We start from the raw sequence: 222,581 nt of genomic DNA, 5'->3' as shown, positions 1-222,581 counted from the left end.
CAGGTGCGGCTTGTCCTCGTCGAGCACAACGTCGACGCCGGGCGTGACCCACACGACCTTGTTTTCGGTCTTGGACCAGATCTCCCAGACACCGGCCTTGAGCTTGCCGTCGGTCTTGTTCTTGTCGTCCTTCTGCTTGGCGAAGATTGCCCCGGCATATGCATTGCCTGACGTCTTCTGGAAACGCTGGCGCATTTCCTTCCGCGTCATCCATGCGCGCCCGGCTACCCAGCCGACTTCTATCCATCCGCGGCCCGGCTCGTGCGCGAAGTCACGGCGGTTCTTGTGCTCGATGCAGACGCGTTCGATAAGCCCGCTGTCCTTGCTCTTGGCCTCATACCTGACCCAGATGCAGCCGCGGGCATTGATTGCCAGGTCATCGCGGACACGCCGCATGACGCCGTCAATGTCCTCACTGTCGAAGGTTACAGCAGTCGAACGCTCCAGCAGTTCGGACGCGGCGCGCGGAATCGGCTTGGTGTTGTTGAACCTGGTCGCGACCACCGGGATAGGCGGTCGGGCATACATGGACGGCTTCAGAACCTCGATGTTTGCCCAAAAGATCTGGAATTCGCGGCTCCTGCTGACGCTCGCCAGACGGGCAAGGTTTGCATACTGCTTCTCGATGTTCGCGCAGCGCGTTTGATAGTCCTCATACCCAGCTTTTTCATAACTGGTGATCAGGCTGAGCCATGCCTTTGAGGACTTCGGCTTGCGTGCCGGCTCGGCGTCTGCCTGCGCCACGTCGAGTTCGTCGTCGGGATCGATCACGGGGCAACCTTCATATTCTGATCCTTCCACCGGTCGCGGGCTCAGGAGGGCCGGGCAACTGCACCATGCCGGGTTTCGGCGGCGCTACTTGCTCGAGCGGCTTCTTGAACCATGGGCGGGACATGCAGCCGTAGCGAACCATGTCGGCCGCGTGGTCTTCCTGCGATGTGTCGAGGTCTTCCGGGTTCGTCTGATCGTGCTGAAGCGCCGGCAGCGTTCGTATCGTGTGCGTGCAGGTGCTGAAGAAGAACAGCAGTGCGCGTCCGTCTTCGTCTCCGGTCAGGCGGCTGCGAAGCTGGTCCCAGCCGCCCATAGCACCACGGCCTGGCGTTCGCTTGTTGTCCGCCCTTGTAAACGTGGCCCCTTCGCCGTTCTCGCCTTTGGCCATGCGCTCGGCGATCGATGGCCCGCCATCCTGATTGAACGCCGCCGGGTCAAGAACGCCGTAAGTGATGGAATCGCCATAGTCCCGAAACCTGACACCCGCGCCGACCGCTTCGGCATGGAGCTTCAAACCGGTGTCCGGAATGAACTTGCCTTGAGCGTCCCTCTTCACCCCGTACCATTCGCGGTACAGCACCAGCGCGCCACGCGGGATCACCACGCCGGGGCCGGCAATAGTGTCTTCCGAGGCAACCGCGAACCAGCCGAAGGCAAAAGGCTTGGCGCTGCCCCAGTCACCGGCCCGGAACCTGATCCAGTGTTCTGGGATCGCAAATGGCCGAATGACATGGCGCTCTCGGCGGAAGTTGTCGAAGTAAGCGCCCTCGACGATGTCCCAATCGCCATGACGCATTGCCCGGACGAGGCTTTCCGACCCCAGGCCGTGAAGACGATCCTCATATTCAGGATCGTTGTCGTTCATCGCCGGGTTGTCTTCGAGCTTCGCCGGGATGTACTGGCGCAGCATGCCGCCCTCGGTCTTGGGCGTCCTGTAGACCTTATATGCGGCCGCACCGTCGATGAACGTGCTCTTGACGAACTGATGCCCGATGCCCCCGGGGTTGCCGCTGCACAGGATGCGCGGGAAGCGACCTTTGTACTTCTCAGGCACCTCGATACCGACCATGCGCACCCGGCCACGGAGGTACCGGTAAATCTTGTCCGTGAAGTGCGTCAGCTCATCGATCAACAGGACGTGGATTTCGGCGCCCTGGTATTTGAAGCGGTCCTTCTCGTCTTTGCAGTGGCAGAGATAAATCTTGCTGCCATTCCAGAACCTGATTTCGTCCTCAACGATGGTGACGAAGCCACAGGCCACCCAGCCGGCGAGCAGCGCCCGAAAGCCGTTCGGGCCTTCCATATGGTTCTTGACCAGATCCCCGCCGATGCGGCGGAACAGATAGACCTGTAGGCCTGGTATCTCCGTGCACCAGGTGATTGCCGCCGACCGTATCAGGTGGCTCTTGCCGCCTCCTGCCGCGCCGCCGAAGAAGGTTTCCGTTGCCTCGGTGTTGAATGCCACGCCCTGCTTGGGATGCAGGACGAGATCAAGAGTTGCCGCTGACTGAGACATTGAGCACCGGAACCAACGGCGCGCCGTCCTTGCCGGTCAGTTCGGATTTGTCAGCCAGACCCAGCTCGCGGGCGATGATGTTCGCATTCAGAAGCTCAGCCGCAGCCCCCTCAAACTTCTGGGTGCGAATGATGTCGTCTACCTGCGCGGTGATGCCAACAAAACCTTCCCGCTCTCGGTAGAGGTCCCATGCTTGGCGCGAGATATCGAGGAAGATGCACAGGCCCGAAATCGTCATGGCCCGCATCTTGGCTATCCTCTCGACCTTCACGTCGCCCTGATAGGCGAAGGGCCGTGCCTCATATAGCGGGTTTGCTTCGACCCAATCGAAGTACTCGGTGCACGCTTCCCACAGTGCATCTGCGGTGGCGAAGATCGGGGCGCGGCCGTGGGAGCTGCGAACCTTCCAGAACTGGTTACCTGATGGTGCGGGCATATGTGTTCCTCTCGCCGGTTTGAGCGGTCGATTGGCGCGGCAGTTGCATTGCGAGTGGACGGTCTTGATATGGCCTCATGCTGTGAACTATTTTTCACACCCTGTTGACAAACCGGGCAACTGTGAATTATAGTTCACACATGATCGAAGTTCGCCAAACACCAGAATTCAAAGAATGGCTCGACGGCCTGAAGGATCAGCGCGCACAGGAGCGCATCGCTATCCGGATCGTTCGGCTGCAGTCGGGCCTGATCGGCGATGCCAAGTACTTCGACGGCATTGGCGAGCTTCGTATTGACTACGGCCCCGGCTACCGCGTCTATTTCGTGAAGCGGGGCAATGAGGTGGTGATCTTGTTGTGCGGTGGCGACAAGTCGAAGCAGAGCAAGGACATCAAGCGGGCGATCCGCATGTCACAGGAGGTCAAATGACCATAGAAACCGTACCCTTTGACGCAGCGGCCTATCTGGCAAGCCCCGAGGCGCAAGCGGAACTTATCGCTGACGCTCTACACACCGGAGACGCCGCCTATATCGCGAACGCTATCGGTGTTGTCGCTCGTGCCCGAGGTATGAGCCAGATTGCCAGAGACGCAGGCGTAACCCGCGAAGCCCTCTACAAGGCGCTCAGCCCTACCGGCGACCCTCGACTGTCAACCTTCCTGGGCGTGATGAAAGCGCTCAACATGGAAGTCACGGCGAAGCCGGTTGAGGACGCGCTGGCCGAATAAGTCTGCTGGCTTACCGCGTTCTGCGGAATTCCGCGGAAACCCGAAGGAAACCCGCCGCATAAGCAATGCACGTGCAATGCATGTGCATTGCCGTGGCATAGCTGTAGCAATGCTAGCCCTGCCCTCTGAAAACAGAAAACCCGCCTGTGGGGCGGGTCTTTGGATGCAGTTCTGCAAACTAGGCAGAACATAAGGGGTTTCGTTACATGTGTCAACGCAACGTTCCCGCGCGATATCACATGAAATCGAAGTGCCTTGCGCACAATCGCAGATAATGCTGCAATATAATCGACATTTCTCGTTCTTGGACGCCGTATTTTTGCGCAATCTCGGCAGCCGTGTGTCCATTCACACAGTAGTCAATGAGCTGCGCTGATGGCGCTAAACCGAGCACACCCCGAAACCCGGTGAGTCTGTCTAGAGCGGCAACCCGGCCCTCGCCTATGCCGGCGGCGTATCCCGACCTGGTGCCCCGCAGGAAGTTCGCCGAGCTTGCTATTGTCATCCCTGCCCGCTCCCAGAGGGTTGCGAGATGTGAACCGGCATGGAAAAGGGCGTCCTGCTTGTTTCGCCCATATCGCCATTCGAACGATCCGGGCCGGCAGCGGAACAACTGACGTTCGGCACGATCCGCCGAAATCTTTACGTTGACCTTCGTGACCCTTGCCCCGTCCTTGCCGCCGTCCTCATCCTGGAGCTTGGCGATACGCCGCCGTTGTGGCGCTGTCTCAGACACAACCCGTTCGCGTTGTTCGGCACGCTCCCACACCGCGCTAACCCGTGTGTCCTCCACGGGCGCGCTAGTCGCGGCTTCCGAACGGCTTTTCCGGCGCCGGCGGGCCTCAGCAAGGTTGATGCGCTTGCCGCCGTCTACCCGTACCGATGGGAGAACCTTCTTGCCCTTCAAGCAACCTTCCTTTCGATGAACACGACGTCGGGGTCGTTCGCCGGCGGAAGCGCTGTATGCGTGCCCTCTGGCACGACCACATTTGCGTAGTGTAGGCCGGCAAAGCTGTCGCTGCGAAATAGGACTTGGCGACCGTCAACGCTGATTTCGAACCTGGCGAATGGCGTATTCGGCCTATTCCCCCAACGGTGCAGCAACAGAAGGTTTTTTCGGGCAAAGAACCGCTGCCCGTCATCGATGCTTGCCAATGTTGCCAGCATGCTCCGCATCGCTCGCGCGACCATTCGCCCACGTTTTAGGATCTCGTCCGTCGCGGGGTGCTCAGGCGTGGTCGGCGACCAGTCCGGCAGTGGCTGCGCGGCATCAGTCAGTGCAGTTTGCAGGTGGCGAACGTCGCGCTTCACATCGTAGCCATAGGCCAGGAATTTCAGACCACTCGCCCGGCCGATTGACTTTCGTTGGATGACGGCATTTCCGGTTCGGTCCTTCATGCCCAAGTCAGCGTCGATGAATAGCTCACCGTTGGTCTGGGCGAGTTCCCTTTGCAGAAACTCGCAGTATCCCTTTGCCTGCTCGTCAAGCTGGTCCCGCACGAATTGCAGGTCCGCAGCTATCTTTGCCATTCGGGCGACAAACTGGGCTAGCGCTTCGCGCCTCGCGCCGATTTCCTGCCATGTGTCGAAGTAATCACGGCACGCCTGCTGCCGGCGGAACAACCTTTCCGCATGGCGAAAGTTCTCTCCGTAGTGCGTGGCTGCGCATTGATGCCCTACGAACCGCACCGTTTTTTCATCGGGGAAATAGGCCATGCGCCCGCGAATGAACTTTGGCGAGCCAGGCGCACAGAACGAACATGGCACTCGCTCGCCGCCAGGCCGAAGCAAGACCGGCACGGTGATTTCCTCGGACAACAGAACGATGTTGTCATGCTGCGTCGGCCGGCTGGTCGACACGCACTCAAAATCTTCGGGGCGACCAGTCGTAGCGGTGTGCTGACGCCACCGCTCGAGATAGTCATCGCTCGGTTGCCCCTCGAATACCGGATGGTGAGCCAGATCCATCATGCCGCGGCCTCCAGCATCAGGTTCCGGTAATCGGCGGCGATATCGGCCGGCACGATTTGGAACTCGAGCCCGGCAACTTTCCCCTTCGAGAATTGCTCAATTGTTAACCAAACGCCGCTGACGAACTCACCACTCGTCATCTGCAGCGGCTTACCCCTCACAGGCTTCTGTAGGAGAAACACCTCTTGAGTTCGGCCATCGATCGACCCAAAGTTATAGAAGCCTGGGTACTCGGCGGATGGCCACAAAATGGCGATGGGCTCTTTCGAGGCGTCATCGAAATTGTCGGTAGAAATCACCAACACCTCGTCGCCAACTGGCAGACAAAAGTCTGCCAGCAGTTGCAGTGATGCCTTGATGCCCCCGATAGCCGACACGGTTTCGGCTTTCAGGCCCGAGCGTGCGAGCCTCATCAGGTGCTGCGACCATCTTTCGCCGACGCCAGCGCGATCCAGCAGGGGCAACCATTCGCCATGCCTGCATTTGTCTTTCGCCCGGCAAAGCAGCCGTCCGGTTTCAAGCGCCTTCTTTGCTGTCATGCTCTGCGCCGCGCTGAACGCCGCGTGGCTCTCTTTGATCCGCTCGGCCAAGTCGGCCAGACTGTTCGTCAAAATAGTCATGCTGCACCTCCACCACCCTCGACATGCAGGCGCCGGCAAAGCTCGACCTGCACTGCGCCAAAGAATTCGCGCAGCTCCTGTTCGATGACGGGTGTGGCCAGCCCCGATTTCTGCATCTGAGAGGCCATGCCGTCGACGATCTGCTGCCAGTACTGATCGGCGCTCTTTCCGCGCCGATCACCGAGCACGTCGGCCACCCGACGGATTTTCCCCACCCGATACCTTGCCGGAAACGGGACGATGGCAGCCCCGCGGTCAGTTGCGCTTGCCAGGCGGGTCATGCACGCCTCCTGTTGATGATGGTCGCCCCGCTGCTCAGGGCTTTTTCCCGACTGCCCACCCAGAATCTATAAAGGTGTTCGGAAACCCGAAATTTGCTGATCATTGATTTCATTCGGAAATTCTCCGTGGACTGCCATTGGCGACCCGGCGAATTTCGGCTTCCCGAAGCGGTCGGATTTCGGCTTCCCGAAGTGGGGTTTTCTTCTTTCGTCCGACCGACCCGCGCTTGTCGGCGTGTTGCTTTCGGATGGTTTCCGACCACGCGACCGCCATTGCCTCGGTGCAGCGCAGCCATTCGTTTGTAGGGGGCGCCCCCTCGTGGTCGCCGAGCCAGGTAAGCCTGTAGACGTTGGGGTGCGACGTGCCGGCACCCGCCCGCCCCCTCCGGACTTTAACCAGTCCCTTGAAGGCCAGTTCATCGATTGCGTCGGCAACATATTCGCCGGAAACCCCATGCGCCTTAAACTGCTGGTGGGTGACAATGAGTTGCCCATTGTGTAGCCCGCCATGAGCACAATGTTCGACCACCAGCCGCATTATGGCACGGACGGCATTGACGCTCAGGGAGCGGAACGCAACCGAGCACATGAAGTCTACGGTGAACCACCCCCAACCGTTTTGATCGGCTGGTGGCTTGTTGTGCTTCATCACCAGGTTGTAGGTCTTGCCGCGGCTCGTCCGGCTCTTGTCCTTGAAATCAATGGGGGTCACGACGCCCTCGCTTTGATCAAGGTAGCCTCACGGACTGCAGCAACGGCCTCCGACAGTGTCAGACCGAACCGCTGGCGGAGATCTGGCACGATTGGGTGCGGAGGGTTCTTCTCGGTCGCAAGCCAAACGGCAGCGACCGCGACGTCGCGCGACGTCGCGCGACCGTCACGTGACTCTTTCTGCATTGTTTGCTGGCTCATGCGGCAGCGCGCCCCGCGCCATATTCGATGCTGATGGGGGTATGGAGCCGATACCGGGCATGGCTGCCAGGAAACGGCCCGCCGTGCGTCTCGTGCTCTGTCTCAATCACCAGCCGGTGTTCGTGACGCAGCAGATAGACGAAGTGAGCGAGGCGTAGACCCGCCGGAAAGTCGGCTGCACTGCAGCCCCGTTGCCCGGCCTTGTGCAGTTCGTTCAGCGCCCAGCCGGCGCGGCCAGGAACGACGATGCGGCGTTCATGGACAGCGTCACCGGGATAAACGAGGACTGTGAGTTGAAACTTGCCCTTGCCAGAATTGAGTTGGCGGGCTGCGGGTTCCCTTGCTATGGAATCCATCGCGGTCCTTTTGGAATTTGGGGATAACAAATCTTCTCGGATCGAAGGGAGATGGGCGGTTGAGTTTGGCGACTGGCCGCTCATCTCTTCGCAGTTCGGGGGACGCCTCATGCAGCCTCCTGATCTCGAACAGCAATCTTTTCGGCGATCCAGGCTTCAACCTCGGACAGCAAAAACGCTTTCCGGGCGCCATCGTCATCGCCACTCAGCCTAAGAGGTTTTGGGAACTTGCCCGCCTTAGACTTGAGGAAAATCGAAGACCTGCTGAGCGATGTGAGGCGGCAGGCTTCTTTGATACTGATCAGCCGGAAGTCGCGGCTGTTTGTGTTCATGCGCAATGCCCTTTGTGTTGATTTGGCATTGCTAACAATACTGTTTCAGGGAGTCGCAACCAAGTCGACGCGACCCGTCCCAAACCCTATATGCCAGTTATCCACAGGCACGTAGGGCTAACTATCTGAAAATAATGATTTTTTTCTAACGAACCGAGTGGATAAATCGCCGAGCTTTGTTCATGCTCGGTTCCCGATATTGCCCTCTAATGTTCCGCCTCCGCCAAGTGCTTGTTTTTATTGACAAATACTTGTCAGGTGATCGGCCCACTTGACAAGGGCGTCTCGTTTCTCCGGCTCATAGGTTGCTCGGTTGTAGACGCCTGCCACGCCGGCTTTAAAGCCGCTGATGTGGTTCAAGACCGCCTCGACGATGTGCGGCATGATCCCGATTGAAGCCATGCCAGTCGCGACTGTTCGCCTGATGTCGTGCGGGGTCCAGCGCTCTTTGCTCGCTTGGAGCTTGAGCCGAACAGCCTGCGCAATCGCGTTGCTCTCGACGGGCTCCCCCGTTCGCGTGAACAGCGGGGCCTCGTCCTCATCCTCAGCCCTGCTCATGGCCTCGGTCACGATAGACATCGCGAGCGGTGACAGCGGCACCACGTGCGTCAGCTCGTTCTTGGTACGGGCGCCCGGAATGGTCCAGGTTGCCCGGGCTAGATCTACTTCCGACCTGCGCATCCCACACACTTCGCCAGAGCGTTGCCCGGTCAACAGCAGCAGCCGCAGCACATCAGCCGTCACCGGGCTTAGCGCGGCCGAATTTAGCGCCCCCCACGCCGCCTTGACTTCTGCGTCGGACAGAACTCTATCGCGTCGAGTGGGCTTGCTGCGGGGCTTGAGGCCGGCGATTGGGGATACCGTCAGGTACCCATCATCGACCGCCCAATTGAAGAACTTCCGAACCACTGCCTGGATGTTTCTCGCTTGGACCTTGGCGCCCGCTGCCGACTTCTTGTCGATGATGTCGAGCACGTCACGCCGAACAACAGCCATCCCTTTCATGCGCCCAATTGCTGGGTACACCTCGGCCTTGAGAATGCGCTCATCCTCTTCCCATGTCCGCTTGTTCGGCTTGGCGTAGACTTCGAGGTAAAGCGCGCCCAGTTCCTCGATGGTTGCAGCCGCACGCCTGGCGGATTTCGCCTTCGCCGGATCCTCACCATCGGCGACTGACGTCATGGCCCTCAGCGCTTTCTTGCGGGCTGCGTCAAGGGACACGGCAGGATAGCGGCCCAGCTTTACCCGCTGGCGAGTATTGTCGCTCTCTCGGGTATACATCAGGTTCCACGTTTTGGTGCCTGTCGGCGCCACCCGAAGTGACAGCCCGACCAGTTGCATGTCGAAATAGTCTGTGCGAGTCTCTGCTGAGACACTGGCCACGAAGCGATCAGTCAGCTTCAGTTTTGGCAAAACGTCGACCTACTGATTTGTTGAAGCGATTATTCAGTTGGGTACGGCATGGGTACGGAATTGTCAAAACTGCATGACACGCCGCTGAACACCCTTGAACAGATTTCCCCAAGGTTCCCGCTGAGTTCGACTGTGTGATGGTGTCTATGCTGTTCAAAGGTGTTGGGTCAAAAACGCGCTTTTAATCAGTAGGTCCAGGGTTCGAATCCCTGCGCGCTCACCAACGCCAAACCCTTGCACCACAACGATTTTGGCGCTGTCGGCAGCCGTGAACTATGCGGAATGTAGGAGAATCTATTTCTCCCACGGCGTTCCTCGGGCCGAGATCGTAGAGCCCTCCTCGCCTCCGACATATTGTCATTCGCACGTTGAAGGGGACACTTAGCCTTGCCGAGCCCCGCGGCGTCTGGACACTGGTGACGACATGGTGTTAGGTCCCGCCGCTTTCCCACACCCTTGGATGTAACAGTGCCTCGCGAGGTGTGGTATTGGGCGGGAAGTATCGAGAGAGGTGATTCAGTTGGTAAGCCATTGTCCTTCATGCGTTGGCGTCGAATTGAGAATGCTCTCGCCATGGCTTTCTATTTGTCCGCATTGCCGCCTGTATCTTTCTAACCTAGCACCCGGCCCCGGCAAGGCGTTCGATGGCCTCGAAACCCTTCGTAGGCAGAATTTTGAAGCAACCCTTGATGCCATCGAGCGCATCAAGCCATTGCGCGGCAAACGTCTGTTGGAAATCGGGTCTGCAAAGGGTTGGTTTCTTGAGGCCGCCCAGAAGCGCGGGGCCATTGTTACCGGCGTGGAACCGGTATCGAGTGATGCAGCGATCGCTCGCGGCAACGGATTTCAAATTGAGGAGGGATTGTTCCCTGAGTGTCCCTCGGACAAGGGTCCGTATGACATCATTGCCTTCAACGATGTCTTTGAACACCTACCCGATCCTGCCAAGGCCGTGATCGATATCGACCAGCGGCTCGCGGACAACGGACTTCTATCGATTAACATACCCAGCAGCGATGGGATTATTTTCAAGACTGCGAAAACACTAGCATCTCTCGGATTTGAGAAACCCTATGACCGCATGTGGCAACGGGGATTGCCATCGCCACACATGAGTTACTTTTCACCTGAAAATCTCAAGCAACTAGTCGAACGATTTTCTGGTTTGAAGCGCTGGCCCGGCGTACCGATCAGCCTGCCTTCAATAAGCACCTCAGGGTTACGCGAACGGATTGACGGGCAGAACGTCGGCCTGCCGACTTGGATGGTCTATCCAGCGATGCTCGCGTTTTCCGCCGTCTCGGGTATGCTGCCAAGTGATATACACTTGGCGATCTTCACCAAGGGGAAATTCGACACGGAATGAAGCTGGATCTTGTTAGCACGTTCCGTCGGTATGCGCTGTCCTCAGGATTGACATGGTTCGTCGACTTCATCGTATTCATGTCATTGTTTTCTAATATCGGCATCCCCCTTGCACTATTGGTGTCTAGGTGCGCTGCCGGAGTTGTTGGCTTTATTTCTCACAAGAAATTTTCGTTTAACAGCGGTGCGGAGACTTCTCGACGAGAAGTAATTGGCTACGTCGCATTGGCGGCAGCCAACTACCTCATTTCTGTTGGCTTGTTTATTCCATTCTTTTCGGATGGTGCTCTGCACGCCGCCATGGTCAAAATCGCAGTTGAAATTGCGATTTTCGTTATCAATTTCCTGTTCTTGCGACGTTTGTTCCTGCCTAACCTGTCCGAACAACTAGGTTGAGCCGATAAGAGCCCAAACGTCCAGCAAGAGGCGGCAGTGGCTCTGGCCACGGTGCATAAAGCGCCTTGATTGATACCGGCCAATTGCAAAGGCTATGCAAGCAATTGCAGCCGCCCCATACGCACGGCAACTTCACCGAGAGAATTGGCGACATTATGCGTGGGCCGCCACGCTTTTTCTGCTACGAACAGGTCAGGGGCGTGAGCCAGGCGTCAAGTCCAACTCGACGATGGCTGCACTGCAACGGCCACCACAGCCGCCGGCTTCCGCTTCAGGTTCAAGGCAGGGCGCTCAATGACGCGCCATGAAGCTGCTGCAAGGAAAACAGTCGGTGGAGTAGCGAGCGCCGCCAACCACAAGGGACCAATATCCGCTCCCCAGACATGCACTATGCATTGCTGAACTGGGAACGCGTAAAGATAGATACCGTAGCTCAAGTCAGCACGCTCGCCAGCTCGCCTTTTCGGGGAGGAGCGACCTATGAACGCAACGGCATAGACAAGATAGGGGAGTGTAAGAAAATAAACAACCTCGCCTGCATGGCGTGGCATCCACGCGGACGCGATGAAAGCCAGTCCTGCGAATCCGACACCCGCCCAGCTTGCCGTTGGGGCCAACTTAAGCAGCACAGCGCCAGCGAAGAAGAAGTAGCCCATACCTAGAAAATTGAACAAAGGGACGCCCGGCAGGATGTTACCACCCTTGTTAGCCCAGGATAAACCGAACTGCCATTGACTGACGAAATAGCAAACGCCAAACGCTACTGTAAGCGCCAGAAAAGCTTTCCATGATCGGATCGCGAGGACGAGCAGACACGCCGAGATGATGTACATCGTCGCTTCGATAGGCAGCGTCCACAGCGACCCGTTCGGCCCACCGACTGGATTATTGTCGAAAACGCCTGGCAATGGGAAGCGAATGGGGAACAGGTAAGCATTCCTGAGATAGTCCCACGTGGCAGGGTGCGACCAATACTCGGCTTGACTGAGGGTGGTGAACGTAGCACCGATTAGAATGCAGAAAACCACGGCAAAAAACAGCGCCGGCAGGATGCGCAGGGCGCGCGCCACGCAAAAATCCAAGAGAGATCGATGCGCTGCAGACTGCGTAATCAAATAGCCGGAGATCAAGAAAAACACATCAACTGCCAGGCCACCTCCCGACAGATAACCGAAGAAAATCCCGAAAGGCTCCGGAGAGCCTGTAAGTGGAAAGCTATGCGAGAACAGCACCAGCCATGCTGCGGCAAGCCGAATAAGGTTGAAATTGTTAGTCACCACGTCCCCTTAGTTCCTGGCCGTTTAGCATGCCGAAATGTCCCCGCCAATTGACGATTTCTGTGCATGCCTAATATGCCCAACTTGGCAAGGGGCATTCACATGACGAAGGCCCATGGCACCAGGACATGCTTCGAACCTAGGTATCATCGCCACACTACCTCGCGGCGGTGCCCGTGGTGGACGCCAAGGTCAGCTCTACCAACACGACGGTGGTGGGACCTTGTCCCTAGCCTGGCTGAGTGCAAAGTAGTGTACGTCCACAGAACGAGCACCAATCCAGCGACCACTTTCGATGCGCGCCGATAGCGATTGTCTCCCGGCGGTGGGTCGCCACTCAGGTTGCAAAGGATTGCCGGCGACCAACGTCCTGGCGCCTTGGAAAAACCCATAGTCATCAACGATCAAGGCGCCGCCCGAAACGAGCCACGGATACAGCGTTTCGAGCTCAATTCTAGTCGAAGAGTAAAAAATCAGTGTCAAGCCACAAGACAGCAACTGAACTGGCCTCGAACGCTGGCTGCGTGTCCTCCAACCAGCGAATATCCGTCCAAGGTGGATCGACTCTGTGCAACAATTCTTCGACGTTCTGCCGAATATGAGGAAGCAGGGCGGTGGTATCGATATTGCTTCCAAGGATCACGTCGCTTGACCCCATCGGGGGCCTTCAAACGTATCGAACAAAACTATCCGGTTGTTCAGCTTGTGCAGATTCCGGAGTCTGCCCATGAACAGCGCCATGCCACCCAGGAAGCAGCCACATTCTACAATGTGGCCTTTGATCGAGTTTTTGGAAAGGTAAGCGAATACCTGAAAGACGTTGCAGAATCCGGTGACATGTAAGAGCGAGTAATGGCGAGCTTCCTCATACAATTCCCAAAAAATTTCGGACTCAATTTCTGGGAAACTAGATCGCTGCCGCGTTCTAACCGAATCAATCTCGGGAACTAGATCACGTGAGTATTCCATCCCCAGTCACTTCGCCCGATCGATGCCGCCATCCTATAACAACACGATCGCGATGTTAGGTAAATACAATGAGTTGCATAGGAACCTCGACCGACTGGAAATCATGTTCCCACGGCCCACTTTGGCAATCTAACACTGGAGCGCCTCTGAATCATGCAGCCGGTGATTCGCACTGATGGCTTCCTGAGCACGTTCGCTATCGAACTACCCTCGGCACTCCCCTTCTACGTCGCAGGAACTATCGCCCCATCCCGCCGTTATGCCCCTGACGGAACTATCCGCTTACGAGGAGACGAGCATGAACAAGGTGATCTCAAGCTTGATGGCAACGGCCATCGCGGCGTCATTTGCGGTGCTGCCTGTGGCCGAGGCAATGGCAGCGTCGGTCTACATGCCCACGGCCCCGCAGGCCGATACGGCGGTGCAGCAGGTGCAGTATGACGGCTACTGGAAAAAGCGCAGAGTGATGCGCAGCGACAGCGCCAGCCATTTCCGCACGCCACGCAGCGGCTTCTATCGCGAGCGTGGTGATGTCGTTTATTTCAACGGCCATCGCGGCTATCGCGACTACCGCCCCGGCTATCGGCGCCACAATGACTTCTGGTTCCCGGCCGGCGCCTTCATAGCCGGCGCGATCATCGGCGGCGCATTGGCCAACCAGCCGCAGCCGCGCTACGTCCAGCCTAGCCGCTATGGCAACGCGCATGTGCAATGGTGCTACGATCGTTATCGCTCGTATCGCGCCTACGACAACACCTTCCAGCCCTACAACGGGCCGCGCCAGCAATGCTATTCGCCCTATTAGGCGCGAACTTCGACTGATTAAGGTGCCGTTCGGGCGGAATACCGCAAAGCCCGTTCCCAGTTGAAATCGGACTCAACCCCGGACTAAATCAGGACTCGTGCAACAGGACCCGCGCTCACGGCGCGGGTCTTTTCGTTTCGATGAGCTGCACGTCCGATTCCGCGCAGATCTTGCGAATGCTCGGAATGTCGCAATGGTCGGTGATGAAGGTGTCCATCTGCGACAAATGGGCGATGCGCACCGGTGCCGTGCGCTCGAACTTGGTCTGGTCGGAGACCAGGATGACATGGCGCGCATTGGCGATGATCGCCTGCGCCACCTTGACCTCACGAAAGTCGAAGTCGAGCAGCGCCCCATCGTGGTCGATCGCCGAGGCGCCGATCACCGCATAGTCGACCTTGAACTGGCGGATGAAATCGACGGCCGCCTCGCCGACGATGCCGCCGTCCGAGCCGCGCACAACACCGCCGGCAATCACCACCTCCATGTCAGGATAGACGCGCATCCTGTTGGCAACATTGATGTTGTTGGTGATGACCATCAAACCCTTGTGGTCGAGCAACGCCTTGCCCACGGCTTCCGTCGTTGTGCCGATGTTGACGAACAGCGAGGCGTTGTCGGGAATGAGGCGGGCAGCGGCCTGTCCGATCGCGTCCTTCTCGTCGGCGGCGATCTTGCGCCGCGCCTCGTATTCCAGGTTCTCGATGCCCGATGGAAACAGCGCCCCGCCATGGATGCGGCTCAACAGCCGCTGGTCGCACAGGTCGTTGAGATCCTTGCGGATCGTCTGCGGCGTCACCTGGAAATGCGTCGCCAGGTCGTCGACCAGCACGCGCCCATTGTCCTTGGCCAGCTGGATGATCTCGGACTGGCGTGGCGACAGATACATGGCAAGCATTCCCCAGAATTTCGTTTTGAGCAACGATAGGCCAAAACGAAAGCAGTGAAAAGGCGCTTCGAAAGTCATATCGAAGCCGCAATCGCCGATTATCCGGCAACTTGCCGGATGGGGACCAATTGCGGTTTCGACCTTGAAATCCGCGCCGCGATCGATTACGAACCTCCCATCCAGGCCGGGCCCCTCTGGCAGCCACCATGGCTGCGATGTCGGACTGGAGTTTCCAATCCGGCGGCCTGGCTCAAATGTACTCACCGATCAGCACGTCCTGATACTCGCCCATGCGGAACCACGCCGCAGCGGCAGATCATGTCTGCAAGCCTTGCCGCCCTTGCTGAAAGCAAAGGGTGCCATATGACAGAATTCTTTACTCCCGAGGCCCTAACCGCCCTCTTCCAGGTCATCATGATCGACCTGGTCCTGGCCGGCGACAATGCCATCGTCATCGGTCTCGCCGCGGCGGGCCTTCCGAAAGACCAGCGCACCAAGGCGATCGTCGTCGGCATCATCGCCGCGACCGTGCTGCGCATCGGCTTTGCCGCTGCAACGACCCAGCTCCTGCAGATCGTCGGCCTGCTGCTCGCCGGCGGCGTGCTGCTGCTCTGGGTCTGCTGGAAGATGTGGTATGAACTGCGCGCCAACCACGCCCAGGAAACCCAGGCCGTCGAGGCGCTGAGCGATACGGACATCGACAAGGACGGCAAGGTCGCGGGCACGGCTCCGACCAAGACCTTCCGCCAGGCAGCCTGGCAGATCCTCATCGCCGACGTCTCGATGTCGCTCGACAACGTGCTGGCGGTTGCCGGCGCCGCGCGCGACCACCCGAACGTCCTGATTTTCGGCCTCGTGCTGTCGATCGCGCTGATGGGCGTTGCCGCGAGCTTCATCGCCAACCTGCTGCAGAAGTACCGCTGGATCGCCTATATCGGCCTGGTCATCATTCTCTATGTCGCCGGCGAGATGATATATCGCGGCACGCTCGAGGTGCTGCCTTACATCCAGGGCGCCTGACGCGTCGCTTGAACAAAAAAACCGGCCGGAACGTCAGTTCCGGCCGGTTTTCTTTTGCCCCTGGCTGATCGCTATCGCGCAGCCCGGGCAATCTCGACGATCACCTCGAAGGCCGTGTCGACATCGGCCTCGGTCGCCTCGAACTGCCCTGCCTGGAAGCGGATCACGGCGCGCCCGTCGAGCCGGGTCTGCGTGAGGTAAATCCGTCCATCGCGATTGATCGCCTCGACCAGCGCCAGATTGTGGCTGTCGAGATCGGCCCCGCCCACTGGGGTGTGACGGAACGAAAACAGCGACAGCATCGGCTCGCTGGTGATCTCGAAATCAGGCTCTCGCTCCAGCCGATGCGCCAGCCCCTGGCTCCAGCCGACATGGTTGCGGATCATTCCGCGCAAGCCCTCCAGCCCATGCGCGCGCAGCAGGAACCACAGTTTCAGCGCCCGGAAGCGGCGGCCAAGCGGCACAGACCATTCGGAATAGTTGGTGATGCCGTCGCGGCCATGTGTCTTCAGGAACTCCGGCCGGATCGCCAGCGTGCGCACGAGACTTTCGGGATCGCGGATGAACTGGATCGAGCAGTCGAACTGCGCCCCCAGCCATTTGTGCGGATTAAAGACGACCGAATCCGCGCCCTCGACACCGCCCCAGAAATGGCGGAACTCCGGGCAGATCATCGCCGAACCAGCCCAGGCCGCGTCGACATGGACATAGAGACCGTTGCGCCTGGCCACCTCGACGACCGCGGCCACGTCGTCGGTGCCGCCGACGCTCGTGCCGCCGACGCAGGCGATGATGCCCGCCGGCAGCAGGCCGTTTTTGCGGTCCTCGACGATCGCCGCCTCAAGCGCCTCGGGCGACATGGCGCGAAAGCGCCCGTCGGTCGGAATGCGCATCAGGTTGTCCTCGCCGATGCCAGCGATCCAGATCGCGCGATCGATCGATGTGTGCACATGCTCCGAGCAATAGACGCGGATCGGCGGTGCAGCGGACAGGCCCGACTTGTTGCCCTGCCAGTCCAGCGCGCGTTCGCGCATGGTCAAAACGGCGGCGAGAGTCGCGGACGAAGCCGAATCCTGGATCACGCCGGTAAAGGTTTCGGGCAGCCCGAGCGCCTGGCGCATCCAGTCGACGACACGGGTCTCGAGTTCGGTTGCCGCCGGCGAGGTCTGCCACAGCATGCATTGCGCAGCCATGGCGCTGACCAGATATTCAGCCACTACCGACACCGGTGCCGCATTGGCCGGGAAATAGGCAAAGAAGCGCGGATGCTGCCAATGCGTCATGCCGGGTACGATCTTGGCCTCGAAGTCGGCGAAGATTTCGTCCATCGGCTCGGCGGTTTCTGGAGGACTTGCGGCAATCGAGGCGAGCACCTGGCCGGGCTCGACCTTTGGCCGCACCGGCCTGTCGCGCAGGCCATCACGATAGTCGACGCCCCATTCGGCCGCCTTCAGCGACCATTGCCGAAACGCCTCGCTGTCCATGGCAATCCTCCCTCCGCCATCAGCCTCAGGATTGGCCAGGCATTCGGCTATTCGACAAAATCGGGCAGGCTCTGGAACGCGGTCTTCAACGCATCCGACCAACCTTCGGAGACACTTCGGTAATAGGGATCGTCGGCGCCGATGCGCCTCTTCAACCCGATCTTGAAGTTGTCCTTCTCGTAGAAGGCCAGATCAAGCGGCAGGCCGACCGACAGGTTCGATTTCAGCGTCGAATCAAACGACACCATCAAAAGCTTCACCGTTTCGGCGAAGCTCATGCCGCGGTCATAGGCGCGCACGATGATCGGCTTGCCATACTTGGTCTCGCCGATTTGGAAGAATGGCGTGTCGTCGCTGCATTCGACGAAATTGCCTTCGGGATAGATCATGAACAGCCGGGGTCCGCTGCCCTTTACCTGGCCGCCGAGGATGAAGGAGGCATTGAATGCCGCGTCCGCCGTCTGGCCGGCCGGGGCCGACTGGGCGATCACCTCCTTGACCGTGTCGCCGACAATGCGTGCGATCTGGAACATCGAAGGGGCTTCGAGCAGCGTCGGCGCGCGTTCGGCGGCGGCCTTGGTCCGCTCGTCGAGCAGGCTGACCACGGCCTGTGTGGTGGCCAGATTGCCGGCCGACATCAACACGACCACGCGCTCGCCGGGCTGCTCCCAGATGCGCATCTTGCGAAAGGTAGAGATGTTGTCGACCCCGGCATTGGTCCGTGTGTCCGACATGAACACCAGGCCACGGTCAATTTTCATGCCGACGCAATAGGTCATCGATTCCAGTTCCGGCAAATGTTCTTATGCCGGATTACTGCTCTACCGTGATGTGGACTGCAAGCCGTTCCTGCGCCTGCCCGATCAGAATGCCGGCAATCGGCATCGCCTCGCGATAGTCGCGCCCGACGGCCACGCGCACATAGCGTTCGTCGGGCGACATGCCATTGGCGGCGTCGAAGCCGACCCAGCCGAGGTCGCTGACATAAGCCTCCGCCCAGGCATGCGTCGCAACCTGGTCGACCCGGTCGTTCATCATCAGGTAGCCGCTGACATAACGGGCCGGAAATCCAAGCAGGCGGGCGGATGCTGCAAACACATGCGAGTGGTCCTGGCAGACGCCGGTCCCCTTCACCAGCGCCTCTTCGGCGGTCGTTCGCGAGTCCGTCGTGCCGGTGACGTAGGCGATCCGCTGCTGGATGAGCGCCATCAGCCCGTGCAGCCGCTCCAGGTCGCCGCCGCTGCCGATACTGGCCGCCAGATCGTGGATCGCTGTGCCGGGGGCTGTCAACGGCGTCTGGTGTTCGAACAGCCACAGCGGCGCAAAGCCGCGATGCGGCCCCGAAACACCAGCCGTATCGTTGGTCTCGACCTCGCCCTCGGCCACCACGCTGATCGTATGCGGCTCTCCGTCGATCGACAGCAGCCGCGTGTCGTTGCCGAACTGGTCGAGGAAGCGCACCTCCTCGCGCGCGCCTTCGATGTGCAGCGCCCAGGTCAGCATGGTCTGCACCGGACCGCTCGCCGGCCACAGCCTGAGCCGCTGCAGGCCGTAGCGGATCGGCTCGTCATACGTGTATTCGGTGCGGTGGCTGACCTTGAGCCGCATCATCCTATCCGATCAATAAAAGCCGAAATCCTGGGCGACCTGGTCACCCAGCCGGTTGTTGTCCCTGATGAAGTCGGCCAGGAACTCGTGCAGACCGGTTTCGAAGATGTCCTTGATCTCGGTGCCGCGCAGCCGGGCATAAATCCGCTCCGCGATCTCCTGCGCCGGATGCCGCGCGCCATAATCCTCGCCGAGAAATTTCAGGTGCTCGGCCAGGAAGCGATAGCTGAACGACAGAGAACGCGGCATGCGGGCATTGAGGATCAGGTATTCGGCGATGTTGGTCGGCTTGTATTCGGCCTCGTAGACCCAGCGGTAGGATCGGTGCGCCGCCACCGAGCGCAGGATCGATTCCCACTGGTAGTTGTCGAGCGACGAGCCGACCCAGGAGACCGAGGGCAAAAGCACGTAATACTTGACGTCGAGGATGCGCGCGGTGTTGTCGGCGCGCTCGACATAGGTGCCGAGCTGGGCGAAGTCGAAGATCTCGTTGCGCAGCATCGTGCCGTAGAACGAACCGCGGATCAGCGCCGTCTCGCGCTTGATGGCGTCGAGCACGCCGGGCAGTTCGCGCTGGTCAATCGGCGATGCCAGCACGCGCTTCAGCGACATCCAGGCTTCGTTGATGCTCTCCCAAGTTTCCCGCGTCAGCGCGGTGCGCACCATGCGCGCGTTGTTGCGAGCCGTCTCGATTGCCGCCACAGCACTCGACGGGTTCGACATGTCGCGCAGCAGGAAGTCGGCGACGTGCTCCGCCGTGTAGTCGCTGTGTTTTTCGGCAAAGGAACTTGCGGCACCGGCGGAAAGCAGCACCGATTTCCATTCCTCCGAGGCATCCTGGCTGCGGGTCAGCGCGATGCGCAGGCCGGCATCGATCAGCCTCGCCATGTTCTCGGTCCGCTCGATGTAGCGGTTCATCCAGTAAAGGCCGTTGGCTGTGCGTCCCAGAAGCATGAAGTCTCAGCGTCCCCTCAGTCGTCCAAAACCCACGTGTCTTTTGTCCCGCCACCTTGGGACGAGTTCACCACGAGCGAACCTTCCTTGAGTGCCACACGTGTCAGCCCACCCGGCACGATGCGGATGCGATCCGACACCAGCACGAACGGCCTCAAATCGACATGGCGTGGCGCCACAGGATCGGGCAGGTCGACAGTGACAGCGTCGGCTGGGCGATGTAGTTCGACGGCCTGGCCGCGAGCTTCTTGGAAAACTCCTCGCGTTCCTTCTTGGAAGCGGCAGGTCCGACCAGCATGCCGTAGCCGCCCGAGCCGTGCACTTCCTTGACCACCAGCTCGGCCAGATGTTCCTGCACATATTTCAGGCTGTCTGGCTCCGAGCAGCGCCAGGTCGGGATGTTGCCCAGGATCGGCTTGCGGCCGGTGTAGAACTCGATGATCTCGGGCATGTAGGAGTAGATCGCCTTGTCGTCGGCGATGCCGGTGCCCGGCGCGTTGGCGATGGTGATGTTGCCGGCGCGGTAGACGTCCATGATGCCGGGCACGCCGAGTGCTGAATCCGGCTTGAAGGTCAGCGGGTCGAGATAGGCGTCGTCGACGCGGCGGTAAAGCACGTCGATCCGCTTGTAGCCTTCGGTGGTGCGCATCGCCACATGGCCATCGACGACGCGCAAATCCTGCCCTTCGACAAGCTGCACGCCCATCTGGTCGGCCAGGAAGGCATGCTCGAAATAGGCCGAGTTGAAGCTGCCCGGCGTCAGCACCGCGATCGTCGGTGCGCCGCTCACTCCGTTCGGCCGCACCGCCGCCAGCGATTGCCTGAGCAGCTGCGGATAGTTCTCGACTGGATGCACCTTGATGCGCTGGAACAGCTCGGGGAAGAGCTGCAGCATCGTCTCGCGGTTCTCCAGCATGTAGGACACGCCCGAAGGCGTGCGCGCATTGTCCTCGAGCACGTAGAACTCGTTCTCGGAGATGCGCACGATGTCGACGCCGATGATGTGGGTGTAGACGCCCGCCGGCGGCCGAACCCCGATCATCTCGGGCAGGAAGGCCTCGTTGTTGGCGATCAGCTCGCGCGGCACGCGCCCTGCCCTGAGGATCTCCTGGCGATGGTAGATGTCGTCGAGGAAGGCATTCAGCGCCTGCACGCGCTGCTCGATGCCTTGCGTCAGCCGGCGCCACTCGTTGCCTGAAATGATGCGGGGGACGATGTCGAACGGGATCAGCCGTTCCGATGCTTCCTGCTCGCCATAGACGGCGAAGGTGATGCCGGTCTTGCGGAACACCCGCTCGGCATCGAGCATCTTTTCGGTAAGTCGGGCGGGATCCTGGTTTTTCAGCCAGCCGTCATAGGCTTCGTAGGGTCTTCTCAATCCGGCTTCTGCCGGCAGCATTTCGTCGAACGCAACCAATGGCAAACTCCCCTCATGGCCAGTGAAATGACCTCGGGAGAGAAAATCAAGCGCAATCGCCGGTTTCGGCGGCAGCGGGCTTATTTATCGGGAAATTGCCCGTCATTTCGGCAGCATGCGGGCGATATGAGCAGATTCCTGCCCTTTCCGCGCTCAGAACGCGCGGAACGTCACCGTGGTGAAGGTGTCCTTGATGTTGCCGATGGCATGGACTCGCTCGTTGACGAAGTGGCCGATATCTTCCTCGTCATCGACGTAGAATTTCACCAGCAGATCGTAGTTGCCGGCCGTCGAATAGATCTCCGAGGCGATTTCGGCATCCGCCAATGCGCTCGCCACCTCATAGGCCTTGCCGAGCTCGCATTTGATCTGCACGAAAAAGGTCTTCATCGCTTCGTCCGTTCCATCTTTGCCCGTCTTGTCGCAGAACGGGCCATGCCTTTCAAGCCAATGCTTGGACACAGGTCCTTTGGGTTGACAGCTCCCCGGCAAATCGTCCGCCAACCTGAAACCGGAGGCGCAGCACCTGCGTATGTTACAATGTGATGGTGGCGGCGAACCAATGAACCAATGCTGCCGCCGAACGGGAGACGTTAAGATGCGTCGTACGGCAATGATGCTGGCTTTGCTGCTGATCGCCCTGCCCGCTTCCGCCGGCGAGGCCGAAATCAAGGCGGCACAAGACAGCATTTCCGGCCAGCTTCATGCCTTCCGCTCCGGCGACGATGCTTTGGCCTATGGCTATGCCGCCCCCAATGTGAAGCGCATCTTCCCGACCCTCGACACTTTCATGAGCATGGTCACAGGCGCCTACAAGCCGGTGCACAGGCCGCAAAGCTTTTCCTTTGGAAAATTCCAGGAAACGAGCCCGACATCGATCGTCCAGCAGGTCATCATCGTCGGTGCGGATGGCAAGGACTACGAAGCCGTCTACACGCTCGAACTCCAGCCCGACGGCGTCTGGCGCATCACCGGCGTCAGCCTGCGCGCCTCAAACTCGCTGAGCACCTGATCAGAGCCGCGCCTCGATCAGGAACGGCCCGCTCCGCCTGAGCGCCGCATCGAACAGAACCGCGAACTGCTCGCATGTCGTGGCGACAGCTGCTTCCACGCCAATGCCACGCGCCAGTGACACCCAGTCGAGCGCCGGGCTGTCGAGGTCGAGCATCCGCGTCGCGTTCCGGCCCACCGTCGCCACGCCGACATTACGCATCTCGGCATGCAGGATGGCGTAGGTCCGGTTCGAGAAGATGATGGTGACAACGTCCAGGTTCTCGCGTGCTTGCGTCCACAGCCCCTGCACCGTGTACATGGCACTGCCGTCCGCCTGGAGGTTGATCACCTTGCGATCGGGACAGGCCACGGCCGCCCCCGTCGCCAGCGGAATGCCCTCGCCGATCGAGCCACCGGTCGTCATGATGAAATCATGCGGCGCTGAGAAAGCCGACAGCGGAAAGAAGCGCCGGCCCGAGGTGATTGCCTCTTCGACGATGATCGCGTTCTCCGGCAACCTCGCCGCGACGGTGACCGCCACCGCATCGTCAGTCAGTGGGCCTGACGGCACTCCTTCATCCATCGACATCGCCAAGGGTACGATCCCGCTGCGCTTCACGCCGAGTTCCTCGCGCAGCGCATCGAGCGCAGCCAGCAGGTCGTCGCCATGCCGGGCAAGCGTCAGCACGCTACAATCCTCGCGCACCAGCCTGCCCGGCTTGCCGGGATAGGCGAAGAAGGCGACCGGCTCCGGCGCACCGACCAGCACCAGAACGTCGATGTCGCGCAGGAACTCCAGCGCCATGTCGATCGGATAGGGAATGCGCGCCGGCGCCGTCCGCCCGCGTCCGCGCTGAGTGTGGGCGACCAGCACCTCGTTGAACAGCGTCACGTTGCAGTCGCTGGCGATCCGCCCGGCAAGTTCGAGCCCGTCGGCCAACACCGCAGCGCCGCTCAGCACCATGCCGACACGGCCGGGATTGGCGCGGATGGCCCTGGCAACATCATGCACCGCGTCGGCATCAGGTGCCCGCGGCGGATCGAGGACGACCCTCTGGAGCGGTCTTTGCCCGGTCGGTTCGCCCCAGGCAGCATCGGCCGGCAGGATCAGCGTCGCCACACCAGGCGGTGTCAGCGCCGCGCGATAGGCCGCCTCCGCCGCCGGTCCGACATCATCGGGACCGGTCACCCGCCGAACCCAGTTCGACATCGGCCGCGCCAGCCCGTCGATGTCGCTGGTCAGCGGCGCGTCGAGCGGCAGGTGATACGAGGCATGGTCGCCGACGATGTTGAGCATCGGCGTGCGGGCGCGCCTCGCGTTGTGCATGTTGGCAAGGCCGTTCGCCAGCCCCGGCCCGGTATGCAAAAGCGTGGCCGCCGGCCTGCCCGTCATTCGGGCATAGCCGTCGGCGGCACCGGTGACGACGTTCTCGTGCAGCCCGAGAATGCAGCGCAGTTGCGGCTTGCGGTCGAGCGCAGCGACGAAATGCATCTCCGACGTACCGGGATTGGCGAAGCAGACATCGACGCCGTTGACCAGAAGCACGTCCGTCAGCACGTCGGCCCCGTTCCCGTGCATCGTTCGGCCGGCTTCGCTCATCGTCTCATCTCCAGTGTTCCGCAGCCATCTTGGCCAGATACCGGCATGGCACAATCAGGCTCAACTCATCTCATGTTGGTGCAGGCGGCCAAGTCGACTCGCCTCGTGATGCCTATAGCCTCAAGGAACGCCTGGTCGTGGCTCACCACCAGCAACGCCCCGTCATAGGCACGCAATCCGGCCTCCACGGCCTCGATGGCGTCGATATCAAGATGATTGGTCGGCTCATCAAGGATCAGCAGCGGTGGCGGCATCTTGCCGCCGAGCACGCAGGCAAGCCCTGCCCGCAACAACTGCCCGCCGCTCAGGCTGCCGACCATTTGCAATGCAGCATCGGCGCGGAACATGAAGCGCGCCAGCGCCGCACGGCAGGCATTTTCGTCCGCCTCGGGATTGATGCGGCGGAAATTGTCACGGATCGAAGCCTTGGCATCGAGCAGACCGACCTGCTGGTCGAGCATGGCATAGGCGGTCAGCATCGAGACGTTGCCTGCCCACGGCTCAATCTTGCCCGAGATCGCCTTGAGCAGCGTGGTTTTCCCTGTGCCGTTGCCGCCGCATATGGCAACCCGCTCCGGCCCCACCAGATCAAGTGAGAAATCCGCAATGATCGGCTTGCCCTGCTCATAGCCCGCCGTCAGCCGGTCGATCCGAAGCACTGCCTTGCCGGGCGGCAACCCCGTCGAGGGCAGCTTCAGCGAGATCGCCTGCAGCACCTCGATCCGCTCGCGGGCGGCGGCGGCATCCGCTTCCGCTTGGACGCGCCGGCGCTCGGCCAGGCGGGTGTTTTCGCCCGACGTGTTTTCGGCGCGGTTCTTCAGCCCGTTCATCAGGATGCGTGGCATGTCACCCTTGGCGGCCTTGCGCTTGCCGGCGCCGTCCTTGCGCGCCTTGCGCTCGGCGGTCGCCTGGGCTTTCTGGGCGATCTCCGACACGCGTCGTTCAGCGTCGACAAGATCGTGCTCGGCCGCAGCCAGCTCGATCGCCTTGCGCTCGCGATAATGGCTCCAGTTGCCACCATAGCGCGTCGCGCTGAGCGATGTCAGGTCGACGATGGCGTCCATGGTGTCGAGCAGCTCGCGATCGTGGCTGACGACGATGGCCCCAGTGCGCCAGCCAGCGAGCAGGTCGACCACCGCTTTCCGCCCGTCACAGTCGAGATTGTTGGTCGGCTCGTCTAGCAGGATGAAATCGGGTTCGCCAAAGACAAGAGCCGCGAGCCTGGCACGCGTGCGCTGGCCGCCGGAAAGCGCAGACAGCGCCGTGCCAGGCTCCGCGCTCAGCCCGACGCGGGCGAGTGCAGCTTCGATGCGTACCTCCAGCGTCCAGTCGGCCTCGGCCAGTTCCTCGACACCGGCAAGCCCGGCTTCGGCACGGCGCAGCAGGTCGAGCCCTGCCGAAACGTCGAACAGGTCAGCCACGGTTTCGTCGGCAGACACCTGCGCGGCCTGGCGCAAAAGCCCCAGCGTGCCAACGACTGAGACCTTGCCGGCCTGCGGCGGCAGCGAGCCCGATATCAGATGCAGCAGCGTCGACTTGCCGACGCCATTGCGTCCGACAAGCCCCGAGCGACCGGTTTCGAAGGTCAGCGATAGATCGGAAAAGAGCGTCCGGCCGTCAGGCGTGGACCAGGCAATATTCGACAGAGAGATTGATGCAGGCATGGAATTCCCCAATGGCAAAGCGGTTCGGCGTTGCTGTCGGGTAAAAATCCATTGATGCACACATCCTGTTGAAATTGCTGATGGCCGCTAGATAGTCGAGCTGCCGCCTTGGTTCAAGCCATCGAATTCATTCCGGCCGGCGCGCCTTGAAGCTGATCGTTTCGCAGTCCTTGGCCGGCGCCTGCCCGTAGCGATAGTCGCCCGAAGCGACGACGTCGACAAAGCCCGCCTCGCGCAGCGCCATGGCAAACTCCTCGACGCCCCACCAGCGCAGGCTGAACAGCTCCAGCTCGGTGTCGACGAGCTTGGTGTCCTTCCACAGTTCGTAGCGCAGATGCGTCACCGTGGTCTGTGCGATGAAGTCGGTCGAAACGCGCGTGTCGGTCAGCGTCAGCAGGTCGCCACCCTCGGTGGTCCAGCTGGGCACCCGGCCGCCCTCACCCAGGAAGCCGCCGATGGCGTCGAGGTCGATCATCAGCCGCCCACCCGGCGCCAGATGATCGAAGAACCGCCGCAGAACGGCCTTCGCCACAGCCATGTCGGTGATCAGCTGGAACGAGCCCAGCGGCACGACGATTGCCGCAAAGCGCTGCTCGTAGACGAAGCCCTCGAATGTCCCACCGCTGACCCGCCCGTCGTCGAGCGAGCGCTCCGCACAAGCCCTGCGGCAATAGCCGAGCATTTCCTCTGAGGGGTCGAAGCCCCTGATGTCGAAGCCGGCTTCCAGCATCGGCACGAAGAACCGGCCGTTGCCGACCGCAGGTTCCAGCACCGGACCAGCACAGTTCGAAAGACGTTCACGATAATATTCGATGTCACCGAAAGAGCGGCCAACCGGCTTGTCGAGATTGTAGACCCAGGAGGAGAGCGTTCCGTATCTGTTATTCATGCACTCCTGCCCCACTTATCTCTGGCAATTTTCCGCCGACCTTCGCGTGGTCAGGCATGATCGCGCCATAGGACGGGCTTGCTTGCCGCGTCCAGCCACGAAGTCTTCAGAAACGAGCTTTGCGTTGCCCCTGTGGCGCGGACACCACGCCTTCAGGCGGGGAGTTACGCCACAGGCTCAGGCCAGATGTCAGGCGTCGGCGAAGAACCCGCTCAGCGCCTTGAGGTCGACATTGCCGCCGCTGAGCACGATGCCGACGCGCTTGCCCGCGCAGTCGACGACGCCGTTGAGCGCCGCCGCCGCACCCAGGCAGCCGGTCGGCTCGACGATCACCTTCATGCGTTCGGCAAAGAAGCGCATCGTCGACACCAGCTGCGCGTCACTGACGGTGACGATGCCGTCGACCTTGGCTTGCAGGATCGGGAAATTGTGGTCGCCAATGAATGTCGTCAGCGCGCCGTCGGCGATCGACTTCGGCGGCGCGATGCGCACCACCTCGCCCTTCTCAAGCGACTGCTGGCCGTCATTGCCGGCCTCCGGCTCGACACCAATGACGCGGCAGTCGGGTGCCAGCGCCTTGGCGCTCAGCGCACAACCGGCAAGCAGACCGCCGCCGCCGAGCGGGGTGATGAGGATGTCGAGCGGCCCGACCTCGTCGATCAGTTCAAGTGCCGCCGTGCCCTGGCCGGCAATGATGTCGGGGTGATCAAAGGGCGGAATCATCGTCATGCCGCGCTCCTCGGAGATCCCGCGCGCGATTGCCTCGCGGTCGTCCTTGTAGCGGTCGAAGAACACCACCTCGGCGCCATAGCCCCTCGTCGCCGCGACCTTGATCGCGGGTGCATCGGCCGGCATCACGATGACCGACGGCGCGCCGAGCAGCGTCGCCGCATAGGCAAGCGCCTGGGCGTGGTTGCCGGAGGAAAAGGCGACGACGCCCTTCTGCCGCGCTTCCGGCGACAGCGCCGAAACGGCGTTGTAGGCACCACGGAATTTGAAGGCGCCGGCCCGCTGCAAATTCTCGGCCTTGAAGAACAGCTCGCCGCCAATCTTGGCATTGGCGGTACGCGAGGTCAGCACCGGCGTGCGATGCGCCTCCCCAGCAATGCGCGAAGCGGCAACCTTGACGTCTTCGAATGTCGGAACGCGCAGCGAAACGGTCATGGGAATCTCCTTGGTTGGGCGGCACCATAGTCGAGGCCAGCTATTTCCATAAGCCCGCACCAGCCGTCACCGCTTGCACCAGCGCTTGACTTCTTGGCCGCATGTTCTTTTTATGTTCTTATTCATTCTCGCCAGATCGCCCCATGGAAAGCGCAGCCACCATCCTGCATGCCGACCTCGACGCCTTCTATGCGTCGGTCGAACAGCTGCTCGACCCCAGCCTGCGGGGTAAGCCCATTGCCGTCGGTGGCGGGGTGGTGCTCGCCGCCTCCTATGAGGCCAAGGCCTTCGGCGTCCATGGCGGCATGCCGGACCGCCGCGCCCGCGAGCTCTGCCCCGGCCTTATCTTCGTCGGCGGCAATTTCCGGGAATACCAGCGGCTCGGCGACGCTGCGATCGCGGTGCTCGGCGATTTCACCCCGCTGGTCGAACGCATCTCGATCGACGAAGCTTTCGCCGACGTCGCCGGCTGCACGCATCTGTTCGGTTCGCCCGAGGAGATCGCCAAGAAGATCAGGCACAGGGTCCGCACCGAGCTCGGCCTCCCGATTTCCGTCGGCGTCGCCCGCACCAAGCATCTCGCCAAGATCGCCTCACAAGTCGCCAAGCCCGACGGTCTTGTGGTGGTCCATGAGGGCACTGAGATCGCCTTCCTGCACGGCTTGCCCGTCGGGCTGATGTGGGGCGTCGGCCCGGCCACCGAGACGCGCCTGGCGGACGCCGGCATCACCACCATCGGCCAGCTAGCCAACGCCAACAAGCATGTGCTCGAGCGCCTGCTCGGCCCCGCCGCTGGCGAAAAGCTGGCAGCACTTGCCTGGAACCGCGATCCGCGCCGCCTCCAACCGCATCGGCGCGCCCATTCCGCTGGCGCGCAGTCGGCGCTGGGCATGAAGCCTGCGCAGCCTGAAATCTACGTGCCGGCACTGCGCCATCTTGCCGACCGTGTCGCCTCTCGTCTCCGAGCCAAGTCGCGCCCTGGTCGCACCGTCACCGCCCGCGTTCGCTTCGCCGACCTGCGTTCCGTGACGCGATCGATCACGCTCGACGCGCCAATCTCGGCCACCGCAATGATCGCGGAAGTCGCGGAAGAACTGGTGCGTGGCGTGCTTGCCCAATATCCTGGCGAACGCAGCATCTCGCTGCTGGCGATTTCGGTCTCGCATCTCGAGGAACATTCCGGCCTGCAGCTCGAATTGCCGCTCGGCCTGGCCGACGAAAAACACCGGCCGGGCACACGAAAAGGCCAGGCCCGCTGGGGCGCCGACCGTGCCATGGATGCCATTCGCGAACGTTTCGGCTGGGAGGCGGTCGGCTATGCCTCGGTGGCACTTGGACACGCAGGCTCCGTGCCCGATGCCTTCCGCGAACTGGCCGAGAAGGAGCTGTGAGCGGCTGCCCTCAGCCCTTGTGCTGCGGGATGTCGCCGCGCGCCCAGCCTTCGCTGATCTCGGCCGTCCGGTCGGCAAAGCGCCCGGCCTCGATCGAGGCGCGGATTTCGCTCATCAGGTGCTGGTAGTAGGACAGATTGTTCCAGGTCAAAAGCATGGCGCCGAGCGACTCGCCCGACCGCACAAGATGGTGCAGGTAGGCGCGGCTGTAGTCGCGCGCGGCCGGGCAATCGCTTTCCTCGTCCAGCGGACGCGGGTCGTCGGCATGGCGGGCGTTGCGCAAATTCACCTTGCCGCGCCTGGTATAGGCAAGGCCGTGGCGGCCAGCCCGTGTCGGCATCACGCAGTCGAACATGTCGATGCCACGCGCCACCGACTTGATGATGTCGTCGGGCGTACCGACACCCATCAGGTAGCGCGGCTTTTCGGCCGGCAATTCCGGACAGGTGATGTCGAGCATGTCGAGCATCACGTCCTGCGGCTCGCCGACGGCCAGGCCACCTACGGCATACCCCTTGAGCTCCAGCGCCTTCAGCGCCTGTGCCGAGCGTACGCGCATGTCGGGGATATCGCCGCCCTGGACGATGCCGAACATCGCCTTGCCCGGCTGGTCGCCGAAGGCAGTCTTGCAGCGCTCGGCCCAGCGCAGCGACATTTCCATGGCGCGCTGGATTTCCTTCGGCGTCGACGGCAGTGCCGTGCATTCGTCGAGCTGCATCTGGATGTCGGAATCGAGCAGGCCTTGGATTTCGATCGAGCGCTCCGGCGACATCTCGTAGGGCGCGCCGTCGATATGCGAACGGAAGGTCACGCCCTTTTCGCTGATCTTGCGCAGCTTCGACAGCGACATCACCTGGAAGCCGCCTGAGTCAGTCAGGATCGGATGCGGCCAGCGGGCGAAGTCATGCAGGCCGCCGAGCTTGGCCACCCGCTCCGCGCCCGGGCGCAGCATCAGGTGATAGGTGTTGCCGAGGATGATGTCGGCGCCGACGCCGCGCACCTGGTCCATGTACATCGCCTTCACCGTGCCGCCGGTGCCGACGGGCATGAAGGCCGGCGTGCGAATGGTGCCGCGCGGCATGGTGATCTCGCCGCGCCGCGCCTTGCCGTCGGTCGCAAGCAGCTTGAAGGTGAACTCAGAACTCATCGGTCGTCCCTGAACAGCAGGCTTGAATCGCCGTAGGAATAGAAGCGGTAGCCGCTCGAAATGGCATGCGCATAGACGTCGTGCATGCGCTCCAGTCCGGCGAAGGCCGAAACCAGCATGAACAGCGTCGAGCGCGGCAGGTGGAAGTTGGTCATCAGCGCATCGACGAATCTGAAGCGGTAGCCCGGCGTGATGAAGATGTCGGTCGGGCCTGACCAGGCGGCGAGCGTGCCGTCCTCTTGCGCGGCACTTTCCATCAGGCGCAGCGACGTGGTGCCCACGGCAACCACCCTGTTGCCCCGCGCCCGCGCCGCGTTGAGCACGGTTGCCGTCTCGGCCGAGACGTACCCGATCTCCGAATGCATCTTGTGGTCGGCGGTGTCATCGGCTTTGACGGGCAAAAAGGTGCCGGCGCCGACATGCAGCGTCACGAACTGCTTTTCGATGCCGCGCGCCTCGAGCGCCGCAAACAGCTCTGGCGTGAAATGCAGGCCGGCGGTCGGGGCAGCGACCGCGCCCTCTTCGCGGGCATAGACTGTCTGGTAGTCCTTGCGGTCGCGCTCGTCGTCGGCGCGCTTGGAGGCGATGTAGGGCGGCAGCGGAATGTGACCGACGGCATGCAGCGCCTCGTCCAGCGCCGGCCCGGCAAGGTCGAAAGCCAGAAGCGCCTCGCCACCCTCGCCCTTCTCCAGCACCGTGGCGTCAAGCTGGCCGAGCATGCAGGCCTCGGCGCTGTGGCCGAACTGGATACGGTCGCCAACTGCGACACGCTTGCCCGGCCGCATGAAGGCGAGCCAGCGGTCGGGTGCGGTGCGCATGTGCAGCGTCGCATCGACATGCGCCACCGCCTCGCCGCGCACGCGAACTCCCTTGAGCTGGGCCGGGATGACACGCGTGTCGTTGAGCACCAGCACGTCGCCGGGTTCGAGCAGCGACGGCAGGTCGCGCACCGAAAGATCAGCCAGTGCCTCGCCCGGACGAACGGTCAGCAGCCGCGCCGTGTCGCGCGGTTCGGCCGGGCGCAGCGCAATGTTCGCCTCCGGCAGCTCGAAATCGAAGAGATCAACGCGCATCAGTAAATACGGATCATCAGGGCGCCGGCGAGCAAAAGCATGGCGCCGACGATGCGGCCCATGGAGATCTCGCGCACGGCGACACCCAATATGCCAGCCTTGTCGACAAGCATGCCGGCCAGCAACTGACCCGCCACCAGGAAGGCCATTAGCGCAGCGGCACCAATGCGCGGCGTCAGCAGCACCGTGGAGGTGACATAGACCGCGCCCAGCACGCCGCCGGCCACGAACAGCCACGGCGCCGGTGCCTTCCAGTCGATGGCCACACCTTGCATGCGGGTAGCGAGCAAGGTGACCACGGCAAGCACGATCGCACCGGCGAGAAAAGAGATCGCAGCCGCCGCGACGGGCACACCGAGCCCGCGCGCCAGCTGCGCATTGATGGGAGCCTGGATGGCAATGAAGGCGCCCGCCAGAACGCCGAGAAGCGACCAGAGAGCGCCAGCCATTATCAGTTATTCCGCAACGTCGGCCGCAACCTTCAGCGACACGATCTTGTCGGGATCCTGCACCGGCTCGCCGCGCTTGATCTTGTCGACGTTGTCCATGCCTTCGATGACCTGGCCCCACACCGTGTATTGGCGGTTCAGGAAGCCGGCATCCTCGAAGCAGATGAAGAACTGCGAGTTGGCCGAGTTCGGGTTCTGCGAACGCGCCATCGAGCAGGTGCCGCGGCCGTGGTTCATGTTCGAGAATTCGGCCTTCAGGTCCGGCTTGTCCGAACCGCCCATGCCGGCACGGCCCGGGTTGAAGTCCTTGCCGCCCGACTTGCCGAACTTGACGTCGCCGGTCTGGGCCATGAAGCCGTCGATGACGCGGTGGAACACCACGCCGTCATAGGCGCCTTCGCGCGCCAGTTCCTTGATGCGGCCGACATGGCCGGGGGCCAGGTCCGGGAACAGCTCGATGACCACATTGCCCTTGGTCGTTTCCATGATCAGCGCGTTTTCGCGATCCTTGATCTCGGCCATGATGAAATTCCTTCTCTTCGTTTTCGTTTACTTGGCGTCCGCGGCGATGCGGACCTTGATCATGCGGTCGGGATCGCTGACCGACCCGTTGTTGGCCGCGTCACCCTTCTTGATGGCGTCGACCAGTTCCATGCCGCTCTCGACATCGCCGACGATGGTGTACTGGCCGTCGAGCGAGGATGCGGTGTCGAACATGATGAAGAACTGCGAATTCGCCGAATTCGGGTCCTGCGAGCGCGCCATGCCGACGACGCCGCGCTTGAAGTTCTCGCTGGAGAACTCGGCCTGGATGTCAGGCAGCTTCGAGCCGCCCATGCCGGCGCGGTTGGCATCGTAGCCATCCTTCATATCGCCGAATTCGACGTCGCCGGTCTGGGCCATGAAGCCGCCGATGACGCGGTGGAAGGCAACGTTGTCGTAGGCGCCTTCGCGCACCAGCGTCTTGATCTGGGCGACATGCTTGGGCGCGAGGTCGGGGCGCAGCGCCACCGTCACGTCGCCGCCCTTCAGCGTGATGATCATCGTGTTCTCGGGCTCGGCGGCGAGGGCTGCGGCCGATCCGGCCAAAAGGCCGGCGAGGACGACGAAGGACGAGGCAAGCTTCCTGAGCTGCATGTTTCGATACTCCGGAGAATTATTTTGCGAATTTGGCGTTGAGCGCGCCGGCAACCGCCGCCGGCACGAACGGACGGATGTCGCCGCCCATCGAGGCTATCTGGCGGACAAGTGTGGCGGTAATGGTGCGAACCGAGGGGCTCGCCGGCAGGAAAACCGTCTGCAGTTCCGGCGCCATTGTCTCGTTCATGCCGGCCATCTGCATCTCGTAGTCGAGGTCGGTGCCGTCTCGCAGGCCGCGGATCATGATCGAAGCACCTTCCTTGCGTGCGGCGTCGATCACCAGCCCGTCGAAGGCCACCACCTTGATGCGGCCGCCATCCGCGCCGAATTCCGCCTTCGTCGCTTCCTCGATCAGCGCCACGCGCTCCTCGAAGGAAAACAGCGGCTTCTTGCCGGGATGAATGCCGATAGCGGCATAGACAACGTCGGCAACGGCCAGCGACGCCTTGAGCACGTCGAGATGGCCGTTTGTGAGCGGGTCAAACGACCCGGCATAGATGGCGATGCGATCAGTCATGGGGTGCTTCTAGAACATCGGCGCGAAAGGTGGAAGCGCACTTTACCGCCAACCCGGCCCGCGTCCGGCCGGAAAATGGTTTACGAGATGAATGCGAGATGAACGGCAATCTCAGGATCAGTTCAAGCGGATGTGAATAGAACGTCATTATAGTGCGTGAAACCAAACAGCGTCTCGTCCGTTGTTTCCAGCAGGAGAACAGCGCCATGATGATCTACATGCTCGCCGCGGCCATGACTCTGGCCATGCTTGTCGCCACTGCCTTCAGCCTCCACCAGGAGGCTCACCGCGTTCGGACCAAGGTCCAGACCGCCCGCGTGCAGCTTCCGGGCTGGCGCAATCCGCGCGCCCCGCGCTGAACAGTTTCTGCCCCTCCAGGCAAAAGCGGCGCCTCGGCGCCGCTTCTTTCTCTTCATGATTAAATAGGCCCAACCTCTTGAACGGACGCCATTTTCAGGCGTCCGTAAAAGATCAGCCCTGGTCGCCTTCGGGTGCAGCGTCTCCGCCCGGCACTTCGCCGGCAACGCCGTCACCATTGACCGCATCGTCGGCCTCATCCTCGCCCTGCGGCTCGGAAATCCGCTCGACCGACACCACCTTCTCGCCATCGGCGGTATTGAAGATGGTCACGCCCTTGGTGGCGCGGCTCGCCGTACGGATGCCGTCGACCGGCACCCGGATGACCTGGCCGCCGTCGGAGACGAGCATGATCTGGTCGTCATTGCCGACCGGGAAGGTCGCCACCAGCTTGCCGATCTCCGCCACCTTCGACACGTCGGTGGCGCGGATGCCCTTGCCGCCACGGTTGGTCAGGCGGAAATCGTAGGACGACGAGCGCTTGCCATAGCCATATTCGGTCACCGTCAGCACGAATTGCTCGTGCTCGGCAAGAAGCTGATAACGCTCATCGGAGATGTCGGCTTCCTCGCCGACCTCTTCGTTGGTCAGCGCGATATCCTCATCCTCGCCACCGGCAGCGCCTGCAGCCAAGCGCCGTTCGGCAACGGAGCGCTTGAGGTAGGCAGCACGTTCGGCCGGGCTCGCCTCGACATGCTCGATGATCGCCATCGAGATGACGCGATCGCCCTCGCCCATGCTGATGCCGCGCACGCCGACCGAGTTGCGGCTCTGGAACACGCGCACGTCGTCGACGCGGAAGCGGATGCACTGGCCGGAATCGGCGGTCAGAAGCACGTCGTCATTGTCGGTGCAGGTTTCGACGCCGAGGATCTCGTCGCCTTCTTCCTCCAGCTTCATGGCGATCTTGCCATTGCGGTTGACCTGGACGAACTCGCTCAGCTTGTTGCGGCGCACGGTGCCGCGCGTCGTTGCGAACATCACGTCGAGCTCGGCCCAGCTTGTCTCGTCCTCGGGCAGCGGCATGATCGTGGTGATGCGTTCGCCCTGCTGCAGTGGCAACAGATTGATCAGCGCCTTGCCGCGCGATTGCGGGTTGCCGATCGGCAGGCGCCAGACCTTTTCCTTGTAGACGATGCCGCGCGACGAGAAGAACAGCACCGGCGTATGCGTGTTGACCACGAACAGCCGGGTGACGAAATCCTCGTCCTTGGTCGACATGCCCGAGCGGCCCTTGCCGCCGCGACGCTGTGCCCGGTAGAGCGACAGCGGCACGCGCTTGATGTAGCCGGAGTGGCTGACGGTGACGACCATGTCCTCGCGCGGGATCAGGTCCTCGTCTTCCATGTCGGCGCCGCCGTCGGTGATCTCCGTCCGGCGCGGCACGCCGAATTCGTCACGCACGGCAACAAGTTCGTCCTTGACGATCTGCTGGATGCGGGCGCGCGACGACAGGATGTCGAGATAATCGGTGATCTCGGTGCCGATCTTGTTGAGTTCGTCGGCGATTTCATCGCGGCCCAGTGCCGTCAGGCGTTGCAGGCGCAGCTCGAGAATGGCACGCGCCTGCTCTTCCGACAGGTTGTAGGTGCCGTCGTCATTGATGCGGTGGCGCGGGTCGTCGATCAGGCGGATCAGCGACTCGACGTCGGACGCCGGCCAGCGGCGCGTCATCAACTGATCGCGCGCCGTCTGCGGATCGGGCGCGGTACGGATCAGCTTGATGACCTCGTCGATATTGGCAACCGCGATCGCCAAGCCGACCAAGATGTGGGCGCGGTCGCGCACCTTCTTGAGCAGGTACTTGGTGCGGCGACTGATCACCTCTTCGCGGAAGGCGACGAAAGCCTTCAGCATGTCGAGCAGCGTCAGCACCTCCGGCTTGCCGCCGTTGAGCGCCACCATGTTGGCACCGAACGAGGTCTGCAGCGGCGTGAAGCGATAGAGCTGGTTGAGGATCACCTCGGCGTTGGCATCGCGCTTGAGCTCGATGACGACGCGGTAGCCCTGACGGTCGGACTCGTCGCGGATGTCGGAGATGCCCTCGATGCGCTTGTCGCGCACCAGCTCGGCCATCTTCTCGATCATCGACGCCTTGTTCACCTGGAAGGGAACTTCGGTGATGATGATCGACTCGCGATCTCCCGCGCGCTGCTCGATATTGACCTTGCCGCGCATGATGACCGAGCCACGGCCGGTCGAGTAGGCGTTGTAGATGCCCGAGCGCCCGAGGATAAGGCCGCCGGTCGGGAAGTCCGGACCGGGAATGATCTCCATCAGGTCGGGCAGGTCGATACCAGGGTTTTCCATGACGGCGATGGTGCCGTTGCAGATCTCGACCAGATTGTGCGGCGGAATGTTGGTCGCCATGCCGACGGCGATACCGCCGGCGCCATTGACCAGCAGCGCCGGGAAGCGCGCCGGCAGCACGCGCGGCTCCTGGCCCGACGCATCATAGGTGTCCTGGAAGTCGACGGTGTCCTTGTCGATATCCTCGAGCAGCTCGTGCGCGACCTTGGTCAGGCGCGCTTCGGTGTAGCGCATCGCCGCGGGCGGATCGCCGTCGATGGAACCGAAATTGCCCTGCCCGTCGATCAGCGGCACGCTCATCGACCAGTCCTGCGCCATGCGCACCAAGGCGTCATAGATCGAGGCGTCGCCGTGCGGGTGATACTTACCCATCACGTCGGCGACCGGACGCGCCGACTTCACATATTTGCGGTTCCAGTGGTAGCCGCTCTCATGCGAGGCAAAGAGAATGCGGCGATGCACCGGCTTCATGCCGTCGCGCACGTCGGGCAGCGCACGGCTCACGATCACGCTCATCGCGTAATCGAGATAAGAGCGCTGCATCTCCTCGATGATGGAAATCGGCTCGATGCCGGAGGGACCGTCAGGTCCACGCGGTGATTTCTGGTCGGTCAACTCGGATCACGCATGTTGGGAATCATTTACCTTATATATAGGAACGGTCGCTGAATGACCAATTCCAGCAGCGCTTTTCCAACGCTGATTTGGGACGCGATTTCAAAAGGATAGGTCCAGCCGCCCGATCCGCGACAGTCTGTCCAGCGGCCGCACTCGCCTTATTGCGCTACCGGCCACGCGCGTTCGCACAGGGCGCCTAGGTGTTGAACTGCATCATCCGCCCCGTTGTGGATTTTTCACACCAAGGCACGCCATGGATTCGGCACACTCAGCCGTGCAATTCCCTTTGAGGGCTCTGGCGCGGCAGCCCGGCTCGGGTTAGCCTGTAGGCGCCGGGGGAGATATCAGATGCCGCTTTTCGACACTGTTTTCAATGCCTTCGTCACCATCCTCGTGACCATCGACCCGCCCGGCCTGGCGCCGCTGTTCCTGGCGGTGACGCGCGGCATGAACCGTGAGCAGCGCCTGCAGGTCTCCGTGCGCGCCAGTGTCATCGCCTTCGTCGTGCTGGCCGTCTTCGCCGTCGCCGGTGCCGCCATCCTCACCGTCTTCGGCATCACCCTGCCGGCTTTCCGCGTCGCCGGCGGTTTCCTGTTGTTCTTCATCGCCTTCGAGATGGTTTTCGAGAAGCGCCAGGACCGCAAGGAGAAGATTTCGGATGTCGCGATCACCCGCGACCACATCCACAACATTGCTGCTTTCCCACTCGCCATCCCCCTGATCGCCGGCCCGGGCGCGATCTCGGCGACGGTGCTGCTCTCCGGCTCGTTCCAGGGCTGGGCCGGCCAGCTGGCGCTGGTGCTGATCATCCTCGCCTGCCTCGCCGCCACCTATCTGGTGTTCGTGCTCGCCGAGCGCATCGACCAGTTCCTCGGCCAGACCGGCCGCTCCATCCTCACCCGCCTCCTCGGCGTCATCCTGGCAGCCCTTGCCGTGCAATTCGTCGCCGACGGCATCAAGGCGCTGATGGCGGCTTAGGGAGCTATGAGGCCGTCATGACCTCGCTGGCTAGAGATTTGGTGTCCTTCCACCTGCACTACTTTGTGGCTGCAATACCAAATGTGTTTTGTGCCAACCTTCATCAGGCGCAGACCACGCAAGACAAAGTGACAGATGGCTGGCGCACCAAAACCTCAACGGGCGGCTTTCGCTCGGCCTGCGACATCATGACTACGATGCGTTTTTTGGCTCCCTTCGCCCCCGTAGCAGCGGCTGTTTTGCCATCGTATTGGATTTCTGACCTAGCTCTTCTTTGAGAAGGGAGCTATGGCACTCCGCGAGCACCATTCGCGCCCCTGGGTGTGCCGTTTAAACAGACGACAACATCAAGAATGTCCTACGACTCGACCGCAGAATGGGTCCACAGGATCAATAATTCGCAGGACGAGCTACTGAGATCATATAATGAATGATAAGTTAGTTCGTATTTCTAGATCAGATTGGCTTGTCGTCTTTCTCTTTTTTGCCAACCTATCCATAGCGTTATCATTCGCTTGGCGGGCAGTTCCGTTTAGCTTGCCAGACGAGGGAGCACACTTCCTTAGAGCGTACGAGGTTAGTCGTGGCCATTTCTTCAATCGGCCAGGCGACGATGGGGTGTTGATGCCATGCGACGACTATCTTGTCATCGGTTCGAAATACTCCCCAATCGCGTTTTTTGAGGATGTTTCGCAGAGGCTTGTTGCCGAAGGCGAGGCCTGCAAGGTGCGAAGCCGCAATTCGGCAGGAATATATTCTCCTGTGCCATATGTTGCGTCAGCCCTAGGCATCAGGGCAGCCGAAAGCCTTGAGCTACAGCGGCCAGAGGATCAGTTGATTGCAGCAAGAGTTGCAAACGTCCTGCTGGGGAGTGTCATTCTTTATACAGCCCTTCTTCTGTTTCCGATTGGGCGGTGGGCTTTGCTGTATGTCATGTGGTTGCCGTTCACCGTTATGGTGCGGTCGTCCGTATCTGCTGACGCAGTGACATTGACTTCAATCGCTGTTTTTATTGCTATTGCTCTCAGCTATTCGGCAAAACCGCGCGGCGCAGCTTACTGGTTGTTTGCAAGCGTCCTGGCATTCGTGATCGGGGCGTGTAAGATTGTATACGGTCCAGTAAGCTTGCTAATGCTTTTCGCAACCCCCGCACAACGCTCAAGCCTGTGGCGAGGTTCTCTAGGAGCCCTAGTTGTAGCTGTGTCCCTCGGGTCATCGTTGCTTTGGTACCCAAAAGTTGGGGTTTACATCGGCAATGGTGCAATCCCTGCGGAGCAACTTGCCTTCCTAATGGACGGAGTTGGAAACCTTCCTCATGTCCTTTGGAAGACATTTGCCGAGAACTGGCCGTTCTACCTCGTCCAGATGGTAATGCCAGGCGCTTTGGGTAACCAACCGTTTGCATTGCCATTAAGTCTCGCCTTGTTTGGCGGGCTGTTCGCCATCTCGGCTGCAACAGCAACGAGGCGTGACGCCGTCTCGAATATGCTGATCCTTGGCCTTGCCCTTGTTGTTTTGGTGATGATCTCCCTGCCGTTGTATTTCGTATACACCCCTGTCGGCGGAACAAGGATCCTTGGACTTCAGGGGCGTTACTTCCTACCTTCCATCATGCTTCTGGTGATTGCTGTTGGGTTGCGTCGCGAACAAGTTTGCCGGGCGGATCATTTTAAGTGGTTGGTCCTCGCTCCTGCCGCATCCACAAGTTGGGTGGCATTCCAATTGCTTTGAACTGGCGCACGGTGACAAGCTTGGCTCAAAGTTGTTACTGACAGCATTTTGCCAACAGCCTGTCGTTCGTTACGATAGTCGCCCAAGACAGTACCGAAACAAGTTTCTGAGATGGCGCCATCTCATATTGAAACAGAAAGAGATTGCATCGTTGATGCCTAGTCCCAGGATTGCAGTTGTTATCCCAAGCTATCGCGTGCGCACACATATCATGTCCGTGCTCGATCGGATCGGCCCTGAGGTTAGAGCCATTTATGTCGTGGACGATGCCTGTCCCGAAAACACAGGCAATTTCGTCGAGGCGAATGCCTCGGATTCGAGGGTACGTGTGATCTACAATTCAGCCAATAAGGGTGTCGGCGGCGCGACGATGGCCGGGATGGTGTGTGCTGCCGCGGATGGCGCGGACGTGATCGTCAAGATTGATGGCGATGGGCAGATGGATCCGGCGCTCATTCCTAGCTTCGCCGGCGTCATCCTATCGGGCGAAGCCGACTACACAAAAGGCAACCGCTTTTTTGAGCCTGAAGGTGTCGCAGCAATGCCAATCGGAAGGCTTGTCGGGAACGCCGGCCTCTCCTTCCTGGCTAAAATTTCTACCGGCTATTGGCACACCTTCGACCCAACCAACGGCTTTTTTGCCATCCATGCGAGCCTGGTTGGCTTACTACCGCTCGAAAAGATATCGAAGCGTTACTTCTTTGAGTCGGATTTACTTTTTCGCCTTAACATCCTTACAGCGCGCGTCGTCGATGTCCCAATGCACTCGCACTATGCGGACGAGACGAGTAATATGAGGCCACTTCGTGAGGTCCCACGGTTCGCGGCGGCGCATTTGCGCAACTTCGGGAAGCGCATTTTCTACAATTACTTTATTCGCAGCTTTTCGGTAGCTTCGCTCGAGTTGCTGCTTGGCGTCTTCCTGGCATCCTTCGGATTTATCTACGGCGTCGTCCACTGGGGCATGGAGACTCCTGCCACTGCGGGTACTGTTATGATTGCAGCCCTACCGATCATCATTGGTACGCAATTTCTGCTTGCATTTCTCAACTATGACATCCAATCGGTGCCTCGCTCCACATTGCATCCGCGGCTAAAGACCTCTGCTTTGCCCCGGCGGGCTCTCAGGCATCGCGACAGTAAGGAAGACCTTAGAGGCCGGGCACAATTGTAATTGCTGGATCGCATCCCGCCCTGCAGCCCTGCCAGTCAGGCCGTTCGTCGCACGAAGAAGCCTTGACCAGCGCCTCGATACGGCCAAGTCAGCGCAAAAGGACAGCCCGATACGCCGAACCATGACGCATGGTGCGCCTGGCATCCAACTGAGCTGGCGCGTAGCCTGACCGGCGTCTCCCTGCCATGGCGCGTCGGCGGCGGCTGGGCGCTCGATCTCTGGCACGGCCATCGGACGCGCGACCACGAGGATCTCGAATTCACGGTCCTGCGCGGCGGAAACTGATACCTCTCGGCTGCGATGCAGCAAGATTCGCGAGAACAGTCGATCGCGAAATCAAAAGGTCGACTTGCCTACAATTCTTTGTCGCCGGGAAAGAGCTGCAAAAAGACCAGCAGCCAATGTCGGACCGCCCGGCAAATCCCGCCGGGCGGGTTTGCATGGCACGATTGGCGCCATACCTATCTTCACGTCGCAGCTTGACGCAGGACTCTTCTCTCGCGTCAAGCCAACAAGCGTTTAGGCCAGCGTTCGACAATGTCGACCGCCAGCCGCTTGGCTACGCTCAGAACGGGATTTCGTCGTCGAGGTCGCGCGAACCGCCACCCCCCATGCCGCCACCGCCGCCGCCCTGGCCGCCGCGATTACCACCACCGCCGCCGCCAAAGCCGCCGCGGTTACCGCCGCCATAGCTGTCGGTCGGGCTCGACTGGCCGAAGTCGGAACGGCCACCGCCGCCGCCATAACCGCCGCCCTGGCCGCCGCCGTAACCGACCTGGCCGCCACCACCGCTGTAGCCCGCGTCACCGCCCTGGCCGCGCGCGTCGAGCATCTGCAGCTCGCCACGGAATTTCTGCAGCACGATTTCGGTGGTGTAGCGCTCGATGCCGTCCTTCTCCCATTTGCGGGTCTGGAGCTGGCCTTCGATGTAAACCTTCATGCCCTTCTTCAGGTACTGCTCGGCAACCTTGGCGAGGTTGTCGTTGAAGATGACGACCTGGTGCCACTCGGTCTTTTCCTTGCGCTCACCCGAATTCTTGTCGCGCCAGCTTTCCGAAGTCGCGATCCTCAGGTTGACGACCGGCTCGCCCGAGTTGAGCCGGCGGATTTCGGGGTCAGCGCCCAGATTGCCGACCAGAATGACCTTGTTGACGCTACCTGCCATGACACCGCTCCGCGCTTATCCGAAACCAAATTCCAAGAAAATGTGAGGGCGCACACTAGCCCATCGCACCCTCCGCCCGCGCCCCCTGCCGGCGGAAAACCTCGTGCCGTCCACAAGTCATTTCTGTTCTTATTTTGTTCTATCGTTAACGATTGAAAATGGCAAGTGGCATCGTGCCAAATGCCAGCGGGCCGCCCTTCCGGACGGCCCGCCAGCTTTTCGATGTCAGGATCAGGGCTTACGCTTCGCCCTGCATCCGCTCCTTGAAGAAATCGAGATGCTTGCGCTGCGCCTCAATCATCTTCTCGCGATAGATGCCATAGATCACGTCGGTGTCGTGCAGCGTCACACCCTCGATTGTCGGCGAGGCAAATGTCGGCAGCTCGATGCCGCGATCGGCAAGCTTTTGCGCCGTGCGCGCGATCAGCTCATGCGTCATGATCATGGCGAGCACCGTCGACGAACCCGCCACCGGGCGGCTCCAGCCCTTCACCGGCACGATCGCGTCCTCGATCGGCGAGGTCGTGTCGATGACGACGTCGGCGGCATCAGCCAGGCGCTTGCCGGAGGAATGGCTCGCCGGCTTGTCGAGATTGTTCTTGCTGGTGATGGCGACGACGAACAGGCCGCGCTTCTTGGCATAGAGCGCGGTGTCGATGCCCGACGCGTTGCGGCCGCTGTGGCCATAGATGATGATGGAATCGCCGGGGTTGAGCGGCTGGTGGTCGAGGAATTTTTCGGCGTATTTCTCGGTGCGCTCGAGCCACAGAAGCTCGCGCACGCCGCCGGAACCCAAAACGTTGTGCCACATCACGCGCGGATCGGTCAGCGGATTGAATCCGACATAGGAGCCGTAACGCGGAAACGCCTCCTGGCATGGCAGCACCGAATGGCCCGAACCGTAGAGATGCACCAGCCCCTTGTTGGCGAGCGTCTCGGCAAGCCTGGCTGACACGGTCTCGAACGCCGCCTCGTTGGCGCTCGCCGCCCCGTCGATGAGTTTTGCCAGCCGGCTGATGTAGGAAGTCGTCATGGGAAAAAGCCTTTCAGATTGTCAGAGATGGAGAACGGAGCGGATTTCGTAGCGGTCGCCGCGCATGGTCGAGACGGTGAATTCGAACGGGCCGGAGCGGTCGAAGGCGATGCGCTCGACCATGAAGGCGGGGCTGCCGGCCGCAAGCTGGATCAGCTCGGCATCTTCGGCCTTGACCTCGCCGATGCGGTAGATCTCGCGCGCCTCCTGCGGCACGATGCCGAAGCTGGCTTTCAGCGTCTCGTAGAGCGAGGAGACGTTTGCCGCCGTCTCCAGCAGGCCCGGCACCCGCGCCGCCGGCAGGTGTGCTGTCTGGATGCCGATCGGCTGGTCGTTGCCAAGCCGGAGCCGGCGCAGCCTGAGCACCTCGGTGCCTTCCTCGATCTCCAGCGCGCCGGCAACCTGGGCGTCGGCAAGAATGATGCGGGCGTCGAGCAGCCTGGTGCCGAGGTTGAGGCCGAGATTGGCCATCTCCTCGGTAAAGCTGGTCAGCCCGCGCACGCCGGCAATGACGGTCGGGCTGCGCACGAAGGTGCCGCGCCCGTGCTCGCGGCTGAGCAGGCCGGAATCCTCGAGGTTGCGCAGCGCATGGCGCACGGTGATGCGGCTTATCCCCAAAAGGTCGCACAGCCGCTCCTCGTTGGGGATCTGCGCGCCCGTCGTCCATTCGCCCGACGAAATCAGCGTCCGCATCGCCTGCTCGGCCTGGTGCCACAACGGCTCCGGCCGGCTGCGGTTGGGTTTTGCGAAAATTCCACTCATCGGATTTCGTCCCATTTTTGGCCCCGCGCCCCGGCGAATGCCGCCCCCACGAGGCTGGCATCCTTGCCGAAGGCGCCCGGCTCGATGCCCACGCCTCGCAGATGCGGCGGCAATTGTTTTTCCATCGCGGCCCGCACCAGCGGCACCAGCACGTCGGCAGCCTCGGCCACGCCGCCGGCCAGGATCACGGCTTGCGGGTCGAGCAGGGCAACGGCTGTGGCGAGGCTCATGCCCAGCGCCTTCGTCGGCCGGGCCAATGCGCCGAGCGCATCCGCATTTCCCGCACGCGCCGCCGCCACCAGCCCGCGCCCGTCGCCAAACCCAGCCTGCCGCCCAACGTTGTCGAGCGACCTACCCGATGCCTGCCGCTCAAGCCAGCCGTCACGGTCGTGGCCGGCATCGTCGAGATCGGCGCAGGCCCAGCCAAAGGAGCAGGCAGCACCCTGCCCGCCGCGCACGATGCGCGAACCCGACAGCACCGCCGAACCGATGCCGGTGCCGATCGCCAAAAGGATCGCATCCGACAGTCCTTTCGCCGCGCCTGCAGATGCCTCGGCCAACAGCGCCAGCTGCGCATCCTGTCCGAGGCCGATCGCGAGATCGCGGAACAGGCCGGCCAAGTCGACACCGTCGAGCCAGGGCAGATTGGGGATCCACAGGCAGCGCGTTCCGCGCGCCGTGCCCGGCACCGAGATACCGAGCCGTTCGGCGCCATGCTCCCGCGCCAGCCCGGTTATCGTCTCGCGGAAACCATCGAGCCCCGTGGGCGCCGGCCAGGCCCCGATGTGCTCGACGGCAGCGGGTGTAGCGTCATCGCAAAACCCTGCCCTGAGCTGCGTACCGCCGAGGTCGATGGCCAGAACCTTGCTCATCCCTTCACTCCGGAGCTTACGATGGAGTCGACGAAGAAGCGCTGCAGGAACACGAACAGCACCAGCGGCGGCAGCACGGCGAGCGTCGCGCCCGCCATGACCAGATTGGTGTTCATCGCGCCCCTATTGTAGCTCAGCAGCCGGCTGAGGCTGATGACGATGGGGTACTGGTCGGCATTGCCCTGCAGCACGGTGAGCGGCCAAAGATAGCTGTTCCAGTGATAGACGAAGGCAAACAGCGCCAGTGCTGCCACCGCCGGCGTCACAAGTGGCGCCACGATCACGAACAGGATCCGCATCTCCGAGGCGCCGTCCATCCGCGCCGCATCGATCAGGTCGTCGGGCACGCCAGCAATGAACTGTCGCATCAGGAAGATGCCGAAGGCGTTGGCAAGATTGGGCAGGATCACGCCGGCGAGGCTGCCGTCGAGCCCGATGGCGCCGATCATCCGGTAGAGCGGGATCAGCGTCACGATCGGCGGCAGGAACATGGTGGCGATCAGCAACGCAAACAGCGTGTTGCGGCCACGGAAGCGATGCTTGGCGAAGGCATAACCTGCCATCAGGCTGGTGACGATGATGCCGGCCGTGGTGGTGGTGGCGATGACGGCCGAGTTCAGCATCGAGCGGCCGACATTGATAACGCCCGACACCTTTTCGAAGGCCTCAAGGCTCGGGCTTTCCGGCAGCCACACCGGCGGCACCTGCATGGTTTCGGCCGGCGTCTTCAGGCTCGACAGCACCATCCACACCAGCGGAAAGGCCGAGGCCACCGCCACCACCAGCATCAGCACGGCAACCATGTAGTCGCCAACGCCTGGCCGGGGTCGGTAGAAACACAGCCCGCGGCGCGGCCGCCACTCGCCAGCGGCGCTCATTCGTCGTCTCCCTTCCGGGCAAAGGCGAACAGCGCGAAGATCACGACGATCAGCGACAGCATCAGCGTCACCGCCATGGCCGAGCCCAGGCCGCCCTGGGCGCGTTCGATGCCGACGCGGCGGATGTGATAGGTCAGCACGTTGGTCGAGCCCACCGGCCCGCCTTGCGTGATCAGCGCCACCGGCTCGAACACCTGCACCGCGTTGATGATGGCAATGACCGCGCTGAAAAGCAGCGTCCGCTTCAGCAGCGGCAGCGTGATCGCGGTGAACTGCTGGCGACCATTCGCGCCGTCGATGGTCGCCGCCTCATAGAGGCTGGTCGGGATCTGCGTCAGCCCGGCCACCACAAGCACGGTGAAATAGCCGACCTGCTGCCAGACATTGAGGAAGACAATGGATACCAGCGCCGTGCTCGGCGACGACAACCACGGCTGCGGCCCGAAACCCACCCAGCCAAGCATCTGGTTGATCGGCCCCTCGCTCGGCGAATAGAGTTTTGACCACACCAGCGCCACGGCGATCATCGGCACCATGTAGGTCGAAAACAGGATGGTCCTGAGCGCATTGCCGCCGGCAACGTTGCGCTGGTAGACCAGCAGGCCTAACCCCACAGAAACAGGCAGGATCAGCGCCACCGACATCAGCGTGTAAAGCGCCGTGTTGACCAGCGCGCCTTTGAAGTCGCGTCCAACCGAGGTCACCCCAAAAATCTCGCGAAAATTGTCGAGCCCGACGAACTCGGCCGTCTGGAAACCGGTCTGCGTCGACCAGTCCTGCAGCGACAGCCACACCGTCAGCACCATCGGCACGACGATGAAGGCGCCGATGAGCGAGACCGCCGGTGTCAGCATCATCCAGACGGAATGTTGGTGGGTTCTGGTCATTTCCACGTCGTGCGCCGGTGGCGCTCTGTCGTTGCTTGGGCGAGGTCGTCGCTGCGTGGCTTCTTCCCGTTTGCGGGGAGTGAGAGGCGGTCCGCGCAGCGGACGAAAAGCCAATTGCTTGGCTTTTCGAGCATCGAACGCCGGCAGGCAGATGAGGGGCCGCGCTTAGCTCTCCGAACTTGGAGCTGCCCCTCATCCGGCCTTCGGGCCACTTTCTCCCCGCATGCGGTGAGAAGGAAAAAGCCTATTTCGCAGCCTTCTCCAGGATCGAAGCCGCGTCGGCCTGCGCATTCGTCTGCGCCTCGGCAGCCGACACCTTGCCATATTGCAGCGCCTCGATGGTCTGCTGCAGCGACTCCGAGAACTCCTGGCCGCCGAGCACCACCGGGAACGGCTTGGCATCCGCCAGCACGCTGACATAACCCGACAGGAACTCCGAGCCGAGCTTGTCCTTGAAGGCTTCGACGTCGGAGCTGCGCGATGGCAAAATGCCCATCGACATCAGGATGTTGGCCATGGCGGACGCACCGTTCGGACCCGACTTCGGGCTGTTCAGCCAGGCGAGGAAGTCCCACGCCGCCTTTTGCTCGGCTTCCGCCGCGCCCGCATTCACCACCGTCATCCACGAATAGGAGATCGAGCGCGGCTTGTCGCCCGACGGCCCCACCGGGATGGGTGCGGTGGCGATGTCGGCGAACTTGTCGGTCATGCCCGCCTTGAGCGCGCTTTCCCACCAGTTGGCCATGATGATCATGCCGGTCTTGCCCGAGACGAAGTTGTCGAGGAATGGCCCGGTCGTGTTGGCGTCCGCAGTGCCCATGGCCGGGTCGCTGGAGCCCGCCTTGATCAGGTCTTCATAGAGCTGGAAGGTCTCGCCGGCATTCTTGCTGGCGAGCACAGGCTTGCCGTCGGTCACCAGTTCGCCGCCATTGGAAACCAGCAGCGACGAGAACGGATGCACCACGCCCGCCGCCCAGCTGTTGATCATGCCAAAACCCTGCTGACCCGCATCCTTCTTGGTCAGCTTGGCCGCGGTGTCCTTCAACTCGCCCCAGGTCTTTGGCGCCGCCTCGATACCGGCTTCCTTGAACAGCGCCTTGTTGTAGTTCAGCGCATAGACGTCGATCTCATTCGGCACGCCATAAAGCACCCCGCCGACGCTCGCCGCCGTCACCACGCCCGCCGGCCAGCCGCCCTTGACCTCGCCGGCCACGGCCTCAGGTGCCGGGGCGACCAGCTTGTCGCGCGCCAGCTCCGGCAGCCACAGATCGTAGATGCCGGCAATGGTGGCGCCCTGCCCGCCGCCCTGCGAGCGTAGCGTCGTCAGAAGGTCGCCGAACGGCACAGCCCGCACCGTCACCGCCACGTCGGGATGGTCCTTGGAAAAATCCTTGGCCGCCTGCTCCAGCAGCGCCACCGTCTCCGGCGCCCAATGGGTCAGGTAGGAAATGTTGACTGACTGCGCCCAGACGGCGCTCGGCAACAGGGCGATGCCGGCGGCCAGCGCGCCCTTGATCCACGCGAGTTTCATGAAATCGTCCTCCACATGCGGGGCCATGTTCCCGGCTTGACCCGCGCCAAGAGGTTATAACGTCATACTGACCTGTCAAGCATGCAAATTTCGATTTCGAGGCAGGTTGGTATCGCGTCCACTGGGACATTTCGCCGACGTAGTTCCCGGTGCAGGGTTTCGTTGGCGCTCCGCCGACCACGGTTCACCGAAGCCCCGGCATTTGATGTCAGGCGTGCCACCCGCCAGAGGCGTACACAGGTGGTCCAGTGATTTGTCAGGAGACCAGCCGCCCCAGCTTGCAGTGCCTGCTATCCTCCGCGACAACTGCCCTCGGTAATTGCGCACGCTTCGGGAGGATCCGTTGATCGCCGCCTATATCGACGAGTTCATCATGCTCTGCGCCGGCGCCTGGATGGCAGCCGTCGGCTTCGGTTATGTCGACTTTCCAGCACGGCCCGACCAGCCATGGCTCGGCAACCTCGTGCGCCAGTTCAAATGGATGGGCCCGCTATTGATGCTGATCGCCATTATTCTTGGTGTCGCTGCGCCGGCATAGATCAGCGAGACAAGCAAAACCTTCCTGGTCTTCTGAGGCCTTTCGCAGCCAGCTGCCCCAACCTTCAGCGAACTTTAACAAGCTACCAGTACCCGTTGAGATCATTGGGAGCGAGCAGGCGGCGGTTGGGCGATGATTTCGGAACATGTTCTTGATGCGGCCTTGCGAGATCTGTTCGAACTGTCTCCGGTGCCGTGCTCGATTTCGACGACCGACCACAATTCTCGCTACATCAAGGTAAACCCGGCCTATCTCCGCATGATCGGGCGGACCTGGGCAGAAATCGAGGGCCAGCCTCTCGGCATCGACCTGCCCTATTCGATCGACGATCCCGCACGCAGCGAACGGATGAAGCTGCTCGAGACGCAGGGCTACTACGAGCTTGCCGAAGTCGACATGCAGCACGCCAGCGGGCGCATCATCCCGACCTTAATCAGCGCTCAGCGGCGGCGCATTGACGGCGAGAGTTTTGACATCGAGATCCTGCTCGACAATTCCGAGCGCAAGGCCTTCGAGCAGGCGATCCTGCACGCCGCGCAGGTCGACGTGATGACCGGCCTGCAGAACCGCTCGTCATTCGAAACTTATCTGCGCGCGGCCTTGGCGAACATGTCGCCAGACACCCGCCTGTTCCTCGCCTACATCGACCTCAACCGCTTCAAGCGCGTCAACGACCGCTTTGGCCATTCAACGGGCGACCGGCTGCTCGAGATCGTCGCCGACAGGCTGCTTGCATGGGCCGGCACCAACGATTTCGTCGCTCGCCTCGGCGGCGACGAGTTCGCGATCGTCTGCCGGCACCAGGCTGCCGACCCGTTTTCGCCCGGCCGCTTCCTCGACTTAGCCAAGACGATCGCCGAGCTCGTCGTCATCGACGAAAACCTGATCCAGGTCGGCGCGGCTATCGGCCTGGCCGAGGCGACGCACGGCGTGTCGTTCGACACCTTTTTGGATCAGGCCGACAGGCTGATGTACGCGGCCAAATCCAGCGGCGACCTGATCGATATTCGTACGGACCTGACAGGGCGCCACCTGGATTCGCGCGACCCCCTGAAACGCTGCGGCAACGGCTAGCGCCTGCCACAAGAGTGAACAGTACAAGGGCAACATGGCCGCGTCACCAATGTCGTTTTTCTTGCTCCTGATGGCGGCGACTTTCGTCGTGCCGTTCATTGTGGCCATCAGGATGCCAAATCTGCGCAGCCTTCTGACGTTCGCCCTCGTCATGTTTGCCGTTCAGTTCGCCCTCGCAACAATCGCCGCCCAGTTTGCCGATACTGCTTTGTTGAAAGACGAAGCCCAGGTGTTCGCGCGATTTTTCTTGTGGTCGGCATTAGGTTTGGGTTCAGCTGCCGGAGCCGTTTTCAGGTGGATATGGCTTGCGCGTCGGGAGCAGCACTTCCACCTGCCGGAGAATGTACGCTCAGGTGGCCAATTCTTGCGGATGGCCAGCAGGCAAGGATGACGGCGTGAGCTGACCTCGCCTGCTCGTTGCGCACTGGCAGGGCAACAAGCTGGATCGCGCGCCCAGAGCAAATGCCGGATCATCGACAATCAACTGTAACCGTGCCGCCCGATCGCCGACGTTGACGCCCTTGACGAGGCTAAGGCTCCTGGCGCCCCTTCGACACGTTCATGCCGGTGATGTTGAAGCGTCGCGGGGCGCCGAGCGCCCAGAACAGGTCGCCGCCGGCGGACGGTGCTGTCTTCACGTCGAGATCCACTGCGGTGAAGGTGCCCGTGGTCGCGACAGCTTCTCCCGATACGAGCACCTGCGTCGCGCCTACGGGCACCGCGAATGCCGCCGGCGAGCGCAGGTCGGTAATCTCGCCGATGGTTACAGTCTCGACCTTGCCGTCCTTCTCGATCTCGGCCGTAACCGGCAGCGAAACCCTGGCCGGTATCCCGCCACTCACCGTGGGGGAGACGACGACCGCCCATTTATTCGTCGCATCGAGCCCGTCTGGCTGGGCCTGGATGGTCTCGGCATGGGCCGACAGCCCGAACATAGCCGCTGCCTTCTCCGCCCCGGACTGGCTGGTCGCGCCGGCAACGATGTTCAGCAGGATCGCCGGTGCGGCGACGCCGGCAAAGATCGCCTGGCGAGCCTCGTAAGTGGTATTCGTCAGCGCCACGCCGCCGCCGACAATGGCCCACAGCAACAAGCCGAGATAGAGTCCATATTCCGGCATCGGCGTTGCAGGCGCCGACACATATGTACTTGCCATATTGGCAAGTGTCGGCAGTACGCCGCCAAACCCGCCAAATGCGAATGCTGCAGTTCTGCTGTCCATAACGTGTCCCCACCCGTTTGAGCGGCAGATAATAGCACATCAGGAGCAGCTAAGTTTAGCGATCTTCGTCTGCATCTAATTGCCGGATCGAGCGCCGGCAGCCCTCAGCCACACCAGCCACCCTCACCCCGCCAACGCCAGCTCCACCGCAGCCTCGGCGTGCAGCCTGACCACGTCGAAGGCCGGCATCGGGTAGGCGTCCGTGGCGAGCAGCAGCGGCAGTTCGGTACAGACGACGACGACGGCTTGCGCGCCGCGCGCGCCGAGATCGGCCGCGAGCCGCAGCAGGACATCGGCCGACTCCGGCTTCACCACGCCGAGCGTCAGCTCGTCGATGATGATCCGGTGGAGTGCCGTGCGCTGTTCTTCCGGTGTATTCAGCGCCGAAACGCCTCATCTTGCCAGTCAGGGTCACATCTGGTTTCCTGCGGCAAAGACAAAACGGAAGAGCAATGTCGGATCAACTCGTTGTCCATCACATTCCGGCCTGCCCATTTTCCCAGCGTTTGGAAATTCTTCTGGAGTTGAAGGGGAAGCGAGATGCCGTGCGCTTCTCTATTGTTGACATCACCACGCCGCGCGACCCGGATCTCTTGAAGCTGTCGCGTGGTTCGACGGCACTGCCGATCATGCAGACACGGAAAGGCGTGATCAAGGAAAGCCTTGCCATCCTGCGCTTCCTAGACGAACTGTTTCCTGAAGCGCCAGTGGCGCGTTCCGACCCGTATGAACGAGCGGTCGAATCCATGCTGATTGCCATGGAGGGCGAGTTCACTGCGGCCGGATACCGCTTTGTCATGAATCAGGACCGTGACCGGCGGGACGCTTGTCGCGAGGTGATGACCGCCCAATATCGCCGGCTCAACGATTTCCTGGACTGGCAAAATCCGGCCGGCACATTCCTGTTCGACCGGTTCGGTCTGGCAGAAGCAGTCTTCACACCGCTATTCATGCGCTTCTGGTTTCTCGACTACTATGAGGATTTCGATATTGTCGGACCGGATTTGCAACGCGTCCGGCGCTGGCGGGATGCATGCCTTGAACACCCCGCAGGTCAGCAGGTCTCGAAGGAAGAGATCGTCAAACTCTACTACGACTACGCCATGGGCGCTGGGAACGGAGCGCTCCTGCCCGGTCGTGAGGTTTCCAGCTTCGCGTTCGCTCCTCATTGGCAGGATCGACCATGGCCGCCGCGCAGGAAGTATGCCGGCACCGCATCTGACGCAGAGCTTGGACTAGCTGGTTAGGCAAGACGGCCCGCGCCCCGGCCATCCCTAGGGACTGGCCGCTGAGCAGGAAAGTTGGTCAAGACCAGCGATTGCCGCGGCCAGCTCCCGGAGACACACCGCAACCATGCCGGTTGCAGGCTGAACCCTCACCCCGCCAACGCCAGCTCCACCGCAGCCTCGGCGTGCAGCCTGACCACGTCGAAGGCCGGCATCGGATAGGCATCCATGGCGAGCAGCAGCGGCAGTTCGGTGCAGGCGACGACAGCGGCTTCGGCGCCGCGCGCGCCCAGATCGGCCGCGAGCCGCAGCAGCACAGCGGCCGACTCCGGCTTCACCACGCCGAGCGTCAGCTCGTCGATGATGATCCGGTGGAGTGCCGTGCGCTGCTCCTCCGGCGGAACGAGCACCTCGATGCCGAAGCGCTGTTGCAGCCGCTCGGCGAAAAAGCCGAGCTCCATGGTGTAGCGCGTGCCGAGCAGCCCGACGCGCTTGATGCCGGCGGCACGGATCGCCTCGCCGGTCGGATCGGCGATGTGCAGCAGCGGAATGCCGATCCTTTCCGCCACTTGGTCGGCCACCGTGTGGGCCGTGACCGCCGTCAGCATTGCAAAGGCGGCCCCTGCCTTCTCCAGGCTGCGCGCCGCCTCGGAAATCACTGCCGCGACCCGCATCCAGTCGCCTGCGGCGGCCAGTCGGTTGAGTTCGTCGAAATCGAGCGTGAACATCAGCGAACGCGCATTGTGATGCCCGCCCATCCTGGCATGCGCCGCCTGATTGATCAGCCGGTAATAGAGCGCGCTGGACTCCCAGCTCATGCCACCCAAAAGTCCGATCAGCTTGGTCTGGTCAACAGTCACGATTGCTCCCCCTCTCGGCCGCGTTGACAGCCTCAATGCTAGGTCGGAACGATCGGGCTGTTATGCAAGGTCAGGTCATGCGAGTTCGACCACCCTTGCTGGCGGGTAAATCCCGCAATCGTGACAGAGGGACAAAAAGACCAAAAATATGGCCCCGCCGCTCCCAGGAGCGCACGGGGCCTGTTGTCGGGTTATACCCTTGCCTGCCGGGAATGGTTTACCGGCTTTGCTCTCTCGGATGCTTCGTGGCTTACCGCCAACGATCCGACCATGGTCTCAAATTGTCGGGGGGAACAACAGGTCGGGGTTTGCGTGAGGCTTTTCGCTAGGGGAAAGCCAGGCACCTGCGCCTGCTGTGGTTCCGTCGTGTTAGCGGAACCCTTTGGGACTGTCCGGTGGAGTCATGCTCTGCTCCTACGTCAGTTGCGCCATGTGTTCGCCCGCTGCTCAACTCGCGTGTCTGCGGCGTCTCGCAGACCGACCGTAGCATGGTGAGGAGCCCTCAAGGAGGCTCGGCCTCAGGCGACCCAGGCACTCTGCATCCCTGATTCCCTTACGTCAACCACAACATTGTTAGTCGGGAAAAATGTGATCGAAGCCCGGTTCTGCAGCCCCGGATTCGCGTGACGCTCCTGCCATAACGTTGTCAGGAGCCCGTTCGGCCTTTGTTCTTTCCCCTTGCCCCTGCGCGCCAAAGGCGCTTAAACGCATTTGGTTGCCGCACCTCTCGACCGGGCGGCGAAAATACCTACATGAGGGGATGGCCGGGCTCACCCGCCACTCCACGCAATTCCAGATTTGAGGCGGCGGCGCGGCAATGGCCGATCACAAGTACATTTCCATTCGCGGTGCGCGCGAACACAATCTCAAGAACGTCGATCTCGACCTGCCGCGCGACAAGCTGATTGTCATGACCGGCCTGTCGGGCTCAGGCAAATCCTCGCTTGCCTTCGACACCATCTATGCCGAGGGCCAGCGTCGTTATGTCGAGAGCCTGTCGGCCTATGCCCGCCAGTTCCTCGAGATGATGCAGAAGCCCGATGTCGACCAGATCGACGGCCTGTCGCCGGCTATCTCGATCGAGCAGAAGACGACGTCGAAGAACCCGCGCTCGACGGTCGGCACCGTCACCGAGATCTACGACTACATGCGCCTTCTGTTCGCGCGTGTCGGCGTACCTTATTCGCCGGCCACCGGCTTGCCGATCGAGAGCCAGACGGTCAGCCAGATGGTCGACCGCGTGCTCGCGCTGAACGAAGGCACCCGCCTGTTCATCCTGGCGCCCATCGTTCGCGGACGTAAGGGTGAATACAAGAAGGAGCTCGCCGAGCTCCAGAAGAAGGGCTTCCAGCGCGTCAAGATCGACGGCGCCTTCTACGAGGTCGGCGAAGCGCCGGTTCTCGACAAGAAGTACAAGCACGACATCGACGTCGTCGTCGACCGCATCGTCGTCCGTCCCGATCTCGCCACGCGTCTCGCCGACTCGATCGAAACCGCGCTCAAGCTGGCTGAGGGCCTGGCCGTCGCCGAATTCGCCGACAAGCCGCTCGACGCCAGCCAGACCGGCGCGGATGCGATCAACAAGTCCGCCAACGAAACCCACGAACGCATTCTGTTCTCGGAGAAATTCGCCTGTCCGGTGTCGGGCTTCACCATCCCCGAGATCGAACCGCGCCTGTTCTCCTTCAACAACCCGTTCGGCGCCTGCCCGGCCTGCGACGGCCTGGGCAACCAGCGCGCCATCGATCCGATGCTGGTCGTGCCGGAAGAGCACGTCTCGCTGCGCGAGGGCGCGGTGGCGCCCTGGGCCAAGTCGACCTCGCCCTATTACACCCAGACGCTGGAAGCGCTCGGCAAGGTCTACGGCTTCAAGATCGGCGACCGCTGGCGCGACCTGACACTGGAGGCGCAGGAAGCCATTCTGCGCGGCACGGGCGCGAAGGAAATCACCTTCAACTATGACGACGGCCTGCGCTCCTACAAGACGACCAAGACCTTCGAGGGTGTGATCCCCAATCTCGAACGCCGCTGGAAGGAGACCGAATCCGCCTGGATGCGCGAGGAGATCGAGCGCTTCATGTCGGCCACGCCCTGCCCGGCCTGCGCGGGCTACCGTCTCAAGCCCGAGGCTTTGGCGGTCAAGGTCGGCGGCAAGCACATCGGCGAAGTCACCGAGCAGTCGATCCGCAAGGCCAATGCCTGGTTCGAGGAGCTGCCGGCCCTGCTCAACGACAAGCAGAACGAGATCGCCGTCCGCGTGCTCAAGGAAATCCGCGAGCGGCTGCGCTTCCTCAACGACGTCGGCCTCGAATATCTGACGCTGTCGCGCAATTCCGGCACGCTGTCGGGCGGCGAAAGCCAGCGCATCCGGCTGGCGTCGCAGATCGGCTCGGGCCTGACCGGCGTGCTCTACGTGCTCGACGAGCCGTCGATCGGCCTGCACCAGCGCGACAATGCCCGCCTGCTCGACACGCTGCGTCACCTCAGGGACATCGGCAACACCGTCATCGTCGTCGAACACGACGAGGACGCGGTGCTGACCGCCGACTATGTCGTCGACATGGGACCGGCCGCCGGCATCCATGGCGGCCAGATCATCGCTGAGGGCACGCCCCAGCAGGTCATGGCCAACCCCAACTCGATCACCGGCAAGTACCTGTCGGGCGAACTCGAGATCGCGGTTCCAGCCCAGCGCCGCGAGCTGAAGAAGAACAAGCGCATCAAGGTCGTCGGCGCCCGCGGCAACAACCTGAAGAATGTCAGCGCCGAAATCCCGCTCGGCACCTTCACCGCCGTGACCGGCGTGTCGGGTGGCGGCAAGTCGACCTTCCTGATCGAGACGTTGTTCAAGGCGGCGTCGCGCCGCATCATGGGCTCGCGCGAACATCCGGCCGAGCACGACCGCATCGAGGGCCTCGAATTCGTCGACAAGGTCATCGACATCGACCAGTCGCCGATCGGCCGCACGCCGCGCTCTAACCCGGCAACATACACCGGCGCCTTCACGCCGATCCGCGACTGGTTCGCCGGCCTGCCCGAAGCCAAGGCGCGCGGTTACCAGCCGGGCCGCTTCTCCTTCAACGTCAAGGGCGGCCGCTGCGAGGCCTGCCAGGGCGACGGCGTCATCAAGATCGAGATGCACTTCCTGCCCGACGTCTACGTCACCTGCGACGTCTGCCACGGCAAGCGCTACAACCGCGAAACCCTCGACGTGCTGTTCAAGGGCAAGTCGATCGCCGACGTGCTCGACATGACGGTCGAAGAAGGCGTCGAGTTCTTCGCCGCCGTTCCGGTGGTGCGCGACAAGCTGATGACGCTCAACCAGGTCGGCCTTGGCTACATCCATATCGGCCAGCAGGCCAACACGCTGTCGGGCGGCGAGGCCCAGCGCATCAAGCTCGCCAAGGAGCTGTCGCGCAAGGCCACCGGCAAGACGCTCTACATCCTGGACGAACCGACCACCGGCCTGCACTTCCACGACGTCGCCAAGCTGCTCGAAGTGCTGCACGAGCTCGTCGACCAGGGCAACACGGTGATCGTCATCGAGCACAATCTCGAGGTCATCAAGACCGCCGACTGGGTGCTCGACCTCGGCCCCGAAGGCGGCGACGGCGGCGGCGAACTCGTCGCCTCGGGCCGCCCCGAAGACATCGTCGCCGAACCGCGCAGCTACACCGGCCAGTTCCTCAAGGAACTCCTCGAACGCCGCCCGCGCGGCAAGCAGGAGGCGGCGGAGTAGCGATTGGCGCCGCGCCGGGGCGCAGTCAGATTGGTGATTGCCCCCCCGCCCTGAGGGCGCGGGCGTGATTCCTCATGCGGCGCGGGGTCGCCACGGCTGGTGCTCGTGTGCCAGCCAGACCAGTTCGGGGTCCAGCGCGAGCACCAGCAACTGACCTTCGCTAGACGGCTCATCAAGCTCGCCAAACCAAACCGCCACGTCGCCGCCAACGACGATCGGGCGCCCGCCAGTCTCGACCACGACCACCTGCATGCCGGCCGTGTGGCCGGGCGCCGGGACGAGCCGGAGCCCGGGAAGCAGCTCGAGTTCGCCATCCACCGGCACATAGCGCACGCCGGGCGCATCGACCCACGCGCGAATGGGGTATTCGTTCTCGTCACTATGCGCGTCGTCGAGTTCGCGACGCTGGACGTAGATCGGCTTGCCGGCGAAGAGGTGGTTACCGCCGCAATGGTCGGCATGCAGGTGTGTGTTGACGACGATGTCGATACTGGCGAGGTCGAAGTCCCGCCTGTTCAGTGGATAGAGGAGGAGAGGATCGAAGGCGGCCACCACCGCCGGGTGCAGCTCCGTCATGCCGGTGTCGACAAGTATGCGCGCATCGGGATGGTCGATGACGTGCACATAGACTGGCATGCGCTCACCCTCCACGCTCAGCTCGGCAACGAGGATTGGCGTGATGGTGATCGAGGCGTAGGCGTTCATCTTTCCATCTCCTTCGACATCTTGCGCTGCCGGCCAGGCAGCCCATGTCCTGATGAAGTGGCGGAAGAGCGTGAGGGCTTGGCTCCTACGCCATTTGGTTGAAGCAGCCGTCCAGGGACCGGTTCATTCCAAACGCGGGTCGGCCCTGCCACTTCCTTTGCTCACGTCGATGCCAATGTGATTTCACAATGCAACTGGTTGCAGATTAGAATAACCAACCTTGTCTTGCAACCGGTTTTTGGCGTGCGCATAAACGACCGGCGCTCGGACTGCTCATCAATCCCTGAATCCCGTGGCAGCAACTGAACACGATCAAATTTCCCCTTCACTCCTTTAAGTTGATTCTTTTTCATATTATGCTCGCAAAGATTGCAAAGCATGATCTGGGGAGGGATCGATGACGAGCACAGCCAACATCCTGGCGCCGCAGCCGACCGGCAACCTGCTGGTGATGTTCCAGCCGGGCCAGAAACCGCGGCAGGTCGACAGGCTGGTTTCCAACACGCTCGGCGTAAAGCATGTCGTTCATTCGAGCGATTTCGCGGCACCCGACGCGCGCATGGTCGATGCCTTTGCCGAGTCAGGCGTGCTCAATCTCGACAGGATCGGCATCGCCGTCGTCGCCATGCAACCGGGCAGCGCCATGGCGATCGCCAGCGCCAATCTCAATGCCGACAAGAACGTGCGTGCCTCCCGGCCCGAATTCTGGCTGCGGGCACTGAGCAGCTGGAACGACCGCCACGCCGCCTGGGTCCGCGATGGCCTGGCACTGCTGGCCGACCCGTCCGCGAACGGAAACGGCGCGGCACCACAGCTGAAGGCAAGCTTTGCGCCGCCGATCACCCCGCCCGCGACCGGCCTGCCGGCGGCGATCTCGGCGCAGTCGTCGGCCACCTGGGGCCTCGCCTGCACGCGGGCCGAGCTGTCGGGTTTCAGCGGCGCCGGCATCCGGATCGCCGTGCTCGACACCGGCTTCGACCTCAAGCATCCGGATTTTTCCGGCCGCAAGGTCGTCCAGCAGTCCTTCGTGCCGGGCGACAGCTCGGTCCAGGACGCCCAGGGCCACGGCACCCATTGCATTGGCACCGCTTGCGGCCCGCGCGCCCCTGCCGGCCAGATCCGCTACGGCGTCGCCCACGAGGCCGACATCTATGTCGGCAAGGTGCTCAACGATGCCGGTTCGGGCCAGGAAGGCTGGGTGCTCGCCGGCATCGAATGGGCCGTCGACAGCGGCTGCGAGGTCATCTCGATGTCGCTCGGCCGGCCTGTCCTGCCGGAAGAAACGCCGGACCCGTTCTACGAGAATGCCGGCGAATACGCGCTGGAAAAGGGCTCGCTGATCATTGCCGCCGCCGGCAACGACAGCTGGCGCCAATATGCCGACATCAAGCCCGTCAATTCGCCGGCCAATTGCGAGTCGATCATGGCGGTCGGCGCCATCGACGCAAAGTTCAAGATCGCCAATTTCTCCTGCGGCGGGCTCATTGCGCCCGGCGGCACGGTCAGCATCGCCGGCCCCGGCGTCGACATCTTCTCAGCCTTCCCGATGCCGCGCCGCTATGAGCGCCTGTCCGGCACCTCGATGGCGACGCCGCATGTTGCCGGCATAGCCGCCCTTTTGGCCCAGTCCGACAAGAGCCTGCGCGGCAAGGCGCTGTGGGAAGCGCTCGAGCGCAACGCACAGCACATCGGCCTGTCCGACCGCGACGTCGGCAAAGGCCTAGTCATCGCGCCCTGAGGCGTCGGCAAGTACAGCCTGTGATTGTGGACTTGGGTGGAAGCCGCACCCTATAATGCCGTTTACGACATCATTAGGGATCCGATGGTCATGGCGGCGAGAAATGTCCTGGTGCTTGTCGACACCAAGCATGGCCGCAGCTTCGATGCCGTCCAGGCCGAAGTCGAGAAGGGCGGCCTGCGCGTGGAAAAAGTCATGCGCGGACTGCGCACCATATCAGGCAAGCTCGACGACAAGCTGATCGAGCAGCTGCGCGGCATCGACGGCGTCGCCGCAGTGCGCGAGGAAGGCACGTTCTCGCTGCCGCCGATGGACAGCAAGACGCCGCAATAGGATTTTGCCCGAAAACCGAAGCCTGCCAGCCGCTTCGGCCGGACAGGTTGTGCCGGGCCGCCTACGCCGCCTCGGCCTGCCGACGCAGCAGCCACAGACCGTAGACCAGGATGACGCAGGCGATCAGGAACTCGCGGATCTCCGACAGCTCGTAGCCGTCGGCCATCCTGTGTCCGCCGAAGACGAACAGCAGTTGCGACGCCGGCAGAACCACGGCGACAACGATCCCCGCCGCGCGATACGTCAGCGGCGCCTGCCACAGCTCCATCGCCAACCGCCACGCAACCACCACGCCCATGAAGAACCAGAGCTGGTACGGCACGACGTTCCATTCCTCGTAGAGCAGTCCGGCCAGCGGCAGCGCCGCCAGCGCAAACAGTCTTGGCGGAACGAAGGACCCGACCGGCCGCAGCCAGGCCGCGACATGCGCCGGCCAGGCAACCGGTAGGACGACGAACAGCAGGAACGCCGCCGAATAGTAGACCGCCTCGAACCTGTAGGTGGCGAAGTTGTGCAAATTGGTCTCGTTCTGGACATTGCCGGCAAACATCGGCCCGGCCGTCCAGCCGATCCAGTGCTGCCCCCATGACATCTCCTCCATCAGGATCAGGAACGTCACCAGCATCAGCGCCGCATGCACGGCCGAGCGCGGCAGGCCGAGCACTTTCGCGCGGTTGCGGCGGTCGCGCCAGGCTGCGGCCCCCAGTGCCAAAAGCGCGCCAATGAAAACGACCTCGGTCAGGATGCTCAGCACCTGCCCTTCCCGCACCGTCTCGTTGAGAACAGTCGGCACCACGGCCACTGCTGCCGCTGCCATCAACAGCGCACCGGTCATCAGCCAGGCAGCGCCAAGCAGCAGCGGCGCCTCCCCGTCGACAAGCGTCCGGCCAGGCGCCGGCTGGTACAGCGCCGCGACCAGCAGGCAGGCCGAGACCAGAGCAACGAATGGCCTGACCAGCCCGAACAGCGTCCAGTCGACTCGGTCCTTTGCGAGAAGATCGCGGTCGTTGATCGCCAAATCGTAGGCGATCAGTGACACGATGATCGCCCCGGCAGCGGCGATCATCCCCATCCGCGCCGCACCGTATGGCGAAGCCGCTCGCGTCCCTGGAATCGTCGACATCAAGTTCACACACATGTTTGCGTTTGTATGAGCTTCGCTAGCCGGCCACCCGCCAACAAACAGTAAATCCGGCACCCGCTCCGTGCGAAATATTGCCCGCCGGCCTCGGCCTTCGCTCAAGTTGCTGTCAGGATGCTTGCCTTGGACCACCGTTCGCGGCTTTGACGCTCCCGCACCTTCGGCTAGAACAGACCGCACCGACTGAAAAGGGATAGAACGATGAGTGGAAACATCCGGGCAGGCATGGGCGGCTGGACGTTCGAGCCCTGGGAAGGCACGTTCTATCCCGAAAAGCTGTCCAAGGCGAAGCAACTGCAATTCGCCAGCAGCCACGTGCCGACGATCGAGGTCAACGGCACCTACTACTCGTCCTTCAAGGAACCGACCTTCATGAAATGGGCCAGCGAAGCCCCCGACGGTTTCGTCTACGCGCTCAAGGGCAACCGCTTCGTCACCAACCGCCGCGTGCTCGGCGAGGCCGGCGAATCGATGATGCGCTTTCTCGGCTCCGGCGTTGCCGCACTCGGTGACAAGCTCGGCCCGATCCTGTGGCAGTTCGCGCCGACCAAGAAGTTCGACGAAGCCGACTTCGGCGCCTTCCTCAAGCTTTTGCCGGAAAAGCAGGATGGCGTGAAACTGCGCCACGCGGTCGAGGTGCGCCACGATTCCTTCATCGTGCCTGAATTCGCAGCACTTGCCCGCAAGCATGACGTCGCCATCGTCTACGCCGACCACGCCAAATATCCTGCCATCGCTGACGTCACCGGCGATTTCGTCTATGCGCGCCTGCAGACCGGCAGCGACGACAACCACGACTGCTACACCCCTGAAGCGCTCGACGCCTGGAGCGAGCGCGCCAAGGTCTGGGCCGCCGGCGGCACGCCCGCGGACCTGCCCCGCGCCGATCCCGGCACCGAGGCGCCTGCAAAACCGCGCGACGTGTTCGTCTACTTCATCACCGAGGGCAAGGTCCGCGCCCCCTTCGGCGCCATGGCCTTCATGAACAGGATCAACGGCTAAGGCAGTCCCAGGAAAACCGTGCCGCGGTTTTCCGTCCGGAATTGCGCAAAGCAAAAGGCTTGATCAGGCTCCGGCGCTGCGTCCGGAGCCGGCCGTCAGCGTGCCCCAGGCAGCCATTGCGCCCTCGGCAACCGCCAGCAGCGCCTCGCGCGTAGCACCGTCGCGCGCCTGCACTGACATGCCTTGCTGCACGGCGAGGTAAAACGCCGCGATCGCGTCGCAATCGACAGTTTCGGGCAGTTCACCGTCGGCCACCGCCTGCTTCAGCCGGCCAGCCAGGTCGCGCGCGCTCGACATGCGGCGTTCGCTGAGATCGCGGAACACCTCGACATTGGTCTCGCTGACATTGAGCGCGCCGAGCACGATCAGGCAGCCCTTGGGATCGCCCGGCTCGCTGAACGCGCGCGCCGACGCGCGCAGGAAATCGCCGATCGCCTCCCTTGTGCTGCCGGGTCGCTCGAAGGCACCCCAGATCTCAAAACCTTCGGTTGCGCCATAGAGATCGACAGCCTCGCGAAACAACGCCTCCTTGCTGCCGAAGGCGGCGTAAAGGCTGGGCGAGTTGATGCCCATGGCCGTCGTCAGATCCGCCAGAGACGCCCCGTCATAACCCTTTTTCCAGAACACCCGCATCGCCTGCCGCAAGGCGGCATCACGGTCGAAGCTGCGCGGACGACCCTTCTGAGACATCTCGAACCTTTCTGTTATGATCGATACATAATGCCCTTGACGCGCTTGGGCAAGGCTGCCATCTGTTTTGTATCGATCAATACAGAAAGACAGATCATGCCCTCCCCAAGCGATACGAAAGAACTCTCCGGCCGCGATAACGGCGGGAGTGAACCCTCCCGGTCCGAACCAGGCGGGCTCGGGCTCTCCCAGCCTGAACACGCAGATCTCGAACTTGGCGGCAGCGAACCCAGCCAGTCCGAACACGGCTTGAGCGCCCCCGCGCGACCCGAACGCGCAGGCCGTGAAGTCTCCCGGCCCGTCAGCGCAGGCCTCGAACTGTCCGGACTGGAACTGGCCGGCAAGGTCGCCCTCGTCACCGGCGGCAGCCGCGGCATCGGGGCGGCCATCGCTGTCCAGCTCGCCGCAGCAGGCGCCGACGTCGCCCTGACCTATGTCCGCTCGGCGGAAAAGGCCGAAGCCGTCGTCGGGCAGGTCGAGGCCCTTGGCCGGCGCGGCCTGGCGATCCAGGCCGACAATGCCAATGCGGCTGCCGTCGAAGCGGCCGTCGCTTCCACCATCAAGGCCTTCGGACGCCTCGGCGTTCTGGTCAACAGCGCCGGCATCTGGCACCACGGTCCCATCGACACGGTCTCGCTCGAACAGCTCGACGAGGTCATGTCGGTCAATTTCCGCGCTCCCTTCATCGCCTCGAAGGCAGCCGCCGGCGTCATGCATGAAGGCGGCCGGATTATCTCGATCGGCAGCAACCTCGCCGACCGCGTTCCCTTCGAGGGCATCGCGCTCTATTCGGCCAGCAAGGCCGCACTCGTCGGCCTGACCAAGGGCCTGGCACGCGACCTTGGCCCCCGCGGCATCACCGTCAACGTCGTTCATCCCGGCTCGACCGAAACCGACATGAACCCCGCCGAGGGCGAGGTTGCCGACTACCAGCGCAGCCTGATGGCGATCCCGCAATTCGGCTCGCCCGACGACATCGCCGGCCTCGTAACCTGGCTCGCCGGCCCGCAATCCCGCTTCGTCACCGGCGCTGCGCTCACCATCGACGGCGGCACCAACGCCTGAGTGCGTCCTCTCTGCGCCACTGAGGTGCACGGGTGGCGGGGCGTGGAGAGGTTCTCCACGCCCATTACACTTTACTCGATTGGGGCAATTCCGGCTTTTCGTCGCCGTCGCGATCCTTCGCACCCCCTCTGGCCTGCCGGCCATCTCCCCCACAAGGAGGGAGATTAGTCTCGTCGCCGGCGGCGCCCATTCTGCGAGGTGGCAACGGAAAGCCTTGCTACGTTGGCGATTGGCCGAGGCGCCGGTGAAGGCGTGATCTCCCTCCTTGTGGGGGAGATGGCCGGCAGGCCAGAGGGGGGTGCGAAGGATAACGGCGCCAAAGGTTGGCTTCGTAGGGAATGACCGCCCACACCCATTTGTCAGCATCCCTGTCACCATCCCCCATGGACAGCCGCTCCATTTTCTCCACCCCCTCATTACCTGCCGTATCATTCCCCCATCGCCCTTACGGGATCTGGTGCGCACCGAGTATCAGGGAGGGCGGCGGTGACCTCCCGCCACGGCTTCGGTAGCCGTGGCTCCGAGGGCCCGACGACAGGTCGGCGTTTTCCGGTGCCTTGTTCCGCAAATGGAATATGGCGCGGCAGGGAAATGCGGAGAAGCCGCGGCGATTGTCCATGGAATGTACATGGAGCGGCGCTGTGACCGGCCAACCTCGGGACAGACACCGAGCGGGGCGCGAGTTCGCGCCATTACTAATCTATCGGAAGGCACGGCCTCGCGCCCCGCTTCCCGAACTATCTCCCCAAGCGGGAGTGTTCTTTGACAATGGCCAGGCGCGAAAGCGAGCGTGGCAGTGAAGAAACTTGGCGCCAACATCGACGCCGTCATCCCGGAAACCGGAGCGCAGCGGAGGTTATCCGGGACCCATTGACTGGACCATCGTGAAGCACGGCCGGGTCCTCGCCCTGGCGCTTGTCATGTATGCCTCGTCGAACCCAGACCCCGGCCGCGCCGGCCAATAGGTCCCGGGTCTCGCTTCGCTCGCCCGGGATGACGTGCGCGACCTATTTTCCTCACTAGGGGGAGAAGGCAGCACCCTCACCCGCCCAACGCCGCCACGACGTCCCTCAGCGCCAGCGGCAAATCCTCCGCGATAAGCCCCGGCCCGAAGCGCCGTGCCGCCTCGGCGTGCATCCAGACGGCAGCACAGGCGGCTTCGAAAGCCGGCATGCGCTGTGCCAGGAGGGCCGCGACGATGCCCGACAGCACGTCGCCGGACCCGGCGGTCGCCAGCAGCGGCGTGCCATTGGCATTGATCGCGGCACGCCCGTCGGGCGCCGCAATCACCGTGTCGGGGCCCTTGTAGATGATGAAGGCATTGGCCTTGGCCGCCGCCGCCCGCGCCCGCTCGAGCTTGGACAGCGACGCATCGGCGGCGATCTCGGGAAACAGCCGGCCGAACTCGCCATGATGTGGTGTCAGCACAAGCGCCGGCGCATTCGGACGCTTTCGTGCCTCGAAGAACGCGGCACGGCGATGCGAAAGCGAGGTGATGCCGTCGGCGTCGAGCACGAGCGCGCCGAAGCGGCCCTCGGCGACCGACATCAACTCGAGCGCGAAACGCCCGATTTCAGGCTCGGAGCCAAGCCCGGGGCCATAGACCAGCGCTTCGGGCTTGCGTGCGCCGAGAAACGCCAGCGCGTCCTGAAGCGTGTCGGAGCGCCTCAGGATGATCGAGGTCAAATGCGCGGCATTGGCGGCCAGTGCCGCTCCTGGCGACAGCACGGTGACAGCACCCGCCCCTGCCCGTGCCGCCGCCATCGCCGACAGCCGCGCAGCACCGGTGGCCGACGGCCCGCCGGAGAAGACACCGACATGGCCGCGGCTGTATTTGTGGGCGTCGTTCGCCGGCGACGGAAAATGCGACCGCCACCATGCCGGATCGTTTTCGAAGCAGCGCGCAGAGGTAGCCGCAACGGTGGTGTCCGTGATGCCGATGTCGGCTACCACCACCTCGCCACATTGCCCCCGCCCGGGATAGAGCAGGTGCCCCGGTTTCTTGCGGGCAAAGGTCACGGTCAGCACAGCCTGAAAGGCGCCGCCCAGGACCTCGCCGGAAGCACCCGACACGCCGGAAGGAAGGTCGACCGCAATCACCGGAACACCGGCCGCCGCCGTTCGCTCGATCGCCTGAATAACCTCGCCGTCGAGCGACTTGGACAGTCCGGCGCCGTAAAGGGCATCCACGACGACGGCGCCCGCCTCGGGAGCGAACGCGGCCAAAGGCTCCACTGTGACCGGGGATTCGGCGGCGGCCAGCGCCGCATCGCTGCCGCTTCGTGGTATGCCGGTCGCGAAAAGCCTGACGGCAACGCCGCTTTCGGCAAGCAGGCGCGCCACGACATAACCGTCACCGCCATTATTGCCCGGCCCGCACAGCACATGCACGCTTCGCGCGCCGGGAAACCGCTGGAACACCAGATCGGCGATGGCGCCGCCTGCCCGCCGCATCAGGCCGATGCCGTCCACCGGTCCGGCAGCGATCGTCAGCCTGTCGGCCTCGGCCATCTCGCTGGGGGTCAGCAGTTCAAATGCCATGGCGGTCATCCCGGATGAATCCTGCTACCGAGTTAGCACGCCGCAGGCACTCGGCCCAAACGGCGATGCCTCAATTCAACCACGCACAAATCGCAGGCATGTTGCCGCATTTTTGTGCACTACGAACGTCGCCAAAACGATGAATTTTTGTGCGCATCTCGACCGAACGCTAGAAATCGGTTCCAATCGCCCACGTCTTCGGCTGCCTTCAGGGCAAACCGAACAAAGTTGCCGCACCCACTCGACTTGGCACGCTTCGTGCTTGAAGTTGCGCGAGTGGGTGCATCACCCCTGAGTTACGGCAGTGGAGGCCATATCCGCATGAAAAAAATCGAAGCGATCATCAAGCCGTTCAAGCTCGACGAAGTGAAGGAAGCGCTCCAGGAAGCCGGGCTGCAGGGCATCACCGTCACCGAAGCCAAGGGGTTCGGCCGCCAGAAGGGCCACACCGAGCTCTATCGCGGCGCCGAATATGTCGTCGACTTCCTGCCCAAGGTGAAGATCGAGGTCGTTCTCGGCGACGAGTCGGTCGAGGCGGCCATCGAGGCGATCCGCAAGGCGGCCCAGACCGGCCGTATCGGCGACGGCAAGATCTTTGTCTCCAACATCGAGGAAGTCGTGCGCATCCGCACCGGCGAGACCGGCGTCGACGCCATCTGATTTCGCGAAAATTCCAGTTTCAACGTCATCAAGACAGGAAAACCCCACATGACGACAGCCAAAGACGTAATGAAGCAGATCAAGGACAACGACGTTAAGTTCGTTGACCTGCGCTTCACCGACCCCAAGGGCAAGCTCCAGCACGTCACCATGGACATCGCCGAGGTCGAGGAAGAGATGTTCGCAGACGGCGTCATGTTCGACGGCTCGTCGATCGCCGGCTGGAAGGCCATCAACGAGTCCGACATGGTGCTCATGCCCGATCTGGACACGGTCCACATGGACCCGTTCTTCGCCCAGTCGACCATGGTCATCCTGTGCGACATCCTCGATCCGGTTTCGGGCGAAGCCTACAACCGCGACCCGCGCGGCATCGCCAAGAAGGCCGAAGCCTACCTGAAGGCCGAAGGCATCGGTGACACCGTCTATGTCGGTCCGGAAGCCGAATTCTTCGTCTTCGACGACGTCAAGTACAAAGCCGATCCGTACAACACCGGCTTCAAGCTCGATTCGACCGAACTGCCGTCGAACGACGACACCGACTATGAGACCGGCAACCTCGGCCACCGTCCGCGCGTCAAGGGCGGCTATTTCCCGGTTCCGCCGATCGACAGCTGCCAGGACATGCGTTCGGAAATGCTAACCGTGCTGACCGAAATGGGTGTGCGCGTCGAAAAGCACCACCACGAAGTCGCTGCCGCCCAGCACGAGCTCGGCGTCAAGTTCGACACGCTGGTCCGCAACGCCGACAAGATGCTGATCTACAAGTATGTCGTGCACCAGGTCGCCAATGCCTATGGCAAGACGGCAACCTTCATGCCGAAGCCGATCTTCGGCGACAACGGCTCGGGCATGCACGTTCACCTGTCGATCTGGAAGAATGGCAAGCCGACCTTCGCCGGCAACGAATATGCAGGCCTGTCGGAAAGCTGCCTCTACTTCATCGGCGGCGTCATCAAGCACGCCAAGGCGATCAACGCCTTCACCAACCCGCTGACCAACTCCTACAAGCGCCTGGTCCCCGGCTATGAAGCCCCGGTCCTGCTCGCCTATTCCGCGCGCAACCGCTCGGCCTCCTGCCGCATTCCGTTCGGCAATTCGCCGAAGTCCAAGCGCGTCGAGGTCCGCTTCCCAGATCCGGGCGCGAACCCCTACCTCGCTTTCGCAGCCCTGCTGATGGCTGGCCTCGACGGCATCAAGAACAAGATCCACCCCGGCCAGCCGATGGACAAGGATCTCTACGACCTGCCGGCCAAGGAGCTCAAGAAGATCCCGACCGTCTGCGGCTCGCTGCGTGAAGCTCTCCAGAGCCTCGACAAGGACCGCGGCTTCCTGAAGGCCGGCGGCGTCTTCGACGACGACCAGATCGACTCGTTCATCGAGCTCAAGATGGCCGAGGTCATGCGCTTCGAAATGACCCCGCACCCGGTCGAATACGACATGTACTATTCGATCTAAGCATCGAAAAAGACAGAGAAAAGCCCCGGATCGCTCCGGGGCTTTTTTGTTTGGCGGGACGGCGATCGACAAGGTTCGTCGCCGTGGAGGATGCGCGGCCAAACGATCAGATGCTCTTCGCGCTCATCTGTTCGGCGATGTAGTCGGCCTGGCGGATAGCCAGCGTCACGATGGTCAGCGTCGGGTTCTCGGCAGCTCCGGTAGTGAACTGGCTGCCGTCGGAGACGAACAGGTTCTTGATATCGTGCGTCTGGCCCCATTTGTTGACCACACCATCGGACGCCTTCTCGCTCATGCGGTTGGTGCCGAGATTGTGGGTCGAGGGGTATGGCGGCGTCGGGAAGGTTCTGGTGGCGCCGACGGCGTCATACATCGCCATGCCCTGCTTGTAGGCATGGTTGCGCATGGCGACGTCGTTGGGATGGTCGGTGAACCAGACGTCGGGGATCGGCATGCCGTATTTGTCCTTGAGCTCGCCATGCAATTTCACCGCGTTCTGCTCCTGCGGCATGTCCTCGCCGACGATCCACATGCCGGCCATCTTGTCGTAGTGGTCGAGTGCCGTGGTAAACGAACGGCCCCAGCCCCCGGGATCGAGGAACGCCGCCATGAACGGCAGGCCCAGCGCCAGCGTTTCGAGCTCGTAGCCGCCGACGAAACCGCGTGACGGATCGTGCTTCGCCTCGTCCCTGACGATACCGGCCATGGTCGTGCCGCGCCAGAAGTGCACCGGCTTGTCGAACACCGCATAGACCGAGCCGGTGGTGTGGCGCATGTAGTTCTTGCCCACCTGCCCTGACGAATTGGCAAGACCATCGGGATATTTCGACGATTGCGAGTTGAGCAGCAGCCGCGGGCTCTCGATCGAATTGCCGGCGACGCAAACGACACGCGCCTTCTGGCTCTGCAGCTTGCCGTCCTTGTCGGCATAGACCACCGCCGTCACCTTGCCGCTGTCGTCGTGCTCGATCTTGAGCACGTGGCTGTTTGGCCGGACCTCCAGCTTGCCGGTCGCCTCGCCCTTGGGGATTTCGGTGTAGAGCGTCGACCATTTGGCGCCCCACTTGCAACCCTGGAAGCAGAAGCCGGTCTGCTGGCAGCCCATGCGGCCGTCGCGGTCGGCGGAATTGATGGCCATCCGCCCGGTGTGGCACTCCTTGTAGCCGAGCTTGTCGGCGCCGGCCTTGAACACCTTGAAGTTGTTGTTGCCTGGCAGGCCCTCGATGCCGTTGGTGCGGGTCACGCCCATCTTGTCTTCGGCCTTGGCGTAATAGGGCTCGAGGTCGGCGAGCGTGATCGGCCAGTCAAGCAGGTTGGCGCCTTCGACCTTGCCGTAGTTGGTCAGCGTCTTGAACTCATGCTCCTGAAAGCGCAGCGATGCGCCGGCCCAGTGCGTGGTCGTGCCGCCGACCGCCTTGACGATCCAGGCGGGCAGGTTGGGAAAGTCCTTGTGCACGCGCCAGCCGCCGCCGGTCGTGCGGTTGTCGAGCCAGGCAAGCTGGCCGAAGGAGTCCCACTCGTCGTTGATGAAATCCTCATATTCGATGCGCGGACCGGCTTCGAGAATGACGACGTCGATGCCCTTCTGGGCGAGTTCGTTGCCGAGCGTGCCGCCACCGGCTCCGGAGCCGATGATGACGACGACGCTGTCGTCGTTGAGACCATAAGGTGCAGGCATGTTTTCCTCCCGGGAATGCTGAAAAGGCTGGGTTCGCGACTGGAGCCGGTCAGAGCCACTCGATGTCGTCGAAGCCGCGCGCGATGTATCCGCCCTTGGAGTAGGACTCGCCCTCGTAGCCGAAGATCGGCCACAGCTCCTTCTGGTTGTAGAGCCCGACGACGAGCCCGCCCCTGACAGCCTGGAAGAACGGCGTGTCCTCGATCTGGCGGAGAATGGCGACGCGCTGGTCTTCCCAGCCAAGTCCCTTGTAACCGCCGGTGCCGGCCTTCTGGTCGAGATCGGCGATGCCCTTCTCGATCAGCTCCTTGTGGGCCGGATCCTTACCGGCGAGCTCGTCATGGCTCTTGATGGCAATGGCGTAGAACCTGTCCGGCACCTGGTCGTGCGGATAGACGTCGCGCGCCATCTGGATCAGCGTCGCCACGGTTTCGGGTTTCAGTGCCGTGCTTTCGAGCCCCCAGGCTTCGCCGGTGCTGAGCACGGCAGAGCCGCTGATGATGAGCAGCGCACCGGCGGCTGTGCCGCGCTTGAGCAGCTCACGCCGCGACAGGCCGGGCCTGCCTTGATAGATCGTCACCATGATTTTCCTCCCTTGCTTGCTATGCGCCCTGGGCGCTTGGCTGGCGCGGCGCTCCTCCGCCGCGGCATGTCACTTGAAACGGCCGCTCCTCTGCAAAACCTCGATCTTGTAGCCGTCGGGATCCTCGATGAAGAAGAAGCGGGCCAATGGCGTACCGCCCGGCGCGAAGTCGACGATGTCCTTGGGGGTGAGCCCGGCGGCAACCATGCGGGCGCGCTCGGCGTCGAGATCGGCCACCGACACGGCGAGATGGCCGTAGCCGTCGCCAAGCGCATAGGGCTCGGCCCTGCCCTTGTTGACCGTCAGCTCGACTTCGAACTCGGTCTCGGGATTGCTGAGATAGATCAGCGTGAAGGTCTCGAAGTCGAGCCTGTCGGCGATTTCGAGACCAAAAGCCGTGCGATAGAATGAAAGCGAGCGCGCTTCGTCGAGCACACGCACCATGGAATGGATTGCCTTGGCCATTCGCCCTCCTGGTAGTTGGAACAGGAGGATTATGAATCGCTACAAAACCAAGTGGTGGCAGCCGGTTACCACGCTTTCAGGAGCATAGTTTGCTAGGCAGCGACGAAAGCATGGTTGCGATGGCGTGCCGTTGGGTCGATGATGGCTTTCGAGAGCCAGCACCGGCGCGACGTGTCGGGCAAGCCAGCGGGAGAAATGACATGTGCAAGGTGTTTGCCGGACAGGATCCGAAGGGCTATCGCCAGATCAACAGGTCGATCCGGATCGCCGGCCATTCGACCAGCATCCAGCTGGAAGCGACCTTCTGGGACCTGCTCGACGAGATCGCCGCCTCCCAAGAGCTGACGACACCGAAATTCATCTCGAAGCTCTATGACGAGGCGATCGAGATCAACGGCGAGATCCCGAACTTCGCCTCGATGCTGCGCACCACCTGCGCGCTCTATCTGCGTGGCCACAAGCCGGCAGCTGATGAAGTCGAGGCCTTGAAGCGCTACGCGGCGTGACCTTCGTCAGCTTCCGTCGATAACGCACGGAAAACACGAACAAAAAAACCCGGGGTCGCCCCCGGGTTTTTGATTTCTGAACCAGGTTGCCCAGAATTTAGGCAGCAGCCCTGGTCTCGACGCTGGTCGGCACCGAGTTGATGGTCTTCAGGATCTGCGAGGCGATCTGGTAGGGGTCGCCCTGCGAATTCGGACGGCGATCTTCGAGATAGCCGCGATAGTCGTTGCGCACGAAGCTGTGCGGCACACGCACAGAAGCGCCACGGTCGGCTACGCCCCAGGTGAAGACGTCGATCGAAGCCGTCTCGTGCTTGCCGGTCAGGCGTAGGTGGTTGTCTGGGCCGTAAACGGCGATGTGCTCTTCGCGGGCTTCGCCGAAGGCTTCCATGAGCGCTTCGAAGTAGGCCTTGCCGCCAACGTCGCGCAGGTAGTCGGTCGAGAAGTTGGCGTGCATGCCCGAGCCGTTCCAGTCGGTGTCACCAAGCGGCTTGCAGTGATACTCGATGTCGATCTCGTACTTCTCGGTCAGGCGCTGCAGCAGGTAGCGGGCGAGCCACATTTCGTCGGCGGCCTTCTTCGAGCCCTTGCCGAAAATCTGGAACTCCCACTGGCCCTTGGCCACCTCGGCATTAATGCCCTCGTGGTTGATGCCGGCCTCGAGGCACAGGTCGAGATGCTCTTCGACGATCTGGCGGGCAATGCTGCCGACATTCTTGTAGCCAACGCCGGTGTAATACTCGCCCTGCGGCGCCGGGAAGCCGTTCTCCGGGAAGCCGAGCGGGCGGCCGTCCTTGTAGAAGAAATATTCCTGCTCGAAGCCGAACCAGGCGCCATCGTCGTCGAGAACGGTGGCGCGGGTGTTGGACGGATGCGGGGTGACGCCATCGGGCATCATCACTTCGCACATCACCAGCACGCCGTTCTTGCGGGCCGGATCGGGATAGACGGCGACGGGCTTCAGCACGCAATCGGAGCTCTTGCCTTCGGCCTGGCGGGTCGAGCTGCCGTCAAAACCCCAGAGCGGAAGCTGCTCGAGCTTCGGGAACTCCGCGAATTCCTTGATCTGGGTCTTGCCGCGGAGATTGGCGGCCGGGGCGTAACCGTCCAGCCAGATGTACTCGAGCTTGTACTTCGTCATGCTATCCTCTCAGTGTCGTGCCTGCCGGCCTTGGGATGGCCGGCGTGTCACAAGAGAGAAAGCAAGCCCCGTGCCAACTCGAAAATCCCTGCTTCTACGCAGGGATGGCAGTTGCACGGGAAAGCCACTGCTCAAAAAACAGGCAAACTACGGCAGCATGACTGACATTTTGCCCAAGAACCGGGCTGATGTGCCTTGCCGGCTAAGTCAGCCTGCCTTGAGTGCCTCCAGCAGGGCCACCGCTCCCAGCATGTCGCGCTTGCGGGCGGCGCGGCGCGCCACGGCTTCCGAATCCTGGCCCCAATGCTCGATTTGCCAGTCTTCGTCGACATGCGCTGCCGCCCAGGCTTCTTCGACCGACATTTCGCCTGTTTCAACGGCAAGGGCAAGAAGTGCCGAACCGGTCAGCGTGGTCATCACATGGAGTGCGGCGAGCTTCATCGGCTCGGCGCGCTGCGACAGGTGCACGCCAAGCGCTGCGATCGCCTCGCGCGGCTGTTCGACATGCATGACGCCCTCGGCCAGCACGAAGCGCGCGCCAAGCGATGCACGCGCCCAGTCCAGCACCGGGTCCCAGGCCTCGGCCTGGCGCTCGACGAGCTTTTCCGGGCTGTCGACGCGGTAGCAGAGCAGGTCGCTGGAGGAGAAGCGCAGGATATCCTCGAGCACGGCCTGCGGATCGGTGGCGACGCCGTCGATCGCCGTGTTGACGAGACGCAGTACCGGCATGGTGAAAGGATCGATGACCTCGACCTGGGCCGCGAACTCGTCGGCAACCAGCTGTGCCGCGGCCGCCGTCGGCAGCGCCAGCAGCGCCCTGCCCGGCGTACGCACCGACTTGCCGTCGAGCAGGACGGCGTGGCCTTCTTCGAACGCTGCAACCGTGGCCGCTTCGTAGAACCGCTTGGGCAGCTGCTTGCGCAACGTGCTTTGCGCGCGACGGATTGGATCGGGATCGGACAGGCCGTCGCTGGTTTCGAGGTCGCTCAGGATATCTCGCATCTTTACTCCGCTCCGGCCGCGCGCCTGCGCGATGGCCGATTTACAATGATCAACCCGGTCGCAATCAGACCGAGCGCCAGAAAAATGTTCCAGGTCAAGGCTTCGCCAAGCACCAGCCAGCCGCATATCACGCTGAATGCCGGCGACAGGAAGGCAAAGCTGGAAAGGCCCGCCGCAGGATAGCGCCGCATCAGCCAGAACCACAGAATATAGGTGAAGGCGACAACATATACAGCCTGAAACAGCAACGCTCCGGTGGCGACCGTCGACACATCGCGGAACGCGGGGCCGGCGAGCGAGACGAGCGGGATCGCCATGAGCGCCGAGACGACAAGCTGGTAGAGCAGCACCTTCTCGGCACTGGCGCTGGCCAGCCTGGTTCCCTTGATCGCGAGCGTGGTCAGCGCCCAGAGCAGGCCGGCCACAAGTGCGAGAAGATCGCCGAACAGCGTCGAACCGCCGGTGTCGCCGAGCTTGTCGGCAAAGACCACCGCAACACCGCCGAATGCCAGGATCAGGCCGAACAGCTTTTGCAGCGACATACGTTCGCCAAGCCAGAAATGTGCGCCGATCAGAACCCAGAACGGCATCGTGTTGACCAAGAGCGAGTTGCGCGCCACCGTCGTGTATTCCAGGCTGACGAACACCAGGATGAACTCTGTACCGAACAGCAGTCCGGCCAGGATGCCGGCCCACAAGGTGCCGTCGCGGGTGAACAGCGGAACACGCCTGTAGAGGCACCAGAGATAGACCAGCACGCAGGCAATGCCCGAGCGCGCGACATTGAGGAAGATCGGATTGTAGCCCGACGTCGCTAGCTTGGCCGCGACACCATTCATGCCCCAGGACATCGTCAGCATGAGCATGAACACGACGGCTGCCGTATCGATCGCGTCGCGACGTTCCAATGGCTGTGTGACGGCTGTCATGAATTCCTCCACGCTCAGCGAGCGCGATGCTGATGGACAAGGGCTGGCCGTGCCGCGATGCGAGGCAGGCTGGCAGCAGCGGACCAAGGTCCAACCACGCGGCGGGCCGCACCATAACGCACGACGCCTGCCCCCAATTGGTCCAGCTAGTCGATAAGGGGTAGCAATTCGCCAGGTCTGTCGATGACTGCGTGCGCGCCAGTGGCAAACAGGCCCTCGCGGTTGTGGTAGCCCCAGGCCACGCCAATGGCCTGGGCACCGGCACTGCGGGCCATCTGCATGTCGTAGACGGCGTCACCAATGACGAAGGTCGACGACGGATCGACACCCATCTCGGCGCAGCATTCCAGCACCATCGCCGGATGCGGCTTGGAGGGGCAGTCGTCGGCGGTACGGATGGTGACGAAATGGCGGCCAAAGCCATGGGTTTCCATCACGCGCTCGACCCCACGGCGCGACTTGCCGGTGACCATGCCGATCAGCACGTCATCGCGGCGCGCGAGCGCTTCGATCAACTCGGCGATGCCATCATAGAGCGGCTCCTGGAAGCTCGGCAGGTGCCGCGAAGCGATGAAGTGTTCCTTGTAGCGCCCTGCAAGCCTTGTGCTTTCGGCGTCAGGAGCGCGCTTCAGTAAGGTCGCGATGGCAATGTCGAGGGTGAGCCCGATGATGCCCTTGGTCGCCGCCTTGTCGGGCTCCGGCAGGCCGGCCTCGCGGAACGTCGCCACCATCGAGGCGTGGATGATGTCGGCGCTGTCGACCAGCGTGCCGTCGCAATCGAAAAGAACGAGCTTCAGCGCGCCTGCGTCGCGCTCCGGCGATGCAACCAATGTCACGCCGGCTCCCCGCTCTCGTCGTCGAAGCCGATCAGGTTCCAGCTCTGGCGCATATGCGGCGGCATTGGCGCGGTAACGTCGATGACACCGTGATCGGGATGCGGAATGACGATGCGGCGGGCATGCAGATGCAGCTTGTTCTGCAGGCCGCCAGGGAATTCCCAGTTGGTGTCGTGCTCGAAATATTTCGGATCGCCGATGATCGGGCAGCCGATATAAGCGGCGTGCACGCGCAACTGGTGCGTACGGCCAGTATAAGGCTCCATCTCCAGCCAGGTCATGGTCTGGGCGGCCTGCTCCAGCACGCGGTAGTAAGAAACCGCGTGGTCGGCGCCCTTTTCGCCATGCTTGGCGACACGCATGCGGTCGCCGTCTGGTGTCTGTTCCTTGATCAGCCAGGTCGAGATCTTGTCTTCGCGCTTGGGCGGCGCGCCCTTGACCAGGGCCCAATAGGTCTTCTTGGTCTCGCGGGCACGGAAAGCCTCGGCGAGCTTCATCGCTGCCAGGCGCGTACGCGCCACGACCAGCACGCCCGAGGTGTCGCGGTCGAGCCGGTGTACCAGGCGCGGCTTCTCGCCCTTCTTGTTGCGCCAGGCCTCGAGCATGTCGTCGAGATGGCGCACAACGCCCGAGCCGCCCTGAACGGCAAGGCCGGCCGGCTTGTTGAAGACGAAGACCTTGGAGTCTTCATAGATCAGCATCCTGGCCAGCACATCGCCATCGTCCTGATCGCGCATGGTACGGGCAGTCAACGGACCGTCGTTCTTCTTGTCGACTTCGAGCGGCGGGATGCGGATCACCTGCCCCGGCTCGACGCGCGTGTCGGCCTTGACGCGACCGCCATCGACACGGATCTGGCCCGAGCGCAGCAGTTTTTGCAGGTGGCCGAAGCCGAGCCCCGGATAATGGGACTTGAACCAGCGGTCGAGCCTCATGCCCGTTTCGCCGGCTTCCACCGTGATCTGTTCAACGCCTGCCATAATTCAATCGTCCTTTTCGAAGCGGCCCAATAGCATCAGCCGATGCTTCTTGCGAGCCACATTCCCAGGAACAGCGCCAGTATGGCTGATATGACGCTGGCAAAAGCATAGCCAAAGGCCGAAATCGTTGCTCCACGCTCCCACAGAGTGGCGAAATCGAGCGAAAATGCCGAGAAGGTGGTGAAGCCGCCGAGGATGCCGGTGGCGACGAACAGCCGGAGTTCGGTCGAGCCACCGAAGCGGCGTGCCAGCAGTCCGACGAACAGCCCCATGGCCAGCGATCCCAGCACGTTGATCGCCAGCGTGCCCCAGGGAAAGTTCGGGCCGACCAGTCTGAGCGCCAGGAGATTGGCGAGATGGCGCAGTGCGGCACCGATGGCGCCGCCGATTGCAACGAGAGATAGATGCAGCATAGCCAAGTCCTGCCCGCGCGCGAATGTCCGGTCAATAGCATGGAACCGCTGGCAGACCGCGCGATGGCCGACTGCTGCCGCCGAAATGGCTGTGGACAAGGCCAGCCGGCAGCAGGCCATTGTTGGGAGGGCGGCAACGGGGCTATAGCATCGCCCCATGCAACCTTCCAAAGACATCGCCCGCCTGATCGAGATCATGGCCGCCCTGCGCGAGCCGGAAACCGGCTGCCCCTGGGACATCGAGCAGAACTTCGCGACGATCGCGCCCTATACGATCGAGGAGGCCTATGAGGTCGCCGACGCGATTGCCCGCAACGACATCGACCATCTCAAGGAAGAGCTCGGCGATCTCCTGCTGCAGGTCGTCTACCACGCCCAGATGGCGGAAGAGGCCGGCGAATTTTCCTTCGGCGACGTGGTGCAGGGCATCACCACCAAGATGATCCGCAGGCATCCGCACGTCTTCGGCGACGCCAAGGCGCGCGAAGCCCGTTCGGCCAAGGGCATGTGGGAAAAGATCAAGGCCGAGGAAAAGGCTGAGAAGCGCGCCGCGCGCATCGCCCGCGGGCTCGACCCCGAAGATCACGGCAAGGGCTTTCTGGACAGCGTGCCGGTGGCGTTGCCGGCGCTGACGCGGGCGCTGAAGCTGCAGGAAAAAGCAGCGCGCGTCGGCTTCGACTGGGGCGAGGCTGCACCCATCCTCGACAAGATCGAAGAAGAGATCGGCGAATTGCGCGAGGCCATGGCCAAAGGCGACCAGGCGGCCGTCAAGGACGAGTTCGGCGACATGCTGTTTGCGCTGGTCAATCTCGGCCGCCATCTGGAACTTGATTCAGAGGCAGCACTTGGCGGCACCAACGACAAGTTCCGCAAACGCTTCCACTATGTCGAAAAGGCGCTCGATGACGCCGGCCATAGCCTGGAGGCGGCAACGCTCGACGAGATGGAAGCGCTGTGGCAGCAGGCCAAGGCGGCGAAGTAAGCCGTCTTAGCCCTTGTTCTTGCGCAATATTTTCGCAGCAATCTCGTCGCGCGCCGAGGCGGTTGCCTTGATCGTCATCGACACGCTGCCATCGTCATTGTCGGTACGCGAAACGACGTCGCCATTGCGGTAGAGCCAGTCGATCTGGCCGAGCTGGCTCGGTTCCAGAGTGACGTCGATGCTCTCCAGCTCGCCCGAAACCCGCTGCTCGATCAGGCCGCTCAACGTCGGGATGCCCTCGCCGGTAATCGCCGAAATGGCGATCGGCGGCGTCTTGCGGCCGTCAACGCTGTCGGAAAGCAGCCGCTCGCGGTTGCCCTCGTCGAGCTGGTCGATCTTGTTCCAGACCTCGACGACGCGGTCGGTGTCGGCCGCATCGACGCCGAGGTCGGACAGGATGCGCTCGACATCGTCGGCCTGGGCTGCCGTATCCGGATCGGAAATGTCGCGCAGGTGGATGACGAGGTCGGCTTCGACCACCTCTTCCAGCGTCGCCCGGAAGGCGGCGATCAGGTGCGTCGGCAGGTCCGAAATGAAGCCGACGGTGTCGGACAGGATGATCGGCGTGCCATGTGGTAGCCGCACCCGACGCAAGGTCGGGTCGAGCGTCGCAAACAGCATGTTCTCGGCCAAGACGCTTGCGCCGGTCAGCCGGTTGAACAGCGTCGATTTGCCGGCGTTCGTATAGCCGACGATAGCAACGACCGGAAACGGCACCTTGCGGCGCTTGGAGCGGTGCAGGTCGCGGGTCCGGACGACGGTTTCCAGCTCGCGCTTGAGCTTGATGATCTTTTCCTGCAGCGCGCGCCGGTCGGATTCGATCTGCGTTTCGCCGGGGCCGCCGAGAAAGCCGGCACCGCCGCGCTGGCGCTCGAGGTGGGTCCAGCTGCGAACCAGCCGGCCCTTCTGGTAGTTGAGATGGGCAAGCTCGACCTGCAGCGTGCCTTCCTTGGTACGGGCGCGCCGGCCGAAAATCTCGAGGATCAGCCCGGTGCGGTCGAGCACCTTGGCGTTCATCTCTTTTTCGAGGTTGCGCTGCTGCACCGGCGTCAGCGGATGGTCGACGATGACCAGTTCTGCGCCCTGTTCCTTTACGATCGTGGCGAACTCCTCGACCTTGCCGCTGCCCAGCAATGTCGCCGGACGCGGATCGTTGAGGGTCACGATCGCTGTATGAACAGGTTCGAGATCGATGGCACGGGTCAGACCGACCGCCTCGTCGCGACGAGCTTCGGCCGAACGCTGCAATCGCGGACGCGCGCTGTCGTCGTCACCCTTGGGCTGGCGCGTCAGCACCGGCACGATGACGACCGCGCGCGTGGGGGCCTTATCGCCCCCTACCGATTCGGGTCCATTGCTGTCGCCGGCCTTGGCGCCGGCAGTCCTGTCGCGTGCCAATCAGCCGCCCTGGCTTTCCTCGCCATCGAACATCTGAACCGGCTGGCTCGGCATGATCGTGGAGATGGCATGCTTGTAGACGAGCTGCGAGTGCCCGTCACGGCGCAACAAAACACAGAAATTGTCGAAGGAGGTCACTACTCCGGTCAACTTCACGCCGTTAATCAGGAAAATGGTGAGTGGGTTTTTGCTCTTGCGAACTGAATTCAGGAAAAGGTCCTGAAGATTCTGCGATCGTTCCGCCATTGTTTTTTTCTTTCGCCGATCCCTGTCTGCTGCCAATGCGCCAAATTACCGGGCCCATGTCAAGCCAGCAAACACCCCCTTGCCACAACGCGTAGCAAGCTGAACGAGATGAATTTAACCATTTACGCCCAAGCGGTTATCAGGCTTGGATTTTTTCCGCAACGTCAAAAAATGCCTCACGGAGTGAAAGCGCGACCGAACCGGGATGCCCGTTGGCGACCGGCTGTCCGTCAATGGCGACGATCGGCATGATGACGGTCGTTGCTGCAGTCATGAACGCCTCGCGCGCCGACTTGGCTTCCTCGACGGTGAAGCCGCGCTCCTCGACCTTGAGGCCAAGCTTCTTGGCGACATCCATGAGCGTCGTACGCGTGATGCCGCGCAGGATGCCGCTGTCAGCCGGACGCGTGACGAGATGGCCGTCCTTGGTGACGATCCAGGCGTTTGTCGCAGCCCCTTCTTTGACTGTTCCGTCGGGGTCGACGAACCACGCCTCCTGCGCGCCGGCCTCCTTGGCCTGCTGGCGCGCCAGCACGTTGGGCAGCAGGCCGACCGACTTGATGTCGACGCGATCCCAGCGATTCTCCGGCACGGTGATCACCTTGATGCCGGCTGTCGCCCGCTTGGCCGATGCCACCGGATCGGTGCGCTTGGCGGTCACGACAAGCGAAGAAAGTGTTGTGCCAGCCGGGAAAACATGGTCGCGCGGCGCAACACCGCGCGTCACCTGGAGATAGACCATGCCGTTGTGGACACGATTGCGGGCAATGACCTCGCGCATGATGTGGACCAGCACGGCGCGATTGACCGGCCAGGCGATCCTGAGTTCCGAAAGCGAGCGGTCGAGGCGGTTGAGGTGGCCGACGCTGTCGACGATGAAGCCGCGCGCCACTTCGCAGACCTCGTAGACGCCGTCGGCGAACTGATACCCCCGGTCCTCGATATGAACGCCTGCCTGGGAATGCGGGAGATAGCGGCCGTTGACGTAGGCTATGCGCGGCATGGTTTTCGTGTCCCCGAAAATTCAAACGGAGTTCTAGTCGATTTGCGCCGCGCGGCAATCTGCAAAAGGCTGGTCCAGCTCAGAAGAATTCGAGGCTGACGCGGAACATCTGCTCGACCTGCTTGACCGCCTTGTCGAGTGCGAAAATGACAACGCGGTCCTTGGGCTTGATCTTGACCGACCCGCTCGGCTTGACGACATGGCCATCCCTGTAGATGGCGCCGATGCGCATGCCATCAGGCAGCTCCAGGTCGCGCAGCAGCGTACCGACCAGCGGCGAGGTTTCGAGCGCCTCGGCCTCGATGATCTCGGCAGCACCGCGCTGGATCGAGTGCACCTGGCGGATGCGGCCACGCCTGACATGCTGAAGCACGCGCGAGATTGTCACGGCACTCGGATTGACATGCGCGTCGATGCCCAGCGGCTTGGTGAGGTCGTGATAGGCCGGGTTGTTGATAAGGGCGAGATTGCCCTTGCAGCCCAGGCGCTTGGCCATGACGGAGGACAAGATGTTGACCTGGTCGTTGTTGGTCAGCGCGACCATCAGGTCGGCATCCTGGATGTCGGCCTCCATCAAAAGCTTCTGGTCGAGCGCGCTGCCGTTGAGCACCACGGTCCGCCGCAGCTCGTCGGCGACCTTGATCGCCCTCTCCCGTTGCGCCTCGATGATCTTGATCTTGGTGCGGCTCTGGCGCTGTTCGAGCGTGCGGGCAACGAACAGGCCGATATTGCCGCCACCGGCAATGACGATGCGGGTTGCTTCCTGCTCGTCATGGCCAAACAGGCCAAGCGTGCGCCGGACCTGCTCCTTGGTGGTCACCACATAGGCAAGGTCGCCCGCCACCAGCTGGTCGGCCGAATGCGGAATGAACAGGCGGCCATTGCGCGTCACCCCGACCACCGTCGACGGCAGGTCGGGGAAAAGCTCGCTGAGCTGCGCCAGCGGCGTGTTGATGACGGGGCAATCCTCCAGGCACTCGATCGCCACCATGATGATGTGGTTTTCGGCGAAGCGGACAACGTCGACGGCGCCGGGCAGCGTGATGCGGCGCAGCACCATTTCGCCGACTTCCAGCTCGGGCGAAATGATCACGTCGATCGGCAGATGTTCGCGCGAGAACAGGTCCTGGTAGTGCGGCTGGAGATAGGCCTGCGAGCGGATGCGAGCGACCTTCATCGGCACGTTGAACAAGGCGTGCGCCACCTCGCAGGCGACGATGTTGACCTCGTCGAACAAGGTCACGGCGATGATCATGTCGGCTTCTTGCGCGCCGGCGGCTTCCAGCACTTCCGGATGCGAGCCGTGACCGACGAAGCCGCGCACGTCCAGCTGGTCGCGCACGGCATGGATCAACTCCGGCGCGGTGTCGATGATCGAGACGTCGTTCTTTTCCGCCGCCAGCCGCTCCGCGATGCCGTAACCGACCTGTCCCGCCCCGCAGATGATTACGCGCATGTCATCGATCGATCCTGGCTGTCCGCCATCTCAGCTGAAACCGCATCGAGCACCATACTAGACGCCGAGCGATTTGAGCTTGCGGTGAAGTGCCGAGCGCTCCATGCCGATGAACTCGGCCGTCTTGGAGATGTTGCCGCCGAAACGGTTGATCTGGGCGATCAGATATTCCTTCTCGAACATCTCGCGTGCCTCGCGCAACGGCAGCGCCATGATGTGCTGGTCCGACTGGTTCGGCGCGCGCGGCATGACGTCGCCGATCTCGGACGGCAAAAGGTCGGCGGTGATCGGCGCCTCGGGATTGTCGCTGCGGGCAAGGATCAGCAGGCGCTCGACATTGTTGCGCAGCTGGCGGACGTTTCCGGGCCAGTTGTGAGCCTGGAGCACGGCGAGCGCGTCGTCGCCGATGCGGCGTGGCTTGATGCCTGCCTGCTTGGCCATCTGCTTCATGAAGTTGTCGACGAGGTAGGGAATGTCCTCCCGGCGCTCGGCAAGCCCGGGCACCATGACAGGCACGACGGCCAGGCGGTGATAGAGGTCCTCACGGAAGCGCCCTTCGGCGATCATCGCCTCGAGGTTCTGCGCCGTCGACGAGATGATGCGGACATCGACCTTGACCCGCTTGGTGCCGCCGACGCGCTCGAACTGCTGCTCGACGAGCACGCGCAGGATCTTGTTTTGCGTCTCGCGCGGCATGTCGGCGATTTCGTCGAGGTACAGGATACCCTGGTGGGCCTCTTCGAGTGCACCCACCTTGCGCTCGCCACCATTCGATTCGGTACCGAACAGCTCGATCTCCATGCGCTCCGGCGTGATCGTCGCGGCATTGAGTGCGACGAACGGACCGCTTTTCCGCGACGACAGGGCATGGATGGCGCGCGCGGCCATTTCCTTGCCCGAACCCGACGGGCCGATGATCATGATGCGGCTGTTTGTCGGCGCGACACGATCGATGGTCTGGCGCAGCTGGCTCATCGCCGACGACATGCCGATCAGGTCGTGGGTTTCGCCCGAGCGCATCTTGAGGTCGGAAACCTCGCGCTTCAGCTTCGAGGTTTCGAGCGCGCGCTCGGCGATCAGGATCAGCCGGTCGGCCTTGAACGGCTTTTCGATGAAGTCGTAGGCGCCGCGGCGAATGGCCGAGACAGCCGTCTCGATGTTGCCGTGGCCCGAGATCATCACGACAGGCAGGCTGGGATGCAACGTCTTGATCTCGTCGAGCAGGGCCAGGCCGTCGAGCCGCGACCCCTGCAACCAGATGTCGAGGAACACAAGGCGCGGCGCTCGGTCCGCGATAGCGGCAAGCGCGCTATCGGCGTCGAACGCCGTGCGGGTTTCGTGACCTTCGTCGCTCAGGATGCCCGCAACCAGTTCGCGGATGTCTTCCTCGTCGTCAACGATAAGAATATCAGACGCCATTTCCGACCTTTTCGGTTTCTCTGCCTTGCACTGCGTCGTCGGCACCCTTGGGTGCCGCGGCCTCTTCGGCCGCCGCAGGCAGGACCATGCTGATCATCGCGCCGCGGCCGCCATGGAAATCGGCTGGTGCGTCGTGAAGTTCCAATCTTCCGCCGTGGTCCTCGACAATCTTCTTGACGATAGCGAGGCCGAGGCCAGTGCCTTTCTCGCGTGTCGTCATATAGGGCTCGAGCAGCCGCTGGCGATTCTCGCGCGGCAATCCCTTGCCATTGTCGATCACATCGATGCGGATCGAGTTGCCTTCTCGCCGTGCCCGGATCTTGATGACCCCGGCCTCACCGGTCTGGCGTTCCGCCGCCTCGATTGCCTCGGCGGCATTCTTGATGACATTGCCGAAGGCCTGGGCCATCAGACGGCTGTCGAAGGTTCCCTTGAGCGGACCGGGCGTGATCTCACGCTCGAAGGCGATGTCCGCGCGGCTGACCTCGACAAGGAACGACGCCTCGCGCAGCGGCTCGCGGATGTCGATCACCTTCATCTCGGGCTTCGGCATACGCGCGAAGGCCGAGAATTCATCGACCATACGGCCTATGTCGCCGACCTGGCGGATGATCGTTTCAGTGCACTGGTCGAAGACCTCGCGGTCCTCGGTGATGACCTTGCCATAGCGGCGGCGGATACGCTCCGCCGACAGCTGGATCGGCGTCAGCGGGTTCTTGATCTCGTGGGCGATGCGGCGCGCGACGTCGGCCCAGGCAGAGGTGCGCTGTGCCGTCACGAGGTCGGTGATGTCGTCGATGGTCACCACATAGGATTTGTCGCCGACTTCGCTTTCGCCCTCCTCGACCGTCACCTGCACGTTGAAGGTGCGCTCGGCGCCCGCGCGGTAGAAGGTGACCTGCTCGCGGTAGACGGCGCGGCCCGACTTGCGGCCGATCTCGAAGACGCGGCCGACGTGAGGCAACAGGATCGACAGGTTCTGGCCGAGCGACTCGGAAGCCGAGATCGCCAGCATCGCTTCGGCCGAAGGATTGACGATGGTGATGCTGCCATAGGGGTCGACGCCGATGACGCCGGCGGTGACGCCCGAAAGCACGGCTTCCGAGAAACGGCGGCGCTCGTCGATGACGTCTTTGGCGGTCAGGATCTCGTTGCGCTGCGACTTGAGCTCGAGCAGCATGTTGTTGAACGTGTCGCTGAGCGCGCCGACGTCGCCATCCGACTGCCGCACCGGCACCGAGACGTCGAGATTGCCGGTCGCCACCTCGTCAGCAGCGCCGATCAGCTGGCGGATCGGCCGGACGATGCGGTCCGCAACCGCGATGCCGGTCCAGATCGCCGAAAGCACGACGATCAGCGTCAGGCCGAGATAAAGCAGGGCAAAGGCGATCTGCGTCGTGCGCCGGTTGGCGCCGAGATCGCGATATTCCTCGGTATTTGCGGTGACGATCTGGCGTGCCTTGATCACCTCGGGATCGACCAGGCGGATCGTGTAGAGGTAGAGCCCCTCGATCTCGCGCAGCTTGATGATTGCGCCGACGATGTTGCGCGTCTTCGGCTCGATCAGCACCGGCTTGCCGTCCGCCGCCGTCTGGACCGCAACGGCCGGAGGTTCGGGCATGGCGAAATCGGCGCCAGTCTTGGCGCTCATGACGAAGGAGCCGTCGGCGCTGATCAGCGCAGCATGCGCGAGCGCGCGCAGCTGCGCCTGCCGGCCCATGAAGTCGAGGAAGCCGCTGCGGTCGAGCCCGTAAAGCGGACGATTGTTGTCGAGGTCGTTGGCCATCGACAGCGTCGTGCTCTGCAGGTTGCGCGCGTTTTCCTGAACATAGGCTTCGGCGATCGACAGCGACGAATTGACGATCGTCGTGGTGCGGATCTGGAACCAGCGATCGAGACCGATGTCGAGCGTGATCGAGGCGACGACGGCGACCAGCAGTGCCGGCAACGCCGCCACCAGCGCGAACATGGTGACGATACGCACATGCAGCCGCGACGCCGCCTTGCCGCGCTTGCGAGCCATGACGATGCGCTGGATCTCGAAGGCGATCAGCCCGACGAGGATCAGCACCAGCACCGCATTGATGGCGATAAGCGCCAGCGTCGTCGTCGAATCAGGAGTGATCGGCGTGACGCCGATCAGGATGGCGAACGACACCGCCGCCGAAACCAGTGCTGCGGCAATAGCCAGCACGCCCGGAAGCGCGAGAAGGCGGCGACCTTCCTGCCGGGGTTGTGCGGGCGTCTTGTCGTTTAGAGGTTTTGCCTGGCTCGCCATGCTGCCGTGTAGAGACATTGATTGCGGCGCATCTATGCAACGCATTGTGGCGATTATGCAACATTTTCGCCTGAAGCGAAAATGTTTAGACGGACTATCGACAGATAAGCGTGTTCAGGCTGGGCTTGGGCGCGTCAGGCGGGTCGCGACGATTTGTAGACGTTGACGCCAAGCTCGCGGATCTTCTTGCGCAGCGTGTTGCGGTTGAGACCCAAAAGTTCCGCAGCCTTGATCTGGTTGCCGCGCGTCGCCGTCATCGAAGCCAGCACCAGCGGGTATTCGACCTCGGCAAGGATGCGCTGGTAGAGCCCGGGCGGCGGCAGGTCGCCGGCGAACATCGCGAAATAGCGCTGCAGGAAGTGTTCGACGGCCTGGCCCACCGACAGATCGTCGGGAATGAGATTGCCGCCGGGCACGACGGGCTGCTCGCCGGTCTTGAGCTCGGACTCGATGATCTCGGCCGAAATCTCGTCCTGCGGGTAGAGTGCCGCGAGACGCCGCACCAGGTTTTCCAGCTCGCGCACATTGCCCGGCCAAGGATAGCGCTTCATCAATTCGACGCCGCCGGCCGAGATGCGCTTGGCCTGAAGGCCTTCGCTGACGCCCTGTTTGAAGAAATGGCGGACAAGGTCGGGAACATCCTCCGAACGCTCTCGCAGCGCTGGAAGACGAAGCGGTACGACGTTGAGACGATAGAACAAGTCCTCGCGGAACAGACCCTGATTGATGAGCGTACGCAGGTCCTTGTTGGTGGCCGCGACGATGCGCACGTCGGTCTTGATCGGCGTGCGCCCACCGACCGTGGTGTACTCGCCCTGCTGCAACACGCGTAGCAGCCTGGTCTGCGCTTCCATCGGCATGTCGCCGATCTCGTCGAGGAACAGCGTACCGCCATCGGCCTGCTCGAAGCGGCCGGTGGAGCGGTTCTGCGCGCCCGTGAAGGCGCCCTTCTCGTGGCCGAACAGCTCGGATTCGATCAGGTCGCGCGGGATGGCGGCCATGTTGATGGCAACGAACGGCCCGTTGCGGCGGCGGCCATATTCATGGAGCGCGCGCGCCACCAGCTCCTTGCCGGTGCCCGATTCACCCGAGATCATGACGGTCAGGTCCGTCTGCATCATGCGGGCGAGCATGCGGTAAATGTCCTGCATCGCCGCCGAACGCCCGACCAGCGGCATGGCGTCGGGCTGGTCGTCATGACGCTGGTCGCTCTTCGGCCGCCGTGGCTCGGACAGCGCACGGTTGACGATGCTGAGCAGCTCGGTAAGGTCGAAGGGCTTGGGCAGATACTCGTAGGCACCGGTTTCCGACGCGCGGATGGCGGTCATGAAGGTGTTCTGCGCGCTCATGACGATGACCGGCAGCTCCGGGCGCGCCTTCTTGATGCGCGGCAGCATGTCGAAGGCGTTCTCATCGGGCATCACCACGTCGGTGATGACGAGATCGCCTTCGCCGGCCGCCACCCAGCGCCACAGCGTCGCGGCGTTGGAAGTGACGCGGACTTCATGGCCCATGCGCGACAGCGCCTGGTTGAGCACCGTGCGGATCGCCGCATCGTCATCGGCGACAAGGATGTTTCCGCGCACGCTCATCGATGGGCTCCTTCACTGTCGTCGTCGAGATGCACGGGCAGTTCCTTCCAGGCGGGCATCAGGATGCGGAAGGTGGTGCCGCGCGGTGTCGAATCGCACTCGATCACCCCGCCATGGTCGCCAACGATCTTGGCGACGAGCGCGAGGCCAAGGCCCGAGCCATTGGGCTTGGTGGTGATGAAAGGATCGAACAGGATCGGCAGGATGTCCTCAGACACGCCCGATCCGTTGTCATGGACGCAGAATTCCAGCGGCAGCGAGACGCGATCCTGAGTGCCGGGGATCGACATGCGGATGCCAGGCTTGAAAGCGGTCGACAGCGTGATTTCGCCATGCGGGTCGTGGCCGATGGCTTCTGCGGCATTCTTGACCAGGTTGAGGAAAACCTGGATCAGTTGGTCACGATTGGCATAAACGGGCGGCAGCGATGGATCGTAGTCCTCCAGGATCTTGATTCCATTGGCAAAGCCGTTCCTGGCCAGCGCCTTCACATGGTCGAGCACGACGTGGATGTTGACGGGATAGCGGTCGATCGGCCGCTCGTCGGAAAACACCTCCATGCGATCGACAAGCGAAACGATGCGGTCGGTTTCGTCGATGATCAGCCGTGTCAGCGAACGGTCCTCGTCGGAGGCATTCAGCTCCAGTAGCTGTGCAGCGCCCCGGATACCCGACAACGGGTTCTTGATCTCATGGGCGAGCATGGCGGCAAGGCCGGTCACCGAGCGTGCGGCACCGCGATGCGTCATCTGACGGTCGATCTTGTCGGCCATCGAGCGCTCCTGGAACATCACCACCACCGAACCCGGCAGTTCGGACGCGGGAGCGACGTAGAGATCGACCATCTTCTCGATGCCGAGCCGGGGTGACGAAACGTCCACACGGTACTCGTTGACAGGCGTATTGCGTGCGCGCACCTGCTCGACCAGCTGCAGGATGGGGCTGCCGAAGGGCACGAAACGCGACAACTCGCTTCGCGCCAGCATGGCGGCACTCGAGCGGAAGAAATCCTCGGCATCGGCGTTGGCGAAGGTGATGAAATTGTCAGGCCCGATCATGATGACCGGGCGGCGGATCGTGTTGAGCACGATCTGCGCGGCATCAATCGGCTGGGGCGCCGGTGCTCGGTCGAAACTCATGCGGCATTCCTTTCGAACGTGCTTTCGCCAAAAGCCGCAAGTGCTTCACGCAGCGAAGAAATCACCTGCTGCGGCTCGAACGAGGTCAGCACGCGGCGGCGCAGCTCATCCGGCAGTTCGGTGGTGTGGCGATCGAGATACCAGCCGAGATGCTTGCGCGCCTGGCGCAGGCCGCTCTCGATGCCGTAGAGCACCAGCATGTCCTCGTAATGGGCAACGACATAGTCGGCCAATTCGGACGACGACCGGGGCACGCCTGTTGCAGCGCCCCTGCCTGCGGCAGCCGCAATCATTCCAGCGGTCCAAGGCGCGCCGTAGTGCGAACGCCCCGCCATGACGGCATCGGCGCCCGACTGGTCGAGAATGCCTGCGGCATCCTCAGGCGTCGTCACATCGCCATTGGCGACGACAGGAATGCTGACCGCCTGCTTGACCCGCGCGATGGCGCGCCAGTCGGCTTTGCCTTGATAGAACTGGCAGCGCGTGCGGCCGTGCACGGTGACCATCCTGACGCCCGCCTGCTCGGCGCGGCTGGCCAAATCAGGCGCATTGAGCACGTCGTCGTCCCAGCCCAACCGCATCTTGAGGGTCACGGGCACGTCGACAGCACCGACAACGGCATCGATCAAGGTCAGCGCATAGTCGAGGTCGCGCATCAGCGCCGAGCCGGCATAGCCGCCGGTCACCTTCTTGGCCGGGCAGCCCATGTTGATATCGATTACATCGGCACCTTCGCCAACGGCGATGCGTGCGGCCTCGGCCATATGCGCCGCCTCGCGGCCTGCGAGCTGAACCATATGCACCGGCAGACCGGAATGGCGGATGCGGAAGCCGCTGGAGCCGCGCCCTTTTGCCAGTTCGCCACTCGCCACCATCTCCGACACGACAAGGCCGGCACCATGGGCATAAGCGCGCGTGCGAAAGGCTTCGTCGGTGACACCAGACATCGGCGCCAGGAACACCCGGTTGCGGATCGTCACATCGCCGATCGAAAGCGGCTCGCCAAGTTTTTCCAGATCAGTCATGCACAAAAACAAAGCACCATTCGCTGCTGCACAATGAGTAGCCACGATTGGTTCATTGTGCAACTGCGAAATGACAGCCGAATGCGGCGCTTTCTGGATTCCTCTGGCCTTCCTGAGGCCTCGCGGCTAAGCCTCTGCTCATGAATCCGAAGCCGTTGCCGAACCAGCAGAATTCGAAGGTCGCCGTCGTTGTCGTGGCGGCCGGGCGGGGCGAGCGCGCCGGCCAGGCTGACGGTCCGAAGCAATATCGCAGGATCGGCGGCAAGGCGGTGATCTGGCACACGCTGAAGGCATTTCTCGACCATCCGCGGGTCGGACCGATCGCGGTCGCCATCCACGCCGACGATGGCGAGCTCTTTGCGGCGGCGGCCGGCGAACTTGCCGCGCGCGTCACCACAGTCGTCGGCGGCGCCACGCGCCAGGATTCGACACGCTTTGCACTCATCGCCCTGCAGGAAGCTGCGCCGCAGGCCGTGCTGATCCATGACGGCGTCAGGCCGTTCATCGGCCCCGAGGTCATCGACCGCGCCATAGCGGGGATCGACGCCAGCCATGGTTCGCTGCCGTCACTGCCGGTTTCCGACACGCTCAAGAAAGAAGCCTTCGACCGAACCGTGGCCGAAACCGTGCCGCGCGCGGGCCTGCATTCGGCGCAAACCCCGCAAGGCTTTCCGTTCGAGCCGATCTTTTCCGCGCACCAGCGCGCCTTCGAGGCCGGCCGCAGCGATTTCACCGACGATTCCGCTATCGCCGAATGGGCAGGCATTCCGGTTCGTCTCGTGCTCGGCTCGCCCGACAACGTCAAACTCACCTGGGCTAAGGACATCGCCATGGCCGACCAGCGCCTTTCCGGCAACGCACCAAGCTTTCCCGACGTCCGCACCGGCAACGGCTATGACGTGCACTCCTTCGAAGACGGCGACCATGTCTGGCTGTGCGGGGTGAAGATTTCGCATTCTAAAAAGCTGAACGGCCATTCCGACGCCGATGTCGGGCTGCACGCGCTAACCGACGCCTTGCTTGCCACCTGCGGCGCCGGCGACATCGGCACCCATTTCCCGCCATCCGACCCGCAGTGGAAGGGTGCCGCGTCGCGCCAGTTCGTCGAGCACGCAGCAAGCATCGTGCGCTCGCGCGGCGGCCGGATCGCCAATGCCGACGTCACGCTGATCTGCGAGGCGCCGAAGGTCGGGCCGCATCGCGAGGCGATGACGGCGGAACTGGCCGACATGCTGCGCATCGCGCCCGAGCGCATTTCGATCAAGGCGACGACCAACGAGAAGCTGGGCTTCATTGGACGCGAGGAAGGCATCGCGGCGATTGCCACCGCAAGTGTGGTCTATCCCGGAGAGTTGCCGGAATGAGCGACGTCACCGCCCTCGCCTCGGCCCTGCTCGACGCCTGCCTCGCCGAGGGCATGATGATCGCAACGGCCGAAAGCTGCACGGGCGGCATGATCATTTCTGCCCTCACCGACATTGCCGGCTCGTCGGCCGTCGTCGACCGCGGCTTCATCACCTATTCCAACGAAGCCAAGATGGAGATGCTCGGCGTCTCCGAGGCGACGCTCAAGGCCCATGGCGCGGTGTCGCGCGAAACGGCGCTTGAAATGGCGGCAGGCGCACTTGCCCATTCGCGCGCCAGCCTGGCGCTGGCGGTGACCGGCGTTGCCGGTCCAGGTGGCGGCTCGGCCGAAAAGCCCGTGGGGCTCATCTGGTTCGGCGTCGCGCGCAAGGGCGCGCCCGTGGAAGCGGAGTTTCGCCTCTTCGAGGACAAGGGCCGCGACTTCATCCGCCACGAGACGGTAAGGACAGCGCTAGGGTTGGGCTTGCGGGCTGTCTAGAAGAGCTGAGGGAGTTCGCCCAAAAGCCTGCCAGTGCGTCTAGGCGAAGGGAGCGTCCGCAAGTCGGACATCGATGAAGGCCGACCTCATTCTGTTGAGTACCATGTCATCGAGTGAGGTTACTTCGTAGAAGGTACTGTCAACCGAGCGAATGGTGACCCACCTCTCCTGCGACTTTGAGGGAAACGAGCCCACGAACTCGCCCCAAACGACCTGGTGCATTTCTTTCGCCAGCGCCGCCAAGTCAGGGCCTGGAATCCTGGCATCTTGCAGAGCCAGTGTCTCAAGCCGTTCACCGCCTTCACCAGATGCGTCGAACCCTCCATCGTCCGGTTCAGAACACTTAACCGTCGAAACAGTCCACGTTGCCTGCAACGACCGAGGCGCAAGAAGGCGAAGCAAGTCACTTAGATTGACCAAGGGATCATAAATCCTAAGCGTTGCCATCGCTCCTCCGATGCTCAAATTCCACCGGTCAGGCTACGCCGTCAGCGCGGCCTAGCCCAGCCTCACAGGTCCGTAGATCGCATCGGCGCGCTTTTCGAAGGCTTCGGCGAACATGCGGAAGGCGCGGTCGAACATGGTGCCCATCAGCGCGCCCAGGATGCGGTTCTTGAACTCGTAGTCGATGAAGAACTCGACGCCGGAGCCACCGTCGGGCGCCGGGACGAACTTCCATTCATTGGTGAGATAGCGGAACGGGCCATCGAGATATTTGACATCGATGGTGTTTTCGTCCGGCGTGAGCAGGACCTGGGTGGTGAAGGTCTCGCGAAAAGCCTTGTAGCCGACGGTCATGTCGGCCACGAGAATCTCACGGCCATCACGCTCGCGCCGCGAACGGACGTTGAGCGCTTCGCAAAGCGGCAGGAATTCCGGATACTTCTCCACGTCGGCAACCAGGGCGAACATCTTGTCCGGCGGGTGGCCGACGTGGCGGGTGGTTTCGAATTTCGGCATCCGGCGCTGATCAGGCCTTTTTCGCGAGCAGCGCTTCGCGCGCGGCGCGCAGCTTGGCGAAATCGTCGCCGGCATGGTGCGACGAGCGCGTCAGCGGGCTCGAGGCAACCAAAAGGAAGCCCTTGGACTTGCCGACCGTGGCGTAGGACTGGAACTCGTCAGGCGTCACGAACTTCTTGACCGGATGGTGCTTTTTCGACGGCTGCAGGTACTGGCCGATGGTCATGAAGTCGACATTGGCGCTGCGCAGGTCGTCCATCAGCTGCAGGATCTCGTGACGTTCCTCGCCGAGGCCAACCATGATGCCGGACTTGGTGAAGATCGAGGGATCGAGTTCCTTGACCCGCTGCAACAGGCGGATCGAGTGGAAGTAGCGCGCACCGGGGCGAACGGTCAGGTAGTTCGACGGCACGGTTTCCAGATTGTGGTTGAAGACGTCGGGGCGAGCGGCAACGACGATCTCAAGCGCGCCTTCCTTGCGCAGGAAGTCGGGCGTCAGGATTTCGATGGTCGTGGAAGGCGTCGCCCGGCGGATGGCGTGGATCACATCGGCGAAATGCTGGGCGCCGCCGTCGGCGAGATCGTCACGGTCAACCGAGGTGATGACGACGTGGGTCAGGCCCATCTGGGCGACAGCCTTGGCGACGCTCTCCGGCTCGTTCGGGTCGAGCGCCGTCGGGATGCCGGTGGCGACATTGCAGAACGCACAGGCGCGGGTGCAGATTTCGCCCATGATCATGAAGGTGGCGTGCTTCTTTTCCCAGCACTCGCCGATATTGGGGCAGCCGGCCTCTTCGCAGACGGTAACCAGCTTGTGCGACTTCACGATCTCGCGCGTTTCCTGGTAGCCGCGCGACACCGGCGCCTTGACGCGGATCCAGTCGGGCTTGCGCAGAACCTCCTGATCGGGCCGGTGAGCCTTTTCCGGATGCCGCGCGCGCGGACGGTCTTTGAGATCGAGCACTGTGACCATCAGTCTATCCTATCAAGGCCGACGCGCTTGCGAGCGGCCGAAAATCCAGAGCACGGCGACCGCACCTGCAATGGCGACGATCAGATTGCCCATGAAGCCGTAATAATTGATACCGAGCAGCCCCGCCAGAGTGCCGCCGACAAACGATCCGGCGATGCCGACGAGGATGTTGGTCAGGAAGCCGTGGTCGCGGTTCATCGTGCGCTCGGCGACGTAGCCGGCAAGGAAGCCGATGAGCAGCATGCCGAAGAAGCCGACGCCCGGCATGCCCATGATCCCGTAACTCTGTTCCATCAGTCGTCTCCGGCCAGTCGCGGACGTTCTGCGCATATAGTGGCATCGGGCGCGCCGCGAAAGGCGCGCCGATGCGTATCGGTCATGCGTTCAGCGCACGTCCGTAAGCGTCGAGCACGCTTTCCTTCATCGTTTCCGAGATCGTCGGATGCGGGAAGATGGTGTGCATCAGCTCTTCTTCGGTCGTCTCGAGGTTCATCGCCACGACAAAGCCCTGGATCAGCTCGGTCACTTCGGCGCCGACGAGGTGCGCGCCGAGCAGCTGGCCCGTCTTCTTGTCGAAGATGGTCTTGACCATGCCCTGGTCCTCGCCAAGCGCGATCGCCTTGCCGTTAGCGACGAAGGGGAAGCGGCCGACGCGAATGTCCTTGCCCTCGGCCTTGGCCTTGGCTTCGGTCAGGCCGACGGAAGCGACCTGCGGGTTGCAGTAGGTGCAGCCCGGAATCTTGAGCTTGTCCATCGGATGCACATTTGGCAGGCCGGCGATCTTCTCGACGCAGATGACGGCCTCGTGCTCTGCCTTGTGCGCCAGCATGGGCGGGCCAGCGACGTCGCCGATGGCGTAGATGCCAGAAACGTTGGTCTTGCCGTAGCCGTCGATGACGATGCAGCCGCGGTCGGTCTTCACGCCGAGCGCTTCGAGGCCGATGTTTTCGATGTTGCCCTGCACGCCGACGGCCGAGATCATGCGGTCGGCGGTGATCTTCTCGATCTTGCCGTCCTTCATCTCGACATGGGCGGTGACCGAGTTGGCGCCCTTCTCGACCTTGGTGACCTTGGCTTCGAGATGGATCTTCATGCCCTGCTTTTCGAACTGCTTCTTGGCGAAGGCCGAGATTTCGGCGTCTTCCACCGGCATGACGGCCGGCATAACTTCGACGACGGTCACCTCGACACCCATGGTGCGGTAGAACGAGGCGAACTCGATGCCGATGGCGCCCGAGCCCATGACCAGCAGCGACTTCGGCATCTCCGGCGGCACCATCGCCTCGAAATAGGTCCAGATCAGCTTGCCATCCGGCTCGATGCCAGGCAGCGCGCGCGGACGGGCACCGGTGGCGACGATGATGTGCTTGGCCGAGTAGGTGCCCTCGCCCAGCGTGTTCTTGGGCAGCGGTGCCTGTGGTTCCATCGGCTTCTTCGACGATTTTGAGACGACTATCTGGCCGGGCTTGGTGAGCTTGGCCTCGCCCCAGATGACGTCGACCTTGTTCTTCTTCATCAGGAAGCCGACGCCGCCATTCATGCGCTGGGCAATGCCGCGCGACCGCTCGACGATGGCCTTGAGGTCGGGCGAGATCGAGCCTTCAAGCTTCAGGCCGTAATTCATGGCGTGTTCGGCGAGATGCAGCACCTCGGCCGAACGCAGCAGCGCCTTGGTCGGGATGCAGCCCCAGTTGGAGCAGATGCCGGCAAGGTGCTCGCGCTCGACGACGGCGGTCTTGAGGCCGAGCTGGGCAGCGCGGATCGCCGCGATGTAGCCGCCGGGGCCGGAGCCGATAACGATGACGTCGTAATTGTCAGCCATTGAGTGTGCCTCTTCTTCAGGTCGCGCTGCGCGTCAGCAGCACCCAGTCGTGTTGTTTGCTGTAGGTGTCGGTCGATACGGATGGCTGGCGCGCGATTTCCTCGAAACCGCAGGATTTGTAGAGGCCGAGCGCCACGTCGTTGTCGCTTTCGGTGATCAGGCTGACCGGCCGGGCGCCGGCGCGGGCGAGCTCATGGTCGACGAGCCTTCGGCCGATGCCATGTCCGCGATGGTGCTGGTAAACACCAACGCTGTCGATGAACCAGTGGCCGATCGTTTTTTGCTGAAGCACGAGGATCGGCTCGAATACCGGGTGTGGTGCGTCCTCGTCGGCGAAAGATGGCTCGACGACATGGCCGATCACCAGGCCGGCGATCTCGCCATCGACCTCAGCCAAGCTGGCATTTGTCCAGCCGGCACGGTCGTCGTCGCAACGCAGTTGGTTGCGGCCATGTTCGAGTGCCGTCTGCGTCGTGCCTTCCAGCACCGCGCCGTACCACAGCCACGACGCCAGTCCGTGCGACGACAGGTCGACGAGGATGGCGAGTTCGGCGGCGTCGCGCCGCTCGGCCCTGCGGATGGTGACAACGCCGGCCAAGCTCTAGAGCTCCAGCATCACGCGCACGGTCGGCGCAATGGCGTGGCCGATGGCCCGCGTGTTCTCAGCGTCGAGATGCACGCCGTCGAGCGGTGTCGTCTCGGCGACGGAGCCGGCGTCGAAGAAACCGCAGCCGACCTCATCGGCGAGCGCAGCATAGAGCGATGCAAGATGCTTCGAGGCCTCGTCGCCGCCGGCGAACATGTCCTTGTACTCGGCATTCTCGGTGCGGCTGACGGCAGGCGGCGAAACCAGCAGGATCTCAGGCGCGGGATAACCCATGCCATGCTCGTAGGAGCGTACGATCGAGACCAGGCGCGCCATGCCTTGCCTGGCGGCCAGCGGGTTGCCATGGATCCAGGGCTTCATGTCATTGGCGCCGAGCATGATGATAACGACATCGATCGGCGCATGGGTGCCGAGGATGGTCGGCAGGAGCCGCGCACCGTTACGGTCGGCGGTGGCAAGATTGTCGTCGAAAGCAGTGGTCCGGCCGTTCAGGCCCTCGGCGATGACTTCGACGCCCTCGCCCAGTTCGGCCTGCAGCACGCTTGGCCAGCGGTCTTCAAGCGCGTGACGGCCCGGACCCGCGGCATCGTAGCCCCAGGTCAGCGAGTCGCCATAGCAAAGCACAGTCTTCATGATTGAAGTCCTCGAATCCCCTCCCTTTGCAGGGAGGGGAAATGGGGAAACTACACCAGCATGCCCATCGGGTTTTCGATGAAGCGCTTGAAGGCCGACAGGAGTTCGGCGCCAAGCGCACCGTCGACGGCGCGGTGGTCGGTCGACAGCGTCACCGACATCACATTGGCGATCTTGATCTCGCCATTCTTGACGACCGCCCGTTCCTCGCCCGCGCCGACCGCCAGGATGGTGGCGTGGGGCGGGTTGATGACGGCGGAAAAGTCCTTGATGCCGAACATGCCGAGGTTGGATACGGCGCTCGTGCCGCCCTGATATTCCTCAGGCTTGAGCTTGCGGTTGCGGGCGCGGCCGGCAAGGTCCTTCATCTCGTTGGAGATGACCGACAGCGTCTTGATGTCGGCCTGGCGGATGATCGGGGTGATCAGGCCGCCCGGGATCGACACGGCGACGCCGACATCGGCGTGCTTGTGCTTGACCATGGCCTGGTCTGTCCACGACACATTGGCGTCGGGAACGGCCGTCAGGGCCAGCGCCATCGCCTTGATGATCATGTCGTTGACCGACAGCTTGTAGGCCGGCACGTCGCCCTTTTCGGTCTTGCGCACCGGGGCCGCCGCGTTGAGTTGGGCGCGGAGCGCCAGCAGCGCGTCGATCTCGCAGTCGAGCGTCAGATAGAAGTGCGGGATGGTGCTCTTGGCCTCGACAAGACGGCGCGCGATGGTCTTGCGCATGTTGTCGTGCGGGATGAGCTCGTAGCTGCCTTCTTCGAACAGCTTGAGCACCTGCTCGTCCGACATGCCCTTGGCAGCGGGTGCTGCAGCCGGAGCGCCGGCAGGAGCCTTGGCCGCAGGAGCAGCCTTGGCGCCGCCACCCGAGATCGCAGCCTCGACGTCAGCCTTGACGACACGGCCATGCGGACCAGTGCCGGTGACAGCCGAAAGGTCGACACCCGAATCCTTGGCGATGCGGCGGGCGAGCGGCGATGCAAAGGTACGGCCATCGCTGGACGTTGCAGCGCCGTTGGTCGCAGCCGGCTTGGCTGCCGGAGCGGTGGCCACCGGTGCCGCAGCGGGAGCCGCTGGCGCGGCGGCGGCAGGTGCTTCCGCCTTCGGCGCCTCAGCCTTGGCAGGAGCAGCATCGCCGCCCTTGGCCGCGGCAGCGACATCTTCGCCGTCGCCGGCGAGAATGGCGATCAGCGCGTTGACCTTGACGCCTTCGGTGCCGGCCGGAACCAGCAGCTTGGCGACGATGCCTTCATCGACGGCTTCGACTTCCATCGTTGCCTTGTCGGTCTCGATCTCGGCGATCACGTCGCCGGGCGAAACCTTGTCGCCTTCCTTGACCAGCCACTTGGCCAGATTGCCCTCTTCCATGGTCGGCGAAAGGGCAGGCATGGTGATATTGATCGGCATGATGACCTCCCGCCCGTGTCAGCGATACGTGACTGCTTTGACCGCCTCGATCACTTCGCCGACATTCGGCAGAGCGAGCTTTTCGAGATTGGCGGCGTAGGGCATCGGCACGTCCTTGCCGGCGATGGTGATGACAGGCGCATCGAGGTGATCGAAGGCGCGCTGCGACACCTGGTTGGCGATGTGATCGCCGACCGACGACTGCGGGAAGCCCTCTTCCACAACGATCAGCCTGTTGGTCTTCTTCACCGAAGCAATGATGGTGTCAAAGTCGAGCGGACGGATGGTGCGGAGATCGATGATTTCAGCATCGATGCCCATGCCGCGCAGTTCGGCCTCGGCCTTGATCGCATAGGTCATGCCGATGCCGAACGAGACGATGGTAACGTCCTTGCCGGTCTTGTGGATGCGTGCCTTGCCGATCGGCAGCACGAAATCGTCAAGCTTCGGCACATCGAAGGAGTGGCCGTAGAGGATTTCGTTCTCGAGGAAGATGACCGGGTTCGGGTCGCGGATCGCAGCCTTGAGCAGGCCCTTGGCGTCGGCTGCCGAGTACGGCATCACCACCTTGAGGCCCGGAATGTGGCTGTACCATGCGGCATAGCACTGCGAGTGCTGGGCCGCGACGCGGGCAGCAGCACCGCTCGGTCCACGGAACACGATCGGCGCGCCCATCTGGCCACCCGACATATAGAGCGTCTTGGCAGCCGAGTTGACGATCTGGTCGATCGCCTGCATGGCGAAGTTGAAGGTCATGAACTCGACGATCGGCTTGAGGCCGGTCATCGCAGCACCGACGCCGACGCCGGCGAAGCCGTGCTCGGTGATCGGGGTATCGACGACGCGGCGCGGGCCGAACTCCTGCAGCAGGCCCTGGGTGATCTTGTAGGCGCCCTGGTACTCGGCGACCTCCTCGCCCATGATGAAGACGTCGCCGTCGCGGCGCATTTCTTCGGCCATGGCATCGCGCAGCGCTTCACGGACGGTCGTCGACACCATTTCGGTGCCGGCGGGAATGTCCGGATCAGCGGCAACTTCGGTCTTCGGCGCCGCGGCAACAGGTGCGGCAGCCGGAGCAGCGGCAGCGGCCGGTGCTGCCGCGGCAGCGGGTGCCTCGGCCTTGGCAGGCGCAGCACCCTTGCCGATGTCGGCAGCACTTTCGCCGTCCTGCAAAAGCACCGCGATCGGCGTGTTGACCTTAACACCTTCGGTGCCGGCGGCGATCAGGACCTTGCCGAGGGTGCCCTCGTCAACGGCTTCCACTTCCATGGTCGCCTTGTCGGTTTCGATCTCGGCGATGACGTCGCCAGCGACGATCTTGTCGCCTTCGTTCTTCAACCACTTCGACAGATTGCCCTCTTCCATCGTCGGCGAGAGCGCAGGCATAAGAATTTCGATCGGCATGTTCGCGCCCTCCCTTAGATCAAGATGTCGGTCCAGAGCTCGGAAGCATCCGGCTCGGGATCGGTCTGAGCAAAGTCTGCGGCGTCAGCCACAATGTCGCGAACATCCTTGTCGACCGCCTTGAGGTCGTCTTCGCTGGCCCACTTCTTGGCGATGAGGCGCGCCTTGACCTGTTCGATCGGGTCGTGCTCGGAGCGCATCTTCTGCACTTCGTCCTTGGAGCGGTACTTCGCCGGATCAGACATCGAGTGACCGCGATAGCGGTAGGTCTCCATCTCGAGGATCATCGGACCGTTGCCCGAACGGCACCATTCGGTGGCGAGATCGCCGGCGGCCTTGACCGCGCGCACGTCCATGCCGTCGACCTTGATGCCCGGAATCTTGAAGGACACGCCGCGCTGCGAGAAATCCGTCTCGGCCGAAGCACGCGTAACGGCGGTGCCCATGGCGTAGCGGTTGTTTTCGATGACGTAGATCACCGGCAGCTTCCACAGCGCGGCCATGTTGAAGCTCTCATAGACCTGGCCCTGGTTGGCAGCGCCGTCGCCGAAATAGGTCACCGAAACATTCGCGTTTTCGCGGTAGCGATTGGCGAAAGCGAGGCCCGTGCCGAGCGACACCTGGGCGCCGACGATGCCGTGGCCGCCGTAAAAGTGCTTTTCCTTTGAGAACATGTGCATGGAGCCGCCCTTGCCTTTCGACAAGCCGCCCCGACGCCCGGTCAGTTCCGCCATGACGCCGCGCGCCGACAGACCCATGGCAAGCATGTGGCCGTGATCGCGATAGGCGGTGATCATCTGGTCGCCTTCGATCAGCGACATCTGCAGGCCGGTAACGACCGCTTCCTGACCGATATAGAGGTGGCAGAAGCCGCCGATGAAGCCCATGCCGTAGAGCTGGCCGGCCTTTTCCTCGAAGCGGCGGATCAGAAGCATCTCGCGGTAAGCGGCGAGATCCTGTTCCTTGGTGAAATCGACCGGCTTGGGCGTGACCGGCGCTGAAAGGGATTTTGAATCGGATTTAGATTTGGCAGGCGCTTTTTTGGCTGCGGTGGCCATGCATCACTCCCTAGTGGCGTCTCTTTGCGGACAATGAGGAGATCATGCATAATCTCTCCTCTCCATGTCCAAACGCTAGCATGGTGAGTGACGCTGCGCCATGCGGAAAAATGCATAGCAGGCATGCGGTTAAGCGTCTAAAAACGTTGGATTTCTTGTTGATTAACTGGAAGTCAGTTAATACGGCGCCCGGATGGCCGCATTATGGTCAGCTCATCAGCATGGGACATATTCAAGGCGTTGCGCGCCTGTTCGTCAAGCATGTCCTTTTCCAGCGAGCCGTCGTGGAGCATCTGGACGCGGCGCTCGACGTCGAGGCGCTGCGCCCTGACCGTGTCCAGCCGGGCCTGGAGTTCGACGGTACGCGCTTCGAGCCGGTACTTGGAATAGATGCCGAATTCGCCGTGATAGGCATGGAAGCCGAAATAGGACAGGAACATCACCGCGAGCGCCGGTACGATCAGGCGCCCGGTGTTTCTCTGCTTGTGCTGGCGTGTCCACATGGTCAGAACCTCTTTCAGGCTCTTGTCGCTCCATTGTGCTTAATGGAGCGTTACGGACTGGCGCTCACCCGCTTCCGGAAACAAAAAAGGCGGGAAACATCCCGCCTTTTTTCAAACATCGATGTGGGAAGCGATCAGCCGCGCAGGATCGACCTGCCGGCATAGCGCGCCTGCTTGCCGAGCTCTTCTTCGATGCGAATGAGCTGGTTGTACTTGGCGGTGCGGTCCGAACGGGCGAGCGAGCCGGTCTTGATCTGTCCGCAGTTGGTGGCAACGGCGAGATCGGCGATGGTCGAATCCTCGGTTTCGCCCGAGCGGTGCGACATGACGGCGGTGTAGCTTGCCTTGTGCGCGGTCTCGACGGCGTCGAGCGTCTCGGTCAGCGAGCCGATCTGGTTGACCTTGACCAGGATCGAGTTGGCGACGCCCATCTTGATGCCGTCGCGCAGGCGGGCCGAATTGGTGACGAACAGGTCGTCGCCGACCAGCTGCACCTTGTCGCCGCAGATGTCGGTCAGGTACTTCCAGCCTTCCCAGTCGTCCTCGGCCATGCCGTCCTCGATCGAGATGATCGGGTAGTCGGCAGCGAGCTTGGCCAGGTACTTGGCCTGTGCCTTGGGATCGCGGGTCTTCTTCTCGCCTTCGTAGACGTAGTTGCCGCCCTTGAAGAATTCGGTGGCAGCGCAGTCGAGCGCCAGTGCCACGTCCTCGCCCGGCTTGAAGCCGGCCTTCTCGATCGATGCCATGACGAAGTCGAGCGCAGCCTGCGCGCTCTTGAGGTTCGGCGCGAAGCCGCCTTCGTCACCGACATTGGTGTTGTGACCGGCGTCCTTCAGACCCTTCTTCAGGGTGTGGAAGATTTCCGAGCCCCAGCGCACCGCGTCGCGCAGCGAAGGCGCGCCGATCGGCATGATCATGAATTCCTGGAAGTCGATCGGATTGTCGGCATGCGCGCCGCCATTGATGATGTTCATCATCGGCACCGGCAGGACGCGGGCGTTGGGGCCGCCGACGTAACGGTAGAGCGGCAGGCCCGACGACTCGGCAGCGGCCTTGGCGACGGCGAGCGACACGCCGAGGATGGCGTTGGCGCCGAGGCGGCTCTTGTTGGGCGTGCCGTCGAGCTCGATCATCGTCTGGTCAATGTGAATCTGGTTTTCGGCTTCCATGCCGCCGATCGCCTCGAACAGCTCGCCATTGACGGCTTCGACGGCGCGCTCGACACCCTTGCCGAGATAGCGCGGGCCACCGTCACGCAGTTCCATTGCCTCATGGGCACCGGTCGAAGCGCCAGACGGGACGGCTGCGCGGCCCATCGAGCCGTCTTCGAGAACCACGTCCACCTCGACGGTGGGATTGCCACGGCTGTCGAGAATCTCGCGGCCGATAATGTCGATGATTGCTGTCATGTGAGGCATCCCCGGGAGCTGATCGCAAAGAAGGATCGGTTGGATTTCCGCGCCCGTCTTAGCCAAAGATCAGGAAAAGGCAATCGCGGGCGGCCAAATATCACGCTGCGTCAGCCGCGGGATTCACTTTAGACAAAACGCTGTCATCATAATTCATCCGAACAGGCAGGCATCAGCCAAACTTTCGGGTAAACTGCGGGCGCGCGGGGCGAAACAGAGGGAGTTTCGCCATGTCCGAGTTAAGTGGTATTTTGAGTTTGTTCTTCATCGCCGCAGCGTTTCTGACCTCATGCGACAGTCAACCGCCCCCGCAAGGCGTGTCGCAGGTGCGGATACTACCGACACCAAGGTAAGTCGCCGGCACAAATGAAAAGCCCCGCTTCGGCGGGGCTTTTTGCTTTTCGGGCGATCTGCGTGCGGCGGACTAATGCCAGTAGGGCTCGACGCGATAATGCTGATAGGAGGCATCGCGCGCCAGGCGGCCATCATCCTCGGCCAGTTCGTTGACCGAATAGGAAGGTGCCGCCTTGAGCTGCTCCTTGGAGAACGGGACGACATAGCCGCCGCGGCCCTTGTCGAAATCCAGCGTCGACCACGGGATGGCGTGGTAGCGCTCGCCAATGCCCAGGAAGCCGCCGAAGCCGATGACGGCGAACATGATGCCGTTCGACAGCTTGTCGAGCATCACGTCCTCGATGGTGCCGATCGTCTCGCCGGCAACATTGTAGACATTGGTGCCGATGACCCGCGATGCGGGAATGGCTGCCGTATGACCAGTCTGGGTCGTCATGATCCTGCTCCTCGTTGGTTTGTGGATGCAGGACTAACTATCCCCCGGCGTGGAGGTTCCAATTTTTCCTGGTGGATGGAGCAGGCTGAGCGTTCAGTCGTTGAGGATGAAGGTCACCTTCATGTTGACCCGGTAGGCCACGATCTTGCCGTCCTCGACGACGACCTTCTGGTCCTGGATCCAGGCGCCCTCGACATTCTTGAGTGTCTTCGAGGCGCGCGAGATGCCCTCCTCGATGGCGTCCTTGAAACTCTTGGTCGACGATGAGGTGATTTCGGTAACGCGGGCAACAGACATGGAGGCTCTCCGGCTGATACGCTCAGTCACGGAGGCAAGCCTACGCCCGGCGCGAGCCGGGCTCAAGCTGGTGTTGCGGACTGCCCGTTAGCCCTTGGCGATGCGGTCGAAGGCCATCAGGCGTTCGAGCAAGGCCGGCATATCCTTGAACGGCACCATGTTGGGGCCATCCGACGAGGTCGAATTGTCCGGATCCTCATGCGTCTCGATGAACACGCCGGCGACGCCAACGGCGACCGCCGCGCGCGCCAGCGTCTCGACGAAGCGGCGCTCGCCGCCCGAGGTGGCGCCCAGCCCGCCCGGCTGCTGGACCGAATGGGTGGCATCGAAGATCACAGGCGCGCCAATGTCGGCCATGACCGGCAGGCCGCGCATGTCCGATACCAGCGTGTTGTAGCCGAAGGAGGTGCCGCGCTCGGTTACCAGCACGTTGGGATTGCCCGAGCCGGTCACCTTGGCGACGACGTTCTTCATGTCCCATGGTGCCAGGAACTGGCCCTTCTTGACGTTGACGACCTTGCCGGTCTTCGCGGCAGCGATGAGCAGGTCGGTCTGGCGGCTGAGGAAGGCCGGAATCTGCAGCACATCGACAACTTCGGCGACGATGGCGCACTGCTCTTCATTGTGGACGTCGGTGATGACGGTGACGCCAAGTTCCTTGCGCAGGTCGGCGAAGACGGGCAGCGCAGCGTCGAGGCCGGCTCCGCGCGTGCTCGACAATGAGCTGCGGTTGGCCTTGTCGAAGCTCGACTTGTAGACGAAGCCGATGCCGAGCTTCTGGGTCAGCTCCTTGAGCTTGCCGGCCATGTCGAAGGCATGCTGGCGCGATTCGAACTGGCACGGGCCAGCGATCAGCGACAGCGGCGCATCATTGGCGAAGAGGGTCTTGCCGACCGTCACATTTGCATTCGGCTTGGTCATTTCTGCTCCTCGAAAATGAAGGTTGCACCCTGCCCCGGCGCTGCCGGCACCACCAGGCGCTGGCCGTCTAGATCGTGCGCGACGGCGCGGTCGACAAGAAGCGCCTTTGTCGCGGCAAGATCATCGACGGCAAGGACCATGGCTTCAAGGCGAATGCCCGGCGCATTTGGCTCGTTGCGGATGGTTAGCCGCGCATTTGCGAGCGCCACGGCGGCGGCGTCCGCCTTGCTGCGTGCGACGGTCGCGAGCAGCTTGCCCGCCGCAGCCACATCCCAGGCAGCGACCTCGATCGCCAGGACACGCCTGGCACCATTGGCATGCGCCTGAAGCGCCGACCGGTCGACCGCAGGCACGTTGGCGCGCTCGCAGGTGAAGAAGAACGCGTCTGCATCAGCGTTCGGCTGCGCGGCGAAGGCCAGCCGGAAAGATGCCAGATCGGATTTGCCCGACGCGTCGACGAAAGGACGCGAAAAATCGAGCCGGCTACCGGCAGACACGCCGGCCGCCACGAACTCGGCATGGTCGACGTCGGCATCGTCTGTTCCGAACACCACTGCCGAAAAGCCTTCATCGCCATGGACATCGCGGAAAGCACGGTCGCGGACGACAAACTCGTTGCTTCCGCGAACCGCCTCGTCAGCTGCTGCCCGGTCACCGACGGCCAGCGGCTCCACGAAGGTGCCATCGCTCAGATAGACGCAGCAGTTGATCGTGCCGAAGGGGTGCGTGCCTTGCGGCGAGACATTGAAGCCAAGTGCGGTAAGCCGCTGCCGTGCGATTTCTAAGTCGCCGGTGGGCAGGACCACGTGGTCGAGCGGTCGCGGGCTGTCGGTTTTCGTCATGGCTGCGCTGTGCCTGAAATCCAGATGTGAAGCAAGTCTGCCCCCCGTGGCGCCTAAGATGCCACCATGTCACCCAGCCGGCGCACGGTGTTCCAGTTGCGCGAAGTACCGACCCCGCCAGCGCGCTTGGGCGTCAACGCGCCAAGCAGCCGGGACGAAGCGGTATTACGGGAGAAATAGAGCCAGATGTCGCCGTCGACCGACGTGAGCTTTTCATCGGCGGCAACATAAGGGCGAAGCCGTTCGACGACTTCAGATGTCACCGGCTCGCGCATAACACGGACGCCGACCTGATCGGCGTGAAGCTCGGATTCCTCAGGAAATGGATTGGCGGCGACAAGTCTCCGCCAGGCGGCAGCATCGCGGACGATGATGTCGACATGCTTGCCAAATTTTGGCGCGAAGGCCGCTTCGAGTTCGCGCTCCAGCGCCGAAACCGTCTTGCCCTCGGCCTCGAAGACGAGATTGCCGGTTGCGACCAAGGTGCGTGGATTTTCAAGGCCGAGCTCGGTAGCCATGTCGCGCAGGTCGGACATGACGAGGCGCCGGCCTGGACCGAGAACGATGCTGTAGAGGAGCGCGACATAGGTGGTCATGCGGGAAGCCACCCAGGAGGAAAAATGCGCGCCGGCGAATTCACGTCGGCGCGCATGAGAGATCAGACCAGCCGGCTCTGTTCGACGGCGGCTTCGATGAAGCTCGCAAACAGCGGATGCGGCTCCAGCGGACGGCTCTTCAGCTCCGGATGGTACTGGACGCCGATGAACCAGGGATGGTCAGGATATTCGACAGTCTCGGGCAGCACGCCGTCGGGCGACATGCCGGCAAAGACCAGGCCGCACTCTTCGAGGCGATCCTTGTAGTCGATATTGACCTCGTAGCGGTGGCGGTGACGCTCGGAGATGTCGGTGTCACCGTAGATCTCGGCGATCTTCGAACCTTCCGACAGCTTCGCCTCGAATGCGCCGAGACGCATCGTGCCACCGAGATCGCCCGAAGCCTTGCGCTTCTCGAGCATGTTGCCCTTGAGCCATTCGGTCATCAGGCCGACGACCGGCTCCTTGGTCGAGCCGAACTCGGTCGACGAGGCGTTCTCGATGCCGGCCAGCGAACGGGCCGCCTCGATGCAGGCCATCTGCATGCCGAAGCAGATGCCGAAATACGGCACCTTGCGCTCGCGGGCGAACTTGGCCGCCAGGATCTTGCCTTCCGAGCCGCGCTCGCCAAAGCCGCCGGGCACCAGGATGCCGTGGACCTTTTCGAGGAACGGTGCCGGATCTTCCTTCTCGAAGACCTCACTCTCGATCCAGTCGAGCTTGACCTTGACGTTGTTGGCGAGACCGCCATGCGACAACGCCTCGATCAGCGATTTGTAGGCATCCTTGAGGCCGGTATACTTGCCAACCACGGCGATGGTGACTTCGCCTTCCGGATTGTGGATCAGCTGCGACACGTTCTGCCAGGGATCGAGACGCGGCTTGGGCGCCGGGTCGATGCCGAAGGCGGCCAGCACTTCCGAATCGAGGCCTTCCTTATGGTAGGCCAGCGGCACGTCGTAGATGTGGCCGACGTCGAGCGCCTGGATGACGGCTGACTCGCGCACGTTGCAGAACAGCGACAGCTTGCGGCGCTCTTCCTTCGGGATGTCGCGGTCGGCGCGCACCAGGAGGATGTCGGGCGCAATGCCGATCGAGCGCAGTTCCTTGACCGAATGCTGGGTCGGCTTGGTCTTGAGCTCGCCTGCCGTCGGAATGTAGGGCATCAGCGTCAGGTGGACGTAGACGGCATTGTTGCGTGGCAGGTCGTTGCCGAGTTGGCGGATCGCCTCGAGGAACGGCATCGCTTCGATGTCGCCCACGGTGCCACCGATCTCGCACAGCACGAAGTCGTACTCGTCATTGCCGTCGAGGATGAAGTTCTTGATCTCGTCGGTGACGTGCGGGATGACCTGGACGGTCGCACCGAGATAGTCGCCGCGCCGCTCGCGTTCGATGATGTTCTTGTAGATGCGGCCGGTGGTGATGTTGTCGCTCTGGTTCGCCGAACGCCCGGTGAAGCGCTCGTAGTGACCGAGATCGAGGTCGGTTTCCGCCCCGTCGTCGGTCACGAACACCTCACCATGCTGGTAAGGCGACATCGTTCCCGGATCGACATTGAGATACGGATCGAGTTTTCGGATGCGCACGCGATATCCGCGTGCTTGCAGAAGAGCCCCTAGGGCCGCTGCGGCTATGCCTTTTCCAAGGGAAGAGACCACGCCGCCGGTAATAAAAACATATCGCGCCATGGGATTCATCGCTTAACGCGGCCAAATCGATTCCGCCAGAGAAAAATCCGCCGCGTCGGACTTTTCCCTATCTGGCTGTTCAGTGTTGCTGCCGGTAGGCCATGCAAACAAAAAGGCCGGCGTGACCGCCGGCCCGCTATCAGCGTTTTGAAAACGCCTTACATGACGATGACTTCAGAGCCCATCTTCACGCGGCTGTAGAGATCCATGACATGGTCATTGACCATGCGGAAGCAACCGTTCGAAGAGTTTGTGCCGATCGTCTGCGGCTGGTTGGTACCATGGATACGGATATGGGTATCCTTCTTGCCCTGGTAAAGGTAGATGGCACGCGCGCCGAGCGGGTTTTCCGGACCGCCGTTCATGCCGTCCTTGTACTGGCCGTACTTCTTGGGCTCGCGTTCCTGCATTTCCTTGGTCGGAATCCAGCGCGGCCATTCCTGCTTGTCGCCGATGGTCGCCTTGCCCTTGAACTCCAGGCCTTCGCGGCCGACCGCAATGGCGTAGCGGCGCGCCGTCGACGACGATTCGATCAGATAGAGGTAGCGCGAGCCGGTATCGACGACGATCTGGCCACGCTCATAGCCGGGGAACGACACTTCCTGCGGCTCGAAGTCGGACTTCACCTTGAACTGCTTCTTGGCCTGCTTGGCCTGCAACACTGCGTCGAGCGCGCGCGTCTGCGGCAGCATCGACTGCTGCGGGGCGCTGCCGCCGAAGATGCCGGCGAGCAGACCGGTCTGGCGCGGACGATCCTGGCTCTCGCTGCGCAGCTCGCCATTGTTGCCGGCAGAAGCCACTTCCGCCACGTCGGGCGTCAGCGGCTCGATCGGCTTCATAACTTCCAGCGGCTGGAGATTGCGCTTGGGCGCCGGAGCGGCGGCGGCGACCTGGGTGGTCGCCTTTTCGGTCTTCTTCAGGCGGGCGAGCTCACGGGCCTGCTCGGCCTTTGCCTTGGCCGCAGCCCGCATCGCCATCTTCTTGGCTTCGAGCATCTTGAGGCGGGCGACTTCCTTGTCGGCCTTGATCTTGGCTTCGAGGTCCTTGATTCGCGACAGGTCCTCGTCGGTCGGTTTCTTCTTTTTCTTGAGCAGCTTGAGCTCAGCTGCGTCGCTCTTGGCGGCGACGGCGATAACGTCGCTTGCGACAGGCTGAGGTGCCGCAACCGTGCCCGCCGAGGTGGCGGCGAAGGCTGTCGAGCTCATGAAAGTGGCGCAAAGGCCAGCAAGAAGGATGCGGCGGAGCTGCATGGCGAAGGATCCCGAACGTTCAACGCAAATTTTCTTGCGACAACGCGCAGTGCCCCCAAGGCTCCCCCGCCGAAATGCCGCAACCCAGCTATAAGCGATTAGCCGGAGGCGCCTCAAGGGAGGCACCACCGGCTTACCAATCGAATTGTCGTGATTGATGCGGCATTTGCCGCAACTGTGTTCAAACAACAACAGGTTGCGGCAATGGGTAAATAATTAGTTAGGAACCTGCGGGGTCGCAGGGGCGGCCGGTGTGGTCACAGCAGGCTGCTCGGTGCCCGAAGCGGCGGGCGCAGCAGGCTGAGTCGCAGGGGCTGCGGGCGCCGTGGCGTCGGATGCAGGTGCGGCCGGAGCGGTAGTGGCGGGTGCTGCCGGAGCGGTCGAGCCGCCGAGCTGATCTAGAACGCCCTTGCCGCCAGTGGTTCCACTCTGGGTAGTCGGCGCGCGATCGAGGATGTCGGTCGGCTTCTCGCCGTAACGAGCAACGATCGACAGCGTCAGCGACGTGACGAAAAACACCGTCGCGAGGATCGCGGTGGCGCGCGTCAGCGCGTTGGCGGCACCACGAGCAGTCATGAAGCCAGAACCGCCACCGATGCCGAGGCCACCGCCTTCAGAGCGCTGCAGGAGCACAACGCCGACAAGGGCGAGCACGACCATCAAGTGAATGACGATGAGGACGGTTTCCATTGCGCTTCCTGGGATCTTTCGTGACGTGGGCGTGCCGCGCGCCTGGGCGCCCGGCACTCCGGAGGCGGCTCAATACAATGCTTTCTAGGCATTTCCAAGCCCGCCGGCCGAATATGGGGTGACACGCTGCCTTTGCAACGGTCACGTGTGGTGAAATCAGAGCTTGCGGTAGGCGTCGGCGATGCCGAGGAAGTCGGCAGCCTTGAGGCTGGCGCCGCCGACCAATGCACCATCGACGTTGGCGACAGCCAGCAATTCGTTGGCATTGGACGGCTTGACCGAACCGCCATAAAGAATGCGCATCTTGGCAGCCGCAGCACCCAGTTTCGCGGCAAGGCGCTCGCGGATATGCGCATGCGCCTCGGCGACATCAGCAGCCGTCGGCGTCAGGCCGGTGCCGATCGCCCAGACCGGCTCATAAGCAATGACGGCGTTGGTTGGCGTCGCGGACGTCGGCACCGAGCCTTCGATCTGGCGCGACAACACCTGCAGCGTCGTTCCGCCTTCGCGCTCGGCATGGGTTTCGCCGACACAGATGACGGCAACCAGCCCTGCCCGCCATGCCGCTTCCGCCTTGGCGCGGACGATCTCGTCGGTTTCGCCATGGTCGGTGCGGCGCTCGGAGTGACCGACGATGACGTGACTGGCACCGGCATCCTTGAGCATCTCGGCCGAGACGTCGCCAGTATGGGCGCCGCTCTCCTTGGCATGGCAGTCTTGGCCGCCCGTCTTGACCGGGGTACGGTGCAGGATCTCGGCGGCACGCGAAAGCAGCGTCGCCGGCACGCACAAAAGCGCGTCGGTCTCTGCATCGAGGCCGCTCATGAAGCCGCCGGCAATGTTGCGCAATTCGTTCAGCGAGTTGCTGGTGCCGTTCATTTTCCAGTTGCCGGCAACGAGTGGGCGGATTCCTGGCGTCATAGTGCTCTTCCCTCGAAATCGATATTCGCTCGGGCAACCTCACTACCAAAAACAAGCCACAAAGCAATCGACAGTGGCGGCGAAGGGCGCTATTGCGCTTCGTTCATGCAGGCGCATGCGACAATGCGCGTATACGGGATCTGATACATGCTCGAATCGATGCGAAGTGCTGCTGGAACCTGGGTTGCGAAGCTGTTGCTTCTGCTTCTCGTCGTCAGCTTCGCGATCTGGGGCATCTCGGGTCAGATGATGAGCCAGTTTGGCGGCGACCAGGTGGTCACGGCCGGCGGCACGACCGTTTCAGGTGTCGAATACCGCCTCGCCTATGACCGCCAGCTGAACGTCATGTCGCAGCAGTTTGGCCAGCGTCTGACCCGCGACCAGGCCAATGCGCTCGGCATCGACAACCAGGTGCTTTCGCAGCTCGTCGCCGGTGCTGTGCTTGACGAACAGGCACGCAAGCTCGGCCTTGGCCTGTCCAAGGACCGCCTCGCCGAGCTCACCTGGGACGACCCGACCTTCCGTGGCGCCGACGGCAAGTTCGACCGCCAGGCCTTCGAATACATCCTGCGCCAGATCGGCATGCGCCCCGAGGACTATCTGAAGAACCGCGCCCAGGTTGCGGTCCGCCAGCAGATCGTCGAGGCTGTTTCCGATGGTCTCGAGGCCCCCGACACCTTCCTGCGCGCCGTTGCACTTTATCGCGGCGAAGATCGCACCATCGATTACCTGCCGCTGCCCAAGTCGCTCGTCGAGCCGATCGCGGCACCTGGCGACGACGTGCTCAAGGCCTGGTTCGAGGAAAACAAGAAGAACTACGCCGCACCCGAATTCCGCAAGCTGAGCTACGTCAAGCTCGAGCCGGAAGACATCATGGATGCCGCCGCTGTTACTGAAGAGCAGGCGCGCCAGGACTACGACAAGAACAGGTCCCACTTCACCACCGCCGAGACCCGCAAGATCGACCAACTGGTGCTGGGCGCTGATGCGGCAAAGGCTGCTTCCGACGCGATCAAGGGCGGTGCGACCTTCGACAAGGTTGTCGCCGACCAGGGCAAGACTGCCGCGGACGTGGCACTCGGCACGCTGACCAAGGACAGGATCGCCGACAAGGCTGTCGCCGACGCCGCCTTCGCGCTGCAGGCCAACCAGGTCAGCGACGTCGTCCAGGGCGCCTTCGGCCCGGTGCTGGTCCGCGTCAGCGAGATCACGCCCGAGACGGTCAAGACCTACGACGAGGTCAAGGACCAGATCCGCAAGGAACTGGCGCTTGCCGAGGCCAATCGCATCCTGCTCGACGTCCACGACTCCTACGAGGACGCCCGCGCAGCAGGTGAGTCGATGAAGGCTGCCGCCGACAAGCTGAAGCTCAAGATGGTGACGGTCGACGCCATCGACCGCGCCGGCCAGCAGCCGGATGGCACCGTCGTCAACAGCCTGCCGGACTCGCGCAACCTGATCCAGGCAGCTTTCGCCGCCGAGGCAGGCACCGAAAACCCGCCGCTCAATGTCGGCACCAACGGCTTCGTGTTCTACGAAATCGACGACATCACACCTGCCCGCGACCGTACGCTCGACGAGGTGCGTGAGAAGGTCGTTGCCGACTGGACCGCCGCCGAAGCGACGAAGCTGCTCAAGGCCAAGGCCGACGAGCTCGAGAAGCGCCTCAAGGACGGCGCCTCGCTCGACGTGATCGCAGGCGAGCTCAAGCTCGAGAAACAGACCAAGCGTGGCCTGAAGCGCGAAGCCGACGATGCCGACTTCGGCCGCGAGGGTGCGTCCGCGATGTTTGCCATGGGCCAAGGCGGCACCGGCATCATCCCCGCTCCTGCCGGCGACGCACAGATCCTGTTCAAGGTCGCCGAAGTGTTCGAGCCAGCCGGCGCCGACAAGAGCGCCGTGCCAGAGGACGCGCAGAAGCAGTTTGCCTCCGGCATGGCGGACGACCTGCTCGACCAGATCGTCGCCCAGCTCCAGGGCGAATACCAGGCAACGATCAACCAGGCGGCGATCACCCGTGCACTTGCGGTGGGAACGCCATGAGCGCACTCAAGCCGCATATAGCCAAGGTCGCTTCGGGCACCCCCCTCACCTTCGAGGAGGCTCGCGAGGCCTTCGACATCATCATGTCGGGCGAAGCGACGCCCGGCCAGATCGGCGGCTTCCTGATGGCGCTGCGCGTGCGCGGCGAGACCGTCAGCGAGATTTCGGGCGCCGTCGCCACCATGCGCGACAAGATGCTGCGCGTCGAAGCCCCTGACGACGCCATCGACATCGTCGGTACCGGCGGCGATGGCTCGCACAGCGTCAACATCTCGACCGCCTCGGCCTTCGTCATCGCGGGCGCAGGCGTGCCTGTCGCAAAGCACGGCAACCGTGGCCTTTCCTCGTTGACGGGCGCCGCCGACGTCTTGACCGCACTTGGCGTCAACATAGACCTCACGCCCGAGGCTATCGGCCGCTGCATCCATGACGCCGGCGTCGGCTTCATGTTCGCGCCGGCGCACCACCCGGCGATGAAGCATGTCGGCGCGACCCGCGTCGAACTTGGCACCCGCACCATCTTCAACCTGCTCGGACCGCTCTCCAATCCCGCCGGCGTCAACCGCCAGCTGGTTGGCGTGTTTTCGCCCGAATGGGTGCAGCCGGTGGCCGAGACGCTGAAGGAACTCGGGGCCCAGCACGTCTGGGTCGTCCATGGCGACGGTTATGATGAGATCACCACCACGGGTGAGACCCATGTCGCGGCCCTTAAGGACGGCGTCATCAGCACGTTTACGCTCACGCCCGAACAGGTCGGCCTCAGCAAGCACACGCGCGAAGAACTGCGTGGCGGCGATTCCGCATACAATGCGGTTGCCCTGCGCGGCGTTCTCGAAGGTGCCAAGGGTGCCTATCGCGACACGGTGCTGATGAATGCCGGCGCGGGCCTGGTGGTTGCCGGCAAGGCAGCGACGATCGGCGAAGGCGTGCCGCTGGCCGCCGAGGCGATCGACAGCGGCCGCGCCAAGGCTGTGCTCGACCGCCTGGTCGCCGTTTCGAACGGATAAAGACATGGCCGATATCCTGCGCCGCATCGAAGCCTACAAGCGCGACGAGATCGCAGCAGCAAAGGCGTTGCTGCCACTCGCCGAGCTCAAGGCGCGCGCCCGCGACGTCACGAAGCCACGCGGTTTCCTCGCAGCCCTCGAAACCAGGCGTCATGATGGCCGCTTCGGCCTGATCGCCGAGATCAAGAAGGCGAGCCCGTCCAAGGGCCTTATCCGCCCCGATTTCGATCCGCCGGCACTTGCCAGGGCCTATGCCGATGGCGGCGCTGCCTGTCTTTCGGTGCTGACCGACACGCCGTCGTTCCAGGGTGCACCCGAATTCCTGACCGCCGCGCGCGACGCTTGCGACTTGCCGGCGCTACGCAAGGATTTCATGTTCGAACCCTACCAGGTGCACGAAGCCCGTGCCTGGGGCGCGGACGCAATCCTGATCATCATGGCGAGCCTCAGCGACGACGATGCCAAGCGGCTCGAGGATGAGGCGTTCGAACTCGGCATGGACGTGCTTGTCGAGGTCCATGACGAGGAAGAGACGGAGCGCGCGCTGAAGCTTCAGTCGCGCCTGCTCGGCATCAACAACCGCAATTTGCGCACCTTCGAGGTCAGTCTCGACACGTCGGAGCGCCTGGCGCCGATGGTGCCGGCCGACCGGCTGTTGGTCGGCGAAAGCGGTATCTTCACCCATGCCGACTGCCAGCGCCTGCAGAAATCCGGCATCTCCAGTTTCCTCGTCGGCGAAAGCCTGATGCGGCAGGCCGACGTGACATCGGCGACGCGCGCGCTGCTCGATGGCGCAGCCCTGGCAAGCGCCTGACATGGCAACCACCCTCACCCATATCGGCGCCACCGGTGAGGCCAACATGGTCGATGTCGGCGACAAGGCCGAGACGACACGCACGGCGATCGCCGAAGGCCATGTCATCATGCGTCCGGAAACGCTGGCGCTGATCCTGTCAGGCAACGCCAAGAAGGGTGACGTGCTCGGCACCGCCCGCATCGCCGGCATCATGGCAGCCAAGCGCACGCATGAGCTCGTGCCGCTCTGCCATCCGATCCTTTTGACCAAGGTTTCAGTCGAGATCGAGCCTGACGAGGCCCTGCCCGGTCTGCGCGTGACGGCACTTGCCCGCGTGACCGGCAAGACCGGCGTCGAAATGGAGGCGCTGACCGCAGCCTCGGTCGCCTGTCTCACCATCTACGACATGGCCAAGGCCGCCGACCGCGGCATGGTGATCTCCGGCATCCGGCTGGTCGAGAAGACCGGCGGCAAGTCTGGCGACTACAAGGCGGCGGAATAGATGGCCCTGCTGCCCGTCGCCGACGCCCTGGCGCGCCTGCTCGACGGCGCCGAACCGCGCGGCACGGAAACTGTCGGCCTCGCCCAGGCATCAGCGCGGGTGCTGTCGGCACCGCTGCATGCGCTCCGCACCCAGCCACCCTTTGATGCCTCCGCCATGGACGGCTACGCCGTGCGCGCCGCCGACATCGCCTCGCTGCCGGCGCAACTCAGGGTCATTGGCCAGGCACCCGCCGGCAAGCAGTTCACTGGTACCGTCGGTCCAGGCGAGTGCGTCCGCATCTTCACTGGTGCACCGGTGCCTCAAGGCACTGATACCGTCGTCATTCAGGAAAACGTTCGCGATCTCGGCAATGGCGAGATCGAGGTGGTCGAGCCGACGCTTGCCGGCCGTAACATCCGCGCCAGGGGTCTCGACTTCAAGCAGGGCGACCTCATTCTCGATGCCGGGCGCGTGCTCGACCCGGCAGCGCTCTCGCTGATCGCGGCTGCCAATCATCCCAGCGTCAACGTGGTGCGCGCGCCTCTGGTCGCCATCATCGCCACCGGCGACGAACTGTTGCCGCCTGGCAGCAATCCCGGACCCGACCAGATCATTGCCTCCAACGCCTATGGCGTCGCGGCCATCGTCCAGTCTGTCGGCGCGCGCGTGCTCGATCTCGGCATCGCCGCCGACCGCACCGATGCCATCGCCGCATTGGTGGCGAAGGCGCTCGCAGCGGACGCCGACGTGATCGTCACGCTGGGCGGCGCATCGGTCGGTGACCATGATCTCGTCCATCGTGTGCTGACCGAACTCGGCATGGACCTCAACTTCTGGAAAATCGCCATGCGCCCGGGCAAGCCGCTGATGTTCGGTCGGCTCGGCGCCAGCCGCTGTGTCGGCCTGCCAGGCAATCCGGTCGCCAGCCTGATCTGCTCGCAGATCTTCCTGAAGCCCCTGGTGGCGAAGCTCGGTGGACGTTCCTATTCGCCCGACATGCGCACGGGCGTTCTCGACAGGGCGATGGCGGCCAATGACCTGCGCCAGGACTTCGTCCGCGCGATCGCGAGCGAAACTGCCGACGGGCTCATCGTCACGCCATACCTGATCCAGGACTCTTCGATGCTGCGTACGCTGGCCGACGCCAACTGCGCCATCGTGCGCGCCCCCTTCGCTCCAGCTGTTGAAGCCGGCAGTGCCTGCCAGGTGATGATGCTGCGCTGAACCAGCGACCTCTACCCTTCACGAAATATCAACAGTTGCGGAACACAACTGGAACATATAGTGTTTGTTCTGGGTTTGTTTTTCTTCTGATTCCTCGGGGGTGGCGATGCTGACGCGCAAACAACACGAGCTTTTGCTATTCATCCACGAGCGGCTGAAGGAGGCAGGCATTCCGCCCTCCTTCGACGAGATGAAGGAAGCGCTCGACCTCGCCTCCAAGTCCGGCATCCATCGCTTGATCACGGCGCTTGAAGAACGTGGCTTCATCAGGCGCCTGCCCAACAGGGCGCGTGCGCTCGAAGTGCTGCGCCTGCCCGACTCGATCGCACCTGGGCTCAACGCGGCGAAGAAGTTTTCGCCCAGCGTCATCGAGGGCAGCCTCGGCCGCAAGCCTGAACCCTCGCGCTCCATGTCGGCGGGCAATGACGACGACGCTGGCTCGGCCATTACCATCCCTGTGATGGGACGCATCGCCGCCGGTGTGCCGATCGACGCCATCCAGCACAAGACGCATTCGATTGCGGTGCCGCCAGACATGATCATGGGCGGTGAGCACTACGCGCTCGAGGTCAAAGGCGACTCGATGATCGAGGCCGGCATCTTCGACGGCGACACTGTCGTCATCCGCAGTTCGACCACGGCCAATCCCGGCGAGATCATCGTGGCACTCGTCGACGACGAAGAGGCAACGCTCAAGCGTTTCCGGCGCAAGGGTGCCTCGATCGCGCTTGAAGCCGCCAATCCGGCCTATGAAACCCGCATCTTCGGACCCGACAGGGTCAAGGTGCAGGGCAAGCTTGTCGGACTGATCCGCCGCTACTGAATTTCTCTGCGACAGCAGGCTGAAACGGCGCGGTCTTATGAACAGGACCGTGTAGCGGAGGTCGTCAAGCCCCGCAGATTGTCGAGCAGACCATATGTGGTGCCCCGAGGCGGAACAGGCTTTGCGACATGGGATATGGGAGGGCTCTTGGCCCGATCATTCTCTCACTGCCATCTGGCAATCTGAAGCCTGACTGATCTGCACTAGCTATCGTGCAGTTCCCGGCGACTCCGATGCGGCGGCTATTGGCGTCTTCGGACGCACCGTGGCTGCCGCAGTCGATGACTTCGGGTGCGACGTGGTTGCCTCGGCAGGTACCTTTGGGCGCCTCTCGGCCCGTTTGTAGGGCGGCAGGCCCCTCGCCTCGCGTGAGAACTGGCGCTGGGCGTGCCACGGGCGATACTGTTCCGCCACGGCGTGGCGTATCTCGACCGTCCGATCTCCGCTTTCTGTCTCAGGCGTAATGAATATCGACGCACTGCCAAGACGCGCCAGCTCGCGCTTGCTGAGTACGGTTGGCGCCACGCCTGGGCAGACGTCGCTTGCCGTGGCATCGTCGACCACGATGAGGTCTGCGCTTGCACAGGCACGCGCAGCGACAGCAGTATTCGCCGCATGCACGATCCGTGCACCTCCTGGTTGCTGAACCGTGCACAGCCCCTTGCCGCAGACGAAGGCATCCGCACCGGATGCATTTGCTTCGCCAGACGCTTGTTTGCCGGCTTCCGTACCGGAGATTCTTGCTTCTCCTGTTTCTTGCTTGCCGACTTCCGGACCAGGAGTATTTGCTTCGCCAGTTGGCTCGGAGCCGGTCTCGCTGGGCGAACTGCCCGCGCCGTCAACAGCAGTCGTCGTAGAACGCTCTGGCGCAACGAGTGTCTCCGACACCAGCGCGCGCTGCCAGTTGTCGACTGTGAACTGGTTTGGCCTGGCACGATTGACGGCAAGCTTGCCGTCGCCAACCGGCACGCCGACGAGACGGCCATCTTCCGAGACGAGAACGTCGGGCGTTTCCGTTTCCACGACCGTCATCAGTCCAAGGGCCGCGAAAGGCACTGCTGCGGCGCGCAGCCAGGTCGTCGCCGTCGACGCGATGACGAGTGCTGCGGTGAGCAACAGCACAGCGTGCGGCGAGACAAGCCCGACCGCATCAACTGGCGAGCGCTCGGAGAACCAGGTGGCGACACCAATCATCGCGTTCAGGCCAACGCCCATCGTGTCGAGGAAAATGCCGTCGAGGGCGAGTGGCATGAAGATGCCAGCCATGACGGCAAAAGGCATGACCAGGACCGACACCAGCGGCATGACCGCCAGATTGGCGAACAGGCTGAGCGGCGACACCCGTTGAAAATGCCAGGCGCCGAAGACGCTGGTCGCAAGCCCCGCAATCAGCGAGGTGGCGACGAGGCCGACCGCGACCGTGGCAAGCCAGCGCCAGATCTTCGATGGCAGCGACCTCTGCCCAACCGGCAACGCCTGCTCTTCCCGTCTGTCCGACCACCAGGCATAGGCACCGACAAGGGCAGCGGTGGCGGCGAACGACATCTGGAAGCTCGGTCCGACAACCTCATGCGGCGAGATCAGGATAACCACGACGGCCGAGATCGCCAGATTGCGCATTGTCAGCGCCGCGCGGTCGAACAGCACTGCCGTCAGCATCACCGCCAGCATGATGAAGCTGCGCTGCGCCGCGACTTCGGCGCCTGAGATAAACAGATAACCGCCGGTGGCGAGCAACGCCGCACCTGCGGCGTATTTCTTCACCGGCCGACGCGAGGTGAAGGCGGGAACGGTAGCGAAGGACAGCCGCATCAAAAGCATGACGGTGCCCGCGACCATGGCCATATGCAGGCCCGAGATCGAGATGATGTGATAGAGGCCGGTACGCCGCAGCGCCTCGTTGACGTCCTCGGGAATGCCGCCGCGCACGCCGACGACCAATGCGGCCGCGATTTCGCCCTCCGGCCCGCCAATGCGGTCGCGGATACGCTGGGCTATTTTTCCCCGGGCGTTTTCTATCGCAGCAGAAGCGCGATCACTGGCCGAGAATGGCTGCGTGGTTTCAGCGAGTTCCGGCCCCTTCATGAAAAAGCCGCTGGCCCCGATGCCGTCAAAATAGCTTTCGAAGGAAAAGTCGTAGCTGCCCGGACGCACCGGCCCGGATGGCGGCATCAGCCTGACATAGCCCGTCACCACAGACCATGCGATGACACCTTGGGGAAGCTTGCGCGCGGTGAGCCGCACCAGCTCGGGGGCATAACGCAACACCGGGCGCGCGGTCGAAAGGACGTCGAGTGTGAGCCGCACCCTGCCGTTGTCCAGATTGTCGATCCCAACGACGCGACCGGTGATGGCCGTCGAGATTTCGGCGCCTAGCATCTTCGTCGCCACGCGCTCCGTCTCAAACTTTGCAACCGCCATGCCGAGCATGCAGGCAGCGACAGCGGCGAGTGCATGGTGGAGAAGCCGTTGTCCGCGTGTGGCGAAAGCGAGCATGGCCGGAACCGCAGACATCACAGCAAGTGGCGCTAGGTCCGGCTCACTTGGAAGCGCAAAATACGCCAGGGCTCCGGCTGCCAGAAAAACCGGAAGAAGCAGGAATGCGGCACCACGGTCGAGTTCCGTTTCGATCGCAGCCAGGGCAGATCGTCCAGTGATCCGATGGCCGGACAGCAATTGCGATCCTCGTCGCAGCAAGGACAGGTTCCGTGACTGTGACGGCGATGCGCCGGCGGCAAAGGCAGAGTCGGGTTCGGGTGCCGCAGGCTGCGTCCAGACAACGGCAGGCGCGGCTGGAACGGTCAGCAAGTCGCGCTCGCTGGCCTCGACCACCGGATTGTGACCGGCTTGCCCCTCCCGCACGCGGTCGCCCATCGGGCCTGCCCCTTGCGCCCCAGACCTTCTATGCTACATCAACCGCACACAAACGCCATGCGCCGCCGGCTTTCGGCCAAGCGCCCTGCCTCCCTTGGAAATCGCCATGCCTGTCGTCACCCGCTTCGCCCCCTCGCCCACCGGCTATCTGCACATTGGTGGCGCACGTACCGCTCTCTTCAACTGGCTCTATTCCCGCCACACCGGCGGCACCATGCTGTTGCGCATCGAGGACACTGACCGCGAGCGCTCGACCGACGCCGCAACGGCCGCGATCCTCGAGGGCCTCACCTGGCTCGGCCTGACCTGGGAGGGTGAGCCGATCTCGCAGTTCGAGCGTGCGCCGCGCCATCGCGAGGTGGCCGAGGAGCTCGTGCGCATGGGCAAGGCCTATTATTGCTACGCCTCGCAGGAAGAGCTGACCGAGATGCGCGAGAAGGCCCGCGCCGAGGGCAAGCCGCCGCGTTATGACGGCCGTTGGCGCGACCGCGACCCGTCCGAGGCGCCGGCTGGCGTCAAGCCGGTCATCCGCATCAAGGCGCCGCAGGAAGGTGAGACGCTGGTGCTCGACCGCGTGCAGGGCGACGTACGCTTTCCCAACAAGGATCTCGACGATTTCATCATCCTGCGCTCGGACGGCGTGCCGACCTACATGCATGCCGTGGTCGTCGACGACCACGACATGGGCGTCACCCACATCATCCGCGGCGACGACCACCTGACCAACGCCGCGCGACAGACAGTGATCTACAACGCCATGGGCTGGGACGTGCCTGTGATGGCGCATATCCCGCTGATCCACGGCGCGGACGGCGCAAAACTGTCCAAGCGCCATGGCGCACTCGGCGTCGATGCCTATCGCGCCATGGGCTATCTGCCCGAGGCGCTGCTCAACTATCTCGCCCGCCTCGGCTGGAGCCATGGCGACGACGAGGTGATGAGCATCGAAAACATGATCAGCTGGTTCGAGATCGAGGACGTCAACAAGGGTGCGGCGCGCTTCGACTTTGCCAAGCTCGAGGCCCTGAATGGCGTCCACATGCGCCAGATGGACGACAAGAATCTGTTCGACATATTCGTCGCCACCTTGCCCTATCTGCCCGGTGGCGATGCCATCCTCGGCGGACTGGACGAGACGCGCAAGGCACAGCTGCTTGCCGCCATGCCAGGCCTCAAGGAGCGTGCCAAGACACTGATCGAACTGGCCGACGGCGCGGGCTTCCTGTTTGCCCAGCGCCCGCTGCCGCTCGACGAGAAGGCTGCCGGCCTACTCGCCGGCCCGGCCAAGGACATACTGAGGGGCGCGCACGCAGCGCTCGCAACGGTTGCCGCCGGCGACTGGACGGCAGCCAATGCAGAAGCCGCGATCCGCGAGTTTGCCGGCCGCGAAAACCTGAAATTGGGTGGCGTGGCGCAGCCCTTGCGGGCCGCCCTGACGGGCAAGAGCACCTCTCCCGGCGTGTTCGACGTGCTCGCCGTTCTAGGGCGCGACGAAAGTCTAGCCCGCATTTTTGATCAAATCGATTAGGTCAGCAGTGCTTTCCTAGTTTTGCATTGAAATGAGGCTATTGCGGTGCAACATTGCGGCAACAGGTCAATTTGAAAGCAGCGGGAAAGCTGGGAAGCGAGTTCAAGCGTTCCGGGCCTAATGGGTTGCCTTGTTATGACGATTGCGCCGCGCAAGGCGGCAACTCAGCACTAAGGAGTATGCGATGACTGATTCGACCGCCAAACTGGAGTTCCGCGGCCAGACCCACGAGTTCAAGGTCCGCGGCGGAACGGTCGGACCGGATGTGATCGACATCGCATCGCTCTACGCCACGACGGGCGCCTTCACCTACGACCCGGGCTTCACCTCCACCGCAAGCTGCGAATCGGAAATCACCTTCATCGACGGCGACGCCGGCGTGCTGCTGCACCGCGGCTACCCGATCGACCAGCTAGCCGAGCACGGCGACTTCCTCGAGGTCTGCTACCTCTTGCTCTACGGCGAACTGCCAACCAAGGCGCAGAAGGACGACTTTGACTACCGCATCACGCGCCACACCATGGTGCACGAGCAGATGTCGCGCTTCTTCACCGGCTTCCGCCGCGACGCGCACCCGATGGCGGTGATGTGCGGCGTGGTTGGCGCGCTGTCGGCCTTCTATCACGACTCGACCGACATCTCCGATCCGCACCAGCGCATGGTCGCCTCGATCCGCCTGATCGCCAAGATGCCGACGATCGCTGCGATGGCCTACAAGTACCACATCGGCCAGCCGTTCATTTACCCCAAGAACGAGCTGAACTTCGCGGCCAACTTCCTGCACATGTGCTTTGCCGTGCCGTGCGAGGAATACAAGGTCAATCCAGTGCTGGCGCGCGCGATGGAGCGCATCTTCATCCTGCACGCCGACCACGAGCAGAACGCCTCGACCTCGACCGTGCGTCTCGCCGGCTCGTCGGGCGCCAATCCGTTTGCCTGCATCGCCGCCGGCATCGCCTGCCTGTGGGGCCCGGCACATGGCGGCGCCAATGAAGCGGCACTCAACATGCTGTCCGAGATCGGCCACGTTGACCGCATTCCGGAATTCGTCGCCCGCGCCAAGGACAAGAATGATCCGTTCCGCCTGATGGGCTTTGGCCACCGCGTCTACAAGAACTACGATCCGCGCGCCAAGATCATGCAGAAGACCACGCATGAGGTTCTGGGCGAGCTCGGCATCAAGGACGATCCGATGCTCGACGTCGCGATGGAGCTTGAGCGCATCGCGCTGACCGACGAGTATTTCATCGAAAAGAAGCTCTACCCGAACATCGACTTCTACTCCGGCATCACGCTGAAGGCGCTGGGCTTCCCCACCACCATGTTCACCGTGCTGTTCGCGCTCGCCCGCACCGTCGGCTGGATCGCCCAGTGGAAGGAAATGATCGAGGATCCGCGCCAGAAGATCGGCCGTCCGCGCCAGCTCTACACCGGCGCCACCGAGCGCGACTACGTGCCAATCGCCAAGCGTTAAGCCTTGCAGCGCCGCGTCCATTCGGGCACGCGGCGCTGTACAGCCTGAGGCTGCAGCCGACTTGAAAAACACCCGCCAGGCCATTGCCTTGGCGGGTGTTTTTCATTTCACGATGTGTTTGAGAACCGCTTCGGCTGCAATCTCACCTGACGGCCGTTCGGTCGCCATGCGCCTGACGATTTCGGCAAAGCCATCCTTTTGCCAGCGGCGCAGGGAGCCGTCCTCGAACAGGCCTTCGACATAGCGCGCCATCCATTGCGGGCGCACATACTCGTTGTAGTTTTCCTGCACGACCGGCCTGTCGGCGATCAGGTTGGGCAGTGCAGCACTCCACACCGTAACCAGCCTCTGGATCATTCGAGCCAGCGTGTCGAGCTTGTAGGACGACAGCATTGGCACGCCGGCGAGCGCGAGTTCCAGCGATACAGTTCCCGATGCGATCAGGGCAGCGTCAGCCTCGCCGAAGGCCTGCCACTTGTGCTGGGGGTCGAGGATGATCTCCGGCTTTTGCGGCCAGCTGGAAACGGCCTCTTCGACGAGGCTAGCGACATGCGGCACCGTCGGCAAAAGCAGGCGCAGGCGACGACCACGCTCGCGCAGGATCGAGACAGTCTCACCGAATGGGCCGATCAGGCTGCGCACTTCGCTGCGGCGCGATCCCGGCAAAAGCAGCAGCGTCTTCTCGCTGTCAGACGTCGGTGCAGACTTGCCCTCCTGCATCGCCGCAGCAATGGCTATGCCCGGATCGGTCGTCAGGCGATGACCGACGAAGGTACCGTGCGGACCCCCCAGGCGCGCGAGTTCGGCCGGCTCGAACGGCAGGATACACAGCACCTCGTCGACATGCGGCTTCATCGCCTTGGCGCGCCCCGGACGCCAGGCCCAGACGCTCGGGCAGATGTAGTGGACAATGGGAATGCTTGGATCGAGCGCCCGCACCTTCTTGGCGACTCGCAGGGAAAAATCCGGGCTGTCGATGGTAATCAGGCAGTCGGGCTTTTCTGCAGCCACGAACCGCGCGGTCTGGCCGATCCGCCTGATCAGGCGCGGCAGGTCGCGAACGACTGCCGTCAGCCCCATCAAGGCGATCTCACTGGCGTCAAACAGCGGCGAAAGGCCAAGGTCCTGCAAATGCCGGCCGCCAGTGCCGACAAGCCTGATCTCGCGCCCGCGCAAACGCTGCAGCGCCTGCACCAGATCCGCGCCAAGCAGGTCGCCCGATTCTTCGCCCGCGACGATGGCAATCTTGAGCGGTGGCTGGCTCATCGCTCGTTTCCCTCGTCGGACAGGCCGATGACGAAGAGGCCGAGCCTGTCAGCGCGTTCGACAACCTCGCCATAGTCGAGCACCAGCGACCGCCCGGCCTCGATCCCGATCCCGGCAAGCCCTGCCGCATGCGCTGCATCGACGGTTGCCGGGCCGATGGTCGGCAAGTCTGCGCGCAATTCCTGGTTCGGCTTGGCGCATTTCACCAAGACGCCGCGCTTGCGCCCGGCGATGCGGCCGTTGTTGCGCAGATCACGCACACGTTCGAGCAACAGGTCGGTGCCCTCGATACCTTCAAGCGCGATGGCACGCCCGCCGATGGCAACCGCGGCCTGGCCGATATCAAGCGCTCCTATCATACGCGCGGCCTCCTGACCGGCGCGAAGGTCGGCCCAGTCGCCCTTTTCAGGCACCAGCGCGCTCATGCTGCCGGCGACAGCCAGAAGCTCTGGAACAACCTGATGTGCCCCGACCACCTTGATACCGCTATCCTCGATCGTCCTGACCAGAATGCGCAACAGGCCGTCATCGCCGCGTGCAAGCGCTGCCAGCGCACGCGGCAGCACGCGCAGCAGGGCTACGCTGGGGCGGATGGCCCGCCACACCGGACGGCGGCTGATGCCACCGGCCAGCACGCAATGGGTGATGTTGTGGCGCTTGAGCAAAGGCACGAGCGAGGCGAACTGCTCGATGGCAAGCCGCTCGCCGGCATAGCTCCAGAGGCTCGTGCTGGGATCGGTCTCGCCGTCGATCAGAACGATGAACGGCTTGCGGCCGGCCTCGGCGAGACTGTCGGCGACATTGACCGGAAGCCGACCGCTGCCGGCGACGACAGCAACCCGGTCGGTCGCGGAAAGGTTGATCCTCTTTCCGCCCTCAGCCTTCGTCATCGGCGGCGTCTTCGGCGACGGCGTTTCTCAGCGGCGGAACTGTGAAGTGGCGCTTGCCGCGCGCCTGGATGAAATCCAGAACGTCGCGCACGATCGGCGAGCCAGCGAACTCACGCTCAACAAGCGGGATGCTCTCGGCCACCGAACGGGTGGGGTCGAAGATCATCTTGTAGGCCTTGCGCAAGGCAAAGATTTCGGCGCGCGGAAGGCCTGAGCGGCGCATTCCGATGACGTTGAGTCCACGCAGACGCGCGCGGTTGCCCATCACCATGCCATAGGGAATGATGTCGCCGTCGATGATCGCACCACCGCCGGCAAAGGCATGGTGGCCGATACGCGTCATCTGGTGAACGGCGCACAGGCCGCCAAGCGTGACGTTGTTGCCGACTTCGACGTGGCCGCCGAGCGTCGCGACGTTCGCCATGGTGACGTTGTCGCCGACGATGCAGTCATGGGCGATATGCGCATAGGCCAGGAACAGGCCGTTGTCGCCGACGGTCGTTGCACCGCGGCTGGTGTCGGTACCTACATGCATGGTCACGCCTTCGCGGATCGTGCAGTTCTTGCCGACCACGAGCGTCGTGCGGCCGCCCTTGTGCTTGTTGTTTTGGGGAGCAGCGCCAAGAGTTGCCTGCGGGAAGACCGTGCAGCCCTCGCCCAGCGTCGTTGCGCCAATGATCGCGACATGGCTCATCAGTTCGACGCGGTCGCCAATGACGGCATCGGCGCTGACGTGGCAGAACGGGCCGACGCGCACGCCTGCGCCCAGTTGTGCACCGGCTTCAACGACGGCGGCGGGATGGATAAAGGTTTCAGTCATAGAGCGTTGCTTATTCCTTGGGCACCATCATCGCAGCCACCTCTGCTTCCGCGACGGTGGCGCCATTGACCTGCGCATCGCAGGCGAACTTGAGGATGTTGCCGCGCTTCTTGATCTTCTTGACGTGAATGCGGAGCTGGTCGCCCGGCACGACAGGCTTGCGGAACTTGGCACCGTCGACCGTCATCAGGTACACCAGCGAGGGCGTCTCATCGACAATGAGCCGCAGGCAGATGGCACCCGCCGTCTGCGCCATGGCTTCGATGATCAGCACGCCTGGCATGACCGGATGCCCCGGGAAATGCCCCTGGAAATGCGGTTCGTTAGCTGTAACGTTCTTGATGCCGACTGCAGAATCGTCACCATCGATGTCAACGATGCGATCGATCAGCAGGAATGGATAGCGATGCGGCAGCAGCTTGTGCAGGCCGAGGATATCGACGGTTTCGAGCGTCTTGGTAGCCTGGTCAGTCACTGCTCCCACCCCCCTTTGGTTTTCCCATGGCCATTTTTCTAATCAACGCGAACTCGCGCATTGCCAATTTCATAGGTTTCGCAGGAAAACCTGCCCAGACTTCGCCTGCCGGCACGTCGTGCATCAGGCCGCTGCGCGCTGCCAGCTGAGCGCCTGATCCGATGGTCAGGTGATCGGCCAGGCCGACACCGCCGCCCATCATCACGTTGTCGCCGACGACGACCGAGCCCGAAATACCCGTTAGCCCTGCAATAACGCAATTGCGGCCAATCCGCACGTTGTGGGCGATCTGGACGAGATTGTCGATCTTGGTGTTTTCGCCAATGACGGTGTCCGACATAGCGCCACGGTCGACCGTCGAATTGGCGCCGATCTCGACATTGTCCTGGATGATGACACGGCCGATCTGCGGAATGCGCTCCGGGCCGCGCGCACCGCCGGCAAAACCGAAACCGTCCTGGCCGATGCGGGCGCCGGCATGAACGATCACGCCATTGCCGATCAGCGCATACTGGATCGAGCTGTGCGGACCGACATAACAATCGCGGCCGATCTGCGTCGAACGCCCGATGACCGCATTGGCTGAAACCACGGTGCCGCTGCCCACAGCTGCGTTCGGCCCGATCACAACACCGGCTTCAACGACAGCGCCTGGCTCGACATGGGCGGTCGGATCGATGTGTGCGAATGGTGAGATGCCAGTTTCACCGCTCACGCCCACCGGGCGCTCGGCATCCGGATAAAGCAGCCTGCCGATGCGGGCGAAGGCCTGCTGTGGCCGTGGCGACACGAGAATGGCGATGCCTTCAGGGACAAGATCGGCGACATCAGCAGTGCACAGAACTGCCGCCGCATGCAGCGACTTGAGTGGTGCTGCGTTGCGTTTGCCGTCGACAAACACCAAAGCGCCATCGCCACCGTTGCTTGCCGAAGCGATGGTCGAGATAGCGATTTCAGAATGTTTGGGGTCGACGAGCGTCGCGCCGGTAAGGCCGGCCACCTCGCCGACCGAATAGCGGCGTGACGGCACAAAAAATACCGGATCCGTCATGAAATGCTGTTCCAGCCAAGCCGGGCAAAGAGTTTCCGGGCCGTGACGGCCCGGAAACGTTGTACCACGCAATTAGAAGCGGGTCGAAATGCCGAAGTTGAATTCCTGCGTATTGTCGGTGTCCAGCTTCTTGAGCGGGATGGCGTAGTCGATACGCAGCGGACCGAAAGGCGATGCCCAAAGCAAGCCGATGCCGGCTGAGGCACGCAGCTCCATGTCAGTCGACACGATGTTCGTGCCGGCAACATTGATCTTGCTGCCATAGAGGGTCGCCGCATCCGCGAACACCGCGCCGCGCAGGCCGAAGCTCTCAGGAACGATCGGGATCGGGAACTGCGCCTCGGCCGAAGCATTGAAGTAGGTGGTGCCACCGATGTGGTCGCCACCGTTCTTATCGTACGGGCCGATACCGTTGTACTCGAAGCCGCGGATCATGCGGTCATTGCTCTTGAAGTGATCGAAAACACGCAGACCATCGTCACCGAAGCCCTGAATGTGACCACCACCCACCGACACGAGGCCAACGATATCAAGCTCTTCCGACAGAGTCTGATAGTAGCTGCCACGACCGGTGAACTTGACGAACTTCGCATCACCACCCAGGCCGGCAACTTCCGTTGTGAAGTTGGCGTAGATGCCGTTGCGCGGGTTCTTCATGTCGTCAATGGTGTTGTACACCAATGTGCCACTGACCGATGACTTGATCCAAGGGCTATTGGCAATGCCATCCTGAATTGCTGGGGAAATCGTGCACTTTGCAGGATTAAGCACGCCGCCGGTCAGGCAGTCTTCATCGTACTCGTACTTCTCTTGCGAGATGTTGTACGCGAGTTGCGTCGAGATATTGTTGGTGATCGGCAGCCCAAATCGGATCGTGCCACCCGTAATATCGCTCTGGTACTTGTCGTCGTACTTCCGAGTCTGACGGAACACGTCGAAGCCTGCAGCGATACGGCGACCGAGGAAATACGGCTCGGTGAACGAGAAGCTGTAGTCACGCGAGTTCTTACCGCCACCGGCCGAGAACTTGATGAACTGGCCGCGGCCGAGGAAGTTGCGCTCGGTGATCGAGCCTTCCACCGACGGGCCGGCATTGTCGCCACCGGTCGAATAACCGGCGCCAATCGAGAATTCACCGGTCGACTTCTCGACCAGATCGACAACCAGCACAACCTGGTCAGGCTGCGAGCCGGGAGCCGTCGAGACTTCAACGCGCTCGAAGAAGTTCAGGGCTTCAAGGCGCTTCTTGGCGCGCTGGATCAGCACCTGGTTGAAGGCATCGCCTTCGGAGACGTCGAACTCGCGACGGATCACGAAGTCGCGGGTGCGTTCGTTGCCGCGGATTTCGATGCGCTCGACATAGGCCTTGGCGCCCTGGTCAACCGTGTAGACGACTGAGATCGTGCGGGTTTCGAAGTTACGATCGCCGCGCGGCGTCACCTTGGCGAAGGCATAGCCAGCGCCGGCAACGTTTTCGGTGATCGCGATGATCGAATCTTCGACGTCCTTGGCGTTGTAGACGTCGCCTTTGCGCGTCTCGACAAGACGCTGCAGGCTCGCGCCATCGACCTCGGGAATGCTGCTCTCAACCGACACGTCGCCGAACGTATAACGCTGACCTTCGTCAACGGTGATCGTGATCGTATACTGGTTGGTCGCCTCGTCGAGTTCGCCAAAGGCGGAGACAACCTGGAAGTCGGCATAGCCGTGATTGTAGTAGAAGCGACGCAGCGCTTCTTCGTCGGCGCGCAGGCGGTCTTCGTCATAGATGTCGTCACGCAGCATGAACGACAGGAACGACGAGCGCTTGGTCGAGATGATGTCCGCGAGACGGCGATCGCCATAGGCGTCGTTGCCGACAAAGTTGATCGCAGCGATCTTGGTGCGACCGCCTTCGTTGATCTCGAACACCACGTTCACGCGGTTTTCGCCGAGATCCATGATCTTGGTGCCGACGGTGACGTCGTCACGGCCGACGCGCTTGTAGGCTTCCTTGATCGACTGCGCATCAGCTTCAAGAGCGGCCTGCGAGAACGCGCCGCGCGGCTTGAGCTGGATGGCGCCACCGAGCGCCGCGTCCTTGAGCTTCTTGTTGCCCTGGAACAGCACGTTGTTGACGACCTGGTACTCGGACACCTGGACAACGAGCGTCGAACCGACCTGGTTGATGCGCACGTCGGAGAACAGGCCGCTGCCGAACAGCGCCTTCACGGCGTCGTCGATATCGGTGTTCGAAAACGACTTGCCGGGCTTGATGGTGATGTAGTTGCGGACGGTATCCGCATCGACGCGCTGATTGCCGCGCACTTCGACCCGGTTGACCACCGCCGCTTGCGCGGCTGACACGGCAACAAACTGGACCGCCACTGCGCCTGGAATGGCCAGAGCGGCGGAAAGAGCAACCGCGGACGCGGCGCTCGCAAACTTAGATGCTGCCTTCATAATCGGCCTTTACAACCTTTTCTCGAAGTCCCCACGGCGAGAAAACCGGACGTCGCGGTAATTTCCCGTACCGTAATAACTGGATTTTCCCTACACGCAAGGCTTCTGGTTAATTTGCGCTTACTTACCCAGCGAGCGTGACTTTCGCGTCACGCATACTGCCCCAGATGGTAAACGCTCCCTCAACGGACCCCTTGCCGGCCCAAAATTTCTTCATGATTTCAGCAGCCAAACAGGTCGTTCCAAAAAACGAAGCCCATAAAGGCCAGCACGAGAATCATCCCCACTCGATATACAGCCTCCATAGCCCGCTCGGAAACAGGGCGCCTGATGACAGCTTCAACTGCATAGAACGCCAAGTGGCCGCCGTCGAGTGGAGGAATCGGCAGAAGGTTCAGAAAACCGATGCCGACCGACAAAAGTGCTACCAATTGCACCAGCCACACGAAGCCCAGTTGGGCCGCCTTGCCCGCCATGTCGGCAATCTTGACCGGCCCACCGAGCTGGCACTTGTCCTCGCGGCCAATGACGAATCGCTTCAGGAACTGGCCGGTCCGCTCGATGATGTGCCCCGTTTCGGAAACCGCCTGCACAAAGGCACCACCCGGGCTGTAGCTGATCAGTCGCGGCTGCCCGAGTTCCTCATTGTTGACGACGCCGATGACCGCAACCTTGACCGAATTGCCGAGGGCATCCTTCTGCTCCATCATTTCAGGCGTGGCGGTGACGGTGACTTCCTTGCCGTCGCGCATCATCACGAAGGTAAGCGGATCGCCGCCGCGTCCCGAGACGATGCGCTGGACGTCGGAGAAGGTTTCCACCGGCTGGCCGTCGACGCTGACGAATCGGTCGCCTGGCTGGATCCCGGCATTCGCAGCCGGGCTTGCGGCGCGCACTTCGGCAACAGTCGGCTCCATGACGTAGCGGCCATATGCCGAAAACAACACGGTGAAGACTGCGATCGTCAGCAGGAAGTTGAACAGAGGGCCGGCAAATACCGTCGCTGCGCGCTTCCAGACCGGTTGGGTGTGGAAGGCGATCTTGCGCTCGTCGGGGCTGAGATTGTCGTCCTCGCTGCTGTCCGGCTTGCTGGTGACGCTCATGTCGCCAACAAACTTGACGTAGCCACCCAACGGAATGGCGCAGAGCTTCCAGCGCGTACCGCGGCGGTCGTTGAAGCCGAGGAGTTCAGGGCCAAAGCCGATCGAGAAGGCCTTCACGCCGATACCGCACCAACGGCCGACCAGATAGTGGCCCATCTCGTGCACGAACACCACGATGGTGAGCACGAACAGGAACGGCACGATGGTGCCGATCAGGAGACCATCCGTAGTCAGGAACGCGGGAAGATACTCGCTCAAATCAAGCCCTCAACCAGATACCATGGCGCCCCAGATGAAGCACCGCGCCTTGCCCGAGGCTTGCGCCTCTGAACTTGGTCGCTCAGGCGGGAAACAATCCCTGAGCTGGATGGTCGGCGGAACCGGACATCCAGCCGATGACGTATAGGGCAAATGCAGCCGCGACAAGCCCATCGACACGGTCCATCACGCCACCATGGCCGGGAATCAGCGAACCCGAATCCTTGTAGCCATGCCGGCGCTTGACCCATGATTCGAACAGGTCGCCCGCTTGCGAGATCACCGAAAGCAGCAGGCCGATCACGGCCAGGACGAACAGGTTGCCCGTACCGGCAAAGTTGGCGAGCAAAAGCCCCGCAACAACGCCGCCGACAGCGCCACCAACCGCGCCGCTGCGCGTCTTGCCGGGCGAGATGGATGGTGCCAGCTTGGGGCCGCCAACCTTGCGACCGACGAAATAGGCGAAGATGTCAGTGGCCCAGACGACCGCGAACAAAAACAGGATGGCAACCAAGCCTGATGTCTCGTTGCCGCGTAGCAAGGCCAGTGACAGGCCGGAGAGCGCGGCATAACCGAAGCCGGCAGCTTCCCACGCCCCTGCTCCGCGCAGCTTGCCCAGCCCCCACAGGATGAGCGTGAAGACGGCGGCCAGGATGATCAGGGCGAGCGCAGGAATGCCTGCGACCAAGGCACCAGCGAACATCAGGATCAGGACTTCGGGCAGCATGTTGAGGTTGCCGCCGGCCCAGCCAGTCTCGCTGTTCGGACGCGACATGCGCGACCATTCGTAGAAGATGGCAAGCGCGATCGCCGCCGTCAGCATCCTGAACGGCAGCCCGCCCAGCCAGGTGAGCAGCAGCACCGCCGCGGCCAGCACGATCGCCGAGATTGTCCGGAGCTGGAGATTGCTCATGGCAAGGTCACGAGGCGACGTCGCGGGCAGCAAGCCCGCCGAAGCGGCGTTCGCGGCCGGTATATTCGCGCAAGGCGTCCGCGAGATGCTCGCGGGTGAAATCCGGCCAGTAGCAAGGCTGGAAGATCAGCTCGCTGTAGGCCGACTGCCAGGGTAGGAAATTGGACATCCGGATTTCACCGCTGGTGCGGATGACAAGGTCCGGATCAGGAATGCCCGACGTGTCGAGCTCTTCGGCAAACAGCTCAGGAGTGATCTGTTCGCTTGATATGTCGCCACGCTTGACCGCTTCCGCCAGCCGGCGCGCGGCACGTGCAATCTCGTCGCGTCCGCCATAGTTGAACGCGATGACAAGCGTCAGCGCGTCATTGCCTGCCGTCAGCGTTTCGGCTTCTTCGAGCAGGCTGCGGATATCGGGCTGCAGCGTTGCCCTGTCGCCGATGATCTGGACACGCACGCCGCTGTTGTGGAGTTCGGCAAGATCGCGCCGAATGAAAATCTTGAGCAGCCCCATGAGGTCGGTGACCTCGGACTTGGGCCGCGACCAGTTCTCCGAGGAGAAGGCGTAGACGGTCAGCCAGGAGATGCCGAGGTCGGACGCCGCACGAACAGTGCGACGCAGCGCCTCGACGCCGGCGCGATGCCCCGCAACGCGCGGCAGGCCGCGGGCCTTCGCCCAGCGACCATTGCCGTCCATGATGATCGCGACATGCGCGGGCGTAGTCATCCGTTCGCTTTCGGGCTGGCCGCATGCCTGCCTTAGACTTGCATGATCTCGGCTTCTTTGGTCGCAAGAAGGCTGTCGACCTGATTGATCGTGTCGTCGGTCAGCTTCTGGACCTTTTCCGACTGGACGCGCTGGTCGTCCTGGCTGATGTCGCCATCCTTCTCGGCCTTCTTGAGCGCATCCATGCCGTCGCGGCGCACGTGGCGCGTGGCGACCTTGGCGTTCTCGGCATAGGTGTGGGCGATCTTGACCAGTTCCTTGCGGCGCTGCTCGTTGAGCTCCGGCAGCGGAATGCGCAGATTGGTGCCGTCGACGATCGGGTTGAAGCCGAGGTTGGATTCGCGGATGGCGCGATCGACCGCACCGACCATCGACTTGTCCCAGACCGAGACCGAGATCATGCGCGGCTCAGGCACCGACACCGTCGCCACCTGGTTGAGCGGCATGGACGAGCCATAGGCCTGGACGTGGATCGGGTCGAGCAGGTTGCTCGAGGCACGGCCTGTGCGCAGCGAGGCGAGGTCGTGCTTGAAGGCGTTGATAGCGCCTTCCATGCGGCGCTGAAGATCGCTGTAGTCCGTGCTCATTGCAGTCTCCTTGGTCCCTGTTACGGGGCCATCGTTCCAATCGTCAGGCGTCCGCAACAATCGTGCAGCGTCCGCCACCTTTCAATATTTCGCCGAACCCGCCTTTTTCATGGATCGAGTAGACGATTATCGGGATGTTGTTTTCGCGCGCAAGAGCAATCGCGGCCGTATCCATGATGGACAGGCCTTTTGTGATGACTTCCGCATGGGTGATGCGCTCGAAGCGTGTCGCGGCGGGATCCTTCTTGGGATCGGCCGAGTAGACACCGTCGACCTGGGTGCCCTTGAACAGCGCGTCAGCGCCGATCTCGGCTGCACGCAGGGCCGCTGCCGAATCGGTGGTGAAGAACGGATTGCCCGTGCCGCCGGCAAAGATCACGACCTTGCCCGCATCCATGTAGGCGGTTGCCTGGCGTTGCGAGAAGCTCTCGCACAGCTCGGGCATGGCGATGGCCGAAAGCACCACGGCATCGACGCCGAGCTTGTGCAGCGACGTGCGCAGGGCGAGCGAATTGATGATGGTGGCGAGCATGCCCATGTGGTCGCCAGTGACGCGATCGCCACCCTTGGAGGCCACGGCCACGCCGCGGAAGATGTTGCCGCCGCCGATGACCACGCCGACTTCGACGCCGAGCGCCCTCGCCTCGGCGATGTCGCTGGCGATGCGGTCGACAACAGAAACGTCGATGCCGAAATGCTGCTCGCCCATCAGGGCTTCACCCGACGCCTTAAGCAGTACGCGCCGGTAGAGCGGCTTGTCGGTCATGGGTTCCTCGCGGCTGTTGAATTTGGGTTCCGATACACGAAGGGCGCCGCGATGTCACGCGGCGCCCTTCGGCTATCCTCAGGAAGCGCTTGATGCAGCGCTATATTTTAGCCCTTAACGGCTGCAGCAACTTCAGCTGCGAAGTCGCTCTCTTCCTTCTCGATGCCTTCACCGAGCGCGAAGCGAACGTAGCCGGTGATCTTAGCCGGCGCGCCAATCTGCTTTTCGGCATCCTTCAGTGCTGCCTCGACCGTCAGGTCGGGGTTGAGCACGAAAGCCTGCTTCAGCAGCACGACTTCCTCGTAGAATTTGCGCATGCGGCCTTCGATCATCTTCTCGATGACGTTTTCCGGCTTGCCCGACTGGCGGGCCTGGTCGGAGAAGATCGCCTTTTCGCGCTCAACAGCCGTTGCGTCGACCTCTTCCGGGGTCAGGGCGAGCGGGTTGGTCGCAGCAACGTGCATGGCGACCTGGCGCGCGAAGGCGCGGGCCGCATCGTGGTTGCCGGCGGTCTCGATAGCGACCAGCACGCCGAGCTTGCCGAGGTTGTCGGCAACCGCGTTGTGGACGTAGGTCGCAACGACGCCTTCAGAAACCGACAGCTTGACCGAGCGGCGGAAGCTCATGTTCTCGCCGATGGTGCCGACAGCGTCCTTGATGGTGTCGGCAACAGACTTGTCCGAACCCGGATACTTCGCAGCGGCAACCGCATCGGTGTCGCCATAGGCCAGAGCGACCTTGGAAACGTTGGCGACGATTTCCTGGAAAGCCGCGTTGCGGGCAACGAAGTCGGTCTCCGAATTGACTTCGACGACGACGGCTTCGCGCACGCCGGCATCGACGCCGACCAGGCCTTCAGCTGCGGTGCGGCTGGCCTTCTTGTCGGCCTTGGAGATGCCCTTCTTGCGCAGCCAGTCGACCGCAGCTTCCATGTCGCCGCCGGTCTCGGTGAGAGCTGCCTTGCAATCCATCATGCCCGCGCCCGAGAGTTCGCGGAGTTCTTTAACCTGTGCTGCCGAAATGCTCATTGTGGCCTCTTTGCTTCAAAATGCGCGAGCGCACCACCGAGGGTTCGATGATGCGCCGAACGCCGGCGCTGATTGCGCCCAATCCTGAAAAGGAAGGCCGGTTTCCCGGCCTTCGCGATTACGCCTGGGGCGCTTCAGTCGACGGAGTCGAGTCGAGCGCAGGCTCAACCGGGACTTCAGCCGATGCGCCGATGTCGACGCCGAGCGCGCCCTGCTGGCGGGCGATACCGTCGATCGCAGCCTTGGCAACCAGATCGCAATAGAGCTGAATGGCGCGGGCGGCGTCGTCGTTGCCGGGGATCGGGAAGTCGATCTTGTCCGGATCGCAGTTCGAATCGATGATCGCGACAACCGGAATGCCAAGACGCTTGGCTTCCTGGATGGCGATGGCTTCCTTGTTGGTGTCGATGACGAACATCAGGTCAGGCGTCGAGCCCATGTCCTTGATGCCGCCGAGGGCCTTGTCCAGCTTCTCGCGCTCACGCTCGAGGTTCAGGCGCTCCTTCTTGGTGAAGCCGTGGGCTTCGCCAGCGAGCAACTCGTCGAGCTTGCGCAGGCGCTGGATCGAGTTCGAGATCGTCTTCCAGTTGGTCAGCATGCCGCCGAGCCAACGCGAGTTGACGTAATACTGAGCCGAACGCTGGGCAGCATCAGCAACGATGTCCGAAGCCTGGCGCTTGGTGCCGACGAACAGCACGCGGCCGCCGCGCGAAACGACGTCCGAGACCTGCTTGAGAGCCTGGTGCAGCAGCGGAACCGTCTGCGACAGGTCGATGATGTGGATGTTGTTGCGGGCGCCATAGATGTAGGGCGCCATCTTCGGGTTCCAGCGGTGGGTCTGGTGGCCGAAGTGAGAACCAGCTTCGAGAAGCTGGCGCATGCTGAAATCAGGCAGTGCCATCGTTATGTCCTTATCCGGTTAGCCTCCACGGACCATGACGCTTCCAGCGATATTGCTTTGAACGCCACCGGGGGGTCTCAGCCGGATTTCTCCCGGGCAGAAACCGAAGTCCGTGTGTGGAATGCGGCGGCATATAGACGTATTGGCTGGTGAGCGCAACCCCGGGACCGGCCAGATCGGCGCGGAAAACGAGGCTTTCTGCGCTTCGGCGTACCCCTAGAAGCCTGACGGCGCTCTGTTGGAGCGATGCGGCAGCGGGATTTTGGGCGGCGATTCCCCACCCAGGGGAAAAAAGGTTCAGCTGCCGGCCGCCCAGCGCGACATGCCAGGCTCCTGCTCCACCGGCTCCTCGACCACTTTGGGTTCGCGGCGCTTGAAGTTGCGTACCCGCACCCGGCGAAACACCGCCACGATCTCGTCGCGGCTGCATTCGATAGCGCCCAGGCGCACCGCACGATCGCGCTCGAAGCCGGTGATGTCGTAATGCGGCGCCGAAGTCTTGGGCGGCCCCTGATAGGACGACCGTTTCAGGCCCAGCTGGGCGGCAAAGCGATGCAGCTCGTCAGTGTCGTCGGCAAGCAGGTGGCACCAGCGGTGACCCACCCACTTCCAGATTGCCGCGTCGACATAGACCGCCACGATATCAGCTTACGGCTTGCATTCGCCTTGCGGCACAGGAAACAGCGAGAGATTGACCAGCTTGCCGGTCATCGAAAAGTCGCCGTAATCCATCACCAGGTCGCGGGTCAGACCGTTCTCGTGCAGCTTGAAGCTGATGCGATACTCCGGCACTTCCTCGCCGCCGCCCTTGCTTTCGTCGAAATAGGCGATGTCGACCGGCCAGAACTTGTCCTTGGCGAGTGCCGCGAGCGCCGGACGCTCCGGATCGGTATCGGGCGCCTCGCTCTTCTTGCCGACGATGACGGTGGTGGTCATCACCTTGTCGGCGTCTTCGGAGCCGTCGAACAGGCTTGTTTCATAGAAGGTCTCGCCCTTCTCGGCCTTATCGATCAGCTCGACGAGGTGCTGGGTCGGAAACTGCGTCTTGGCGAGATCGACGGAGCCCGCCGAGGGCTTTTCCAAAGCGACCTTGAGCCCATTGGCTTCGCGCGTCGCCGTGCCCTTGACCTCGCGGTCAAGGTTCTGGTCGACGAAGGACTTGGTGACAAACGAGAACGTCTTGCCCTCGCCGTCCTCGAAGGTGGTCGTCTGCTGGTCGGTCAGCCGGGTGTTCTCGTTGGTCGCGATCTGCGTCACGAAGCGGAACTTGACCGTGTAGCCCTCGCAGGCGGAGCCATTGAACTCGTAGACCATACGACCGGAAAGACCCGTGATCCCCGAGCGGTCAGAAGCCTGGTCGAGAACCAGATCATAGACGGCACGATGGGGCGCAAGAACGGGAGCCGCAAAAGCTGGCGTCAGAGACAGCAGCGAGGTGGACAGGGTGGCAAGAAGAACAAGGCGCTTTGCGCGCATACACTGGCTCCGATCGGCGCGGCCATGACAAGCCGCCTTGAATGATGGTCCACCTTAAAAAAAGTCGTGGCGGAAGCGAGGCAAACATAGCAGTTTCGGCGCAGCCTCACCCGGCACCCGAGACTCAGAGATAAGGAAAGACGATGGGCGAAACAATCGAAAAGCGGCTAAGCGATCTTGGCATCACCTTGCCCGCCGCCGCAGCCCCCGCCGCCAACTACGTGCCGTTCATGGCATCGGGCAACCTCGTCTTCACCGCCGGCCAGCTGCCGCTCAAGGATGGCAAGCTCATCGCCACCGGCCTGCTTGGCCGCGACGTCGACGTTGCAGGCGGCAAGGAGGCGGCGAAGCAGTGCGCCGTCAACATCCTCGCCCAGGCCAAGGCAGCGCTTGGCGACCTCGAAAAGATCCGTCGCATCGTCAAGATCAGCGTCTTTGTCGCCTCGTCTTCCGATTTCACCGAGCAGCATCTGGTCGCCAACGGCGCCTCCGACTTTCTGGTCGCGGCACTTGGCGAACGCGGCAAGCATGCGCGCTCGGCCGTCGGCGTCGCCTCGCTGCCGCTGAACGCCGCCGTCGAGATCGAAGCGATCATCGAACACGATTGAGCAGCTCCATGACCGACCTATCCTGGCTGACCGCCCGTCCGATTGCCCATCGCGGCCTGCACGACCTCAACAAGACCTGCTGGGAAAACACGCTGACCGCTTTCGAGCGGGCAGCGGGGCGCGGCTACGCCATCGAGTGCGATGTCCACCTGACCGCCAACGGCGACGTCGCCGTGTTTCACGATGACGTCCTCAACCGGCTGACCGGCACGGATGGCTTCATCTGGCAGCGGACGACGCGCGAGCTTGCGGCTCTTCGCGTCGGCGGCACCGCCGATCACGTGCCGACCCTTGCCGAAATGCTCAAGCTGGTCGACGGACGCGTGCCGCTTGTCATCGAGCTCAAGGGCATTCCCGGACATGATGGCGAACTCGTCGAACGGGTGGCCGCCGCCTTGCGCAACTACAAGGGCAAGGCCGCAATCATGTCCTTCGATCACTGGCTGATCCGCGACTTCTCCCGCCAAGCGCCGGGCATTCCGGCCGGACTGACCGCCTGGGGCGATCTGGATCACGAGCTCGAAGCACATTTTTCGATGCTGGCGCACGGCATTTCGTTTGTGTCGTACTCCGTCACGCACCTGCCGAACAGGTTTGTCAGCTTTGTGCGCGACAAACTCGCCATGCCCGTCATCACCTGGACGGTGCGCGACCAGGAAGCCGTGCGAACAACCTTCGCGCAGGCCGACCAGATGACCTTCGAGGGTTTCGATCCCGACGCGCTGGCGGTGGCCTGACCCTTGCAACGGCTGATATCGAGCGTAAGTAACACCGCATGAGCAATGCGAGCGATGTCGGAGCGACGAGTGCGGATGGCGGCTACGCCGTCCGCGTCGTCTCAAGCATCAGCGAATTCAGCCGCGACGACTGGAACCGCCTTTCAGGCGCGTCGAAGGTCTCAGGATCGACCTACAACCCATTCGTTTCATTTGATTTTCTGAGCATCCTCGAGGAATCCAGCTGCGCCGTGCGCAAGACCGGCTGGCAAGGACACCATCTCCGGTTGGAAAAGGCCGACGGCACCTTTCTCGGTGCGTTGGCCTGCTACGCCAAGTCACACAGCCAAGGCGAATATGTCTTCGACCACGGCTGGGCCGACGCCTTCGAGCGCGCAGGCGGGCGATACTATCCCAAGCTGCAGGCTTCCATACCGTTTACGCCGGCGACCGGCCCGCGCCTGCTGGCAGTCCCAGGCGCCGCTGCCCCAGCAACCAAGGCAGCGCTGGCAACGGCGCTGCGCAGTGTCGCCGAGGGCGTAGGCGTATCGTCGGCGCATGTCACCTTCGCCGAGGCAGAAGAAGTCGACACCCTCGCCGACACCGGCTTCCTGCGCCGCACTGACCAGCAGTTCCACTTCTTCAACGAAGGCTTTGGCAATTATGACGATTTTCTCGCCACGCTCGCCTCGCGCAAGCGCAAGGCGCTGAAGAAGGAGCGGCGCGAGGCGCTGGCCGAAGGCATCTCGATCGAACGCCTGACCGGCAAGGACATCACCGAAGCGCACTGGGACGACTTCTTCGCCTTCTACATGGACACTGGCGGCCGCAAATGGGGCCGACCTTACCTCAACCGGACGTTCTTCTCGCTGATCGGCGAACGCATGGCCGACGACGTGCTGCTGGTCATGGCCAGGCGCGGCGGCCGCTACATTGCGGGCGCGATCAATTTCATCGGCTCCGATACGCTCTACGGCCGCAACTGGGGCTGCATCGAGGACCATCCCTTCCTGCATTTCGAGGTCTGCTACCATCAGGCCATCGACTTCGCCATCGAACGCAAACTCGGGGTCGTCGAGGCAGGAGCCCAGGGCGAGCACAAGCTGGCGCGTGGCTATCGACCGGTCACGACGCAGTCAGCCCACTACATCGTCCACCCTGGCCTTCGCCGTGCGGTGGCCGAATATCTCGAACGCGAATGCCGGGAGGTCGCCCAGATCGGCGAATACCTTTCCGAACACGGGCCGTTCCGGCGCGGCTGACGTTCAGTGCGCGATCGACTTCGAAAACAGGTTGATCACGATGACGCCCGCCATGATCAGCCCGATGCCGAGAAGCGCGGGAAGGTCGAGCGTCTGGCGAAACCAGATCCAGGCGATCGCCGTGATGAAGACGATGCCGGCACCGCACCACATGGCATAGACGATACCGACCGGCACCTGGCGCAGCACCAGCGACAGGAAGTAGAACGCGCAGGCATAGCCGGCGAGCGCGATGACGGACGGCCACAGCCGCGTGAAACCATTGGTTTCCTTGAGGGCGGAGGTTGCGACGACCTCGAAGGCCACCGCCACGATTAGGTAGATGTAGTTCAACTTAGCTCCTTACGGCCTTCCGCAGCTTGACGTTCCGCCTGCCAGCGCCGAAACATCCACCACGAAAACGCAGCAAACGGGATAGGCCATGTCGAGCGCCGCTTACGATCCAAACAACATCTTCGCCAAGATCCTGCGCGGCGAGATCCCCTCGCATCGGGTCTATGAAGACGACGCCGTATTGGCGTTCATGGATGTGATGCCGCAGAGCACCGGGCACACGCTGGTGGTACCCAAGACGCCGTCGCGTAATCTGCTCGATGCCGAGCCCGAGACGTTCGGCCGATTGTTTTCAGCCGTGCAGAAGGTGGCCCGGGCTGCCCAGCTGGCCTTTGACGCCGACGGCATCGTGATCTCACAGTTCAACGAGGCGACGGCTGGCCAGACGGTGTTCCATCTCCACGTCCACATCGTGCCACGCTTCGAGGGCGTAGCACCCAAGGGCCATGCGGCGGTTATGGAAAAGCCCGAGGTGCTAGCGGCGAACGCGGAGAAGATCAGAGCCGCGCTGGACAAGCTGGCCTGACCACCACAGGCGCGATGACGACCGCTACAGCGCCCTAGCCCGAAATCCACATCCCAACCAGAAGGATCAGCTCTGCGGCGATGATGCCGACGAGTATCTTGCGGCCCAGTAGCAGGTATGCGGCGAAACCGCCGGCCGCTGCACCGACGCGCAAGGCGAGCGCCGTGTCGACGAGCGCGCCGCTGGGAATGACGATCAGGTTGCCGATGACGGCGGCGACGAGGGCGGTGGCGAGCGCGCGGACCAGGACGAGCAGGTCGGAGTCTTCCGACAAGCGGTCGCCGAGATAGACGCCGAGGAAACGCCAGGCGTCGGTGGCGAGCCAGCCGCCGACGAGGATGAACAGGAACGGCCACCACCAGGTGTCGAATGCGCCGAAGGTCATGCCGATTCCCTCCGCCGCGCCAGCTTGTGGAAGGCAAATGCGATGCCTCCGCCGATGAGGCCTGCTCCGAGCAGGTCGAAGCCGGGCACGACGAGATGGAGCAGCGGGCCGAGGATGAGACCGAGGACCATGGCGACGTGCCCTGCCCGCTCACGTGCCGAGCCCCACAGCGAAGTCAGGAAGTACATTGGCGTCAGCAGGAACAATGCTGCCGAGACGGCGGGCGGCAGGCTGTCAGCGACGAGGTAGACGACGGCCGTGACCGCCATGTTGAACAGCACGAGCGTCGAGCCGAGCCCGGCATAATAGCTGGTGCGCAAATCGCGCGGGATGCCGCGCAGCCGTTCCATCGCCAGCACCCAGGAGGTGACGGCGACAAAGTGAGACAGGAGATAGAGCACCCAGCGCGGTGTTTTCGGCCCGCGCAGCTCGGGGACCAGCGCCACAACCATCGGCGTGAGCCGGATCGATGACAGCGCTACGGCGAATGCCGCCGCCGGCAGCGAAGCACCAGAGAGAATGGCGCCGATCAGCACCACCTTGGCCGGAAGCGCCCAGACCATGCCGACCATGAAGACGGTCTGCGCCAGCGTCAGCCCGGCCTCCTTGGCAAGCCCGGCAAAGCCGATAAACGCGCTGGCGAGGATCAGGCCCGGGATCGAGAAGGCGGCGCGAACGCCGCGGAGATACCAGAGGCGGCGTATCGACAGGCTTGGCGATGGAGATGCGGGGTCAGCAGGCATTGAAAAGGCGCATAGCATGGCCTTCCGGCCAAGTCAGCGCTTCAGTGCCCTTGGCGCAGTCGACCGGACCGCGCAATGTCGTGCCAATTGGCGAAAGAGACGGCATATTAACGGTTTACGTACCGTGAACGTGTAGATAGGCCTTTGGGTGGGAAGCGAGGAACAGCCAGGTCATGACAGGTGCATTGCTGCTCGTCTTGCAAGCGCTGATCTACTTCGTGACCATGGCTGCGGTTTTCCATTCACGCCACAGATTCGGCATCGGAATCTTCGTTTGCGTGCTCGGGGTGATGCACTTCCTCGAGACTTACCTCGCAGCTGTATTCTTCGTTCAGTTGCCCTTCGGGCTGATATCGCCCGGCTCGACTGTCATGTTTTCCGGCAAGCTGATGATGTTCCTCCTGCTCTACATCAAGGAGGACGCCGAGACGGTGCGCCAGCCGATCTACGGGCTTTTGATCGGCAACTGCCTGATGGTGGCGCTGGCGCTGATCCTGCGCCTCTACGGCGATGTCGCGGAGATGCCCGGCTATCAGCCCGACCTGACCTTCCTGGACGACATGGGCGTGCTGATGGTGTGGGGAACGGCCCTGCTCTTCCTCGACAGCATCGCCTTGATCCTGATCTACGAGAAGCTCGGCCAGCGCATCGCCAACACGCTGTTCAAGCGCATTTTCCTGAGCGCGGCACTGGTCCTGACATTCGACCAGTTGATGTTCTTCCTCGGCCTGCACCTCGTGTCGGGCGTGCCGATCAGCGCACTCTATGGCGGCTGGATCGCCAAGATGGCCGCCGCAGCGCTGTACAGCGCTATGCTCGTCATCTACCTCAGATATGTCGAGACACGGCCGGCACTGGCAGGTCCGGAGCCGCTGCTCAAGGTCTTCGACCGCCTGACATTCCGCCACCGCTATGAGGACCTGCTGGAAAAGACCGGCAAGGACACACTGACCGGAACAAGCGACCGCGGCCATTTCGAAGCGGTGGCACAGTCGCTGATCGACCGGCCGCTGGCCGAGCGCAAGCCGGTGAGCTTGCTGATGATCGACATCGACCATTTCAAGAGCATCAACGACCAGCATGGCCATGTCACCGGCGACAAGGTGCTCAAGGATGTCGCACGCGCGTTGGACGGCGCGCTGCGCAGCGGCGACCGCCTGTTCCGCTATGGTGGCGAGGAGTTCGTGGCCATCTGCCAGGACCTCAACGCCGGCGACGCGACGATCCTCGCCGAGCGTCTGCGCGCCGCGGTGGCCACGATGACTCTGACTGAGCCCGGCCTGAGCACCACCGTCAGCATCGGGGTGACGACCGCCAAGAGCGGTCCTGTTTCAGCCGAACAGATGATCAGGGATGCCGACACCTGGCTCTATCGCGCCAAGCGCCTCGGCCGGAACCGCGTCGAAAGCCCTGTCGTCGCCTGAGCAAGCCTGCAGGCAACTTGGAGCAAAAAAGAAGCCCCGTTTCCGGGGCTTCCTTGTTTTTCAATCAGCCTTTTCGAGGCAGCTGTGGAACGAGGCTGCGCTTGCCGCCATCCTTGCCCTTCGGCTCGGACTTCGGCTTCGCCGCCACAACCTTCTTGGCGACCGATTTCTTGGCAGCCGCCTTCTTGGGCTTCGGACGATCGGCCGGGTCTTCCTTCTTCGGCTTCACCGGCACTTCGTCGGCAACCGTCTCGAGCTTCAGGCCGGATTCGCCGGTTTCCTTCTTCTCGACGGTGACGCGCACCGTGCCGCCCTTCTTGAGCTTGCCGAACAGCACCTCATCGGCCAACGGCTTCTTGATGTGCTCCTGGATGACGCGGCCAAGCGGGCGCGCGCCCATGCGCTCGTCGTAGCCCTTCTCGGCCAGCCAGGCGATGGCATCCGGCGACAGGTCGAAGGTCACGCCACGCTCGGAAAGCTGCGCTTCCAGCTGCATGACGAACTTCTGCACGACCTGATGCACCACCGGCACCGGCAGCGAGCCGAACGGGATGATGGCATCGAGACGGTTGCGGAACTCCGGCGTGAATAGCCGGTTGATCGCCTCGACATCGTCGCCTTCGCGCTTGGTCGACCCGAAACCGATCGCCGCGCGCTGCGCGTCGGACGCGCCCGCATTGGTGGTCATGATCAAGATGACATTGCGGAAGTCGATCTGCTTGCCGTTGTGGTCGGTCAGCTTGCCGTGGTCCATGACCTGCAACAGGATGTTGAACAGGTCGGGATGGGCCTTTTCCACTTCGTCGAGCAGCAGCACGCAGTGCGGATGCTGGTCGACGCCGTCGGTCAGCAGACCACCCTGGTCGAAGCCGACATAGCCGGGAGGCGCGCCGATCAGGCGGCTGACGGTATGACGCTCCATGTACTCCGACATGTCGAAGCGGATCAGCTCGACGCCAAGCGACAAAGCGAGCTGCTTTGCCACTTCGGTCTTGCCGACGCCGGTCGGGCCCGAGAACAGGTAGGAGCCGATCGGCTTCTCCGGTTCGCGCAGACCGGCACGCGCCAGCTTGATCGCCGAGGTAAGGGCTGTGATCGCCGTATCCTGACCGTAGACAACACGCTGCAGTTCGACCTCGAGGCTGGCCAGCACCTTCTCGTCGTCCGCGGAGACAGTCTTCGGCGGAATGCGCGCCATCGTGGCGATCGTCGCTTCGATCTCCTTGATGCCGATCGTCTTCTTGCGCTTGCCTTCGGGCAACAGCATCTGCGACGCACCCGTCTCGTCGATCACGTCAATCGCCTTGTCGGGCAGCTTGCGGTCGTTGATATAGCGCGCCGAAAGCTCGACAGCCGCCTTGATCGCCTCGTTGGTGAACTTCACCTTATGGAAGTCCTCATAATAGGGCTTGAGGCCCTTCATGATCTCGATGGCGTCGTCGACGGTCGGCTCGTTGACGTCGATCTTCTGGAAGCGACGGACAAGAGCCCTGTCCTTCTCAAAGAACTGGCGGAACTCCTTGTAGGTGGTCGAGCCGATGCAGCGGATGGCACCCGACGACAAAGCCGGCTTGAGCAGGTTGGACGCGTCCATCGCACCGCCGGACGTGGCACCCGCACCGATCACGGTGTGGATCTCGTCGATGAACAGCACTGCGCCCGGATATTCCTCGAGCTCCTTGACGACCTGCTTCAGCCGTTCCTCGAAGTCACCACGGTAACGCGTACCGGCAAGCAGCGTGCCCATGTCGAGCGCGAAGATGGTGGCATCCTCGAGCACTTCGGGAACATCGCCTTCGACGATGCGCTTGGCGAGGCCCTCGGCGATCGCCGTCTTGCCGACGCCGGGATCACCGACATAGAGCGGGTTGTTCTTGGAGCGGCGGCACAGCACCTGGATGGTGCGGTTGATCTCGGACTCGCGCCCGATCAGCGGATCGATCTTGCCGGCGCGCGCCTTGACGTTGAGATTGACGCAATAGGCGGTTAGCGCGTCCTGCTGCTTCTTGCCCTTGCCCGTCTCTTCGCTTGCCTCGTTGTTCGAGCCGCCCTGCTCTTCATCGGCGCCGCGCGGGCTGCGCGTCTCGGTGGCGCCGGGACGCTTGGCAATGCCGTGCGAGATGTAGTTGACCGCGTCGTAGCGGGTCATCTGCTGTTCCTGCAGGAAATAAGCGGCGTGGCTCTCGCGCTCGGCGAAGATCGCAACAAGCACGTTGGCGCCGGACACTTCCTCGCGGCCGGACGACTGCACGTGAATGACGGCGCGCTGGATGACGCGCTGGAAACCGGCGGTCGGCTTCGAATCCTCGTCGTAACCGGTGACGAGATTATCGAGCTCGGTGTCGATGTAGGTCAGCACTGTCTGCTTGAGTTCGTCGAGATCGACGTTGCAGGCACGCATGACCGCTGCCGCCTCATTGTCATCGATGAGCGCGAGCAGCAGATGTTCGAGCGTCGCATATTCATGGTGACGCTCGTTGGCGAGCGTCAACGCCTGATGCAGCGCTTTTTCGAGGCCCTGGGAGAAAGCCGGCATTCAATACCTCACTTCTTCTCCATCACGCATTGCAGCGGATGCTGATTTTGTCTGGCGAAATCCATGACCTGGGACACCTTGGTCTCGGCCACTTCGAACGTGTAGATCCCGCACTCGCCGACGCCATGGTTATGGACATGCAACATGATGCGGGTAGCGGCCTCCCTGTCCTTCTGGAAGAAGCGTTCGAGCACATGCACGACGAACTCCATCGGGGTGTAGTCGTCGTTGAGGATGAGCACCCTGTAGAGGCTCGGCCGCTTGGTCTTGGTCTTCGTACGGGTGATGACTGCGGTGCCGCGGCCTGGGCCGTTGCCTCCCTCATCACCGTTCTGCATCCGCGCCACGTCGAAGTTCGTGGCTTCCAAGCCGGTCGTCAATCTGGTCCTGCCCTTCATCAATTCCGACACTTCGTCATGTAGGTGTCATTAGGGGGATTTTAAGCCCTTCTGACGTGCTGACAATATGGTGACGGGGGCGGCATGGCCCGAATTGCCATAAACGTGAAGCACTTGTGCAAAAGAAAAACAAAAAACCCGGCTGCGCGGGCGCAACCGGGTCTTATCTGCCGGATCTTTCGATCCAGCCCCCTGAAATCGGGGATCAGTCGATCACTTCGCCTTGGCGACGAGCGACTCAAACGGCTTGTAGGCGTCCTTGGCGAGTTCGGCATAGAGTTCGCCGAGCTTGGTCGCCTCGGCGACAAAACCTTCATAAGCCTGCTTGGCATAGTCGGTCTGGATTTCGACGGCCTTTTCGAGCGACTTCACGCCGAGCAGCTTTTCGAACGTGGCAGCGCCCGTCTCGAAGCTCTTCTTGGTGTAGTCGGTGGTCTCGGTGGCGATCGCCTGCGCGCCCTTGGAGAGCGAAGCGAAGCTCTTCAGGCCGGTGTCGACGAAGTCCTTGCCGTATTTGCTGAAATCTTCATAGGTCTGGGTCATCGCTGCATCCTTTCGGGTTCCGCGCGCTGCGCTATGTGATTGTGCGATGCAGCCTAGATATTGTGCAGCGCACAAAATGTCAACTGACCCGACGTCATTCCGCACCGCCCGAAACGACGGTCCCATTCGCTAAAGTTCGACTAAAGCCCCACCAAAAGTGTGAACGAGCCGGTTACCATAAACTTATTGGTAACGCTGTGACCCTACTGTGCATCGATACGGGGCAGGAACCTTTGCCGCCCCTCATGCAACAATAATTCAAGGGTGTAACAGTGCGTCAAGCGTTGCCGGGTAAAGTGCTCAAGTCGGCTATCTCCATCAAATCGTTCATGGTTTTCACCCTAGCTGCGGCCATTGGCATGGCGTCGGTGGCTCCTGTTTCCGCAGCCAAGGCGACCAGGGACAGCCGCTACGCGGCGATCGTCGTCGACGCGAACACCGGCGAGACGCTTCACTCGTCAAACGCCGATTCCCGGCGTTATCCGGCATCGCTGACCAAGATGATGACCCTTTATCTGACCTTCGAAGCGCTTTCGAAGGGTCGGATCCAGAAAGATTCCAAGGTCGTGTTCTCCAAGAACGCTGCCGCCGAGCCGCCGACCAAGATTGGCGTCAAGGCAGGCGGCTCGATCAGCGTCGAAGCGGCGATTCTCTCGCTCATCACGCGTTCGGCCAACGACGCTTCGACGGCACTTGGCGAGATGATTGGCGGCTCCGAGGAAAACTTCGCCCGCATGATGACCGCCAAGGCACGCAGCCTCGGCATGAAGGGTACCGTGTTCCGCAACGCCAACGGCCTGCCCAACACCGCCCAGTTCACCACCGCGCGCGACATGGCCAAGCTCGGCATCGCGCTGCGTGAGCACTACCCGCAGTACTACAGCTACTTCTCGACGCGCTCCTTTGCCTTCGGCCGCCAGCGCATCGCCAACCACAATCGCCTGCTCGGCCGCATCAAGGGCGTTGACGGCATCAAGACCGGCTACACCCGCGCCTCGGGCTTCAACCTGGTTTCTTCGGTGCAGGACGGCAATCGTCGCATCGTCGCGGTCGTTCTCGGCGGCGCCAGCGGCGCAAGCCGCGACAACCAGATGGCGCAGCTGATCAATACCTACATGCCGCAGGCCTCCAAGCGCGGCGGTGGTGACCTGATCGCCAAGACCGATACCCCAATGCCGGCCGTCGCCGTTGCGAAGGCCGATTTGCCCAAGCGCAACGCTCCAACCCCTGACATGCGCCCGGAAGCTGAAGTCGTGGTCGCTGATGCTGCTACCGACGAAGCCGTCGAGAGCGACGAAGTTGTCGTGGCCGCTGCCGTGCCTGCTCCGAAGCCGGTCATCGCACGCACCGCGGAGCCGAAGATCGCCATGGCTTCGACCGAACGTTTCGGCGGCAAGATCCCGTTCCAGATCCGCAAGGCCAAGGATCGCGCCCCGGCTGAGGGCGTCGAGCAAGCCTATGCGGAAGAACGCGCCCCTGCCGTCCAGGCCCTTGACCAGATGAAGACCGCTTCGGTTCCATCGGGCTGGGCCATTCAGGTCGCTTCGTCGCCGAGCGATGGCGAGGCCCGCAAGATCCTTGACAAGACCGCCAAGCAGGTGCCCGCGGTTCTGGCCGATGCCTCCGCCTTCACCGTGCCGTTCGAAAAGGGCGGCGTCACTTACTTCCGTGCCCGCTTCGCCGGCTTCGACAGCAAGGACGCTGCTTGGAACGCCTGCAATGCACTGAAGAAGAAGAAGATCGCCTGCTACGCCATCGCGCAGTAGGCACACCCCAACCTCCTGGAAAGTTCTGTGTCGAAGGAGAGTCTAGTGATGATCGGAGAGAAGGACGTCCTTGGCTTCGTTGATCCTCGCCGCGAGGAAAGACGAGCCTCCGAGATCGGGATGCAGGCGCTGAATCAGTCGTCGATGCGCCTTGCGGACATCCGCCGCGGCGGCCCCCGCTTCAAGACCAAGGACCTTGTAGGCCTCCTCCTTAGTCATGGCGCCAGAACTTGGCGCAACACGCTGCCCGTCGTCTCGGTCAGGTTGCGCGTCTTCACGCCAAACGGGAAAACGGCCGTCAAGATAGGTCTCAAGTAGCTGGCGGCTTTCCGGGTCGCCGGAAAGCTCCTTGTAGAGTGCCTTGAGTTCAGTAAGGCCAAGTGACGCAAGTGACTTGCCTTCCTGGTGACCGGCCAGGACAAAACCCTGCAGGCCTCCAGTGTCGTGGTCGAGCTCCATCTCGAGCGCCGCAGTCCTTACGGTCGAACGCCGCCCCGGCGTTCGACTGGCAGAAGCCCCCCTCCTGCCAGCGGCATACCAGGCCAGTGCCGCCGAAATCAGGCCGCCACCGACGGCCGCCCTGCCCAACAACAGCAACACCACGCCAACAAGCCCCAGCGCGAATGGCCCCGCCATCTTCAGCGCCTTGGCAAGCTGGGTCGCATCGGCACGCAGGAAGACCGTGACCGACAGCGCGCAAAACACCAGGACAGCGGCAAGGATAGCTAAGACTGTCATGGTGCCTTGCCGCTCCTCAAATGCTCGATCATCAGTATGTCCTCAGGACGGCCCCTTGCCTCCAGCGCCTTGATGCCACCGGTCGCAAAGACGGCCACCGCCGACAGCAGTTTCGACAGGGTCGCCGCGGCCTTGCGGTCGAAGCGGAACCAGGCGCCCTTGGACAGCCGCGCGATTTCCTTGAAGGCGCGCTCGGCATCGGCGTCATGGCCTTCCTGGAAGACGAAGGCGGGCACCCCTAGCAGGCCCAGCTTGCCGGCTTTCTCGGCCAGTTCGTCGATGTTTTCTTCCATCGCATCGCCGATATAGACGAGCGCGTCCACTTTGGCGGTGGCCGTTTCCTTGAGCGCATGCGCCAGCACCTTGCCGACCTGCGTCTGGCCGCTGCGGCACTGGATGGACGTCATCAGCTGCTTGAGCGACCCGGTCTCGGCGACGAACTTCGACGCCCGGCATTCGCCAAGCCCGCGGAAGTAGACAAGCTGCACATTCAGCCTGCCGGTGTTGCCGACGGCATCGAACATCTGGCCCTGCAGTTCGCAGGCGAGGTCCCAGGTCGGCTGCCGGCTCATCGTGGCGTCCAGCGCCAGCACCAGCCGGCCATTGGCCTTGCCGGTGGCAAGCGCGCGTGCCTGGCGAACGAACGCGTCGATCGCGGCCGAATCCGAACGGCGCTCGGCCGGCGGGCGATTGGCTGACGTAGCCGGGGGCTTGCTTTGGTCGCTCATCAACAAAGAAGATGTGGCGGCGCGCGATTGCTTGCAAGCCCGACGTTGCAGGCGGCAGCGCCCGGGCTAGAGCAGGCCGAGTTCGGCAAGCTCGAGCCGCAGCTTCGGCGGCATTTCGGCGAGCGCCGCATTGCCTTGGCCGAGATCTGCGGGGGCATCAGCGATCTTGAGGTAGCGCCAGCCCTGGAAGGCGCGGCGTGGCTGCCAGTCGGTGCGCACGACGGTCGGATCGAGAATGAGATGGCAGCGGCCGATGCCTTCGGAATCGGTGAAGGGCCGGATTTCCAGCAGGCGCTGGCGGCACTGAACGTTGCCCTTGATGACCCAGTAGAGCGAGCCGCCTGATGTCAGCTCGGCGCCCCGCGTCGGCACCATGCGGGTGGTATGGAACTGCTCCACCGGCTCGCCATTGCGCCGCCGTTCGTCGAGGCGGAAAGCGATCCATTCCTCGAGGTCCTCGACGCTGTCGCAGCCGACACAGAGCTTTAGCATGTTCAGTGACATGGCCTGAAAACTAGCGTCTCCCGCTGGCGCATTCAACGCCGGCAGCGGTTTTGCACAGGCTGGCCTGTTGGGCCAGCCTCAGCACTCGACGACGTTGACCGCGAGACCGCCGAGGCTGGTTTCCTTGTATTTCTCGCTCATGTCCATACCGGTCTGGCGCATCGTCTCGATCGCCGCGTCAAGCGGCACGAAGTGCTTGCCGTCGCCCTTGATGGCAAGCGACGCCGCAGTGACCGCCTTGACCGCGCCCAGCGCGTTGCGCTCGATGCATGGCACCTGGACCAGCCCGCCGACGGGATCGCAGGTCATGCCGAGATGATGCTCTAGCGCGATCTCGGCTGCGTTCTCGACCTGCTCGGGCGTGCCGCCCATGACCGCGCAGAGGCCCGCGGCAGCCATCGCCGATGCGGAGCCGACCTCGCCCTGGCAGCCGACTTCGGCGCCCGAGATGGAGGCGTTGGTCTTGATGATGCCGCCCACGGCGGCGGCGGTCAGCAGGAAGTCGCGAATGCTGTCCTTGTCGGCCTCGACATGGAAATGCAGCCAATAGCGCAGGACTGCCGGCAGCGTGCCCGCCGCGCCATTGGTAGGTGCTGTGACGACGCGGCCGCCGGCGGCGTTCTCTTCGTTGACGGCCATGGCGTAGATCGACAGCCAGTCATTGGCGAGCAACGGGTTGGGCCGGTTCTGGCTCCACTGCTCCTGCAGCTTGTCATGCAATTGGCGGGCGCGGCGGCGAACCTTGAGGCCGCCCGGCATGATGCCGTCCTGCGACAGGCCACGGTCGATGCAGCGGCTCATCGCGTCCCAGACCGCATCGAGCCCGGCGTCGAGATCGGTGCGCTCCATGTGGACTTCTTCGTTGGCGCGCTTCATCTCGGCGATGGAGAGCCCGCTCCGCGACGCCATGGCAAGCATCTCGACGGCATTGGCGAACGGGTATGGCACGCGCTTGCCCGCCGCGGGAGCCGCGGTCTTGGCCTTCATGCGCTGCAGCTCTTCCTCTGAAACGACGAAGCCGCCGCCGATCGAGTAATAGATGCGCTTGAGCAGCAGGCGATCGCTGGCGTCATAGGCATAGAACGCCATGCCGTTGGCGTGGCCGAGCAACGGCGTCTTTTTGTCGAGCACAAGATCGATGCCCGGATCGAAGCGGTAGGACGGGTGCCCTTCCGGAGACACATGCTTGTCGCGCGAAATCTGCTCGACGATGCCGTCGGTCTGGTCTGGGTCGACGGTGACAGGCGTCAGCCCGTAGAGGCCAAGCATGACGGCGCGGTCGGTCCCGTGGCCAACACCGGTATAGGCGAGCGAACCATGAAGGCTTGCGCCGACGCGGTCGACCTTGGTGCCCGCCGGGCGCGGCCAGTCGCCGGTCAGGATTTCGTCGAGAAAACGAGCGGCCGCCGTCATCGGCCCCATCGTGTGCGAGCTCGACGGACCAATGCCGATCTTGAACAGGTCGAATACCGAAAGAAACAAATCTCACTCCCTGCGACGGCGGCGGCTCATGTCGCGTATGTATACGATCAATCCGCCCTTTTCACGTCTGTGGCTAGGCGCGATCCGACGTGGTGTGCTCAGCGCGCGACATTTGAAAAAACCGCCAGATAACGCAAGGCCATATAGCAAAAAAGCGCGGCCCAGCCGCGCTTTTTGTATCCAATCCGAGCGATTTTCGATCAGCCGGCGGCCACGACAGCTGCCGTTTCGGCACCGCTCACCAGCCAGGCAATAAGGAGAAAACCTGCAAAGCCAATCACTGCCTTGGCCGTAAGGCCCCAGCAGGACTTCTGAACGCCGTCATCCATGATGTGTCGCAAGATCCTTGTGGTTCGGTCAGCGGGCGGTGGGTCCGCCAGCGCATTTGGCCGAGTTGCCTGCTGGATACGCCTTTGCGCGGGCCTTCGCAATTGCAAAAAATGGCCAAAGCATGGCGAAATCTGCATGGCAGCCATGCAGCCATCAATCAAATTTTAATCAAATCAGGCACTTATGCCGATTTAACTGTTCACGCTTTTTAAACACCTGTGACGCCGCCGTGGCAGACACATAGTCTCGAAATAAGCGCGGCGCGCATGCTAGCTTGCACCGGATGATCAACGATTCCGTTTCCATGACCGGCCCCTTGGGCGTCCTCGACATCGCCGCACTGGCGTTCTTCCTTGCCGGCTGGGTGTTCCATGCCCTTGGCGCCGAGGGCCATATCGTGACGCGCATGTCGCTGACGCGGGCGATGAATGCCCAGCGCGCCGCCTGGATGGCGACGATGGCGCGGCGCGAAGTCAGGATCGTCGACACATCGATCATGAACGGCCTGCAGCAAGGCACGGCTTTCTTCGCCTCGAGCTCGCTGATCGCCGTCGGCGGCTGCTTCGCCCTGCTCGGCGCCTCGGACCGGGTCCTGGCGATCCTGAGCGATGTGCCGCTGGCAGGAGCGACGGCACGGCCGCTGTTCGAGATCAAGGTCATCGGCCTGATCGTCATCTTGGCCTACTCATTCTTCAAGTTCGGCTGGGCCTACCGGCTGTTCAACTACTGCTCGATCCTGATCGGCGCCGTTCCCCAGATCGGCCCCGGCAGCGAGCTGAACGCGGCGATCGACGTCGCGGTCATGCGGGCGACCCGCATGAACCAGCTCGCCGGCAAGCATTTCAACGCCGGCCTGCGCGGCGTCTTCTTCTCCATCGGCTATCTCGGCTGGTTCGTCGACGCACGCGTCTTCGTCGCAACCACAGTGGTGCTGCTTGCGGTACTCATCAGGCGCCAGTTCTTTTCCGAAGCCCGCAAGGCCGTGCTGGTTCAGGATTTCGGACCCGGAAACGGATCATCGATCCGCCCCGACAGCCAGTAGGCCAGAAGGCCAATCCATTCGCGCATCGCCATCGTCGTGTTCTGCAGCGAATCGGCGGGGTTGTCGGTGAACAGGCCGACACCCTCCTCGCCCGACGTGCGGTAGTCGACAGGCCAGGCAGTGACATCGAAGCCAGCCTTGGCAAACAGCGCCATCGAACGCGGCATGTGGAAGGCCGAAGTGACCAGAAGCCAGGTTTCGCCAGGCTTTGGCGTCACCATCTCCTTGGAGAACAACGCGTTCTCATAGGTGTTGCGGGAGCGTCCTTCGAGGATCATCCGCTCGCGCGCCACGCCAAGGGCTTCGAGCAGGCGTGGTGCCGTGTCGGCATCGCCCTCGCCTTCGAGCACCAGCGTTCCGGTGCCGCCTGAAATAACGACCTTCGCATCGGGATAGCGGCGGGCGAGTATCGCCGTCTCGACCATGCGGTCGCCACCGCTGTTGAGCTCATAGCCGCCACGCGCCAGGTTGATCGCGCCCTCGAAACCGCCGCCGAGCACGACGATGCCGTCGACCTTGGCCGGCTGTGGCGGCCGCTGGAACCGCTCTTCCAATGGATTGAGCATCAGCGAGCCGAGCGACGTCCAGGTCGCGAGGGCAAGGATCATCAATGCGGTGAAGGTGGCCATACGGAAGAACCGCCGGCGCCCGAAGAAGCTGGCAACGAGCCCGGCCGCAAGCAAAAAGATCGCGAAATTAAGCGGCTGGGCGAAGAACCAAAAGATCTTGGAGAGATAGAAAAACAAACCGATATGCCGTCCATGCTGGAATGGTGCCCCCCAGCAATCCACTACTATGTCAGTTCGTAAAGTACGACCCCGGTCTTGCTCGATTGGACCGTCGACACATGCCCGGCCTCAGATGATAGGCGCTAGGCGCCTACCACCACTTCTCCGGCTGGAAACGGCCCGCGGCCTGCTCGATGACATGAGCGGTCTGGAACAGCGTCTCTTCGTCGAACGGACGTCCGATCAGCTGCAGGCCGAGCGGCAGGCCGTTGCCGTCGAGGCCGGCGGGAACGGCGATGCCAGGCAGGCCGGCCATGTTCACCGTCACGGTGAAGATGTCGTTGAGGTACATCTTGACCGGATCGGCGGCCATGTCCTCGTCGGCGACGCCGAAGGCGGCCGACGGAGTTGCCGGGGTCAGGATGACATCGACGCCGGCGGCGAAGGCCAGCTCGAAGTCACGCTTGATCAGCGTGCGCACCTTCTGCGCCTGGAGGTAGTAGGCGTCGTAATAGCCGGCCGACAGCACATAGGTGCCGATCATGATGCGGCGCTTGACCTCGCGGCCGAAACCGGCAGCGCGAGTGTTCTCGTACATCTCGATGATGTCCTTGCCCGGCACGCGCAGGCCGTAGCGGACACCGTCATAGCGGGCGAGGTTCGAGGACGCTTCTGCAGGGGCCACGATGTAATAGGCCGGCAGGGCGTATTTGGTGTGCGGCAGCGAGATGTCGACGATCTCGGCGCCGGCGTCCTTGAGCCAGGCAATGCCCTTCTGCCACAACGCCTCGATGTCCTCGGGCATGCCGTCGACGCGGTATTCCTTGGGGATGCCGATCTTCATGCCCTTGACCGACTTGCCGATCGCCGCCTCGTAATCAGGTACCGGCAGGTCGACCGAGGTCGTGTCCTTGGCGTCGACCGAGGCCATCGACTTGAGCAGGATCGCAGCGTCGCGCACGTCGCGGGCGATCGGGCCAGCCTGGTCGAGCGACGAGGCGAAGGCAACCGTGCCCCAGCGCGAAACGCGACCATAGGTCGGCTTGATGCCGACGGTGCCGGTAAAGGCCGCGGGCTGGCGGATCGAGCCGCCCGTGTCGGTGGCCGTGGCACCTGCGCACAGGAAGGCCGAAACGGCTGCCGCCGAGCCACCCGAGGAGCCGCCGGGAACCAGCTGCATGTTGTCGTAGGTGCGCGCGGTCTTTGCGCCGCCGGCCGCAACGAAGCCGCCATCGCCCTGATGGGTCGTCGGCATCACCACCGTCTCGGTGCGCGAACGCCGCCACGGGTTGATCACCGGGCCGTAATAAGACGTCTCGTTGGACGAGCCCATGGCGAACTCATCCATGTTGAGCTTGCCGAGCATGACAGCGCCGTCAGCCCACAGATTGGCCGTGACTGTCGATTCGTAGCGCGGCTCGAAGCCGTCGAGCACGTGGCTGCAGGCCTGGGTGTGGACGCCTTCGGTGGCGAACAGATCCTTGATGCCGAGCGGGATGCCTTCGAGCGCACCGCCCTCGCCCTTGGCGAGCCTTGCGTCGGACGCCTTGGCCATCTCGCGCGCCTTGTCGGGCGTGGTCGCGACATAGGCGTTGAAGGTCGCATTGGCCTGGTCGATCGCCGTGACGTAGGCGTCGGTCAGCTCGGTTGCGGTGATCTCCTTGCCGCGCAGCTTCTCGCGCGCTTCGGCAATCGTCAGTCTGGTCAGGTCGGTCATAGCGAATTCACTTCGGGGTCACGCAGCCGAAAGCTGCTTTTGATGAGAAGATGGACTGGCCGGCAGGGCCTATTCCACCACTTTCGGCACAAGGAAGAAATTCTCGTCGGTAGCAGGCGCATTGGCGACGATGTCGGCTGCCTTGTTGCCGTCCGTGACGGCATCGACACGCTTCTTCATCTCCATCGGCGTAACCGACGTCATCGGCTCGACGCCCGTGACGTCGACCTCATTGAGCTGCTCGACGAAACCGAGGATAGCGTTCAGTTCGCCGGTCATGCGCTGGGCATCGTCCTCGCTCACGGCGATACGGGCGAGATGCGCGACGCGCTTGACGGTCTTGAGATCAACGGACATCGAAATACTCCGGAAAGCCGGTAAATTGGTCAGGTCGGGCTATAACGGCGCGGCGCGCGCGGTGCAACATCGATGATCATGCTCAGGGCATGGCGACGCCATCGCACAGCACATAGGTGCCGCCATTGTCGGTCTGGCCACCTTCGGGATCGACCTGGCGCACCGAGACGAGCTCGAGCTGCGTCGGGCCGAGCTCAAGGATGGAGAGCGTGTCGGGGAACAGATGGCCGGGCTCCTGGCATACGGCTGTCACCGCCCATGCCGGCGCACGCGTTGCCCGCGTAACGTTAAGAAACTCGCAATTGTATTCGACGCTTTCGAGGCCGTCCGCCGACAGGACGAGGCTGCCGGCGTCGATCACCGACTGCAGCGAATCCTTCTTCGCCTGGGCGCAGAGCTCCTCGGACTGGAGATAGACGCCCTTGATGAAGTCGGCGGCATTGGCGGACGTGCCGAACACTGCCAACGAGGACACTGCAAGAATTCGCAAGAACTTCATGTCACCCCCTCGCGGCGCGGCCGCTACGCTCAAATATCGGTAGCCACGCCGACCTTCGGCAGCACAACCTCCACGCCTGAACCGTCGAGACCGGCAACGAACTGGTCCGCCGTCTGGTCGATGATCGGGAAGCTGGCGAAGTGGCATGGCACCACGGTCTCGAACTTGAAGAAACGCCGGCAGGCAAGGGCTGCCACAGCACCACCCATGGTGAAGCGGTCGCCGATCGGAACGATACCGATGGCCGGTTCGTGCAGTTCGTTGATCAGCGCCATGTCGGAGAAGATGTCGGTATCGCCCATATGATAGAGCGTGCGCTCTTCGGCAAAATGAAGCACCAGTCCGCCGGGATTGCCGAGATAGACGTTACCGCCATTCGGCCCGCTAACCGACGACGAATGCAACGCGGCAACGAAGGTGGTGGTGAAGCTGCCGCAATCGACGGTACCGCCGATGTTGCCGGGATTGATCTGCTTGTCGCTGACACCCTGGCCGACGAGATACATGCAGATCTCGAAATTGGCGACGAGCATGGCGCCGGTCTTCTTCAGGATCGCTGCGGCATCGCCGATATGGTCGTCATGGCCGTGCGTCAGCAGCACATGCGTGACGCCCTCGGCAGCCTGTTCCCACGACTTGCCCCATGATGGATTGCCGGTCAGAAACGGGTCGATCAGAATGGTTGCGCCAGCGACTTCGATCCGGAATGCCGAATGTCCATACCAGGTCAGCTTCATCGTTTCGGCACTCCTCGTAATTTCGTTGGCCAAAGGATAGAACGCACAAGGCCCCTTTCAAAGAGGCCGACACGCATATTCAAGGTGTTAGGGCCTGCGCTGCTCATCCGAGCGGGCGCAGCTAGCAAGTCATAGAGGAAAGCCGTTGGCTATCGTTACGATTGAACAACTGCCCGCGCTGCTGGCCGGCGGCAAGACGCTGGCCGGGCTCGATCTCGGCGACAAGACGATCGGCGTGGCGGTCTCCGATCGCGGCCTGTCATTCTCGCATCCGCGTCAGGTCATCATCCGCAAGAAGTTCACGCTCGACATGGCTGCCTTGCTTGCCATGCTGGCCAAGGAAAACACCGGCGCGATCGTGATCGGCCTGCCGATCAACATGGACGGCTCCGAGGGTCCACGCGCCCAGAAGTCACGCGCCTTCGTGCGCAATGCAGCCAACCTGACCGACTTGCCCTTCCTGTTCTGGGACGAACGGCTGTCGACGGTTGCCGCCGAACGCGCGCTGATCGAGATGGATGTCTCGCGCAAGAAGCGCGACGGCCGCATCGATTCGGCGGCTGCCGCCTTTATTCTGCAGGGTGTACTCGACCGGCTCCAGACACTCGACGCATCCCCGTCTGGGGACTAGAGCTCCAGCCCCTTACCTTCTCGGCAATCAGCTTGCGGCGGCGGAACGCCCAGATGCCCAAAAGGATGAAGGTGTCGAGGATGCAGGCCTTGCCGATCATCCACGGGATCTTGGCCGGCTCGACGCCGAGCAATTCGCCATAGAGGTCGAAGATCGCAAGATTCAGGGGGCGGCTCAGGATCGGGTAACCGAAATGGAGGTCGTTGATCGACAGGAAGTACCAGCCCCAGAACAGGACCAGCGGCGCAGCCCAAACGGCGAAAACATAGCGCATCAGACGCTACCTTTCGCCGACGGCCTGGCGGCTTCATGGCCCTGGAACTGGTTTGAAAACACCGGCATCGGGATTCCTGCTTCTTTGCAAAAGACAGTGGGCCCAGCGCCCAGCCAGCGCAACGTAAACCATTTGTTAAGGTTAATTTACCGCTCGCCGTCCAGAAATGGCACGACTTGTGTTTCGGAACGTGTCAGCCGACCTGTGGATAGAGCGTATCGATGATCAGGCGCGAATCGTGGCGCGCGTCGAGCATGCCGTAGGTACCGCGCCACTGGCCGGCGAGACGGGTCTCGATGAAGGCGTCGGCGATCCGCCCTGCCCCCATGCGGCGCAGTTCGGCCGCGGCCGCCGAGATCGCCAGCTGTTCGGTCAGGATGCGTGCCGAGCCCTCGTCCGACGATGCGACCTGCATGGCTGCGCGGAGCACGCCGAGCACGCTGCGGCCACCAGGGCCGAGGTCGCGCTCAAGGGTTGCCAGCACGTCCTCGAACAGGCCGGGCGCCCGCTGCAGCACACGCAGCACGTCGAGCGCCATGACGTTGCCCGAACCTTCCCAGATAGCATTGACCGGCGCCTCGCGATAATAGCGGGCCAGCGGCGCTTCTTCGACATAACCATTGCCGCCCAGGCACTCCATCGCCTCGTAGAGCAGCGCCGGCGCGATCTTGCAGACCCAGTATTTGACGACGGGCGTCATGGCGCGGGCAAAGGCAGCCTCGCCGCGGTCGGATGCCGCTTCATCGAAGGACCGCGCCAGGCGGAAGGCGAGCGCGGTCGCACCGGCAACGTCGAGCGCCATGTCGGCGAGCACGCGCTGCATCAAGGGCTGGTCGACGAGATTGGCGCCAAACACCTGGCGGTGACGGGTGTGGTGGACTGCTTCGGCAAGGCCGGCGCGCATGACCGCAGACGAAGCGACCGCGCAGTCGAGCCGCGTCAGCGTCACCATGTCCATGATCGTCTTGATACCGCCACCAGGTTCGCCGACCAGATCGCCAATGGCGCCCTGGATTTCGACTTCCGACGAGGCATTGGAGCGGTTGCCGAGCTTGTCCTTGAGGCGCTGGAACTGCAGCCCGTTGGCCGAGCCGTCGCTCAATATGCGCGGAACGAGGAAGCATGACAGCCCCTCGGGTGCCTGCGCCAGCATCAGGAAGGCGTCGGACATCGGCGCCGACATGAACCACTTGTGGCCGGTCAGCCGGTAGAAGCTGCCACCGGCCCGCTCGGCCTTGGTGGTGTTGGCGCGCACGTCGGTGCCGCCTTGCTTTTCGGTCATGCCCATGCCGAGCGTGAGACCTGTCTTTTCGACAGGCGGCTTCTGCGCCTGGTCGTATTTGCGCGTGGTGACGCGCGGCGCCCATTCGCGGAACAGCTTCGGGCTGGCCATCAGCGCGGCAAGCGACGCATTGGTCATGGTGATCGGGCACAAATGCCCGCATTCGAGCTGCGCGGTCAGGTAAAAACGCGCCGCCCGCACCTGGTGGCGCCGGCCGGTCTCCGTGCCGCCATTTTCCCAGACCGAAGAATGCAGGCCACCAGTGATCGAACGGCGCATCAGCGCGTGATAGGCAGGGTGGAACTCGACCTGGTCGAGACGGCGCCCCTGCCGGTCGTGCGTCCTGAGTTTAGGCACTTCGCTGTTGGCGAGCCGCGCCAGATCCTGCGCTTCATGGGTCAGCACGAAACGTCCGAGCCCGTCGAGGTCACGGCGCACGGGGTCGGAAAAGCCTTCTGCGATCTGGATCAGCAGCGGATCGCCGCGCCAGGCATTGCTGCCCGTCAGCGGAGGGGGCTGGTTCGGCACGTCCTGCGTCACGCCTTGTCCTTCATCGGTGTGGGCGACGGGCACGAATCCGCAGCCATGGCCGGCTTTATAACCGAAATGCTTATCGATAGCTTATGGCCCAGCTTGGAAGCGACGAAAATCCCGTGGGAGAACTTTCATCGATGAAATGCCGGCTTGCGGGTCACTTAAGCACAGCCTATAGCAGCGCCTTGAGATGACAGACCTATCGTCCCTGCCGCCCTACCCGCACCGCCATCTTCTTGGCATCCGCGACCTTTCTCCATTCGACATCGAAATCTTGCTCGACCGCGCCGACGCGGCCGTCTCGATTTCACGTCAGTCGGAGAAAAAGACCTCGACGCTGCGCGGTAGAACCCAGATCAACCTGTTCTACGAAGCCTCGACGCGCACGCAGTCGTCCTTCGAGCTCGCCGGAAAACGCCTCGGCGCCGACGTCATGAACATGTCGGTGGCCAGCTCTTCGGTGAAGAAGGGCGAGACGCTGATCGATACGGCGATGACGCTGAACGCGATGCGCCCCGACATTCTGATCATTCGCCACCAGTCGGCGGGTGCCGCAGCCCTGCTGGCCCAGAAGGTCGGCTGCTCGGTGGTCAATGCCGGTGACGGCGCGCACGAGCACCCGACGCAGGCGCTGCTCGACGCACTGACTATCCGCCGCGCCAAGGGCCGCATTGCCCATCTCACGGTGGCGATCTGCGGCGACATCCTGCATTCGCGCGTCGCCCGCTCCAACATCCTTCTGCTCAACGCGCTCGGCGCCCGCATCAAGGTCGTCGCACCCTCGACACTGCTGCCATCCGGCATCGCCCAGATGGGCGTCGAGGTGACACAATCCATGGCCGAGGGCCTGAAGGACGCCGACGTCGTCATGATGCTGCGCCTGCAGCGCGAGCGCATGGCCGGAGCTTTCGTACCGTCGGTGCGTGAGTATTTCCGTTACTACGGCCTCGACGCCGAGAAGCTGAAGGCGGCCAAGCCCGACGCGCTGGTGATGCACCCCGGCCCGATGAACCGCGGCGTGGAAATCGCCTCGGAGATCGCCGACGGCCCGCAGAGCGTCATCCAGGAACAGGTGGAAATGGGCGTCGCCGTGCGCATGGCGGTGATGGAAGCGCTGCTCGACCCACGCCGCAATCGCGACGGAAAGAACGCATGAGCATCACGGTTTTCCAGCGCGCCCGCATCGTCGACCCCTCGCGCGGCATCGATGAGACCGGTTCGGTCATCGTCGACGGCAAGAAGATCGTCGCCGCGGGCGCCGACGCGCTCAACCAGGGCATACCAGGTGGTGCCGAAGTCATCGACTGCGCCGGCAAGGCGATCATCCCCGGCCTGATCGACGGCCGTGTCTTCATTGGCGAACCGGGCGGCGAACACCGCGAGACGATTGCCTCGGCCAGCATCGCCGCTGCGGCCGGCGGCGTCACCTCGGTCGTCATGATGCCCGACACCGACCCTGTCATCGACAACGTCGCACTTGTCGAGTTCGTGCTGCGCACGGCCAAGGAAACCGCGTCAGTCAACATTTTCCCGGCAGCTGCCATCACCAAGGGGCTCGACGGTCACGAGATGACCGAGTTCGGCCTGCTGCGCGAAGCTGGTGCCGTCGGCTTCACCGACGGGCGCCACACCATTGCCAGTTCGATGGTGATGCGCCGGGCATTGACCTATGCCCGCGACTTTGACGCGGTGATCGCGCATGAGACGCAGGACGCCGACCTCGCCTCGTCGGGCGTGATGAACGAAGGCCTGTATGCCAGCTGGCTCGGACTCTCAGGCATTCCGCGCGAGGCCGAAACCATCCCGCTCGAACGCGACCTGGCGCTCGCCCGTCTGACGCGCGGCAATTATCACGCGGCAAAGATCTCGACCGCGATGGCGGCAAGTGCCATTTCTCGCGCCAAGGCCGACGGCGCCAAGGTAACCGCGGGCGTGTCGATCAACAGCCTGTCGCTCAACGAAAACGACGTCGGCGAGTACCGCACCTTCTTCCGGCTGGCGCCGCCATTGCGCGCCGAGGAGGACCGCATCGCGATGATCGAGGCACTGAAGGACGGTACCATCGACCTGATCGTGTCCTCGCACGACCCGCAGGACGTCGACACCAAGCGCCTGCCCTTCGCCGACGCAGCCGTCGGCGCGATCGGGCTCGAGACGCTGCTGGCCGTGGCCTTGCGCCTGCACCACAATGACGAAGTGCCGCTGTTGCGCATTATCGAAGCACTCTCGACCGCTCCGGCGAAGCTGTTTGGCCTGCCCGGCGGCACGCTGAAGCCCGGCGCGTTGGCGGATCTGGCGCTTGTCGACCTTGGCGAGCCGTGGCTGGTGCGCGAGGCCGATATCCGCTCGCGCTCCAAGAACACCTGCTTCGAAGGGGCGAGGCTGCAAGGCAAGGTCTTGAAAACCTTGGTCGGCGGACGCACAGTGTTTTCGGCCTGACGGGCCACGGGGGAGACCACATACCTTGATGCCGGATGACATTTTTCCGACGGCCATGCACGTGCTCATCGCGGCTGCCGTATTCGGCTATCTCCTCGGCTCGATTCCGTTCGGCCTGCTGCTGACCCGCGCCGCCGGCCTCGGCGACGTGCGCAAGATCGGCTCCGGCAACATCGGCGCCACCAATGTGCTGCGCACCGGCAACAAGAAGCTGGCGGCAGCAACGCTGCTGCTCGACGCGCTCAAGGGCACGGTTGCCGTGGTTATCGCCGCGCGCTGGAGCCACGACGCGGCGCTTGCCGCCGGCCTCGGCGCCTTCATCGGCCATCTCTATCCGATCTGGCTCGGCTTCAAGGGCGGCAAGGGCGTCGCCACCTATCTCGGCGTGCTGTTCGGCCTGTCGGGGCTCGGCGCGCTCGCCTTCGCCGTAACCTGGTTGCTCATCGCCTTCGTCAGCCGTTACTCCTCGCTCGCAGCACTCACTGCGGCAGTGATCGTGCCGATTGCTCTTTATATGATCGATATGCCCAAGGCCGCCGGCCTGCTGGCCTTGATGAGCCTGATCGTCTTCATCCGGCACCGCACCAACATTTCGCGCCTGCTCGCCGGTACTGAATCGCGGATCGGATCCAAGGGATGACCCAACCCGCCGCCGGGCCGCATCTCAGCGACCGGCAGCGGCTTCATTGGCTGCGCCTGATCCGTACGCCAAATGTCGGACCTGCAAGTTTTCGCGACCTGATCAACCGCTTCGGTTCCGCCGAAACGGCGATCGAGATGCTGCCCGAGATCATGATGGCCGGTGGCGCAAGCCGCCCGGTTCGCGTGCCCTCGGTGGCGGAGGCCGAGGCGGAACTGGAGTTGGCTCGCAAATGTGGCGCGCGCTTCGTCGCGCTTGGCGAGCACGACTACCCCCAGACACTCAAGCGCATGGACAATCCGCCGCCGCTGCTCGCCGTCAAGGGCACGGCCGCCGTCTTCGGCTTGCCGCCGGTGGCCATCGTCGGCGCCCGCAACGCCTCGCTCGCCGGCATCAAGATGGCCCGAACGCTTGCCTTGGAGCTCGGCCGCAACGGCTACTGCGTGATCTCGGGGTTGGCCCGCGGCATCGACACCGCGGCGCATCAGGGCAGCCTCGACACCGGCACTGTCGGCGTTCTGGCCGGCGGCATCGATCGCCCCTACCCGCCCGAAAACGCCGGCCTCTGCGACGAGATCGCCGAACGTGGCGCCATCGTCTCGGAAATGCCGTTCGGCTGGGAGCCACGCGCCCAGGACTTTCCACGCCGCAATCGCATCGTCGCCGGCTTGGCGCTCGGACTTGTCGTCGTCGAGGCAGCGCAGCGCTCGGGCTCGCTGATCAGCGCGCGGCTTGCCGGCGAGATGGGGCGCCTGGTCTTTGCCGTGCCCGGCTCGCCGCTCGACCCACGCGCCGCCGGAACCAACGGCCTGCTCAAGGATGGCGCGACGCTGGTGACCGAAGCAGCCGACATTTTGGAAGCGCTGGCGCCGCTGGTCGGCGGTCAACCATACGTCCCGCCCAAGCTCGAGGAACCACCTGATTTCACCGCAACGCCGCCGCCGGTCGACAGCGACCGCGCACGAGTGATCGAGGCGCTTGGCCCGGTTCCCGTCGAGGTCGACGAACTGATCCGTCACACCGAACTTCATCCGGCGCAGATTTTCATGATCCTGCTGGAGCTCGACCTTGCCGGCCGGCTCGAGCGCCATTCAGGCGGACGTGTTTCGCTTGTTGAGCCCGACATTTGACAAACGCTCTCCGCGGATGACATCGCCGGCCTCGACATACGCCATCTCGATCAGATAGGCGAGCATGCCGCAACGCTCCGTGTCGGCCATGATGCGGAGCTGGCCGAGCATCGACTGTATGTAGTCCAAAGTTTCGGCCCGCCTTCGCGCAGGCGCCGGTTTGTCCATGAGTGGGTCCTCTGCCGCCCCGCGTTGAGTCGCGTGATCGATGCCGATTTCGGCACCAAAATCAGGCTCAACCGGCAATGGTGGAAACGTAGCAAATCTACTAACAATTGCAATAGCGCAAAATAATATACCCTAGGTTGCAATCCTGTTCTTCACCGTCGTTTTTGACCCCTTCCCCTTGACCGGACCGAAAAGCGCGGCCATGTGACGAGCGAATTGAAAATCTTCGCCACGCGCCGTTTGCCGTTGTTTTGGCGCTTCACTGGAAAATCAGCCACATATGGACGTCGTTGTCGTCGAGTCACCGAACAAGGTGAAAAGCATCAACAAGTACCTGGGCCGGAACTACAAGGTTCTCGCCTCGTTCGGCCATGTCCGCGATTTGCCGGCCAAGGACGGCTCGGTGAAGCCGGAAGAAGATTTTGCCATGTCCTGGGCGGTCGACACCGCATCGGCGAAGCGGCTCAACGACATCGCCAAGGCGGTCAAGGAAGCCGACGGCCTGATCCTCGCAACCGATCCGGATCGCGAAGGTGAAGCCATCGCCTGGCACGTGCTCGAGGTGCTGAAGCAGAAGCGCGTGCTGAAGGACAAGACGATCAAGCGCGTCGCCTTCAACTCGATCACCAAGCAGGCGGTGCTCGAAGCCATCTCCAATCCGCGGGAGATCGATCCGCCGCTGGTCGACGCCTATCTGGCGCGCCGCGCGCTCGACTATCTCGTCGGTTTCACCCTGTCGCCGGTGCTGTGGCGCAAGCTGCCCGGCGCCCGCTCCGCTGGCCGCGTGCAGTCGGTTGCGCTGCGCTTTGTCTGCGACCGCGAGGCCGAGATCGAACGCTTCGTGCGTGAGGAATACTGGCAGATCGCCGCTACCCTCGGCACGCCGCGCGCCGAGAATTTCGAAGCCAGGCTGACCGTTTTCGACGGCAAGAAGCTGCAGAAGCTCGACATCTCCTCGCAGGCCATGGCCGACGACATCAAGGCGATGCTCGATGGCGCAAGCTTCAAGACGTTGTCCGTCGAGGCCAAGCCGACCCGCCGCAACCCGAGCGCGCCCTTCACCACGTCGACCTTGCAGCAGGCGGCGTCCTCGCGCCTCGGCTTCTCGGCGAGCCGCACCATGCAGGTGGCCCAGCGGCTCTATGAAGGCATGGAGATCGGCGGCGAAATGGCCGGTCTGATCACCTATATGCGTACCGACGGCGTGCAGATGGCGCCGGAGGCGATCGAGGCCGCCCGCGACGCCATCGTCAAGGAATTCGGCGCGAAATACCTGCCCGAAAAGGCGCGCCAGTACACCACCAAGGCCAAGAACGCCCAGGAGGCGCACGAAGCCATCCGTCCGACCGACTTCAATCGCACGCCGGCCGAGATGCGCAAGTTCCTCGATGCCGACCAGGCGCGGCTCTACGAGATGATCTGGAAGCGCGCCATCGCCAGCCAGATGCAGCCGGCCGAGATCGAGCGCACCACTGTCGAGATCGAGGCGCGCAACGGTGGAAGGACCGCCGGCCTGCGCGCCGTCGGTTCGGTCACCCGCTTCGACGGCTTCATCGCCGCCTATACCGAGCAGAAGGACGAGGATTCGGAAGACGAGGAAAACCGTCGCCTGCCCGAGATCCGCGCCGACGAAACGCTGAAGCGCGAGAGCGTCAACGCCACCCATCACACCACCGAGCCGCCGCCCCGCTATTCCGAAGCCAGCTTCATCAAGAAGATGGAAGAGCTCGGCATCGGCCGGCCCTCGACCTATGTCGCCACGCTCAAGACGCTTGAGGACCGCGACTATGTGAAAATCGAGAACCGCAAGCTCGTCCCCCAAGCGAAGGGCCGGCTGGTCACGGCCTTCATGGAGAGCTTCTTCCGACACTATGTCGAATACGACTTCACCGCCTCGCTCGAGGAAAAGCTCGACGAAGTCTCCGACGGCAAGCTCGCCTGGCGCGATGTGTTGGCGGATTTCTGGAAGGACTTCTCCGGCGCCGTCGACGAGATCAAGGAACTGCGCGTCACCAACGTGCTGGACGCGCTGAACGAAGAGCTCGCGCCGCTGGTCTTCCCGGAACGCGAGGACGGCTCGAACCCGCGCATCTGCCCGAAATGCGGCACTGGCAACCTGTCGCTCAAGCTCGGCAAGTACGGCGCCTTCGTCGGCTGCTCCAATTATCCCGAATGCGGCTTCACCCGCCAGCTCGACGGTCCCGGCGGCAATGGCGACAATGGCGGCCTCGAAGACGGCACCAAGGTTCTGGGCAGTGATCCCTACACCAATGAAGAGATCACGCTGCGCAGCGGCCGCTTCGGTCCCTACATCCAGCGCGGCGACGGCAAGGACGCCAAGCGCTCCAGCCTGCCCAAGGGCTGGGCGGCATCTTCCATCGACCACGAGAAGGCGCTCGCATTGCTGGCGCTGCCGCGCGATGTCGGCCAGCATCCTGAATCCGGCAAGATGATCTCGGCCGGTCTTGGACGCTACGGCCCGTTCGTGCTGCATGACGGCGCTTACGCCAATCTCGAAAGCATCGAGGACGTGTTCTCGATCGGCCTCAACCGCGCGGTCACGGTGCTTGCCGAAAAGCAGGCCAAGGGCAAGGGCGGACGCGGCGGTGGCACCCCTGCGGCCTTGAAGGATCTCGGCGAACACCCGGCAGGTGGCGGCAACGTCACCGTGCGCGACGGCAAGTACGGCGCCTATGTCAATTTCGGCAAGGTCAATGCTACCTTGCCGAAGAACACGGATCCGGCCACGGTGACGATGGAAACGGCACTTCAGCTAATCGCCGAGAAGGAAGCGAAAGGCGGCGGTGCCAAGAAGCCTGCCCGTGCCGCCAAGAAGCCGGCGGCCAGCGCAACCAAGAAAGCGGCCGCCAGCAAGGCCAAGAAGAAGGACTAAGCGACCGTGGCGCGAAAGATTTCCGGACGAAATGCCGGCACCAGACGCGCCGCAAGCGACGAGGTCCGAGGCAAGGACGTCTACCGCCCGTCGCGGGACGAGATTCTGCGCTACATCGCGGAGAATCCCGACCGCAGCGGCAAGCGCGACATCGCCAAGGCTTTCGCGCTCAAGAACGACGACCGCATCTGGCTGAAGCACCTGCTGCGTGAGCTGCAGGATGAGGGTCTGCTCGAGAAGAGCCGCAAGCGCCTGACGCGCGCCGGCGCGCTGCCGCATGTCGCCGTACTCGACATCTTTGGCCGTGACGCCGAAGGCACGCTGCTCGCCCGCGCCTCCGAGCAGCCGGATGGCCAGATCGTTGCCATCAAGCTGTCGCGCGGCGGCAACGGGCCGACACCTGGCGTCGGCGACCGCGTGCTGGCCAAGACCTTCCCGATCGAGGACCACATCGACGACAACGAGCCGGCCTACACCGCGCGCGTGATGAAGATATTCGAAAAGCGCAGCGACACCGCGCTCGGCATCTTCCGTATCCTCAAGGACGGCACGTTCCGTATCGAGCCGGTCGAACGCCGCCAGCCCGAACTTGTGATCGAAAAGGACCACCAGAACGGCGCCAAGGATGGCGATCTGGTCGAAGTGGTGCCGGAGCGCGCCAGCCGCTACGGCCTGCCGCGCGCCAAGGTGGTCTCGGTGCTGGGCTCGCTGACCAATGAGAAGGCGGTCTCGATGATCGCCATCCATGCCCACGACATTCCCCACATCTTCCCCGCCGACGTGATCTCCGAATCCGAGGCAGTGAAGCCGGCAACGCTCGACGGCAAGCGCGAGGACTGGCGCGAGTTGCCGCTGGTCACCATCGACCCGGCCGACGCCAAGGACCACGACGACGCCGTCTATGCCGAGCCGGATACGGACGAGAAGAATCCCGGCGGCTTCATCGTCACGGTCGCCATCGCCGATGTCGCTGCCTATGTCCGCCCGGGCACAGCGCTCGACAACGAGGCGCTGAAGCGCGGCAACTCGGTCTATTTCCCCGACCGTGTCGTGCCGATGCTGCCCGAACGTATCTCCAACGACCTGTGCTCGCTGCGCGAAGGCGTCGATCGCCCGGCACTTGCCGTGCGCATGACGTTTTCGGCGGAAGGCCGCAAAGTGCGGCACGCCTTCCACCGCATCATGATGCGCTCTTCTGCCCGCCTCGCTTATCCGCAGGCCCAGGCCGCCATTGACGGCGTGCCGGATGCGAAGACCGGGCCTATCCTGGAAAGCATCCTCAAGCCGCTCTGGGCCGCCTATGACGTGCTCAAGCGCGGCCGCGACAGCCGCCAGCCGCTCGAGCTCGACCTGCCGGAACGCAAGATCCTGCTGAAGCCTGACGGCACGGTGGACCGTGTCATCGTTCCCGATCGCCTCGACGCCCACAAGCTGATCGAGGAGTTCATGATCCAGGCAAACGTCGCCGCTGCCGAGACGCTGGAAAACAAGAAACAGAAGCTCGTCTACCGCATCCATGACGGCCCCTCGCTCGCCAAGCAGGAATCGCTGCGCGAGTTCCTCCAGACGATCGGCTTGTCGCTGGCACGCGGCGCTGCGATGCGTCCAAGCCAGTTCAACGGCATCCTCGAGCAGGTGCGCGGTGGCGACAACGAGCACCTCGTCAACGAAGTGGTGCTGCGCTCGCAGAGCCAGGCCGAATACAACCCTGATAACATCGGTCACTTCGGCCTCAATCTGCGCCGCTACGCGCATTTCACCTCGCCGATCCGCCGCTACGCCGACCTCATCGTGCACCGCGCGCTGATCGGCTCGCTGGGCCTGGGCGCCGGAGGGCTGACGCCCGCTGAAGAAGCGCGGCTGGAAGAGATTGCCGGCCTGATCTCGCAGACCGAACGCCGTGCCATGGCCGCCGAGCGCGAGACCATCGACCGCTTGGTTGCGGGCTTCCTGGCCGAACGCGTCGACGAGGCGTTCGATGCGCGCATCTCCGGCGTGGTCAAGGCGGGACTATTTGTCCAATTGCCGCAATATGGCGCGGATGGTTTCATCCCGGTGTCATCGCTCGGTGACGACTACTACCACTTCGACGAAGCTGCCCGCGCCTTGTTCGGCGAACGCACCGGCAAGGGCTACCAGCTCGCCGACCGCGTCGAGGTCAAGCTGGTCGAGATCGCGCCACTGGCCGGTGCCATGCGCTTCGAGATGCTGACCGAACCGAAGCCCCTGCCCGGTTCCAAACGGTCCTTCCACAAGACCAAGGGGCAAAGAACGCGTGCCCGCGCCTCCCAGCCACGGCGAGGACCGCGCGGCAGGAGATGACGATGGAAGAACAGGTATTCGGCGGCGACCACCACAAGGTTGCGCGTGAACCCCGGCCGGTCTGGCAAGCGATCAAGCGGGGCCTGTTCTGCAAGTGCCCGAATTGCGGCCAGGGCAAGCTCTTCGCCTCCTTCGTCAAGACCGTCGACAAATGTGAAGTCTGCCACGAAGAGATCTTCCATCATCGTGCCGACGACCTCCCCGCCTATCTCGTGGTGGTCATCGTCGGCCACATCGTCGTCGGCGCCTTCATGGGCGTCGAGGCGACCAGCACGCTCGCTTTGTGGCAGCATCTGCTGATCTGGGTGCCGCTGACGATCGTCTCGGCGCTCGCCCTGCTGCGCCCGATGAAGGGTGCCGTGGTCGGCATGCAGTGGGCGCTCTACATGCACGGCTTCGGCGGCGAAGAAGACGTGATCGAAACGCATCCCGAGGCCTGAACCAGCGCTGGCGCAATGCCCAAGGGCAAGCAAGTGCTTCCGTCCACCCCGACATTCCGTTAGGACAGCCGCGATGGATGGCATTAGCAAAGCAGAACTCGACAGGCTCGAAGCCCGGGAAATGGTAAAGAGCGGCGCGCCGTTGCGCCCGCGCGACGCGGCGACGCTGATCCTGCTCGACCGCAAGGGCGACGACGTACTGGTGCTGATGGGCCGGCGCCATATGAAGCACGCCTTCATGCCCGGAAAATTCGTCTTCCCCGGCGGCCGCACCGACCCGGCCGACAGCCGCATCAAGGTGGCGGACGAGCTTCATCCCGACGAGCAAGCGAAGCTGCGCGCCGGCACCGGCCGCGTCAGCATCGCGCGCGCCCGGGCGATCGCGCTTTCGGCGATTCGCGAGACCTACGAGGAAGCCGGCCTGCTGATCGGCCAGCGCGGCCCGTTCTCGACCACCAAGGCCGACTGGAAGGGATTTGCGGAGCATGGTGTGGCGCCTGCCTTGGGCAGCCTGCGCTTCATCGCACGCGCCGTGACTCCTCCCGGTCGCGTCCGCCGCTTCGACACGCGTTTCCTGTCGGCTTGGCGCAGCGACGTCGCCGTCGAATTGCCTGAGGGCGGACCGACAAACGAGCTCGAAGAACTGGTGTGGCTGCCCTTGGCCGACGCCATGCAGGCTGACATCCCCGCCATCACCCAGTCGGTGCTTGGCGACCTCAGACAGCGGCTGGCGACAGACCCCGGGCTTAAGCCGGGTGGCGAGGTGCCATTCTACCGCATGTTCGCCCAACGCTTCCGCCGCGATATCCTGTAGGCACTGCATGACCGACACCCTTCAGGAGGCTGAAAACGTCGAACGGGTGCACTGGCGCTCGATTTCAGCTGCCATCGCCTCGATCAGCGTCGTCGGCATCGCCATTGGCCTCGGCATCCCGCTGCTGAGTGTGATTCTCGAATCGCGCGGTTATTCTTCCTCGATGATCGGCCTCAACACGGCCGTCGCCGGCATTGCCTCGATCGCCGCGGCCCCGCTTGCGACGCCGATCGCCATGCGTTTCGGCGTGGTCTGGACGATGCTGGCGATGATTCTCGCCGGTGCGGTGGCCTTTGTCGGCTTCTATTTTGCCCAGTCCTTCTGGATGTGGTTTCCGTTGCGGGCGGTGCTGCACGTCGCGCTGACCGTGCTGTTCATCCTGTCGGAATTCTGGATCAGCACCTGTGCCCCGCCACATCGGCGTGGTCTGGTGCTCGGCATCTACGCCACCGTGCTGTCGCTCGGTTTCGCCGCGGGCCCGTGGCTGTTTTCGCAGATCGGCAGCAGTGGCTTCCTGCCGTTCGGGCTGACCTTCGCATTCGTCATGATCGCGGCTATTCCGGTGCTGCTGGCGCGCAGCGAAAGCCCCAAGATCGTCTCCGAAGGCGGCAAGGGCGGCTTCTTCCGCTACATCTGGATCGTGCCGACAGCGACAGCCGCGGTGCTGGTGTTCGGCGCTGTCGAAACGGGCGGCTTCGCGCTTTTCCCCATCTATGGCCAGCGCATCGGCTACACCGAGGGCGAGGCAGCACTTCTGCTCACCATGATCGGTCTTGGCAATTTCCTGCTGCAGATTCCCATCGGCATGCTGAGCGACCGCATCGGCGATCGCCGCATCCTGTTGCTCATCTGCGCCCTTGTCGGTCTGGGCGGAACGCTGGCGATGCCGCTCTTGACCGTCAACTGGCACCTGATGGCAGGCATGCTGTTTGTCTGGGGCGGCGTGGTGGCGGCACTCTACACCGTCGGCCTCGCGCATCTCGGCGCACAGCTTTCAGGCCGCGACCTGGCCTCGGCCAACGCCGCCTTCATCTTCTGCTACGGCGTCGGCATGATCCTGGGTCCGCAGGTCATCGGCATCTTCATGGATATCTTCGGCCCCAACGGATTCGGCTGGGCACTGGCCGTGTTCTTCGGCGGCTACATCGCCATCGGACTGGGCCGTATTGCCGCGAAATCGAGCCGATAACGCGCCAAGGCTTGACTTTCCGGGTGCGTTCTTTATGTGTCCCGCAGGTTTTCCGCGTCCGGGTTGTTTTCCCGTCCTGAGGCGGGTGCAACTCCAGACAATTAACGGACGAGAATCATGGCCAAGGCTGCAAACATCAAGATCAAGCTTCTGTCGACCGCCGACACCGGTTTCTTCTACGTGACGAGCAAGAACAGCCGCACGAAGACGGAAAAGCTGTCGTTCCGCAAGTACGACCCGGTTGCGAAGAAGCACGTCGAATTCAAGGAAACCAAGATCAAGTAATCTGGTTGCCTCCAGGAATTCCAAAACGCCGCCCATCGGGCGGCGTTTTTGTTTTCAGGGGATACCGCAGGAGACGCCCAACGTGCCGAAAGGCGTGCGGACGCATCGAAGGACACGGAAAAGCCGCCTGCCCTGTGCTCGGTCGTGATGAGATGATTTCGAGAAAGGGGGCCGGTCGGCGTCTGGCAGCGGTACGAGGAGGCCACTATGTGCCAGTGCCGGCCGGCCGACCCCACGGACCCAGGAGATGCGGCGGACCTGAGCATCATGGGGTATCAAATAGGGCTACCGGCCTGTGCTCCTCGTGCCGACGCCCGTCCTTCTTCTCGATCTCACAGTCGCGCAAGATCGCTTGAAAATCAACACTTTCTTAACCACGGCTCGCGAATCGCTCGGGTTAAGGTAAACGGTTGAGCTTAACGTAGCCGACCATGAAGCCGTTCTGCGGGCTCAGGCCGCCCTTGCGACCACGCGATTACGACCTCGCGTCTTGGCGTCGTAAAGCGCAAGATCCGCCCGCTTCATCAGCCCGGCAACAGTGTCGCCATCCATGACCAGCGCAGACACGCCAACGCTGACCGTCACCGATACGCCCTGCTCCGATCCACCGATCTTGAACGGCGTCCTGGCGATTTCGGAGCGGATACGTTCGGCAACGATCTCAGCCAGCGCACCTTCGGTATCGGGCATCACGATGACGAATTCCTCGCCGCCGAATCGGCAAGCGAGATCAATGCCACGCACGCTCTTCTTCACGCGCCGTGCGAATTCGCGCAGGACCTCGTCGCCACCATCATGGCCGAACGTGTCATTGATGCGCTTGAAGCGGTCGAGGTCAGTGATCATCAGCGACAGCGGCCGGCGGCGGGCGGCCGCGCGCTCGACAAGCCGCGGCAAGTGGCTGTCGAGATAACGGCGGTTGTGCAGGCCGGTCAGCCCGTCCGTCACCGCCATCTCGATGGTCTGGCTGACGCTCTGCCTGAGCTCGTCATTGTAGCGCTTGCGGCGCACCTGGGTGCGCAGGCGCGCGATCAGCTCCTGCCGATCGAGCGGCCGCACCAGATAGTCGTTGATGCCGAGTTCGAGCCCGCGAACGGTAAGGTCGTCTTCTTCCTTATTGACCAGCAGCACGATCGGCAGCGAGCGTGTGCGGTCGAGCGACCTGAGCTGCGAGCACAACCTGAGCGGATCGAACGCCGAAAAGCCCGACGACACGATGATGCACTCATATGCGCCTTCGGCCGCGTTGAAGAGCCCCGACTGCGGATCGGCGGCGATCTGCACGTCGGCAGCACCATCCAGCAGCGCGCAGATATGGGCCGCGGAAGATGTCTGTTCGTCGATGAGCAGGACCTTCGGCAACTCCCCTTGCAGGAGGTCCGACCGGGCAAGCAGCTCGTCCACGCCGATGCTGTGGGTCGTCGAGGCGCGCAGGCGCAGTTCGTCGGTCAGGACCTTGAGACGAACTAGGCTCTTCACGCGGGTGATCAGCTGGAGGTCGTTGACCGGCTTGGTCAGGAAATCGTCGGCGCCGACATCGAGGCCGCGCACGCGATCGGTGACATGGTCGAGCGCCGTAACCATGACGACGGGAATGTGGGCGGTGGCCGGATCGGCCTTCAGACGGCGGCAGACCTCGAAACCGTCCATGCCGGGCATCATCACGTCGAGCAACACGACATCGACCTTGCCGTCTTCGCACGCCGCAATGGCGTCTGGTCCGTTGAAGGCGGTCTGCACCTCGAAATATTCAGCCAGAAGCCTGACTTCGAGCAGCTTCACATTTGCCGGTATGTCGTCAACGACGAGGATGCGCGCGGTCATGCTAGTCCCTCGAGCGAGCCGGCGAGCGCATCAGGCATCGCCCAGATAGGATTTGATCGTCTCGATGAAGCGCGGCACCGAGATCGGCTTGGAGATGTAGGCTTCGCAACCGCCCTGCCTGATCCGCTCCTCGTCGCCTTTCATGGCGAATGCGGTAACGGCAATGACGGGGATGGTGTGGAGGTCGTCATCCTCCTTCAGCCATTTGGTGACTTCGAGGCCTGACACTTCGGGCAGCTGGATGTCCATCAGGATGAGGTCCGGCCGGTGCTTGCGGGCAAGATCGAGCGCTTCGAGCCCGTTGCGCGTACGCACGGTCTCGTAGCCGCTTGCCTCGATGAGGTCGCGAAAGAGCTTCATATTGAGCTCATTGTCCTCGACGATCATCACCTTCTTGGCCATAGAAATTCCGTCCCGATTGCTCGCCACAGGTCCGCGGCAATCCTGTTGCGCGCCGGATGCGCACACCAACCCCGAATCCGACCGTAACTCAAGAACATTACGAAACGTAAAACGCCGAAGCCAAATCACGGATGGTTGCGCAGCCTGATTAGCGGTTGCCCCGACGGCGGCTTGCGGCTACTCCCGACACAGGTCGATCGGGGCAAACCAGATGCAGAAGAACCAGCAATCGCAGGAAAGTGCTGAAGCGCTGGCCGTCCATGCCCTTGGCTTCGTCGCCTCCGACCCGGAACTCCTGCCGCGCTTTCTCGCGATCACAGGCATCGAAGCGCATCAGATCCGCCGTGCCGCACAGGAGCCCGGCTTCCTGGCCGGCGTCTTGAACTTCATCCTCGCCCACGAGCCGACGCTGCTGCGATTCTCGCAGGAAGCAGGCATCGCACCGGGCGAAATAGGCAGCGCCCTGCGCGCCCTGCCCCTGGGCAATGACGATCACGAGCGTTCCGCATGAGCGAAGATCCCGAAACAACACGTCAGATCGCAGAGCTTGCCCGCGACACCAGGCCATTGCTGGTGCTCGACGTTGATGAGGTGCTGCTCGAATTCATGGTGCCGTTCATGCGCTTCCTCGATGCGCAGGGGCTGGCTTTCCTGGCCAAGTCGTTCAAGCTGACCGGCAACATCGTCGACGTGAAGACCCAGGTACCGCTGGAACAGGCAGCTGTTTCGGCACAGCTCGACGGTTTCTTTCATGCGCAGAGCGAATGGCAGACGGCGGCACTTGGCGCGGCCGATGCCGTGGCAGGGCTCGCTGCAGGCGCGGAAGTGGTCCTGCTGACCGCGATGCCGCACCGCCACCGCGACGTCAGGCGGCAGCATCTCGATGCGCTGGGCTTCCCCTATCCGCTGCTCACCACTGAAAGGGCGAAAGGCCCCGCGCTGCGGCTGTTGCGAGGCGAAACCAGCCGTCCGGTCGCTTTCGTCGACGACATCCCGCACAATCTGGTTTCGGTGCGCGACGCTGTTGCCGACGCGCATCTATTCAACCTGATGTCCTATCGCGAGATGCGTCCATTTCTGCCGCCGCTGCCAGACGACATCATCATCGAGGACGATTGGGCCCAAGCCGCGCCGAAGATCGCCACGGCCCTGGGTCTCTAACCTCGCGGACTATTCGCCGAGGTCGCGCCACCAGTTGCGGCCGGTATCGAGCCGTTCGATGCCGGCGCTGTCCAGTTCGGCGGCCCATTCGGCTGCCGACTTGCCTGCCAGCACAAGGTCTGGCGCAATTTCAGCCAGCGGTACCATGACGAACGCCCGGTCAAGCATGCGCGGGTGCGGTATCTCAAGCCCGACGTCGCTGACATTACTGTTGCCCAGCAACAGCACGTCGATGTCGATGAGGCGCGGACCCCAGCGCTCGACGCGCACGCGCTTGAGCCGCCGCTCGAGTTCCAGGCAAAGCTCCAGCAACTCCAACGGCGCAAGCGTGGTGGCGACTTCGGCGGTGACGTTCAGGAAATCAGGCTGATCGACCTTGCCCCAAGGCGGCGTGCGGTGCAGCGACGAAACCTCGACGACGCGGGTGCTGCCGGATGCGTTGAGCATGTGCAATGCCGACGCCATCGACTTCGCCGGGTCGCCCAGATTGCCGCCGAGGCTAAGGAAACCGCGCTCCTCAACCTGGCCAGACAACGGTCACCTCTACGTAATCAAGGACGCCGGGCACCGGCGCATTCGGCTTGCGGACCGTGATTTCGGCGCGCTTGATCTGCGGGAAACGCGCGGCGAGCGCCCGGCCGCATTCCTGCGCCAGCGCTTCGATCAGGAAGCGCCGCTGGCCGGTAATGATCGACTCGATGACCTGGAAGGCAACGCCGTAGTCGACGGTGCTGTCCATCGAATCGTCTTCGAGCGGCAGCGATGGGTCGACCGTCAGTTCGGCATCGACGTAGAAACGCTGGCCCAGCGTCTCTTCTTCGTCGAACAGGCCGTGCCGGGCGAAGAAGGCGCAGTTTTTCATACGGATAAGGTACATCTGGGTCAGCGTCCCGGCAGGTTGGTCTGTCGCGCCAGCATAGCATCTGCGAATGCCAGCGCGTCCACGTTGATTGCGACATCATGGACGCGAAATATATCCGCGCCCTGCAGGCGGAGTATGACGCTCGTCGCCGCCGTCCCCGCATCGCGGTCGGCGGCTTCGCGCCCGGTGACATGGCCGACGAAGCGCTTGCGCGAGGTACCGGCGAGCAGCGGATAGCCGAGCTGCGCCAGCTCCGAAAAGCGCGCCATCAAATCGAGATTTTCGTCGGCGTCCTTGGCGAAGCCGAAGCCCGGGTCGAGCACGATCTGCGCATCCTGCACACCAGCTTCGCGGGCGATCTCCAGCGAGCGGCGCAGGAACAGGAACTGGTCGTCGATGACGTCGGGCAGTTTTTCACGCTCGCGGCCCGTATGCATGAGCACCAGCCCTGCCCCGGTCTCGGCGGCGACCTTGGCGATACCAGGCTCGCGCTGGGCGCCCCAGACATCGTTGACGATGTGCGCGCCGGCGGCAACGGCAAGCCGCGCCGTCTCCTCGCGGTAGGTATCGACGGATATCAATACGTCGCCGGATCGGGCGAGTGCGACGATGATCGGAAGCACGCGGCCCTGCTCTTCGGCCGCCGAAACGGGTGCTGCGCCCGGGCGGGTGGATTCACCGCCGACATCGACGATCGCAGCACCTTCGGCCACCATACGGCGAGCCTGTTCGAGCGCGCGCTCAGGCGCGTCGAACGCGCCGCCGTCAGAAAAACTGTCGGGCGTGACGTTGAGGATACCCATGACCAGGGCCCTGCCGCCGAGGTCGAGATGGCGCCCATGCGCCAATTGCCATCGTTTGCCGGTCATGCCGTCGCCACAAAAGAACTCCAGAGCACAGACCACGTCACGAAATATCAACGCTTGCAGCTTCAACTCGCTGCACGGTCACTTCAGCGGCACGATCCGATTTCCGTTGCGCCGCCAACGCCCCTAACGCAAGGTAGGCCAAGAGGCAACTAATGAAGCAACTCTTCCTGGCCGCCCTACTCGCTGGAGGCATTTGCCTACCCGTTCAGGCGGCAACCGTGTCCAAATCCTACAGCTATTTCACCATCACCGGCAAAACCCTCGACGAAATCGAGCAGCAGTTGATGACGCGCGGCCCCGAGGTCAAGAGCACCGGCGGCAGGCACCCGGGTGCCACGCAGATGGAGTTTACCAGCCGCATCGGCTACGCCGAGGTCAAAGGCGGCTGCGCCATCGTCTCGGCCCAGGTGACCGTCAAGGCCAAAGTGATCCTGCCGCGCTGGCGCCAGAACGGCAAGGCGGCCCAGGACGTCAAGCTGATCTGGAACACGCTGTCCTCCGACATCAAACGCCATGAGGAAAGCCATGTGGTCATCGCCAAGAACCACGCCCGCGAGCTCGAACAGGCGCTGAAGGCGATCGGCAAGCAGAAGAGCTGCGACATCGCCGCCACCAAGGCCAAGGCGACGAGCAACCGCATCCTCAATGCCCATGATCGGGCACAGGAGGAATTCGACCGTATCGAAGGCATCAACTTCGAAAGCCGCATCGTCAGGCTCCTACGCTACAGGCTGGAGCGCATCGACGCCGGCAAGCTCAAGAACTGAGCGCCTGTTTGTACTAAAAGGTCAGTCAGGAACGCCGAGCTTCTTATGCAGGCTCGTCGACGACGTCGTGTATTGAAACACGATGCGTTCGGTGGGGCTGATGATGTGCTTGGCGGCCTGCGTCATCAGCGCGGCTTCATGAAAGCCCGACAGGATCAGCTTGAGCTTGCCGGGGTACCAGTTGATGTCGCCGATGGCGAAGATTCCCGGCTCCGACGTCTCGAATTTTTCGGTATCGACCGGGATCTGGTTCTCGTGAAGATGGAGGCCCCATTCTGCCACCGGCCCGAGCTTCGTGGTCAGGCCAAAGAACGGCAGCAGCCGCGTGCAGGCAACCTCGGTATCGGCGTCAGCCCCTTTGACGGTGATGGAGCGCAACGTGCCGTCCTCGCCGGACAGGCCTGAAACCTGGCCGATCACAAGATCGATGGCACCCGCATCGCGCAGCGCGTGCATTTTGCCGACATTGTCGGGCGCAGCGCGGAATTCCGGCCGGCGATGGACCAGCGTGACGCGCCTGGCCACCGGCTGCAGGTTGAGCGTCCAGTCGAGCGCGGAATCCCCGCCGCCGACGATGACCACATCCTGGCCGCGGAAATCCTCGATGCGCCGAACGGCATAGCGGACGCTGGCCAGCTCGTATGCCTCGATGCCAGGGATTGGCGGGCGCTTGGGCTGGAACGAACCGCCGCCCGCCGCAATCACCACGACTTTCGCTTCGAAAACCTCGTTCTCGTCGGTCGTGACGCGGAAGCCGCCGCCCTCAAGCCGTTCCAGGCCTGTGACCATCCGGTTGAAGGTAAAGCCTGGCTTGAACGGCGCAATCTGCTCCAGAAGCTTATCGACAAGCTCCTGCGCGCCGATCATCGGGTAGCCGGGAATGTCGTAGATCGGCTTTTCCGGATAGAGCTCGGCGCATTGCCCGCCGGGGCGGTCGAGAATGTCGATCAGGTGGCAGCGCATATCAAACAGGCCGAGCTCGAACACCGCAAACAGGCCAATTGGCCCGGCTCCGATAATCAGAACGTCGGTTGTGGTGATGTCGCTCAAGGCCACCTCGCCGCTGACGCACGCATTTAGGGAATGTGCATGACAACAGCTGTCATGCCAAGCAAGGCCAGGTTCGGAACGTCAGCCCTGGCGCTCGGGAATGGAGACGACCAGGCCGTCGAGTTCGTCGCGAACCTTGATCTGGCAGGACAGGCGCGACGACGGCCGGACCTCGTAGGCAAAGTCGAGCATGTCTTCTTCCATTGCCTCGGGCTCGCCAACGATCGCCGTCCATGCGTCGTCGACATAGACATGGCAGGTCGCGCAGGCGCAGGCGCCACCACATTCCGCCTCGATGCCTGGAACGGCGTTGCGGATCGCATTTTCCATCACGGTCGAGCCGTTTTCGGCCTCGACTTCGAAACGCGTGCCATCATGGGCGATGTAGGTCAGCTTGGTCATGCTCGTTCCCGAAATAGGTCACCCGGCAGATAATCACTCCACCGTGTGAGTCAACTGCCGTGCGATAGCGCCGCCGGCTGTCGGATTTACAATGACCAGCTCATAAATGTTACTGCGGCGATTGCACGCCCCCAAATGGGATCAGCGGCTGAACGAGGCGATGAAGTCGCGTGCCTCGTCGATCAGGCGGGTAAGCCGCGTGATCAGAGTTGCATTGTTCGGATCCGTTTCGATCGCCGCAACGCAATCGGCAATGGGAAATGCACCGACACCGCGCGCCGAACCCTTGAGGGCATGGCACAACATCAGCCGCTCGGCGAGATCGGCCTTGACGATCGCATCGCGAACCGAAAGCGCCTGGTGAACGAACATGTCGAGCACCTCGCGCTCGACATCGCGGTCGCCGATCGTCTGTCGGGAAAGGTGTTCAAGGTCAATGGGACGGCCGTGGACCGATGCCGAGGATTCGCCTCCCGGCATGCCGAAAGCCATCGAAGCCGTCTCGCGCGTTACCATTCAACCCGTGCCCCGCCACTCGCCTTTGGGTTGGTAAACTAGGGTGTCCGTGTGGATAACCCGTTAACCTGACAAAGCCCGGAACCCTGCGGGGTTGGGGCCAATAATCACTGCAGTGTTAACCTTATATTTAAACTTTTACGTATCGGGGCGAATGCATGTTTTCTTTACCCGATTGTGTCACTACGATACGGGCGGTCCATATTGAGCCTCGGCCGCGGACAAAAATAGGACAAAAAGTCCAGCAAATCCGCGTCTTTAGTACAGGGTAGCGAAGGCATGGCGAAGAAATCCACTCCGACAAAAAACCTCGATCTCGACGTAGCCAAGGAGCTTGAGCAGGCGCTCGACCTCGACTTGAGCGGCGACGAAGGCGGCCTCGACATGGCCGCATCGATGGACGATCTCGAAGCACAGATTTCGCAGGCAGCTGAAGAATTGGCGCGCGAAGGCCGCAAGCAGAAGGCTGCTGCGCCGAAGGCCGAGCCAGCTCCCGTGGCACGCGCGGCCGAGCCGCCGACCCAGTTGCGCCCTGTCGAGACGCGCCCGCTGCAGCCGGAAGGCTTCAAGCCCGCGAACGACGATCGCGCCAAGGACTACAAGTCGCTGCTGCACAGCCTCAACCGCCGCGCGTCCAGCACCATCTACTGGATGGTCGGCCTGGTTTCGGTCGCCTGGGTTGCCGGCGCCGTGGCGCTGGCCGACCGTATCGTCACCCCCAGCATCTGGACCATCCGCTCGTTCGACGACGCTTTGGCGCGTCCGGGCCTGCTGATGCTGCTCGTCGCAACCATCGTTCCGATCGCGCTGTTCTGGGCTTTTGCCGCGATGATCCGCCGCGCCCAGGAAATGCGCATTGCCGCTCAGTCGATGACCGAAGTCGCCTTCCGCCTCGCCGAGCCCGAAAACATGGCGCAGGACCGCGTCATGATGGTCGGCCAGGCGGTGCGCCGCGAAGTTGCCGCCATGGGCGAAGGCATCGAGCGCACGCTGGCGCGCGCCGTCGAGCTCGAAACCCTCGTCCACACCGAAGTCAACCAAATCGAGCGCTCCTATTCCGAGAATGCCGCCCGCATCCGTTCGCTCGTCGACGGTCTCGGCAGCGAGCGCGAAGCCGTTGTCTCCCACGCAGAGCGCGTCCGCGCCTCGATCTCGGGCGCCCATGAGACGCTGCGCGACGAGCTCGGCTCGGCCAGCGACATCATCCGCGACAGCATCCTGAACGCCTCGACCAAGCTGTCGATGACGATCACCAATTCCGGCGACACGCTCATCGACCGCATCAACGAAGGCGGCATGGGCCTGTTCGAGGCGATCGACAACCGCATGGATTCGCTCAGCGACCGCCTGTCGACGTCAGGCGAAGCCTTCGCCAGCCTGCTCGACACCCGCATCGCCAAGCTGACGCAGAGCACCGACGAGGTGACCCGCTCACTGACCGACCTGCTCGACAACCGCACCTCGGGCATGGTTTCGCTGCTCGGCGGCGCTGCCAAGACGATCAACTCCGAGTTCGAGGCGAGCCTGCACGGCATCGAGCGCACGCTGGCCGAACGCGGCCAGGCGCTGATCGGCGAATTCCAGACCCGCGCCGAAGCCCTCGACACCGGCACCGCCAAGCTCAACGCCGCTCTCGAAGCCCGCGCCCGCCAGATCAACGAGACGCTGGTCGAACGTGCGCGCGAAATCGCCACCACCTTCGTCCAGGGCCGTGACTCGCTGTCGGCGATGATCGACCAGGGCAAGACCCAGATCGGCACCGACCTCGCCGACATCATCACCTCGACCTCAACCATGCTCGAAGCCCGTGCCAGCGATTTCGCCGGCCGCATGGAGGCCGCCCGCCATCAGGTGTCGCGCGCATTCGACGGCGACATCCAGCGCCTCTCCGAAGCCCGCGTCGGCATCGAGCAGGCCGTGGAAGACCACACCACCAAGCTGTCCGAAGCACGCGACCGCATGGCCGCTGCGCTTCGCGACGACCTCAGCAAGTTCGCCGAGGGCCGCGCCAGCATCGAGGCCGCCGTCGGCTTCCAAGTGCAGAAGCTCGCCGAAGGCCGCAGCCTGATCACGCGCGCCCTCGACGACGACATGCGCAAGCTGGAGCAGTCGCGCCAGGCCATCGACGACACGCTGAGCGGTCAGTTCCGCCAGCTCGCACAGGGCCGCGAACAGCTTGCCCAGGCACTCGTCGAAGACTCCGAGAAACTCGTCCAAGCCCGCACGAACATTGATGAAATGGTCGCCGGCCATGTCGGCAAGCTGGCCGAAGGCCGCAATATCCTGTCGCGTGCGCTCGAAGCCGATCTCGGCAAACTTGCCGATAGCCGCAGCAGCATCGATGGCCTCGTCGCCGGTCAGGTCGAGAAGATCGCCGAAGGCCGCGCCATCCTTGCCAACGCGCTCGAAACCGACCTTGCCGGCATCAAGGCGCTTGTCGACGGCCATTCGTCCAAGATCGCATCCGACCGCGCCGAGCTGTCGCGCAGCCTGGAAACCGATATTGCCAACGTCCACGGCCTGATCGACGGCCATGCTGAGAAGCTTGCTGGCGAGCGCACCCTGCTCTCCCAGACGCTGGAAGCCGATCTCGCCAAGCTGGCCGACAGCCGCGCGAGCATCGACGGCCTCGTCGCCGGCCAGGTCGAGAAGCTGGCCGAAGGCCGCGACATCCTCAAGCGCGCGCTCGAAACCGACCTGAACGCGATCCACAACACGATCTCGTCGCAGTCGGAAAAGCTCGCCGAGGACCGCGCCATGCTGGCCCGGTCGCTCGAAACCGACCTTAACGCGATCCAGAGCACGATCGCGTCGCAATCGGAAAAGCTTGCCGAAGACCGCGCATTGCTGGCCCGGTCGCTCGAAGCCGACCTCGACAGCGTCAAGGGCCTCGTATCGAGCCACGCCGAGCGCCTGGTCGCCGAGCGCGGCACGCTGTCCAAGGCGCTGGAGGACGATCTCGCCAAGCTGGCCGAAAGCCGCTCGGGCATCGACGGCCTCGTGGCCGGCCAAGTCGAGAAGCTGGCCGAAGGCCGCGACATCCTCAAGCGCGCCCTCGAAGCCGACCTCAACGCTATCCGCAACACTGTTGCGTCTCAGTCGGAAAAGCTCGCCGAAGACCGCGCCATGCTGGCCCGGTCGCTCGAAGCAGACCTCGACAGCGTCAAGGGCCTGGTGTCGAGCCACGCCGAACGCCTGGTCGCCGAACGCAGCACCTTGTCCATGGCGCTCGAAGACGACCTCGCCAAGCTGGCCGAAAGCCGCTCGGGCATCGACGGCCTCGTGGCCGGCCAGGTCGAGAAGCTGGCCGAAGGCCGCGACATCCTGCGCCGCGCGCTGGAAGCCGACCTCGCCAAGATCGACGGCATGATGCTCGGCCAGGTCGACAAGCTGGCCGCCGGCCGCGACACGCTGACCAAGGCACTCGAAGCCGACCTCGCCATGCTGAACGACAGCCGCGCCAGCATCGACAACATCGTCGCCGGCCATGTCGGCAAGCTGGCCGAAGGCCGCGACACGATGGCCCGTGCGCTTGATGAGGATCTCGGCAAGCTCGGCGAAGCCCGCCGCGACATCGACCTCGCCATCGCAGGCCACATCGACCAGATTGCCGCGCGCCGTGTCGACATCTCCGACGCGATTGCCGGTGACATCGACAAGATCGAGGAAACCTTCCGTCGCCAGACCGGCGTCATCGAAGAGCGCACCTCCACCATGGAACGCGCCCTGTCGCTCGGTGTCGACAATGTCCGCGGCGTGCTTGAGAAGAGCGCCGTCTTCGTTGCCGGCGCCCTGCGCGAAAAGGTCATGGAAGTGACCGCCGCCCTCAACGAAGAGGCAGGCAAGGCCTTCAGCGACGCCGACCGCGTTATCGCAGAGCGTGCCGAGCAGACGTCGAGCGCCCTGCTCGCCCGTGCCGAAGACATCTCGCGTGCCTTCGAGGAAGCCGACCGTCGCCTCGCCGCCCGTGCCGACGAAACGTCGAACGCGCTGCTCGCACGTGCCGAAGAGACCGCCGACACGCTGTCGGCCAAGGCCGGCGAGATCGCCAACACCTTTGACGCTGCCGACCGCTCGCTCATCGCCCGTGCCATCGAAACCGCGGATGCACTGTCGGCTCGCGCCGGCGACATCCTGCGCAACTTCGACACGGCGGATGAACGCCTGGGTATGCGCATCGGCGAATCCGCCGACGCACTCGCCGCCCGCGCCTCGGAACTCGGCCGCATCTTCGACACCGCCGACGAAAAGCTCGCCGCCCGCATCGCGGAAGGCGCCGATTCGCTCGGCAGCCGTGCCGGGGAGCTCAGCCGCATCTTTGATGCAGCCGACGAGCGCATCGCTGCCCGCGTCGCCGACAGCTCGGCAACGCTCGGCAGCCGCGCCGGCGAAATCGTCCGCAACTTCGAGGAAGCCGACGAAAGGCTCGCCGCACGTGCGGCCCAGACCGCCGACACGCTCGCCGGCCGCGCCGCAGAAATCGGCCGGACCTTCGAGGAAGCCGACGGTCGCATCGCTGCCCGCGTTGGCCAGACGGCGGAAACGCTGATTGGCCGCGCTGCAGAGATCAGCCGTGCCTTCGACGAAGCCGATGGCCGCATCGCAGCACGGGTCGACCAGACGTCCGAGGCCCTGCTCGGCCGCGCGTCGGAAATCGGCCAGGCCTTCGACGAGGCAGGCCGCCAGCTTGCCGCTCGCGTCACCGAGAGCACCTCGGGCATCGGCGAGCATGCGGCACTGATCGCCAGCGCCTTCAACGAGACCGAACAGCGTGTCGTTGCCCGCGCCCATCGCACCTCGGCCGATCTCGACGCTCGCGCCAAGGCGATCGAAGAGACGCTCGCCAATGTCGATGAGCGCCTGGCCGCAGGCGCTGAAAGCGTTGCAGCCCGTATCGGCGAACACCTGTCGAGCGCCGAGAACCGCCTCGCCTACGGTGCGGAATCGATGGGCCAGAAGCTCAACGAGCAGGTCACCCAGGCCGAGGCACAGCTTGTCGCCCGCGCCAACGTCATCGCGGAGACCTTCACCGCGGTTGGCCAGCATATCGGCCAGAGCACCAACGAAGCCGCCCGCACCATCGGCACCAACACGCGTGAACTCAACGCGATGCTGACCGAACGCTCGAACGAGATCGCCAAGATTCTCGACGAGACGGCGCGTCCGCTGGTCGATCGTTTCGCGGAGAGCGGCACCGAACTGCACCGCTCGATGGAAGAGGCCACCGCGCGCGCCACCGAAAAGCTGCGCTCGGAAAACGCAGCCCTCGTCGACGCGCTCGCCAACCGCACGGCGGAGACGCTGTCGGCTGTCGAGGGCGCACGTTCGACACTCGCCGAAAGTGTTGCCGATCTCATCGGCCGCATGACGACGTCGAGTGCGCAGCTGGGCAACCTCATCGACCAGGCGACCGCAAATCTCGCCAATGTCGACGAGCGCCTGACCAGCAGCACGTCCAACTTCGCCAACACCACCGAGAAGGCGGCCCAGACCTTCTCGAGCGCCGCGCGACTGGTCGACTCGAACACCAACCGCCTGACCGACCTGTCGTCCAGCACGCTGCGCGAGGTGGCTTCCATCGCCACCAAGTTCGACGAGCACAGCCGCCTGCTGTCGAGCGCTTCCAACCTCTTGTCCTCGGCGCAGAGCAACCTCGAGCACACGCTCGAGCGCCAGTCGTCGCTGGAAGACCTGGCCGTCGGCCTGGTCAAGAAGTCGGAAGACCTCGAGCGCGTCATGCAGTCGTTCGAGCGCCTCGTTGGCCAGACGCTGGAGAACGCCGAAGGCAGGACGATGGAATCGGCCGACAAGATCCGTGCTGCGATCTCCGACGTCGTCGAGACGGCAACCAAGCGTTTCGCCGACGCCACCGAGGACATGCGCCGCACCGCAGGCTCGATCAAGACCGAGCTCGAAAGCACCCGCGCCGAGCTGAAGAAGGGCGTGCTCGACATGCCTGAGGAAGCAAAGGAATCGACGACGGCCATCCGCCGCGCGGTTTCGGAACAGATCAATGCGCTCAAGGAGCTGTCGGCGATCGTCGCCAAGTCGGGCCGCAGCGTCGATGTCTCCGACGCCTCGCTGCGCCCGGCGCAGCAGCCGGCACCGCGTAAGCCTGCCCCGCAGCCCGAGCAGCGTCGCGAACCGCCGGCACCCCAGGTGCCGCTCGGTGGCGCTGGCCTGCGTGGCACGCTTGACATCGAGCGCCCGGCAGCTCCTGCCCCGCAGCAGCAGCCGGCACGTGAACCGGCCGCCAGCCGTGGTGGCCAGCAGCAAGGCGGTTGGGTCCGCGACCTGCTGACCGGCGCCTCGCGCGAGGAGCAGCCGGCCCGCGCCGGCCAGGCCGAACCGCGGGCCGTGCCGGCCCAGCGTTCGCCGCTGCACGTTGTCGAGTCGCTCAACTCGCTGTCGGTCGACATCGCGCGCGCCATCGACCATGACGCCTCGATCGAGCTCTGGGATCGCTATCGCCGCGGCGAGCGCGACGTCTTCACCCGCCGGCTCTACACGCTGAAGGGTCAGCAGACCTTCGACGAGATCCGCCGCAAGTATCAGTCGGATGGCGAGTTCCGCTCGGCCGTCGACCGCTATTGCGACGATTTCGAGAAGCTGCTGAAGGACGTCTCACGCAACGACCGCGACAGCATCATGACCAAGACCTACCTGACCTCGGATACCGGCAAGGTCTACACCATGCTCGCGCATGCGGCCGGCCGCCTGAAGTAAGGCGGCCCATAAGGGCAGTATGGCAATAAGGAAATAGGGCAGTAGGTATCCACCTGCTGCCCTTTTTTGCTGCCTGCGTTCACCGCTTGCGATGCCGGTCTTGAGCCGCGCGGCTTGCGCCGGGACCTCCGCCGATAGACAGCCGAATATTGCAAAGAGAAAGCCGCGCCACGTAGCGGCAAAGACGCAGGCGACCGGAATAGAAGAGTTGGGCACCTACTGCCCTACTGCCTCAGTCCCCTACTGACCTATTCAGATCAGCGTCTCGGTCCATTTGACGATTTCAGTCGCTGCCTGGCCGAAAGCGCTGTCAAGCGCCGCCGCATAGGCATCGTTGCCGCTGCCGGCAACGGGTGCGCTTGAAGTGAAGACGCGCGAGGCGCGTACCTGGCCGTTGCGGTCGTTGAGGATCCTGACGAACAGCTCGACCTCGGCGCGCTCACCGCCGCCGACCTTGATCTCGAAGCTGCGCAACTCGACGATCACCTGGTAGTCGATGGCGAGACCCTCGCCCGGCTTGCCGACGCCGATGTAACCGCCGGCGCGCTGGAAGGTCTCGGCAAGCCGTGCCTGGACGATGCGCGGCAGCCTGTCCGACCACTGCGCGCCCTTGAGGAACTGGATCGAACCGGGCGATGGCTTGATGACGATGCTCTGGCCGTCGAGCGACTTGAGCGCCGACGGTTCGGCAATCAGGATCTGGCGGCGGCTCGGACCGTTGCGGCCGTCGACAGCAGGCGCGGTCAGCTCGTAGGTGTCGAGCGGCGGCGGTGTGCTGACGAACAGCGAGGTGCAGCCGGACAGCGCAAGCGCCACTGCGGTCAGCAGCAAAGTAGATCTAGCAGCCTTCACGTGCTGTCCCCGAACCAGACTCACCCGCGCCGCGCGCGAACACCCCTCACCTGCCTTCATGCGGTTGCATGCCGGCGATGTCAACGACGCACCCGGCCGTCGAACTCGCGTACGCTGCCCTCACCGCCGGTGATGATGCGTTGCGGATTGCGCTCCAGGTCGGAGATCGCCTGCTCAATTCGGCTGATCGAGCGCCTGGAGTCCTGCACCAATGCGTCGACGTCGCGCAGCCCCTGTCCGGAAAAGCGCGACAGCCCGTCCATGATCGTCGCGAGCCGCGAGTTCAGCGTGTCGGCCACCTGCTTGAACGACTTCAGCGTAGCACTGGCATCGGACATGACGCCCTCCGCCTCGCCCGAGCCAAGCAGCTTGTCGACCTTGGCCATGACGCCGTCAACACGCACCGACGCCGCGTTGAGGCGCGACGCCAGTTGCTTGGCATCGGTGATGATCTGGTCGATGTCATCGGCGCGGTCGCCGAACTTTTCGGTGACCTTGGCGACGTCGGCTGCCGCCTTGTTGGCGCTTTCGCTGGCCTTGCGGATGTTGTCGAGCGATTCGCGCACGCTGGCCGCGTCGACGCCTTCCAGCACGCCGTCGACCTTGGTCAGTGTCTGCTGGGTCTTCTGGGCGAAGTCGTTGATCGAAGCGACCGCGGTGTTGACTCCCTTGACGATGCCGTCGAGCTGGTCGCTCTGCGCGCTTAGGTTCTTGGTGAAGGTATCGACGCTGGCAACGATGTTTTTGACCTTGTCGCGATCGACCGACTTGAGCAGCCCTTCCGCTGCCTCGATCGTGCCGTCGAGCTTGGCCGAGACAGCCGACAGTTGCTCCGACAGCGCACTGACACTCGCCAGGAACTTGTCGACGCCATCGGCATTGCGCGCCAGCGATTCGGAGAATTTCTGGGCGTTGCTGACAGTCTCGGTCAGCGGTCCGCGAACGTCGTTGGTGAAGCCTTCGAGGTTAGTGAGCACCGTGTCGGCGCGCTTGAAGATGTCCTGTGCCGTCTGCAGCAGGTTGGTCACCGCGGACGGATTGGCGACGATCTCGGCGATCTTGCCCTCGGCCTCGGCCTGGTCGAGCAGGTTGGGTTCCTTGATGTTGGCGCCCTTGAGCTCGATGTTGGCTTGGCCTGTCAGGCCGGCAAGGCCGATGTCCGCCTGTGTTGACTGCGTGATCGGCGTCAGCTTGTCGATTTCGGCATCGGCGATCGCCACCTGGGGATTGGAAATGTCGAGATAGACGCGCCTGACGTCGCCGACCTTGACGCCGTTGAACAGCACGAAGCTGCCCCTGGCCAGGCCGGATGCGGAACCGGGAATACGAACACGCAACGTTGCTGTCTCGCCGCGTTCACCGATTGCCGCCGTCCAGTAGACGAACGCAAAGGCGGCCAGAACGGCAAACAGCGTGAAGATGCCGACAATGACGTAGTTTGCCCTGGTCTCCATCACATCATTCCATTCTATGCCCTTGCGGCAAGATCAAGCTGCCGCGCGCGTTTTCCGCGGAAATACGACCTTACCCACGGTTCTTCGCTCTTCAGCATGTCTTCGATCGTGCCTTCGACGAGCACCCTCTTGTTGCCCAGCACCGCCACCCGGTCGCAGACCGAAAACAGGCTGTCGAGATCGTGGGTGACCATGTAGACGGTGAGCCCCATCGTATCGCGCATCTTGCCGACCAGCTCGTCGAACTCGGCCGCGCCGATCGGGTCGAGGCCTGACGTCGGCTCGTCGAGGAAGACGATATCGGGGTCGAGCGCCAGCGCACGTGCGAGTGCGGCACGCTTGATCATGCCGCCGGACAGCTCGGACGGAAATTTACGTGCCGCGTCCGGCGGCAGGCCGACGAGCTCGATCTTGAGCATGGCGAGCTCGTCCATCAGCTTTTTCGGCAAGTCGAGATACTCGCGCATCGGCACCTGCACGTTCTCCAGCACTGTCAGTGCTGAAAACAGCGCGCCATGCTGGAAGAGCATGCCAAGCCGCATGTCGATCCTGAGCCGCTCCTCCTCGCTCGCCTGCTCGAGATCGACGCCAAACAGCTTGATCGTGCCGGATTGCTTGCGGATCAGACCGAGCACGGTGCGCAACAGCACTGACTTGCCCGCGCCCGACGCACCGACGAAGCCGAGGATCTCGCCGCGCCTGATATCCAGATCGAGGTCTTCGAGAATGACCTTGTCGCCAAAGGCCACCGTCAGGTCGCGCACCGACAGTAGCACCTCGCCCCTGGCGTCCTGGCTTTGGCTCTCCGCCTCGGTGGTCTTTGTGCGGCTTGCCATGTCAGAAATTGATCGCTGCGTAGAACATGGCAAACAGGCCATCGAGGATGATGACGACGAAGATGGCCTTGACCACCGATGCGGTGACATGGCGGCCAAGCGATTCAGCGCTGCCGCCGACCTTCATGCCTTCGACAGAGGCGATGGTGCCGATGATCAGCGCCATGAACGGCGCCTTGATCAGGCCGGCGAAGATGGTGCTGAGGTCGATTGCCAGGCGAAGGCGGTCGATGAAGGCGGCCATCGGAATGTCCGAATAGAGCCATGCCGCCAGCATGCCGCCGCCGAGTGCTGCGAAATTGGCGATGATGGTCAGACATGGCAGCGCGATCACCAACGCAACCAGCCGCGGAAACACCAGCACGCCGATGGGATTGAGCCCGATGACCGTCAGCGCGTCGACCTCTTCGCGCATCTTCATCGAGCCGATCTCGGCGGTGATGGCGCTGCCCGAGCGGCCGGCGATCATGATCGCGGTCATCAGCACGCCGAGTTCGCGCAGCACCAGCACGCCGACCAGGTCGACGACGAAGATGTCGGCGCCGAAATAGGCAAGCTGATAGGCACCTTGCTGGGCGACGATGGCGCCGACGATCGCCGACATCAGCACCACGACGGGAATGGCGCCGACGCCCATGCGGTCGATCTGGTTGAAGATGGCGGCCGGATTGACCGCATGGCCGCGGCCGAGCTTCATCTGGGCGCCGCGAATTGTAGCGCCGAGGATGTTCATCGAGGCCAGGAAGTCGTCGCGCATCTCGTAGACGCGGCGTCCCACAGCCTCGAGCATGCGCATGATGATGTTGGGCGGTCCAGCCGGGGCAGATTCGCCCTCGCGTCGCACGGCTTCGCTGACGGCGCCCAGCAGTATCTTGGCCACCTCGCTGTGGCCTTCCATCCTGACCTCGACGCCCTTCTTCTCATTGGCGCTGACGAGCCTGTCGATGACCCAGGCGCCGGCGGTGTCCATCTTTTCGATGCCGGACAGGTCGAGCGCCAGCGTCTTGAAGCCCTTGCGGTCTTCGATCTTGCGCATCTCGGCGTCGATGAAAGCAACGGTGCGGGTGGTCCAGATACCGGTGAAGACGCAGGCGAGCACGCCTTCGCGCTCCGCCACAGCAACCTGTGGTCGGTGATCTCGGCCGTCGGCTGCCCCGCCGCTTGCTTCCCGTTTGCCGATGGTCAACATGGCACACTACTTAACGCGTCGGCCGCGGCATGTCGATTTTCGCAGCCGCGCCAAGCAGTTGAACGGAGCAGATTTTCATGACGCGTGTCCTTTCGGTCGTTGACGAGCGCTTTCCCATCGCCGGAACGTTCACCATCTCACGCGGTTCCAAGACCGAGGCCGAGGTCATCACCTGCGAAATCGCCGAATCAGGCGTGATCGGACGCGGCGAGTGCGTGCCCTACAAGCGTTACGGCGAGACCATGGCGAGCGTGGCCGAGGCGATCGAACAAGCGCGCCGCGCCATCGAGAATGGTGCTTCGCGCACCGACCTTGTGACGCTGATGTCGGCCGGTGCGGCGCGCAATGCCGTCGATTGCGCGCTCTGGGATCTCGAAGCGAAGCTGACCGGCGTGCCGGTCAAGGACAGGCTCGGTATCGCTGCGCCGCTGGCGCTTGAGACCGCCTACACGCTGTCACTTGGCGAACCGGAGGCGATGGCAGCCCAGGCGCGTGCCAACGCGGCGCGGCCGTTGCTCAAGGTCAAGATCGGCGGCGACAACGACATCGCCCGCATCCGCGCCGTTGTCGAGGCAGCGCCCAACAGCCGCCTGATCCTCGACGCCAATGAAGGCTGGATCGATACCAACATCGCCGAAAACCTGGCCACGGCAGCGGAACTGGGCGTAGCTCTGATCGAGCAGCCGCTGCCTGCCGGCGCCGACCAGATCCTCGGCCGCATCCCGCATCCGGTACCGATCTGCGCCGACGAAAGCGTTCACATCGCCGCCGACCTCGCCGAGCTCAAGGGCCGCTACGACGCCGTCAACATCAAGCTCGACAAGTCGGGCGGGCTGACGGCAGCGCTCGAACTGCGCGACAAGGCCCGCGCGCTTGGATTCCAGGTGATGGTCGGCTGCATGGTCGGCACCTCGCTTGCCATGGCGCCTGCGGTCCTGCTCGCCCAGGGGGCCGAGTTCGTCGACCTCGACGGACCGCTGCTCCTGGCACGCGACCGTTCGCCGGGGCTTATCTACGAGGGCTCAATGGTGTCGCCGCCCCTGCCCGAACTTTGGGGCTGAACGGGACGCCAAAAGCACAAGCACGATCGCACAGGCAGCAACGGCGGCCATGAAGTAGAAGCCGTCGACGCCGAAGCGCTGGTAGAGTGGACCGGACAGCAGCGTCACGATCGCCATCGACATGCCGTTGGCGAAATAGGCCACGCCCTGGGCAGCCCCCGTGCGCTCTTCCGGAACCGACTCGGCGATCAGCTTCTGCACGCCGATCAGCACCAGTGCCGTCGACACGGCGTGCAGGCTCTGGACGGCGAAGAAGCCTGCCACGCCCAGGCCAAGCGGCCAGATCAACGGGTATGCGATCCATCGGACGATGGCGCCGGCACCCGCCAGCACCAGCACCAGTGCCGTCGACCTGTTGCCGAACAGCCGCGTGAAGAACATGAACATGACGATTTCGGCCGCCACGCCCCAGCTCCACAACAGCCCGACAATCGTCTCGTTGATGCCGAGCGACTTCCAGTAGATCGACACGAAGCCGTAGAGAAAGCCGTGGCTGCCGATGATGACGCCGGTGCCGCCGGCCATCAGCAGGAAATAGCGGTTGAACAGCTTTGGCGCCGCCTGCATGTCCGTCGCCGAGAGCGGTGAAGCCTTGCGCGGTCGACCAAGGCGCGGCGAGATGAACGACATCAGGAAGCAGCCGAGCAGGCCGACCGAGATGATCGCCGGTACTGCGTCCGCTCCGGTCAGCGACAGGACGAACCCTGCGCCAAGACTGCCGGCGAGAAAGGCGATCGAACCCCAGATACGCATCGCCGCGTAGTCGGAGCCGAAGCGGCGGACACCCGACAGCGCGAGCGAATCGGCGATCGGCGAATGCGGCGTCCACACCACCGCCAGCGCCAGCGAGACAGCCAAGACGATGAGGTAGGTCGGCTCGAGGAAGTAGCCGAGCGACAGCAGCAAGGACGATGCAGCCAGGAAGATGAAGACGTTGGCGCGGTCTTTGGCACGATCGGCCATGGCAGCGATCAGCGGCGTTGTGATGACGCGCAGGAACATCGGCGCCGACAGCACGATGGCGATCTGCTCGGGGTCGAACCCCTTGGCTTCGAGCCACAGCGGGAAGTACGGCAGATGCACGCCCATCGGCACGAAAAGTGCAGCGAAAAGCAGGGAGATTCGCAGTTCAAAGCGTCGCGGCTTGACCTGCTGTTCTGGCGTGAGTGGCGGTAGTGTCATGGTGGGTAAGCGTGTCCGGGCGCGACCCGAACCAACCAAGCCTCACCGATTTGCCTGATCCCTTACCATGGGTGGCCACGCCACGAAAGCCGACGGGGCGGCGCAAAGGTCCAAAGCTTGGGCCACCTGCCACGGCCTTATCGGCCAAGATGCGGCATGGCCTGCGCTTCCATCGGCAGGTGATGCGCGCCGAGCCGTCGTGCGCGTCTTTGCAGCGTCTCGGCAACGCGCGGCGCGGCAATTGCCGCATGACCTGGTCCATCACGCCAAGGGCGCGAGACATATCTGGAGTTGCGCATCGAAGTTGTTCCGTTCAGGCGGCGGCCTTGTCGGCACGCTGGTCGACGACCATCGGCACGAAGGGTTCGTTGACAAGCTTGCCGGCCAGCACATGCGGCCAGTGCAGGATGACGAAATTGCCGTCGAAATCCTCGGCGACAGCCGTGCAGTTTTCGACCCAGTCGCCGGTGTTGATGTACTGGATGCCGTCGAAATTCTCGATCGTCGGATGGTGGATGTGACCGCAGATGACGCCGTCCACTTCCGAGCGCCGTGCCTCGTCGGTCAATACGTCCTGGAAGGCGCCGATGAAGTTGACGGCCTTCTTCACCCGCACCTTCGCCCAGGACGAAAACGACCAGTAAGGCAGACCGAAGGTGCGGCGGAAACGCGCCACGAGCCGGTTCGTCGCCATCGCCGCGTCATAGGCAAAGTCGCCGAGATAGGCGAGCCAGCGGGCATTCTGCACCACCGCGTCGAACTGGTCGCCATGGATGACCAGGAAGCGCTTGCCGTCGGCCGCTTCGTGGATGGCGCGGTCGGCAACGACGATGCCGCCGAAATGCACGCCCTGGAAGTTGCGGGCGAACTCGTCGTGATTGCCGGCGATGTAGGTGATCTCGGTGCCCTTGCGCGCCTGGCGAAGCAGCTTCTGCACCACGTCGTTATGCGTCTGCGGCCAGTGCCAGGACCGGCGCAGACGCCAGCCATCGACGATGTCGCCGACGAGGAATATCTTTTCCGCTTCGTGGTGACGCAGGAAGTCGATCAGGAAATCGGCCTTCGCCCCCTTCGACCCCAGATGCACATCTGAGATGAACAGTGTGCGAAAATTGCGTGTGCTCGTGCCGGACATGGCAATCGACCCGTTGCTTTTGCCGTGGCTATGCCCAGATTCATGCAACAGGCGTATGACGGTTGCGGCTTCGGCCGGGCGGTTCTAGGCTGGGTCATCACCGACAGGAGAACGAACATGGATCTCGGCATCAGCGGGAAGAAGGCAATCGTCTGCGCCTCGAGCAAGGGCCTCGGCAAGGGCTGCGCGATCGCGCTGGCCGAAGCCGGCTGCGAGCTGTTCCTCAATGGCCGCGACGCCGGCATCCTGAGCCGCACGGCAACCGAAGTCCGCCAGCGCTACGGCGTGGCGGTCACCGAGATCATCGGCGACATCTCCGATCCGGCCGTGCAGAAGGCGCTGCTGGCGGCCTGCCCCGATCCCGATATCCTGGTCAACAACAATGGTGGACCGCCCTATCGCGACTTCCGGGAACTCGACCGCGAGAAGATCCTCGCCGGCGTCACCAACAACATGGTCACCCCCATCGAGCTGATCAAAGCCGTGATCGACGGCATGGCAGCGCGCGGCTTCGGCCGCATCGTCAACATCACCTCGCTGTCGGTCTACACGCCCATTCCCGGCCTCGACCTGTCCTCCGGCGCCCGTGCCGGCCTGACGGCTTTCCTCGCCGGCGTGGCGCGCACGGTTGCCGACCGCAACGTCACCATCAACAACATGCTGCCCGGCAAGCTCGACACCGACCGCCTGCGCGGCCCGCACGAGCCCGGCAGCATCGAGGATCCGGCGGAAGCTGCCGCGCGCCGCGGGCGCCTCAGCGCCGGCATTCCCGCAGGCCGCCTCGGCACGCCGGAGGAATTCGGCCAGATATGCGCGTTCCTGTGCTCGACCCATGCGGGCTACATGACCGGCCAGAACATCCCCGTCGACGGCGGGCTCTACGTCAGTTCTTTCTAGGCTGCTGATGACCACAACTGCCCCAAAGGCACTCAACAGCGCGTCGTAAGGACGCGCTGTTTCAGCCAAGCCTCACAAAAGACCGAATCAATCTCTCAACCGCCACCCGCAAGTCACTGGAATGATTGCAGTTCCGGCACTTGAAAGTGATTCAACGTCCATTTGGCCGTTGATGCCTCGAAAATCGTGCTGGCCGTGCTAATAACGGCCTTTGGTATTGGAATCTGAAGGAGCGGGACATGGCTGGGGAACACAAGAAGAAGGAAACGCTGTCCGACCTGGATCAGGCCGCGCTCTTCTTCCACAAGCACCCAATCCCCGGTAAGCTCGAAATCCAGGCAACCAAGCCGCTCGGAAACCAGCGCGACCTGGCGCTGGCCTATTCGCCCGGCGTCGCCGCCCCCTGCCTCGCCATCAAGGACGATCCGGAAACTGCCGCCGACTACACCGGCCGCGCCAATCTGGTCGCGGTCATCTCCAACGGCACCGCCGTGCTCGGCCTCGGCAATATCGGCCCGCTGGCATCCAAGCCGGTGATGGAAGGCAAGGCCGTCCTGTTCAAGAAATTCGCCGGCATCGACGTCTTCGACATCGAAATCGACGCACCCGAAATCGACCAGATGGTCAGCACCATCTCGGCGCTGGAGCCGACTTTCGGCGGCATCAACCTCGAAGACATCAAGGCGCCCGAGTGCTTCGAAGTCGAGGAGCAGCTCAAGGCGAAGATGCGCATCCCGGTCTTCCATGACGACCAGCACGGCACCGCGATCATCGTCGCGGCAGCGGTTCTCAACGGCCTGGAACTCGCCGGCAAGAAGATCGAGGACGTCAAGATCGTCACCTCGGGTGCCGGAGCCGCAGCACTCGCCTGTCTCAACCTGCTGGTTTCGCTCGGCGCCAAGGTCGAGAACATCTGGGTCACCGACCGCTTCGGCGTTGCCCACAAGGGCCGCGTCGAGGAAATGGACCGCTGGAAGGACCCTTACGTCAAGGATACCAACGCGCGCGTGCTGGCCGACGTCATAGGTGGCGCCGACGTCTTCCTCGGCCTGTCGGCGGCCGGCGTGCTGAAGCCGGAACTGCTGTCCGAGATGGCGGACAAGCCGCTGATCCTGGCGCTGGCCAACCCCAATCCCGAGATCATGCCCGAGGTGGCCCGCGCCGCCCGTCCGGATGCGATGATCTGCACCGGACGCTCGGATTTCCCCAACCAGGTCAACAATGTCCTGTGCTTCCCCTATATCTTCCGCGGCGCGCTCGACTGCGGCGCGCGCGCAATCAACGAAGAAATGAAGATGGCCGCAGTGCGCGCCATCGCAGCTCTCGCCCGCGAAGAGCCGTCCGATGTCGCGGCCCGCGCCTATTCCGGCGAGACGCCGACCTTCGGACCTGACTTTCTGATTCCCTCGCCCTTCGACCCCAGGCTGATCCTCAGGATCGCGCCGGCCGTCGCCAAGGCGGCCTGCGAAACTGGCGTCGCGACCCGCCCGATCGCCGACTTCACCGCCTATGTAGACAAGCTCAGCCGCTTCGTCTTCCGCTCCGGCCTGGTGATGAAACCGATCTTCTCCAACGCCAAGCAGGCGACGTCCAAGCGCGTCATCTACGCCGACGGCGAGGACGAGCGCGTGCTGCGCGCCGCCCAGGTGGTGCTCGAGGAGGGATTGGCCAAGCCGATCCTGATCGGGCGTCCACATGTCATCGAGGTCCGTATCAAGCGCTACGGCCTGCGCATCCGCCCGGGCGTCGATTTCGACATCATCAATCCCGAGGACGATCCGCGCTACCGCCACTATGTCGACCACCTGATCGACCTCGGCGGCCGCCAGGGCATCACGCCTGAAGCGGCACGCACCATGGTGCGCACCAACAACACGGTGATTGCAGCCATTGCGCTGAAGCGCGGCGACGCCGACGCCATGATCTGCGGGCTGGAAGGCCGTTTCGAGCGGCACCTGCGCAACGTCACGTTGATCGTCGGCGCCCGCGACGGCGTCAAGGACCGCGATCTGTCGGCGCTGTCGATGCTGATCTCGCAGCGCGGCGTGCTGTTCTTCACCGACACCTACGTGACCGTCGACCCAACCGCCGAAGAGATCGCCGAGATGACGATGCTGGCGGCCGACGAAATCCGTCGTTTCGGCATCGAGCCCAAGGCGGCCTTGCTGTCGCATTCGAATTTCGGCTCACGCGACTCGCAAAGCGCCCAGAAGATGCGCGCGGCAGCGGCGATCCTGAAGCGCATCGCGCCGGAACTGGCCAGCGACGGCGAAATGCACGGCGATTCTGCCCTGTCGGAAGTGTTGCGCCAGCGCGTCTTCCCGCATTCGACGCTGAAGGGCGAAGCCAACCTTTTGGTCTTCCCCAATCTCGACGCCGCAAACATCGCGCTGACCACGGTCAAGACGATGATGGACGCGCTGCATGTCGGGCCGATCCTGCTCGGCACCGCCCAGCCCGCCCACATCCTGACGCCTTCGGTCACTTCGCGCGGCATCGTCAACATGACGGCGCTCGCCGTCGTCGAGGCGTCCCAGCGCGCGCACGCGGCGTCCTGATCCGGCACGGGTTAGCCGTTTCCAAAGAAACGGTTAACCTCGTTGGCGCTAGGGTTCGGACCAAGGCATGTTCCGCTCGCGCGGCACTGCGATGGAAAACGGGATGTTCGGGCGCGGCAGAAGCAAATTCCCGATGAAGCGGCCAGCCATCGCATTGCTGGCTGCAGTCGCCGTGTCGTTGCTGACGTCCGGATCGTCTTTTGCAGTCTCCGCGGAATGCCTGGAACTCGAGGTCGAACTGGCGAACCTGCCGACCCAGGCAACCGGCAGCTTCGCCCAGCCGGATGAATTCGCCGCGGCCGCCGACACCCAGCAAGACCAGATCGATCTTGCCCGCATCAGGGCTTCGGACCTTGGCTGCGGCAGGGCGATCGCGGGCGACGTCATCGCCCAATGCGCCGCGCTGAACGCCAAGATCGCCGAGATGGAGGACAATCTCGGCAAGCTCGACGGCCAGTCCGCGCGTCCGAACGGGAACGTCAGGCGCGAGCGCATCCGCATTCTCGACGCGATGCAATTCGCCGGCTGCAACGACCAGGGCGATGACGCGGAAGAAGCCACAACTAATGATCCCGTGTCGGAGCAGGCTGGCGCGACGGTCATCCGTGGCGGCGAGGCGACCACCCTGAGCTTCAACGAGAGTTATCCGCAGCACATCGTCATCGGCCGCAGCCAGCAACAAGGGCTCGGCGAGTACCGCACCTTATGCGTACGCACTTGCGACGGTTACTTCTTTCCGATGTCGAATGCGGCCGACGTTTCAGACTTCCAGCGTGACGAGAAGAACTGCGCGGCTAGTTGCCCGGGAACCGAGATCGAGCTGTTCTACCACCTGAATGAAGGCCAGCCGCAGGAGAGCATGGTTTCCGCCCGCTCCGGCCAGCCCTACCGCAATCTCTCGACCGCCTACCGCTACAAGCGCGTCGACCTGCCGCGCGTGCCCGCCTGCGGCTGCAATGTCAGCCTGAACAGGAATTTTTCGGTCATTGCTGGCGAAGGGCGCCCGGTGCCGAGCGCCCCACAGGCCAAGCCGGTGGAAGAGCCGCAGGCACCGATAGCACCTCGTCCGGCGCCAGACTCCAACCGCAAGGTCAGGGCCGTCGGGCCAACGTTCCTTCCCGACCCACAAGCGGCAACAGATCTGCGAGCTCCGGGCCCGACTCCAGCCCGGTGAGCGCCAGCCTGAGCGGCATGAACAGTGCCTTGCCCTTGCGGCCGGTCGCCTTCTTCACCTTGGCCGTCCAGTCTTTCCAGACATTGCCGTCCCATGGCTCTTCGGGCAAAAGGTCGAGCGCCTGGCCGACAAACTCGCGATCCTCGTCGGCGATTTCGGCAGCCGGCTGCGGCCCTTCGCGCAGGATGCGCCACCACGACACGGCATCCGGCAGCCTGTCGAGATTGCCGCGAACCGCCATCCAGAACGCTTCGGCATGGTTGCCGCTGACGCCGAGCACCATCAGCCGGTCGCGCACCTCGTCAAAGGACATGTGGTGCAGCAGCGCGCGATTGAGCACCACGAGCTCTTCGGGATCGAATTTCGCCGCCGACTTCGAAGTCGCAGCCGGATCGAACTTTTCGGCAAGGTCGCCAAGGCTCGGCACCGCCGTGACATTCTCCGACGTGCCGACAAGCACGGCAAGTGAGGCAACCGACATTGGTTCGATGCCGCCGTCGCGCAGGCTCTCGATCGACAGCGCGCCGGTGCGCTTGGACAGGCCCTCGCCCGACGCGGTCGTCAGCAGGTTGTGATGACCGAATGCAGGAGGCTCGGCGCCGAGCGCACGAAACAACGCGATCTGGACGCCGGTGTTGGTGACGTGATCATCGCCGCGGATGACGTGGCTGATCTCCATCTCGATGTCGTCGACCACCGACGGCAGCGTGTAGAGATAGGTTCCGTCCTCGCGCACCAGTACCGGGTCGGACAAGGATGCCAGATCGACGGTTTCTTCGCCGCGCACGATGTCGGTCCAGTGAATGTCGGTGCGCTGGGTCTCGAACGGGTCGGACACAAAGTTGGGCAGCAGGAAACGCCAATGCGGCCTGCGCCCGTCATCCTCATATGATGCGCGCTCGGCATCGGTGAGCTTCAGCGCCTCGCGGCCATAGACCGGCGGCAGGCCGCGCGTGCGGCGCACCTTGCGGCGCAGGTCGAGTTCTTCAGGCGTTTCGTAGCATGGATAGAGCACGCCTGATGCCTTGAGCTTGTCGACGGCAGCGTCGTAGCTGGCAAAGCGGCGCGACTGGTACTCAGTCTGGTCGGGAAAGATGCCGAGCCAGTGCAGGTCGTAGAGAATGGAGTCTGCGAACTCCTGGCGCGAGCGCTCGACATCGGTGTCGTCGAAGCGCTGGACGAAGCGCCCCTTGTGCTTGAGAGCGAAGAGCCAATTGAACAAGGCGGTGCGCGCATTGCCGATGTGGATGCGGCCAGTGGGCGAAGGGGCGAAGCGAACTGTTACTGTCATGATCGGGGCGTAGCGGATGGCTTTTGCGTTGACAAGGCGGCGCCCCCGCACCTCTGCACCAGAAATAAAGCAACCAGAGCGCGAATGGAAGCCGACCAATGGGGCTACATCTTCTTGCGGGCTACTTGGGAGTGACGAACGGGCCGCGATCTCTCGCGGCCCGTTCTGGATTTAGACGAGCCCTTTGGTGAGCTCCAGCGCCTGCCGTTCGAACAGGCGGCGGTAGATGCCGCCATCTCTCCGAACCAGCGCCTCGTGCCGGCCTTCCTCGACGATCTCGCCACGATCGAAGACGAGCAGCCGGTCGAGCGCACGCACTGTCGACAGACGGTGCGCGATGATCAGCGTCGTGCGCCCGACCATCAGGCGTTCCATCGCCTGCTGGATCAGCACCTCCGATTCCGAATCGAGGCTGGACGTCGCCTCGTCGAGAATCAGGATCGGCGCATCGGCCAGGAAGGCACGGGCAATCGCCACGCGCTGGCGCTCGCCGCCCGACAGCTTGACGCCACGCTCACCGACCAGCGTGCCGTAGCCCTTGGGCAGGCGCTGGATAAAATCGTGCGCGCTGGCAAGTTTTGCCGCGTGCTCGATCTCGGCCTGCGTCGCGCCCGGTCGGGCGTAAGCGATGTTCTCCGCCAGCGAGCGGTGGAACAGGATCGGCTCCTGCTGCACGATCGCGATCTGCGAACGCAGCGACGACTGCGTCGCCTTGGCGATGTCCTGCCCGTCGATGGTGATCTTGCCATCGCCGACATCGTACAGCCGCTGGATCAGCTTGACGAAGGTCGTCTTGCCCGAACCGGAATGGCCGACGAGGCCGACGCGCTCGCCCGGCTTGATCGACACCGAGAAGTCCCGGTAGAGCGGGTTCGCATGCGTGCCGTAGTGGAACGTCACGTTTTTGAACTCGATGCCGCCTTCGCCGATCTGGATCGGCTTGGCGCCGGGGCGATCGGCAACGCCGAGAGGCTGGCCCTGGATGTCGACAAGCTCCTCCATGTCGTTGACCGAGCGCTGCAGGTTGCGGATGTGCATGCCGACATCGCGGAGATAGCCCTGCAGCAGGAAGAACGAAGTCAGCACGAAGGCGATGTCGCCGGCGCTGGCCTGCTCGCTCGACCACAGGAACAGGGCGAAGCCGATGATCGCGGCACGCAGCAGAACCAGAGTGATGTTCTGCGACGTGCCGTTGATCGTTCCGCGCATCCAGGTGCGTCCCGTGCGGTGGCGCCACTTGGCGATCACCTTGGCGAGGCGTCCTTCCTCACGCTCCTCGGCGCCGAAGGCCTTGACCACCGAGTTGCAGCTGACGGCGTCGGCGAGCGAGCCGCCGAGACGCGTGTCCCAGCTGTTGGCGAGGCTTGCCGCCGGGGCGACGAAACCGAGCGACATCACCACCGTCTGGGTAATGAAGATCAGCGAGCCGGCGGCAATGATCAGACCCATCATCGGCCAGTGCCAGCCGAGCAGGATCGTCGAGCCGAGCAGCATCACGAAAGATGGTAGCAGCGCCACCAGCAGCGTGTCGTTGAGCAGGTCGAGCGCCCACATACCACGCGTCACCTTGCGCACCGTCGAGCCGGCGAAGCTGTTGGCGTGCCAGTCGGTCGAGAAGCGCTGGACGCGATGAAACGCATCCTGGGCGATGTCGGACATCATCTTGAGCGTCAGCTCGATGATGCCGGCAAAGGCGATGTGGCGGAACACCAGCGAGCCCGTGGCAAGCGCAAGCAAGGTGAAGAACGCGGCAAGTGCCGCATTCCATGCCACCTCGTCGGTCGCCGCCCCACTGGCCACGGCGTCGATCAGCCGGCCCGAATAGAGCGGCGTCAGGACGTCAGCCATCGTCGAGACAAGCACCGCCGCCGAGATGATGACGAGCCGAACCGGCTGGCGTTTCCAGTGCCTGAAAGTGAAACCTAGAACGCTGCGGAATGCACCGCCGCGCAGATCGATACGAAAACGAGACATGATGCCATGCGGCGCCGGAAACCGACGCCATCCCTAGAGAAAGATGTACAAAGGCGCGACGAATAATTCTTGCTGAATCAGGAAGTCGCGGAACGGCAGCGTCAGATAAAAGGGACGCCGAAGGCGGTTCGCGAGGTCAACGACCTCGGCGTGAACCCCGGGAGGACATGTCATATTCTGGCATTCAGACCTCCCTGTTAGTGGCCGCGAAGAATTTGCTTATAACCGAGCAATTTTGCTTAGCCAACCCCCGCGCTGGACCGAAGCCTGTTGTGCCAGAACAGCACCGAAATCGGTGAGCCACTTGCGCAATAGATAAGTCCATGCTTATCTCAAATCCATGAACGAATCTGAGATATTCCGCGCTTTGTCCGATCCGACCCGTCGTGCCGTTCTCGACCGGCTGACCGCGGGCGAGAAGAACGCGACCGAACTGCGCGAAGGGCTGGAGATTTCGCAGCCGGCGATTTCGCAGCACATCGCCGTGCTGCGCGGCGCAGGCCTGATCAAGGAAGCACGCGCCGGCCGGCATGTGAACTACAGCGTCAACCCGGACGGGCTGCGGCCTCTGGTCGACTGGCTCACCCGCTATCGCAGCTTCTGGCCGGACCGCGTCGAGAGACTGAAGACACTGCTCAAGGAGATGGACCAATGACGGACGCCCAAAGGCAGGAAGAGATCGAGGACACCATCGTCGTCGAATGCGAGCTGGAAGCCACGCCGGAAAAGGTCTGGCGGGCGCTGACGGTACCGGAATTCGTCGCGACCTGGCTCGACGTGCCGGCGGCCGACAAGGTCACCGCTGATACGACCGGCCCCGCCTATCGCATCATCGAGGCCCTGCCCTTCTCGCGCGTGCGCTACGCCTGGAACGACGCCACGGTGAACGAGCCCGAAACCTTCGTGACCTTCGATCTCGAAGCACAACCGGACGGCGGCACATGGTTCCGGCTGACCCATAGTGTCGAGGCGGTGAGAACCATCGCCGCGCCAGCGAATTCGAACAGTCCGCCGCTGATGCGCGCCGCCGCCTAAGCCCAACAGATACCATCGATGAAAGGAACTTCGCGCATGCGCGACACGATGCAACTCGTCCCTATGGTCGTTGAACAATCGCCGCGAGGCGAACGCTCCTTCGACATCTTTTCCAGGCTGCTGCGCGAGCGGATCGTCTTCCTCAACGGCGAGGTCGACGACAATTCAGCCTCGCTGATCTGCGCGCAGCTGCTGTTCCTCGAGTCGGAAAACCCGAACCGCGAGATCTCGTTCTACATCAACTCCCCGGGCGGCGTGGTCACCAGCGGCTTTGCCATCTACGACACGATGCAGTTCATCCGCTGCCCCGTGTCGACGCTGTGCATGGGCACTGCGGGCTCGATGGGCTCGTTCCTGCTGATGGCCGGCGCACCCGGCCGGCGCATCGCCTTGCCCAATGCGAGCGTGATCCTGCACCAGCCCTCCGGCGGGTTCCGTGGCCAGGCCTCCGACATTGAGCGCCACGCCGAGGACATCATCAAGCTCAAGCGGCGCATGACAAGGCTCTACGCCGAACATTGCGGGCGCACCGAAGACGAAGTGGCCCGCGTGCTCGACCGCGACTACTTCTTCACGGCGGAGGAAGCCAGGGATTGGGGTATCGTCGACCACGTCTATGACCGCCGCGAAACCGTCGAGGGCATTTCCGGCAAATAGCCGGCTACGCGCCAACCACGGCTGGTGCTGCCTGGACATGGCTTCGCGCGCGGATCCGGCGCGAAGCCAGCAGCAGAACGAATGAAATGGCGAAGCAATAGATCGCCATCGCCACGATCTGGCCGGGGTAGCTGACGCCGTCGTCGATCAGGTACCCGGTCAGGCCCGGCCCGATTGCCGAGGCGAACACGCCGGCGGAGACGATCAGCGCGCGGATCGAGCCGAGATGCTTGAGGCCATAGACTTCAGGCCATATGGCACCGAACAGCGTCGTCGACAGGCCATTCGAAATGCCGAGCAGCGCCATGAAGCCGAAGACGCTCCACTGCGCGTCGACAAGGCCCAGCACCAGGCAGGCGAGGCCCAGCGGCAAGAGCACGAAGGGCAGCAGCGACACACCGGAAAAGCGGTCGATGAGCTGGCCGACGACAAGCGTGAAAGCGGCGTTGACCACCGCCGTCACCAGGAAGGACGAGGCGAAGACTTCGAGCGACCAGCCACGCAATTCCACCAGATAGACCTGGTGGAAGAACAAGGTCGTCACGATCAGGCCCGGCGCCATGACGCCGAGCAGCAGCACGTAAAAGATCGGATCGCGGACCACCTCGGCGCGCGTCCAGTCGCGCGCATCGATCTTGCGTGCGACGGGATCCGACGAGCGCGGCTTGCGGTCCACGGCGACCAGCAGTGCGATTGCCGGCACCGCAATGGATGCGATCAATGCCGCTGCGAGCAACCAGCCGTTGCGCCAGCCGACCGAGGCGGCGATCAACACAAACCCCATCGGGATAATGGCGTCGCCGGCATTGTGGCCGAGGATGACGGTCGAAAGCGCCCGCCCTCTTTGCGCTGAAAACCAGCGTGCGGTTGCGGTGTAGGCAGTGTGCACCATCATCCCCTGGCCAAACAGACGTAGCATGTAGATCGCCACGAACAAGATGACGAGGTGCTGCGACAGCGCCATTGCCGCGCCCGCTAGCGCCAGCATCAGCACGATGAAAAGCGCCACCTTCTGCGCGCTATAGCGGTCGACGATCTGGCCGAGCCGCGGCAGGCTCAAGGCGCTGGCCAGCGTGGCGACCATGTAGAGCGTGCCGAATTCGCCATGCGACAGCCCATAGTCGCGGCGGATGTCGCCAGCCGACAGCGCGATGAACGAGGTCATGCCGAAGGTCGAAAAGAAGGTGAGCAGGAACCCGCCGGCCAGCCAGCGCGGATTGTCGCGAACAAAGGAGATGTAGGACACGCCCTTGGTCTACTCTTGGACGGTCGGCTGCCTGGACAGGCGCATGTACATGCCATCCGTCGAGGTCACGAAGCCGAATTTTTCATAGAGGCCGTGCGCGTCCGAGGTCCTGAGCGAGAAGCCGGTCACGGTTGCAAGCTCCGGATGGTCGAGCAGCGCTGCGATCAGCTTCTTGCCGATGCCGAGGCCGCGCCGCTCCGGCCAAACGATGACGTCGGCGACGTAGGCAAAGCAGGCATAGTCGGTGATAGCGCGGGCGAACCCGACCTGCTCGCCGTCGACATAGGCGCCCAGGCACAGCGAATTGGCGAAGGCCCGGCGATGGATTTCGTCGGTTCGGCCCTCGCCCCAGTAGCTCGCCTTGATGACTTCCGACGTCTTGTCGAAGTCGATCCGCGATACGTCGAAACTGATCTCGACCTCGGCCATCAACCCCTCCGGTCTGCTGGCGGTTTTCAGTTCAATTGCAGTGACTTAACCGCGATCCCTGAATCTGTTCGTGATCGGGTAGCGGCGATCACGGCCGAAATTCTTCTTGGTGATCTTCACCCCGGGTGCTGCCTGCCGCCTTTTGTATTCGGCGATGTAGAGCAGGTGTTCGATCCGATGCACCGTGTCGCGGTCGTGACCGCGCGCGACGATGTCATCGACGCCCATCTCGTTTTCGACCAGGCATTCGAGGATGTCGTCGAGCACCGGATAGGGCGGCAGCGAATCCTGGTCGGTCTGGTTGGGCCTGAGTTCCGCCGATGGCGCCTTGTCGATGATATTCTTAGGGATCACCTCGCCCGAGGGACCGAGCGCGCCGGGCGGCACATGGGTATTGCGCCAGCGCGACAGCGCATAGACCTGCATCTTGTAGAGGTCCTTGATCGGGTTGAAGCCGCCATTCATATCGCCATAGAGCGTGGCATAGCCGACCGACATCTCGCTCTTGTTGCCGGTTGTCACCACCATCGAGCCGAACTTGTTGGACACCGCCATCAGGATCGTGCCGCGGGCGCGGCTCTGCAGGTTCTCTTCGGTGATGCCTTCCTTGGTGCCCTCGAACAGCTGCGTCAGTGCGTGCGAGAAACCGTCAACCGGCTCATGGATCGGCACGATGTCATAACGGCAGCCGAGCGCGCGGGCGCAATCTTCGGCGTCCTTGAGCGAATCCTTCGAGGTATAGCGATAGGGCATCATGATCGCTCTCAGCCGCTCCTCGCCGAGCGCGTCGACGGCAAGTGCCGCGCAGATCGCCGAATCGATGCCGCCGGAAAGGCCAAGCACGACGTTCTTGAAGCCGTTCTTGTTGACGTAGTCGCGCAGGCCCAGCATGCAGGCGCGATAATCGGCCTCCTCGCGCTCGGGGATCTTCGACATCGGCCCGTCGACGCAGGCCCACCCTTCGTCGCCGCGCTTCCAGGTGGTCATCGCCACCGTCTCTTCAAACTGGCTCATCTGGAACGCCAGCGAATGGTCGGCGTTGATCGCGAAGGAGGCGCCGTCGAAGACGAGTTCATCCTGCCCGCCGAGCTGGTTGGCATAGAGCAACGGCAGGCCGCTCTCGATCACCTGACGGATCGCCACCTGATGGCGGACATCCATTTTGGCGCGATAATAGGGTGAGCCATTGGGCACGAGCAGGATTTCAGCACCACTTTCGGCCAGCGTCTCGCAGACGCCGAGTTCACCCCAGATGTCCTCGCAGATCGGAATGCCGATGCGCACGCCACGGAAGTTGATCGGACCCGGCATGTCGGGGCCGGGCTGGAACACGCGCTTTTCGTCGAACTCGCCATAGTTGGGCAGGTCGACCTTGAAGCGCTCGGCAATGATCTTGCCGCCATCGGCAACGACGATCGCGTTGTGCACGCCGCTCTTGCGCTTGAGCGGTACGCCGATGATGACGCCCGGGCCATTGTCTGATGTATCCTTGGCGAAATCTTCCGCCGCACGCTCGCAGGCAGCCAGGAAGGCCGGCTTGAGCACTAGGTCCTCCGGCGGATAGCCGGCGAGGAACAGCTCGGTGAACAGCACCAGATCGGCACCCTGGCGCGCCGCGTCCGCCCTCGCCTCGCGCGCCTTGGCGAGATTGCCTTTGATGTCGCCGACCGTCGGGTTGAGCTGGGCAACGGCGATGCGCAGGATATCGGGAGATTTTTTCGTCATGTCAGCGGTTTAGCCTGCGTTGTGAAGTCGGGCAATCCAGTTCGATTGGGCCATCATTCGCCCATGTAGCTCGCCAGTTCCTCGGCCGGCCGGTTGACGCCGATCGACATCGAGAGGATGCGCGAGATATGTGCCCGCGGCAGCTTGGTCGCCTTTGCCCATTCGTTGATCTGGGCCTGCACCTTGGCCTGATCCTTCTTGGACGTCGCGGCTTCGCCGATGTCGAGACCGGCGTCGCGCAGCGCCAGGATCATGTCTTGCGACAGGATGAACGTGTCCCAGCCCAGCCAGCGCAACAGATATTGGCCGGTGTTGCCGCCGAGCCGGCTGCCATGCTTGCCGAGATAGGCCGTCAGCCCGACCTGGTCGTCGGCCGGCCATGCCGCCAGGAACTTGCCGAAGCCGCCATGCTCTTTCGAGACGCGCTCGACAAAGGCGGCATTGTCGCGCACCGAGCGTATCTTTTGCGGATTACGCACGATGCGCTTGTCGGAGGCAAGATCGTGCCAGAAGTCATCGGGCTGGAACAGAAGCCGCTTCGGTTCGAAATGCAGAAACGCCTCTTCGAAGCCGGGCCATTTCTGCTCGATGACACGCCAGACGAAGCCGGCGGCAAAGACCCGCTCCGCCATGGTCGACAGGATCCGGTCGTCGGGGACCTCGGCAAGTGTCGTATTGTCGAATGCCGGACCCAGCAGCGACTTCAGCACCGCCTCGCCGCCCTTGCGCTCGGCGGCGCGGGCCCTGATCCTGGCGAAGTCCATCATTCCATTCCCCCGCAACCGCATCTTGGCGACATCGCCAGCTATCTTCATATAAGGATTCGTGGCTGCCAAGCAGCCGAATGGAAAGCGGGGGCGTGCAAATGAACAAGACCGTGGCGGACCTTGCCGGACGATGGCTGAAGCGCACGCCGGAGCACCTGAGCGAGCTCGAGCACAAGGTCCTGCAGAGCGCGATCGATCGCAAGCCGGTTTCGCGCAACGTCAATGACAGCGTCGCCCACAATGAAAGCCGAGGCGAGCGGCTGGCCGACGGCATCGCCCGGGTCGGCGGCTCCTGGAGCTTCATCCTCGCCTTCCTGGGCTTTCTCGTCGTCTGGACGGTGCTCAATGCCTGGCTGCTGGGAAGGGACTCATTCGATCCCTACCCGTTCATCTTCCTCAATCTCGTGCTGTCGATGCTGGCGGCGATCCAGGCGCCGATCATTATGATGTCGCAGAACCGGCAGGCCGAGCGCGACCGCATCGACGCCTCGCACGACTATGCGGTCAACCTCAAGGCCGAGATCGAGATCATGGCGCTGCACGAAAAGCTCGACGAGATCCGCTTCCAGGAGATCATCCTGTTGCGCGAGCAGGTGCAGCAGCTGACCGCCCAGGTCCAGCGTATCGCCGATGGCTCGGCAGGTCAGTCGCTCGCTCGATGATCGAAACCCTTCACCACCTCGTCGAGCGCTTCGGACTTCTCGCCGTCTTCATCGGCTGCATGGCCGAAGGCGAGAGTTTCGCCATCCTCGGCGGCTTCTTCGCCCATCAGGGCTTCTTCGAGCCCTGGAACGCCTTTGCAGTGGCCGCCGTCGGCGCCTTTCTTGGGGACACACTCTTTTTCGTCCTCGGACGACGGTACTCCAACCACAAGTGGGTGCGGTTGCTGCGCCGCAGGCCCGGCTTCAGCCATGCCTTCCGCCTGGTGCAGGCGCATCCCAACCTGTTCGTGCTCGGCAACCGCTACGTCTACGGCATGCGGTTGGCCGGCGGTATCGCCGCAGGCCTGTCGCGCATCCCGGTTCCGCTGTTTCTTGCCCTCAACGGCCTGTCGGCACTCGTCTGGGCCGGCATCTTCGTCAGCCTCGGCTACGTATTCGGTCTCGGCGCCGAACACATCCTCGGCGACACGCTGAAGGCACACCACCGGCTGTTTCTCGGACTTGGCATCGGCATCGCCGTGGCGCTGGCAACCTGGCTCCTGGCCCGCCACATCGCCCACAAGCAGCCGAAAGACTAGTCCAAGCCCATCAGCTCCCGGTCGCCGCGATCGAGAATGAGCGGGATGATCAGGTCTTCCTCGTCCTCGAGATGCCGCGTCAGCATGGCGACAAGGCGGGCATTCTCGTCGGCATAGGCATCGGCGGCAAAACGTTGCTTGTCCTCATTTTCCTGCAGCGCCCGAATGAACGCGTTGGCGGAGTTGGCGTTGCGCTCCAACGCCTCGTGGATGAGGTGATGGTCGGCGTCGAGGATCTCGAAGCCGCGCTTCAGCCTGCTTTCAGCCTTGGCGAAAACGGGAAAGTAGTGATGGTCCTCGACATTGTGGTGGCCGTCGAGATTGCCGAGGAAATGGTTCAGCCGCGGCGCAAACCAGCGTGCGAATTGCTGGGTGTCCATGCGGCCCTCGCGATAGTCGCCGATGCCGGCGGTCAGCATGCCGCCCAGTTCGCGGAACATGTCATGGCGCTGCAGCCACATCGAAGCCATGCCATGGACGTTGTCGTGGGCACGCCAGTCCTCGCGCGGATACTTGTCGGCCAGCCAGCGCAGGTCCTCTGGCAAGCCCGCGCGCGTCTCGAGGTGATGGGTATCGGTCTTGTCAGTCATGTCGGTCTCCTTTGGTAACCGACATATGGGGATGCCCCCTCAGATCGGAAACCCGAGCATCCGCTCGACGATGGCGAAGCCCCAGACGCCCAGAACGATGACAATCGAAATGAGCACGGCGAGCGAGCCGCAATCCTTGGCAAGCTGGATGTCGATGTTGAATTCGCGGCTGACGGCATCGCACGCCGCCTCGATGCCGGTGTTCAGCACCTCGACGGTGATCAGGAACAGGATCGATCCGATCAGCAGCGCGTAGCCGCCCCAGGTGCCTGCCACGAACCAGCCGAGCGGCAAGGCTGCGACGAGCAGCATGATTTCCTGCTGGAATGCCGCCTCGGAGCGGATCAGTCGCGAGAATGCCCGCACCGAGTTCTGGAAAGCCTTGACCAGCCGCTCCATGGAATGCCCTTTCAATTCTTCGAAGCGGCATCATTTAGCGGCTCGACGCTCAGTCGAACAGATATGAATCGTTGGCAAAGAAGCCGTGATCGACTGAATCGTGCACACGGCGGCCCTTGGCACCCTCACCTGCCGCCCCGTAAGCAAAGAAGATCGGCATCAGATGCTCGTCGGTCGGGTGGTTCTCCGCCGGGAAAGGCGCCTTGTCCCTCCAATGCAGCAGCGCATCGGTATCACCGCTCGCCAGCTTGTCAGCGAACCATTCCGTGAACTCATGCACCTTGCCGGCAAGTGCCGGATCCGGCTCGGCGCCCTTCCTCAGCCGGCTGAAATAGGCGCGCAAATTGTGGGTGATATGGCCTGAGCCGATCAGCAGCACGCCTTCGTCGCGCAACGGCGCCAGCGCCTTGCCAATGGCATGGTGCCAGGCGGCGTCGCGGCTGGGATCGATCGAAACCTGAACCACAGGAATGTCGGCGTCGGGGAACGCCAGCTTGAGCGGAGTCCAGGTGCCGTGGTCATAGCCGCGTTTCTCGAATGTATGCGGCTTGAGACCGGCTTCATCGAGCATGCCGAAAACCCTTTCGGCCAAGGCAGGCTCGCCAGCCGCCGGATAGACCATCTTGTAGAGCTCAGGCGCAAAACCGCCGAAGTCATAGATCATGCCCGGCTTCGGATCGGTGACGACGGCGACGCCATCGGTCTCGAAATGCGCGGACACGATGACGATGGCCTTCGGCTTCTCAACCAGCCCCGAAAGGCCTTCGAGATAATGGCGCGCCGGTGTGTCGGCCAAAACGATGTCGGGGCCGCCATGCGAGATGAAAACTGTAGGCAAAGAGGTCATGTCATTTCTCCTTGCCTGGAATATACGCCCTCGCCACTGTTTCGAGCAGAGCGCCTAAACACGACGAAGCGTTCAACAAATGAGAACGATCTTCGGAGGCCCGTTCAATCCTCGAGCACCTTGAGCGACGGTGACGAGCGTTCGTATCGCGGCAAGCCGTCGTCGATCTCGTAATACGATCCCTTGTCCGCGACGAAGATGTGATAGCCACCGGCCAGCGACGACGGTTCCTCGAACGACCCGGCCATGATCGAAACATAGCCCTCGTCGTTCGGCTTCCAGAACATCACCGATCCGCAACGGCTGCAGAAACCGCGGCGGGCAAAGTCCGATGCGGCGAACCAGGTGACATTCTCGCCGCCCTGGATGTCCACCATGTCGTCGCTGACATTGGTTGCGGCATAGTAATGGCCGCTCTGTTTCCGGCACATGTTGCAATGGCAATAGATGACTTCGCGCAGCGCACCTCTGGCCGTGAAGCGCACCGCTCCACACAAACATGATCCCTTGTGCAGATTATCCATTGCATTCTCCTTGATTGACCGGCTGCTCATATTGATCTTCCTCGCAGCACAGGACATCAGTGTTTGCGACATTGCCTGTGCTGGCCAGTGCTGAGGCATCATCTGGCACAGTGGAAAATACACCCTCTGGTAGAAAAATACGGGCAAGAAGGCTGCAAATTAAGGAAACCTTAGCCAGCCTAAATTAGAGCTCATTACAAGTGATGAGCGCAGAGGGGACCTGCGCCGCCGCAAGCATTCTATCTCACGCCGCTCGCGCCCCCGACCGGTTTGCACGTCAGCCCCAGCGCTGGCTATGCAGCCGGCCATCTGGCCAACTGAAACGGGACATACATGCAATCTGCAGCCGCCCCGACAGAACGAGGCAACGATATTGCGAGTACTGTCGTGGCAACGATGAGCCAGATGGGCGTCATCGGGCTGCCGCGCAATTACGAGATCTTCTACGAGGCGCTGACCGGCACCAATGCTGCCCTCAGCCTGGAGGTCATCGCTCTCGGCAATCGTCCGACACAGGAGCAGCTCGACCTGCTCGGCCAGAAGTTCTTTGCCCACAACCATGGCCAGGGCATCGTCGAGCATGCGCGCGAGGTCCTCGCCCGCGAACTCGAAGGCGTCGCCAGCCTGCTGCGCAACGAGCAGACCTATCTGGAACGCTACGGCAAGGTGCTCGACGAGACATCGAGCGGGCTCAACAGCCGCACCGCCATGTCGCAGGAACTGCTGCAGAAGATCGCCAGCGTGATGGCCGTGGCCACAGCGTCGACCATCGACCACGGCAAGCATGTGGCGACGACGCTGAGCGACAAGTCGAGCGAACTCGAAAGCGTCAAGTCGAAGCTCGAAGAATACAAGAAGCTCGCCGACACCGATCCCCTCACCCATATCTGGAACCGGCGCGCCTTCGACCGGCGCATCGCCAGGATTTACAACGACAACAGGGGCGTGCTGTTCAGCGCGCTGATCCTGGCCGACATCGACCGCTTCAAGGACATCAACGACCGTCACGGCCACCCGGTCGGCGACAAGATCCTGCGGATCATCGCCAGCATCTTCCAGTCCAGCGTCCACCGCGACATGTTCGTGGCCCGCACCGGCGGCGAAGAGTTCGCGCTGATTGTCGAAGGCACGACGGAGGAAGCGACGTTCGAGATCGCCGACCGTGTTCGCCTTTTGGTTGCGCAGACGCAATTCAAGGACGTGCAGCCGGGTGTGAACTGCGGCCAGGTCACGGTTTCCATGGGCGTTTGCATGGCATCGGACGCAGACAGCGCCGAGGACCTCTACGCCAAGGCCGACCGCGCGCTCTATCGCTCCAAGCTGATCGGCCGCAACCGAGTCACGCGCTACTCGACCATCGCCGAGCGCCAGGGCAAGAACTGGATGCTGTACAAGAAGGACTGAGCGCATAGCGCCTCGGCGGATATGAAAAAAGGCGCCGGTTTAACCGGCGCCTTTTTTCATTTTCCGACCGCGTTTGCGGATCAGGCGTTGACGGCCTTCTTTGCCGGGGTCGGTGCGCTCTTGCGGAGCAGTTCCGAAACCAGGAACGCCAGCTCGATCGCCTGGTCGGCGTTGAGGCGCGGATCGCAATGCGTGTGGTAGCGGTCCTGCAGTTCCTCGGCCGTGATGGCGCGGGCGCCGCCGGTGCACTCGGTGACGTTCTTGCCGGTCATCTCGACATGGATGCCGCCCGGGTGCGAGCCCTCGGAACGGTGGATGTCGAAGAAGCTCTGCACTTCGCTCAGGATGCGGTCGAACGGACGCGTCTTGTAGCCGGCTGCCGTGATCGTGTTGCCGTGCATCGGATCGCACGACCAGACGACCTTGCGGCCTTCCTTCTCGACGGCGCGGATCAGCTTCGGCAGGTGCTCGCCGACCTTGTCGTGGCCGAAGCGTGCGATCAGGGTCAGGCGACCGGCCTCGTTCTCCGGGTTCAGCAGGTCGATCAGCCTGAGCAGGTTGTCAGGCGTAATCGACGGGCCGCACTTGAGGCCGAGCGGGTTCTTCACGCCACGGCAGTACTCGACATGCGCGTGGTCGACCTGGCGCGTACGGTCGCCGATCCAGATCATGTGGCCCGAGGTCGCGTACCAGTCGCCCGAGGTCGAGTCGACACGGGTCAGCGCCTGCTCGTAGCCGAGCAGCAGGGCTTCGTGGCTGGTGTAGAAGTCGGTCTCGCGCAGCGCGTAGTTGGTCTCCGACGTGATGCCGACGGCCTTCATGAAGTCCATCGTCTCGGTGATGCGGTTGGCCAGCGCCTCGTAGCGCTCGCCCTGCGGGCTGTTGGAAACGAAGCCGAGCATCCACTGGTGCACGTTCTCGAGGCTGGCATAGCCACCCTGGGCAAAGGCGCGCAAAAGGTTCAGCGTCGCCGCCGACTGGCGGTAGGCCATTTCCTGGCGCGCCGGATCCGGAATACGCGACTTCTCGTCGAAGGCCGGGCCATTGATGATGTCGCCGCGGTAGCTCGGCAGCGTCACATCGCCCTTGGTCTCGTTGTCGGCCGAGCGCGGCTTGGCGAACTGGCCGGCGATGCGGCCGACCTTCACCACCGGCTGTGCGCCGGCGAAGGTCAGCACGACCGACATCTGCAGGAAGACGCGGAAGAAGTCGCGGATGTTGTCGGCGCCGTGCTCGGCGAAGCTCTCGGCACAGTCGCCACCCTGGAGCAGGAAGGCTTCGCCATTGGCAACGGCAGCAAGCTGCTTCTTCAGCTTGCGCGCCTCACCTGCAAAAACCAAGGGGGGAAAAGATGCGAGACGAGCTTCCGTTTCCACGAGCGCCGCAGCGTCCGGATAAGCCGGGACCTGCTGGATCGGCATGCTTCTCCAGGAATTCGGGGACCATTTCGTCATGTTCGCACCTAAAAAAGTTCGCTAACGGGCACCTCACCCGCGCCACAACCCGCCATTGCGGGAACGCGGCTCTTTACACGATGAGGAGCCCCTAATCTACCCCGGAACACGCCTGAGATCGAACGTTTCCCTGCGTCAGGGTCCGTCAGCCAGGATGTTAGCCGTCGACGCGCACGCCGTCCTTCACCAGATAGGTCGGCTTGTACATCGTCACCAGCTCTTCGGCTGCCGTCGGATGCACGGCCATGGTGCGATCGAAGTCGTCCTTGGTGAGCCCGGCCTTGAGCGTGATGCCCAGAAGCTGCGCCATTTCGCCAGCGTCAGGCCCAAGCACGTGGGCTCCCAGGACCAGGCGCGTATCACCATCGACGACCAGCTTCATCAGCATCTTTTCCTGCCGGCCCGACAGCGTATGGCGCATCGGCCTGAAGCTGGTGCGGTAGATTTCCAGATGCTTGAACCGCTTGGCGGCGTCATCCTCGGAGAGGCCGACGGTGCCGATCTCGGGCTGCGAGAACACGGCGGTCGGGATGCAATCGTGATCCGGCTCGGTCGGGTTGTCCTTGAACGCTGTCTCGACGAAGCACATCGCCTCATGGATGGCGACCGGGGTCAGCTGGACACGGTTGGTGACATCGCCAACGGCCCAGATGTTGTCGGCGCTGGTGCGCGACAGCCGGTCGACGACGATCGCACCCTGCTTGTCCATCTCGACACCCGCCGCTTCGAGACCGAGGTTCTCGGTGTTGGGCGTGCGTCCGATGGCCAGCAGCACCTGGTCGACGGTCAGCTTCTGGCCGGTGTTCAGCGTGACATCGAGACGGCCGTCGCCGCGCTTGCTGACCTCCTGCGAGACCGAATGCAGCAGGATCCTGATACCCTTATGCTCCATCGTCTCGTGCAAGGTGCGCCTGAGGTCCATGTCGAATCGGCTGAGAATTTCCTTGCCGCGATAGACGAGCGTGGTTTCAACGCCGAGCCCGTGGAAGATGTTGGCAAATTCGACGGCGATGTAGCCGCCGCCTTCGATCATGATCGCCTTGGGCAATTCGGGGAGGTCGAACACCTCGTTCGAATAGATGCAGTGCTCGTGCCCCGGCAGCGCGGGATGAGCAGCCGCCCGCCCACCTGTAGCGATCAAGATCTGATCGGCGGTGACGGTACGGTTTTTATCGACGATCCTGATGGTGTGGCGGTCGACAAGCTCGGCGCGTGAATGGATCGTCTCGCCGCCGGACCCCTCGACATTGCGCTTGTAGATCGCCTCGAGCCGCGAAATCTCGCGCTCCTTGTTGGCCACCAGCGTCTTCCAGTCGAACTTGGCTTCGCCGACCGTCCAGCCATAGCCGGCAGCGTCCTCGAAATGCTCGGGAAACTGCGAGGCGTAGACATAGAGTTTCTTGGGCACACAGCCGCGGATGACGCAGGTGCCGCCGAAACGGAACTCCTCGGCCAGCGCAACGCGCTTGCCGAGCGCTGCTGCAACGCGTGCCGCACGCACACCGCCCGAGCCACCACCGATGACGAAGAGATCGTAGTCGTACTGGGCCATGGGTGTCCTTCCTGCGCTAGAGCAGCGCGCATGCGGTGCGCAACGGTTGCTCTAAGTCTTTGAAACTGCGCACCGCGTTCGATGCGCCTGTGATGCGGTCACAGGTAGTGGCAGCGACGCCAAAAGAAAAGCCCGGCAAATGCCGGGCTTTTGCATCATGACCGTTGGTCGCGGTGGATCAGTTCGCAGGCGCTGCCGGTGCTGTACCTTCAGCGGGGGCTGCGCCCTCGGCCGGAGCCTTGGTGCCGATGACAGCCTTGAGCTTTTCACCGACCTGCTCGGCGAGATCGCGCGCGATGCCGTTCTGCCAGATCTCGGCAGCCTTGACCAATTCGCGCGAGGCGATCGGGCCGCTCTCGATCAGCTTCTTGCCGGCTTCCGAATTGTAGAAGGCGGCTATGTCGTTGAGGTTCTGCTCGGAGAAGGCCTTGGCATAGGCAAGCGCCGATTCCTTTTCGAGGTCGGCGCGACGCGCGGCCAGCGCCAGCGTCTTTTCGTCCACCGTCTGGGTGATCGCTTCCTGCATGTCAGGGTTCTGCTGGATCAGCTGCTGCTTCAGCGCTGCTGCCGCCTGCGGCAGGATCGAATCAAAGGAATCGGTCGCATGGATGGCCGAGATGGCGGCATGCGCTGCCTTCAGGTGCGATTCCGCGATTTCCTGCGCCTGGGCCGAGAACGCGACGGCCGCGAATGCCGAAGCCGCCACCATGACGGAGAAGCGGCGAAGCCGGTTTGTCAAAATCATGATGAATAGAACTCCTGTTTAGCGTGCCGGGTGAACGGTTCTGACCCCGTCCGAGCCGGCGATGACGGCAACGGTGGCCAAACCCAGAAAGAGACCGTGCTCCACGACGCCGGGAATGGCGTGCAGGGCATCCGAAAGCGCTCTTGTATCGGGAATGCGGCCAAAAGATGCATCGATAATGAAATGTCCACCATCGGTTACGAAGGTCTCGCCGCCGGTCTTGCGCAGGACCAGAGGCCCGGAAAGCCCGAGCTTATCGGCAGCTTTTGCGATGGCGATCTCGGTGGCCTTGAGGCCGAACGGATTGACCTCGATCGGCAGCGGAAAGCGCCCGAGCGTGTCGACAAGCTTGGTCTGGTCGGCGATGACGACCATGCGCGTCGACGCCGCGGCGACGATCTTTTCGCGCAACAGCGCGCCGCCGCCGCCCTTGACCAGGGTCAGCTCAGGATCGATCTCGTCGGCGCCATCGATGGTGAGGTCGAGCTCAGGCGTCTCGTCGAGCGTCGACAGCGGAACCGACAGCTCGCGGCAGAGGGCGGCCGTGCGTTCCGACGTTGGCACGCCGATGATCTGCATGCCAGCCGCGACCTTCTCGGCCAGCAGCCTGACGAATTCCTCGGCCGTCGAGCCAGTACCGATGCCAAGGCGCATTCCGCTCTCGACATACCCCAAGGCAGCGCGCGCCGCCTCGATCTTCAAAGCCTTGGCATCCATGACTTGTTCGCAAAATCCTCGAATATCAGGCTTGGCTCCTAGCATTTTTGCCCGTTGGGTCAAAGGCTTTATGGCCCGGGCTTGCTTCGTGCCGGGTCCGGGGCTATCGGCTCTTGCAACGCACAACTCCACAAAGGCGGAGCCATGTCCAAGCCGATCATCGTTTTCGACCTCGACGGGACGCTCGTCGATACCGCCCCTGACCTTTTGGACAGCCTCAATCACACGCTGGTCGCTGGCGGCCTTGCCGAAGTCGACGACAGAGCGTTCCGACGCTTCGTCGGCCAGGGCGGGCGCATCATGATCGAGCGCGCCTACACCGCCCAGCAAAAGCAGTTGGCCGCTGTCGAGCATGACCGTCTGCACGACATCTTCCTCGATCACTACACGGTCAACATTCCGGGCCGCTCCATGCCCTATCCCGGCGTGGTCGCCGCGATGGATCGTTTCGCCGACGCCGGCTATCTGCTCGCCGTCTGCACCAACAAGTACGAAAACCTCGCCAAAGGTCTGATCCAGGCGCTCGGTCTTTCTGATCGCTTTGCAGCTATCACCGGTCCGGAAACCTTCGGCATCCGCAAGCCCGATCCGCGCCACCTTACCGAAACCATCGCCAAGGCCGGTGGCGACGCGTCTCGCGCCGTCATGGTCGGCGATTCGGTCACCGACATCGACACGGCAAAGGCCGCCGGCATTCCGGTGGTTGCCGTCGATTTCGGCTATACCGACCGTCACGTCAGTGAATACGAGCCTTCGGTAGTCATCTCGCACTATGACGAACTGACACTTGGCATGGCGCAAAAGCTGATAGACGCGGCAAGTCGCTAAAGCCGCCTTGACACCACTCCCGCCCCTCCCCTATATCGCCGTCACGTTCGGCCCTTGGGCCTCGGACGGGCGATTAGCTCAGCGGGAGAGCACACCCTTCACACGGGTGGGGTCATAGGTTCAATCCCTATATCGCCCACCATTCCCTTACCGCAAATCTCAAGCTTCCTCGCCACGTGTTCATCGGCACGACCACAACGGGTCGAGGTCAGGCCGCCCTGCCTGCACCTACCGTCTCAAGCAACTCGGGGTGCTCACTACGGCTGAAGTGGCCCCTCCGGTTCCGGCTCGGTCGGTTGCAGCGGCCCCTCTGGCTCTGTCGGCTTCACAGGCTTATGCCTGACCTGTCTCTCCAGACGATCGCTGCCTTCTGCCGGCTTTGCCAGCATTCCAGCCCCGCAACGATCGCCCTTGCGGTAGCCAGGGTCGCGCGAGTCGCAGTGCGTCGTAATGGCTTGGCATCCCGGCAAAACCGAGCGCAAAGCAACGACGAGAGTGGCCTTCTGCAGAATAATCATGAGTTCCTCCGACGAAACGGTGAACCCCACCCCTATTTATGTGTACACTGCAAATCGATTTCAGATCGTAACGATCAGAAGCAACATTCTAAAAACATTAAGTAATTCGGATAACAAAAATGACCGACTTACATCAACGATTACAGGGAAGGCAGACCGGCCACTTTGGACGGTAAATCGTCCCGCACTCCTGCGCCCAATGAGCAAGCTGAATTGTCTGCGATTGGGTGGAGGAAAGGATTCAATGAGGGATTCAGTCAATTCCGGCGGCTGCTCTTGCCAACCGGACAGCCTCCCAATAGGCAACCGTACCGGCAGCATCAGAGAGCAGCGCTAGTTCGGCAAGCGGCACCGACAGCGCGAAGTGCTCGAGCTGGCGCTATCCGACAAATGGCCCGTTCAGATGCTCGGTGCCCTCGCCGCATCGGTACGAGCCATGGCGTCCTTGAGCTTCGCGTCGCGGTCGTAGACGTCGCCGAAATACTCGACCTTGCCGTCGAGATCGGGCCAGGCGGTGAAGTAGGCGACGTAGACCGGGATCTTGCGCGTCACCTTCTCGAAGGAATGGCCCTGCTTCAGCTTGGCCGCGATGTGATCGACGTCGGTGCCAAGCACGGCGGCCGCCATGCCGCGCGGATCGGCCAGGCGGATGCAGCCATGGCTGAAGGCGCGGCTGTCGCGGTCGAACAGCGCCTTTTGCGGCGTGTCGTGCATGTAGATGGCGTGCTTGTTGGGGAACAGGATCTTGAGCTCGCCCAGCGCGTTGGCCTCGCTCGGTGCCTGGCGCACGCTGTAGGGCACCTTCGAGCCATACTGGCCCCAATTAATCGCCGACGACGGAACGCGCTGGCCGCGCGAATCGGTGACTTCGTAGCCGGCACGGTCGAGATAGCTGGGATCGTTGCGCAGGCGCGGCAGCATCTCGTTGACGATGATCGACTGCGGCACGCCCCAATACGGGTTGTAGTCGACCTGCTCGATCTCATCCTGGAAGAAGCTGGTCTGGTTGGTGGTCTTGCCGATCACCGTCCGCATCTTGAGCTTCTCGACACCGCCGTCGATGTAGCTTGCGGTATAGGCAGGCTGGTTGATGAAGACACGCGGGCTGCCGAGGTCGGACGGCAGCCAGCGCAGCTGTTCGAGCGCGACCACGACCTTGTCGAGGCGATCAGCCTTCGACGTGCCGGCAAGGGTTGCCACCGTGCGCGGGCCGACGACGCCGTCTGCCTTGAGCCCGGCACGCTTCTGAACCGCCTCGATGACCGGCACCAGTTCGGGCGAGTAGGTTTCGCTGTTGCCGAGCCTGGCCAGCGTTTCGCCGAACTCGCCGCCCATCTCGTCGTCGAGATCGCGGGCGATGAGATGCAGCAGCTTGGGTAGCTCCGGGCTGGTCTCGCCGGGCTTCAGCAGCAGCTTGGCGTCAACGACGATGTCGTTTTCCTCGCTCGCCTTGAGCGCCTCGAGTTCGACGCGCAACGCCTTGTATTCTGGGTTCTGCGGATGAAACGCCTCAAGGAAGGCCCGCGCGTCGTTCGACTGGCTGAGACTCTTCAGCACGCCGGCCATGTCGAGCGGCTTGGCCGCAAAATCATAGTAGCCGGAGATACGGTTCGGATCGATCCGGCCGCCTTGCGCATCATGCACGTAGCGCAAAACGCGTGCAGACATCGCCATCTCGAAACGGATGAGCGTCTTCATCCGCCCGACGGTGTCGTCAAGCGCATAGGCTGCCGGCGGCACGGAGACCGCGTAGTCGGCCGGCATCAGCCCGTGGCTGGCAGCGTCGCTCAACGTCCTGATCGCCTCTTCGGCGCGGCTGTTGGCCGTCTGGCCGGTGACCCAGATGAAATCGGGATTGGCCGTATAGTAGTCGAGCAGCCCCTTGGCGATTTCCTTTTCGGCAACGAGGTCGAAGGCATCGAGCCCGGCCAGCGCTTCGCGGAACGCCGTACCGGCAAGCGACGGCTCCAGCGACACCGACTGCGTGCCGGCGATCAGCTTGGCGAAGTCGACCCTCACCATCGCGTCGGTCTTGTAGGTGTAATAGGACGGCGCGCTGATCTTGGCCGCCGCCACCGGCGCCCGCTTCTTCTGCACCGGAGCCGGCGGAAATTCGCCTTGCTGATGGCGGGGGGCACGGTTGCCGCCACCGAACAGGATATCAAAGAAGTTCTGCGCAACGGCCTGCGGCGCGCCAAGCGCCACTGTCGCAGCCAGTGCAGCCAGCGGAAGCGAGATCGGCCTGCTCAGGAGAGAAAATTTCATAAAGACACCATCCCTGCCCGGAAACTGCACTGGAACCGCCATGCGCCGGTGGAAGAGTTCCTGCCCACAAATGGCTGATGTAAGGCGCTACTCCATCGATTCATACCGATAACGTTAAGCTTTCATAAATTTCCCGGTAGCTGTTGCCGAACAGTTTCACATCATCGTGAGACAAGCCGGCAGGTGGTACAATTCATCGGCGATGACAGCCTCGCCGCTTCATGCGATCACTTGGCCTTGCAAGCTGAATTTGGGCCGAATTGACGCGAGGGCAAGGTGAAGAAGGGCTACAGGGAGCTGCTCGACGAGGCCAATGCAGTGGTCGAGGTGGTGTCGCCCGAAGAAGCGGCAACCCTGCTCGACGACACCGAGACCATCTTCGTCGACCTGCGCGATCCACGCGAGGTCGAGCGCGAAGGCAGGATTTCAGGCGCCCAGCATTGCCCGCGCGGCATGCTCGAATTCTGGATCGACCCCGACAGCCCCTATCACAAGCCGTTCTTTTCCAGCGGCAAGAACTTCGTCTTCTTCTGCGCCGGCGGCTGGCGCTCGGCGCTGGCCGCCAAGACCGCGCAGGAGATGGGGCTGGAGCCGGTCCGACACATCCTTGGCGGGTTCACCGCGTGGCGCGTGGCGGGCCTGCCTGTAGAGCCAGGCAACAAGAAAGGCTGATTGGCGGGCGACGACGAGAGCAAATCGCGCGCTTGACCTCGCCCCTGGGGCCAGCCCTAGACACGGCGTCATGACCGATTCCTATCTCCTCGCCGGCCGTTTTGGGGCCGCAACGCGACTGTCGCCAAAGGCATTGCGGCTCTATGCCGAACAAGGTCTCCTGGTGCCGGTCCACGTCGATCCGCAGACCGGCTATCGCTACTACGCCTCCTCGCAGGCGCCGCGGGCACGGCTGATCTCGCGGCTGCGCCGGCTCGGCCTGCCAATCGCCCGCGTCACGCAGCTGCTGGAGCTCACGCCGGAAGCACGCGTCGTCGAACTGCAGAGCTGGCTGAGCGCGCAGAACGACAGGCTTGCCGACCAGGCCGAACTCGTGCGCGCGCTTTCCCGGCAAGCCGAAGGCGGCGAACCGGCATTGGCGGCGGCAATCAGCCTGCGCGAGGTATCGGCCGGAAAAGTCATCTCTCGACAGCGGCAGATCAGCGTCGAGGTCCTGGACGATTTCATCACCGAGGCCGAAACGGACATCCGCGCGCATCTGCGCGCCTCGGGGTCGGCTTGCGACGGATTGATGCGCGTGCATTTTCACGACCTCGTCAGCCGCGACAGTGAAGGCCTCGTCGAGGTCGCCATCGCCTGCGAGGGAAACCTCGAGCCGGCAGGCGACCTGCTCATCAGACTGCAGCCGGCGAGGCGTGAGGCCTATCTGCCGGTGCCCAAGGCTTATGAGGATTTTCCCCTCGTCATCCACGTCTACGACGCCCTTGAAGCGTGGCTCGACGCGCGCAGCGACCTGAACTTCACCGGCAGCCCCTGCGAAACCTACCCCGGAACCCAAGGCGCACGTTTCGACGTCGCCTACCCCATCATCTGAAGAGGTCCAGACATGACGCACTTTGCCTACACGGGCTCGGGTCCGTATTGCTATGCCAATTCCTTCGCAATGATGTTCGGCGCCGATGGACCCTCGACCCCCGTCATCGAGGTGGCCATTGGCGGCCCGTTCGGCATGCAGCTGATCGGCGGCACGTTGCCCTTCTTCGACCCCTATGGCTGGGACCCGGAGAAAGGTTTCGAAGACGCGCTTTCAGCACTTGGCTGGACATCTGACATCACGCAAGGGGGCGAAGCCGAAGAGGCCCTGGCGCGCCTCAAGGC

General features: G+C 63.0%; 220 protein-coding genes, 1 tRNA gene and 3 pseudogenes (2 of these 224 running past the window's edge). 75 read left to right on the top strand and 149 right to left on the bottom strand.

The genetic code is table 11. The features are described 5' to 3' along the window. The 3 genes in view from ACSQ3E_RS11465 to ACSQ3E_RS11455 are tightly spaced (at most 10 nt apart) and all read right to left on the bottom strand, a layout consistent with a single transcriptional unit that may run on beyond the window. Positions 1 to 771, bottom strand: partial view of a hypothetical protein gene (locus ACSQ3E_RS11465; protein WP_436122789.1) — the beginning only. The gene continues 1,416 nt to the left of window position 1, outside the view; only the first 771 of its 2,187 coding nucleotides appear in the window; its start codon is at positions 769 to 771; the stop codon falls past the left edge of the window. Positions 772 to 781: 10 nt separating this feature from the next. After that, on the bottom strand, positions 782 to 2,287 hold the full coding sequence (locus tag ACSQ3E_RS11460; protein ID WP_436122788.1) for a terminase large subunit domain-containing protein: 1,506 nt from the start codon (positions 2,285 to 2,287) through the stop codon (positions 782 to 784). After that, on the bottom strand, positions 2,262 to 2,723 hold the full coding sequence (locus ACSQ3E_RS11455) for a DNA-packaging protein (RefSeq protein WP_182574229.1): 462 nt from the start codon (positions 2,721 to 2,723) through the stop codon (positions 2,262 to 2,264). Before ACSQ3E_RS11455 ends, ACSQ3E_RS11460 begins: the two co-directional genes overlap by 26 nt. Before the next feature lie 140 nt (positions 2,724 to 2,863). Here ACSQ3E_RS11455 and ACSQ3E_RS11450 point away from each other — a divergent pair, with 140 nt between their 5' ends. Continuing rightward, positions 2,864 to 3,154, top strand: coding sequence for a type II toxin-antitoxin system RelE/ParE family toxin (locus ACSQ3E_RS11450; RefSeq protein WP_182574230.1), 291 nt, complete (start codon positions 2,864 to 2,866; stop codon positions 3,152 to 3,154). After that, positions 3,151 to 3,453, top strand: a complete 303-nt coding sequence (locus ACSQ3E_RS11445) for an addiction module antidote protein (protein WP_182574231.1) — start codon at positions 3,151 to 3,153, stop codon at positions 3,451 to 3,453. Before ACSQ3E_RS11450 ends, ACSQ3E_RS11445 begins: the two co-directional genes overlap by 4 nt. A gap of 235 nt (positions 3,454 to 3,688) precedes the next feature. Here ACSQ3E_RS11445 and ACSQ3E_RS11440 read toward each other — a convergent pair whose 3' ends face one another. The 8 genes from ACSQ3E_RS11440 to ACSQ3E_RS11405 all read right to left on the bottom strand — a co-directional run bounded on the left by ACSQ3E_RS11440 (position 3,689) and on the right by ACSQ3E_RS11405 (position 9,338). Beyond that, a complete protein-coding gene (locus ACSQ3E_RS11440) occupies positions 3,689 to 4,360 on the bottom strand; it encodes a hypothetical protein (protein ID WP_436122787.1) in 672 nt (223 codons plus the stop codon). After that, a complete protein-coding gene (locus ACSQ3E_RS11435; protein WP_182574233.1) occupies positions 4,357 to 5,424 on the bottom strand; it encodes a hypothetical protein in 1,068 nt (355 codons plus the stop codon). The genes ACSQ3E_RS11440 and ACSQ3E_RS11435 overlap by 4 nt, the downstream gene beginning before the upstream one ends. After that, entirely contained in the window at positions 5,421 to 6,044 is a 624-nt protein-coding gene (locus ACSQ3E_RS11430; RefSeq protein ID WP_436122786.1) for a hypothetical protein, read from the bottom strand. Before ACSQ3E_RS11430 ends, ACSQ3E_RS11435 begins: the two co-directional genes overlap by 4 nt. Then, entirely contained in the window at positions 6,041 to 6,325 is a 285-nt protein-coding gene (locus ACSQ3E_RS11425) for a DUF6074 family protein (RefSeq protein ID WP_182574235.1), read from the bottom strand. Before ACSQ3E_RS11425 ends, ACSQ3E_RS11430 begins: the two co-directional genes overlap by 4 nt. 109 nt (positions 6,326 to 6,434) lie before the next feature. Then, positions 6,435 to 7,037, bottom strand: coding sequence for a hypothetical protein (locus ACSQ3E_RS11420; protein ID WP_182574236.1), 603 nt, complete (start codon positions 7,035 to 7,037; stop codon positions 6,435 to 6,437). Positions 7,038 to 7,233: 196 nt separating this feature from the next. Next, positions 7,234 to 7,593, bottom strand: a complete 360-nt coding sequence (locus ACSQ3E_RS11415; protein ID WP_182574237.1) for a winged helix domain-containing protein — start codon at positions 7,591 to 7,593, stop codon at positions 7,234 to 7,236. Positions 7,594 to 7,700: 107 nt separating this feature from the next. Continuing rightward, positions 7,701 to 7,925 (bottom strand): helix-turn-helix transcriptional regulator, encoded by a 225-nt coding sequence (locus ACSQ3E_RS11410; RefSeq protein WP_182574238.1) that lies wholly within the window; start codon positions 7,923 to 7,925, stop codon positions 7,701 to 7,703. 237 nt (positions 7,926 to 8,162) lie between these two features. Then, positions 8,163 to 9,338, bottom strand: a complete 1,176-nt coding sequence (locus ACSQ3E_RS11405; RefSeq protein ID WP_436122785.1) for a tyrosine-type recombinase/integrase — start codon at positions 9,336 to 9,338, stop codon at positions 8,163 to 8,165. 562 nt (positions 9,339 to 9,900) lie between these two features. Here ACSQ3E_RS11405 and ACSQ3E_RS11400 point away from each other — a divergent pair. Next, positions 9,901 to 10,704: a class I SAM-dependent methyltransferase gene (locus tag ACSQ3E_RS11400; protein ID WP_436122784.1), complete on the top strand. Its 804-nt coding sequence runs from the start codon at positions 9,901 to 9,903 to the stop codon at positions 10,702 to 10,704. Then, positions 10,701 to 11,099, top strand: coding sequence for a GtrA family protein (locus ACSQ3E_RS11395; protein ID WP_436122783.1), 399 nt, complete (start codon positions 10,701 to 10,703; stop codon positions 11,097 to 11,099). The genes ACSQ3E_RS11400 and ACSQ3E_RS11395 overlap by 4 nt, the downstream gene beginning before the upstream one ends. A 212-nt stretch (positions 11,100 to 11,311) precedes the next feature. On the opposite strand, the gene ACSQ3E_RS11390 is transcribed toward ACSQ3E_RS11395, so the two are convergent. Together ACSQ3E_RS11390 and ACSQ3E_RS11385 are read right to left on the bottom strand one after the other, a co-directional pair. Further along, positions 11,312 to 12,376, bottom strand: a complete 1,065-nt coding sequence (locus tag ACSQ3E_RS11390) for an acyltransferase family protein (RefSeq protein WP_436122782.1) — start codon at positions 12,374 to 12,376, stop codon at positions 11,312 to 11,314. A gap of 198 nt (positions 12,377 to 12,574) precedes the next feature. Continuing rightward, positions 12,575 to 12,859, bottom strand: coding sequence for a TylF/MycF/NovP-related O-methyltransferase (locus tag ACSQ3E_RS11385; protein WP_436122781.1), 285 nt, complete (start codon positions 12,857 to 12,859; stop codon positions 12,575 to 12,577). 165 nt (positions 12,860 to 13,024) lie between these two features. On the opposite strand from ACSQ3E_RS11385, the gene ACSQ3E_RS11380 reads away from it, so the two are divergent. Next, positions 13,025 to 13,219: a hypothetical protein gene (locus ACSQ3E_RS11380; RefSeq protein WP_436122780.1), complete on the top strand. Its 195-nt coding sequence runs from the start codon at positions 13,025 to 13,027 to the stop codon at positions 13,217 to 13,219. A 424-nt stretch (positions 13,220 to 13,643) separates the two neighbouring features. Beyond that, positions 13,644 to 14,150 carry a BA14K family protein gene (locus tag ACSQ3E_RS11375; RefSeq protein WP_436122779.1) on the top strand — a complete coding sequence of 169 codons (507 nt, stop codon included), beginning with the start codon at positions 13,644 to 13,646 and terminating at the stop codon, positions 14,148 to 14,150. Positions 14,151 to 14,265: 115 nt separating this feature from the next. Here the strand turns inward: ACSQ3E_RS11375 and ACSQ3E_RS11370 are convergent, their stop codons facing one another. Continuing rightward, positions 14,266 to 15,039 carry a DeoR/GlpR family DNA-binding transcription regulator gene (locus ACSQ3E_RS11370; RefSeq protein ID WP_310318667.1) on the bottom strand — a complete coding sequence of 258 codons (774 nt, stop codon included), beginning with the start codon at positions 15,037 to 15,039 and terminating at the stop codon, positions 14,266 to 14,268. Between the two features lie 363 nt (positions 15,040 to 15,402). On the opposite strand from ACSQ3E_RS11370, the gene ACSQ3E_RS11365 reads away from it, so the two are divergent. Continuing rightward, on the top strand, positions 15,403 to 16,059 hold the full coding sequence (locus ACSQ3E_RS11365; protein ID WP_436122778.1) for a TerC family protein: 657 nt from the start codon (positions 15,403 to 15,405) through the stop codon (positions 16,057 to 16,059). Positions 16,060 to 16,130: 71 nt separating this feature from the next. Here ACSQ3E_RS11365 and ACSQ3E_RS11360 read toward each other — a convergent pair whose 3' ends face one another. From ACSQ3E_RS11360 to ACSQ3E_RS11335, 6 genes and pseudogenes are all read right to left on the bottom strand, one after another. Further along, positions 16,131 to 17,543, bottom strand: a complete 1,413-nt coding sequence (locus ACSQ3E_RS11360) for a pyridoxal phosphate-dependent decarboxylase family protein (RefSeq protein WP_436122777.1) — start codon at positions 17,541 to 17,543, stop codon at positions 16,131 to 16,133. Positions 17,544 to 17,590: 47 nt separating this feature from the next. Continuing rightward, a complete protein-coding gene (locus ACSQ3E_RS11355; RefSeq protein ID WP_436122776.1) occupies positions 17,591 to 18,322 on the bottom strand; it encodes a peptidase in 732 nt (243 codons plus the stop codon). Between the two features lie 34 nt (positions 18,323 to 18,356). After that, positions 18,357 to 19,151: a transglutaminase family protein gene (locus tag ACSQ3E_RS11350; protein WP_436122775.1), complete on the bottom strand. Its 795-nt coding sequence runs from the start codon at positions 19,149 to 19,151 to the stop codon at positions 18,357 to 18,359. 12 nt (positions 19,152 to 19,163) lie between these two features. Next, positions 19,164 to 20,105 carry an alpha-E domain-containing protein gene (locus ACSQ3E_RS11345; protein WP_310318657.1) on the bottom strand — a complete coding sequence of 314 codons (942 nt, stop codon included), beginning with the start codon at positions 20,103 to 20,105 and terminating at the stop codon, positions 19,164 to 19,166. 17 nt (positions 20,106 to 20,122) lie between these two features. Continuing rightward, positions 20,123 to 21,522 (bottom strand): annotated as a pseudogene (locus ACSQ3E_RS11340) (circularly permuted type 2 ATP-grasp protein). 153 nt (positions 21,523 to 21,675) lie between these two features. Next, positions 21,676 to 21,912, bottom strand: a complete 237-nt coding sequence (locus ACSQ3E_RS11335; protein ID WP_067966581.1) for an Lrp/AsnC ligand binding domain-containing protein — start codon at positions 21,910 to 21,912, stop codon at positions 21,676 to 21,678. Between the two features lie 208 nt (positions 21,913 to 22,120). On the opposite strand from ACSQ3E_RS11335, the gene ACSQ3E_RS11330 reads away from it, so the two are divergent. Continuing rightward, a complete protein-coding gene (locus ACSQ3E_RS11330) occupies positions 22,121 to 22,534 on the top strand; it encodes a DUF4864 domain-containing protein (RefSeq protein WP_310318651.1) in 414 nt (137 codons plus the stop codon). Here ACSQ3E_RS11330 and ACSQ3E_RS11325 read toward each other — a convergent pair whose 3' ends face one another. The 4 genes from ACSQ3E_RS11325 to ACSQ3E_RS11310 form a co-directional block, all read right to left on the bottom strand. Further along, positions 22,535 to 24,115, bottom strand: coding sequence for an acetolactate synthase large subunit (locus ACSQ3E_RS11325; protein ID WP_436122774.1), 1,581 nt, complete (start codon positions 24,113 to 24,115; stop codon positions 22,535 to 22,537). Between the two features lie 65 nt (positions 24,116 to 24,180). Continuing rightward, positions 24,181 to 25,779, bottom strand: a complete 1,599-nt coding sequence (locus ACSQ3E_RS11320) for an ABC-F family ATP-binding cassette domain-containing protein (RefSeq protein WP_436122773.1) — start codon at positions 25,777 to 25,779, stop codon at positions 24,181 to 24,183. Positions 25,780 to 25,906: 127 nt separating this feature from the next. Beyond that, positions 25,907 to 26,668 carry a class I SAM-dependent methyltransferase gene (locus ACSQ3E_RS11315; protein WP_436122772.1) on the bottom strand — a complete coding sequence of 254 codons (762 nt, stop codon included), beginning with the start codon at positions 26,666 to 26,668 and terminating at the stop codon, positions 25,907 to 25,909. 189 nt (positions 26,669 to 26,857) lie between these two features. Then, positions 26,858 to 27,832 carry a threo-3-hydroxy-L-aspartate ammonia-lyase gene (locus tag ACSQ3E_RS11310; protein ID WP_436122771.1) on the bottom strand — a complete coding sequence of 325 codons (975 nt, stop codon included), beginning with the start codon at positions 27,830 to 27,832 and terminating at the stop codon, positions 26,858 to 26,860. A gap of 143 nt (positions 27,833 to 27,975) precedes the next feature. On the opposite strand from ACSQ3E_RS11310, the gene dinB reads away from it, so the two are divergent. Continuing rightward, positions 27,976 to 29,223 carry a DNA polymerase IV gene (dinB, locus tag ACSQ3E_RS11305; protein ID WP_436122770.1) on the top strand — a complete coding sequence of 416 codons (1,248 nt, stop codon included), beginning with the start codon at positions 27,976 to 27,978 and terminating at the stop codon, positions 29,221 to 29,223. A 10-nt stretch (positions 29,224 to 29,233) separates the two neighbouring features. Here dinB and tgt read toward each other — a convergent pair whose 3' ends face one another. Genes tgt through coaD form a run of 6 tightly spaced genes read right to left on the bottom strand, consistent with a single transcriptional unit; the run spans position 29,234 to position 33,549 of the window. Next, a complete protein-coding gene (gene tgt / locus ACSQ3E_RS11300; RefSeq protein ID WP_436122769.1) occupies positions 29,234 to 30,370 on the bottom strand; it encodes a tRNA guanosine(34) transglycosylase Tgt in 1,137 nt (378 codons plus the stop codon). After that, the gene (gene queA / locus ACSQ3E_RS11295) at positions 30,367 to 31,443 is read right to left on the bottom strand and encodes a tRNA preQ1(34) S-adenosylmethionine ribosyltransferase-isomerase QueA (protein WP_436122768.1); all 1,077 of its coding nucleotides are present in this window, start codon (positions 31,441 to 31,443) and stop codon (positions 30,367 to 30,369) included. The genes tgt and queA overlap by 4 nt, the downstream gene beginning before the upstream one ends. After that, entirely contained in the window at positions 31,443 to 31,892 is a 450-nt protein-coding gene (locus ACSQ3E_RS11290) for a DMT family transporter (protein ID WP_436122767.1), read from the bottom strand. Before ACSQ3E_RS11290 ends, queA begins: the two co-directional genes overlap by 1 nt. A gap of 6 nt (positions 31,893 to 31,898) precedes the next feature. Then, the gene (locus ACSQ3E_RS11285; protein ID WP_055976783.1) at positions 31,899 to 32,414 is read right to left on the bottom strand and encodes a peptidylprolyl isomerase; all 516 of its coding nucleotides are present in this window, start codon (positions 32,412 to 32,414) and stop codon (positions 31,899 to 31,901) included. A gap of 27 nt (positions 32,415 to 32,441) precedes the next feature. Further along, a complete protein-coding gene (locus ACSQ3E_RS11280; RefSeq protein ID WP_436122766.1) occupies positions 32,442 to 33,029 on the bottom strand; it encodes a peptidylprolyl isomerase in 588 nt (195 codons plus the stop codon). Positions 33,030 to 33,048: 19 nt separating this feature from the next. Beyond that, entirely contained in the window at positions 33,049 to 33,549 is a 501-nt protein-coding gene (gene coaD, locus ACSQ3E_RS11275; protein WP_115731927.1) for a pantetheine-phosphate adenylyltransferase, read from the bottom strand. Positions 33,550 to 33,755: 206 nt separating this feature from the next. Here coaD and ACSQ3E_RS11270 point away from each other — a divergent pair, with 206 nt between their 5' ends. After that, entirely contained in the window at positions 33,756 to 33,908 is a 153-nt protein-coding gene (locus ACSQ3E_RS11270; RefSeq protein WP_165915867.1) for a hypothetical protein, read from the top strand. 112 nt (positions 33,909 to 34,020) lie between these two features. Here ACSQ3E_RS11270 and gyrA read toward each other — a convergent pair whose 3' ends face one another. Then, entirely contained in the window at positions 34,021 to 36,831 is a 2,811-nt protein-coding gene (gene gyrA, locus ACSQ3E_RS11265; protein WP_436122765.1) for a DNA gyrase subunit A, read from the bottom strand. A gap of 351 nt (positions 36,832 to 37,182) precedes the next feature. Here gyrA and ACSQ3E_RS11260 point away from each other — a divergent pair, with 351 nt between their 5' ends. The 5 genes and pseudogenes from ACSQ3E_RS11260 to ACSQ3E_RS11240 form a co-directional block, all read left to right on the top strand. Then, positions 37,183 to 37,812 (top strand): MarC family protein, encoded by a 630-nt coding sequence (locus ACSQ3E_RS11260; protein WP_154387050.1) that lies wholly within the window; start codon positions 37,183 to 37,185, stop codon positions 37,810 to 37,812. A gap of 17 nt (positions 37,813 to 37,829) precedes the next feature. Continuing rightward, positions 37,830 to 38,090 carry a hypothetical protein gene (locus ACSQ3E_RS11255; protein WP_436122764.1) on the top strand — a complete coding sequence of 87 codons (261 nt, stop codon included), beginning with the start codon at positions 37,830 to 37,832 and terminating at the stop codon, positions 38,088 to 38,090. A gap of 148 nt (positions 38,091 to 38,238) precedes the next feature. After that, complete coding sequence (locus tag ACSQ3E_RS11250) at positions 38,239 to 39,543, top strand: DUF2142 domain-containing protein (RefSeq protein ID WP_436122763.1); 1,305 nt, start codon at positions 38,239 to 38,241, stop codon at positions 39,541 to 39,543. A gap of 127 nt (positions 39,544 to 39,670) precedes the next feature. Further along, positions 39,671 to 40,717: a glycosyltransferase family 2 protein gene (locus ACSQ3E_RS11245; RefSeq protein WP_436122762.1), complete on the top strand. Its 1,047-nt coding sequence runs from the start codon at positions 39,671 to 39,673 to the stop codon at positions 40,715 to 40,717. Between the two features lie 105 nt (positions 40,718 to 40,822). Next, positions 40,823 to 40,990, top strand: a pseudogene (locus tag ACSQ3E_RS11240) (nucleotidyltransferase domain-containing protein); the annotation flags it as partial. 292 nt (positions 40,991 to 41,282) lie between these two features. On the opposite strand, the gene ssb reads toward ACSQ3E_RS11240, so the two are convergent. From ssb to ACSQ3E_RS11205, 7 genes are all read right to left on the bottom strand, one after another. Next, positions 41,283 to 41,882, bottom strand: a complete 600-nt coding sequence (ssb, locus tag ACSQ3E_RS11235) for a single-stranded DNA-binding protein (protein WP_436122761.1) — start codon at positions 41,880 to 41,882, stop codon at positions 41,283 to 41,285. A 238-nt stretch (positions 41,883 to 42,120) separates the two neighbouring features. Beyond that, entirely contained in the window at positions 42,121 to 42,915 is a 795-nt protein-coding gene (locus ACSQ3E_RS11230; protein WP_436122760.1) for a sugar isomerase domain-containing protein, read from the bottom strand. 21 nt (positions 42,916 to 42,936) lie between these two features. Next, positions 42,937 to 43,677, bottom strand: coding sequence for a GntR family transcriptional regulator (locus ACSQ3E_RS11225; protein WP_436122759.1), 741 nt, complete (start codon positions 43,675 to 43,677; stop codon positions 42,937 to 42,939). Further along, positions 43,674 to 44,549 (bottom strand): ROK family protein, encoded by an 876-nt coding sequence (locus ACSQ3E_RS11220; protein WP_436122758.1) that lies wholly within the window; start codon positions 44,547 to 44,549, stop codon positions 43,674 to 43,676. The genes ACSQ3E_RS11225 and ACSQ3E_RS11220 overlap by 4 nt, the downstream gene beginning before the upstream one ends. After that, complete coding sequence (locus ACSQ3E_RS11215; RefSeq protein WP_436122757.1) at positions 44,546 to 45,427, bottom strand: carbohydrate ABC transporter permease; 882 nt, start codon at positions 45,425 to 45,427, stop codon at positions 44,546 to 44,548. The genes ACSQ3E_RS11220 and ACSQ3E_RS11215 overlap by 4 nt, the downstream gene beginning before the upstream one ends. Further along, positions 45,424 to 46,314 carry a carbohydrate ABC transporter permease gene (locus ACSQ3E_RS11210; RefSeq protein WP_310318591.1) on the bottom strand — a complete coding sequence of 297 codons (891 nt, stop codon included), beginning with the start codon at positions 46,312 to 46,314 and terminating at the stop codon, positions 45,424 to 45,426. The genes ACSQ3E_RS11215 and ACSQ3E_RS11210 overlap by 4 nt, the downstream gene beginning before the upstream one ends. Positions 46,315 to 46,558: 244 nt before the next feature. After that, positions 46,559 to 47,845 (bottom strand): extracellular solute-binding protein, encoded by a 1,287-nt coding sequence (locus tag ACSQ3E_RS11205; RefSeq protein WP_436122756.1) that lies wholly within the window; start codon positions 47,843 to 47,845, stop codon positions 46,559 to 46,561. A 343-nt stretch (positions 47,846 to 48,188) separates the two neighbouring features. Here ACSQ3E_RS11205 and ACSQ3E_RS11200 point away from each other — a divergent pair, with 343 nt between their 5' ends. From ACSQ3E_RS11200 to ACSQ3E_RS11190, 3 genes are all read left to right on the top strand, one after another. After that, the gene (locus tag ACSQ3E_RS11200; RefSeq protein WP_436122755.1) at positions 48,189 to 48,383 is read left to right on the top strand and encodes a hypothetical protein; all 195 of its coding nucleotides are present in this window, start codon (positions 48,189 to 48,191) and stop codon (positions 48,381 to 48,383) included. A gap of 132 nt (positions 48,384 to 48,515) precedes the next feature. Next, positions 48,516 to 49,457 carry a diguanylate cyclase domain-containing protein gene (locus tag ACSQ3E_RS11195; RefSeq protein WP_436122754.1) on the top strand — a complete coding sequence of 314 codons (942 nt, stop codon included), beginning with the start codon at positions 48,516 to 48,518 and terminating at the stop codon, positions 49,455 to 49,457. Between the two features lie 49 nt (positions 49,458 to 49,506). Further along, positions 49,507 to 49,848 (top strand): hypothetical protein, encoded by a 342-nt coding sequence (locus ACSQ3E_RS11190; RefSeq protein ID WP_436122753.1) that lies wholly within the window; start codon positions 49,507 to 49,509, stop codon positions 49,846 to 49,848. Positions 49,849 to 49,987: 139 nt separating this feature from the next. On the opposite strand, the gene ACSQ3E_RS11185 is transcribed toward ACSQ3E_RS11190, so the two are convergent. Both ACSQ3E_RS11185 and ACSQ3E_RS11180 read right to left on the bottom strand, forming a co-directional pair. After that, positions 49,988 to 50,611, bottom strand: a complete 624-nt coding sequence (locus ACSQ3E_RS11185; protein WP_436122752.1) for a hypothetical protein — start codon at positions 50,609 to 50,611, stop codon at positions 49,988 to 49,990. A 189-nt stretch (positions 50,612 to 50,800) separates the two neighbouring features. Next, positions 50,801 to 50,992 (bottom strand): hypothetical protein, encoded by a 192-nt coding sequence (locus tag ACSQ3E_RS11180; RefSeq protein WP_436122751.1) that lies wholly within the window; start codon positions 50,990 to 50,992, stop codon positions 50,801 to 50,803. Between the two features lie 137 nt (positions 50,993 to 51,129). On the opposite strand from ACSQ3E_RS11180, the gene ACSQ3E_RS11175 reads away from it, so the two are divergent. Next, positions 51,130 to 51,924: a glutathione S-transferase family protein gene (locus ACSQ3E_RS11175; protein WP_436122750.1), complete on the top strand. Its 795-nt coding sequence runs from the start codon at positions 51,130 to 51,132 to the stop codon at positions 51,922 to 51,924. A gap of 128 nt (positions 51,925 to 52,052) precedes the next feature. On the opposite strand, the gene ACSQ3E_RS11170 is transcribed toward ACSQ3E_RS11175, so the two are convergent. Next, on the bottom strand, positions 52,053 to 52,763 hold the full coding sequence (locus ACSQ3E_RS11170; RefSeq protein WP_436122749.1) for an aspartate/glutamate racemase family protein: 711 nt from the start codon (positions 52,761 to 52,763) through the stop codon (positions 52,053 to 52,055). 817 nt (positions 52,764 to 53,580) lie between these two features. On the opposite strand from ACSQ3E_RS11170, the gene uvrA reads away from it, so the two are divergent. Beyond that, entirely contained in the window at positions 53,581 to 56,502 is a 2,922-nt protein-coding gene (gene uvrA, locus ACSQ3E_RS11165) for an excinuclease ABC subunit UvrA (RefSeq protein WP_436122748.1), read from the top strand. A gap of 72 nt (positions 56,503 to 56,574) precedes the next feature. On the opposite strand, the gene ACSQ3E_RS11160 is transcribed toward uvrA, so the two are convergent. Continuing rightward, complete coding sequence (locus ACSQ3E_RS11160; RefSeq protein WP_436122747.1) at positions 56,575 to 57,207, bottom strand: MBL fold metallo-hydrolase; 633 nt, start codon at positions 57,205 to 57,207, stop codon at positions 56,575 to 56,577. 397 nt (positions 57,208 to 57,604) lie between these two features. On the opposite strand from ACSQ3E_RS11160, the gene ACSQ3E_RS11155 reads away from it, so the two are divergent. Continuing rightward, positions 57,605 to 58,945, top strand: coding sequence for a S8 family serine peptidase (locus ACSQ3E_RS11155; RefSeq protein ID WP_436122746.1), 1,341 nt, complete (start codon positions 57,605 to 57,607; stop codon positions 58,943 to 58,945). Between the two features lie 90 nt (positions 58,946 to 59,035). Continuing rightward, on the top strand, positions 59,036 to 59,278 hold the full coding sequence (locus ACSQ3E_RS11150; RefSeq protein ID WP_436122745.1) for a hypothetical protein: 243 nt from the start codon (positions 59,036 to 59,038) through the stop codon (positions 59,276 to 59,278). Between the two features lie 61 nt (positions 59,279 to 59,339). Here the strand turns inward: ACSQ3E_RS11150 and ACSQ3E_RS11145 are convergent, their stop codons facing one another. Next, positions 59,340 to 60,401, bottom strand: a complete 1,062-nt coding sequence (locus ACSQ3E_RS11145) for a hypothetical protein (protein WP_436122744.1) — start codon at positions 60,399 to 60,401, stop codon at positions 59,340 to 59,342. A gap of 219 nt (positions 60,402 to 60,620) precedes the next feature. Between ACSQ3E_RS11145 and ACSQ3E_RS11140 the strand changes: the two genes are divergently transcribed. Beyond that, a complete protein-coding gene (locus ACSQ3E_RS11140) occupies positions 60,621 to 61,421 on the top strand; it encodes a DUF72 domain-containing protein (RefSeq protein ID WP_436122743.1) in 801 nt (266 codons plus the stop codon). 63 nt (positions 61,422 to 61,484) lie between these two features. Here the strand turns inward: ACSQ3E_RS11140 and ACSQ3E_RS11135 are convergent, their stop codons facing one another. Further along, complete coding sequence (locus tag ACSQ3E_RS11135; protein WP_436122742.1) at positions 61,485 to 62,111, bottom strand: TetR/AcrR family transcriptional regulator; 627 nt, start codon at positions 62,109 to 62,111, stop codon at positions 61,485 to 61,487. Positions 62,112 to 62,429: 318 nt separating this feature from the next. Between ACSQ3E_RS11135 and ACSQ3E_RS11130 the strand changes: the two genes are divergently transcribed. Next, positions 62,430 to 63,176 carry an SDR family NAD(P)-dependent oxidoreductase gene (locus ACSQ3E_RS11130; RefSeq protein ID WP_436122976.1) on the top strand — a complete coding sequence of 249 codons (747 nt, stop codon included), beginning with the start codon at positions 62,430 to 62,432 and terminating at the stop codon, positions 63,174 to 63,176. Positions 63,177 to 64,217: 1,041 nt separating this feature from the next. On the opposite strand, the gene ACSQ3E_RS11125 is transcribed toward ACSQ3E_RS11130, so the two are convergent. Next, on the bottom strand, positions 64,218 to 65,717 hold the full coding sequence (locus ACSQ3E_RS11125) for an NAD(P)H-hydrate dehydratase (protein ID WP_436122741.1): 1,500 nt from the start codon (positions 65,715 to 65,717) through the stop codon (positions 64,218 to 64,220). A 321-nt stretch (positions 65,718 to 66,038) separates the two neighbouring features. Between ACSQ3E_RS11125 and ACSQ3E_RS11120 the strand changes: the two genes are divergently transcribed. Both ACSQ3E_RS11120 and glnA read left to right on the top strand, forming a co-directional pair. Further along, on the top strand, positions 66,039 to 66,377 hold the full coding sequence (locus ACSQ3E_RS11120; protein WP_055976860.1) for a P-II family nitrogen regulator: 339 nt from the start codon (positions 66,039 to 66,041) through the stop codon (positions 66,375 to 66,377). Between the two features lie 48 nt (positions 66,378 to 66,425). Further along, positions 66,426 to 67,835, top strand: coding sequence for a type I glutamate--ammonia ligase (gene glnA / locus ACSQ3E_RS11115; protein WP_436122740.1), 1,410 nt, complete (start codon positions 66,426 to 66,428; stop codon positions 67,833 to 67,835). A 106-nt stretch (positions 67,836 to 67,941) separates the two neighbouring features. On the opposite strand, the gene ACSQ3E_RS11110 is transcribed toward glnA, so the two are convergent. The 3 genes from ACSQ3E_RS11110 to ACSQ3E_RS11100 form a co-directional block, all read right to left on the bottom strand. After that, complete coding sequence (locus ACSQ3E_RS11110; RefSeq protein ID WP_436122739.1) at positions 67,942 to 69,513, bottom strand: GMC family oxidoreductase; 1,572 nt, start codon at positions 69,511 to 69,513, stop codon at positions 67,942 to 67,944. 49 nt (positions 69,514 to 69,562) lie between these two features. Further along, positions 69,563 to 70,096, bottom strand: coding sequence for a twin-arginine translocation signal domain-containing protein (locus ACSQ3E_RS11105; protein WP_436122738.1), 534 nt, complete (start codon positions 70,094 to 70,096; stop codon positions 69,563 to 69,565). 69 nt (positions 70,097 to 70,165) lie between these two features. Further along, positions 70,166 to 70,561 (bottom strand): VOC family protein, encoded by a 396-nt coding sequence (locus tag ACSQ3E_RS11100; protein WP_436122737.1) that lies wholly within the window; start codon positions 70,559 to 70,561, stop codon positions 70,166 to 70,168. A gap of 200 nt (positions 70,562 to 70,761) precedes the next feature. Between ACSQ3E_RS11100 and ACSQ3E_RS11095 the strand changes: the two genes are divergently transcribed. After that, positions 70,762 to 71,067 carry a ribbon-helix-helix domain-containing protein gene (locus ACSQ3E_RS11095; protein ID WP_310318527.1) on the top strand — a complete coding sequence of 102 codons (306 nt, stop codon included), beginning with the start codon at positions 70,762 to 70,764 and terminating at the stop codon, positions 71,065 to 71,067. Between the two features lie 97 nt (positions 71,068 to 71,164). On the opposite strand, the gene ACSQ3E_RS11090 is transcribed toward ACSQ3E_RS11095, so the two are convergent. From ACSQ3E_RS11090 to crcB, 6 genes are all read right to left on the bottom strand, one after another. Further along, on the bottom strand, positions 71,165 to 72,205 hold the full coding sequence (locus ACSQ3E_RS11090) for a glutamine synthetase beta-grasp domain-containing protein (RefSeq protein WP_436122736.1): 1,041 nt from the start codon (positions 72,203 to 72,205) through the stop codon (positions 71,165 to 71,167). Between the two features lie 207 nt (positions 72,206 to 72,412). Next, a complete protein-coding gene (locus tag ACSQ3E_RS11085) occupies positions 72,413 to 73,207 on the bottom strand; it encodes an ATP12 family chaperone protein (protein ID WP_436122735.1) in 795 nt (264 codons plus the stop codon). A gap of 2 nt (positions 73,208 to 73,209) precedes the next feature. Next, a complete protein-coding gene (locus ACSQ3E_RS11080) occupies positions 73,210 to 74,136 on the bottom strand; it encodes a DMT family transporter (protein ID WP_310318518.1) in 927 nt (308 codons plus the stop codon). A gap of 146 nt (positions 74,137 to 74,282) precedes the next feature. Beyond that, on the bottom strand, positions 74,283 to 74,933 hold the full coding sequence (locus ACSQ3E_RS11075) for an HAD family hydrolase (protein WP_436122975.1): 651 nt from the start codon (positions 74,931 to 74,933) through the stop codon (positions 74,283 to 74,285). Between the two features lie 35 nt (positions 74,934 to 74,968). Beyond that, positions 74,969 to 75,952, bottom strand: a complete 984-nt coding sequence (locus ACSQ3E_RS11070; RefSeq protein WP_310318512.1) for an RluA family pseudouridine synthase — start codon at positions 75,950 to 75,952, stop codon at positions 74,969 to 74,971. A 35-nt stretch (positions 75,953 to 75,987) separates the two neighbouring features. Continuing rightward, positions 75,988 to 76,365: a fluoride efflux transporter CrcB gene (crcB, locus tag ACSQ3E_RS11065; RefSeq protein ID WP_310318509.1), complete on the bottom strand. Its 378-nt coding sequence runs from the start codon at positions 76,363 to 76,365 to the stop codon at positions 75,988 to 75,990. Positions 76,366 to 76,522: 157 nt separating this feature from the next. On the opposite strand from crcB, the gene mazG reads away from it, so the two are divergent. Continuing rightward, positions 76,523 to 77,347, top strand: coding sequence for a nucleoside triphosphate pyrophosphohydrolase (gene mazG / locus ACSQ3E_RS11060; protein ID WP_310318507.1), 825 nt, complete (start codon positions 76,523 to 76,525; stop codon positions 77,345 to 77,347). Positions 77,348 to 77,353: 6 nt separating this feature from the next. On the opposite strand, the gene hflX is transcribed toward mazG, so the two are convergent. From hflX to dusB, 9 genes are all read right to left on the bottom strand, one after another. After that, positions 77,354 to 78,745, bottom strand: a complete 1,392-nt coding sequence (gene hflX / locus ACSQ3E_RS11055) for a GTPase HflX (protein ID WP_409014556.1) — start codon at positions 78,743 to 78,745, stop codon at positions 77,354 to 77,356. Continuing rightward, positions 78,746 to 78,991, bottom strand: a complete 246-nt coding sequence (hfq, locus tag ACSQ3E_RS11050) for an RNA chaperone Hfq (RefSeq protein ID WP_018428055.1) — start codon at positions 78,989 to 78,991, stop codon at positions 78,746 to 78,748. 139 nt (positions 78,992 to 79,130) lie between these two features. Further along, positions 79,131 to 79,994, bottom strand: a complete 864-nt coding sequence (locus tag ACSQ3E_RS11045) for a D-amino-acid transaminase (RefSeq protein ID WP_436122734.1) — start codon at positions 79,992 to 79,994, stop codon at positions 79,131 to 79,133. Between the two features lie 79 nt (positions 79,995 to 80,073). Continuing rightward, on the bottom strand, positions 80,074 to 81,450 hold the full coding sequence (gene trkA, locus ACSQ3E_RS11040) for a Trk system potassium transporter TrkA (RefSeq protein WP_436122733.1): 1,377 nt from the start codon (positions 81,448 to 81,450) through the stop codon (positions 80,074 to 80,076). 57 nt (positions 81,451 to 81,507) lie between these two features. Continuing rightward, positions 81,508 to 82,869, bottom strand: coding sequence for a nitrogen assimilation response regulator NtrX (gene ntrX / locus ACSQ3E_RS11035; protein ID WP_436122732.1), 1,362 nt, complete (start codon positions 82,867 to 82,869; stop codon positions 81,508 to 81,510). Continuing rightward, positions 82,859 to 85,147, bottom strand: a complete 2,289-nt coding sequence (locus tag ACSQ3E_RS11030; RefSeq protein WP_436122974.1) for an ATP-binding protein — start codon at positions 85,145 to 85,147, stop codon at positions 82,859 to 82,861. Before ACSQ3E_RS11030 ends, ntrX begins: the two co-directional genes overlap by 11 nt. 134 nt (positions 85,148 to 85,281) lie before the next feature. After that, the gene (ntrC, locus tag ACSQ3E_RS11025; RefSeq protein ID WP_310318493.1) at positions 85,282 to 86,739 is read right to left on the bottom strand and encodes a nitrogen regulation protein NR(I); all 1,458 of its coding nucleotides are present in this window, start codon (positions 86,737 to 86,739) and stop codon (positions 85,282 to 85,284) included. Next, on the bottom strand, positions 86,736 to 87,878 hold the full coding sequence (locus ACSQ3E_RS11020; protein WP_310318491.1) for a two-component system sensor histidine kinase NtrB: 1,143 nt from the start codon (positions 87,876 to 87,878) through the stop codon (positions 86,736 to 86,738). The genes ntrC and ACSQ3E_RS11020 overlap by 4 nt, the downstream gene beginning before the upstream one ends. Further along, positions 87,875 to 88,903, bottom strand: coding sequence for a tRNA dihydrouridine synthase DusB (gene dusB, locus ACSQ3E_RS11015; protein WP_436122731.1), 1,029 nt, complete (start codon positions 88,901 to 88,903; stop codon positions 87,875 to 87,877). Before dusB ends, ACSQ3E_RS11020 begins: the two co-directional genes overlap by 4 nt. 140 nt (positions 88,904 to 89,043) lie before the next feature. Here dusB and ACSQ3E_RS11010 point away from each other — a divergent pair, with 140 nt between their 5' ends. Continuing rightward, the gene (locus ACSQ3E_RS11010) at positions 89,044 to 90,267 is read left to right on the top strand and encodes a bifunctional 2-C-methyl-D-erythritol 4-phosphate cytidylyltransferase/2-C-methyl-D-erythritol 2,4-cyclodiphosphate synthase (RefSeq protein ID WP_436122730.1); all 1,224 of its coding nucleotides are present in this window, start codon (positions 89,044 to 89,046) and stop codon (positions 90,265 to 90,267) included. Then, the gene (locus ACSQ3E_RS11005; RefSeq protein WP_436122729.1) at positions 90,264 to 90,746 is read left to right on the top strand and encodes a CinA family protein; all 483 of its coding nucleotides are present in this window, start codon (positions 90,264 to 90,266) and stop codon (positions 90,744 to 90,746) included. Before ACSQ3E_RS11010 ends, ACSQ3E_RS11005 begins: the two co-directional genes overlap by 4 nt. A 39-nt stretch (positions 90,747 to 90,785) precedes the next feature. Here ACSQ3E_RS11005 and ACSQ3E_RS11000 read toward each other — a convergent pair whose 3' ends face one another. The 21 genes from ACSQ3E_RS11000 to tpiA all read right to left on the bottom strand — a co-directional run bounded on the left by ACSQ3E_RS11000 (position 90,786) and on the right by tpiA (position 109,528). After that, positions 90,786 to 91,193, bottom strand: a complete 408-nt coding sequence (locus ACSQ3E_RS11000) for a hypothetical protein (RefSeq protein WP_436122728.1) — start codon at positions 91,191 to 91,193, stop codon at positions 90,786 to 90,788. A 51-nt stretch (positions 91,194 to 91,244) separates the two neighbouring features. Continuing rightward, complete coding sequence (locus ACSQ3E_RS10995) at positions 91,245 to 91,706, bottom strand: type II toxin-antitoxin system RatA family toxin (RefSeq protein WP_436122727.1); 462 nt, start codon at positions 91,704 to 91,706, stop codon at positions 91,245 to 91,247. A 10-nt stretch (positions 91,707 to 91,716) separates the two neighbouring features. Next, positions 91,717 to 92,679, bottom strand: a complete 963-nt coding sequence (gene lipA, locus ACSQ3E_RS10990; RefSeq protein WP_436122726.1) for a lipoyl synthase — start codon at positions 92,677 to 92,679, stop codon at positions 91,717 to 91,719. 12 nt (positions 92,680 to 92,691) lie between these two features. After that, positions 92,692 to 92,973 carry a GlsB/YeaQ/YmgE family stress response membrane protein gene (locus tag ACSQ3E_RS10985; RefSeq protein WP_310318473.1) on the bottom strand — a complete coding sequence of 94 codons (282 nt, stop codon included), beginning with the start codon at positions 92,971 to 92,973 and terminating at the stop codon, positions 92,692 to 92,694. Positions 92,974 to 93,055: 82 nt separating this feature from the next. Then, entirely contained in the window at positions 93,056 to 94,501 is a 1,446-nt protein-coding gene (gene lpdA, locus ACSQ3E_RS10980; RefSeq protein WP_436122725.1) for a dihydrolipoyl dehydrogenase, read from the bottom strand. A gap of 16 nt (positions 94,502 to 94,517) precedes the next feature. Then, positions 94,518 to 95,099: an N-acetyltransferase family protein gene (locus ACSQ3E_RS10975; protein WP_436122724.1), complete on the bottom strand. Its 582-nt coding sequence runs from the start codon at positions 95,097 to 95,099 to the stop codon at positions 94,518 to 94,520. A 3-nt stretch (positions 95,100 to 95,102) separates the two neighbouring features. Beyond that, positions 95,103 to 95,741, bottom strand: a complete 639-nt coding sequence (locus ACSQ3E_RS10970) for an SGNH/GDSL hydrolase family protein (RefSeq protein WP_436122723.1) — start codon at positions 95,739 to 95,741, stop codon at positions 95,103 to 95,105. 50 nt (positions 95,742 to 95,791) lie between these two features. Continuing rightward, positions 95,792 to 97,156 carry a pyruvate dehydrogenase complex dihydrolipoamide acetyltransferase gene (locus tag ACSQ3E_RS10965; protein WP_436122722.1) on the bottom strand — a complete coding sequence of 455 codons (1,365 nt, stop codon included), beginning with the start codon at positions 97,154 to 97,156 and terminating at the stop codon, positions 95,792 to 95,794. 18 nt (positions 97,157 to 97,174) lie between these two features. Next, entirely contained in the window at positions 97,175 to 98,560 is a 1,386-nt protein-coding gene (locus ACSQ3E_RS10960) for a pyruvate dehydrogenase complex E1 component subunit beta (RefSeq protein ID WP_436122721.1), read from the bottom strand. Between the two features lie 14 nt (positions 98,561 to 98,574). Next, positions 98,575 to 99,618, bottom strand: a complete 1,044-nt coding sequence (pdhA, locus tag ACSQ3E_RS10955) for a pyruvate dehydrogenase (acetyl-transferring) E1 component subunit alpha (RefSeq protein ID WP_310318456.1) — start codon at positions 99,616 to 99,618, stop codon at positions 98,575 to 98,577. Between the two features lie 173 nt (positions 99,619 to 99,791). Beyond that, positions 99,792 to 100,121, bottom strand: coding sequence for an FtsB family cell division protein (locus ACSQ3E_RS10950; RefSeq protein ID WP_310318454.1), 330 nt, complete (start codon positions 100,119 to 100,121; stop codon positions 99,792 to 99,794). A 134-nt stretch (positions 100,122 to 100,255) separates the two neighbouring features. Next, positions 100,256 to 101,530, bottom strand: coding sequence for a phosphopyruvate hydratase (eno, locus tag ACSQ3E_RS10945; RefSeq protein ID WP_436122720.1), 1,275 nt, complete (start codon positions 101,528 to 101,530; stop codon positions 100,256 to 100,258). Positions 101,531 to 101,954: 424 nt separating this feature from the next. Next, on the bottom strand, positions 101,955 to 102,320 hold the full coding sequence (locus ACSQ3E_RS10940) for a PRC-barrel domain-containing protein (protein ID WP_436122719.1): 366 nt from the start codon (positions 102,318 to 102,320) through the stop codon (positions 101,955 to 101,957). 93 nt (positions 102,321 to 102,413) lie between these two features. Next, entirely contained in the window at positions 102,414 to 102,617 is a 204-nt protein-coding gene (locus tag ACSQ3E_RS10935; protein ID WP_310318446.1) for a dodecin family protein, read from the bottom strand. Between the two features lie 87 nt (positions 102,618 to 102,704). Next, positions 102,705 to 103,538 (bottom strand): 3-deoxy-8-phosphooctulonate synthase, encoded by an 834-nt coding sequence (kdsA, locus tag ACSQ3E_RS10930; protein WP_310318443.1) that lies wholly within the window; start codon positions 103,536 to 103,538, stop codon positions 102,705 to 102,707. Then, positions 103,535 to 104,380 (bottom strand): VOC family protein, encoded by an 846-nt coding sequence (locus ACSQ3E_RS10925; RefSeq protein ID WP_436122718.1) that lies wholly within the window; start codon positions 104,378 to 104,380, stop codon positions 103,535 to 103,537. Before ACSQ3E_RS10925 ends, kdsA begins: the two co-directional genes overlap by 4 nt. 53 nt (positions 104,381 to 104,433) lie before the next feature. After that, entirely contained in the window at positions 104,434 to 104,976 is a 543-nt protein-coding gene (locus ACSQ3E_RS10920; protein ID WP_436122717.1) for a DUF1697 domain-containing protein, read from the bottom strand. A 62-nt stretch (positions 104,977 to 105,038) separates the two neighbouring features. Continuing rightward, positions 105,039 to 106,676 carry a CTP synthase gene (locus ACSQ3E_RS10915; protein ID WP_310318435.1) on the bottom strand — a complete coding sequence of 546 codons (1,638 nt, stop codon included), beginning with the start codon at positions 106,674 to 106,676 and terminating at the stop codon, positions 105,039 to 105,041. Between the two features lie 149 nt (positions 106,677 to 106,825). Next, entirely contained in the window at positions 106,826 to 107,917 is a 1,092-nt protein-coding gene (locus tag ACSQ3E_RS10910) for a L,D-transpeptidase (RefSeq protein ID WP_436122716.1), read from the bottom strand. 216 nt (positions 107,918 to 108,133) lie between these two features. Next, positions 108,134 to 108,607 carry a preprotein translocase subunit SecG gene (gene secG / locus ACSQ3E_RS10905; protein ID WP_310318429.1) on the bottom strand — a complete coding sequence of 158 codons (474 nt, stop codon included), beginning with the start codon at positions 108,605 to 108,607 and terminating at the stop codon, positions 108,134 to 108,136. A gap of 156 nt (positions 108,608 to 108,763) precedes the next feature. Next, complete coding sequence (tpiA, locus tag ACSQ3E_RS10900; protein ID WP_310318426.1) at positions 108,764 to 109,528, bottom strand: triose-phosphate isomerase; 765 nt, start codon at positions 109,526 to 109,528, stop codon at positions 108,764 to 108,766. 147 nt (positions 109,529 to 109,675) lie between these two features. On the opposite strand from tpiA, the gene ACSQ3E_RS10895 reads away from it, so the two are divergent. From ACSQ3E_RS10895 to lexA, 6 genes are all read left to right on the top strand, one after another. After that, positions 109,676 to 111,571: a SurA N-terminal domain-containing protein gene (locus tag ACSQ3E_RS10895; protein WP_436122715.1), complete on the top strand. Its 1,896-nt coding sequence runs from the start codon at positions 109,676 to 109,678 to the stop codon at positions 111,569 to 111,571. Continuing rightward, positions 111,568 to 112,578, top strand: coding sequence for an anthranilate phosphoribosyltransferase (gene trpD / locus ACSQ3E_RS10890; protein WP_436122714.1), 1,011 nt, complete (start codon positions 111,568 to 111,570; stop codon positions 112,576 to 112,578). The genes ACSQ3E_RS10895 and trpD overlap by 4 nt, the downstream gene beginning before the upstream one ends. Positions 112,579 to 112,582: 4 nt before the next feature. After that, positions 112,583 to 113,392, top strand: a complete 810-nt coding sequence (gene trpC, locus ACSQ3E_RS10885) for an indole-3-glycerol phosphate synthase TrpC (RefSeq protein WP_436122713.1) — start codon at positions 112,583 to 112,585, stop codon at positions 113,390 to 113,392. Position 113,393: 1 nt separating this feature from the next. Beyond that, positions 113,394 to 113,876 carry a cyclic pyranopterin monophosphate synthase MoaC gene (gene moaC / locus ACSQ3E_RS10880; protein WP_436122712.1) on the top strand — a complete coding sequence of 161 codons (483 nt, stop codon included), beginning with the start codon at positions 113,394 to 113,396 and terminating at the stop codon, positions 113,874 to 113,876. Further along, entirely contained in the window at positions 113,877 to 115,082 is a 1,206-nt protein-coding gene (locus tag ACSQ3E_RS10875) for a molybdopterin molybdotransferase MoeA (RefSeq protein ID WP_436122711.1), read from the top strand. Between the two features lie 106 nt (positions 115,083 to 115,188). After that, positions 115,189 to 115,905 carry a transcriptional repressor LexA gene (lexA, locus tag ACSQ3E_RS10870; RefSeq protein WP_310318411.1) on the top strand — a complete coding sequence of 239 codons (717 nt, stop codon included), beginning with the start codon at positions 115,189 to 115,191 and terminating at the stop codon, positions 115,903 to 115,905. Between the two features lie 207 nt (positions 115,906 to 116,112). On the opposite strand, the gene ACSQ3E_RS10865 is transcribed toward lexA, so the two are convergent. Then, positions 116,113 to 118,419, bottom strand: a complete 2,307-nt coding sequence (locus ACSQ3E_RS10865; RefSeq protein ID WP_436122710.1) for a ComEC/Rec2 family competence protein — start codon at positions 118,417 to 118,419, stop codon at positions 116,113 to 116,115. 460 nt (positions 118,420 to 118,879) lie between these two features. Here ACSQ3E_RS10865 and gltX (ACSQ3E_RS10860) point away from each other — a divergent pair, with 460 nt between their 5' ends. Next, positions 118,880 to 120,307, top strand: coding sequence for a glutamate--tRNA ligase (gltX, locus tag ACSQ3E_RS10860; protein WP_436122973.1), 1,428 nt, complete (start codon positions 118,880 to 118,882; stop codon positions 120,305 to 120,307). 184 nt (positions 120,308 to 120,491) lie between these two features. Next, positions 120,492 to 121,781, top strand: coding sequence for a citrate synthase (gene gltA, locus ACSQ3E_RS10855; protein ID WP_115731863.1), 1,290 nt, complete (start codon positions 120,492 to 120,494; stop codon positions 121,779 to 121,781). Positions 121,782 to 121,883: 102 nt separating this feature from the next. Here gltA and lpxB read toward each other — a convergent pair whose 3' ends face one another. From lpxB to ACSQ3E_RS10780, 15 genes and pseudogenes are all read right to left on the bottom strand, one after another. Beyond that, complete coding sequence (gene lpxB / locus ACSQ3E_RS10850) at positions 121,884 to 123,047, bottom strand: lipid-A-disaccharide synthase (protein ID WP_310318403.1); 1,164 nt, start codon at positions 123,045 to 123,047, stop codon at positions 121,884 to 121,886. Continuing rightward, positions 123,044 to 123,937, bottom strand: coding sequence for an LpxI family protein (locus tag ACSQ3E_RS10845; RefSeq protein ID WP_436122709.1), 894 nt, complete (start codon positions 123,935 to 123,937; stop codon positions 123,044 to 123,046). Before ACSQ3E_RS10845 ends, lpxB begins: the two co-directional genes overlap by 4 nt. Beyond that, the gene (gene lpxA, locus ACSQ3E_RS10840; protein WP_310318397.1) at positions 123,924 to 124,757 is read right to left on the bottom strand and encodes an acyl-ACP--UDP-N-acetylglucosamine O-acyltransferase; all 834 of its coding nucleotides are present in this window, start codon (positions 124,755 to 124,757) and stop codon (positions 123,924 to 123,926) included. The genes ACSQ3E_RS10845 and lpxA overlap by 14 nt, the downstream gene beginning before the upstream one ends. A gap of 10 nt (positions 124,758 to 124,767) precedes the next feature. After that, a complete protein-coding gene (fabZ, locus tag ACSQ3E_RS10835; RefSeq protein WP_310318395.1) occupies positions 124,768 to 125,232 on the bottom strand; it encodes a 3-hydroxyacyl-ACP dehydratase FabZ in 465 nt (154 codons plus the stop codon). Next, positions 125,225 to 126,283 carry a UDP-3-O-(3-hydroxymyristoyl)glucosamine N-acyltransferase gene (gene lpxD, locus ACSQ3E_RS10830; protein WP_436122708.1) on the bottom strand — a complete coding sequence of 353 codons (1,059 nt, stop codon included), beginning with the start codon at positions 126,281 to 126,283 and terminating at the stop codon, positions 125,225 to 125,227. The genes fabZ and lpxD overlap by 8 nt, the downstream gene beginning before the upstream one ends. 72 nt (positions 126,284 to 126,355) lie before the next feature. After that, positions 126,356 to 128,725 carry an outer membrane protein assembly factor BamA gene (gene bamA, locus ACSQ3E_RS10825; protein ID WP_436122707.1) on the bottom strand — a complete coding sequence of 790 codons (2,370 nt, stop codon included), beginning with the start codon at positions 128,723 to 128,725 and terminating at the stop codon, positions 126,356 to 126,358. Positions 128,726 to 128,946: 221 nt separating this feature from the next. Next, a complete protein-coding gene (rseP, locus tag ACSQ3E_RS10820) occupies positions 128,947 to 130,086 on the bottom strand; it encodes an RIP metalloprotease RseP (protein ID WP_436122706.1) in 1,140 nt (379 codons plus the stop codon). Positions 130,087 to 130,168: 82 nt separating this feature from the next. Then, a complete protein-coding gene (locus tag ACSQ3E_RS10815) occupies positions 130,169 to 130,999 on the bottom strand; it encodes a phosphatidate cytidylyltransferase (protein WP_436122705.1) in 831 nt (276 codons plus the stop codon). A gap of 7 nt (positions 131,000 to 131,006) precedes the next feature. Beyond that, the gene (locus tag ACSQ3E_RS10810; RefSeq protein WP_436122704.1) at positions 131,007 to 131,726 is read right to left on the bottom strand and encodes an isoprenyl transferase; all 720 of its coding nucleotides are present in this window, start codon (positions 131,724 to 131,726) and stop codon (positions 131,007 to 131,009) included. 32 nt (positions 131,727 to 131,758) lie between these two features. Beyond that, positions 131,759 to 132,313: a ribosome recycling factor gene (frr, locus tag ACSQ3E_RS10805; protein ID WP_310318382.1), complete on the bottom strand. Its 555-nt coding sequence runs from the start codon at positions 132,311 to 132,313 to the stop codon at positions 131,759 to 131,761. A gap of 43 nt (positions 132,314 to 132,356) precedes the next feature. Then, on the bottom strand, positions 132,357 to 133,079 hold the full coding sequence (pyrH, locus tag ACSQ3E_RS10800; protein WP_067962395.1) for a UMP kinase: 723 nt from the start codon (positions 133,077 to 133,079) through the stop codon (positions 132,357 to 132,359). A gap of 107 nt (positions 133,080 to 133,186) precedes the next feature. Next, positions 133,187 to 134,107: a translation elongation factor Ts gene (tsf, locus tag ACSQ3E_RS10795; RefSeq protein ID WP_310318377.1), complete on the bottom strand. Its 921-nt coding sequence runs from the start codon at positions 134,105 to 134,107 to the stop codon at positions 133,187 to 133,189. A 118-nt stretch (positions 134,108 to 134,225) separates the two neighbouring features. Next, complete coding sequence (rpsB, locus tag ACSQ3E_RS10790; RefSeq protein ID WP_310318375.1) at positions 134,226 to 135,008, bottom strand: 30S ribosomal protein S2; 783 nt, start codon at positions 135,006 to 135,008, stop codon at positions 134,226 to 134,228. Positions 135,009 to 135,374: 366 nt separating this feature from the next. Then, positions 135,375 to 135,647, bottom strand: a pseudogene (locus tag ACSQ3E_RS10785) (DUF4031 domain-containing protein); the annotation flags it as partial. Positions 135,648 to 135,656: 9 nt separating this feature from the next. Further along, entirely contained in the window at positions 135,657 to 136,484 is an 828-nt protein-coding gene (locus ACSQ3E_RS10780; protein ID WP_436122703.1) for a cell envelope integrity EipB family protein, read from the bottom strand. Positions 136,485 to 136,627: 143 nt separating this feature from the next. On the opposite strand from ACSQ3E_RS10780, the gene ACSQ3E_RS10775 reads away from it, so the two are divergent. The 3 genes from ACSQ3E_RS10775 to ACSQ3E_RS10765 are packed head-to-tail and all read left to right on the top strand — an operon-like array spanning position 136,628 to position 139,070. Beyond that, positions 136,628 to 137,092, top strand: coding sequence for a RidA family protein (locus ACSQ3E_RS10775; RefSeq protein ID WP_436122702.1), 465 nt, complete (start codon positions 136,628 to 136,630; stop codon positions 137,090 to 137,092). A gap of 8 nt (positions 137,093 to 137,100) precedes the next feature. Then, entirely contained in the window at positions 137,101 to 137,829 is a 729-nt protein-coding gene (locus tag ACSQ3E_RS10770; protein WP_436122701.1) for a glycerophosphodiester phosphodiesterase, read from the top strand. A gap of 38 nt (positions 137,830 to 137,867) precedes the next feature. Beyond that, positions 137,868 to 139,070, top strand: coding sequence for a GNAT family N-acetyltransferase (locus ACSQ3E_RS10765; protein WP_436122700.1), 1,203 nt, complete (start codon positions 137,868 to 137,870; stop codon positions 139,068 to 139,070). A 3-nt stretch (positions 139,071 to 139,073) separates the two neighbouring features. Here the strand turns inward: ACSQ3E_RS10765 and ACSQ3E_RS10760 are convergent, their stop codons facing one another. After that, positions 139,074 to 139,403, bottom strand: coding sequence for a DMT family transporter (locus ACSQ3E_RS10760; protein ID WP_280222931.1), 330 nt, complete (start codon positions 139,401 to 139,403; stop codon positions 139,074 to 139,076). Positions 139,404 to 139,491: 88 nt separating this feature from the next. Between ACSQ3E_RS10760 and ACSQ3E_RS10755 the strand changes: the two genes are divergently transcribed. Continuing rightward, positions 139,492 to 139,929, top strand: coding sequence for an HIT family protein (locus ACSQ3E_RS10755; RefSeq protein WP_436122699.1), 438 nt, complete (start codon positions 139,492 to 139,494; stop codon positions 139,927 to 139,929). A gap of 34 nt (positions 139,930 to 139,963) precedes the next feature. Here ACSQ3E_RS10755 and ACSQ3E_RS10750 read toward each other — a convergent pair whose 3' ends face one another. Together ACSQ3E_RS10750 and ACSQ3E_RS10745 are read right to left on the bottom strand one after the other, a co-directional pair. Continuing rightward, complete coding sequence (locus tag ACSQ3E_RS10750; RefSeq protein WP_436122698.1) at positions 139,964 to 140,314, bottom strand: AzlD domain-containing protein; 351 nt, start codon at positions 140,312 to 140,314, stop codon at positions 139,964 to 139,966. Further along, positions 140,311 to 141,057, bottom strand: a complete 747-nt coding sequence (locus tag ACSQ3E_RS10745) for an AzlC family ABC transporter permease (RefSeq protein WP_436122697.1) — start codon at positions 141,055 to 141,057, stop codon at positions 140,311 to 140,313. The genes ACSQ3E_RS10750 and ACSQ3E_RS10745 overlap by 4 nt, the downstream gene beginning before the upstream one ends. 173 nt (positions 141,058 to 141,230) lie before the next feature. On the opposite strand from ACSQ3E_RS10745, the gene ACSQ3E_RS10740 reads away from it, so the two are divergent. Beyond that, complete coding sequence (locus ACSQ3E_RS10740) at positions 141,231 to 142,481, top strand: diguanylate cyclase (protein ID WP_436122696.1); 1,251 nt, start codon at positions 141,231 to 141,233, stop codon at positions 142,479 to 142,481. A gap of 64 nt (positions 142,482 to 142,545) precedes the next feature. Here the strand turns inward: ACSQ3E_RS10740 and clpA are convergent, their stop codons facing one another. From clpA to ACSQ3E_RS10725, 3 genes are all read right to left on the bottom strand, one after another. Beyond that, on the bottom strand, positions 142,546 to 145,017 hold the full coding sequence (clpA, locus tag ACSQ3E_RS10735; RefSeq protein ID WP_436122695.1) for an ATP-dependent Clp protease ATP-binding subunit ClpA: 2,472 nt from the start codon (positions 145,015 to 145,017) through the stop codon (positions 142,546 to 142,548). 8 nt (positions 145,018 to 145,025) lie between these two features. Beyond that, on the bottom strand, positions 145,026 to 145,355 hold the full coding sequence (gene clpS, locus ACSQ3E_RS10730; protein ID WP_055977693.1) for an ATP-dependent Clp protease adapter ClpS: 330 nt from the start codon (positions 145,353 to 145,355) through the stop codon (positions 145,026 to 145,028). A 273-nt stretch (positions 145,356 to 145,628) separates the two neighbouring features. Next, a complete protein-coding gene (locus ACSQ3E_RS10725) occupies positions 145,629 to 145,958 on the bottom strand; it encodes a phasin family protein (RefSeq protein ID WP_184767598.1) in 330 nt (109 codons plus the stop codon). Between the two features lie 272 nt (positions 145,959 to 146,230). Between ACSQ3E_RS10725 and ACSQ3E_RS10720 the strand changes: the two genes are divergently transcribed. After that, a complete protein-coding gene (locus ACSQ3E_RS10720) occupies positions 146,231 to 147,724 on the top strand; it encodes a D-alanyl-D-alanine carboxypeptidase (RefSeq protein ID WP_436122694.1) in 1,494 nt (497 codons plus the stop codon). Between the two features lie 42 nt (positions 147,725 to 147,766). Here ACSQ3E_RS10720 and ACSQ3E_RS10715 read toward each other — a convergent pair whose 3' ends face one another. The 5 genes from ACSQ3E_RS10715 to ACSQ3E_RS10695 form a co-directional block, all read right to left on the bottom strand. After that, a complete protein-coding gene (locus tag ACSQ3E_RS10715; protein ID WP_436122693.1) occupies positions 147,767 to 148,462 on the bottom strand; it encodes a DnaJ domain-containing protein in 696 nt (231 codons plus the stop codon). Beyond that, positions 148,459 to 149,190 carry a VWA domain-containing protein gene (locus tag ACSQ3E_RS10710; protein ID WP_436122692.1) on the bottom strand — a complete coding sequence of 244 codons (732 nt, stop codon included), beginning with the start codon at positions 149,188 to 149,190 and terminating at the stop codon, positions 148,459 to 148,461. Before ACSQ3E_RS10710 ends, ACSQ3E_RS10715 begins: the two co-directional genes overlap by 4 nt. Positions 149,191 to 149,256: 66 nt before the next feature. Further along, positions 149,257 to 149,694: a DUF1489 family protein gene (locus ACSQ3E_RS10705; protein ID WP_310318330.1), complete on the bottom strand. Its 438-nt coding sequence runs from the start codon at positions 149,692 to 149,694 to the stop codon at positions 149,257 to 149,259. Between the two features lie 78 nt (positions 149,695 to 149,772). Beyond that, positions 149,773 to 151,176, bottom strand: coding sequence for an L-serine ammonia-lyase (locus tag ACSQ3E_RS10700; RefSeq protein ID WP_310318327.1), 1,404 nt, complete (start codon positions 151,174 to 151,176; stop codon positions 149,773 to 149,775). Between the two features lie 200 nt (positions 151,177 to 151,376). Next, positions 151,377 to 151,505, bottom strand: coding sequence for a hypothetical protein (locus ACSQ3E_RS10695; RefSeq protein ID WP_256438414.1), 129 nt, complete (start codon positions 151,503 to 151,505; stop codon positions 151,377 to 151,379). Positions 151,506 to 151,810: 305 nt separating this feature from the next. Between ACSQ3E_RS10695 and ACSQ3E_RS10690 the strand changes: the two genes are divergently transcribed. Further along, a complete protein-coding gene (locus tag ACSQ3E_RS10690; RefSeq protein WP_436122691.1) occupies positions 151,811 to 152,548 on the top strand; it encodes a DUF599 domain-containing protein in 738 nt (245 codons plus the stop codon). On the opposite strand, the gene ACSQ3E_RS10685 is transcribed toward ACSQ3E_RS10690, so the two are convergent. The 5 genes from ACSQ3E_RS10685 to ACSQ3E_RS10665 all read right to left on the bottom strand — a co-directional run bounded on the left by ACSQ3E_RS10685 (position 152,497) and on the right by ACSQ3E_RS10665 (position 156,586). Beyond that, positions 152,497 to 153,294, bottom strand: a complete 798-nt coding sequence (locus ACSQ3E_RS10685; protein ID WP_436122690.1) for a YdcF family protein — start codon at positions 153,292 to 153,294, stop codon at positions 152,497 to 152,499. The two genes, ACSQ3E_RS10690 and ACSQ3E_RS10685, sit on opposite strands and share 52 nt — an antisense overlap. A gap of 133 nt (positions 153,295 to 153,427) precedes the next feature. Beyond that, on the bottom strand, positions 153,428 to 154,993 hold the full coding sequence (locus tag ACSQ3E_RS10680) for an amidase (protein ID WP_436122689.1): 1,566 nt from the start codon (positions 154,991 to 154,993) through the stop codon (positions 153,428 to 153,430). Positions 154,994 to 155,062: 69 nt separating this feature from the next. Continuing rightward, positions 155,063 to 155,350, bottom strand: a complete 288-nt coding sequence (gene gatC / locus ACSQ3E_RS10675) for an Asp-tRNA(Asn)/Glu-tRNA(Gln) amidotransferase subunit GatC (RefSeq protein ID WP_067962472.1) — start codon at positions 155,348 to 155,350, stop codon at positions 155,063 to 155,065. Between the two features lie 82 nt (positions 155,351 to 155,432). After that, complete coding sequence (locus tag ACSQ3E_RS10670) at positions 155,433 to 155,849, bottom strand: hypothetical protein (RefSeq protein WP_436122688.1); 417 nt, start codon at positions 155,847 to 155,849, stop codon at positions 155,433 to 155,435. Positions 155,850 to 155,878: 29 nt separating this feature from the next. After that, positions 155,879 to 156,586, bottom strand: coding sequence for a metal-dependent hydrolase (locus ACSQ3E_RS10665; protein WP_436122687.1), 708 nt, complete (start codon positions 156,584 to 156,586; stop codon positions 155,879 to 155,881). A gap of 145 nt (positions 156,587 to 156,731) precedes the next feature. On the opposite strand from ACSQ3E_RS10665, the gene ruvX reads away from it, so the two are divergent. Further along, positions 156,732 to 157,217, top strand: coding sequence for a Holliday junction resolvase RuvX (gene ruvX, locus ACSQ3E_RS10660; protein WP_436122686.1), 486 nt, complete (start codon positions 156,732 to 156,734; stop codon positions 157,215 to 157,217). Here ruvX and ACSQ3E_RS10655 read toward each other — a convergent pair. Beyond that, positions 157,156 to 157,491 (bottom strand): DUF6105 family protein, encoded by a 336-nt coding sequence (locus tag ACSQ3E_RS10655; protein WP_436122685.1) that lies wholly within the window; start codon positions 157,489 to 157,491, stop codon positions 157,156 to 157,158. The genes ruvX and ACSQ3E_RS10655 overlap by 62 nt on opposite strands. 193 nt (positions 157,492 to 157,684) lie before the next feature. Continuing rightward, entirely contained in the window at positions 157,685 to 159,313 is a 1,629-nt protein-coding gene (locus ACSQ3E_RS10650; RefSeq protein ID WP_436122684.1) for an acyl-CoA dehydrogenase family protein, read from the bottom strand. Between the two features lie 184 nt (positions 159,314 to 159,497). Between ACSQ3E_RS10650 and ACSQ3E_RS10645 the strand changes: the two genes are divergently transcribed. From ACSQ3E_RS10645 to dprA, 4 genes are read left to right on the top strand one after another with little or no spacing between them, the layout of a single operon-like run. Then, the gene (locus ACSQ3E_RS10645; RefSeq protein WP_067962480.1) at positions 159,498 to 160,463 is read left to right on the top strand and encodes an aspartate carbamoyltransferase catalytic subunit; all 966 of its coding nucleotides are present in this window, start codon (positions 159,498 to 159,500) and stop codon (positions 160,461 to 160,463) included. Continuing rightward, on the top strand, positions 160,460 to 161,746 hold the full coding sequence (locus tag ACSQ3E_RS10640) for a dihydroorotase (RefSeq protein ID WP_436122683.1): 1,287 nt from the start codon (positions 160,460 to 160,462) through the stop codon (positions 161,744 to 161,746). The genes ACSQ3E_RS10645 and ACSQ3E_RS10640 overlap by 4 nt, the downstream gene beginning before the upstream one ends. Before the next feature lie 28 nt (positions 161,747 to 161,774). Beyond that, on the top strand, positions 161,775 to 162,386 hold the full coding sequence (gene plsY / locus ACSQ3E_RS10635; protein WP_436122682.1) for a glycerol-3-phosphate 1-O-acyltransferase PlsY: 612 nt from the start codon (positions 161,775 to 161,777) through the stop codon (positions 162,384 to 162,386). Continuing rightward, complete coding sequence (dprA, locus tag ACSQ3E_RS10630) at positions 162,383 to 163,516, top strand: DNA-processing protein DprA (protein ID WP_436122681.1); 1,134 nt, start codon at positions 162,383 to 162,385, stop codon at positions 163,514 to 163,516. The genes plsY and dprA overlap by 4 nt, the downstream gene beginning before the upstream one ends. Here dprA and ACSQ3E_RS10625 read toward each other — a convergent pair. Continuing rightward, the gene (locus ACSQ3E_RS10625; RefSeq protein WP_436122680.1) at positions 163,478 to 163,762 is read right to left on the bottom strand and encodes a hypothetical protein; all 285 of its coding nucleotides are present in this window, start codon (positions 163,760 to 163,762) and stop codon (positions 163,478 to 163,480) included. The genes dprA and ACSQ3E_RS10625 overlap by 39 nt on opposite strands. Before the next feature lie 202 nt (positions 163,763 to 163,964). Here ACSQ3E_RS10625 and topA point away from each other — a divergent pair, with 202 nt between their 5' ends. The 6 genes from topA (at position 163,965) to rpmG (ending at position 171,627) form a co-directional block, all read left to right on the top strand. Continuing rightward, positions 163,965 to 166,577 carry a type I DNA topoisomerase gene (topA, locus tag ACSQ3E_RS10620; protein ID WP_310318284.1) on the top strand — a complete coding sequence of 871 codons (2,613 nt, stop codon included), beginning with the start codon at positions 163,965 to 163,967 and terminating at the stop codon, positions 166,575 to 166,577. A 6-nt stretch (positions 166,578 to 166,583) separates the two neighbouring features. After that, entirely contained in the window at positions 166,584 to 168,899 is a 2,316-nt protein-coding gene (gene rnr, locus ACSQ3E_RS10615; protein WP_436122679.1) for a ribonuclease R, read from the top strand. A 2-nt stretch (positions 168,900 to 168,901) separates the two neighbouring features. Next, entirely contained in the window at positions 168,902 to 169,339 is a 438-nt protein-coding gene (locus ACSQ3E_RS10610; protein ID WP_436122678.1) for a DUF983 domain-containing protein, read from the top strand. Between the two features lie 73 nt (positions 169,340 to 169,412). Continuing rightward, entirely contained in the window at positions 169,413 to 170,153 is a 741-nt protein-coding gene (locus tag ACSQ3E_RS10605) for an NUDIX hydrolase (protein WP_310318277.1), read from the top strand. 7 nt (positions 170,154 to 170,160) lie between these two features. Next, a complete protein-coding gene (locus tag ACSQ3E_RS10600; protein ID WP_436122677.1) occupies positions 170,161 to 171,342 on the top strand; it encodes an MFS transporter in 1,182 nt (393 codons plus the stop codon). Positions 171,343 to 171,459: 117 nt separating this feature from the next. Continuing rightward, positions 171,460 to 171,627, top strand: a complete 168-nt coding sequence (gene rpmG / locus ACSQ3E_RS10595; protein ID WP_019173400.1) for a 50S ribosomal protein L33 — start codon at positions 171,460 to 171,462, stop codon at positions 171,625 to 171,627. Positions 171,628 to 172,077: 450 nt separating this feature from the next. Here rpmG and ACSQ3E_RS10590 read toward each other — a convergent pair whose 3' ends face one another. Together ACSQ3E_RS10590 and ACSQ3E_RS10585 are read right to left on the bottom strand one after the other, a co-directional pair. After that, positions 172,078 to 173,451, bottom strand: coding sequence for a PleD family two-component system response regulator (locus ACSQ3E_RS10590; RefSeq protein ID WP_310318257.1), 1,374 nt, complete (start codon positions 173,449 to 173,451; stop codon positions 172,078 to 172,080). Between the two features lie 30 nt (positions 173,452 to 173,481). After that, a complete protein-coding gene (locus ACSQ3E_RS10585; protein ID WP_108607955.1) occupies positions 173,482 to 173,853 on the bottom strand; it encodes a response regulator in 372 nt (123 codons plus the stop codon). Positions 173,854 to 174,064: 211 nt separating this feature from the next. On the opposite strand from ACSQ3E_RS10585, the gene ACSQ3E_RS10580 reads away from it, so the two are divergent. Next, positions 174,065 to 174,364 carry a DUF3572 domain-containing protein gene (locus tag ACSQ3E_RS10580; protein WP_310318253.1) on the top strand — a complete coding sequence of 100 codons (300 nt, stop codon included), beginning with the start codon at positions 174,065 to 174,067 and terminating at the stop codon, positions 174,362 to 174,364. Next, on the top strand, positions 174,361 to 175,014 hold the full coding sequence (locus ACSQ3E_RS10575) for a hypothetical protein (RefSeq protein WP_436122676.1): 654 nt from the start codon (positions 174,361 to 174,363) through the stop codon (positions 175,012 to 175,014). The genes ACSQ3E_RS10580 and ACSQ3E_RS10575 overlap by 4 nt, the downstream gene beginning before the upstream one ends. A gap of 9 nt (positions 175,015 to 175,023) precedes the next feature. On the opposite strand, the gene folK is transcribed toward ACSQ3E_RS10575, so the two are convergent. Genes folK through folP form a run of 3 tightly spaced genes read right to left on the bottom strand, consistent with a single transcriptional unit; the run spans position 175,024 to position 176,745 of the window. Next, a complete protein-coding gene (gene folK, locus ACSQ3E_RS10570) occupies positions 175,024 to 175,548 on the bottom strand; it encodes a 2-amino-4-hydroxy-6-hydroxymethyldihydropteridine diphosphokinase (protein ID WP_436122675.1) in 525 nt (174 codons plus the stop codon). After that, a complete protein-coding gene (gene folB, locus ACSQ3E_RS10565) occupies positions 175,532 to 175,891 on the bottom strand; it encodes a dihydroneopterin aldolase (RefSeq protein WP_184767572.1) in 360 nt (119 codons plus the stop codon). The genes folK and folB overlap by 17 nt, the downstream gene beginning before the upstream one ends. 5 nt (positions 175,892 to 175,896) lie before the next feature. After that, a complete protein-coding gene (folP, locus tag ACSQ3E_RS10560) occupies positions 175,897 to 176,745 on the bottom strand; it encodes a dihydropteroate synthase (protein ID WP_436122674.1) in 849 nt (282 codons plus the stop codon). A 152-nt stretch (positions 176,746 to 176,897) separates the two neighbouring features. Between folP and ACSQ3E_RS10555 the strand changes: the two genes are divergently transcribed. Further along, positions 176,898 to 177,512, top strand: a complete 615-nt coding sequence (locus ACSQ3E_RS10555) for a DUF922 domain-containing Zn-dependent protease (RefSeq protein WP_115731819.1) — start codon at positions 176,898 to 176,900, stop codon at positions 177,510 to 177,512. A 21-nt stretch (positions 177,513 to 177,533) separates the two neighbouring features. Here ACSQ3E_RS10555 and ACSQ3E_RS10550 read toward each other — a convergent pair whose 3' ends face one another. The 3 genes from ACSQ3E_RS10550 to ACSQ3E_RS10540 form a co-directional block, all read right to left on the bottom strand. Further along, entirely contained in the window at positions 177,534 to 178,562 is a 1,029-nt protein-coding gene (locus ACSQ3E_RS10550) for an NAD(P)/FAD-dependent oxidoreductase (protein ID WP_436122673.1), read from the bottom strand. Positions 178,563 to 178,643: 81 nt separating this feature from the next. Further along, positions 178,644 to 178,964 carry a 2Fe-2S iron-sulfur cluster-binding protein gene (locus tag ACSQ3E_RS10545; RefSeq protein WP_067962523.1) on the bottom strand — a complete coding sequence of 107 codons (321 nt, stop codon included), beginning with the start codon at positions 178,962 to 178,964 and terminating at the stop codon, positions 178,644 to 178,646. Positions 178,965 to 179,105: 141 nt separating this feature from the next. Next, complete coding sequence (locus ACSQ3E_RS10540; RefSeq protein WP_436122672.1) at positions 179,106 to 179,480, bottom strand: Hpt domain-containing protein; 375 nt, start codon at positions 179,478 to 179,480, stop codon at positions 179,106 to 179,108. A 279-nt stretch (positions 179,481 to 179,759) separates the two neighbouring features. On the opposite strand from ACSQ3E_RS10540, the gene ACSQ3E_RS10535 reads away from it, so the two are divergent. After that, positions 179,760 to 186,206 carry a kinesin gene (locus ACSQ3E_RS10535; protein ID WP_436122671.1) on the top strand — a complete coding sequence of 2,149 codons (6,447 nt, stop codon included), beginning with the start codon at positions 179,760 to 179,762 and terminating at the stop codon, positions 186,204 to 186,206. Positions 186,207 to 186,458: 252 nt separating this feature from the next. On the opposite strand, the gene ACSQ3E_RS10530 is transcribed toward ACSQ3E_RS10535, so the two are convergent. The 4 genes from ACSQ3E_RS10530 to ACSQ3E_RS10515 form a co-directional block, all read right to left on the bottom strand. Beyond that, entirely contained in the window at positions 186,459 to 187,058 is a 600-nt protein-coding gene (locus ACSQ3E_RS10530; RefSeq protein ID WP_436122670.1) for an ABC-type transport auxiliary lipoprotein family protein, read from the bottom strand. A gap of 80 nt (positions 187,059 to 187,138) precedes the next feature. After that, positions 187,139 to 188,512 carry an MlaD family protein gene (locus ACSQ3E_RS10525; RefSeq protein WP_436122669.1) on the bottom strand — a complete coding sequence of 458 codons (1,374 nt, stop codon included), beginning with the start codon at positions 188,510 to 188,512 and terminating at the stop codon, positions 187,139 to 187,141. 14 nt (positions 188,513 to 188,526) lie between these two features. Further along, a complete protein-coding gene (locus ACSQ3E_RS10520) occupies positions 188,527 to 189,348 on the bottom strand; it encodes an ABC transporter ATP-binding protein (protein WP_436122668.1) in 822 nt (273 codons plus the stop codon). 1 nt (position 189,349) lies between these two features. Then, positions 189,350 to 190,537, bottom strand: coding sequence for an ABC transporter permease (locus ACSQ3E_RS10515; protein ID WP_310318223.1), 1,188 nt, complete (start codon positions 190,535 to 190,537; stop codon positions 189,350 to 189,352). A gap of 77 nt (positions 190,538 to 190,614) precedes the next feature. Here ACSQ3E_RS10515 and dgcA point away from each other — a divergent pair, with 77 nt between their 5' ends. Next, entirely contained in the window at positions 190,615 to 191,598 is a 984-nt protein-coding gene (gene dgcA, locus ACSQ3E_RS10510) for an N-acetyl-D-Glu racemase DgcA (protein WP_436122667.1), read from the top strand. On the opposite strand, the gene ACSQ3E_RS10505 is transcribed toward dgcA, so the two are convergent. From ACSQ3E_RS10505 to ACSQ3E_RS10495, 3 genes are all read right to left on the bottom strand, one after another. Beyond that, complete coding sequence (locus ACSQ3E_RS10505; RefSeq protein ID WP_310318218.1) at positions 191,560 to 192,780, bottom strand: MFS transporter; 1,221 nt, start codon at positions 192,778 to 192,780, stop codon at positions 191,560 to 191,562. The genes dgcA and ACSQ3E_RS10505 overlap by 39 nt on opposite strands. Positions 192,781 to 192,917: 137 nt before the next feature. Next, entirely contained in the window at positions 192,918 to 193,079 is a 162-nt protein-coding gene (locus ACSQ3E_RS10500) for a hypothetical protein (protein WP_436122666.1), read from the bottom strand. A gap of 14 nt (positions 193,080 to 193,093) precedes the next feature. Beyond that, a complete protein-coding gene (locus tag ACSQ3E_RS10495; protein ID WP_310318216.1) occupies positions 193,094 to 193,915 on the bottom strand; it encodes a UDP-2,3-diacylglucosamine diphosphatase in 822 nt (273 codons plus the stop codon). Between the two features lie 117 nt (positions 193,916 to 194,032). Between ACSQ3E_RS10495 and ACSQ3E_RS10490 the strand changes: the two genes are divergently transcribed. The 3 genes from ACSQ3E_RS10490 to ACSQ3E_RS10480 all read left to right on the top strand — a co-directional run bounded on the left by ACSQ3E_RS10490 (position 194,033) and on the right by ACSQ3E_RS10480 (position 198,544). Next, positions 194,033 to 194,812: an SDR family oxidoreductase gene (locus ACSQ3E_RS10490; RefSeq protein ID WP_436122665.1), complete on the top strand. Its 780-nt coding sequence runs from the start codon at positions 194,033 to 194,035 to the stop codon at positions 194,810 to 194,812. 239 nt (positions 194,813 to 195,051) lie between these two features. After that, positions 195,052 to 197,370 carry an NADP-dependent malic enzyme gene (locus ACSQ3E_RS10485; protein ID WP_310318211.1) on the top strand — a complete coding sequence of 773 codons (2,319 nt, stop codon included), beginning with the start codon at positions 195,052 to 195,054 and terminating at the stop codon, positions 197,368 to 197,370. 133 nt (positions 197,371 to 197,503) lie between these two features. Further along, a complete protein-coding gene (locus tag ACSQ3E_RS10480; protein ID WP_436122664.1) occupies positions 197,504 to 198,544 on the top strand; it encodes a DUF2865 domain-containing protein in 1,041 nt (346 codons plus the stop codon). On the opposite strand, the gene gltX (ACSQ3E_RS10475) is transcribed toward ACSQ3E_RS10480, so the two are convergent. Next, on the bottom strand, positions 198,462 to 199,835 hold the full coding sequence (gene gltX, locus ACSQ3E_RS10475) for a glutamate--tRNA ligase (RefSeq protein ID WP_310318205.1): 1,374 nt from the start codon (positions 199,833 to 199,835) through the stop codon (positions 198,462 to 198,464). The genes ACSQ3E_RS10480 and gltX (ACSQ3E_RS10475) overlap by 83 nt on opposite strands. Positions 199,836 to 200,006: 171 nt before the next feature. Continuing rightward, the gene (locus tag ACSQ3E_RS10470; RefSeq protein WP_436122663.1) at positions 200,007 to 201,809 is read right to left on the bottom strand and encodes an ABC transporter ATP-binding protein; all 1,803 of its coding nucleotides are present in this window, start codon (positions 201,807 to 201,809) and stop codon (positions 200,007 to 200,009) included. A 340-nt stretch (positions 201,810 to 202,149) separates the two neighbouring features. On the opposite strand from ACSQ3E_RS10470, the gene ACSQ3E_RS10465 reads away from it, so the two are divergent. From ACSQ3E_RS10465 to ACSQ3E_RS10455, 3 genes are read left to right on the top strand one after another with little or no spacing between them, the layout of a single operon-like run. Then, entirely contained in the window at positions 202,150 to 202,464 is a 315-nt protein-coding gene (locus ACSQ3E_RS10465; RefSeq protein ID WP_436122662.1) for an ArsR/SmtB family transcription factor, read from the top strand. Continuing rightward, on the top strand, positions 202,461 to 202,844 hold the full coding sequence (locus ACSQ3E_RS10460; protein WP_436122661.1) for an SRPBCC family protein: 384 nt from the start codon (positions 202,461 to 202,463) through the stop codon (positions 202,842 to 202,844). Before ACSQ3E_RS10465 ends, ACSQ3E_RS10460 begins: the two co-directional genes overlap by 4 nt. 36 nt (positions 202,845 to 202,880) lie before the next feature. Next, positions 202,881 to 203,501 carry an ATP-dependent Clp protease proteolytic subunit gene (locus ACSQ3E_RS10455; RefSeq protein ID WP_310318192.1) on the top strand — a complete coding sequence of 207 codons (621 nt, stop codon included), beginning with the start codon at positions 202,881 to 202,883 and terminating at the stop codon, positions 203,499 to 203,501. A gap of 4 nt (positions 203,502 to 203,505) precedes the next feature. Here ACSQ3E_RS10455 and ACSQ3E_RS10450 read toward each other — a convergent pair whose 3' ends face one another. Genes ACSQ3E_RS10450 through ACSQ3E_RS10435 form a run of 4 tightly spaced genes read right to left on the bottom strand, consistent with a single transcriptional unit; the run spans position 203,506 to position 207,668 of the window. Next, positions 203,506 to 204,747 (bottom strand): MFS transporter, encoded by a 1,242-nt coding sequence (locus ACSQ3E_RS10450; RefSeq protein WP_436122660.1) that lies wholly within the window; start codon positions 204,745 to 204,747, stop codon positions 203,506 to 203,508. A 9-nt stretch (positions 204,748 to 204,756) separates the two neighbouring features. After that, a complete protein-coding gene (locus ACSQ3E_RS10445) occupies positions 204,757 to 205,176 on the bottom strand; it encodes a GNAT family N-acetyltransferase (protein WP_436122659.1) in 420 nt (139 codons plus the stop codon). Positions 205,177 to 205,221: 45 nt separating this feature from the next. Then, positions 205,222 to 206,901 (bottom strand): NAD+ synthase, encoded by a 1,680-nt coding sequence (locus ACSQ3E_RS10440; RefSeq protein WP_436122658.1) that lies wholly within the window; start codon positions 206,899 to 206,901, stop codon positions 205,222 to 205,224. Between the two features lie 53 nt (positions 206,902 to 206,954). After that, complete coding sequence (locus ACSQ3E_RS10435; RefSeq protein ID WP_436122657.1) at positions 206,955 to 207,668, bottom strand: DNA-3-methyladenine glycosylase I; 714 nt, start codon at positions 207,666 to 207,668, stop codon at positions 206,955 to 206,957. A 98-nt stretch (positions 207,669 to 207,766) separates the two neighbouring features. On the opposite strand from ACSQ3E_RS10435, the gene ACSQ3E_RS10430 reads away from it, so the two are divergent. Both ACSQ3E_RS10430 and ACSQ3E_RS10425 read left to right on the top strand, forming a co-directional pair. Further along, positions 207,767 to 208,330, top strand: a complete 564-nt coding sequence (locus ACSQ3E_RS10430; RefSeq protein ID WP_436122656.1) for a DUF1003 domain-containing protein — start codon at positions 207,767 to 207,769, stop codon at positions 208,328 to 208,330. After that, on the top strand, positions 208,327 to 208,908 hold the full coding sequence (locus tag ACSQ3E_RS10425) for a DedA family protein (protein WP_310318175.1): 582 nt from the start codon (positions 208,327 to 208,329) through the stop codon (positions 208,906 to 208,908). The genes ACSQ3E_RS10430 and ACSQ3E_RS10425 overlap by 4 nt, the downstream gene beginning before the upstream one ends. Here the strand turns inward: ACSQ3E_RS10425 and ACSQ3E_RS10420 are convergent. From ACSQ3E_RS10420 to ACSQ3E_RS10405, 4 genes are all read right to left on the bottom strand, one after another. Beyond that, positions 208,905 to 209,498 carry a hemerythrin domain-containing protein gene (locus tag ACSQ3E_RS10420; protein ID WP_436122655.1) on the bottom strand — a complete coding sequence of 198 codons (594 nt, stop codon included), beginning with the start codon at positions 209,496 to 209,498 and terminating at the stop codon, positions 208,905 to 208,907. The genes ACSQ3E_RS10425 and ACSQ3E_RS10420 overlap by 4 nt on opposite strands. Before the next feature lie 39 nt (positions 209,499 to 209,537). Further along, positions 209,538 to 209,897, bottom strand: a complete 360-nt coding sequence (locus ACSQ3E_RS10415) for a diacylglycerol kinase (protein WP_310318170.1) — start codon at positions 209,895 to 209,897, stop codon at positions 209,538 to 209,540. Between the two features lie 49 nt (positions 209,898 to 209,946). Next, positions 209,947 to 210,744, bottom strand: coding sequence for a DODA-type extradiol aromatic ring-opening family dioxygenase (locus tag ACSQ3E_RS10410; RefSeq protein ID WP_436122654.1), 798 nt, complete (start codon positions 210,742 to 210,744; stop codon positions 209,947 to 209,949). 104 nt (positions 210,745 to 210,848) lie between these two features. Next, complete coding sequence (locus ACSQ3E_RS10405) at positions 210,849 to 211,268, bottom strand: GFA family protein (RefSeq protein WP_436122972.1); 420 nt, start codon at positions 211,266 to 211,268, stop codon at positions 210,849 to 210,851. Between the two features lie 396 nt (positions 211,269 to 211,664). Between ACSQ3E_RS10405 and ACSQ3E_RS10400 the strand changes: the two genes are divergently transcribed. Next, positions 211,665 to 212,672 (top strand): GGDEF domain-containing protein, encoded by a 1,008-nt coding sequence (locus ACSQ3E_RS10400; RefSeq protein WP_310319112.1) that lies wholly within the window; start codon positions 211,665 to 211,667, stop codon positions 212,670 to 212,672. An 80-nt stretch (positions 212,673 to 212,752) separates the two neighbouring features. Here ACSQ3E_RS10400 and ACSQ3E_RS10395 read toward each other — a convergent pair whose 3' ends face one another. From ACSQ3E_RS10395 to rpiA, 4 genes are all read right to left on the bottom strand, one after another. Further along, the gene (locus tag ACSQ3E_RS10395) at positions 212,753 to 214,126 is read right to left on the bottom strand and encodes a class II 3-deoxy-7-phosphoheptulonate synthase (protein ID WP_310318161.1); all 1,374 of its coding nucleotides are present in this window, start codon (positions 214,124 to 214,126) and stop codon (positions 212,753 to 212,755) included. Positions 214,127 to 214,283: 157 nt separating this feature from the next. After that, the gene (gor, locus tag ACSQ3E_RS10390; protein ID WP_436122653.1) at positions 214,284 to 215,678 is read right to left on the bottom strand and encodes a glutathione-disulfide reductase; all 1,395 of its coding nucleotides are present in this window, start codon (positions 215,676 to 215,678) and stop codon (positions 214,284 to 214,286) included. A 178-nt stretch (positions 215,679 to 215,856) separates the two neighbouring features. Beyond that, the gene (locus tag ACSQ3E_RS10385; RefSeq protein ID WP_436122652.1) at positions 215,857 to 216,423 is read right to left on the bottom strand and encodes a DUF2059 domain-containing protein; all 567 of its coding nucleotides are present in this window, start codon (positions 216,421 to 216,423) and stop codon (positions 215,857 to 215,859) included. Between the two features lie 18 nt (positions 216,424 to 216,441). Next, complete coding sequence (rpiA, locus tag ACSQ3E_RS10380) at positions 216,442 to 217,140, bottom strand: ribose-5-phosphate isomerase RpiA (RefSeq protein ID WP_436122651.1); 699 nt, start codon at positions 217,138 to 217,140, stop codon at positions 216,442 to 216,444. 144 nt (positions 217,141 to 217,284) lie between these two features. Between rpiA and ACSQ3E_RS10375 the strand changes: the two genes are divergently transcribed. Together ACSQ3E_RS10375 and ACSQ3E_RS10370 are read left to right on the top strand one after the other, a co-directional pair. Further along, positions 217,285 to 217,968: a phosphoglycolate phosphatase gene (locus ACSQ3E_RS10375; RefSeq protein WP_436122650.1), complete on the top strand. Its 684-nt coding sequence runs from the start codon at positions 217,285 to 217,287 to the stop codon at positions 217,966 to 217,968. A gap of 67 nt (positions 217,969 to 218,035) precedes the next feature. Then, positions 218,036 to 218,110, top strand: a tRNA-Val gene (locus ACSQ3E_RS10370). A gap of 775 nt (positions 218,111 to 218,885) precedes the next feature. Here the strand turns inward: ACSQ3E_RS10370 and ACSQ3E_RS10365 are convergent. After that, positions 218,886 to 220,751 (bottom strand): L,D-transpeptidase family protein, encoded by a 1,866-nt coding sequence (locus tag ACSQ3E_RS10365; protein ID WP_436122649.1) that lies wholly within the window; start codon positions 220,749 to 220,751, stop codon positions 218,886 to 218,888. A gap of 276 nt (positions 220,752 to 221,027) precedes the next feature. Between ACSQ3E_RS10365 and ACSQ3E_RS10360 the strand changes: the two genes are divergently transcribed. The 3 genes from ACSQ3E_RS10360 to ACSQ3E_RS10350 all read left to right on the top strand — a co-directional run. Beyond that, on the top strand, positions 221,028 to 221,423 hold the full coding sequence (locus ACSQ3E_RS10360; protein WP_436122648.1) for a rhodanese-like domain-containing protein: 396 nt from the start codon (positions 221,028 to 221,030) through the stop codon (positions 221,421 to 221,423). Positions 221,424 to 221,493: 70 nt separating this feature from the next. Next, positions 221,494 to 222,297 carry a MerR family transcriptional regulator gene (locus ACSQ3E_RS10355; protein ID WP_436122647.1) on the top strand — a complete coding sequence of 268 codons (804 nt, stop codon included), beginning with the start codon at positions 221,494 to 221,496 and terminating at the stop codon, positions 222,295 to 222,297. Between the two features lie 12 nt (positions 222,298 to 222,309). Beyond that, a protein-coding gene (locus ACSQ3E_RS10350) for a hypothetical protein (RefSeq protein WP_436122646.1) crosses the window boundary here: on the top strand, positions 222,310 to 222,581 show its 5' end (the start). 658 nt of this gene lie beyond the right edge of the window; only the first 272 of its 930 coding nucleotides appear in the window; it begins with the start codon at positions 222,310 to 222,312; its stop codon lies off the right edge, out of view.

The organism is Aminobacter sp. LjRoot7, assembly GCF_964252895.1.
Lineage (GTDB): Bacteria > Pseudomonadota > Alphaproteobacteria > Rhizobiales > Rhizobiaceae > Aminobacter > Aminobacter aminovorans_B.
Note: the sequence above shows the minus strand (reverse complement) of the source record. Positions and strands in the feature narration are given on the sequence as shown.

What these genes read in the sequence shown, in the direction of transcription:
- pyrH (WP_067962395.1), bottom strand. Translation starts at nt 133,079, where the DNA reads ATGACCGACAAGCCGCTCTACCGGCGCGTACTGCTTAAGGCGTCGGGT.
- ACSQ3E_RS11330 (WP_310318651.1), top strand. Translation starts at nt 22,121, where the DNA reads ATGCGTCGTACGGCAATGATGCTGGCTTTGCTGCTGATCGCCCTGCCC.
- ACSQ3E_RS10770 (WP_436122701.1), top strand. Translation starts at nt 137,101, where the DNA reads ATGACCGACCTATCCTGGCTGACCGCCCGTCCGATTGCCCATCGCGGC.
- ACSQ3E_RS11135 (WP_436122742.1), bottom strand. Translation starts at nt 62,111, where the DNA reads ATGTCTCAGAAGGGTCGTCCGCGCAGCTTCGACCGTGATGCCGCCTTG.
- ACSQ3E_RS10415 (WP_310318170.1), bottom strand. Translation starts at nt 209,897, where the DNA reads ATGGAGCGGCTGGTCAAGGCTTTCCAGAACTCGGTGCGGGCATTCTCG.
- ACSQ3E_RS10725 (WP_184767598.1), bottom strand. Translation starts at nt 145,958, where the DNA reads ATGACCCAGACCTATGAAGATTTCAGCAAATACGGCAAGGACTTCGTC.
- ACSQ3E_RS10460 (WP_436122661.1), top strand. Translation starts at nt 202,461, where the DNA reads ATGACGGACGCCCAAAGGCAGGAAGAGATCGAGGACACCATCGTCGTC.
- tpiA (WP_310318426.1), bottom strand. Translation starts at nt 109,528, where the DNA reads ATGACGCCAGGAATCCGCCCACTCGTTGCCGGCAACTGGAAAATGAAC.
- dprA (WP_436122681.1), top strand. Translation starts at nt 162,383, where the DNA reads ATGACCCAACCCGCCGCCGGGCCGCATCTCAGCGACCGGCAGCGGCTT.
- ACSQ3E_RS10500 (WP_436122666.1), bottom strand. Translation starts at nt 193,079, where the DNA reads ATGCGCAACTCCAGATATGTCTCGCGCCCTTGGCGTGATGGACCAGGT.
- ACSQ3E_RS10605 (WP_310318277.1), top strand. Translation starts at nt 169,413, where the DNA reads ATGGATGGCATTAGCAAAGCAGAACTCGACAGGCTCGAAGCCCGGGAA.
- ACSQ3E_RS10715 (WP_436122693.1), bottom strand. Translation starts at nt 148,462, where the DNA reads ATGACAGTCTTAGCTATCCTTGCCGCTGTCCTGGTGTTTTGCGCGCTG.
- ACSQ3E_RS11285 (WP_055976783.1), bottom strand. Translation starts at nt 32,414, where the DNA reads ATGGCCGAGATCAAGGATCGCGAAAACGCGCTGATCATGGAAACGACC.
- ACSQ3E_RS11320 (WP_436122773.1), bottom strand. Translation starts at nt 25,779, where the DNA reads ATGCCTGCATCAATCTCTCTGTCGAATATTGCCTGGTCCACGCCTGAC.
- bamA (WP_436122707.1), bottom strand. Translation starts at nt 128,725, where the DNA reads ATGAAGGCAGCATCTAAGTTTGCGAGCGCCGCGTCCGCGGTTGCTCTT.
- folB (WP_184767572.1), bottom strand. Translation starts at nt 175,891, where the DNA reads ATGTACCTTATCCGTATGAAAAACTGCGCCTTCTTCGCCCGGCACGGC.
- lexA (WP_310318411.1), top strand. Translation starts at nt 115,189, where the DNA reads ATGCTGACGCGCAAACAACACGAGCTTTTGCTATTCATCCACGAGCGG.
- ACSQ3E_RS10965 (WP_436122722.1), bottom strand. Translation starts at nt 97,156, where the DNA reads ATGCCGATCAATATCACCATGCCTGCCCTTTCGCCGACCATGGAAGAG.
- ACSQ3E_RS11370 (WP_310318667.1), bottom strand. Translation starts at nt 15,039, where the DNA reads ATGTATCTGTCGCCACGCCAGTCCGAGATCATCCAGCTGGCCAAGGAC.
- ACSQ3E_RS10480 (WP_436122664.1), top strand. Translation starts at nt 197,504, where the DNA reads ATGAAGCGGCCAGCCATCGCATTGCTGGCTGCAGTCGCCGTGTCGTTG.
- ACSQ3E_RS11445 (WP_182574231.1), top strand. Translation starts at nt 3,151, where the DNA reads ATGACCATAGAAACCGTACCCTTTGACGCAGCGGCCTATCTGGCAAGC.
- ACSQ3E_RS10780 (WP_436122703.1), bottom strand. Translation starts at nt 136,484, where the DNA reads ATGCGCGCAAAGCGCCTTGTTCTTCTTGCCACCCTGTCCACCTCGCTG.
- ACSQ3E_RS11125 (WP_436122741.1), bottom strand. Translation starts at nt 65,717, where the DNA reads ATGGCATTTGAACTGCTGACCCCCAGCGAGATGGCCGAGGCCGACAGG.
- trpC (WP_436122713.1), top strand. Translation starts at nt 112,583, where the DNA reads ATGGCCGATATCCTGCGCCGCATCGAAGCCTACAAGCGCGACGAGATC.
- ACSQ3E_RS10875 (WP_436122711.1), top strand. Translation starts at nt 113,877, where the DNA reads ATGGCCCTGCTGCCCGTCGCCGACGCCCTGGCGCGCCTGCTCGACGGC.
- ACSQ3E_RS10895 (WP_436122715.1), top strand. Translation starts at nt 109,676, where the DNA reads ATGCTCGAATCGATGCGAAGTGCTGCTGGAACCTGGGTTGCGAAGCTG.
- ACSQ3E_RS11010 (WP_436122730.1), top strand. Translation starts at nt 89,044, where the DNA reads ATGAATCCGAAGCCGTTGCCGAACCAGCAGAATTCGAAGGTCGCCGTC.
- ACSQ3E_RS10845 (WP_436122709.1), bottom strand. Translation starts at nt 123,937, where the DNA reads ATGACGAAGGCTGAGGGCGGAAAGAGGATCAACCTTTCCGCGACCGAC.
- ACSQ3E_RS10555 (WP_115731819.1), top strand. Translation starts at nt 176,898, where the DNA reads ATGAAGCAACTCTTCCTGGCCGCCCTACTCGCTGGAGGCATTTGCCTA.
- moaC (WP_436122712.1), top strand. Translation starts at nt 113,394, where the DNA reads ATGGCAACCACCCTCACCCATATCGGCGCCACCGGTGAGGCCAACATG.
- ssb (WP_436122761.1), bottom strand. Translation starts at nt 41,882, where the DNA reads ATGGCAGGTAGCGTCAACAAGGTCATTCTGGTCGGCAATCTGGGCGCT.
- coaD (WP_115731927.1), bottom strand. Translation starts at nt 33,549, where the DNA reads ATGACTGATCGCATCGCCATCTATGCCGGGTCGTTTGACCCGCTCACA.
- ACSQ3E_RS11175 (WP_436122750.1), top strand. Translation starts at nt 51,130, where the DNA reads ATGTCGGATCAACTCGTTGTCCATCACATTCCGGCCTGCCCATTTTCC.
- ACSQ3E_RS10940 (WP_436122719.1), bottom strand. Translation starts at nt 102,320, where the DNA reads ATGACGACCCAGACTGGTCATACGGCAGCCATTCCCGCATCGCGGGTC.
- ACSQ3E_RS11230 (WP_436122760.1), bottom strand. Translation starts at nt 42,915, where the DNA reads ATGACGACTTCCTACATCAGCCGGCTGGCAAAACTCATCGACGGGGCG.
- mazG (WP_310318507.1), top strand. Translation starts at nt 76,523, where the DNA reads ATGCAACCTTCCAAAGACATCGCCCGCCTGATCGAGATCATGGCCGCC.
- gor (WP_436122653.1), bottom strand. Translation starts at nt 215,678, where the DNA reads ATGGCCCAGTACGACTACGATCTCTTCGTCATCGGTGGTGGCTCGGGC.
- ACSQ3E_RS10810 (WP_436122704.1), bottom strand. Translation starts at nt 131,726, where the DNA reads ATGACTACGCCCGCGCATGTCGCGATCATCATGGACGGCAATGGTCGC.
- ACSQ3E_RS11270 (WP_165915867.1), top strand. Translation starts at nt 33,756, where the DNA reads ATGATGATCTACATGCTCGCCGCGGCCATGACTCTGGCCATGCTTGTC.
- trpD (WP_436122714.1), top strand. Translation starts at nt 111,568, where the DNA reads ATGAGCGCACTCAAGCCGCATATAGCCAAGGTCGCTTCGGGCACCCCC.
- ACSQ3E_RS10995 (WP_436122727.1), bottom strand. Translation starts at nt 91,706, where the DNA reads ATGCCGAAATTCGAAACCACCCGCCACGTCGGCCACCCGCCGGACAAG.
- ACSQ3E_RS11210 (WP_310318591.1), bottom strand. Translation starts at nt 46,314, where the DNA reads ATGACCAGAACCCACCAACATTCCGTCTGGATGATGCTGACACCGGCG.
- ACSQ3E_RS10755 (WP_436122699.1), top strand. Translation starts at nt 139,492, where the DNA reads ATGTCGAGCGCCGCTTACGATCCAAACAACATCTTCGCCAAGATCCTG.
- ACSQ3E_RS11350 (WP_436122775.1), bottom strand. Translation starts at nt 19,151, where the DNA reads ATGCGGCTCAAGGTCAGCCACCGCACCGAATACACGTATGACGAGCCG.
- ACSQ3E_RS10710 (WP_436122692.1), bottom strand. Translation starts at nt 149,190, where the DNA reads ATGAGCGACCAAAGCAAGCCCCCGGCTACGTCAGCCAATCGCCCGCCG.
- dinB (WP_436122770.1), top strand. Translation starts at nt 27,976, where the DNA reads ATGGAAAGCGCAGCCACCATCCTGCATGCCGACCTCGACGCCTTCTAT.
- kdsA (WP_310318443.1), bottom strand. Translation starts at nt 103,538, where the DNA reads ATGACCAAGCCGAATGCAAATGTGACGGTCGGCAAGACCCTCTTCGCC.
- ACSQ3E_RS11120 (WP_055976860.1), top strand. Translation starts at nt 66,039, where the DNA reads ATGAAAAAAATCGAAGCGATCATCAAGCCGTTCAAGCTCGACGAAGTG.
- ACSQ3E_RS10505 (WP_310318218.1), bottom strand. Translation starts at nt 192,780, where the DNA reads ATGACACTACCGCCACTCACGCCAGAACAGCAGGTCAAGCCGCGACGC.
- ACSQ3E_RS11220 (WP_436122758.1), bottom strand. Translation starts at nt 44,549, where the DNA reads ATGAGCAAGGTTCTGGCCATCGACCTCGGCGGTACGCAGCTCAGGGCA.
- ACSQ3E_RS10680 (WP_436122689.1), bottom strand. Translation starts at nt 154,993, where the DNA reads ATGACCGACCTGACCAGACTGACGATTGCCGAAGCGCGCGAGAAGCTG.
- dusB (WP_436122731.1), bottom strand. Translation starts at nt 88,903, where the DNA reads ATGACTGATCTGGAAAAACTTGGCGAGCCGCTTTCGATCGGCGATGTG.
- ACSQ3E_RS10920 (WP_436122717.1), bottom strand. Translation starts at nt 104,976, where the DNA reads ATGACCACCTATGTCGCGCTCCTCTACAGCATCGTTCTCGGTCCAGGC.
- ACSQ3E_RS11355 (WP_436122776.1), bottom strand. Translation starts at nt 18,322, where the DNA reads ATGACCTATTGCGTCGGCATGAAAATTGACCGTGGCCTGGTGTTCATG.
- ACSQ3E_RS11460 (WP_436122788.1), bottom strand. Translation starts at nt 2,287, where the DNA reads ATGTCTCAGTCAGCGGCAACTCTTGATCTCGTCCTGCATCCCAAGCAG.
- ACSQ3E_RS11090 (WP_436122736.1), bottom strand. Translation starts at nt 72,205, where the DNA reads ATGACGAAGTACAAGCTCGAGTACATCTGGCTGGACGGTTACGCCCCG.
- ACSQ3E_RS11410 (WP_182574238.1), bottom strand. Translation starts at nt 7,925, where the DNA reads ATGAACACAAACAGCCGCGACTTCCGGCTGATCAGTATCAAAGAAGCC.
- ACSQ3E_RS11365 (WP_436122778.1), top strand. Translation starts at nt 15,403, where the DNA reads ATGACAGAATTCTTTACTCCCGAGGCCCTAACCGCCCTCTTCCAGGTC.
- ACSQ3E_RS10655 (WP_436122685.1), bottom strand. Translation starts at nt 157,491, where the DNA reads ATGCGCTATGTTTTCGCCGTTTGGGCTGCGCCGCTGGTCCTGTTCTGG.
- ACSQ3E_RS10610 (WP_436122678.1), top strand. Translation starts at nt 168,902, where the DNA reads ATGGAAGAACAGGTATTCGGCGGCGACCACCACAAGGTTGCGCGTGAA.
- ACSQ3E_RS11400 (WP_436122784.1), top strand. Translation starts at nt 9,901, where the DNA reads ATGCTCTCGCCATGGCTTTCTATTTGTCCGCATTGCCGCCTGTATCTT.
- ACSQ3E_RS10420 (WP_436122655.1), bottom strand. Translation starts at nt 209,498, where the DNA reads ATGACTGACAAGACCGATACCCATCACCTCGAGACGCGCGCGGGCTTG.
- ACSQ3E_RS11205 (WP_436122756.1), bottom strand. Translation starts at nt 47,845, where the DNA reads ATGAAACTCGCGTGGATCAAGGGCGCGCTGGCCGCCGGCATCGCCCTG.
- rpmG (WP_019173400.1), top strand. Translation starts at nt 171,460, where the DNA reads ATGGCCAAGGCTGCAAACATCAAGATCAAGCTTCTGTCGACCGCCGAC.
- tgt (WP_436122769.1), bottom strand. Translation starts at nt 30,370, where the DNA reads ATGAGTTCTGAGTTCACCTTCAAGCTGCTTGCGACCGACGGCAAGGCG.
- ACSQ3E_RS11190 (WP_436122753.1), top strand. Translation starts at nt 49,507, where the DNA reads ATGTCGTTTTTCTTGCTCCTGATGGCGGCGACTTTCGTCGTGCCGTTC.
- ACSQ3E_RS11140 (WP_436122743.1), top strand. Translation starts at nt 60,621, where the DNA reads ATGAGTGGAAACATCCGGGCAGGCATGGGCGGCTGGACGTTCGAGCCC.
- ACSQ3E_RS10590 (WP_310318257.1), bottom strand. Translation starts at nt 173,451, where the DNA reads ATGACCGCGCGCATCCTCGTCGTTGACGACATACCGGCAAATGTGAAG.
- ACSQ3E_RS11425 (WP_182574235.1), bottom strand. Translation starts at nt 6,325, where the DNA reads ATGACCCGCCTGGCAAGCGCAACTGACCGCGGGGCTGCCATCGTCCCG.
- ntrX (WP_436122732.1), bottom strand. Translation starts at nt 82,869, where the DNA reads ATGGCGTCTGATATTCTTATCGTTGACGACGAGGAAGACATCCGCGAA.
- lpdA (WP_436122725.1), bottom strand. Translation starts at nt 94,501, where the DNA reads ATGGCTGACAATTACGACGTCATCGTTATCGGCTCCGGCCCCGGCGGC.
- ACSQ3E_RS11250 (WP_436122763.1), top strand. Translation starts at nt 38,239, where the DNA reads ATGAATGATAAGTTAGTTCGTATTTCTAGATCAGATTGGCTTGTCGTC.
- ACSQ3E_RS10665 (WP_436122687.1), bottom strand. Translation starts at nt 156,586, where the DNA reads ATGAAGCTGACCTGGTATGGACATTCGGCATTCCGGATCGAAGTCGCT.
- ACSQ3E_RS11395 (WP_436122783.1), top strand. Translation starts at nt 10,701, where the DNA reads ATGAAGCTGGATCTTGTTAGCACGTTCCGTCGGTATGCGCTGTCCTCA.
- secG (WP_310318429.1), bottom strand. Translation starts at nt 108,607, where the DNA reads ATGGAAACCGTCCTCATCGTCATTCACTTGATGGTCGTGCTCGCCCTT.
- ACSQ3E_RS10815 (WP_436122705.1), bottom strand. Translation starts at nt 130,999, where the DNA reads ATGAGCAATCTCCAGCTCCGGACAATCTCGGCGATCGTGCTGGCCGCG.
- tsf (WP_310318377.1), bottom strand. Translation starts at nt 134,107, where the DNA reads ATGAGCATTTCGGCAGCACAGGTTAAAGAACTCCGCGAACTCTCGGGC.
- glnA (WP_436122740.1), top strand. Translation starts at nt 66,426, where the DNA reads ATGACGACAGCCAAAGACGTAATGAAGCAGATCAAGGACAACGACGTT.
- ACSQ3E_RS11255 (WP_436122764.1), top strand. Translation starts at nt 37,830, where the DNA reads ATGACCTCGCTGGCTAGAGATTTGGTGTCCTTCCACCTGCACTACTTT.
- ACSQ3E_RS11100 (WP_436122737.1), bottom strand. Translation starts at nt 70,561, where the DNA reads ATGGCCAAGGCAATCCATTCCATGGTGCGTGTGCTCGACGAAGCGCGC.
- ACSQ3E_RS10600 (WP_436122677.1), top strand. Translation starts at nt 170,161, where the DNA reads ATGACCGACACCCTTCAGGAGGCTGAAAACGTCGAACGGGTGCACTGG.
- ACSQ3E_RS11290 (WP_436122767.1), bottom strand. Translation starts at nt 31,892, where the DNA reads ATGGCTGGCGCTCTCTGGTCGCTTCTCGGCGTTCTGGCGGGCGCCTTC.
- gatC (WP_067962472.1), bottom strand. Translation starts at nt 155,350, where the DNA reads ATGTCCGTTGATCTCAAGACCGTCAAGCGCGTCGCGCATCTCGCCCGT.
- ACSQ3E_RS10910 (WP_436122716.1), bottom strand. Translation starts at nt 107,917, where the DNA reads ATGCAGCTCCGCCGCATCCTTCTTGCTGGCCTTTGCGCCACTTTCATG.
- ACSQ3E_RS10455 (WP_310318192.1), top strand. Translation starts at nt 202,881, where the DNA reads ATGCGCGACACGATGCAACTCGTCCCTATGGTCGTTGAACAATCGCCG.
- folP (WP_436122674.1), bottom strand. Translation starts at nt 176,745, where the DNA reads ATGACCGGCAAACGATGGCAATTGGCGCATGGGCGCCATCTCGACCTC.
- ACSQ3E_RS10580 (WP_310318253.1), top strand. Translation starts at nt 174,065, where the DNA reads ATGCAGAAGAACCAGCAATCGCAGGAAAGTGCTGAAGCGCTGGCCGTC.
- ACSQ3E_RS11145 (WP_436122744.1), bottom strand. Translation starts at nt 60,401, where the DNA reads ATGTCGACGATTCCAGGGACGCGAGCGGCTTCGCCATACGGTGCGGCG.
- ACSQ3E_RS10775 (WP_436122702.1), top strand. Translation starts at nt 136,628, where the DNA reads ATGGGCGAAACAATCGAAAAGCGGCTAAGCGATCTTGGCATCACCTTG.
- ACSQ3E_RS11000 (WP_436122728.1), bottom strand. Translation starts at nt 91,193, where the DNA reads ATGGCAACGCTTAGGATTTATGATCCCTTGGTCAATCTAAGTGACTTG.
- ACSQ3E_RS10865 (WP_436122710.1), bottom strand. Translation starts at nt 118,419, where the DNA reads ATGTCTGCGGTTCCGGCCATGCTCGCTTTCGCCACACGCGGACAACGG.
- ACSQ3E_RS11310 (WP_436122771.1), bottom strand. Translation starts at nt 27,832, where the DNA reads ATGACCGTTTCGCTGCGCGTTCCGACATTCGAAGACGTCAAGGTTGCC.
- trkA (WP_436122733.1), bottom strand. Translation starts at nt 81,450, where the DNA reads ATGCGCGTAATCATCTGCGGGGCGGGACAGGTCGGTTACGGCATCGCG.
- ACSQ3E_RS10355 (WP_436122647.1), top strand. Translation starts at nt 221,494, where the DNA reads ATGACCGATTCCTATCTCCTCGCCGGCCGTTTTGGGGCCGCAACGCGA.
- ACSQ3E_RS10495 (WP_310318216.1), bottom strand. Translation starts at nt 193,915, where the DNA reads ATGTCCGGCACGAGCACACGCAATTTTCGCACACTGTTCATCTCAGAT.
- ACSQ3E_RS10765 (WP_436122700.1), top strand. Translation starts at nt 137,868, where the DNA reads ATGAGCAATGCGAGCGATGTCGGAGCGACGAGTGCGGATGGCGGCTAC.
- ACSQ3E_RS11020 (WP_310318491.1), bottom strand. Translation starts at nt 87,878, where the DNA reads ATGAGTTTCGACCGAGCACCGGCGCCCCAGCCGATTGATGCCGCGCAG.
- ACSQ3E_RS10540 (WP_436122672.1), bottom strand. Translation starts at nt 179,480, where the DNA reads ATGGTAACGCGCGAGACGGCTTCGATGGCTTTCGGCATGCCGGGAGGC.
- ACSQ3E_RS11315 (WP_436122772.1), bottom strand. Translation starts at nt 26,668, where the DNA reads ATGAATAACAGATACGGAACGCTCTCCTCCTGGGTCTACAATCTCGAC.
- lpxD (WP_436122708.1), bottom strand. Translation starts at nt 126,283, where the DNA reads ATGACGGATCCGGTATTTTTTGTGCCGTCACGCCGCTATTCGGTCGGC.
- ACSQ3E_RS11225 (WP_436122759.1), bottom strand. Translation starts at nt 43,677, where the DNA reads ATGAGTGGAATTTTCGCAAAACCCAACCGCAGCCGGCCGGAGCCGTTG.
- ACSQ3E_RS11435 (WP_182574233.1), bottom strand. Translation starts at nt 5,424, where the DNA reads ATGATGGATCTGGCTCACCATCCGGTATTCGAGGGGCAACCGAGCGAT.
- pdhA (WP_310318456.1), bottom strand. Translation starts at nt 99,618, where the DNA reads ATGGCCACCGCAGCCAAAAAAGCGCCTGCCAAATCTAAATCCGATTCA.
- gltA (WP_115731863.1), top strand. Translation starts at nt 120,492, where the DNA reads ATGACTGATTCGACCGCCAAACTGGAGTTCCGCGGCCAGACCCACGAG.
- ACSQ3E_RS10385 (WP_436122652.1), bottom strand. Translation starts at nt 216,423, where the DNA reads ATGATTTTGACAAACCGGCTTCGCCGCTTCTCCGTCATGGTGGCGGCT.
- ACSQ3E_RS10485 (WP_310318211.1), top strand. Translation starts at nt 195,052, where the DNA reads ATGGCTGGGGAACACAAGAAGAAGGAAACGCTGTCCGACCTGGATCAG.
- frr (WP_310318382.1), bottom strand. Translation starts at nt 132,313, where the DNA reads ATGAGCACGGACTACAGCGATCTTCAGCGCCGCATGGAAGGCGCTATC.
- ACSQ3E_RS11085 (WP_436122735.1), bottom strand. Translation starts at nt 73,207, where the DNA reads ATGCGAGATATCCTGAGCGACCTCGAAACCAGCGACGGCCTGTCCGAT.
- ACSQ3E_RS10915 (WP_310318435.1), bottom strand. Translation starts at nt 106,676, where the DNA reads ATGAATCCCATGGCGCGATATGTTTTTATTACCGGCGGCGTGGTCTCT.
- ACSQ3E_RS11345 (WP_310318657.1), bottom strand. Translation starts at nt 20,105, where the DNA reads ATGCTTCTGGGACGCACAGCCAACGGCCTTTACTGGATGAACCGCTAC.
- ACSQ3E_RS10465 (WP_436122662.1), top strand. Translation starts at nt 202,150, where the DNA reads ATGAACGAATCTGAGATATTCCGCGCTTTGTCCGATCCGACCCGTCGT.
- ACSQ3E_RS11155 (WP_436122746.1), top strand. Translation starts at nt 57,605, where the DNA reads ATGACGAGCACAGCCAACATCCTGGCGCCGCAGCCGACCGGCAACCTG.
- ACSQ3E_RS11070 (WP_310318512.1), bottom strand. Translation starts at nt 75,952, where the DNA reads ATGGCAGGCGTTGAACAGATCACGGTGGAAGCCGGCGAAACGGGCATG.
- ACSQ3E_RS11430 (WP_436122786.1), bottom strand. Translation starts at nt 6,044, where the DNA reads ATGACTATTTTGACGAACAGTCTGGCCGACTTGGCCGAGCGGATCAAA.
- ACSQ3E_RS10365 (WP_436122649.1), bottom strand. Translation starts at nt 220,751, where the DNA reads ATGAAATTTTCTCTCCTGAGCAGGCCGATCTCGCTTCCGCTGGCTGCA.
- ACSQ3E_RS11280 (WP_436122766.1), bottom strand. Translation starts at nt 33,029, where the DNA reads ATGCAGCTCAGGAAGCTTGCCTCGTCCTTCGTCGTCCTCGCCGGCCTT.
- ACSQ3E_RS10745 (WP_436122697.1), bottom strand. Translation starts at nt 141,057, where the DNA reads ATGCCTGCTGACCCCGCATCTCCATCGCCAAGCCTGTCGATACGCCGC.
- lpxA (WP_310318397.1), bottom strand. Translation starts at nt 124,757, where the DNA reads ATGACTGAAACCTTTATCCATCCCGCCGCCGTCGTTGAAGCCGGTGCA.
- dgcA (WP_436122667.1), top strand. Translation starts at nt 190,615, where the DNA reads ATGACGCGTGTCCTTTCGGTCGTTGACGAGCGCTTTCCCATCGCCGGA.
- ACSQ3E_RS10740 (WP_436122696.1), top strand. Translation starts at nt 141,231, where the DNA reads ATGACAGGTGCATTGCTGCTCGTCTTGCAAGCGCTGATCTACTTCGTG.
- ACSQ3E_RS10575 (WP_436122676.1), top strand. Translation starts at nt 174,361, where the DNA reads ATGAGCGAAGATCCCGAAACAACACGTCAGATCGCAGAGCTTGCCCGC.
- ACSQ3E_RS10950 (WP_310318454.1), bottom strand. Translation starts at nt 100,121, where the DNA reads ATGTGGACACGCCAGCACAAGCAGAGAAACACCGGGCGCCTGATCGTA.
- ACSQ3E_RS10405 (WP_436122972.1), bottom strand. Translation starts at nt 211,268, where the DNA reads ATGGATAATCTGCACAAGGGATCATGTTTGTGTGGAGCGGTGCGCTTC.
- ACSQ3E_RS10690 (WP_436122691.1), top strand. Translation starts at nt 151,811, where the DNA reads ATGACCGGCCCCTTGGGCGTCCTCGACATCGCCGCACTGGCGTTCTTC.
- ACSQ3E_RS11080 (WP_310318518.1), bottom strand. Translation starts at nt 74,136, where the DNA reads ATGACAGCCGTCACACAGCCATTGGAACGTCGCGACGCGATCGATACG.
- ACSQ3E_RS10520 (WP_436122668.1), bottom strand. Translation starts at nt 189,348, where the DNA reads ATGGCAAGCCGCACAAAGACCACCGAGGCGGAGAGCCAAAGCCAGGAC.
- plsY (WP_436122682.1), top strand. Translation starts at nt 161,775, where the DNA reads ATGCCGGATGACATTTTTCCGACGGCCATGCACGTGCTCATCGCGGCT.
- rpiA (WP_436122651.1), bottom strand. Translation starts at nt 217,140, where the DNA reads ATGGATGCCAAGGCTTTGAAGATCGAGGCGGCGCGCGCTGCCTTGGGG.
- ACSQ3E_RS10525 (WP_436122669.1), bottom strand. Translation starts at nt 188,512, where the DNA reads ATGGAGACCAGGGCAAACTACGTCATTGTCGGCATCTTCACGCTGTTT.
- ACSQ3E_RS10395 (WP_310318161.1), bottom strand. Translation starts at nt 214,126, where the DNA reads ATGACGAAATGGTCCCCGAATTCCTGGAGAAGCATGCCGATCCAGCAG.
- ACSQ3E_RS10935 (WP_310318446.1), bottom strand. Translation starts at nt 102,617, where the DNA reads ATGTCTGTTGCCCGCGTTACCGAAATCACCTCATCGTCGACCAAGAGT.
- ACSQ3E_RS11450 (WP_182574230.1), top strand. Translation starts at nt 2,864, where the DNA reads ATGATCGAAGTTCGCCAAACACCAGAATTCAAAGAATGGCTCGACGGC.
- ACSQ3E_RS10440 (WP_436122658.1), bottom strand. Translation starts at nt 206,901, where the DNA reads ATGACGAAAAAATCTCCCGATATCCTGCGCATCGCCGTTGCCCAGCTC.
- ACSQ3E_RS11415 (WP_182574237.1), bottom strand. Translation starts at nt 7,593, where the DNA reads ATGGATTCCATAGCAAGGGAACCCGCAGCCCGCCAACTCAATTCTGGC.
- ACSQ3E_RS11095 (WP_310318527.1), top strand. Translation starts at nt 70,762, where the DNA reads ATGTGCAAGGTGTTTGCCGGACAGGATCCGAAGGGCTATCGCCAGATC.
- ACSQ3E_RS11215 (WP_436122757.1), bottom strand. Translation starts at nt 45,427, where the DNA reads ATGAGCGCCGCTGGCGAGTGGCGGCCGCGCCGCGGGCTGTGTTTCTAC.
- ACSQ3E_RS11045 (WP_436122734.1), bottom strand. Translation starts at nt 79,994, where the DNA reads ATGCCGCGCATAGCCTACGTCAACGGCCGCTATCTCCCGCATTCCCAG.
- ACSQ3E_RS10535 (WP_436122671.1), top strand. Translation starts at nt 179,760, where the DNA reads ATGGCGAAGAAATCCACTCCGACAAAAAACCTCGATCTCGACGTAGCC.
- ACSQ3E_RS10515 (WP_310318223.1), bottom strand. Translation starts at nt 190,537, where the DNA reads ATGTTGACCATCGGCAAACGGGAAGCAAGCGGCGGGGCAGCCGACGGC.
- clpA (WP_436122695.1), bottom strand. Translation starts at nt 145,017, where the DNA reads ATGCCGGCTTTCTCCCAGGGCCTCGAAAAAGCGCTGCATCAGGCGTTG.
- ACSQ3E_RS10490 (WP_436122665.1), top strand. Translation starts at nt 194,033, where the DNA reads ATGGATCTCGGCATCAGCGGGAAGAAGGCAATCGTCTGCGCCTCGAGC.
- ACSQ3E_RS10970 (WP_436122723.1), bottom strand. Translation starts at nt 95,741, where the DNA reads ATGAAGACTGTGCTTTGCTATGGCGACTCGCTGACCTGGGGCTACGAT.
- eno (WP_436122720.1), bottom strand. Translation starts at nt 101,530, where the DNA reads ATGACAGCAATCATCGACATTATCGGCCGCGAGATTCTCGACAGCCGT.
- clpS (WP_055977693.1), bottom strand. Translation starts at nt 145,355, where the DNA reads ATGCAGAACGGTGATGAGGGAGGCAACGGCCCAGGCCGCGGCACCGCA.
- rpsB (WP_310318375.1), bottom strand. Translation starts at nt 135,008, where the DNA reads ATGGCACTGCCTGATTTCAGCATGCGCCAGCTTCTCGAAGCTGGTTCT.
- ACSQ3E_RS11335 (WP_067966581.1), bottom strand. Translation starts at nt 21,912, where the DNA reads ATGAAGACCTTTTTCGTGCAGATCAAATGCGAGCTCGGCAAGGCCTAT.
- ACSQ3E_RS10470 (WP_436122663.1), bottom strand. Translation starts at nt 201,809, where the DNA reads ATGTCTCGTTTTCGTATCGATCTGCGCGGCGGTGCATTCCGCAGCGTT.
- ACSQ3E_RS11150 (WP_436122745.1), top strand. Translation starts at nt 59,036, where the DNA reads ATGGCGGCGAGAAATGTCCTGGTGCTTGTCGACACCAAGCATGGCCGC.
- ACSQ3E_RS11195 (WP_436122754.1), top strand. Translation starts at nt 48,516, where the DNA reads ATGATTTCGGAACATGTTCTTGATGCGGCCTTGCGAGATCTGTTCGAA.
- ntrC (WP_310318493.1), bottom strand. Translation starts at nt 86,739, where the DNA reads ATGAGCGTGCGCGGAAACATCCTTGTCGCCGATGACGATGCGGCGATC.
- lipA (WP_436122726.1), bottom strand. Translation starts at nt 92,679, where the DNA reads ATGGTCACAGTGCTCGATCTCAAAGACCGTCCGCGCGCGCGGCATCCG.
- ACSQ3E_RS10925 (WP_436122718.1), bottom strand. Translation starts at nt 104,380, where the DNA reads ATGACGAAAACCGACAGCCCGCGACCGCTCGACCACGTGGTCCTGCCC.
- ACSQ3E_RS11260 (WP_154387050.1), top strand. Translation starts at nt 37,183, where the DNA reads ATGCCGCTTTTCGACACTGTTTTCAATGCCTTCGTCACCATCCTCGTG.
- ACSQ3E_RS10640 (WP_436122683.1), top strand. Translation starts at nt 160,460, where the DNA reads ATGAGCATCACGGTTTTCCAGCGCGCCCGCATCGTCGACCCCTCGCGC.
- ACSQ3E_RS11005 (WP_436122729.1), top strand. Translation starts at nt 90,264, where the DNA reads ATGAGCGACGTCACCGCCCTCGCCTCGGCCCTGCTCGACGCCTGCCTC.
- ACSQ3E_RS11110 (WP_436122739.1), bottom strand. Translation starts at nt 69,513, where the DNA reads ATGCCTGCACCTTATGGTCTCAACGACGACAGCGTCGTCGTCATCATC.
- ACSQ3E_RS10960 (WP_436122721.1), bottom strand. Translation starts at nt 98,560, where the DNA reads ATGCCGATCGAAATTCTTATGCCTGCGCTCTCGCCGACGATGGAAGAG.
- queA (WP_436122768.1), bottom strand. Translation starts at nt 31,443, where the DNA reads ATGCGCGTTGATCTCTTCGATTTCGAGCTGCCGGAGGCGAACATTGCG.
- ACSQ3E_RS10425 (WP_310318175.1), top strand. Translation starts at nt 208,327, where the DNA reads ATGATCGAAACCCTTCACCACCTCGTCGAGCGCTTCGGACTTCTCGCC.
- ACSQ3E_RS10695 (WP_256438414.1), bottom strand. Translation starts at nt 151,505, where the DNA reads ATGGATGACGGCGTTCAGAAGTCCTGCTGGGGCCTTACGGCCAAGGCA.
- ACSQ3E_RS11360 (WP_436122777.1), bottom strand. Translation starts at nt 17,543, where the DNA reads ATGGACAGCGAGGCGTTTCGGCAATGGTCGCTGAAGGCGGCCGAATGG.
- ACSQ3E_RS11375 (WP_436122779.1), top strand. Translation starts at nt 13,644, where the DNA reads ATGAACAAGGTGATCTCAAGCTTGATGGCAACGGCCATCGCGGCGTCA.
- ACSQ3E_RS10705 (WP_310318330.1), bottom strand. Translation starts at nt 149,694, where the DNA reads ATGTCACTGAACATGCTAAAGCTCTGTGTCGGCTGCGACAGCGTCGAG.
- ACSQ3E_RS10445 (WP_436122659.1), bottom strand. Translation starts at nt 205,176, where the DNA reads ATGGCCGAGGTCGAGATCAGTTTCGACGTATCGCGGATCGACTTCGAC.
- ACSQ3E_RS10750 (WP_436122698.1), bottom strand. Translation starts at nt 140,314, where the DNA reads ATGACCTTCGGCGCATTCGACACCTGGTGGTGGCCGTTCCTGTTCATC.
- ACSQ3E_RS10400 (WP_310319112.1), top strand. Translation starts at nt 211,665, where the DNA reads ATGAGCCAGATGGGCGTCATCGGGCTGCCGCGCAATTACGAGATCTTC.
- ACSQ3E_RS11105 (WP_436122738.1), bottom strand. Translation starts at nt 70,096, where the DNA reads ATGGTGACGATCTATCAAGGCAGGCCCGGCCTGTCGCGGCGTGAGCTG.
- ACSQ3E_RS10985 (WP_310318473.1), bottom strand. Translation starts at nt 92,973, where the DNA reads ATGGAACAGAGTTACGGGATCATGGGCATGCCGGGCGTCGGCTTCTTC.
- topA (WP_310318284.1), top strand. Translation starts at nt 163,965, where the DNA reads ATGGACGTCGTTGTCGTCGAGTCACCGAACAAGGTGAAAAGCATCAAC.
- ACSQ3E_RS11325 (WP_436122774.1), bottom strand. Translation starts at nt 24,115, where the DNA reads ATGAGCGAAGCCGGCCGAACGATGCACGGGAACGGGGCCGACGTGCTG.
- ACSQ3E_RS11185 (WP_436122752.1), bottom strand. Translation starts at nt 50,611, where the DNA reads ATGGCAAGTACATATGTGTCGGCGCCTGCAACGCCGATGCCGGAATAT.
- ACSQ3E_RS11160 (WP_436122747.1), bottom strand. Translation starts at nt 57,207, where the DNA reads ATGAACGCCTACGCCTCGATCACCATCACGCCAATCCTCGTTGCCGAG.
- gltX (WP_310318205.1), bottom strand. Translation starts at nt 199,835, where the DNA reads ATGACAGTAACAGTTCGCTTCGCCCCTTCGCCCACTGGCCGCATCCAC.
- ACSQ3E_RS10645 (WP_067962480.1), top strand. Translation starts at nt 159,498, where the DNA reads ATGACAGACCTATCGTCCCTGCCGCCCTACCCGCACCGCCATCTTCTT.
- ACSQ3E_RS10585 (WP_108607955.1), bottom strand. Translation starts at nt 173,853, where the DNA reads ATGGCCAAGAAGGTGATGATCGTCGAGGACAATGAGCTCAATATGAAG.
- ACSQ3E_RS10545 (WP_067962523.1), bottom strand. Translation starts at nt 178,964, where the DNA reads ATGACCAAGCTGACCTACATCGCCCATGATGGCACGCGTTTCGAAGTC.
- uvrA (WP_436122748.1), top strand. Translation starts at nt 53,581, where the DNA reads ATGGCCGATCACAAGTACATTTCCATTCGCGGTGCGCGCGAACACAAT.
- ACSQ3E_RS10435 (WP_436122657.1), bottom strand. Translation starts at nt 207,668, where the DNA reads ATGATGGACTTCGCCAGGATCAGGGCCCGCGCCGCCGAGCGCAAGGGC.
- ACSQ3E_RS11030 (WP_436122974.1), bottom strand. Translation starts at nt 85,147, where the DNA reads ATGGCGAGCCAGGCAAAACCTCTAAACGACAAGACGCCCGCACAACCC.
- ACSQ3E_RS10410 (WP_436122654.1), bottom strand. Translation starts at nt 210,744, where the DNA reads ATGACCTCTTTGCCTACAGTTTTCATCTCGCATGGCGGCCCCGACATC.
- ACSQ3E_RS10670 (WP_436122688.1), bottom strand. Translation starts at nt 155,849, where the DNA reads ATGAAGTTCTTGCGAATTCTTGCAGTGTCCTCGTTGGCAGTGTTCGGC.
- crcB (WP_310318509.1), bottom strand. Translation starts at nt 76,365, where the DNA reads ATGCTGCATCTATCTCTCGTTGCAATCGGCGGCGCCATCGGTGCCGCA.
- ACSQ3E_RS10375 (WP_436122650.1), top strand. Translation starts at nt 217,285, where the DNA reads ATGTCCAAGCCGATCATCGTTTTCGACCTCGACGGGACGCTCGTCGAT.
- ACSQ3E_RS11455 (WP_182574229.1), bottom strand. Translation starts at nt 2,723, where the DNA reads ATGCCCGCACCATCAGGTAACCAGTTCTGGAAGGTTCGCAGCTCCCAC.
- hfq (WP_018428055.1), bottom strand. Translation starts at nt 78,991, where the DNA reads ATGGCGGAACGATCGCAGAATCTTCAGGACCTTTTCCTGAATTCAGTT.
- lpxB (WP_310318403.1), bottom strand. Translation starts at nt 123,047, where the DNA reads ATGAGCCAGCCACCGCTCAAGATTGCCATCGTCGCGGGCGAAGAATCG.
- ACSQ3E_RS10430 (WP_436122656.1), top strand. Translation starts at nt 207,767, where the DNA reads ATGAACAAGACCGTGGCGGACCTTGCCGGACGATGGCTGAAGCGCACG.